199 protein-coding genes (1 of these 199 only partly in view) are annotated in these 228,102 nt (G+C 64.8%); 84 read left to right on the top strand and 115 right to left on the bottom strand.

Features of this window, described 5'->3' with window-relative positions:
* The 18 genes from AC56KZ_RS06895 to fliF all read right to left on the bottom strand — a co-directional run.
* Positions 1 to 553, bottom strand: partial view of a hypothetical protein gene (locus tag AC56KZ_RS06895; protein ID WP_497161414.1) — the 5' portion only. Its footprint begins 20 nt before the window's first position; 553 of the gene's 573 nt are visible here — the first part of the coding sequence; it begins with the start codon at positions 551 to 553; the stop codon falls past the left edge of the window.
* 74 nt (positions 554 to 627) lie between these two features.
* A complete protein-coding gene (locus tag AC56KZ_RS06890; protein ID WP_497161413.1) occupies positions 628 to 4,497 on the bottom strand; it encodes an AMP-binding protein in 3,870 nt (1,289 codons plus the stop codon).
* 56 nt (positions 4,498 to 4,553) lie between these two features.
* On the bottom strand, positions 4,554 to 5,951 hold the full coding sequence (locus AC56KZ_RS06885; RefSeq protein WP_497161412.1) for an aminotransferase class I/II-fold pyridoxal phosphate-dependent enzyme: 1,398 nt from the start codon (positions 5,949 to 5,951) through the stop codon (positions 4,554 to 4,556).
* 13 nt (positions 5,952 to 5,964) lie between these two features.
* The gene (locus tag AC56KZ_RS06880; protein ID WP_497161411.1) at positions 5,965 to 8,496 is read right to left on the bottom strand and encodes a diguanylate cyclase domain-containing protein; all 2,532 of its coding nucleotides are present in this window, start codon (positions 8,494 to 8,496) and stop codon (positions 5,965 to 5,967) included.
* Positions 8,497 to 8,726: 230 nt separating this feature from the next.
* Positions 8,727 to 11,114 carry a sensor domain-containing protein gene (locus AC56KZ_RS06875; RefSeq protein ID WP_497161410.1) on the bottom strand — a complete coding sequence of 796 codons (2,388 nt, stop codon included), beginning with the start codon at positions 11,112 to 11,114 and terminating at the stop codon, positions 8,727 to 8,729.
* Between the two features lie 69 nt (positions 11,115 to 11,183).
* A complete protein-coding gene (fliR, locus tag AC56KZ_RS06870; RefSeq protein ID WP_497161409.1) occupies positions 11,184 to 11,999 on the bottom strand; it encodes a flagellar biosynthetic protein FliR in 816 nt (271 codons plus the stop codon).
* A 13-nt stretch (positions 12,000 to 12,012) separates the two neighbouring features.
* Complete coding sequence (fliQ, locus tag AC56KZ_RS06865; RefSeq protein WP_497161408.1) at positions 12,013 to 12,282, bottom strand: flagellar biosynthesis protein FliQ; 270 nt, start codon at positions 12,280 to 12,282, stop codon at positions 12,013 to 12,015.
* 18 nt (positions 12,283 to 12,300) lie between these two features.
* Positions 12,301 to 13,050 (bottom strand): flagellar type III secretion system pore protein FliP, encoded by a 750-nt coding sequence (gene fliP, locus AC56KZ_RS06860; RefSeq protein WP_497161407.1) that lies wholly within the window; start codon positions 13,048 to 13,050, stop codon positions 12,301 to 12,303.
* 12 nt (positions 13,051 to 13,062) lie between these two features.
* Positions 13,063 to 13,833, bottom strand: coding sequence for a flagellar biosynthetic protein FliO (gene fliO, locus AC56KZ_RS06855; RefSeq protein ID WP_497161406.1), 771 nt, complete (start codon positions 13,831 to 13,833; stop codon positions 13,063 to 13,065).
* Entirely contained in the window at positions 13,830 to 14,249 is a 420-nt protein-coding gene (gene fliN, locus AC56KZ_RS06850; protein ID WP_379741604.1) for a flagellar motor switch protein FliN, read from the bottom strand. The genes fliO and fliN overlap by 4 nt, the downstream gene beginning before the upstream one ends.
* A 15-nt stretch (positions 14,250 to 14,264) precedes the next feature.
* Complete coding sequence (gene fliM / locus AC56KZ_RS06845; protein WP_497161405.1) at positions 14,265 to 15,245, bottom strand: flagellar motor switch protein FliM; 981 nt, start codon at positions 15,243 to 15,245, stop codon at positions 14,265 to 14,267.
* A 20-nt stretch (positions 15,246 to 15,265) separates the two neighbouring features.
* The gene (gene fliL / locus AC56KZ_RS06840; protein ID WP_497161404.1) at positions 15,266 to 15,778 is read right to left on the bottom strand and encodes a flagellar basal body-associated protein FliL; all 513 of its coding nucleotides are present in this window, start codon (positions 15,776 to 15,778) and stop codon (positions 15,266 to 15,268) included.
* A 113-nt stretch (positions 15,779 to 15,891) separates the two neighbouring features.
* Positions 15,892 to 17,232 (bottom strand): flagellar hook-length control protein FliK, encoded by a 1,341-nt coding sequence (locus AC56KZ_RS06835; protein ID WP_497161403.1) that lies wholly within the window; start codon positions 17,230 to 17,232, stop codon positions 15,892 to 15,894.
* A gap of 28 nt (positions 17,233 to 17,260) precedes the next feature.
* A complete protein-coding gene (gene fliJ, locus AC56KZ_RS06830; RefSeq protein ID WP_497161402.1) occupies positions 17,261 to 17,698 on the bottom strand; it encodes a flagellar export protein FliJ in 438 nt (145 codons plus the stop codon).
* A 51-nt stretch (positions 17,699 to 17,749) separates the two neighbouring features.
* Positions 17,750 to 19,066, bottom strand: a complete 1,317-nt coding sequence (gene fliI, locus AC56KZ_RS06825; protein WP_497162117.1) for a flagellar protein export ATPase FliI — start codon at positions 19,064 to 19,066, stop codon at positions 17,750 to 17,752.
* A gap of 83 nt (positions 19,067 to 19,149) precedes the next feature.
* On the bottom strand, positions 19,150 to 19,860 hold the full coding sequence (gene fliH / locus AC56KZ_RS06820) for a flagellar assembly protein FliH (protein ID WP_497161401.1): 711 nt from the start codon (positions 19,858 to 19,860) through the stop codon (positions 19,150 to 19,152).
* A 20-nt stretch (positions 19,861 to 19,880) separates the two neighbouring features.
* The gene (fliG, locus tag AC56KZ_RS06815) at positions 19,881 to 20,879 is read right to left on the bottom strand and encodes a flagellar motor switch protein FliG (RefSeq protein ID WP_497161400.1); all 999 of its coding nucleotides are present in this window, start codon (positions 20,877 to 20,879) and stop codon (positions 19,881 to 19,883) included.
* Positions 20,876 to 22,492 carry a flagellar basal-body MS-ring/collar protein FliF gene (fliF, locus tag AC56KZ_RS06810; RefSeq protein WP_497161399.1) on the bottom strand — a complete coding sequence of 539 codons (1,617 nt, stop codon included), beginning with the start codon at positions 22,490 to 22,492 and terminating at the stop codon, positions 20,876 to 20,878. The genes fliG and fliF overlap by 4 nt, the downstream gene beginning before the upstream one ends.
* Before the next feature lie 259 nt (positions 22,493 to 22,751).
* Here fliF and fliE point away from each other — a divergent pair, with 259 nt between their 5' ends.
* Positions 22,752 to 23,102: a flagellar hook-basal body complex protein FliE gene (gene fliE / locus AC56KZ_RS06805; RefSeq protein WP_497161398.1), complete on the top strand. Its 351-nt coding sequence runs from the start codon at positions 22,752 to 22,754 to the stop codon at positions 23,100 to 23,102.
* A gap of 86 nt (positions 23,103 to 23,188) precedes the next feature.
* On the opposite strand, the gene AC56KZ_RS06800 is transcribed toward fliE, so the two are convergent.
* Positions 23,189 to 24,223: an acyltransferase family protein gene (locus AC56KZ_RS06800; protein WP_497161397.1), complete on the bottom strand. Its 1,035-nt coding sequence runs from the start codon at positions 24,221 to 24,223 to the stop codon at positions 23,189 to 23,191.
* A gap of 399 nt (positions 24,224 to 24,622) precedes the next feature.
* On the opposite strand from AC56KZ_RS06800, the gene AC56KZ_RS06795 reads away from it, so the two are divergent.
* Positions 24,623 to 26,026, top strand: coding sequence for a tyrosinase family protein (locus tag AC56KZ_RS06795; protein ID WP_497161396.1), 1,404 nt, complete (start codon positions 24,623 to 24,625; stop codon positions 26,024 to 26,026).
* Positions 26,027 to 26,029: 3 nt separating this feature from the next.
* Here the strand turns inward: AC56KZ_RS06795 and AC56KZ_RS06790 are convergent, their stop codons facing one another.
* From AC56KZ_RS06790 to AC56KZ_RS06765, 6 genes are all read right to left on the bottom strand, one after another.
* Positions 26,030 to 26,788, bottom strand: coding sequence for a flagellar brake protein (locus tag AC56KZ_RS06790; RefSeq protein ID WP_497161395.1), 759 nt, complete (start codon positions 26,786 to 26,788; stop codon positions 26,030 to 26,032).
* A complete protein-coding gene (locus AC56KZ_RS06785; RefSeq protein ID WP_497161394.1) occupies positions 26,772 to 27,155 on the bottom strand; it encodes an EscU/YscU/HrcU family type III secretion system export apparatus switch protein in 384 nt (127 codons plus the stop codon). Before AC56KZ_RS06785 ends, AC56KZ_RS06790 begins: the two co-directional genes overlap by 17 nt.
* A complete protein-coding gene (gene fliK, locus AC56KZ_RS06780; RefSeq protein WP_497161393.1) occupies positions 27,152 to 28,204 on the bottom strand; it encodes a flagellar hook-length control protein FliK in 1,053 nt (350 codons plus the stop codon). The genes AC56KZ_RS06785 and fliK overlap by 4 nt, the downstream gene beginning before the upstream one ends.
* A 50-nt stretch (positions 28,205 to 28,254) precedes the next feature.
* On the bottom strand, positions 28,255 to 28,590 hold the full coding sequence (locus AC56KZ_RS06775; protein WP_497161392.1) for a flagellar protein FliT: 336 nt from the start codon (positions 28,588 to 28,590) through the stop codon (positions 28,255 to 28,257).
* Positions 28,587 to 29,048: a flagellar export chaperone FliS gene (gene fliS / locus AC56KZ_RS06770; RefSeq protein WP_497161391.1), complete on the bottom strand. Its 462-nt coding sequence runs from the start codon at positions 29,046 to 29,048 to the stop codon at positions 28,587 to 28,589. The genes AC56KZ_RS06775 and fliS overlap by 4 nt, the downstream gene beginning before the upstream one ends.
* 314 nt (positions 29,049 to 29,362) lie before the next feature.
* Complete coding sequence (locus AC56KZ_RS06765; RefSeq protein ID WP_497161390.1) at positions 29,363 to 29,560, bottom strand: hypothetical protein; 198 nt, start codon at positions 29,558 to 29,560, stop codon at positions 29,363 to 29,365.
* Between the two features lie 390 nt (positions 29,561 to 29,950).
* Between AC56KZ_RS06765 and AC56KZ_RS06760 the strand changes: the two genes are divergently transcribed.
* The 4 genes from AC56KZ_RS06760 (at position 29,951) to AC56KZ_RS06745 (ending at position 33,740) form a co-directional block, all read left to right on the top strand.
* Positions 29,951 to 30,763: a flagellin N-terminal helical domain-containing protein gene (locus AC56KZ_RS06760; RefSeq protein WP_497161389.1), complete on the top strand. Its 813-nt coding sequence runs from the start codon at positions 29,951 to 29,953 to the stop codon at positions 30,761 to 30,763.
* A 73-nt stretch (positions 30,764 to 30,836) separates the two neighbouring features.
* Positions 30,837 to 31,202, top strand: a complete 366-nt coding sequence (locus AC56KZ_RS06755; RefSeq protein ID WP_497161388.1) for a flagellar protein FlaG — start codon at positions 30,837 to 30,839, stop codon at positions 31,200 to 31,202.
* Between the two features lie 65 nt (positions 31,203 to 31,267).
* Positions 31,268 to 32,650, top strand: a complete 1,383-nt coding sequence (fliD, locus tag AC56KZ_RS06750) for a flagellar filament capping protein FliD (RefSeq protein ID WP_497161387.1) — start codon at positions 31,268 to 31,270, stop codon at positions 32,648 to 32,650.
* 28 nt (positions 32,651 to 32,678) lie between these two features.
* Entirely contained in the window at positions 32,679 to 33,740 is a 1,062-nt protein-coding gene (locus AC56KZ_RS06745; RefSeq protein WP_497161386.1) for a glycosyltransferase family 2 protein, read from the top strand.
* Positions 33,741 to 33,753: 13 nt separating this feature from the next.
* Here the strand turns inward: AC56KZ_RS06745 and AC56KZ_RS06740 are convergent, their stop codons facing one another.
* The 5 genes from AC56KZ_RS06740 to AC56KZ_RS06720 form a co-directional block, all read right to left on the bottom strand.
* Complete coding sequence (locus AC56KZ_RS06740) at positions 33,754 to 35,241, bottom strand: class I SAM-dependent methyltransferase (RefSeq protein WP_497161385.1); 1,488 nt, start codon at positions 35,239 to 35,241, stop codon at positions 33,754 to 33,756.
* Positions 35,242 to 35,256: 15 nt separating this feature from the next.
* The gene (locus AC56KZ_RS06735) at positions 35,257 to 36,837 is read right to left on the bottom strand and encodes a GGDEF domain-containing protein (protein WP_497161384.1); all 1,581 of its coding nucleotides are present in this window, start codon (positions 36,835 to 36,837) and stop codon (positions 35,257 to 35,259) included.
* A gap of 137 nt (positions 36,838 to 36,974) precedes the next feature.
* A complete protein-coding gene (locus AC56KZ_RS06730) occupies positions 36,975 to 37,622 on the bottom strand; it encodes a response regulator (RefSeq protein ID WP_497161383.1) in 648 nt (215 codons plus the stop codon).
* On the bottom strand, positions 37,619 to 38,800 hold the full coding sequence (locus AC56KZ_RS06725; RefSeq protein WP_497161382.1) for a sensor histidine kinase: 1,182 nt from the start codon (positions 38,798 to 38,800) through the stop codon (positions 37,619 to 37,621). The genes AC56KZ_RS06730 and AC56KZ_RS06725 overlap by 4 nt, the downstream gene beginning before the upstream one ends.
* Positions 38,797 to 39,414, bottom strand: a complete 618-nt coding sequence (locus tag AC56KZ_RS06720) for a hypothetical protein (RefSeq protein ID WP_497161381.1) — start codon at positions 39,412 to 39,414, stop codon at positions 38,797 to 38,799. The genes AC56KZ_RS06725 and AC56KZ_RS06720 overlap by 4 nt, the downstream gene beginning before the upstream one ends.
* Before the next feature lie 62 nt (positions 39,415 to 39,476).
* Here AC56KZ_RS06720 and greB point away from each other — a divergent pair, with 62 nt between their 5' ends.
* Together greB and AC56KZ_RS06710 are read left to right on the top strand one after the other, a co-directional pair.
* Positions 39,477 to 40,040 (top strand): transcription elongation factor GreB, encoded by a 564-nt coding sequence (gene greB, locus AC56KZ_RS06715; RefSeq protein WP_497161380.1) that lies wholly within the window; start codon positions 39,477 to 39,479, stop codon positions 40,038 to 40,040.
* A 46-nt stretch (positions 40,041 to 40,086) separates the two neighbouring features.
* Positions 40,087 to 40,686 (top strand): biliverdin-producing heme oxygenase, encoded by a 600-nt coding sequence (locus AC56KZ_RS06710; protein WP_497161379.1) that lies wholly within the window; start codon positions 40,087 to 40,089, stop codon positions 40,684 to 40,686.
* A 67-nt stretch (positions 40,687 to 40,753) separates the two neighbouring features.
* Here AC56KZ_RS06710 and AC56KZ_RS06705 read toward each other — a convergent pair whose 3' ends face one another.
* From AC56KZ_RS06705 to AC56KZ_RS06595, 23 genes are all read right to left on the bottom strand, one after another.
* The gene (locus AC56KZ_RS06705; protein ID WP_497161378.1) at positions 40,754 to 41,506 is read right to left on the bottom strand and encodes a PEP-CTERM sorting domain-containing protein; all 753 of its coding nucleotides are present in this window, start codon (positions 41,504 to 41,506) and stop codon (positions 40,754 to 40,756) included.
* 359 nt (positions 41,507 to 41,865) lie between these two features.
* Positions 41,866 to 44,139: a hypothetical protein gene (locus tag AC56KZ_RS06700; protein WP_497161377.1), complete on the bottom strand. Its 2,274-nt coding sequence runs from the start codon at positions 44,137 to 44,139 to the stop codon at positions 41,866 to 41,868.
* 13 nt (positions 44,140 to 44,152) lie between these two features.
* Positions 44,153 to 45,232, bottom strand: a complete 1,080-nt coding sequence (locus AC56KZ_RS06695) for a LytR C-terminal domain-containing protein (RefSeq protein ID WP_497161376.1) — start codon at positions 45,230 to 45,232, stop codon at positions 44,153 to 44,155.
* A 12-nt stretch (positions 45,233 to 45,244) separates the two neighbouring features.
* On the bottom strand, positions 45,245 to 46,186 hold the full coding sequence (locus tag AC56KZ_RS06690; protein ID WP_497161375.1) for a type II secretion system F family protein: 942 nt from the start codon (positions 46,184 to 46,186) through the stop codon (positions 45,245 to 45,247).
* A 25-nt stretch (positions 46,187 to 46,211) separates the two neighbouring features.
* Complete coding sequence (locus AC56KZ_RS06685) at positions 46,212 to 47,183, bottom strand: type II secretion system F family protein (RefSeq protein ID WP_497161374.1); 972 nt, start codon at positions 47,181 to 47,183, stop codon at positions 46,212 to 46,214.
* 8 nt (positions 47,184 to 47,191) lie between these two features.
* Positions 47,192 to 48,553, bottom strand: coding sequence for a TadA family conjugal transfer-associated ATPase (locus AC56KZ_RS06680; protein ID WP_497161373.1), 1,362 nt, complete (start codon positions 48,551 to 48,553; stop codon positions 47,192 to 47,194).
* Entirely contained in the window at positions 48,535 to 49,824 is a 1,290-nt protein-coding gene (locus AC56KZ_RS06675) for a CpaE/TadZ family protein (protein WP_497161372.1), read from the bottom strand. The genes AC56KZ_RS06680 and AC56KZ_RS06675 overlap by 19 nt, the downstream gene beginning before the upstream one ends.
* Before the next feature lie 46 nt (positions 49,825 to 49,870).
* Entirely contained in the window at positions 49,871 to 50,347 is a 477-nt protein-coding gene (locus AC56KZ_RS06670; protein ID WP_497161371.1) for a TadE/TadG family type IV pilus assembly protein, read from the bottom strand.
* Positions 50,344 to 50,799, bottom strand: coding sequence for a TadE/TadG family type IV pilus assembly protein (locus AC56KZ_RS06665; RefSeq protein ID WP_497161370.1), 456 nt, complete (start codon positions 50,797 to 50,799; stop codon positions 50,344 to 50,346). Before AC56KZ_RS06665 ends, AC56KZ_RS06670 begins: the two co-directional genes overlap by 4 nt.
* Positions 50,800 to 50,807: 8 nt before the next feature.
* Positions 50,808 to 52,103: a TadE/TadG family type IV pilus assembly protein gene (locus AC56KZ_RS06660; RefSeq protein ID WP_497161369.1), complete on the bottom strand. Its 1,296-nt coding sequence runs from the start codon at positions 52,101 to 52,103 to the stop codon at positions 50,808 to 50,810.
* 10 nt (positions 52,104 to 52,113) lie between these two features.
* Positions 52,114 to 52,389 (bottom strand): hypothetical protein, encoded by a 276-nt coding sequence (locus AC56KZ_RS06655; RefSeq protein WP_497161368.1) that lies wholly within the window; start codon positions 52,387 to 52,389, stop codon positions 52,114 to 52,116.
* Positions 52,390 to 52,398: 9 nt separating this feature from the next.
* Positions 52,399 to 53,928, bottom strand: a complete 1,530-nt coding sequence (locus AC56KZ_RS06650; RefSeq protein WP_497161367.1) for a type II and III secretion system protein family protein — start codon at positions 53,926 to 53,928, stop codon at positions 52,399 to 52,401.
* A 13-nt stretch (positions 53,929 to 53,941) separates the two neighbouring features.
* Positions 53,942 to 54,769: a Flp pilus assembly protein CpaB gene (gene cpaB, locus AC56KZ_RS06645; RefSeq protein ID WP_497161366.1), complete on the bottom strand. Its 828-nt coding sequence runs from the start codon at positions 54,767 to 54,769 to the stop codon at positions 53,942 to 53,944.
* A 1-nt stretch (position 54,770) separates the two neighbouring features.
* Positions 54,771 to 56,147 (bottom strand): ATP-binding protein, encoded by a 1,377-nt coding sequence (locus tag AC56KZ_RS06640; RefSeq protein WP_497161365.1) that lies wholly within the window; start codon positions 56,145 to 56,147, stop codon positions 54,771 to 54,773.
* 13 nt (positions 56,148 to 56,160) lie between these two features.
* On the bottom strand, positions 56,161 to 56,739 hold the full coding sequence (locus AC56KZ_RS06635) for an A24 family peptidase (protein ID WP_497161364.1): 579 nt from the start codon (positions 56,737 to 56,739) through the stop codon (positions 56,161 to 56,163).
* Positions 56,740 to 56,795: 56 nt separating this feature from the next.
* Complete coding sequence (locus AC56KZ_RS06630) at positions 56,796 to 56,969, bottom strand: Flp family type IVb pilin (RefSeq protein WP_497161363.1); 174 nt, start codon at positions 56,967 to 56,969, stop codon at positions 56,796 to 56,798.
* A gap of 196 nt (positions 56,970 to 57,165) precedes the next feature.
* Positions 57,166 to 57,342 carry a Flp family type IVb pilin gene (locus tag AC56KZ_RS06625; RefSeq protein ID WP_497161362.1) on the bottom strand — a complete coding sequence of 59 codons (177 nt, stop codon included), beginning with the start codon at positions 57,340 to 57,342 and terminating at the stop codon, positions 57,166 to 57,168.
* 405 nt (positions 57,343 to 57,747) lie between these two features.
* Positions 57,748 to 58,437 (bottom strand): response regulator, encoded by a 690-nt coding sequence (locus AC56KZ_RS06620; protein ID WP_497161361.1) that lies wholly within the window; start codon positions 58,435 to 58,437, stop codon positions 57,748 to 57,750.
* Positions 58,438 to 58,444: 7 nt separating this feature from the next.
* A complete protein-coding gene (locus AC56KZ_RS06615; RefSeq protein WP_497161360.1) occupies positions 58,445 to 60,004 on the bottom strand; it encodes a sensor histidine kinase in 1,560 nt (519 codons plus the stop codon).
* 422 nt (positions 60,005 to 60,426) lie between these two features.
* On the bottom strand, positions 60,427 to 62,679 hold the full coding sequence (locus AC56KZ_RS06610; RefSeq protein WP_497161359.1) for a RelA/SpoT family protein: 2,253 nt from the start codon (positions 62,677 to 62,679) through the stop codon (positions 60,427 to 60,429).
* Positions 62,680 to 62,753: 74 nt separating this feature from the next.
* Positions 62,754 to 62,957 (bottom strand): DNA-directed RNA polymerase subunit omega, encoded by a 204-nt coding sequence (gene rpoZ, locus AC56KZ_RS06605; RefSeq protein ID WP_497161358.1) that lies wholly within the window; start codon positions 62,955 to 62,957, stop codon positions 62,754 to 62,756.
* Between the two features lie 51 nt (positions 62,958 to 63,008).
* Positions 63,009 to 63,653 (bottom strand): guanylate kinase, encoded by a 645-nt coding sequence (gene gmk / locus AC56KZ_RS06600; RefSeq protein WP_497161357.1) that lies wholly within the window; start codon positions 63,651 to 63,653, stop codon positions 63,009 to 63,011.
* 156 nt (positions 63,654 to 63,809) lie between these two features.
* The gene (locus tag AC56KZ_RS06595; RefSeq protein ID WP_497161356.1) at positions 63,810 to 64,697 is read right to left on the bottom strand and encodes a YicC/YloC family endoribonuclease; all 888 of its coding nucleotides are present in this window, start codon (positions 64,695 to 64,697) and stop codon (positions 63,810 to 63,812) included.
* Between the two features lie 117 nt (positions 64,698 to 64,814).
* Between AC56KZ_RS06595 and AC56KZ_RS06590 the strand changes: the two genes are divergently transcribed.
* The 6 genes from AC56KZ_RS06590 (at position 64,815) to AC56KZ_RS06565 (ending at position 70,033) form a co-directional block, all read left to right on the top strand.
* A complete protein-coding gene (locus AC56KZ_RS06590) occupies positions 64,815 to 65,801 on the top strand; it encodes a serine/threonine-protein kinase (RefSeq protein WP_497161355.1) in 987 nt (328 codons plus the stop codon).
* Positions 65,802 to 65,809: 8 nt separating this feature from the next.
* The gene (locus AC56KZ_RS06585) at positions 65,810 to 66,733 is read left to right on the top strand and encodes a PP2C family protein-serine/threonine phosphatase (protein WP_497161354.1); all 924 of its coding nucleotides are present in this window, start codon (positions 65,810 to 65,812) and stop codon (positions 66,731 to 66,733) included.
* Positions 66,734 to 66,751: 18 nt separating this feature from the next.
* Positions 66,752 to 67,483 carry a ribonuclease PH gene (rph, locus tag AC56KZ_RS06580; protein WP_497161353.1) on the top strand — a complete coding sequence of 244 codons (732 nt, stop codon included), beginning with the start codon at positions 66,752 to 66,754 and terminating at the stop codon, positions 67,481 to 67,483.
* A 59-nt stretch (positions 67,484 to 67,542) separates the two neighbouring features.
* On the top strand, positions 67,543 to 68,127 hold the full coding sequence (gene rdgB / locus AC56KZ_RS06575) for an RdgB/HAM1 family non-canonical purine NTP pyrophosphatase (protein WP_497161352.1): 585 nt from the start codon (positions 67,543 to 67,545) through the stop codon (positions 68,125 to 68,127).
* Positions 68,124 to 69,365, top strand: a complete 1,242-nt coding sequence (gene hemW / locus AC56KZ_RS06570; RefSeq protein ID WP_497161351.1) for a radical SAM family heme chaperone HemW — start codon at positions 68,124 to 68,126, stop codon at positions 69,363 to 69,365. The genes rdgB and hemW overlap by 4 nt, the downstream gene beginning before the upstream one ends.
* 71 nt (positions 69,366 to 69,436) lie before the next feature.
* Positions 69,437 to 70,033: a CatB-related O-acetyltransferase gene (locus tag AC56KZ_RS06565; protein WP_497161350.1), complete on the top strand. Its 597-nt coding sequence runs from the start codon at positions 69,437 to 69,439 to the stop codon at positions 70,031 to 70,033.
* A 2-nt stretch (positions 70,034 to 70,035) separates the two neighbouring features.
* On the opposite strand, the gene AC56KZ_RS06560 is transcribed toward AC56KZ_RS06565, so the two are convergent.
* The 4 genes from AC56KZ_RS06560 to AC56KZ_RS06545 form a co-directional block, all read right to left on the bottom strand.
* Positions 70,036 to 70,923 carry a M28 family peptidase gene (locus AC56KZ_RS06560; RefSeq protein ID WP_497161349.1) on the bottom strand — a complete coding sequence of 296 codons (888 nt, stop codon included), beginning with the start codon at positions 70,921 to 70,923 and terminating at the stop codon, positions 70,036 to 70,038.
* Between the two features lie 137 nt (positions 70,924 to 71,060).
* Positions 71,061 to 72,506: an efflux transporter outer membrane subunit gene (locus AC56KZ_RS06555; protein ID WP_497161348.1), complete on the bottom strand. Its 1,446-nt coding sequence runs from the start codon at positions 72,504 to 72,506 to the stop codon at positions 71,061 to 71,063.
* Entirely contained in the window at positions 72,503 to 75,667 is a 3,165-nt protein-coding gene (locus AC56KZ_RS06550) for an efflux RND transporter permease subunit (protein ID WP_497161347.1), read from the bottom strand. Before AC56KZ_RS06550 ends, AC56KZ_RS06555 begins: the two co-directional genes overlap by 4 nt.
* A gap of 29 nt (positions 75,668 to 75,696) precedes the next feature.
* On the bottom strand, positions 75,697 to 76,920 hold the full coding sequence (locus AC56KZ_RS06545; RefSeq protein WP_497161346.1) for an efflux RND transporter periplasmic adaptor subunit: 1,224 nt from the start codon (positions 76,918 to 76,920) through the stop codon (positions 75,697 to 75,699).
* Between the two features lie 156 nt (positions 76,921 to 77,076).
* On the opposite strand from AC56KZ_RS06545, the gene AC56KZ_RS06540 reads away from it, so the two are divergent.
* On the top strand, positions 77,077 to 77,694 hold the full coding sequence (locus AC56KZ_RS06540) for a TetR family transcriptional regulator (protein ID WP_497161345.1): 618 nt from the start codon (positions 77,077 to 77,079) through the stop codon (positions 77,692 to 77,694).
* Positions 77,695 to 77,750: 56 nt separating this feature from the next.
* On the opposite strand, the gene tal is transcribed toward AC56KZ_RS06540, so the two are convergent.
* Genes tal through AC56KZ_RS06525 form a run of 3 tightly spaced genes read right to left on the bottom strand, consistent with a single transcriptional unit; the run spans position 77,751 to position 79,652 of the window.
* Positions 77,751 to 78,692 carry a transaldolase gene (gene tal, locus AC56KZ_RS06535; protein WP_497161344.1) on the bottom strand — a complete coding sequence of 314 codons (942 nt, stop codon included), beginning with the start codon at positions 78,690 to 78,692 and terminating at the stop codon, positions 77,751 to 77,753.
* 32 nt (positions 78,693 to 78,724) lie between these two features.
* On the bottom strand, positions 78,725 to 79,225 hold the full coding sequence (locus AC56KZ_RS06530) for a GAF domain-containing protein (protein ID WP_497161343.1): 501 nt from the start codon (positions 79,223 to 79,225) through the stop codon (positions 78,725 to 78,727).
* 34 nt (positions 79,226 to 79,259) lie between these two features.
* Entirely contained in the window at positions 79,260 to 79,652 is a 393-nt protein-coding gene (locus AC56KZ_RS06525) for an ASCH domain-containing protein (RefSeq protein WP_497161342.1), read from the bottom strand.
* 106 nt (positions 79,653 to 79,758) lie between these two features.
* On the opposite strand from AC56KZ_RS06525, the gene AC56KZ_RS06520 reads away from it, so the two are divergent.
* The gene (locus AC56KZ_RS06520) at positions 79,759 to 80,505 is read left to right on the top strand and encodes an SDR family oxidoreductase (protein ID WP_497161341.1); all 747 of its coding nucleotides are present in this window, start codon (positions 79,759 to 79,761) and stop codon (positions 80,503 to 80,505) included.
* A gap of 18 nt (positions 80,506 to 80,523) precedes the next feature.
* Here the strand turns inward: AC56KZ_RS06520 and AC56KZ_RS06515 are convergent, their stop codons facing one another.
* From AC56KZ_RS06515 to pgi, 4 genes are all read right to left on the bottom strand, one after another.
* A complete protein-coding gene (locus AC56KZ_RS06515) occupies positions 80,524 to 81,378 on the bottom strand; it encodes an SIS domain-containing protein (RefSeq protein ID WP_497161340.1) in 855 nt (284 codons plus the stop codon).
* A gap of 6 nt (positions 81,379 to 81,384) precedes the next feature.
* On the bottom strand, positions 81,385 to 82,860 hold the full coding sequence (zwf, locus tag AC56KZ_RS06510) for a glucose-6-phosphate dehydrogenase (RefSeq protein WP_497161339.1): 1,476 nt from the start codon (positions 82,858 to 82,860) through the stop codon (positions 81,385 to 81,387).
* A gap of 108 nt (positions 82,861 to 82,968) precedes the next feature.
* Positions 82,969 to 83,892, bottom strand: a complete 924-nt coding sequence (locus tag AC56KZ_RS06505; protein ID WP_497161338.1) for an SMP-30/gluconolactonase/LRE family protein — start codon at positions 83,890 to 83,892, stop codon at positions 82,969 to 82,971.
* Entirely contained in the window at positions 83,889 to 85,544 is a 1,656-nt protein-coding gene (pgi, locus tag AC56KZ_RS06500) for a glucose-6-phosphate isomerase (RefSeq protein ID WP_497161337.1), read from the bottom strand. Before pgi ends, AC56KZ_RS06505 begins: the two co-directional genes overlap by 4 nt.
* A gap of 309 nt (positions 85,545 to 85,853) precedes the next feature.
* On the opposite strand from pgi, the gene edd reads away from it, so the two are divergent.
* Together edd and eda are read left to right on the top strand one after the other, a co-directional pair.
* On the top strand, positions 85,854 to 87,773 hold the full coding sequence (gene edd / locus AC56KZ_RS06495; RefSeq protein WP_497161336.1) for a phosphogluconate dehydratase: 1,920 nt from the start codon (positions 85,854 to 85,856) through the stop codon (positions 87,771 to 87,773).
* 13 nt (positions 87,774 to 87,786) lie between these two features.
* Positions 87,787 to 88,407, top strand: a complete 621-nt coding sequence (eda, locus tag AC56KZ_RS06490; RefSeq protein WP_497161335.1) for a bifunctional 4-hydroxy-2-oxoglutarate aldolase/2-dehydro-3-deoxy-phosphogluconate aldolase — start codon at positions 87,787 to 87,789, stop codon at positions 88,405 to 88,407.
* Positions 88,408 to 88,480: 73 nt separating this feature from the next.
* Here the strand turns inward: eda and AC56KZ_RS06485 are convergent, their stop codons facing one another.
* Positions 88,481 to 89,077: a PEP-CTERM sorting domain-containing protein gene (locus AC56KZ_RS06485; RefSeq protein ID WP_497161334.1), complete on the bottom strand. Its 597-nt coding sequence runs from the start codon at positions 89,075 to 89,077 to the stop codon at positions 88,481 to 88,483.
* A gap of 228 nt (positions 89,078 to 89,305) precedes the next feature.
* Here AC56KZ_RS06485 and AC56KZ_RS06480 point away from each other — a divergent pair, with 228 nt between their 5' ends.
* Complete coding sequence (locus AC56KZ_RS06480) at positions 89,306 to 89,896, top strand: Rhs element Vgr protein (RefSeq protein WP_497161333.1); 591 nt, start codon at positions 89,306 to 89,308, stop codon at positions 89,894 to 89,896.
* 119 nt (positions 89,897 to 90,015) lie between these two features.
* Positions 90,016 to 90,504 (top strand): hypothetical protein, encoded by a 489-nt coding sequence (locus AC56KZ_RS06475; protein WP_497161332.1) that lies wholly within the window; start codon positions 90,016 to 90,018, stop codon positions 90,502 to 90,504.
* Here the strand turns inward: AC56KZ_RS06475 and AC56KZ_RS06470 are convergent.
* The 4 genes from AC56KZ_RS06470 to AC56KZ_RS06455 all read right to left on the bottom strand — a co-directional run bounded on the left by AC56KZ_RS06470 (position 90,501) and on the right by AC56KZ_RS06455 (position 94,707).
* Positions 90,501 to 91,379 (bottom strand): CE1 family esterase, encoded by an 879-nt coding sequence (locus AC56KZ_RS06470; protein WP_497161331.1) that lies wholly within the window; start codon positions 91,377 to 91,379, stop codon positions 90,501 to 90,503. The two genes, AC56KZ_RS06475 and AC56KZ_RS06470, sit on opposite strands and share 4 nt — an antisense overlap.
* 129 nt (positions 91,380 to 91,508) lie before the next feature.
* Positions 91,509 to 92,732 carry an ABC transporter permease gene (locus AC56KZ_RS06465; RefSeq protein WP_497161330.1) on the bottom strand — a complete coding sequence of 408 codons (1,224 nt, stop codon included), beginning with the start codon at positions 92,730 to 92,732 and terminating at the stop codon, positions 91,509 to 91,511.
* Complete coding sequence (locus tag AC56KZ_RS06460) at positions 92,729 to 93,502, bottom strand: ABC transporter ATP-binding protein (RefSeq protein WP_497161329.1); 774 nt, start codon at positions 93,500 to 93,502, stop codon at positions 92,729 to 92,731. The genes AC56KZ_RS06465 and AC56KZ_RS06460 overlap by 4 nt, the downstream gene beginning before the upstream one ends.
* Positions 93,502 to 94,707, bottom strand: coding sequence for an efflux RND transporter periplasmic adaptor subunit (locus AC56KZ_RS06455; RefSeq protein ID WP_497161328.1), 1,206 nt, complete (start codon positions 94,705 to 94,707; stop codon positions 93,502 to 93,504). The genes AC56KZ_RS06460 and AC56KZ_RS06455 overlap by 1 nt, the downstream gene beginning before the upstream one ends.
* A gap of 198 nt (positions 94,708 to 94,905) precedes the next feature.
* Between AC56KZ_RS06455 and rpiA the strand changes: the two genes are divergently transcribed.
* A complete protein-coding gene (rpiA, locus tag AC56KZ_RS06450) occupies positions 94,906 to 95,583 on the top strand; it encodes a ribose-5-phosphate isomerase RpiA (protein WP_497161327.1) in 678 nt (225 codons plus the stop codon).
* A gap of 6 nt (positions 95,584 to 95,589) precedes the next feature.
* On the opposite strand, the gene arfB is transcribed toward rpiA, so the two are convergent.
* Positions 95,590 to 95,988, bottom strand: coding sequence for an alternative ribosome rescue aminoacyl-tRNA hydrolase ArfB (arfB, locus tag AC56KZ_RS06445; RefSeq protein ID WP_497161326.1), 399 nt, complete (start codon positions 95,986 to 95,988; stop codon positions 95,590 to 95,592).
* A gap of 176 nt (positions 95,989 to 96,164) precedes the next feature.
* On the opposite strand from arfB, the gene AC56KZ_RS06440 reads away from it, so the two are divergent.
* Positions 96,165 to 96,569, top strand: a complete 405-nt coding sequence (locus AC56KZ_RS06440; protein WP_497161325.1) for a hypothetical protein — start codon at positions 96,165 to 96,167, stop codon at positions 96,567 to 96,569.
* 204 nt (positions 96,570 to 96,773) lie between these two features.
* Here the strand turns inward: AC56KZ_RS06440 and AC56KZ_RS06435 are convergent, their stop codons facing one another.
* The 4 genes from AC56KZ_RS06435 to argA all read right to left on the bottom strand — a co-directional run bounded on the left by AC56KZ_RS06435 (position 96,774) and on the right by argA (position 100,605).
* Entirely contained in the window at positions 96,774 to 97,616 is an 843-nt protein-coding gene (locus tag AC56KZ_RS06435; protein ID WP_497162116.1) for a DUF817 domain-containing protein, read from the bottom strand.
* Between the two features lie 107 nt (positions 97,617 to 97,723).
* Positions 97,724 to 98,869 carry a DUF3616 domain-containing protein gene (locus AC56KZ_RS06430; RefSeq protein ID WP_497161324.1) on the bottom strand — a complete coding sequence of 382 codons (1,146 nt, stop codon included), beginning with the start codon at positions 98,867 to 98,869 and terminating at the stop codon, positions 97,724 to 97,726.
* A 112-nt stretch (positions 98,870 to 98,981) separates the two neighbouring features.
* Positions 98,982 to 99,254, bottom strand: a complete 273-nt coding sequence (locus tag AC56KZ_RS06425) for an oxidative damage protection protein (protein ID WP_497161323.1) — start codon at positions 99,252 to 99,254, stop codon at positions 98,982 to 98,984.
* Between the two features lie 37 nt (positions 99,255 to 99,291).
* Positions 99,292 to 100,605, bottom strand: coding sequence for an amino-acid N-acetyltransferase (gene argA / locus AC56KZ_RS06420; RefSeq protein ID WP_497161322.1), 1,314 nt, complete (start codon positions 100,603 to 100,605; stop codon positions 99,292 to 99,294).
* A gap of 54 nt (positions 100,606 to 100,659) precedes the next feature.
* On the opposite strand from argA, the gene hrpA reads away from it, so the two are divergent.
* Positions 100,660 to 104,697 (top strand): ATP-dependent RNA helicase HrpA, encoded by a 4,038-nt coding sequence (gene hrpA, locus AC56KZ_RS06415; protein WP_497161321.1) that lies wholly within the window; start codon positions 100,660 to 100,662, stop codon positions 104,695 to 104,697.
* 7 nt (positions 104,698 to 104,704) lie between these two features.
* Here the strand turns inward: hrpA and AC56KZ_RS06410 are convergent, their stop codons facing one another.
* Positions 104,705 to 105,334, bottom strand: a complete 630-nt coding sequence (locus tag AC56KZ_RS06410) for a PRC-barrel domain-containing protein (protein WP_497161320.1) — start codon at positions 105,332 to 105,334, stop codon at positions 104,705 to 104,707.
* Between the two features lie 380 nt (positions 105,335 to 105,714).
* Here AC56KZ_RS06410 and AC56KZ_RS06405 point away from each other — a divergent pair, with 380 nt between their 5' ends.
* Positions 105,715 to 107,862, top strand: coding sequence for a gluconolaconase (locus AC56KZ_RS06405; RefSeq protein ID WP_497161319.1), 2,148 nt, complete (start codon positions 105,715 to 105,717; stop codon positions 107,860 to 107,862).
* Positions 107,863 to 107,940: 78 nt separating this feature from the next.
* On the opposite strand, the gene AC56KZ_RS06400 is transcribed toward AC56KZ_RS06405, so the two are convergent.
* The 6 genes from AC56KZ_RS06400 to AC56KZ_RS06375 all read right to left on the bottom strand — a co-directional run bounded on the left by AC56KZ_RS06400 (position 107,941) and on the right by AC56KZ_RS06375 (position 115,221).
* A complete protein-coding gene (locus AC56KZ_RS06400; protein WP_497161318.1) occupies positions 107,941 to 108,558 on the bottom strand; it encodes an alpha-ketoglutarate-dependent dioxygenase AlkB family protein in 618 nt (205 codons plus the stop codon).
* A 4-nt stretch (positions 108,559 to 108,562) separates the two neighbouring features.
* A complete protein-coding gene (locus AC56KZ_RS06395) occupies positions 108,563 to 109,426 on the bottom strand; it encodes a hypothetical protein (RefSeq protein ID WP_497161317.1) in 864 nt (287 codons plus the stop codon).
* A 151-nt stretch (positions 109,427 to 109,577) separates the two neighbouring features.
* Entirely contained in the window at positions 109,578 to 112,433 is a 2,856-nt protein-coding gene (locus tag AC56KZ_RS06390; RefSeq protein ID WP_497161316.1) for an Hsp70 family protein, read from the bottom strand.
* Positions 112,430 to 114,274 carry an Hsp70 family protein gene (locus AC56KZ_RS06385; RefSeq protein ID WP_497161315.1) on the bottom strand — a complete coding sequence of 615 codons (1,845 nt, stop codon included), beginning with the start codon at positions 114,272 to 114,274 and terminating at the stop codon, positions 112,430 to 112,432. Before AC56KZ_RS06385 ends, AC56KZ_RS06390 begins: the two co-directional genes overlap by 4 nt.
* Entirely contained in the window at positions 114,271 to 114,837 is a 567-nt protein-coding gene (locus AC56KZ_RS06380; protein WP_497161314.1) for a DUF2760 domain-containing protein, read from the bottom strand. The genes AC56KZ_RS06385 and AC56KZ_RS06380 overlap by 4 nt, the downstream gene beginning before the upstream one ends.
* A gap of 123 nt (positions 114,838 to 114,960) precedes the next feature.
* The gene (locus AC56KZ_RS06375) at positions 114,961 to 115,221 is read right to left on the bottom strand and encodes a hypothetical protein (protein WP_497161313.1); all 261 of its coding nucleotides are present in this window, start codon (positions 115,219 to 115,221) and stop codon (positions 114,961 to 114,963) included.
* Positions 115,222 to 115,389: 168 nt separating this feature from the next.
* Between AC56KZ_RS06375 and AC56KZ_RS06370 the strand changes: the two genes are divergently transcribed.
* The 3 genes from AC56KZ_RS06370 to AC56KZ_RS06360 are packed head-to-tail and all read left to right on the top strand — an operon-like array spanning position 115,390 to position 120,848.
* Entirely contained in the window at positions 115,390 to 118,353 is a 2,964-nt protein-coding gene (locus AC56KZ_RS06370; RefSeq protein WP_497161312.1) for a response regulator, read from the top strand.
* An 8-nt stretch (positions 118,354 to 118,361) separates the two neighbouring features.
* Positions 118,362 to 119,918 (top strand): response regulator, encoded by a 1,557-nt coding sequence (locus AC56KZ_RS06365; protein WP_497161311.1) that lies wholly within the window; start codon positions 118,362 to 118,364, stop codon positions 119,916 to 119,918.
* 36 nt (positions 119,919 to 119,954) lie between these two features.
* Positions 119,955 to 120,848, top strand: coding sequence for an RMD1 family protein (locus AC56KZ_RS06360; protein ID WP_497161310.1), 894 nt, complete (start codon positions 119,955 to 119,957; stop codon positions 120,846 to 120,848).
* Between the two features lie 63 nt (positions 120,849 to 120,911).
* On the opposite strand, the gene AC56KZ_RS06355 is transcribed toward AC56KZ_RS06360, so the two are convergent.
* The 4 genes from AC56KZ_RS06355 to AC56KZ_RS06340 all read right to left on the bottom strand — a co-directional run bounded on the left by AC56KZ_RS06355 (position 120,912) and on the right by AC56KZ_RS06340 (position 123,628).
* The gene (locus AC56KZ_RS06355; RefSeq protein ID WP_497161309.1) at positions 120,912 to 121,283 is read right to left on the bottom strand and encodes a translational machinery protein; all 372 of its coding nucleotides are present in this window, start codon (positions 121,281 to 121,283) and stop codon (positions 120,912 to 120,914) included.
* 169 nt (positions 121,284 to 121,452) lie between these two features.
* The gene (hepT, locus tag AC56KZ_RS06350; protein WP_497161308.1) at positions 121,453 to 121,863 is read right to left on the bottom strand and encodes a type VII toxin-antitoxin system HepT family RNase toxin; all 411 of its coding nucleotides are present in this window, start codon (positions 121,861 to 121,863) and stop codon (positions 121,453 to 121,455) included.
* Between the two features lie 11 nt (positions 121,864 to 121,874).
* Positions 121,875 to 123,116, bottom strand: a complete 1,242-nt coding sequence (locus AC56KZ_RS06345) for a putative Na+/H+ antiporter (RefSeq protein WP_497161307.1) — start codon at positions 123,114 to 123,116, stop codon at positions 121,875 to 121,877.
* A gap of 92 nt (positions 123,117 to 123,208) precedes the next feature.
* The gene (locus AC56KZ_RS06340) at positions 123,209 to 123,628 is read right to left on the bottom strand and encodes a GFA family protein (protein WP_497161306.1); all 420 of its coding nucleotides are present in this window, start codon (positions 123,626 to 123,628) and stop codon (positions 123,209 to 123,211) included.
* Between the two features lie 135 nt (positions 123,629 to 123,763).
* Here AC56KZ_RS06340 and AC56KZ_RS06335 point away from each other — a divergent pair, with 135 nt between their 5' ends.
* Positions 123,764 to 124,333, top strand: a complete 570-nt coding sequence (locus AC56KZ_RS06335; protein ID WP_497161305.1) for a hypothetical protein — start codon at positions 123,764 to 123,766, stop codon at positions 124,331 to 124,333.
* Positions 124,334 to 124,372: 39 nt separating this feature from the next.
* Here the strand turns inward: AC56KZ_RS06335 and AC56KZ_RS06330 are convergent, their stop codons facing one another.
* The 5 genes from AC56KZ_RS06330 to AC56KZ_RS06310 form a co-directional block, all read right to left on the bottom strand.
* Positions 124,373 to 124,813 (bottom strand): hypothetical protein, encoded by a 441-nt coding sequence (locus AC56KZ_RS06330; RefSeq protein WP_497161304.1) that lies wholly within the window; start codon positions 124,811 to 124,813, stop codon positions 124,373 to 124,375.
* Positions 124,814 to 124,839: 26 nt separating this feature from the next.
* Positions 124,840 to 125,997 carry a serine hydrolase domain-containing protein gene (locus AC56KZ_RS06325; RefSeq protein ID WP_497161303.1) on the bottom strand — a complete coding sequence of 386 codons (1,158 nt, stop codon included), beginning with the start codon at positions 125,995 to 125,997 and terminating at the stop codon, positions 124,840 to 124,842.
* A 13-nt stretch (positions 125,998 to 126,010) separates the two neighbouring features.
* On the bottom strand, positions 126,011 to 127,045 hold the full coding sequence (locus tag AC56KZ_RS06320; protein WP_497161302.1) for a Kelch repeat-containing protein: 1,035 nt from the start codon (positions 127,043 to 127,045) through the stop codon (positions 126,011 to 126,013).
* Positions 127,046 to 127,082: 37 nt separating this feature from the next.
* Positions 127,083 to 128,405, bottom strand: coding sequence for an amidohydrolase (locus AC56KZ_RS06315; RefSeq protein ID WP_497161301.1), 1,323 nt, complete (start codon positions 128,403 to 128,405; stop codon positions 127,083 to 127,085).
* Between the two features lie 160 nt (positions 128,406 to 128,565).
* Entirely contained in the window at positions 128,566 to 129,081 is a 516-nt protein-coding gene (locus tag AC56KZ_RS06310) for a hypothetical protein (protein ID WP_497161300.1), read from the bottom strand.
* A 201-nt stretch (positions 129,082 to 129,282) separates the two neighbouring features.
* Here AC56KZ_RS06310 and imuA point away from each other — a divergent pair, with 201 nt between their 5' ends.
* The 3 genes from imuA (at position 129,283) to AC56KZ_RS06295 (ending at position 134,212) form a co-directional block, all read left to right on the top strand.
* The gene (gene imuA / locus AC56KZ_RS06305) at positions 129,283 to 129,990 is read left to right on the top strand and encodes a translesion DNA synthesis-associated protein ImuA (RefSeq protein WP_497161299.1); all 708 of its coding nucleotides are present in this window, start codon (positions 129,283 to 129,285) and stop codon (positions 129,988 to 129,990) included.
* A complete protein-coding gene (locus AC56KZ_RS06300) occupies positions 129,920 to 131,401 on the top strand; it encodes a Y-family DNA polymerase (protein ID WP_497162115.1) in 1,482 nt (493 codons plus the stop codon). The genes imuA and AC56KZ_RS06300 overlap by 71 nt, the downstream gene beginning before the upstream one ends.
* Positions 131,402 to 131,554: 153 nt before the next feature.
* Positions 131,555 to 134,212, top strand: a complete 2,658-nt coding sequence (locus tag AC56KZ_RS06295) for a bifunctional diguanylate cyclase/phosphodiesterase (RefSeq protein WP_497161298.1) — start codon at positions 131,555 to 131,557, stop codon at positions 134,210 to 134,212.
* 19 nt (positions 134,213 to 134,231) lie between these two features.
* Here the strand turns inward: AC56KZ_RS06295 and AC56KZ_RS06290 are convergent, their stop codons facing one another.
* Positions 134,232 to 135,743: a CYTH and CHAD domain-containing protein gene (locus tag AC56KZ_RS06290; protein ID WP_497161297.1), complete on the bottom strand. Its 1,512-nt coding sequence runs from the start codon at positions 135,741 to 135,743 to the stop codon at positions 134,232 to 134,234.
* A 154-nt stretch (positions 135,744 to 135,897) separates the two neighbouring features.
* Between AC56KZ_RS06290 and AC56KZ_RS06285 the strand changes: the two genes are divergently transcribed.
* On the top strand, positions 135,898 to 137,370 hold the full coding sequence (locus AC56KZ_RS06285; RefSeq protein ID WP_497161296.1) for a Ppx/GppA phosphatase family protein: 1,473 nt from the start codon (positions 135,898 to 135,900) through the stop codon (positions 137,368 to 137,370).
* Between the two features lie 20 nt (positions 137,371 to 137,390).
* On the opposite strand, the gene AC56KZ_RS06280 is transcribed toward AC56KZ_RS06285, so the two are convergent.
* The 3 genes from AC56KZ_RS06280 to AC56KZ_RS06270 all read right to left on the bottom strand — a co-directional run bounded on the left by AC56KZ_RS06280 (position 137,391) and on the right by AC56KZ_RS06270 (position 140,435).
* Positions 137,391 to 137,852 carry a SixA phosphatase family protein gene (locus AC56KZ_RS06280; RefSeq protein ID WP_497161295.1) on the bottom strand — a complete coding sequence of 154 codons (462 nt, stop codon included), beginning with the start codon at positions 137,850 to 137,852 and terminating at the stop codon, positions 137,391 to 137,393.
* A gap of 1 nt (position 137,853) precedes the next feature.
* Positions 137,854 to 140,001 carry a polyphosphate kinase 1 gene (gene ppk1 / locus AC56KZ_RS06275; protein ID WP_497161294.1) on the bottom strand — a complete coding sequence of 716 codons (2,148 nt, stop codon included), beginning with the start codon at positions 139,999 to 140,001 and terminating at the stop codon, positions 137,854 to 137,856.
* Between the two features lie 197 nt (positions 140,002 to 140,198).
* Positions 140,199 to 140,435: a hypothetical protein gene (locus tag AC56KZ_RS06270; protein WP_497161293.1), complete on the bottom strand. Its 237-nt coding sequence runs from the start codon at positions 140,433 to 140,435 to the stop codon at positions 140,199 to 140,201.
* Positions 140,436 to 140,697: 262 nt separating this feature from the next.
* Between AC56KZ_RS06270 and AC56KZ_RS06265 the strand changes: the two genes are divergently transcribed.
* From AC56KZ_RS06265 to AC56KZ_RS06235, 7 genes are all read left to right on the top strand, one after another.
* Positions 140,698 to 142,320 carry a methyl-accepting chemotaxis protein gene (locus tag AC56KZ_RS06265; protein WP_497161292.1) on the top strand — a complete coding sequence of 541 codons (1,623 nt, stop codon included), beginning with the start codon at positions 140,698 to 140,700 and terminating at the stop codon, positions 142,318 to 142,320.
* A 140-nt stretch (positions 142,321 to 142,460) separates the two neighbouring features.
* Positions 142,461 to 143,543 (top strand): type III polyketide synthase, encoded by a 1,083-nt coding sequence (locus AC56KZ_RS06260; protein WP_497161291.1) that lies wholly within the window; start codon positions 142,461 to 142,463, stop codon positions 143,541 to 143,543.
* An 11-nt stretch (positions 143,544 to 143,554) separates the two neighbouring features.
* Entirely contained in the window at positions 143,555 to 144,253 is a 699-nt protein-coding gene (locus tag AC56KZ_RS06255) for a class I SAM-dependent methyltransferase (protein ID WP_497161290.1), read from the top strand.
* A gap of 2 nt (positions 144,254 to 144,255) precedes the next feature.
* On the top strand, positions 144,256 to 145,506 hold the full coding sequence (locus tag AC56KZ_RS06250) for an NAD(P)/FAD-dependent oxidoreductase (RefSeq protein WP_497161289.1): 1,251 nt from the start codon (positions 144,256 to 144,258) through the stop codon (positions 145,504 to 145,506).
* Positions 145,507 to 145,530: 24 nt separating this feature from the next.
* A complete protein-coding gene (locus AC56KZ_RS06245; RefSeq protein WP_497161288.1) occupies positions 145,531 to 145,812 on the top strand; it encodes an acyl carrier protein in 282 nt (93 codons plus the stop codon).
* Positions 145,809 to 147,044, top strand: coding sequence for a beta-ketoacyl-[acyl-carrier-protein] synthase family protein (locus AC56KZ_RS06240; RefSeq protein WP_497161287.1), 1,236 nt, complete (start codon positions 145,809 to 145,811; stop codon positions 147,042 to 147,044). The genes AC56KZ_RS06245 and AC56KZ_RS06240 overlap by 4 nt, the downstream gene beginning before the upstream one ends.
* Positions 147,037 to 147,801, top strand: coding sequence for an alpha/beta hydrolase family protein (locus tag AC56KZ_RS06235; protein WP_497161286.1), 765 nt, complete (start codon positions 147,037 to 147,039; stop codon positions 147,799 to 147,801). Before AC56KZ_RS06240 ends, AC56KZ_RS06235 begins: the two co-directional genes overlap by 8 nt.
* Positions 147,802 to 147,807: 6 nt before the next feature.
* On the opposite strand, the gene AC56KZ_RS06230 is transcribed toward AC56KZ_RS06235, so the two are convergent.
* Positions 147,808 to 148,155 (bottom strand): hypothetical protein, encoded by a 348-nt coding sequence (locus AC56KZ_RS06230; protein ID WP_497161285.1) that lies wholly within the window; start codon positions 148,153 to 148,155, stop codon positions 147,808 to 147,810.
* Between the two features lie 148 nt (positions 148,156 to 148,303).
* Positions 148,304 to 150,232: a M61 family metallopeptidase gene (locus AC56KZ_RS06225; RefSeq protein WP_497161284.1), complete on the bottom strand. Its 1,929-nt coding sequence runs from the start codon at positions 150,230 to 150,232 to the stop codon at positions 148,304 to 148,306.
* Between the two features lie 216 nt (positions 150,233 to 150,448).
* Here AC56KZ_RS06225 and AC56KZ_RS06220 point away from each other — a divergent pair, with 216 nt between their 5' ends.
* The 5 genes from AC56KZ_RS06220 to AC56KZ_RS06200 all read left to right on the top strand — a co-directional run bounded on the left by AC56KZ_RS06220 (position 150,449) and on the right by AC56KZ_RS06200 (position 156,215).
* On the top strand, positions 150,449 to 150,913 hold the full coding sequence (locus tag AC56KZ_RS06220) for an Hsp20 family protein (RefSeq protein WP_497161283.1): 465 nt from the start codon (positions 150,449 to 150,451) through the stop codon (positions 150,911 to 150,913).
* A gap of 174 nt (positions 150,914 to 151,087) precedes the next feature.
* Complete coding sequence (locus AC56KZ_RS06215) at positions 151,088 to 152,602, top strand: Do family serine endopeptidase (RefSeq protein WP_497161282.1); 1,515 nt, start codon at positions 151,088 to 151,090, stop codon at positions 152,600 to 152,602.
* A 54-nt stretch (positions 152,603 to 152,656) separates the two neighbouring features.
* A complete protein-coding gene (locus tag AC56KZ_RS06210; protein ID WP_497161281.1) occupies positions 152,657 to 153,319 on the top strand; it encodes a response regulator in 663 nt (220 codons plus the stop codon).
* The gene (locus AC56KZ_RS06205) at positions 153,316 to 154,641 is read left to right on the top strand and encodes an ATP-binding protein (protein WP_497161280.1); all 1,326 of its coding nucleotides are present in this window, start codon (positions 153,316 to 153,318) and stop codon (positions 154,639 to 154,641) included. Before AC56KZ_RS06210 ends, AC56KZ_RS06205 begins: the two co-directional genes overlap by 4 nt.
* Positions 154,642 to 154,733: 92 nt before the next feature.
* A complete protein-coding gene (locus tag AC56KZ_RS06200) occupies positions 154,734 to 156,215 on the top strand; it encodes an alanine/glycine:cation symporter family protein (RefSeq protein ID WP_497161279.1) in 1,482 nt (493 codons plus the stop codon).
* Between the two features lie 114 nt (positions 156,216 to 156,329).
* Here AC56KZ_RS06200 and AC56KZ_RS06195 read toward each other — a convergent pair whose 3' ends face one another.
* The 3 genes from AC56KZ_RS06195 to AC56KZ_RS06185 all read right to left on the bottom strand — a co-directional run bounded on the left by AC56KZ_RS06195 (position 156,330) and on the right by AC56KZ_RS06185 (position 161,169).
* A complete protein-coding gene (locus AC56KZ_RS06195; RefSeq protein WP_497161278.1) occupies positions 156,330 to 157,304 on the bottom strand; it encodes a Bug family tripartite tricarboxylate transporter substrate binding protein in 975 nt (324 codons plus the stop codon).
* A 96-nt stretch (positions 157,305 to 157,400) separates the two neighbouring features.
* Positions 157,401 to 159,800, bottom strand: a complete 2,400-nt coding sequence (locus AC56KZ_RS06190) for a TonB-dependent receptor plug domain-containing protein (RefSeq protein ID WP_497161277.1) — start codon at positions 159,798 to 159,800, stop codon at positions 157,401 to 157,403.
* Between the two features lie 121 nt (positions 159,801 to 159,921).
* Positions 159,922 to 161,169 (bottom strand): glycoside hydrolase family protein, encoded by a 1,248-nt coding sequence (locus AC56KZ_RS06185; protein WP_497161276.1) that lies wholly within the window; start codon positions 161,167 to 161,169, stop codon positions 159,922 to 159,924.
* A 130-nt stretch (positions 161,170 to 161,299) separates the two neighbouring features.
* Between AC56KZ_RS06185 and AC56KZ_RS06180 the strand changes: the two genes are divergently transcribed.
* Positions 161,300 to 163,102 carry an ABC transporter ATP-binding protein/permease gene (locus tag AC56KZ_RS06180; protein ID WP_497161275.1) on the top strand — a complete coding sequence of 601 codons (1,803 nt, stop codon included), beginning with the start codon at positions 161,300 to 161,302 and terminating at the stop codon, positions 163,100 to 163,102.
* A gap of 13 nt (positions 163,103 to 163,115) precedes the next feature.
* Complete coding sequence (locus AC56KZ_RS06175; protein WP_497161274.1) at positions 163,116 to 163,730, top strand: class I SAM-dependent DNA methyltransferase; 615 nt, start codon at positions 163,116 to 163,118, stop codon at positions 163,728 to 163,730.
* Here AC56KZ_RS06175 and AC56KZ_RS06170 read toward each other — a convergent pair.
* Positions 163,727 to 164,020: a hypothetical protein gene (locus tag AC56KZ_RS06170; RefSeq protein ID WP_497161273.1), complete on the bottom strand. Its 294-nt coding sequence runs from the start codon at positions 164,018 to 164,020 to the stop codon at positions 163,727 to 163,729. The genes AC56KZ_RS06175 and AC56KZ_RS06170 overlap by 4 nt on opposite strands.
* A 107-nt stretch (positions 164,021 to 164,127) precedes the next feature.
* Entirely contained in the window at positions 164,128 to 164,667 is a 540-nt protein-coding gene (locus AC56KZ_RS06165) for a DUF2059 domain-containing protein (RefSeq protein WP_497161272.1), read from the bottom strand.
* A gap of 173 nt (positions 164,668 to 164,840) precedes the next feature.
* On the opposite strand from AC56KZ_RS06165, the gene AC56KZ_RS06160 reads away from it, so the two are divergent.
* Together AC56KZ_RS06160 and AC56KZ_RS06155 are read left to right on the top strand one after the other, a co-directional pair.
* Positions 164,841 to 168,017, top strand: a complete 3,177-nt coding sequence (locus AC56KZ_RS06160; RefSeq protein ID WP_497161271.1) for an error-prone DNA polymerase — start codon at positions 164,841 to 164,843, stop codon at positions 168,015 to 168,017.
* An 85-nt stretch (positions 168,018 to 168,102) separates the two neighbouring features.
* Positions 168,103 to 168,480: a COG4315 family predicted lipoprotein gene (locus AC56KZ_RS06155; RefSeq protein WP_497161270.1), complete on the top strand. Its 378-nt coding sequence runs from the start codon at positions 168,103 to 168,105 to the stop codon at positions 168,478 to 168,480.
* Here the strand turns inward: AC56KZ_RS06155 and AC56KZ_RS06150 are convergent.
* Positions 168,477 to 169,670, bottom strand: coding sequence for a sensor domain-containing phosphodiesterase (locus AC56KZ_RS06150; RefSeq protein ID WP_497161269.1), 1,194 nt, complete (start codon positions 169,668 to 169,670; stop codon positions 168,477 to 168,479). The two genes, AC56KZ_RS06155 and AC56KZ_RS06150, sit on opposite strands and share 4 nt — an antisense overlap.
* A 175-nt stretch (positions 169,671 to 169,845) precedes the next feature.
* On the opposite strand from AC56KZ_RS06150, the gene pyrG reads away from it, so the two are divergent.
* From pyrG to AC56KZ_RS06115, 7 genes are all read left to right on the top strand, one after another.
* Complete coding sequence (pyrG, locus tag AC56KZ_RS06145) at positions 169,846 to 171,537, top strand: CTP synthase (RefSeq protein ID WP_497161268.1); 1,692 nt, start codon at positions 169,846 to 169,848, stop codon at positions 171,535 to 171,537.
* A complete protein-coding gene (gene kdsA / locus AC56KZ_RS06140) occupies positions 171,534 to 172,391 on the top strand; it encodes a 3-deoxy-8-phosphooctulonate synthase (RefSeq protein WP_497161267.1) in 858 nt (285 codons plus the stop codon). Before pyrG ends, kdsA begins: the two co-directional genes overlap by 4 nt.
* Before the next feature lie 91 nt (positions 172,392 to 172,482).
* Complete coding sequence (gene eno / locus AC56KZ_RS06135) at positions 172,483 to 173,766, top strand: phosphopyruvate hydratase (RefSeq protein ID WP_497161266.1); 1,284 nt, start codon at positions 172,483 to 172,485, stop codon at positions 173,764 to 173,766.
* A 56-nt stretch (positions 173,767 to 173,822) separates the two neighbouring features.
* Positions 173,823 to 174,188, top strand: coding sequence for a cell division protein FtsB (gene ftsB, locus AC56KZ_RS06130; RefSeq protein WP_497161265.1), 366 nt, complete (start codon positions 173,823 to 173,825; stop codon positions 174,186 to 174,188).
* Between the two features lie 3 nt (positions 174,189 to 174,191).
* Positions 174,192 to 174,461 carry a hypothetical protein gene (locus AC56KZ_RS06125; protein ID WP_497161264.1) on the top strand — a complete coding sequence of 90 codons (270 nt, stop codon included), beginning with the start codon at positions 174,192 to 174,194 and terminating at the stop codon, positions 174,459 to 174,461.
* 99 nt (positions 174,462 to 174,560) lie between these two features.
* Positions 174,561 to 174,965, top strand: a complete 405-nt coding sequence (locus tag AC56KZ_RS06120; protein ID WP_497161263.1) for a DUF3224 domain-containing protein — start codon at positions 174,561 to 174,563, stop codon at positions 174,963 to 174,965.
* Between the two features lie 15 nt (positions 174,966 to 174,980).
* Positions 174,981 to 175,466 carry a VOC family protein gene (locus AC56KZ_RS06115; protein WP_497161262.1) on the top strand — a complete coding sequence of 162 codons (486 nt, stop codon included), beginning with the start codon at positions 174,981 to 174,983 and terminating at the stop codon, positions 175,464 to 175,466.
* A 64-nt stretch (positions 175,467 to 175,530) separates the two neighbouring features.
* On the opposite strand, the gene AC56KZ_RS06110 is transcribed toward AC56KZ_RS06115, so the two are convergent.
* The 3 genes from AC56KZ_RS06110 to AC56KZ_RS06100 form a co-directional block, all read right to left on the bottom strand.
* Positions 175,531 to 176,037, bottom strand: coding sequence for a Dps family protein (locus tag AC56KZ_RS06110; protein ID WP_497161261.1), 507 nt, complete (start codon positions 176,035 to 176,037; stop codon positions 175,531 to 175,533).
* A 133-nt stretch (positions 176,038 to 176,170) separates the two neighbouring features.
* Positions 176,171 to 177,124 (bottom strand): Hsp33 family molecular chaperone HslO, encoded by a 954-nt coding sequence (hslO, locus tag AC56KZ_RS06105; RefSeq protein WP_497161260.1) that lies wholly within the window; start codon positions 177,122 to 177,124, stop codon positions 176,171 to 176,173.
* Positions 177,125 to 177,127: 3 nt separating this feature from the next.
* Complete coding sequence (locus AC56KZ_RS06100) at positions 177,128 to 177,652, bottom strand: gamma carbonic anhydrase family protein (RefSeq protein WP_497161259.1); 525 nt, start codon at positions 177,650 to 177,652, stop codon at positions 177,128 to 177,130.
* 183 nt (positions 177,653 to 177,835) lie between these two features.
* Between AC56KZ_RS06100 and AC56KZ_RS06095 the strand changes: the two genes are divergently transcribed.
* The 8 genes from AC56KZ_RS06095 (at position 177,836) to bamC (ending at position 184,683) form a co-directional block, all read left to right on the top strand.
* The gene (locus tag AC56KZ_RS06095) at positions 177,836 to 178,720 is read left to right on the top strand and encodes an alpha/beta fold hydrolase (protein ID WP_497161258.1); all 885 of its coding nucleotides are present in this window, start codon (positions 177,836 to 177,838) and stop codon (positions 178,718 to 178,720) included.
* Positions 178,721 to 178,795: 75 nt separating this feature from the next.
* Positions 178,796 to 179,629, top strand: a complete 834-nt coding sequence (locus AC56KZ_RS06090; protein WP_497161257.1) for a 3',5'-nucleoside bisphosphate phosphatase — start codon at positions 178,796 to 178,798, stop codon at positions 179,627 to 179,629.
* Between the two features lie 90 nt (positions 179,630 to 179,719).
* The gene (gene htpX / locus AC56KZ_RS06085) at positions 179,720 to 180,619 is read left to right on the top strand and encodes a protease HtpX (protein ID WP_497161256.1); all 900 of its coding nucleotides are present in this window, start codon (positions 179,720 to 179,722) and stop codon (positions 180,617 to 180,619) included.
* A complete protein-coding gene (locus AC56KZ_RS06080; RefSeq protein WP_497161255.1) occupies positions 180,616 to 181,239 on the top strand; it encodes an L-threonylcarbamoyladenylate synthase in 624 nt (207 codons plus the stop codon). Before htpX ends, AC56KZ_RS06080 begins: the two co-directional genes overlap by 4 nt.
* 65 nt (positions 181,240 to 181,304) lie before the next feature.
* Positions 181,305 to 181,958 (top strand): site-2 protease family protein, encoded by a 654-nt coding sequence (locus tag AC56KZ_RS06075; protein ID WP_497161254.1) that lies wholly within the window; start codon positions 181,305 to 181,307, stop codon positions 181,956 to 181,958.
* Positions 181,958 to 182,527: a class I SAM-dependent methyltransferase gene (locus AC56KZ_RS06070; RefSeq protein ID WP_497161253.1), complete on the top strand. Its 570-nt coding sequence runs from the start codon at positions 181,958 to 181,960 to the stop codon at positions 182,525 to 182,527. Before AC56KZ_RS06075 ends, AC56KZ_RS06070 begins: the two co-directional genes overlap by 1 nt.
* A gap of 60 nt (positions 182,528 to 182,587) precedes the next feature.
* On the top strand, positions 182,588 to 183,472 hold the full coding sequence (dapA, locus tag AC56KZ_RS06065) for a 4-hydroxy-tetrahydrodipicolinate synthase (protein WP_497161252.1): 885 nt from the start codon (positions 182,588 to 182,590) through the stop codon (positions 183,470 to 183,472).
* A gap of 44 nt (positions 183,473 to 183,516) precedes the next feature.
* The gene (gene bamC / locus AC56KZ_RS06060; protein WP_497161251.1) at positions 183,517 to 184,683 is read left to right on the top strand and encodes an NlpB/DapX family lipoprotein; all 1,167 of its coding nucleotides are present in this window, start codon (positions 183,517 to 183,519) and stop codon (positions 184,681 to 184,683) included.
* A 176-nt stretch (positions 184,684 to 184,859) separates the two neighbouring features.
* On the opposite strand, the gene AC56KZ_RS06055 is transcribed toward bamC, so the two are convergent.
* From AC56KZ_RS06055 to AC56KZ_RS06045, 3 genes are all read right to left on the bottom strand, one after another.
* The gene (locus AC56KZ_RS06055) at positions 184,860 to 185,159 is read right to left on the bottom strand and encodes a hypothetical protein (protein ID WP_497161250.1); all 300 of its coding nucleotides are present in this window, start codon (positions 185,157 to 185,159) and stop codon (positions 184,860 to 184,862) included.
* Positions 185,160 to 185,427: 268 nt separating this feature from the next.
* Positions 185,428 to 185,919: a DUF7931 domain-containing protein gene (locus tag AC56KZ_RS06050; protein WP_497161249.1), complete on the bottom strand. Its 492-nt coding sequence runs from the start codon at positions 185,917 to 185,919 to the stop codon at positions 185,428 to 185,430.
* A 4-nt stretch (positions 185,920 to 185,923) separates the two neighbouring features.
* Positions 185,924 to 187,045, bottom strand: a complete 1,122-nt coding sequence (locus tag AC56KZ_RS06045) for a JmjC domain-containing protein (RefSeq protein WP_497161248.1) — start codon at positions 187,043 to 187,045, stop codon at positions 185,924 to 185,926.
* Between the two features lie 93 nt (positions 187,046 to 187,138).
* Here AC56KZ_RS06045 and AC56KZ_RS06040 point away from each other — a divergent pair, with 93 nt between their 5' ends.
* Positions 187,139 to 187,672 carry an FKBP-type peptidyl-prolyl cis-trans isomerase gene (locus AC56KZ_RS06040; protein WP_497161247.1) on the top strand — a complete coding sequence of 178 codons (534 nt, stop codon included), beginning with the start codon at positions 187,139 to 187,141 and terminating at the stop codon, positions 187,670 to 187,672.
* 41 nt (positions 187,673 to 187,713) lie between these two features.
* Here AC56KZ_RS06040 and AC56KZ_RS06035 read toward each other — a convergent pair whose 3' ends face one another.
* The 3 genes from AC56KZ_RS06035 to AC56KZ_RS06025 all read right to left on the bottom strand — a co-directional run bounded on the left by AC56KZ_RS06035 (position 187,714) and on the right by AC56KZ_RS06025 (position 191,682).
* Positions 187,714 to 188,694 (bottom strand): hypothetical protein, encoded by a 981-nt coding sequence (locus AC56KZ_RS06035; RefSeq protein ID WP_497161246.1) that lies wholly within the window; start codon positions 188,692 to 188,694, stop codon positions 187,714 to 187,716.
* The gene (mutS, locus tag AC56KZ_RS06030) at positions 188,694 to 191,357 is read right to left on the bottom strand and encodes a DNA mismatch repair protein MutS (protein WP_497161245.1); all 2,664 of its coding nucleotides are present in this window, start codon (positions 191,355 to 191,357) and stop codon (positions 188,694 to 188,696) included. The genes AC56KZ_RS06035 and mutS overlap by 1 nt, the downstream gene beginning before the upstream one ends.
* A gap of 88 nt (positions 191,358 to 191,445) precedes the next feature.
* On the bottom strand, positions 191,446 to 191,682 hold the full coding sequence (locus AC56KZ_RS06025; protein ID WP_497161244.1) for a hypothetical protein: 237 nt from the start codon (positions 191,680 to 191,682) through the stop codon (positions 191,446 to 191,448).
* A gap of 400 nt (positions 191,683 to 192,082) precedes the next feature.
* On the opposite strand from AC56KZ_RS06025, the gene AC56KZ_RS06020 reads away from it, so the two are divergent.
* Positions 192,083 to 192,586: a PEP-CTERM sorting domain-containing protein gene (locus AC56KZ_RS06020; protein ID WP_497161243.1), complete on the top strand. Its 504-nt coding sequence runs from the start codon at positions 192,083 to 192,085 to the stop codon at positions 192,584 to 192,586.
* 11 nt (positions 192,587 to 192,597) lie between these two features.
* On the opposite strand, the gene AC56KZ_RS06015 is transcribed toward AC56KZ_RS06020, so the two are convergent.
* From AC56KZ_RS06015 to AC56KZ_RS06005, 3 genes are read right to left on the bottom strand one after another with little or no spacing between them, the layout of a single operon-like run.
* Complete coding sequence (locus AC56KZ_RS06015) at positions 192,598 to 193,224, bottom strand: LysE family translocator (RefSeq protein ID WP_497161242.1); 627 nt, start codon at positions 193,222 to 193,224, stop codon at positions 192,598 to 192,600.
* A gap of 7 nt (positions 193,225 to 193,231) precedes the next feature.
* Entirely contained in the window at positions 193,232 to 195,820 is a 2,589-nt protein-coding gene (gene cphA / locus AC56KZ_RS06010; RefSeq protein ID WP_497161241.1) for a cyanophycin synthetase, read from the bottom strand.
* Between the two features lie 45 nt (positions 195,821 to 195,865).
* Entirely contained in the window at positions 195,866 to 198,046 is a 2,181-nt protein-coding gene (locus AC56KZ_RS06005) for a cyanophycin synthetase (RefSeq protein WP_497161240.1), read from the bottom strand.
* Positions 198,047 to 198,339: 293 nt separating this feature from the next.
* Here AC56KZ_RS06005 and AC56KZ_RS06000 point away from each other — a divergent pair, with 293 nt between their 5' ends.
* The 11 genes from AC56KZ_RS06000 to AC56KZ_RS05950 all read left to right on the top strand — a co-directional run bounded on the left by AC56KZ_RS06000 (position 198,340) and on the right by AC56KZ_RS05950 (position 213,564).
* Entirely contained in the window at positions 198,340 to 200,622 is a 2,283-nt protein-coding gene (locus tag AC56KZ_RS06000) for a cyanophycin metabolism-associated ABC transporter (protein ID WP_497161239.1), read from the top strand.
* Positions 200,619 to 201,086, top strand: a complete 468-nt coding sequence (locus AC56KZ_RS05995; RefSeq protein WP_497161238.1) for a cyanophycin metabolism-associated DUF1854 family protein — start codon at positions 200,619 to 200,621, stop codon at positions 201,084 to 201,086. The genes AC56KZ_RS06000 and AC56KZ_RS05995 overlap by 4 nt, the downstream gene beginning before the upstream one ends.
* Positions 201,087 to 201,221: 135 nt before the next feature.
* Positions 201,222 to 201,674 carry a GFA family protein gene (locus AC56KZ_RS05990; RefSeq protein ID WP_497161237.1) on the top strand — a complete coding sequence of 151 codons (453 nt, stop codon included), beginning with the start codon at positions 201,222 to 201,224 and terminating at the stop codon, positions 201,672 to 201,674.
* 39 nt (positions 201,675 to 201,713) lie between these two features.
* The gene (locus AC56KZ_RS05985; protein ID WP_497161236.1) at positions 201,714 to 202,250 is read left to right on the top strand and encodes a pyridoxamine 5'-phosphate oxidase family protein; all 537 of its coding nucleotides are present in this window, start codon (positions 201,714 to 201,716) and stop codon (positions 202,248 to 202,250) included.
* 83 nt (positions 202,251 to 202,333) lie between these two features.
* On the top strand, positions 202,334 to 203,401 hold the full coding sequence (locus AC56KZ_RS05980; protein WP_497161235.1) for an SDR family oxidoreductase: 1,068 nt from the start codon (positions 202,334 to 202,336) through the stop codon (positions 203,399 to 203,401).
* A gap of 14 nt (positions 203,402 to 203,415) precedes the next feature.
* A complete protein-coding gene (locus AC56KZ_RS05975) occupies positions 203,416 to 204,687 on the top strand; it encodes a glycosyltransferase (RefSeq protein ID WP_497161234.1) in 1,272 nt (423 codons plus the stop codon).
* Between the two features lie 33 nt (positions 204,688 to 204,720).
* Positions 204,721 to 207,303: an excinuclease ABC subunit UvrA gene (gene uvrA / locus AC56KZ_RS05970; protein WP_497161233.1), complete on the top strand. Its 2,583-nt coding sequence runs from the start codon at positions 204,721 to 204,723 to the stop codon at positions 207,301 to 207,303.
* A 115-nt stretch (positions 207,304 to 207,418) separates the two neighbouring features.
* Entirely contained in the window at positions 207,419 to 210,901 is a 3,483-nt protein-coding gene (locus AC56KZ_RS05965; protein WP_497161232.1) for a response regulator, read from the top strand.
* Positions 210,902 to 210,920: 19 nt separating this feature from the next.
* Positions 210,921 to 211,751, top strand: a complete 831-nt coding sequence (locus AC56KZ_RS05960; protein WP_497161231.1) for a CheR family methyltransferase — start codon at positions 210,921 to 210,923, stop codon at positions 211,749 to 211,751.
* Entirely contained in the window at positions 211,748 to 212,356 is a 609-nt protein-coding gene (locus AC56KZ_RS05955; protein ID WP_497161230.1) for a chemotaxis protein CheB, read from the top strand. Before AC56KZ_RS05960 ends, AC56KZ_RS05955 begins: the two co-directional genes overlap by 4 nt.
* On the top strand, positions 212,353 to 213,564 hold the full coding sequence (locus AC56KZ_RS05950) for a hybrid sensor histidine kinase/response regulator (RefSeq protein ID WP_497161229.1): 1,212 nt from the start codon (positions 212,353 to 212,355) through the stop codon (positions 213,562 to 213,564). Before AC56KZ_RS05955 ends, AC56KZ_RS05950 begins: the two co-directional genes overlap by 4 nt.
* Before the next feature lie 7 nt (positions 213,565 to 213,571).
* Here AC56KZ_RS05950 and AC56KZ_RS05945 read toward each other — a convergent pair whose 3' ends face one another.
* On the bottom strand, positions 213,572 to 215,959 hold the full coding sequence (locus AC56KZ_RS05945) for a tetratricopeptide repeat protein (RefSeq protein ID WP_497161228.1): 2,388 nt from the start codon (positions 215,957 to 215,959) through the stop codon (positions 213,572 to 213,574).
* Between the two features lie 288 nt (positions 215,960 to 216,247).
* Here AC56KZ_RS05945 and ahpC point away from each other — a divergent pair, with 288 nt between their 5' ends.
* The 8 genes from ahpC to AC56KZ_RS05905 all read left to right on the top strand — a co-directional run bounded on the left by ahpC (position 216,248) and on the right by AC56KZ_RS05905 (position 227,860).
* Positions 216,248 to 216,811 carry an alkyl hydroperoxide reductase subunit C gene (gene ahpC, locus AC56KZ_RS05940; protein ID WP_497161227.1) on the top strand — a complete coding sequence of 188 codons (564 nt, stop codon included), beginning with the start codon at positions 216,248 to 216,250 and terminating at the stop codon, positions 216,809 to 216,811.
* A gap of 203 nt (positions 216,812 to 217,014) precedes the next feature.
* The gene (gene ahpF / locus AC56KZ_RS05935; RefSeq protein ID WP_497161226.1) at positions 217,015 to 218,607 is read left to right on the top strand and encodes an alkyl hydroperoxide reductase subunit F; all 1,593 of its coding nucleotides are present in this window, start codon (positions 217,015 to 217,017) and stop codon (positions 218,605 to 218,607) included.
* A 512-nt stretch (positions 218,608 to 219,119) separates the two neighbouring features.
* Positions 219,120 to 220,826, top strand: a complete 1,707-nt coding sequence (locus AC56KZ_RS05930; RefSeq protein WP_497161225.1) for a RecQ family ATP-dependent DNA helicase — start codon at positions 219,120 to 219,122, stop codon at positions 220,824 to 220,826.
* 17 nt (positions 220,827 to 220,843) lie between these two features.
* Positions 220,844 to 221,872 (top strand): ligase-associated DNA damage response exonuclease, encoded by a 1,029-nt coding sequence (locus AC56KZ_RS05925; protein ID WP_497161224.1) that lies wholly within the window; start codon positions 220,844 to 220,846, stop codon positions 221,870 to 221,872.
* Positions 221,865 to 223,505 carry an ATP-dependent DNA ligase gene (locus AC56KZ_RS05920; RefSeq protein ID WP_497161223.1) on the top strand — a complete coding sequence of 547 codons (1,641 nt, stop codon included), beginning with the start codon at positions 221,865 to 221,867 and terminating at the stop codon, positions 223,503 to 223,505. The genes AC56KZ_RS05925 and AC56KZ_RS05920 overlap by 8 nt, the downstream gene beginning before the upstream one ends.
* Complete coding sequence (locus tag AC56KZ_RS05915) at positions 223,502 to 226,003, top strand: ligase-associated DNA damage response DEXH box helicase (protein ID WP_497161222.1); 2,502 nt, start codon at positions 223,502 to 223,504, stop codon at positions 226,001 to 226,003. Before AC56KZ_RS05920 ends, AC56KZ_RS05915 begins: the two co-directional genes overlap by 4 nt.
* Positions 226,000 to 226,674, top strand: coding sequence for a ligase-associated DNA damage response endonuclease PdeM (pdeM, locus tag AC56KZ_RS05910; RefSeq protein ID WP_497161221.1), 675 nt, complete (start codon positions 226,000 to 226,002; stop codon positions 226,672 to 226,674). Before AC56KZ_RS05915 ends, pdeM begins: the two co-directional genes overlap by 4 nt.
* Positions 226,675 to 226,756: 82 nt before the next feature.
* A complete protein-coding gene (locus AC56KZ_RS05905; protein WP_497161220.1) occupies positions 226,757 to 227,860 on the top strand; it encodes an outer membrane lipoprotein in 1,104 nt (367 codons plus the stop codon).
* The last annotated feature ends 242 nt before the right edge of the window (positions 227,861 to 228,102 follow it).

The following is a 228,102-nucleotide window of genomic DNA, read 5'->3' as shown; positions in this document are numbered from 1 at the left end:
CGCCGGCGTCCTTGGTGGAGGCCAGCACGACGATGACCGAGGCCAGCACTACCAGGCCGATGTTGCTGACCAAATCGAGGAGGACGGGATCGGATATGGCGAAGGAGACGATCTGCACGCCGCCCCGCTCCGCAATGTAGAGCCCGAACAGGGTGGCGAGGACGATTCCGCCCCAGGCCAGGCCGGCGCGCACGCCGCCCAGCAGCAGGGCGATCATCGGGCACAGAATAAACCAGGACACGGTGGGCGCGCCGATGCCGCCCAGGTGCAGCGCGAGCCACACTTTCAGGGCGTACAAGGCGGTAATGAACAGGTTGCGCGCGGACGCCAGGCTGAAGCCGGCGTTGAGCGTGAACGGCGCCACCATCATCACGCAGGCGCCCGTGAATACCACCATACCGGCGGCATTAAAGCCGAGCACGTGGTAGAGCATGGCCAGCAGGGGGGCGGTGGCTGCGGTGAGCGCGGCCAGGATGGCCAGGTGACGCGCGGCCTGCCAGTCTCGGGGAACAGCGCGCAGGGCGGCGGGGATGATGCGGTCGATTTGTTGCATGGGTCCCGAGGCAGGACGATCGGTAGCAATCATGTTAGCGTTTTCTCAGGAAAAATGGTGGAAAACATAAGGCCTCATCCGGCTGCTTCGAGCTGCGCGGGCGTGGACGGCAAGCCGGCCCGGCTGTCGATGTGCGCGGCCAGCTTCGCCACGCTGCCGTAGTCGAACAGCAGTTCAGGCAGGATCGACATGCCGACCCGTTCCTCGAGGTCGGCCGAGATCGAGGCCGTGGCCAGCGAATCCATGCCGAGGTCGGTGAAAGGCGTGTCGGCATCGAATTCGACGCCCTGGCGCAGCGGCTCCGAACGCAGCCAGGCCATGATGCATTCGTGGACGATGGCCCGGGTTGCAGTCGACGCTGCGCCCGAATCCGTGGACAGGGCAGGCGAGGGAGCAAGCCTGGCGACGACTGACAAGGGCACCGCCGCCTGTTGGTCGCGCGGCGCCGGCTTCCAGCCGGCAAGGCTACCGGCATCGCGCCGCAACAAGGCGTCCGCGCCCTGGCTTTCGCCCGGCAGTTGCTGGTCGACGTCGCCGATCTGCGCGGCATACGCGCTCACCAGCGCCGCCAGTGCGTCACTGCTGCTGTGCGGCCGGTTGGCGGCCAGCTCGGCCACCAGTTCGTGCCCAAGGGTGCTGAAGCGGCGGCGCGCCCAGACCACGGCGTCGCTGGCGAGTTGAGCGTCGCCCCGGCCCTCCTGCTGGCGATGTTCCGCCGCGCCGACCAGGCAGGCACGCGCCACCAGCTCGCCGATGCGGTAGTCGAGCCACTGGTTCAGCGCCGCCGGCGAGGCGAACAGGCGCGAGCCATCGCGCGCCGCACGCAGGCGCGCAACCAGCGTATCGAGCTCCTGCGCCAGCGCGGAGCGGCCGAGGGTGTCAGCCAGGAATGCGTGCACCGCGCCCCCGGGCTGGGCCATCGATGCGCCCAGCGAGGCGTACAGGGTTTCGGTCGGGCCTTCCAGGATGCGCATGACGCGGGCGTCGCGCAGGATTTGCGGGGCGCCGTTCGATTCGATGTAACCGCGCCCGCCCAGCATCTGCACCAGTGCGTCGGCGGCGGAGCCGAGCGACTCGGTGGCGCTCGTCTTGCAGGCGAGGTAGGCCTCGGCCGGCACGGCGGCGCCGGCATCGACCTGGCCGGCAATCGCATACACCAGCGCCTCGGCGGCGAAGATGCTCGAGGCCAGATCCTGCAGGCGCACGATGCTCACGGCGTTCGCCGCCAGCACGCCGCTGGCGATCTCGCGCCGCGATGCATAACGCGCCATCAGCTGGGCGCAGCGCTTCATGGCGCCGACGCAGATGCCGCCGATGCCGAGCCGGGAGAACAGCATGGCGTCGCGCGCCACTTCCATGCCCTCGCCGGGCGCCAGCAGCATGGCCGCGTCCGGGACGAACGCGTTCTCAAAAAAGATCGTGTTCTGGACCATGCCGCGCATGCCCATCGTCAGCGACTCGGGACCCTGCACCAGGCCGGCATTGTCGGCCTCGATCGTGAAGGCGCCGATGCCGAGCGGGGTGCCGGCGGCGTCGACGGCTTTCGCGAAGGTGGTGGTCAGGCCGGCCCAGGAGGCCAGGCCGATCCACTGCTTTTCGCCGTTCAGGCGCCAGCCACCGGCGACGCGGGTCGCGGTGGCGCGCATCCCGACCGGGTTCGAGCCGGCGGCAGGTTCGGTCAGGGCGAACGAGGCCAGCTGGCGCCCGGCGGCCAGGTCGGGCAGCAGGCGCTGGCGCATGGCGGCCGGGGCAAAGCCCAGCAGCGGACGCACACCCAGGCCATTGTGCACGCCGACCAGCGTGGCGATCGTCAGGTCGACGGCCGCCAGCTGTTCCATCACGCGCATCAGGTCGCAGGTCGCAAGGGCCATGCCGCCGAATTCGCGCGGCACCTGCAGGCCGAAGAAGCCCTGGTTGCCTAGGTCGAGCACGATGTAGGGCGGGATGGTGCGGCGTTCGTCGATCAGGCGCGAATTGATGCGGCGCTCGGCATACTGGCGGAACCAGTCGATCATGGCATCGGCACGGGCGCGGCTGGCGGCCGCCTCCACCGCGCTGCCGGCCACGGCCGCCTGCACGGTTTCCGCGACGGGTTCCGGCGTGCGCGCATAGGCGGCAACGACCACGGTTTCCTTGGCCGCCGCCGACATGCTGCGCCGGTCGAAGATACTGCCCGGCATCACATACACGAGTTCGAGCTGGCCCTGCAGCGCCAGCTCCTTGCAGCGCGAACGCTGGACCTTGCCGCTGGTCGTGCGCGGGAAGCTGCCGGGGCGCACGAACACGATCGAGGACACCGCCACGTCGAACTGCTGGGCGATCACGCGGGTGATTTCGCGCGCGCTGGTGTCGATCTGCGCCAGATAGGCGTCGTGCTCTTCGGGACGGTTGGCCTCCTTGGCCTGCTGCGCGGCGCGCACCAGGCTGCGGTTGGCTTCGGCGACGATCGCCAGGCGCTCCTGGCCCTCGACCTCAACCGAGAAGGCGGCGCACATGTTCGGTTCGATGAAATCGATGGCGCGCTCGATGACTTCCTCGATGTCCTGCGGGTAGACGTTACGCCCGTTGATGATGATCAGGTCTTTCAGGCGGCCGGTGATGAACAGCTCGCCGTCGCGCATGAAGCCGAGGTCGCCGGTGCGCAGGAAAGGGCCTTCGCCGCCGGCCAGCATGGCGCCGAAGGCGGCCGCGGTCTCGGCGGGTTTCATCCAGTAGCCGCGCGCCACGCTCGGGCTGCTGACCCAGACTTCGCCGACGCGCCAGTTCGATACCTGCAAATGGGTTTCCGGGTCGACGATCGCCACTTGCGTGTTGATGCCGATCCGGCCCGAGCTGACGATTTCTCGCGCATCCTCGTCGCCGGGGGCGGCGTCGCGGATCTGGTTCCCCTCGAGCAGGGACTTGCTGACGGTACGCACCACGGGCGCGGTCTCGATCGGGCCGCCGCTGACGAACAGGGTGGTCTCGGCCATGCCGTAGCAGGGGAACATCGCGATATCACGCATGCCGCAGGCGCCGAAAGCACCCACGAACGCGCGCAGCGTGGCGGCGCGTACCGGCTCCGAACCGTTGTAGGCCACGCTCAGGGTCGACAGGTCGAGGCCGGTCTTGGCGTCGGCGCCGATGCGCTTGGCGCAGTAGTCCCAGCCAAAGTTCGGCGCGCCGGCGCAGGTGCCGCGGTAGCGCGAAATCGCTTCCAGCCACAGGCGCGGCGTTTTCAGGAAGGTGGCGGGCGCCATCAGCACGCAATGGAAGCCGACGTAGAGCGGCGAGACCACGCTGCCGATCAGCCCCATGTCGTGGAACAGCGGCAGCCAGCTGACCATCACGGTGTCAGGCGTGAAACCGAAGCCGGTGCGGATCGACGCGACGTTGCTGGCGATGTTGGCGTGGGTGATCTCGACGCCTTTCGGCAGCGCGGTCGAACCCGAGGTGTACTGCAAAAAGGCGAGGTCGGCGGGCGCGACCTGGGGCAGCGGCGCCTCGGGATTCGTCGGCTCGAGCGTGTCGGTGCACAGGCAGGTGCGGTGGTCGGCGTCGACCAGCGACAGGCTGGCCTTGATCGCGGTTTCGTTGTCCTGGCGCGTCAGGATCAGGACCGGGTCGGCGTCCTCCAACAGGGCTTTCAGGCGGCGCGAGGCGCGGCTCTTGTGCGGAATGGTGGCAGGGACGGCAATGATCCCCGCCAGCAGGCAGGCCAGGTAGACCACGATGAACTCGAGGCCGGCAGGATAGAGCAGCAGCGCGCGCTGGCCCGGCGCGGCGCGTTCGGCCAGCGCCCGCGCCAGGTTCGACGCGCGGCGCTCCAACTGGCCGAAGGTGATCTCGTCGACCTTGCCGTCGTCGCGCAGGAAGGTGTACACCAGCCGGTCCGGCGTGCTGCGCGCATGGTGGCGCAGCCGGTCGGTCAGGAGTTCGATGGCGTCGCCAGGCAGCTTGCTCATATCCTCGTTCAGTTTCACATCGTTCCCTGTTTGTCTTGTTGTTTTGTCGATCTTGCTTACTTGTTCAAACGTGCTTCGCCGGCGGCCAGCGCCTCGCGTGCGCGCGTGACGGCCGTGCCGATGACCGGCGCGGCCCGCTTGAGCTGTTGCATGTTGTGGTTCGCCATCAGTTGCAGGCGCAGGCGCGAGGAGCCGATCGGCACGCCCGGAAACTCCACCTGGTTGACGAATACCGACTGATCGAAAAGCAGCTTGCCGACCAGGCGCGAGACTTTTTCGCTTTTGATCAGTACCGGGACGATCGCCGACGGCGTGCCCATGCAGGTGAGGCCCTCGGCCTGCAGCAGGCCGCGCAGGTTTTCCGAATTGCGCATCAGGTCGGCGCGCAGCGACTGGCCTTCGCTGGAGCGCACGATGTTGACGCACTCGAGGATCACGGCCGATTGCACCGGCGAGAGCGCGTTCGAGAACATGTGCGGGCCGGCGTACAGCTGGATGTGGCGCTTGACCGAGCGCGAATTGGTTGCCACGAAACCGCCGTTCGAGGAGAAAGTTTTCGAGAAGGCGCCCATCACCAGGTCGATCTTGCCGAGCATGCCTTGCGCCTCGATGGCGCCGCCGCCGTTGGCGCCGAGCGCGCCGAGGTCGTGGGCCACGTCCACCAGCAGGGTGGCGCCGAACTCGTGGCAGCTGGCCTGCAGCGCGGCGATGTCGGGCGAATCCGAATCCATGCTGAACAGGCCTTCGGTGACCACCATGATGCCGTGCTCGGTGTCGCGGGCGCGGATGCCGGCCAGCAACTGGTGCACGTGGGCGACGTCGAGGTGGCGGTTGATGACGACATTCGGCGTGGCGCTGCTGGCGCCCTGGCGCAGCGAGGCGTGAGCGAACTGGTCGATCACGATATGGTCGCTGGCCTGCACCAGCGCCGTGATGGCGCCGTAGGCCGCGCCCCAGCCGGTCGGGAACAAGGCCACGTGCTCGGCTTGCACCAGGCCGGCGATCGCGCTTTCCAGCGCCAGCGACAGCTTGGTGTTGCCGAGCAGGACGGCCGAGCCGGCGCTGTGCGGGCCGGCGTCGCGCAGGGCGCGTGCCGCGGCTTCGGCCACCGCCGGATGCGATGCCAGCGACAGGTAGTCCTGGGAAGCGAAGTTGATGCCGCGCGCGCCCTGGCCGGCTTCGTCGCGGATGCTGGCGATCGGGTAGGGTGCGCCCTCGAGCGAGCGGCTGTACTGCCACAGCTGGTGCGCGGCGCGCTGGCCGTGCCAGGCCTCGACGGCGGCGGTGCGCGCCAGCATGTCGGCGCCGCGCGGCTGCGCGAACTGGGCCGCGGTGCCCGACAGCGCGCCGGAGGCCAGCATCGCGTCGACCTCGCGCTCGAGCGCCTGTTCGGCAGCCTCATTCGGCTTGTTCGCGTCGTTCACGATGGAAGGATCCAGGTAGGGTTGGTTCATTTTTTTCTCCCGTTCATGCCGGGCACGCCACCAGGGGCATGCCGATCGATGGCGTGTTCATTTGCTGCGTGAGCAGTTGCGCAATCTGGTCAGGACCGACCGGACGGTTAAAGTAATAGCCTTGCGCGGCGTCGCACCCCATCGCCACCAGGTCGGCGAGCTGGGCTTCGGTTTCGACCGCTTCGGCGATGACGGTCAGTTGCAGGCGGTGCGCCATGTCGATGATCGATTCGGCCAGGGCGTAGGCACGTTCGTTGCGCTGCGGCTGCCCCAGGCGCACGACGAAGCTGCGATCCATTTTGAGGATGTCGGCAGGCAGTTCAGTCAGGTAACTCAGGCTCGAATAGCCGGTGCCGAAGTCGTCGATCGACACTTGCACGCCGGCCCGGCGCAGTATGCTCAGCCCCGCCTGGTTCAGAGCCATGTTGTCGATCAAGATCCCTTCGGTAATTTCCAGATCCAGGCAGCGTGGATCGATCCCGGTTTCCTCGATGATCGCCAGGATCCGCTCGACTAGCCCCGGATGCTTGAGCTGGCGCACCGACAGGTTGACCGCGGTCTTGATCGGCGGCAGCCCGGCCTTGCACCATGCGACGTTCTGCAGGCAGGCGGTGCGCAGGACCCACTCGCCGATCGGCACGATCAGGCCGGTCTCTTCGGCCAGCGAGATGAAGCGGCCCGGTTCGATCCGGCCGTATTGCGGATGGGCCCAGCGGATCAGCGCCTCGACGCCGGAAATCCGGCCGGTCACGAGGTCGACCTGCGGCTGGTACTCGAGCAGCAGCTGGTTCGCGGCGAGCGCTTCGCGCAGGTGGTTCTTCAGGATCAGGCGCTCGCTCGGCGGCAGGGCGGCGTCGGTCGCATATATCTGGACGTTGTTTTCGCCCCAGTTCTTGGCGCGCGTCATGGCGACGTCGGCGCGCTTGAGCAGTGCATCCATGTCGCAGGACGGGGCCGGGAAGATCGCGATGCCGATCGACAGGCTGACGAAACACTCGCGCTCGCCGACAATCATGGGCAGGGCGAAGCGGTCGAGGATCTTTTCCGCTACCTGCTGGGTGTCGGCCACGTTCCACAGGTCTTCCAGGATGATGATGAATTCATCCCCGCTCCAGCGCACGACGGTGTCCGATTCGCGCAGGCAGGAGCGCACGTGTTCGGCGGTCTGGATCAGGATCGCGTCGCCGGCCTCGTAGCCGAGCGCATCGTTGACTTCCTTGAACTTGTTCACGTTCAGCAGCATCACGCCGACCAGGCGTTCGTTGCGCAGGGCGCGCGTCATGGCGTGGCCGAGGCGGTCGCGCAGCACGCGCCGGCTGAGCAGGCCGGTCAGCTCGTCGATCCGCGTGATGTCGAACATTTCCGGCAAGGCTCCGGCGTCGCCCTCGGCCTGCTCGCCTGCCGGCAGCTCGGGGTCGAGCGCCTGGCCGTAGCTGACCACGCGGTTGCGCCCGCTTGATTTGGCCTGGTACAGGGCCTCGTCGGCGCGCGCAATGGTCTGGCCGATCGATTCGCCGCGGCGGAACTCGGCCACGCCGATCGACACGGTCACCTTCAGGTCCGGTGCGACGCTGGAAAAGCCGAGCTGCTGGACGCGCAGGCGCACGCGTTCGGCGAAGACGTGGGCGTCGTCCTGCGAGGTGCGCGGCAGCATCAGCAGGAATTCCTCGCCACCGTAGCGGCCGAAGGAGTCGGTGTCGCGAATGCGCTTCTGGACGCACAGCGCGAATTCGCGCAGCACCAGGTCGCCGGCCGAGTGGCCGTAGGTGTCGTTGATGCGCTTGAAATAATCGATGTCGAGCAGGCACAGGCTGAAGGTCGTGTTGCTGTGGCTGGCATGCTCGCGTTCGTCCTCGATCAGCTTGATCAGGTGGCGGCGGTTGTGGCTGCCGGTCAATTCGTCGCGGATCGCCAGCTCGTTGATGAAGTCGAGCGCCTGCTGGAGCTTGATGAAGCCCTGGGTCTTGGTCAGCTCGAACAGCAGCACGAACACGACGATCACGATGTACAGGCCGAAGTTGCACAGCAGGTAGAGCAGCGTCATGTCCTCGACCGGGTGCGGCGGCAAGGGCAGGCCGAACAGCGGCATCAGATAAATGACTGACACTGCTGCGCAGCTCATGCACAGCCAGAACACGGCGGTGGCGACACCGCCCAGGAACATGGCGACGACCGGGGCCGTGATCAGCCAGCCCGCGGTCGGGGCCGATACGCCGCCGAGCGAGTAGGTCAGCCAGGTGAAATTGAAGAACACGGCGCACAGGAAGACCTCGCGCGCCACCACGATGCTTTTCGTGAAACGCAGCAGGAAGGGCGAGACGAACATGAAGGCGCAGCAGGTCAGGATGACCCGGGCGGCGGCGCTGAAGCCCAGCACATGGTAGGTGATGGCGTAGAGGGGACCCGATAGCGCGGCCATCACGACCGCGTTGATCACGTTCTGCGCGCGTGTCAGGGTGGCGGCATCCTGCTGCGCTTCCTGTGGAATGAACCACTGGATGGCGGCGATATAGCGGCTGATCAAACGGGTGCCAATAGTCGTCATGGTGTCTCTAGGTGCTGTGGGGCTCCCGCGCGCCTACCATTGCAGTAGGAAAACATTTCCGCTTGGAATCAACCTAGGATCGTAGCATGACGCTTTTATTTCGCTTGCATACTAATAATAAAATGGGTGGTTTACTCCCCGAGAAGTTGCAGACAAGTGACATTTCACTGCAATAAACGCAACGAAATCTCCCGGTTCGACACAAGGGCGTTTTGCGGCAGAAGCCGGTGCTACCAGCCCGGCAGCCGCGCGTCGCGGCACACCATGTCCTGGAGCGAGGCCTGCGTCAGCGCGGCGCTGAAGTAATAGCCCTGCATCTGGTCGCAGTCATGGTCGCGCAGGAAGGCGAGCTGTTCGAGCGTTTCCACGCCTTCGGCAATGACCTTCATGTGCAGGTTGTGGCCGAGGGCGATGATCGCGCGCGCGATCACCGAATGGCCGCCGTGGGCGACGTCGCCGAGGAAGGAGCGGTCGATCTTGATGAAGTCGACCGGGAATTTCTGCAGGTAGGACAGGCTCGAATAGCCGGTGCCGAAGTCGTCGATCGACAGGCGCACGCCGAGCGCCTTCAGTTCGGACAGCGCTTCCATCGCTTCCTCCGGCTGGTCCATCAGCTGGCTTTCCGTGACTTCGAGTTCGAGGTTGCGCGGCTCGACGCCGGCTTGCGCCAGGATGCGCGCCAGGTGGGCGGCGAATTGACGCTGGCGCAACTGGCGGGCCGACAGGTTGACCGAAATGACAAAGTCCTTCACCCCCAGCGCCGCGAGGGCCTTGAGGGCGCCGCAGGCCTCGTGGATGACCCATTCCCCGAGCGGCACGATCAGGCCGGACTCCTCGGCAACCGGAATGAACTGGTCCGGGGGCACCATGCCGTTTTCCGGGTGGTTCCAGCGCACCAGGGCCTCGGCGCCGACGACCTTGCCGGTGCGCAGGTCCACCTTCGGTTGATAGCCGAGCACCATTTCGTGGTTCCCGATCGCGCGCGACAGGCTCGCTTCCAGCATCAGGTGCTGGTGCACGACCTGGTTCAGCTCCATCGAATAGAACTGGCAGTTGTTCTTGCCCAGAGATTTGGCGTGGTACATGGCCGCGTCGGCCGCGCGCATCACGCGGTCGACGCTGTCGCCGTCCTGCGGGAAACGGCTGACGCCGATGCTGGTGCTGGCCAGGATGTCGCGCCCCGCCACCTGGATCGGCGCCGCGACGCGCAGGCGGATGCGCTCGATCAGGTCGGCAAGGCTCTCGTCGCTGGCCTGGTTGTTGATCACCAGTACGAACTCGTCGCCGCCGACGCGGGCGACGGTATCGTTCTCGCGCACGCAGGCGCGCAGGCGGTTGGCGATTTCGCGCAGCACCACGTCGCCGGCGTCGTGGCCGAAGTTGTCGTTGATGTGCTTGAAATTGTCGAGGTCGAGGAAGGCCAGCGCTCCCATCAGGTCGTTGCGCTGCGCAAATTCGATGGCGAACTTCAACTGGTCCTGGAGCAGGGTGCGGTTCGCCAGGCCCGTCAGCGGGTCGTGGTGGGCCAGGTGGTGCAGGCGCCGTTCATAGTGGCGCGCTTCGGTGATGTCGCTGATCACGCCGACGAAATGGGTGACTTCGCCATCGGCATTGATGACCGGGTCGATGCGCAGGTCGATCCAGAATATTTCGCCGTTCTTGCGCAGGTTGCGCAGGACCGAGTGCACGCTTCGCTTTGCACGCAGCGCTTCGCCGATGCGCCGGTGCTCGAGGACGTCGCATTCTTCTATCCGCATGAAGCGCGGATCGCGTCCCTTGATCTCGGCCAGGGTATAGCCGCTCATCTGCTCGAAGGCCGGGTTGACGTATTCGATCGGGTGTTCACCGTCCTCGCAGCAGGTGATCATGATGGCGTTAACGCTTGAATAGATGGCGCGCTCGCTGACCCGCAGGCCCTGTTCGGTCTGCTTGCGCGCCGTGATGTCGAGGCCGGTGCCAAAGACGCAGGGCAGGTCGCCCAGGTTGGTGCGGGCGCAATGGAACAGCAGGCTGGAACGCTTCCCGAGCTTGCCGATCAGTTCCGCCTCATGCGAGGAATGGCCGTCCTCGAAGGCATCGAGGATCTTCTGCGCGATGTTGGCGCGGTCCTTCTCGTCGAAAAAGTACTGCACGTTCATCGTCGGCAGTTCTTCGCTGGTCATTTCCAGCGCCTCCTCGAGCAGGCGGTTCCATAGCAGCAAGTGCCCGCTCTGGTCGATCACATAGAACACGCAGGGCAGGCCTTCGATCAGGTCTGCGACCGGCAAATCCTGGATCAGAGCATAGCGCGGCGGCATCAGGCCGGCGCGCGGAATGACGATGACGCTGAAGGAGCCCGGCCCCTCCGGGTCGAGCGATTGCGGCGCGATCGTGACGCGCACCGGCAGGCGGCGCCCGTCGGCGCAGCGCAGGTAGCCGCTGGAATCGAGTTCGGCACGGGCCGCGATGGACAGCGGAGGGCTGCGCAGGTCGTCGAATTCGATGAGCTGCTCGAGGCTGCTGCTGCGGATGTCAGCAGCCGTAAAACCGGCGAGCTTTTCGCAGGCTTTGTTCCAGCTGGCAATGACGCCGTCGGCGTCGACGACAAAGACAGCAAGCGGTAGGGGCAGTAAATTCAATGCGCTCTCCTGCATTGTCATGCGGTAGGCATGATGCATGATAGTACTGAGAGCGCTCCGGGGCGAGCGTTATTTCGCCGGCGCCAGCGCTGCCGGCACCCGATCCGCCGCCGTGCGCGGAATCCGGCGCCCGGCTTCGATGCCTTCGTTGAACAGGTTCTGGATTGGCGTGTTCAGGTAGGGCAGGACGACGCTGATGGTCAGCATGCCGACGCCGAGGGTGATCGGGAAACCGATACCGAAGATGTTCAGTTGCGGTGCGGCGCGCGTCAGGATGCCGAGCGCGACGTTGGTGATCAGGAGGGCCGCGAGGATGGGCAGCGACATCTGCAGGCCCGCCGAGAAGATGCGGCTGCCCAGGCGCGCCAGTTCCAGCGGCGCCGCGAGCGACATCGGGGTGCCGGACACCGGCAGGCTGGTAAAACTTTCGGTCAGCGCGGCCACCAGCACCAGGTGCGCGTTCACGGCCAGGAAGGCCATGGTCGCCACCATCGACATGAACTGGGCGATGGCGTTGCTGCGCCCTTGCGTGTTTGGATCGAAAAAGGAGGCGAAGCCGAAACCCATCGTCGCGCTGGCCAGTTCGCCGGCGTATTCGATGGCCGCGAACACCAGGCGCATCGAAAATCCCATCGCCAGGCCGACCAGCAGTTCCTGCACCAGGATCAGCAGGCCCGCGTACGAGGTCGGCTCGACGGCGGGCATCGGCGGCAGGTTTGGTGCGACGACCAGCGCCAGCAGCACGCCGAGGATGACTTTCACCTGGTTCGGCACGCTGGCGTGGCCGAACAGCGGGGCGGACGCGATCATGCCCAGGATGCGCGTCAGCGGCCACAGCAGGCTGGCGATCCAGAGGTTGATTTCGCCGGAGGTCAGCGTCAGCATCGACTGCGCAAGCCTAGTTGACCATGCCCGGGATGCCCGTAAACACCTGGCGCATGTAGTCGAGCATGACCGACAGCATCCACGGTCCGGCAATGGCCAGGGCCAGGAACACGCCGATCAGCTTCGGGATGAAGGAGAGGGTGGCTTCGTTGATCTGGGTGGCGGCCTGGAAGATGCTGACGATCAGGCCGATCACCAGCGCGATCAGCAGCAGCGGCGCGGAAACCATCAGTGTGATTTCCATCGCCGTGCGGCCCATCGTCATGACGGTTTCAGGAGTCATCGCATTGTCCCCGCTTCGCTAATTGAAGCTCTGGGAGAGCGAGCCCAGCAGCAGTTGCCAGCCGTCGACCAGCACGAACAGCATCATCTTGAAAGGCAGTGAAATCACGGCCGGCGACATCATCATCATACCCATCGCCATCAGCACCGAAGCGACCACCATGTCGATGATCAGGAAGGGAATGAAAATCGCAAAGCCGATCTGGAAGGCCGTTTTCAGTTCACTGGTGACGAAGGCCGGGATCAGGACGCGCAGCGGGATGTCGTCCGGGCCCTGCAGGGCGGGCGTGCGCGAAATCTTCACGAACATGGCCAGGTCGGCCTGGCGCGTCTGCTTGACCATGAAGTCTTTCAGCGGCTGGGCGCCGCGCTGCATCGCCTCGGTCATCTGGATCCGGTTTTCCTGCAGCGGCACATAGGCTTCGGTATAGATCTTGTCGAAGGTCGGCCCCATCACGAACAGGGTCAGGAACAGGGCCAGGCCGACCATCACCTGGTTCGGCGGCGCGGTCTGGGTGCCGATCGCCTGGCGCAGCAGGGACAGGACGATGATGATGCGGGTAAAACTGGTCATCATCAGGAGCGCGGCCGGCAGGAAGGAAAACGCCGTCATCAGGAGCAGCGTCTGTACCGGCAGCGAATACTGGGTGCCGCCGCCGGGCGCGGCGCTGGTGGTGAGCGCGGGAATGCCCGGCTGGGCCAGCACGGCCAGCGGCAGGAGCATCAGGCCGGCTGCCAGCAGGAGTTTTTTGTTTCGGGTGAACTGCATTACTGGCTTGCCTTATTTCGCATTGCGCTTGTCGATTGTCTGCTTCAGCCAGTCGGCGAAGGTGGCTGCCGCGGGCGCGTGGCCCGCCAGCGTGGCTGCGGGCTGGGCGCCCGGCGTCGCTTCGCCCTTCGGCATCGTGGCCAGCGCATTTACGCGGCCCGGCGAAGCGCCGACCACGATCCACTGGTCGCCCACTTCGACCACCATGATGCGTTCGCGTCCGCCGATGTTGAGCGCGCCGACCATGCGCAGGTTGGCCGAGCTGCCGCCCATCTTGGGGCCGTAGCGTTTCATGGCCCAGGCCAGGGCGCCCAGCAGCGCCAGCACCAGTGCCAGGGCGAGGATGGTTTGCAGCAGCGAGCCGGCCGATGGCGCGCCGGCTGGCGCCGCCGATGGCGCTGCCGACGGGGCCGCCACGGGCGCGGCAGGGATGGCTGCCGGCGCCGCGGGCATATCGGCGGCGGCGGCCGCCGGATCCGGCGTGAGCGCGGTGGCGGGCGTGGCCGGCACTTCGCCCACGGTGGTGGCGCGTTCGGCGGGCGGAATGCTGGCGCGTTTGCTGGCCGGTATGGCCGGCGCCTGGACGACGGCTTTGTTCTCGCCGGCCGCCGCCGCTGTCGCTGGCGCGGGCGCCGCGGGCGCCGCTGCCGCAGCAAATTCGGCTGGGGCGGCCGTTGCGGCAAGCGCGGGCGCTGCGGTGCTGGCCGCCGGCGCCGGCGCCGGCGGCTGGGCCGCGCAGGCGGCCAGCGGCAGCAGGAGGGCTAGGGCGAAGGGCAACTTCATTTGTTCAGTTTTCTGATCCGTTCCGAAGGCGTGATGATATCGGTAAGGCGGATACCGAACTTGTCGTTCACGACCACGACCTCGCCCTGGGCGATCAGGCAGCCATTGACCAGCACGTCCATCGGCTCGCCGGCCAGGCCGTCGAGTTCGACCACCGAACCCTGCGCAAGCTGCAGCAGGTTCTTGATCGCGATCTTGGTGCGGCCGAGTTCCACCGTCAGCTGGACCGGGATGTCGAGGATGAAGTCGATGTCGTTCGGGGTGTCCGGACGCACGTTCTTGGTGCCGAAGTCCTGGAACACGGCGGCGCTGGCCTGCTGCTGTTTTTGCAGCGCGGCGGCTTCGGCGGCGGCTTGTTCCGCGATCGCGGCGCCCCAATCGTCGTCGAGAATTTGGTCGTCCTGGTTATCAGACATGGTGTTTCTCCTGGATTACTTGAAGCTGTCGCTGTTGGCCAGCAGTTTCTCGACCTTCAGCGCGTACTGGCCGTTGAAGACGCCGTATGAGCATTCCATGACGGGCACACCATCGACGGTGGCCTGGATGGCTTCGGGGACGGTGATCGGAATCACGTCGCCGATTTTCATGTTGAGGATGTCGTCGAAGTTCGCCCGGCCGTGGCCGAGTTCGGCGACCAGTTCGACTTCGGCCACCTGGATCTGCTGCGTCATCAGGCGGATCCAGCGCTTGTCGACTTCGAGCGCCTCGCCCTGCAGGCTCGAGGTCAGCGCGTCGCGGATCGGCTCGATCATCGAATACGGCATGCAGAAGTGGATCTGGCCCGACACGGGACCGAGCTCGATGGTGAAGGTGGACGATACCACGACTTCATTCGGCGTCGCGATGTTCGCGAACTGCGTATTCATTTCGGAACGCACGTACTCGAACTCGATCGGGTAGACCGGTTCCCACGACTTGGTATAGGCCTCGAACACGACGTCGAGGATGCGCATGATGATGCGCTGCTCGGTCTGGGTAAAATCGCGGCCCTCGACCCGGGTATGGAAGCGGCCATCGCCGCCGAACAGGTTGTCCACGAGCAGGAACACCAGGCCCGGATCGAACACCATCAGCGCGGTGCCGCGCAATGGCTTCATGTGGATCAGGTTGAGGTTGGTCGGGACCACCAGGTTGCGGATGAATTCGCTGTACTTCGAGACCCGCACCGACCCCACCGATACCTCGGCGCTGCGGCGCAGGAAGTTGAACAGGCCGATGCGCAGCAAGCGCGCGAAGCGCTCGTTGATGATCTCGAGCGTCGGCATGCGGCCGCGCACGATCCGCTCCTGGGTCGCCAGGTTGTAGGTGCGCACTCCCGAGGTGTCTTCAGGCGCGATCGACTCGTCCTGGTCGCCGTTGACCCCGCGGAGGAGGGCATCGACCTCTTCCTGTGAGAGGAAATTATCGGCCATGTCGGTTCTTTACTGGATGCTTACTGGATTATGAACGAGGTGAACAGCACGTCCGCGATGTCCTGCGCCTCGCCATCTTCCTCGAAGGGCTGCTGGACGACAGCCTTGATCTCGGCAGCGAGCTGCTGCTTGCCGGCGACGGTATTGATTTCCGACGCCTTCTTGCCAGACAGCAGCAGCAAGACGCGGCTGCGCACCTTGGCCATGTTGTCCTTGACCAGCGTCACTTGCTCCGGACCTTCTACCTGCAGTGTAAATTGGATTTGCAGATACTGGTCGCCGGCTTCGGGTTGCAGGTTGACGGTAAAGGCATCGACCGGCACGTACTCGGCCTTGACGTCGGACTTCTCCTTTTTCTTCTTTTTCTGCGTCGTCGCGCCTTCGCCCGCCGCGGCCTCGCCGCCCTGCAGGAAATACCAGCCCGCGCCGGCGCCGCCGCCGAGCACGAGAATGCCTGCGATCAGCATGATCATCAGCTTCTTCTTCGAGCCTGCTGCAGGTACTGCGGCGTCTGCTTTCGGATCAGCCTTCATTTTCGGATTCGCTTTCAAGATGCCTCAGGTGCTTAGGGGTTGCGTAATGATGCCATTATGAAGAAAAAGTGCACAGCGGCAAGCTTTGAAAAGAGGGGCGAAGGTGGGTCAGCTCAAGCGAACGTGTCGACCGCCCCGGCGCCGCCGAGGATGCCGGTGCGCTGGCGCGGGGCGGCTTCCGCCACGGCGCTGTCGCCGGCGCCCTTGCCTTTACCGTTCCCCGGCCGGCCCGAAGCGTTGCCATCCTGCCCGGTGCGTCCCTCGGCGCCGGCGTTCACCGTCGCATTGCCAAGGGCGATGCCGCTCTCGTTCATCATTTCACGCAGGCGCGGCAGGGCGTTTTCGAGCGCCTGGCGTACTTCCAGCTGTTGAGACGAGAAGGTCACGCTGGCCATGTCGTTCGATACATTGAGTACCACCTGCACCGGACCGAGGTCGGGCGGGTTCAGTTCCAGCGTGGCGCTCTGGTCGGCGCCACCGACCATCCAGATCACTTTCTGGCCGACCTGGTTGTCCCAGGCCGGGGTGCCGACGCGCGCGTTCAGGCGATCCGTCGGGAGGCCGCCGGCAGCTTGTGCGTTTTGCACGGCGCTGGCCTGGGTCGCCAGGCTGTTGAGCGTCTGCACCGCCGGCGCCGGCTCGTTCAGTGCGGCGGCCTGGGCCGTGCTGTCGCGCAACTTCGCAGCGAAGTCGCTGTTCTCGACCGGCAGCCTGGCCGCTTCGGCCGCCTTGTCCGCGTCAAGCGTGCGCAGGTCGATGCCTGGCTCGGGTTTAACTTGCGTTGCCTCCTGCGCGCCACCGCGGGCGCCATCGGGCAGGGCAGCGAGGACGGCGTCATCCCCGGCCGCGGCAAACGTTCCGGCGCCAAGGCCTGAGGGCTGCTGCGCATCCTCGAAGGGGACTCCCGGCTGCGTCTCTGCGACGTCGGCGGGGGGCGCCAGAAGGACGGGCGCGGCCTGCAGCACCTGGTTGAAGCTGGCGACCATGGCCAGCATGTCGACCACCGAGTCGACCGCTTTCGCGTCCTCGGGGCCGGCTGATTTGCCGCTGCTGTCGGGCTCGGCGACGGCGGCCTTGTCTTCGGGCGCAGCCGTCTTCGTGGCCTCGGCCTGCTTGCCGGCGTTGGGGGCCTGGGCGGCTTCTTTCGCCGTTTCCCTGGCCGCCGCGCGTGCCGGCGCCTGTGTTTCGTTGCCGGCCGGTTTGGCTGCGACCTGCGGCTTCGGGGCGACGACGGCTTGCGGCGGCGCCATTTTCACTTGCGGCTGCGGCTGCGGCTGGGCCAGCGCCTGGCGCTGTTCCTGCTGGCGCTGCTCGACCTGGCGCTGCTCGATCTGGCGGGTCAGGGCGGCGCCGAAATTGACGCCATCGTTCGGCACGCCCGGGTTGGCGCGCAGGTTCTGCGTCGGGCTAGCCGGAGCGGCCTGGATCGGGAGAGAAGTCGTTTGCATGGTCATGGGCGTGGCTTAGGAATCAACTTGGGGCTCAACTGCGGCGCACGGTGCGCGCGGCGTGGTCGTCCATCATTTTCTGGTCGCGCTTGTTTTCAAGCTTGAGCGTCTCGGCCGCCGCGCGTTCGGTCAGGGTACGGTAGGACAGGCGCTTGCGTTCGCTTTCCTGCCAGGTCTTCTTTTCCATCTCGCTCTTGTAGTTCGCGTATTTCAGCACTTCTTGCTGACCGTTGATTGCGTTGTCGAGCTTGCCCACGAAGGCCACGAAATTGGCATAGGAAAAGGGCGTGATGCCCGCCATTTGCGCCTGGTCGAGCCGGTTCGCGTAGTCGTCGCGGTAGCCGAGCAGCATCTTCAGCTTTTGCTCGGCCTCCTCGACGGCTTGCAAGGCAGTCCCCAGCCGCTTGGCGGCGGCGTCGGAATCGCGCTGGGCCAGCCCGATCAAGGTTTCTAATGCGGAAATATTTGCCATGGTGGACCAGATCTAATTGGGGCAAGTATATCCGTAGCGCAACTCTTTCGATCAGCTGAACAGAGAGGTCAATTGCCCCAAGCTCTGGCCCATATTCGTGTTCTCGTGGATCTCCTGGCACAGGAATTCCTCGATCTGGCCGTTCAGGGCAATCGCCTGGTCCAGCACCGGGTCGCTGCCGGCGGCATAGGCCCCGACGCTGATCAGGTCGCGCGAACGCTGGTAGCGCGAATACAGCTGTTTCAGCTTCCGCGCCGACAGCTGGTGTTCGTGGGTCGTAATGCCGTGCATGGCGCGGCTGATCGATTGCTCGATGTCGATGGCGGGGTAGTGGCCGGCTTCGGCCAGGTGGCGGTCGAGCACGATGTGGCCGTCCAGGATACCCCGTGCGGCGTCGGCGATCGGGTCCTGCTGGTCGTCGCCCTCGGACAGCACGGTATAGAAGGCGGTGATCGAGCCGCCGCCTTCGATGCCGTTGCCGGCGCGTTCGACCAGCACCGGGAGTTTCGCGAACACCGAGGGCGGATAGCCCTTGGTGGCGGGTGGTTCACCAATCGCTAAAGCAATTTCACGTTGTGCCATTGCATAGCGGGTCAGCGAATCCATGATCAACAGGACGTTCTTGCCCTGGTCCCTGAAATGTTCGGCGATCGCGGTGGCATAGGCCGCGCCCTGCAGGCGCATCAGCGGCGGGCTGTCGGCCGGGGCGGCGACGACCGCCGAGCGGGCCATGCCTTCTTCGCCCAGGATCTGCTCGATGAATTCCTTGACTTCGCGTCCGCGCTCGCCGATCAGGCCGACGACGATCACGTCGGCCGTCGTATAGCGCGCGATCATGCCCAGCAAAACCGATTTGCCGACGCCGGTGCCGGCGAACAGACCGAGGCGCTGGCCGCGGCCGACGGTAAGCATCGAATTGATCGCGCGCACGCCGACGTCCAGGGTTTCCTTGATCGGTGCGCGGTCGAGCGGGTTGACGGGACGGGCATTGATCGGCGCGACTTCATCGGTGCCGAGCGGGCCCTTGCCGTCAAGCGGGCGGCCGGCGCCGTCGACCACGCGCCCGAGGAGTTTCATGCCGACCGGGAGGTGGCGCGCGCGGTCACTCGGGCGCCGGCGCGGATGGGTCACGGAGCCGGGGCGCGGCACCGGTGTCTCGACCGGGAACACGCGCGAGCCGGGCACCACCCCTTCGACATCGCTTTGCGGCATCAGGAACAGGCGCTCGCCCTCGAAACCGACCACTTCGGCTTCGATCCTGGCGCCGTTCGGCAGCGGAATGGTGCAGGCGCTGCCCACGGCCAGGCGCAGCCCGACGCATTCCATCACGAGACCGGCCACGCGCGTGACGCGGCCCGAAATCTGCATCGGCTCGACGAAACCGAGCAGCGAATCGCAGTCGGCCAGGTAGGATTTCCAGCGCGCGGTGTGGCGGTCAACTGAGCTATCCACTAAGCAAGCCACTCCACGTTCTTGCCGAGCGACTGCGACAGGCGGGCCCAGCGTGCGGCGGCCTGGGCGTCGATCTGGTTGCTGGCGGTGTCGACCTTGCAGCCGCCGCGCCCGATCTGCGGGTCGGCGACGACGCGCCAGCCGCCTTTGTCGAGTTCGTCCGCCAGGGCGGCGCGCACGATTTCGATGTCGTCGGGGTTCAGGGCCAGCACCGCCGGCGCCTGCAGCACCGGCAGGTAGTCGATCGCCTCGCGCACGATCGGGATGATCAGCTCGGGGCGAACTTCGAAGGCGGTGCGCACCATCGAGCGCGCCAGGTGCAGCGCCAGGTCGAGCACATCCGAGGCGATGGTTTCGTCGGCCGCCGCGACGGCGCCGCTGAAGGTGGCGGCGATCGCGCGCAGCAAGGCCATTTCCTCGGCGGTTTCCTGCTGGCCGGCCTCGAAGGCTTCGTTGTGGCCGCTGGTGCGGCCTTCGAGCAGGCCGTCGGCATAGCCTTCCGCATGGCCCTCATCGCGCGCCGCTTCGCGCAGCGCCTCGAGTTCGGCGGCGGTCGGCAGCGCGATGGCCATGCCGGCGTCCGCAGCGTGGTGGGCAGCCGGCGCCGCCCGTTCCTCGGCTTGCACCCGCGCCGCGAGCGCACTGGGCCGCTCGTCGCCGAAGGAGGTCATTTCCCAGCGCTTGAAGGCGCCCTGCATGTCTTTGCTCATCGTCTTCTGTTATTGCCTGATTAAACGAAGGAATCTTCGCCCTTGCCACCCAGGACGATCTGGCCTTCGTCGGCCAGGCGCCGGACAATCTGCAGGATCTGCTTTTGCTGCGCCTCGACTTCGGACAGGCGCACCGGCCCCTTCGATTCGAGGTCTTCGCGCATCATTTCGCTGGCGCGCTGGCTCATGTTCTTGAAGATCTTCTCGCGCAGGTCTTGCGAGGCGCCTTTCAGGGCGATGATCAGCATGTCCGACTGCACTTCGCGCAGCAGCAACTGGATGCCGCGGTCGTCGATGTCGATGATGTTGTCGAACACGAACATCTCGTCCATGATCTTCTGCGCCATGTCGTTGTCGTAGTTCTTGATGTTTTCCATGACCGCGCTCTCCTGCTCGCCCGCCATGAAGTTCAGGATTTCGGCCGCGGTGCGCACGCCGCCGAGCGAGGACTTCTTGATATGCTCGTTACCCGACAGCAGCTTGGTCAGCACGTCGTTCAGTTCGCGCAAGGCGGCCGGCTGCACGCCGTCGAGCGTGGCGATACGCAGCACGGCGTCGTTGCGCAGGCGGTCGGTGAAGTGGGACAGGATTTCGCAGGCCTGGTCGCGCTCGAGGTGGACCAGGATGGTGGCGATGATCTGCGGGTGCTCGTTGCGGATCAGCTCAGACACCGACTGCGCGTCCATCCACTTCAGGCTTTCGATGCCGGAGGCGTCCTTGCCGCCCAAAATCCGGTTCAGGAGCACGGCCGCCTTGTCGTCGCCCAGCGCCTTGGTCAGCACTTCGCGGATGTACTCGTCCGAGTCGAGGCCGACGGTCGAATGGGCGTCGGCTTCGTCGCGGAAAGCTTCCAGCACATTGACCACCGCCTCGTGCTGGACCGACTTCATCGCGGCCATCGCGGCGCCGAGTTTCAACACTTCGCGCGGGCCCAGGAATTTCATGACTTCCGCCGCTTCCGACTCGCCCAGCGCCAGCATCAGGATGGCTGCCTTGGTGATACCGTCTTTGTCGCTCATTCCGAACCCACCCATGCCTTGACTACGTTAGCCACAATGCGCGGATCGTTCTGCGCCATTTCCTTTGCCAGCGCCAGGTTGTTGCGGTAGCTGCGCTCGCGCGGCGCTTCCTCGCCCTCCGGCAGGACCGGCAAACCGTTCGCGCCGAGCGTGATGACGGCGTCGCCATCGCCTTCCTCGTCCTTCTTGTCTTCTTCCGGCATCGCCGTCACCTCGTCGAACTTGTGCATCACCGGGCGCATCAGCGGGCGCAGGATGCGGAACCAGAGGAAGGCGATGATCGCCGCGATCAGCAGGTATTTGCCGATCGCCCAGGCCAGCGGCAGGTGGGCCGGATCGCGGTACCAGTCGGGGGCATTTTCGTCCGGGCGGTCGACGCCGTCGAAGGGGGCGTTGGCGACGTTCAGGGTGTCGCCGCGCGCCTGGGAATAGCCCATCGCCTGCTTCACCAGCTCGTTGATCTGCGCGACTTCGGCAGCCGCCAGCGGCTTGACCGTGACCTTGCCGGTCGCGGCGTCGACCGAACGGCGGTAGTTCACCACCACGCCCACCGTCAGGCGCTTGATGCCGCCCATCGGGCGCTGCTCGTAGCGGATGGTCTTGTCGACTTCGTAGTTGGTGGTGGCGTCCTTGCGGCTGGGCCCGGTGGCCGTTTGCTGGGCGCCGGCGGGCGCCGTGCCGTCGAGCGGGGCGGTGGCCACGCCCGGCGGCTGGTTCGACAGTGCGCCCGGAACGCCGCTGGCGGCGCCCGTGTTGGGTCCGAGCTGCTCGGAAGTTTGCTGGCTGCGGATCGCCTGCGGCTCCGGCGGCGAGTTCGGCTTGTACATTTCGGCGGCCGTGTCGACCTGCGCGAAATCGATGTCGGCGGTGGCCTCGGCGCGCACATTGCCCTTGCCGACGATCGGGCTGATCAGGGACTCGACCTGCTTGATGATGTTCTGCTGGACCTGCTCGACATACTTCAGCTGGCTCGCGTCGAGCTGTTTACCGAGGCCATTGTTCTTCGGCTGCTCGGACAGCAGGTTGCCGTTCTGGTCGACGACGGTAACGTTGCCGGTCGTGAGTTCGGGGATGCTCGAGGCCACCAGGTGGACGATGGCGCTGACCTGGCCCGGATCGAGGGCGCGGCCCGACTGCAGGTTGAGCAGCACCGACGCGGTCGGCTTCTGCTGGTCGCGCACGAATACCGACGGCTTCGGCAGCGCCAGGTGCACGCGCGCACCGGCCACCGAGCCGAGCGACTGGATCGAACGCGCCAGTTCGCCCTCGAGCGAACGCTGGTAATTGACCTGTTCCAGGAACTGGGACACGCCCAGCTTCTGGTTTTCCATCAGCTCGAAGCCGACGTTGCCGCCTTTCGGCAAGCCCTGGGCTGCCAGCTTCAGGCGCAGGTCGGGCACCTGCTCGCTTGGGACCAGGATGGCGTTGCCGCCTTCGGAGAATTTGTAGGGCACGCCCATCTGGTCGAGCGAAGCGGTGATCGCGCCGCCGTCCTTGTCGCTGTAATTGGCGTACAGCACGCGGTAATCCGGCACCTGGCTCCACATCCACAGCGCGACCAGGACTGCCAGCACGGCCGCCACGCCACCACCGATGAGCACGTTTCGGCCCATGGGGGTCCTCAGGAATGCTTGCCTCTGAGCTGGCGTGCCTTGCAATTCGTCGACGGTCGCGGCCATGTGTTGTCCAAGGGGAAAAAGGAGATCAGGCCGCATTATGAAGCCATACGGCAACATTCAAACCGGCGAATAGGGCGTGGTTTCCCCTCCTGCTCGGGGCAGCCGCCCGGATCGATGCTGGTAATCTGCAAGCCTGAGATCGCTCCGCACCCCTTGCAGTGCGCGGCAGGCACGAGAAAAAACAGGAGAACCCATGAATGTAGGCGGAATCGACAGCAGCAGGATCGAGGCGATGATGGCCCAGCTCAAGGCAGCGGCCACGAAGCCGGCCATGCCGGCCTTGGCGCCTGCCGCGGCCGGCATCAACGAAGGCCCATCCAAGGTCAGCTTCTCGGACGCGCTCAAAAACTCGCTGCAGCAGGTCAGCAATACCCAGAAGCATTCCGAAGAACTCGGGCAGCGTTTTGCGATGGGCGACGACAGCGTCAGCCTGTCGGACACGATGATCGCGATGCAGAAGTCGAGTATTTCATTCCAGGCGACCGTGCAGGTGCGCAACAAGCTGGTGTCGGCCTACCAGGAAATGATGAACATGCAGGTGTGAGCTTGTTGGTCGGGTAATGCAGGACGGGCCGCTTCCGAATGGATCGCGGCCCGTCTGCGTTTACATGCAGCCTGAGTGTCGCCGCGTCAGAGATTTTGCCCGGCTTGCAGGCGGTAGACCTTGAAACGGTTCGCCAGCGTCTTTCCCAGGTCGATGCCGGGCTTTTCAATGCAGTGGTAGGCAAGCCAGGACAGGCCGCCCACGGCGCCGAAGAACACCAGCCACGAGGCCAGCGGCGCCATGCCGCCCAGGGTGTGAAAGGCGAAATGGCGGATCGGGTCGTGGATCAGGTAGATGCCGTAGGAGTAGCGGGCAATGACGCTGCCGGCGGTCGCGAGGAGCCTGGAGTCCAGTTCCCTGCAGCGTGGAATCAGCAGGCCGAGCCCGAGGCAAATCAGCCAGGACAGGAAAGTGGCGTTGATGCCGCGCCCGACCAGCGCCGGGTAGAGCAGCGCCATCGCACCGACATAGGCGAACAGGACAGCAGGCGGCAAGCGGCGCGGCACGCGGCGCTGGCAAAACGCCAGCACGCCGGGCAGGAAGCAGGGAAAGAACCGGACCAGGTTGTAGTCGACGCCTAGTCGCCAGAAGGCGATGACGAGGGCGACGCAGACAGCCCACAGCACGACGATGCGGCTGGCGGCATGTTTGCCGCTGTGCTGCGTCCACAGATACAGCACAGGTAGAAAGAAATACATCTGGAACTCGAAGGGCAAACTCCACAGTACCGGCGTCACGGAAGGGCTGCCGGTGATGTTCTGTACCAGGAACAGGTTGCTCAGAAAAGTCATCAGACCCGGCCCCGTCCCCGACCCCATCAGTTCGATGCACGACAGCAGCACCACCGCCACCACGCTCAGGGGATAGATGCGGAAGGCTCTGGCCACGAGAAACGACAGCGTGCTCGGAGCATGCCGGTCGGTGCCGGCCTGGCGTTCGAGCGACAGCATCAGCACCAGGCAGGTGTGCACGAAGAAAATCAGTACGCCCAGGGTGCCGAGGATCTGCGTGTCGTAACTCCAGGGCTTGACCAGCCCCCGATCCAGCAGCAGGTGGCTCGTCACGACGAAGCTGACGGCCAGCGAGCGCAGTACATCGAGATTGGCGGAAGGGAAATTCATCATCGCTGCCCAATAAACGGTTAATTCGATCTTGAATTTTACCGAGGCAAAAGGCATCGGCCTTTGATATGGATGAGTAGTCGAGCTCGCTTTGCCGAGTAATTGATCAGCCTACATATTAATTTCTTTAAGTTTTTAATAAATATATTTTGGAGAAAGTTTCTATTTTTAATTATTGCCGTCTGGCGGAGACAGTGCGGCCTTATTCCGAGCCGTATGACGCCCGTCAAATAAGGAATTTCGCGTATGCGTAGCTTCTGAACTGCTCGATTTGCATCGCGCGGAACATGCCGACGAGCGAATGACCAATTCGCCCCTGAGCTTATCCAGCCGGCGAATCTTTAATACAATTTCTTGGAGGCTAAGGTGAGCGATCGAGAAGTGGTACGCAGACGTTTATTGAAAAACTCAGCCCTGGGCCTGGCTGCTTGCGCCGTCCCGATGGGCGTGTGGGCGCAGACGGTCCTTCAGCGGCGCCTCGAATGGCAAACCTTCAAGGCCACTCCCCAATATGGATCGCTACTGACGGCGATTCGCCGGATGAAGGCGAATACCAATGCGCTCGACCCGAATAGCTGGTCGTACTGGACGAATATTCATATCAACCGCTGTCCGCATGGGATTGCCTACTTTCTTTCATGGCACCGCGGTTACCTGTATTATTTCGAGCGCCAGTTGCGGCTTGTCTCCGGCGACAGCAGGCTGGTGCTGCCGTATTGGGATTATTATTCCTACGCCAGCCTGCCGGTCGAATTCACGAATGCAAGCAGTACCAATCCTTTATATGTCCCGCGCCTGAATACCAACGTGCGGCAGGCGCTGACCATGGCGCCTTTTTCGTCGACGCTGGTCAACCTGCAGCGCGGCCTGAATAATGCGTTCGAGCCTGTGCTGGAGAGTGCGCCGCATAATCCGGTGCATGACATCATCGGCAACGTCATGGCGACCATGCGCTCGCCGACCGATCCGATTTTCTGGCTCCACCACGCGAATGTCGACAGGCTCTGGGCCGCCTGGGTCGCGGCCGGGGGCGGGCGCCAGATGCCGGCCCGGACCCACCTGTACTGGTCGGGCGTGCACGTCTACAACAGCACGCTGTCGATACAACGCCGGCTCACCTACGACACGCGCAGCAGCTTGCAGTATTACTATCAGAGCGAGTTCATGCCGACCAGGCTGCCCATTGCCCAGTTGTCGCCTCCCAAGGTATTCCGGGTTCAAAGCGACCCTTACGAACCACCGGCGCCGGTGCCGCCACCTGGCGGGTTCCGGGTCAGCGGACGAAAGTCGACGGGGGAGGCGACGTTTTCGCTCGGGGGTGCACTCGCCATCGGCCTGGATCAGCGCTCGGTGAGCGCGCAATTCCCGATCTCGACGGAAGACTGGGCGGCCGTGCAGGAGATTGCGCGTGGTAATGCGGGGACGGTGCGGGGGAGTGCGAAGAAATACAAATCAGTGGAAATCGTCCTCGACCAGGTCGAGCTGGCCGACGAGGGTAAAACCGGCGGCTACTATTACCAGGTCTACCTGAACCTGCCGGCAAGCGAGGGCGGATCGAACCGGACGCGGTCCCTGTTGATCGGCACCGTGGGCGCCTTCCAGATCAGCGGTGCGGTGCAGCAGGATGGTGGGGCGCAATTGCGCTTCGCCATACCGCGGCGCCTCCTGCGCAATCCGGCGCTGCGGCTCGGGATCGCGTCGATTTCGTTCATCCGGGTCGATGGCGATATCAGCCCGCGTGGCCCGACGGTCGGCATCGGCGAGGCCCGGGTGGAGCTCTCGAGCGAGGAGAAGGATTCCTGACGTTCAGTTCAGGCCGGCCAGCTTGGCGTTGCGCTCGCGCTCGAGCCTGGTGATGTAGCGCTGCACAGCCGCCATGTTGCCTCGGGAAATATCGACGAACATGCACCCGATCCGGCGGCTGGTTTTGTTGTTCAGCATGGTCACGTCGAGCGAGTTGCGGACCTGCAGGGAGGTCGTCACGGTGCCGATCTCGGGCAAGTCGATGCGGCAGCCGGTGAAGGTCTGGCCGACCGTCGAGTTCAGCATCATCTTGTTGTCGAGCAGCGCGACACCGCCGCAACTGATGTCGGCCAGCGGGAAGGTGGCGTTGCCGCCGCCCAGGTCGAAAGGCATCGGCACCAGCGCTGGCACCGGATGGGTCACCGGTGTCGGCATGCGGTAGAACTCGCGGCGCTGCAGGCGAATCAGGGTCGCGGGAATGTCGGCGGCGAGTGCCGTGCTGCCTTCGAAATCGATGTCGCGCACGCCGCCGAGGCTGAACAGGATGCGGATCTTGTCGAGATAGGTTTCGCAGGTTACGCCGCGGGCGCCGACGATGCGCTCGTTCTGCTCGCGGTTGATCGAGCGGTCGAGGATGAACTGGCCGGCGTCCGGATCGACGCCGAGGATCGACGTCACGCAGACGTCGGCCTCGCCCTTGATTTTCATGCGGATCAGCTGCTTCTTTTCCTCGATCTGGCGCAGCAGCGCGACGATTTCCCGGCGCGAGCCTACTTCGTAGTCGTGCCAGTTTTCCAGCTCTGAGTCATGAATTGCTTGCATCTTGTTCCGCCGCTGTTCCAGGTAATAGTGCAGATGAGTCGATCAGGAGCGCGCTGTCGGGAGGCGCCGGAGGAGGCTGGCCGGATTGTTGCGCGGACTCAATATGATATAGCCATGCTAACAGTTCCGCAATTGCGCGGTACAAAGCAGGCGGAATCTGACCATCGAGGTCGATATCCATCAGCAGCGACACCAGTTCCTTCGATTCATGGACGAACACGCCGGCGGCGCGCGCGCGCTCGATGATCTGTTCGGCCACCAGCCCATTGCCCTTGGCGACGACGGTGGGCGCCTTCGATCCGGCGGCGTAGGCGAGGGCGACGGCATGCTGCCTGCGCTTCGGTCCCGGCGGGCTCGGCAGGGTCACGCGTCGTCCCGGCCGTGGATGCGCAGCGCCGCCAGTTCGCCGCCGCCGGCCGCCAGCGCGTCCTGCAGCCGTGGCGCCGCCTCGCGCAGCAAGCCGGCCGCGCTACCTGCGGCCTGCAGGTCCAGGTGCAGGCGCTCGCCGCGCAGGCTGATGCGCGCTTCGACCTCGCCCAGGAAAGCGAAGCGCAGCCGCAAGCGGCTTTCCCAGCCGGGGGGCTCCAGTGCATCCGGGCGCGCCTCGTCGTCGGCATCGCCGATTTTTTCGCGCGTGATTTCCCAGTGCAGGGGCTGGCCCGGGCCGAGCTGGCCCTGCCAGGCAAGGTGGCTGCCCTCGTGGGCGGCCAGTTGCTGGTTGATGAGCTGGGCCGTTGCGGGCTCGGTGGGTGGCGTACCCGGGGCTTTCCGCGCCTGCGGCTCGGCCATGAGTTCGGCCAGCGGCCGTTTGCCTTCGGCCCACTGGGCGAGATGCGACTCATAGAACAGGCCGCTTTTGGCGATGGCCTGCTGCAGTTGCGCGGCCAGCTGCGCCGGGTCAGGCGCGCCCTGCGGCGCCAGCGGGACGGTGCCGGCGATCGGAGTCGCCGGTCCCGGCGCCGCGCCCTGCAGTACCTGCGTCAACAGGCGTGCGGCCGGGCTCAGTTCGGCAGTTTCCTGCTGTGCGCTTGCCTTGGTGGAGAGGGGACTGGCTGCGGCAATATGTGCCGCCAGCGATGCGGCGGCGGTTGTCAGCGCCACCGGACTGCCCAGTACGCTAGCGTCGCCCAGGCCGAATGTCGGCTGCGGCGACGCGGCCAATACCGTCATCGTGAGTTGCGCACCGGGCTGGGTGTTGGCGGGAAGGAGCATGCGTACCGGCTGCTCTGCCACCCTGACCATGAAGCTGCCGTCCTGCATGCGCGCCAGCACCGTTACCGGAACCTGGCTGCCGAGCATGGTGGCAAGCGTGCGCTGGAAAGCGTCGAGGCGGGCATCGACGGCGCGTTCGACCGCCGCCGCCGGCTGGACCGGCAGCAGGGCGCTGACGCCGGAAGGGGAAATGCGCTCGACCATGGGGAGGAAAACCTAATCGGTGCGCCGCAGATCCGCCGGATGGTGGCGGGTCAGACGCTGCCGTAGGCGTTGGCGAGGCGGCGCTGGGTGCCGGAGTTATTCATCATCGCCGAGAGCTGGGCCAGCCAGGGCATGGTCAGGTCGCGAATGCGGCGGTCGTCCGCGAGGATACGGCGGATGCAGTCGATCTTCGCCTGGCGTGCGCCTGAATTGAGTTCGACAGCCGCCTCGGAACGCTTGAGCTTGTCGACATGGACGGTGCAGCGGCCCTCGAGCAGCGTCAGCTGCTCCCAGTCGCCGGCTTCGGCCGCGGCGCGCATCTGCCCGGTCAGGTCGGCGACGGCCGCGTATTCGGACAGCACTTCCTGGCCGGTCATCATCATCATGCGCTCGCCATGACAGGGTAGCGCGAGACGGCATTCTGCTGCACGTTCTGCACGTTCGGCACGATGGCCGGTTCGCCGATCTGCGCCCAGGCATCGCGCAAGTCGAGCAAGAGGATCTGTACTTCATCGAGCAAGGCCGCCTTGTTTTGCAGGCTGGCCATCAGCAGGCGCTCGGTCATGTACGCATACAGGGCGTCGAGATTGACGGCGATGTCGCCGCCGGCATTCTTGTCGAGGCTGGCGCGCAGGCCGTTGTTGATGATGTCGATCGCCTTGCCGATTGCCTTGCTTTTTTCAGGAATGCGGCCCGCCGCCATGTGGACCGCTGCGCTCTTGATGGCAACGACCGCACCGTCATACAGCATGACGATGAGTTTATGGGGCGAGGCGGAAATCACCGAGGTTTCCATTCCTACTTTGGCGTAAGCGTTAACACCGCGCTGCATCGATCCGAACATCGTGAACCTCCAATACTTTGTAGCCGGGCAAAGCGCGCTGAACGCACTCCACCATGAATTCGCGCTGCAGCTGGTCGGGCACGGTATCGAGGCCGTCCTGCCATTCTTCAGCGAGGGTAGTTTACTTTCTTAACGGCAGCTTCTAACCGGACTTGAGAGCCATGAACACCCGGCTTTTCACAGGTTTGTCGTATCGATAAGGCTTTTGGGGGAGGAGGAGGGATTTGGTGCAGGAGAGGAGGGGGCGCGGGACCTGCGGGACATCTATGTATATATAGAGGGTATAGAGAGAGGTGCAGGCGCCAGCTGGGCGCTCAGTCGTTGCGCGCGTGCTTGCGGCGTTCGTGGTGACGCCGCAGCTCGGGCGACTGCAGCGCACGGGTGAGGATCGAGCGCGACACATTGCAGGTGTCCAGATACTCGAGCGCAAAATCAACTCCCCGGATATCGACCAGATAGAGAGCGTACTCGGCGGCCAGTGCGGACTGCTCATCGGTTCTTCGTTGACTCATCATGCATTCACCTGGAATTCAGCTGCTCATCGAGAGCGGGGCTTGCGTTCATACGATCATAGCCACCTCCAGCTTACACACCGGAGCCAATTGTGAGAATTTGTTTCCGTTGTAGGACCGCATCACTGTCGGCGTACGTGCCTGGCGGCCTTCGCCATCATCTCCTCACGATTCCATCTGGAACGCCGTTAATCCTCTTTGCAAGGCTGCGCCATCGATCGATTGCGAGGGCGACCGTAGAGGTAAAGTTGCCGAGCAACATTTTTTTAAGAAATTTCCTCAAGGTTTTGCAGAGGGCTCCGTTAAAGAATACAAGCGAGCTGAAACAGCGAAGCAAGCACCGAACCCTGATAGCAGCACCTAACCTGCACTGCCCACTGGAGAATTACCATGTCGATGATCAATACCAACCTGTCGTCCCTGAATGCTCAGCGCAACATCACCAAGTCGTCTGGCGAACTGCAGACCTCGATGACCCGCCTGTCGTCGGGCCTGCGTGTCAACAGCGCCAAGGACGACGCGGCCGGCCTGTCGATCGCCACCAAGATGGATTCCCAGATCCGCGGCATGGCCCAGGCTTCCCGTAACGCCAACGACGGCATCTCGATGATCCAGACCGCCGACGGCGCGCTGGCCAACATTTCGGACGCTACCCAGCGTATCCGCGAACTGGCAGTCCAGGGTGCGAACGGCACCAACGGTACGGACGAATTCACGGCGATCAACAAGGAAATGGAAGCACTGAGCTCGGAGATCGCTCGTATTGCAGCCGAGACGAAGTTCAACGGCGAAGCAGTGCTCGGCCGTGCCGATGTCAAGATCCAGGTCGGCGCCGACTCGGCAACTGGTCAACAGATCAACGTCGAATTCGCCGATACCACCGACTACGTGCATACCCACACGGCTGTGACCGATGTCGCCAGCGCAAAAACGGCACTCGAGGCAATCGACGGCAAGCTGAAAGCCATGAACAGCGAGCGTGCTTCGCTGGGTACCGCGCAGAACCGCATGGGTTATGCGATCAGCAACCTGGCAACCTCGATGGAAAACCAGTCGGCAGCAAAGAGCCGCATCATGGATACGGACTACGCTGCGGAAACCAGCAAGCTGAGCCGCGCTCAGATCCTGCAGCAGGCTGGTACCGCGATGCTGGCCCAGGCCAACTCGGCGCCGAACAACGTGATGTCGCTGCTGCGCGGCTAATCGAACGGTATAATCGATAGATTCACTGTGCGGGGGCGATCCCCGCACAGTCGTTTGCAGAAAGAGGTGTCCGATGTTGCAATCAATACAAGGTGGAAGCCCATCGGCCGTCGCCGGCAGCATCGCGCGGCCGCCGGTCGAGGCGACAAACAAGCCAGCCACGAATGCCGCGCCCGTCGCGGCGTTTGCGCAGCTTGAGCGTACGCCTGACCAGGCAGAGCTCGGCAATGTCGTCGCTGACCTGAACAAGGTCGCGCAGGCGAACGCACAGGGCGTACGCTTCTCGGTCGACGAGGATAGCGGGCGCACGGTGGTCCGGGTTGTCGACACCGAGACCGATGCCGTACTGCGCCAGATTCCAAGCATGGAAGCACTGCGCTTGTGGCGCTCGATCGAACAGATGCAAGGCCAGGGCGTGATGTTGCGCGACAAAGCCTGAAATCACTTGAACATCGCTTGAACGGACGCATCCGCGTCCTGCAGACAAACTGAAGGAGAATTGAGATGGCTATCAGCGCCGCCGGCATGTTATCCGGACTCGACGTCAACGGACTCGTCTCGTCATTGATGTCGGTCGAACGGCAGCCGCTTGCCAACCTGCAGTCCAAGCAAGCGAATTTCAATTCGAAGCTGTCCGCCTTCGGCACCCTGAAAAGCGCGGTGTCGACCTTCCAGACAGCGGTCAAGGCGCTCAGCGGCGACGCATTGCGCGCGCTGACTGCCACCTCGACCAAACCCGACATCGTCGGTATCACGGCCACCAAGGATGGCGGCGCCGCCGCCGGCAGTTATTCGGTCGAAGTGAAGCAGCTGGCGCAAAGCGACAAGCTGGTTTCCAGCGGCATCGCGCCGGGCGGCAAGCTGGAGGGCATCGGCCAGATGTCGATCGTTATCGGTGGCAAACCTACCGAAATCAGCCTGACCGACGCTAGCTTGCAGGGTGTGAGTAATGCCATCAACAAGGCCAATGCGGGCGTCACCGCAACCGTCCTGAACGATGGCACCACTGAGCGCCTCGTCATTACCGGCAACCAGAGCGGCAGCGCGAACAAGATCACCATTTCGGCCAGCGGCAGCCTGGAACGCTTCGCGACGCCCGCCGACCCCGCTCCGGGCATGCCTGAGCCGACCGAGACCGCGACTTCCATGGGGCGCGTACAGGCCGCACAAAACGCGGAGATGAAAATCGACGGCGTCCTGGTCTCGAAACCGTCGAACATCGTGACCGACGCAATCAAGGGCGTCACACTGAACCTGGCGCAGACCAATCTGGGCAGCCCGGTGACCGTGAGCCTGGCCAAAGACAATGCAGCGATCAGCAAGTCGATCTCCGGTTTTGTCGACGCCTACAACGCCCTGGCGACAGCGGTGAAAAAAGAGACGGCCACTGGCGCGGGCACCAAGTCGTCCGCGGTCCTCAACGGTGACGCTTCGGCACGCTCGATCCTGGTCAGCATCCGCGCTGAACTCGGACAGGCGGTGACCGACAGCACCGGTTTGAAGTCGCTGTCCGACATCGGCATTGCGTTCCAGCGCGATGGCACCTTGAAGCTGGAAAAGCCGGCCAAACTCGAAGCGGCCCTGGCGGCGGACTTCGATAGCGTATCGAGCCTGTTTTCGTCCAGCTCCGGCGTTGCCACACGCCTGACCAAGGTTACCGAGGACATGCTCAGTGCGAAAGGCATGTTCCAGAACCGTACCGAGGGCCTGAACGCGTCGATCAGGAACATCGAGGACAGCCGCGAACGCATGGGCCTCCAGTTGGACCAGACCGAAAAGCGCTATCGTGCGCAGTTCACTGCGCTCGACACGATGATGGTCAACATGCAGAGCATGAGCAGCTACATGACGCAGCAGCTGGCCGCGCTGGCCAACAACAATTATTAAAAGTTTCTTCCCCGCCTGATTGCCGACGATGCGCCTCGCCCTTGTCATGATCGTAAAGGACGAGGCCGCACGCATCGCGCGCTGCCTCGATTCGGCCAGGGCGCTGGTCGATGACATCGTCGTGCTCGACACCGGCTCGCTCGACGATACCGCCGCCATCGCCCGCTCTTGCGGCGCCAGGGTGTTTTCCTTTGCCTGGTGCGACGATTTCGCGGCCGCGCGCAACGCCGCGCTGGACCATTCCGACGCCGACTGGAAGCTCGTGCTCGACGCCGACGAGTGGATCGACGCCGCCACGAGCCGTGCCGCGCTGGAAGCGGCGCTCGCGGGCGAGGCCTGCATCGGCACGCTGCCGGTCACGAACGAGTTCGATCTGCAGGGACGGGTGGAAACCTCGGTGCTGTGGCTGCCGCGCCTGCTGCCGCGCGGCGTGGGTTATGCCGGCCGCATACACGAGCAACCGGTCAGCACGCTTCCCCGGCGACGCATTGCCTTGCCCGTGCGCCACGACGGCTACCGGGAAGTCGCGCTCGAACGCAAGCACGGCCGCAACGACACGCTGCTGCGCCGCGCGCTGCTGGACGCGCCGGCCGACCCCTACCTGCTCTACCAGCTCGGCAAGAACGAAGAGGTGTATGGCGCCCATGCGCAGGCGGTCGAGCATTACCTGGCGGCGCTGGCGGGCTGCGCCGACGGGGCTTACCGCCACGACCTGGTGGTGCGTACGCTGTTCTGCCTGAAGCGGGCAGGGCGTCATGGCGACGCCATGCAGCTGGCCGAGGCCGAAATGGTCCACTGGAGCGAATCGCCGGACTTTTATTTCGTGCTCGGCGATGTGCTGCTCGACTGGACTGCCAGCGAGCCGGACAGGGCAGCGGAACTGCTGCCGATGGTGGAGGCGTGCTGGCAGCGCTGCCTCGAAATAGGAGAGCGCGCTGAACTGAGCGGCGCCGTGACGGGGCGCGGCAGTTACCTGGCCGCGCACAACCTGGTGGTGCTGTACGACAACCTCGGCATGGCGGAACAGGCGGCGCCCTACCGCGCTCTGGCAGTGCGCCCGCAGGGCAGGGACGCGCCTGCGCCAGGCTAGCGCGCCGGTCTGCTCAAGTCAGCATGTACGCCGGGTCAACCGTGTCGTCGGGCACACGCAAATCGGCCTGCATCGTGCGCGCCTTGGTACGCTCGCGCAAAGTGGTGGTGACCTTGCGCAGGACCACGCGCATGAAGGCCGCCTCTTCCACACCGCATTTCTTCAGATTCTTGTCCAGGTAATCGAAGTAAGCCAGGTTGAAACGGTGTTCGAACCAGCCGAGATACCAGAACCAGTCGGTGTAGTAGATCCAGGAATTCTCGTTCATGGCCCGCACATGGGTCGGATCCTGCCAGGCCGTGGCCGCATGCTCGTAGGGCACCTCGATCTGGAAAATCCCCTCCTCGCGCAGCAGGCGCAGGCAGTTACCCATCAGGTCTGTCAAATCGCGCACATGTTCCAGCACATTGTCTGCGTGAATATGGTCGACGCTTTCCTCGGCCAGGATGAGCGGGCCGGCGCCTTCGGTCACCGCGGAGAAAGGCAGTGCCAGCGGCGCCGAGAGGTCCAGCACCAGGTCGGGCTCGGCCCGTGCGAGGATGTCGACGTTGAGCCAGCCCTGTTTGTAGTCCTTGCCTGAACCCAGGTTGATGCGGGCCGGCTGCCAGGCCTGCGGCGCGCGGCGGCCATGCTGCTCCTTGCCGGAGTCGACTGCGAATGCCAGCAGCGCAGCGTAGGCATCGATGGGGTCGGCCTGGCGGAAGCGCTCTAGCGCAGCCTGTGCCGTACGGAAGAAGTCGGGCGTGCCGAACTCGTGCGTGAAGAAGGCTTCCAGCCTGTCGTCGGCAAGCCAGTGCACGGCGTCTTCGAACGCGGGGTGCGGCTGGTACTGCGGGGCGCGCTCGGAAACAAGCGGCGTGCCCAGCGACAGGCAATGGGAAGCGCGTGCCTGTTCGAAGCGGCTCGATTCATAGTAGGGGGCATTCAGGACCGCCTTGGCCTGCACGATGAAGCCGTCGCGCTCGGCGCCATACAAGGGACCGTCGAAGGTCGATACCGACACGCCGCATGCCTCGATGCGATCGATCCAGGCGCGACGGCGATCGTTCACGCTGCCGACGAACAGCAGGTCGATCGGCCGGTCTTCGAGCGGGATCGCTTGCGCTGGCGCCAGGTAAGGCGCATACAACAGGGGTACGACCCGGACGTTGCTGCTATCTCCCGCATACGCGGCCAGGTTCAGTCGATCGTAATCGGCGACGGCCGAGGTTTTCAGCAGGTCCATGTAGTCAGGCGTGACCTTGGCGCCCTTGTCGCCGAGCTGCTCGAGATTGATGAAGATGCAGGCGTAGCGTTCGCGCAGTCCCGCATCGAAGCCGGTATGGGCGCCGAAAACGAAATTCACCGCATCGTAGCGCAGCCGGTTCTTGGAAATGCTCACTTGCGCGCCAAGCCGGCGAAACTGGTAGCGGAAGTAGCGTGCCTGGTCGAGCAGGCCGAGCGAGTGGACGTAGCCGGGCGGCTGCTGGATGCACAGGTGAATCGCAGGAAGGGTTTTCATCGTTTTATACCATCCTCATTCGGCCACGACCACCCGGTTCTTGCCGGTCTGCTTGGCCTTGTACATCGCCCGGTCAACGCGCGCCAGCAGCGCCGTTTGTTCCTCGTTCGGCAGGCGCAGCGCAACGCCGGCGGAAAAGGTGATCAGGAGCTTCTCGTTATCGTGCAGGAAGAAATGCTTGGTCAGCTCGCGCTGCAGCCGCACCATGGTCTGCTCGGCCGCCTCGATCGTCGTCTCGGGCAGCACGATCATGAATTCCTCGCCGCCGAAACGGGCGATCACGTCCATCGAGCGCAGCGTCGATTTCACCACCTTGGCCAGGTGGCGCAGGGCGTTGTCGCCCACCAGGTGGCCATAGGTATCGTTCAGGCGCTTGAAGTTGTCGAGGTCGAGCAGGGCCACGCACAGCGGCGTGTTGCGGCGGTCGGAGCGCGCGCTTTCGCGCTCGAAGACGTCGTCCAGCCCGCGCCGGTTGAGGGTTCCGGTCAGCTGGTCTTCGCGCACCAGTTCGCTCATGTGGCGCAACTGCGCTTCCAGGTCGCGGATCTTGCTTTCCGCTTCCTGCACTTCGCGGTGGGCTTCGAGCATGCGGTCGCGCGAGGCCAGCGCCTCGGCCTGGGCATGGCGGGTTTCGCGCAGCACTTCGTCCATCACCTCATTGAGCTCGCCGATATCGCCGGCATGGCGGATGCGTTCGGAAAAGCCGCCCATCTTGGCGTGGAAGTCGCCGCTCGCGGCCGCGGCCAGGCCCAGGCGGTCGATGAAGGTCATCATCATGTTCTTGACGGTGGCCTTCATGTCCGACAGATTGTGCTTGAGCTGGCCCTGCTTGTAGATCACGTCCTTCAGGCTGCGCGTCGCGTCTTCCAGGGCGCGGTGGTCGATCGGGCCGGAAATGAGTTCCTGCACGGCGGCGATCTGGCCGCGCATCCAGCTGTCCTCGTCGAGCAGTTCGCTGACGTTTTCCAGCAGCAGCTTGAACAGGCGCAGCAGCAGTTCCTGCTGTTCGGCGCCGTCGCCGCTGTGCAATTCGATTTGGAAGCACAATTCCTTCAGGCGATTTGCAATTTCCTGCAGCGCCGTGTCGCTGTGCGCAATCTTGACCGCCGTACCCAGCGACTCGGCTTCTTTCGCCAGCAGCGGGCTGGCCGGCAGCAGCGAGGCCAGGGCAAAGGCCAGCGTGCGGCTGAGCAGTTCGCGCAGCAGGCGCGTGTCCTTGCTTTCCGCGCCGTAGGCGACGCCAGGGGGAATCCCGCGTTTCAGGTGTTTCTCGACCAGCTGCGACAGCGCGCGCGCATAGCCGTCCCAATCGCGCTGCTGGACCGCCCGGTTCAGGCGGCGGCCGTAGTCGGCCAGCTCGCCCGGCGTCTCGGTCAGTTGCGTGGCAAAACCGGTCAGCACTTCTTCCGGCGCCGGGCCAGTCAGGGGAAAGGGAGGCGGCGCCGGCGACAGGATGCCGGCGATCTCGTTATAGATATCGCGGTAGGCATCGGGCGTCGGGGCGATCCGGCGCGTCGCCAGGCGCTTGAAGGCTTCCCGGGCAACATCGACGGGATTCGGAGCGGGCGGCGGCGGAGGTGAATTCGGGTTGGACATGATGAAGCACAATGCGTTGGACTAATTATCCTGATGATAAGCAGTTTTTCGCCAACGCATTGCACGAACAGATGGCCAAAACGGTCTTACTTAGGGGCAATGCTTGTTAGTCGCCATGCATACGTGCTCAAGATGCTCTATTCCACCAATTGATTGCGGATGGCGTAATGCGTCAGCTCGGCGCTGGTTTTCAAATGCATCTTCGCCAGCAGGCGGGCGCGGTATTCGCTCACGGTCTTCACCGAGAGCGACAGTTCGCGCGCGATTTCGCTGACCGTCTTGCCTGAGGCGATCATCGTCAGGGTCTGGAACTCGCGGTCCGACAGGCTTTCGTGGGCGGGGGCGTCGTGGTCGGCGCCGACCTGGCTGGCCAGCGCCTGCGCCAGGGTGGCGCTGACGTATTTCTGGCCGCCGGCCACCTGGCGGATCGCCGTGACGAGTTCCTTCGGCGCGCTCTGCTTGGTGAGGTAACCGGCGGCGCCGGCCTTCAGCGCGCGGATCGCGTACTGGTCTTCGCGGTGCATCGACAGCATCAGCACGGCCAGGTCGGGGCGTTCCTGCTTGATTTGTTTCAGTACTTCGATGCCATTCCGGTCGGGCATGGAAATGTCGAGCAGGACGACGTGGCAGCGCGACTTGCGGAACAGTTTGATCGCGTCGAGCCCGTTTTCGGCTTCGCCGGCAACGACGATGTCGCCCTGCTCGGCCAGGATCTGTTTCAGGCCCTCGCGCACGATGGCATGGTCGTCGGCAATGAAAACGCGGATGGTGGCTTTGTCGCTCATTCTTGGCTGGGCTCTTTGCCGGCCGTCGGGGCCAGCCTGATCTTGATGGCCACCATCGTGCCACCTCCGGGCGCCGCCGACAAGGTCAACTTGCCGCCCAGGGCGCGTGCCCGCTCGCTCATGCCGCGCAAACCGAAGGAATGCGGTTTCAGGCGGTCGGCTGGCGCCATGCCGCGCCCGTTGTCGCAGATCGACAGCACCAGGTGCTGGCGCGCGCGGCGCAGGTTGACGGTGACGCGGGTGGCGCCCGCGTGCTTGGCGACATTCGTCAGCGCTTCCTGGAAAATACGGAACAGCGCAGCCGCATGGTCCGGGTCGAGTTCGGCATCGAGATCGAGTTCGCGCTCGGCGCTCTGGAACTGGCAGGCGATGCCCGCGCCTTTTTCGAATTCGCGCGCCTGCCACTCGAGGGCGGCGACGATGCCGAGGTCCAGCGTCGAGGGCCGCAGGTCGAGCGAGATGCGATGCACGGCCTCGATGGTACGGTCGACCAGGTCGTCGAGGTAAGCCGCTTTTTCCAGCAACTGGGGCTGCTCGGGCGGCAGGCGCGCGGCCAGCATCGACAAGGCCATCTTGATGGCGGTCAGGTTGCCGCCCAGGTCGTCGTGGATTTCGCGCGCGATGCGGGCGCGTTCCTGTTCCTTCACCTGTTCGATGTGGTCGGTCAGCTCGGCCAGCCGGGCGCGCGAACGCAAGGCGTCCTGCTGCTCGTTCTTGCTGTCGGTGATGTTGGTCATGATGCCGTCCCACTGCACGGCGCTGCCGTTTCCATCATGATCGGGCGCCGCATGCGGCGTGGCCCGCAAATTAATCCATTTCACGTCCTTCCAGGCGTCGATCCAGATCCTGCCTTCCCAGTTCCAGCTCGACAAGGTGATTTTCGACACCGCCATCGCTTCCAGGTAGCCCTTGCGGTCTTCCGGCAACACCAGGCGCAGGAACAGGTCGGGGTCGGCCTGCAGCGCGGCCGGCTGCACCCCGAGCAGGGGCGCGCAGCCATCGCTCAGGTAGGGAAAGGCGTGGGTGCCGTCGGCGTGCAGCAGGAACTGGTAGACCAGGCCCGGCGTGTGGTTGACGATGGCGTTGAAGCGCGCCTCGTACTGGGCCAATGAGTGGGCCAACGAGTGCGCCAGCTCGGCCGCGGCCGCCGCTTGCGGCGAGCTTGCGTCGGCGCTCATGCATCGTCTCCCGCGCCGGGTTTGCGGCCGCGCCGCCACATCGACACAAAGCGGCGCAGGGCGCGCGCGCTGCGCGTGGCATGGCGGCTGCCGAAGGGAACCGAGGGCCGCAGCTGCTGGCGCAGGCGCCGCAGCGTGCGCCGTGCGCTGGACACCGAGCGGCGCATCAGGCCGAAGGCGGGGCTGGCGAGCAGGCGCGAGATAAACTGGTCTTTGACTGTCATGAAGCGATTGTGCCACCGTGCGAACCAGGCGAGCGCCAGCAAGGAAGGCAGGGTCAGCACATAGATCCTGGCGACGATCACCGCGCCACCGCCCTTGGCGAGAATGAACACGCCGCCGCCCCACAGCACATGGCCCTTCGCCATCGCCAGCAGGGCCAGCAATTTCACCGGCATCAGGATCAGGCCGGGCAGGGCGAACACCAGCAGCGCCCAGTAAGGCGGCAGGCGCCGCACCCGGTCTTCCAGCCACTTCAGCGGGGGCCAGTTGGCCAGGGTGGAGGCGAACCAGTTGCCGACCCGCCACATCCACTCCTCGGCCACCAGCACCAGCGCCGTCACGTAAAACAACGGCGCCAGCAGCAGGCTGCGCGGAAAAGAAGAGGTCGTCATCGCTTCAATGATACGGGAAATCGCGCGGCCCCTCGTGGCTGCGTGGAGCTACAATAAGCCTTATGAATAAAGCATTTGTAAAAGAATCAGACAACGACGACGATGACGCCGTCGCGCTGGCGCAGGCAATTCCCGCCGGCGCCAAGAATTACATCACCCCTGCCGGCTACAAAGCCATCAAGGACGAACTGCTGCAGCTGATCGACGTCGACCGGCCGGAAGTGGTGCGCATCGTGCACTGGGCCGCCTCGAACGGCGACCGCTCGGAAAACGGCGACTACATCTACGGCAAGCGCCGCCTGCGCGAGATCGACCGCCGCATCCGTTTTCTTACCAAGCGCATGGATTCGGCCTTCATCGTCGATCCGAGCGTGCACCACGGGAACGACCAGGTGTATTTCGGCGCCACCGTCGCCTACGTCAACCGGGCCGGCGAGGAGCACACCGTCACCATCGTCGGCATCGACGAGCTCGACCCGCTGCGCGGGCGCATCAGCTGGGTATCGCCGGTGGCGCGCGCGCTGACCAAGGCGCGCGAGGGCGACGTCATCACTTTGCAAACGCCGAATGGCAGCGAAGAACTCGAAATTCTCTCGGTCGACTATCCGGAACCGGTCGCGGACTAACTGTTAAGATGGCGGGCTGTTTTGTTTACCGCACGCCAGGCATGACATGAACCGTTCCATCGACACCGCACGCGAATCCGACGTCCTGGCCGCGCTGCGCCAGGCGACCAACTCGCGCCACGAACAGCTCGACAGCGGCCTGCCGCTGGCCAGCCCCGATGCCACGCTCGCCGATTATGCCCGCCACCTGTGCATGCTGCGCGACTGGCTGACGCCCATGGAAAGCTGGCTTGGCGCATACGGCGACGGCCCGCAGGGCGCGGGCGGCAGCACCATCGCAGCCCACCTCGCACTGATCGGCGGCGACCTCGCCGAACCGTCCCTGGCAGCTTGCCAATCGGGTACGCGCGCCGACATGGGGCCCTGGCCGGCCGGCGCCAGCGCGGCCTACCGCTGGGGCGTGGCCTATGTCGTCGAAGGCTCGCAGCTGGGCGGCGCCGTGCTCTACAAGCGCCTCGCCGCGCAACTGGCGCCCCACCCGCTGCGCTACCTGCGCGGCGCCGGCGCGGGTGGACCCGGCCCGCGCTGGCGCGCCTTCATGGACGCCTTGCGCGCGGAAGTCGGGACCGAGCAGGAAGTGGCCGAGGCCTGCGCCGGCGCCTGCGATGCCTTCGACCGGATCCTGGCCCTGGCCTTCAAGGGGTAAAAGACACGGCCGACGTAAAAATGGCGCCCGCGAGGGCGCCATTTTTCATCCTGCGACAGGAACATTATTACTGCTTGGGAGAGTAGCGACGCCGCAGGAATCCAATCGCCATCATGCCTGCACCGAGCAGTGCGAGTGAGGCCGGCTCCGGAACCTCGTTAGGAGGAACCACGCCGTCCCGGCTGAAGGCGCCCACGTACATGGTTTCTGGCGTTGCGCTGGTCGTGCCGCCCAGGAACTGGAAGCCCCCACCGACCACGCATTGCGAGAGCACTGGACAGAATGCGGCAGCTGCATTGCCCTGGGCGAAGTCCAGGACAAAGCGGTGGTTGCCCGACTGGCCGATACCACCGGTGTCTCCGAGAGTCAGGTCGCCTCCGGTGTAGGCAAAGAGCTGACGCGTGTTGCTCTGTGTATTGAACAGGCTGAGATAGATGTCGGTCAGTGTTGCAGTATTGCCAGGTCCTCCCTCGCTGATATTCACGACAAAGCCGAGCTGGCTTGCACTGGTAAGGCCGGCGATCGCGTTAAGGGTATTAAGGAAGTAGGTGTTGCTGCCTGCATTACCGGAGGTATTGTCACCGCCCAGCAGGCCCATCTGGCAGTCCAGGCTTGGCCTATCCGCGGCTTGACCAGGGACATAGGTTACGCAACCGGACTCGATGCCGCTGTTGTCCTGCACCGTAACGACGGTCGATACTGCGCCGAGTCCGGTGCCAGTACGTTGACTACCGGTTTGATAAATCAGGTCTGCAAATGCTGGTGCGGCGCCAGCTGCTATTGTTGCTCCGAATGCAACTTTCAGGAATATGGATTTCATTGCGAGACTCCCCCTTTAATTACTTAATTAACGAACGGAACTTCGTTGGACGTGCACAGAAAGAGAAGCAATTTGCGAGCCTATGTAAATACATCGAGACTAATCAGTTACTTATATTGGGTAGTTTTGTAACCGAGGAGAGCAGTGTAAAGTAAACCGACAGTTTCCCATTATTATTCTTTCTTCGAATGAATAGTACATAAAGTCAATTTATGCAGAATATTATTCGCAGCAGGAAATAAATTTCGAATAAGCTCTTCAGTATGTAACTAATGGTTGTTGATGAAATGCGCTGCCCCAATGCAGAAGAGCGCCCGGCAGGGCGCTCTTCTAATTAACAATGGTGATTTACGGATTGCTCAGTCGGTGACAGGGTACGAGCGGGTCGTGACAAAGCCCGAAGGTGACGTGACTTTGACGGTGAGGGTGCCGGCGCTGACCGTATTACTGCAATACAGAGGGGGAATTCCAGCTGGCGATGTTTGGCCGGCATCGCTTTGCATCTGCACCGTGTAGATCCATAAAGCCGCGCTTGGATCGGCAGTGTTTGGCACGGTGTAAGAAGGCGCGCTCAGCAGGGTGCCGTTGGATGCCAGGAATTCGATTTTCGTACCCGCCGGCAGGATATTGCCTGGGAGGTCCAGCGGCAGTTGCAGCGGTGGGACGCCGGCCCGATTCAGGGCAAACAATGTCGGGTTGGTGTCGCGGATCGCCAACTGCAGGGTCACAGCGTTGTTCACGAACGGCGTGCCGTTGACGCAGTGGCTCAGTACAATCGACTGCGGCCCGAGCGAATCGATTGCGGCTGCGCTTGTCGACAGTACCTGCACCAGGGCGCCGCGCACATGGGTCACGGGCTTACTGGCAGGACTGTCCTGGCGCAGCACACCGTTATAGATGTTGTCACCGTCTCTATCCCAGAAGCCGCTGGAATTAGAGTCGATAAAAATTTCGCCGGGGGTACGCAAAGCATTCCCACTGGCCCAGCCGTCGTCAGGGGAAAGTGCAGCGGCGCGCGCCGGTTTCCAGTTTGCATTTACGCCCCAGTTGGCCTCGGCGTTGCGATGCGTGATGGCACGGTCGTTGCGGAAGGGCTCACCCAGGTCCTGGAAAGCGTCGCTCGACTGGTAGTACAGGTTCGTGCCATTCGTATCGACAAAACTTTCTTCGCCCAGTGCATAGGCCAGCACCGTCACCCGCCCATCGATCGGGCGTGGGTTGGCCGCGCAGAAGCGCACCGAGCAGAAGCCAGGAATCCCTTTTTGCTGGATCACCGTGCCGTCTGTCAGCGTTGTGTTAACCAAGCCCGTCAGGCAGGAGGCTTCGACTGTGCCGCCCTCGGTGGTGAAGCTGACGGCGGTGCCATCCGGCGCCGGGTTGTTGAAATGGTCGGCCAGCCGCACCGTCATCAGCGACCCGGTCGGCGCCGGGCAGCCGTTGATGTTCATGCCTTCGACATTGAAAACTTCCGTCGACAGGCTGAAGCTGTCCTGGTCGGGCACGCCCGTCGAAATGATCAGCTGGTCGGAGATCGTCGTGAAGGCTGTGCCGGTGATGCTGGCGCGTACGCGCACTGGCGTATTCACCGTTCCTGCGGAAACGATGGCGCTGACGGTGCCGTCCGCCCCGGTCGTGGCGGACAGGTGATTCAGCGCCAGGCCGCCGACACTGGTGGATAGCTCGAAATCGATGCGCTGGCCCGAGACAGGGATGCCATTGCGGTCGAGCAGCTTGAATACCACGATCGACGACTCCTGGCGCCCCGCGCCGCCAGTGCCCTTGAGCGAAATATTCTGCGGCAGCGCCGAGACGAAGGTGAGTTGCCCGGGTTGCGCGGCCTCCACGTTGAGCGTGCCCGATGCCGTGGTCGTCGCGCCGGCCAGCACGGTCGAGGCGGTGATCACGTCCGGCGCGCCGCAGCCCTTGTCGATATAGGACGTCGAAGCGACTCCGGCGACTGTCGTCACGGGCGAACTGATGGTGGCCTTGCCGGCCGTGGCGCAGGGCGAGGTGAACACGACTTCCTGGGCCGGGGCGAAGGGCGTGCCGCCATCGAGCAGCGTCACCGACAGGCTGGCGGTGCCGCCGGCCGGCAGCGACGCCGGGCTGGTGCGCATGGCGCTCATCGTCAGTACGGGGAAGGCCACCGCATAGCTAGCACTGCCGGTGGCGGTGGCGCCGTCGCGCGTGGCGCTGGCGGTGATGGTAAAGGCGCCGGCCTGGCTGCCGGCTGCAATCCCCACCGTGGCCAGGCCGGCGGCGTCGGTGAGGGCGCTGCCCGAGGCAGGCAGCAGCACGGCGCTCTTGTCTGTGCTGGTAAACGTCACGGCAACGCCGGACACGGCCTTGCCGGCGCTGTCCCTGACGACCGCCCTGGCCACGGCAGGCGTCTTCGGCGACACCATGGTGGTCGGCGCGCCGCTCGCGTCGACCAGGGTCAAGGCCAGCGGCGTCGCTCCGGCGACCGCTCCGGGCGCCGCGGTTGCCGTGCAGCCGGGCAGACTAGGGTCGCGGCTAGGGTCGAGGGTGCGGCAGCCGCCCTCGTCGCTGCCGCCACCGCCGCAGGCCGCCAGCACGCCGGCGAGCAGGGCGGCGGCGGTGCCGGTCATGGCGCGATTCGTTGTTGTTTTCATTGGCGCTCCTGGTTCAAGGCAGATCGTTGGTGGAAGTCAGTGCGGGGGACGCCGCCAGCAGGGGCGCGGGGGAGGCTGGCGCCGGACGCAAGGCCTGCGCCAGTGCGGGACCGGCGTCCTTGCCGAGCAGGAGGCGCATGGTGGAGGGCGCTGCGGGCCGGCCCGCGCGCAGGCGGGGCTTGCCGCCGAGCGCCGCCTGCAGCCTGCGCGCTGCCGGCTCGTGGCCGGGACCGTATTCGATCCACGTCGTCGTTTGACCGAAGGGTTGCGCATTCGTGAGGCGGCTGGTGGCGATGCCGCGCGCCGCCAGGGCGCTCTGGAAGCGTTTCGCCAGCCCCGCGGCGCCATGGCCGTTGGCGATTTCGAGCCGGTACGGCGCGCCGGCATCGCCAGCTGGTGCAGGCTCCTTGCGTGGCAGGGCCTCCTGCATTGCAGCGATGCCCGGGGCGCTGCGCAGTTCATAGACATTTGGCGCTGTCATGACCAGTTGCATGCCACCGGTTGTGGGAGCGGCGGGCTGCACAGGCACGGGGGGCGATGCCGGCGCCTCCACGACAGCCGCTGGTGGAACTGGAGCCGCCAATGGCGCCACCGTGGCAAGCGCCGCCACGCCGCGTCTGCCCGCGCCTTCGGCCAGCCGTAAATTGTTGCGGGCGCGCTCGCTGCCGGGCTCGTGCGCAAGCACCGTGCGGAAGGCCTGCGTGGCGGCGGCATAGTCGCCCTCGAGGTAGTACACATAGCCCAGGTTGTTCAGTGCCTGCGCCAGCGTTGGGTACTCCGCGCATACCGCCAGCAGCATGGCTTTGGCCTGGGCCAGCCGCCCCTGCTGCGCATGGATCGCGGCAGCGGCAATGCGCGGCGCCGGCGCCCCCGGGTCGCGTGCGCTGGCATAGGTATAGGCCGTCAGCGCAAGTGCAAGGTCGCCCGCATCCTGGTGATAGCGCCCGAGCCGGTAAAAGCTCGAGGCAAGGTCGCCGCCATGGCGGACCTGCTGCACGGGATGGACCAGCATCTCCAATGGTGGGGGCAAGCCCGCGCAGGAAGACAGCAGGAGCGCGGCTAGCAGGACGGGGGCGACAGGGCGGAGGAGCATCGGAGTTTCCTTTTATTCACTGCTGCCCATGCCTGGGAGCAGTACGCGGTAGATCTGGATGAAGGCGGGGCCCATCAGCACCACCAGCAACGATGGAAAGATGAAGAAGATCAGCGGAAACAGCAGCTTGAGCGCGATCTTGGCCGCCTGTTCCTCGGCGCGCTGGCGCCTTTTTGTGCGCAGCTGTTCCGACTGCACCCGTAGCGAGGCGGCAATACTGGTGCCGAAGCGCTCGGACTGGATCAGCATGGCCACCAGCGCATCCACATCGTCCACGCCGGTGCGGGTGGCCAGGCCGCGCAGGGCTTTTTCCTTGGTACTGCCCGCGCGCAGCTCGAGCGTCACCAGGTTCAGCTCGTCGCTCAGGATTTTGCTCTTCAGGCCGATTTCGGCCGCCACGCGTGCCAGTGCCGCGTCCATGCCCAGGCCAGCTTCGACGCAAATCGTCATCAGGTCGAGCGCATCGGGAAAGTTTTCGAAGATCTCGCGCTGCCGGTGCTTGACGAGCTTGCTGAGGATGACGTTTGGCAGGTAGTAGCCAATCGCCGCGGCCAGCAGTACGTAGAACAGCATGGCAGTGGTGGAAGCGCTCGTGCCCTTGACGCTGAGCCCGAAGAAGACCGCGAGGGGCAGCCCCAGTGCCAGCACGGTCTTGGCGGCAAAGAAAATGGCCGGCGCCGAGGCCTGGCGGAAGCCCGCGTTCATGAAACGCACCCGCACGAGTGAGCTTGCCGCCTCGTCGTCGGGCAACGACAGGCGCGCAACCGGTGCGGCGGCGGCAGCCACGCGCACCAGCCACGACTCCTTGGCGTCTCCCGGCCCGGTCGTGCCGACCCCGACCACGTCCAGTCGTCCCTGGACGGCCGTGGTGGCGAAAGTGCGCATGCCCAGCAAGGCGAGGCCGAACACGGCTACAAAGATAAGGCCGATAAAACCGATTTCGAAAATGGTCATTGCATTCTCCCGCTACCGTTGCCGTTCAAACGCGGATCTTCACGATCCGGCGCATCACGAAGACCCCGAGTACCATCATCCCGAGCGCAAAACCCACCATTTTCCGGCCTGCAGGGTCGGTGAACAGCAGCTCCAGGAACTGGGGATTGGTTAGCTGAATCAGCGCACCGGCGGCGAAGGGCAGTAGGCCCAGCACCCAGGCCGACATCTTTCCTTCGGCCGAGAGCACCCGGACCTGCCCCAGCAGCTTGATGCGGTCGCGGATGATGGTGCTGATGCTGCCGAGCAGTTCCGACAGGTTGCCGCCGGTGTCGCGCTGGATCAGAACGGCAACCACGAAATAGCGCAAGTCGGTGCTGGGTATGCGGTTCGCCATGTTCATCAGCGCGTCCGGCATCGACACGCCGAAGTTGACTTCGTCAAAGACGGTCGCGAATTCGCCTGCAATCGGGTCCTTCATCTCGTCGCCTACCATTTTCAGCGCATTCGGGAAGGCATGACCGGCGCGCATGGCGCGGCTCATCAGGTCCAGCGCATCGGGCAACTGGTGCTCGATCCGGTTCAGGCGCTTGTTGCGTGCCCGCAAGACCACCTGCAGCGGCAGTGACATGGCGGCCCCCGCCGCCGCCAGCTGAAGTGGCAGGGGCAAGGCCCTCCAGGCCGCCAGCGCCCAGACCAGCATGCCTACCGCCAGCGAAGCGCTGGCGAAACCTGCTACCGACCATCCTTTGCCGGACTGGACCAGCAGGCGGTCGAGGACGGCCGCTTTCGGCAGCGCTGTCAGCAGCCTGTGCACCAGCGGATTGCCGCTCAGCGTGCGTTTCTTGGCGATCTCCACGCTCTTGGCCTTTTCACCTGCGGCCATCGCGCGCATGCGCAGCTTGAACCGCTGCGCTTCCGGCCCCCGGGACGTATTCCACGCCAAATATGCGCCCTCGATCAGCAGCACCACGGCCAGGAAGATCAGGATCGCGAACATGAAATACATATAGTCCATAGCGTCTCCTAAGCAAACTGCCGGGTGGGATCGAATACGCTGTCCGGGATGTTCAGCCCATAATTGCGCAGCCGGTCGAGAAAGCGCGGCCTGATGCCGGTCGCGCAGAAGTGGCCGAGCACGGCGCCGTTTTCGCCCAGGCCCGTCTGCTTGAACTGGAAAATCTCCTGCATGGTGATGACGTCGCCTTCCATACCCGTGACTTCCTGCAGCGATACCAGCTTGCGCTTGCCGTCGGTCAGGCGCGACACCTGCAGCACCACGCCCACGGCGGAACTGATCTGCTGGCGCATCGCCTTGCTCGGCAGCGAAGCGGCGGCCATGCTGATCATGTTTTCCAGGCGCGTGAGGGCGTCGCGCGGGGTATTCGCGTGGATGGTCGCCATCGAGCCCTCGTGGCCGGTGTTCATCGCCTGCAGCATGTCGAGCGCCTCGCCGCCGCGCACCTCGCCCAGAATGATGCGGTCCGGACGCATCCGCAGCGCGTTGCGCACCAGCGCGCGCTGGGTCACTTCGCCCTGGCCCTCGATGTTCGGCGGACGCGTCTCCAGGCGCACTACGTGCGGCTGCTGCAGCTGCAGTTCGGCAGCGTCCTCGATGGTCACGATCCGCTCTTCCGCGCCGATGAAGCCGGAGATCACGTTGAGCATGGTGGTCTTGCCGCTGCCAGTGCCGCCCGAGATCAGGATGTTGACTTCGGCCTTGCCCAGCCCCTGCAGGATCTCGCCCATGCCCGGGGTCATGCTCTTGTAGGCGACCAGGTCCGCCAGGCGCAGCGGGTCGGCCGAGAAGCGCCGGATCGACATGATGGCGCCGTCGATCGCCAGCGGCGGAATGATCGCGTTCACGCGCGAGCCGTCCGGCAGGCGCGCGTCGACCATCGGACAGGACTCGTCGATGCGGCGGCCCACGCGCGAGACGATCTTGTCGATGATCTTCATCAGGTGCGCCTCGTCGGCAAAACGCACGTCGGTGAGCTCGAGCTTGCCGCGCCGTTCCACATACACCTGGCGATGGGTGTTGACCAGGATGTCGGACACCGATGGATCGGCGAGGAGCGACTCGAGCGGGCCGAAGCCGAGCATCTCGTTCTGGATATCGCGCACCAGATTGCCGCGTTCCGCTTCGCTGATCGGCACGACTTCCTCGTCGAGCATTTGCTCGATCATCAGTTTCAGTTCGTCGCGGATCTGCTCCGGCGCCAGTTGCTGCAGGCTTTCCAGGTCGACCCGGTCCAGCAGCCCCTGGTGCAGCCGGTGCTTGAGCTGCATGTAGCCGGCGCTCTGAACTGCGCGCGGGCTGGCATGGGACAGGCCCCTGCCGGAGGCGCCGGCGAGGCGGTCGCGCAGTGTCAGGATTTCTGCATCCATACCTGTTTCTCCTCAAAGGCCGCTTGCTTTACCAGCGTTGGTTTGGCCGGTGACGCTTCTACGACAGGCTCCTTTGGGTCGGCCGGCTGAGTGGCCGCCGGCTGCGCATTGCCGACGGGCCGTTTCAGCAGGCGCGCCAGCCAGCTTACGTTCGCCGGCGCGGCGTCGCCGGCAAGCGTGCGTGCCAGTGCGGTCAGCGATTTCGCGATCGGATTCCTCGCCGACAGCTTGAGCACCGGAATACCCTGGTTCACCGAGGCCGCCGCCGTCTCGAAATGGTTCGGCACCAGGCGCCAGATCGGCGTGCCGCAGGCCGTCTCGAGGTCCTGCAGCTTGACGTGGGCATTTTTCTGGTGACGGTTGACGATCACCTGCACTTTAGCGGGCGGATAGCCGAGCGAACGGAACACTTCCAGCAGGCGCTTGCCGTCGCGCACATAGGGTAGGGTGGTCTGCAGCACCGGGAAAATGGTATCGGCCAGGTCGAGCGCGCGCACCCCGACCGGGTCGAGACTGCGGCCGACGTCGAGGATGACGAAGTCGTAATGTCGGCGCGCCAGGGTCAGCAGGGTGTCGATATGCGCAGGCCGGATGTCGCCGGCGTGGACTGGATCGTCCGGGGCGGCCAGCAGGGAAAAGGTCGACGTGATCGGCATCATGCTCGAGGCCAGCAGCGAGGCGTCAAGGCGGTGGATTTGTAGGGCGACGTCGGTCAGGGTCGCCTGCGGTTTGTGGTCGGCCACGAACAGCGAGGCGTCGCCGAACTGCAGGTTGAGGTCGATCAGCGCGACCCGTTTGCCGCAATCGGTCGCCAGCGCATAAGCAATGTTCGTCGCGAGGAAGGTGGCGCCGCTGCCGCCCTTGCAGGACACGAAAGCGAGCACCTTGCCGTTGACGTGCTCGTGCTGGGCGAGCTTCTCGCGCACCCGCGCCAGCGCCGGATACAGGCTCGCGGCCGCCACGGGAGCAGGCAGCACTTCGCGCACGCCGGCGCGCATGGCTTCCATCATGAAGTCCACCGTCTGCTCCGCCGACAGCACCATCATCGTCATGCGCGGATGAGCCATGCCGAGCGCCTCAAGGCGCGCCAGTTCGCCACCGTGCGGTTGATCGAGCAGCAGCAACTCGGGCATGGAGGTGGCGGCGGCGCTGCTGAAGCGTTCGAGCGAGCCAGCGACCAGGTTCAGTTCGTCGGCCGGACTGCGCTCGCGTAGCAGTCTGGCGATCTCGAGCAGGTGCTTTTCATTGCGTGATACGACGGCGATTTTCACGATGACTCCTTTGCATTACAGGGCTGCCCGGCAAGCAGCGACATGGTTACTCGCATACTGGATTACTAACCTCGGCGCCCGCCGGCCCGAACATGCTGCGCATGCTTTCCCTGGGCAGGGTGGTGCTAAAGGGTGGAAACTTGAAATTGTTCAGGGACCCTGTGCCGAGAAAGTCGGGAATGTAGGTAGGCATGCCAAGCGTTCTGACCGATACCCGCACATGGGTGCAGGTAGTGGCAATGCAGCTGCCCGGCTCGTAGGCGACGTCGATGCTGGCGACATCGATGACTGGGAAAAGCGCACTCATGCGCTGCTTGATCGTGCCGTCGTCGAGGTCGCAGACGACTGCCAGGCGGGCGCCCAGCCGCGTTACTTCTGTCGCGGCATTCCAATAAAAGACGACGCGTCCCAGTTCGACCGTGGCGAACAGCAGCGGAAACAGGATGAACAAGGCGACCAAGGCGAATTCCACTGCCGTGGCGCCATGCTGGAACCGCTGCAGGCGAAAGGAGCGCGCTTTCATAGCACCTGCGCCATGGTGGCGTGGATGGGCGAAAAAGCAATGTTCGGGATAAATCCCGGCACCATGCTGCGAAAGGTAAAGCCCGACACCTCTACGCGCACCAGGTTAAGCGTGCCGCGACCGGTTGACTGCAGGTTGTAGAGCCCCGGATCCGAGATGCGGTCGCGGATGCGCACATAGCTTGATGACATACCGGGAACGAGCGCAGGCCTGTCGCCGCAAACGATCGCTCCGCACACCACCAGGGACCGTGCCTCTTCCCCACGGGCAGCGTCTCCCGGCTCATACTGCGATAGATGCCGTGCGCCGTCACGTACCGCCTTGGCCAGCGTGTTGTACTGGTAGACCGCACGTCCCAGTTCCGTCAGGCCAAAGGCGAGCAAGAGCATAAAGGGCAGCAGCAAAGCCATTTCGATGGCGGCGACACCTGCCTGGTTTTTTATGGCGCCCATGTCCGCTCCTATTGCACCAGGGTAGGCACAAGGGGGCCGCTGGTGCCGCCCGCTACTCCCGCGCTGCGGCAGGCGCTGCCCGGGGCAGACGCCATGCCGCGCCATTCCAGGTAAATGTCGCCCGAGGCGCCGTTGGACATGGGATTAAGCATCAGCACACAGCCCATGTTCAAGATCTTGACGTTGGCGGGAGACTTGCCGCATTCCAGTAGCGGAACCGGAATGAGCCGACGCTCGGCGCCGAAGGCAAGGTGCTGAGCGGTCGAGGACGAGTTGCCGGGGATATTGCCGGCTGCGCCGTTGGGAGCATAATTTTTGTCGTCGAAGGGCAAGTGCTCGGCCTGCCGGGTACGGTAGTCGGCGTAAGCGGACTGGCCGATGCCGATTAAGACGGGCGCCTTACTGGGATAAGCATGGCCGGTCTTGTCCGGGGCGACCTCGGCCGGCGACGGCGCGCCGGCGCCATTCTGATAAATACCGAAGCGGGTGTTCCAGGCGCTTTTCGCACCTTGCTTCACCCCTTCTTCGCGCACGTCGTCGCCCACCCGGATGCCGCACACTGAATTCTTGCCCAGCAACTGGTCGCGCACCTCGCTGGTGCCGCCGGCGCTCGGGGTGAAATCGACCCAACGAAAATTCCCTTCCAGGTTGGAGTCATCGTTATTGCCTCCGCCGTTGTTGAATTTGCTGACGATCCATTCGCCGACGGCATAGCCGTAGTTGGGCGCTGCGGCGCCGGGCTTGGCGCAGACGCCGATGGGCGAGGCATTGCAGGCGGTTTGGCCGGGTGCCAAGGTGGCCACTGCGGCGGCCTGGACAACATTCAGCGCAAACTTCTCGCGCACCTGCATCAGCCAGGTATCGATCGGCGCCGAGCGGGCCACGCAACGCGCAAACTTTGAATTCGGACTCGCGCCGGCTGCGCGAGACAGGTAGGCTTCGTTGGGACCGATCTGGGTATGGAAAAGGACGTCGTTTGGCCCGATCGTCACTGCCTTGGCCTGGAAATCGCTGGTATTGCGCGCGGCGACGAAGATGCCGGCCGCTTCGGCATCGGCGAGGAAAGATGCTGGGCAGGCGCCTACTGCCGGATCGCAGGTCAGCTGCCCTGCCGCAGCCAGCGCACAGGCATCCGCTGCGTTTTGCAGTTCGGTCTTGTTGACGAACAGGTGCCCGAGGTCGAGCACGACGCCGCCGACGGCGAAAAGCGTCGTGATCACCAGGGCGACAATGATCGCAACCCCGCCGTCTTGGCGCGAGCGCATGCGGCGCGGCGGTGCCGGGAACGAAGGAGTCGGTGCCATGGCATTCACCTCAGCGCCCGCCCCCGACGCCGATGGTGAACACATTCGGCTGCGGTTGCGGGGCACGGTAGGATGTCTGGTAGGCGTCATAGGCGCTCTTCGCCTCCTGGCCGCCCATGCCGTTGACGGTGGCCTGCCTCGTGCCGGCCATCGGATCGAGCACCTGCTGTGCCATCGCCAGGCTCACGGCAGCGCCGAAAGGCGGGACGGCGGGCCGGGTGGCGCAGCCGGTGCTGCACAGGGCCAGCAGGCACACGCTTGCTGGAAATAGTAGACGCAGATTCATGCTCGGCTCCTAGTTCAGGTCGAATCCGGTGGGCGGCGTTGCAGCGGCCGTGGACGCAGGCGGGGCAGTACGCTTGCCTTCATGCTTTCCCCCAAGGAAGAACTCGCTGCGACTCGGCTCCACATAGCCGTCGGTGGGTAGCTTGTAGTCGGGCGGCAGTGGTTTCACCAGGTGCGGGGTGATGATGAAGACCAGTTCGGATCGGTCGGTCTGGAAATCACTGCTGCGAAACAGCGCTCCCAGCACCGGTATTTCACCCAGCACCGGGAAGGCCTTCACGTTGGTGGTGACGTTGTTCTTGATCAGCCCGCCGATGGCAAAGCTCTGGCCGTCAAACAATTGCACCGTCGTGGTGGCGCGCCGCGTGGTAAACGAGGGCAAGAGGGCAGTCGTAGAGACACCGGTCGCACTGATGCCGATGCCTTCCTTGTTCAGGTCCGACACTTCCGGCGCCACTTTCAGGTTGATGCGGCCGCCGGCGAGCACCGTTGGCGTGAATTTGACAGCAACGCCGAATTCCTTTTCCTCGAGGGTGATCGTGGGGATGCCGTTGCTGTTCGTCTGGCTGACGGGAATGAAAATCTTGCCGCCGGCCAGGAAGCTCGCCTCCTGGCCGCTGATCGCCATGATGGTCGGCTCGGCCAGGACCTTGATGAGGCCGTCGCGCTTTTGCGCGTCGATACTCAGGAAATTTCCGTTTTTGTTATTAAACGCGTCGAGCAGGCTTGGGTTGCTGCTCAAGAGGTTCGACAGGAAGCTGTAGGTCCAGCTGCCGTTGGTGCGGCTGGCGCCCATGCTCACGCCGAGCTGGTCGACCAGGGTTTTCGAGATTTCGGCGACCCGCACTTCGAGCATCACCTGCTGCGGCGCCGCGACCGAGGTCATGTTGATGACCTTGACCATGTTCGCGCCCTGGCCGCCGGTAGCATCGCCACCGGCCGCACCCCCGGCACCACCAGCCGCACCGCTGGCCCCGCCGCGACCGCGCTGGACGTAGGCATTGGCCAGCGCCATCATCTGGTCCAGCTTGCTCACATCCGAGACCGTGCCCGACAGCACCAGGGTATCGGCCGCGGTCGTGATCCTGACGTCCTTTTCGTCGGCCAGCAACTGCTCGAAACGCGCCGTCAGGCCACTGGTGTCGAGATCGACCGCAATGTCGATGATGGTGGCCTCATTGGCCTTGTTCCAGACGATCAGGTTGGTGCTGCCCACGGATTTTCCGAGCATGTACAGCTCGCTTGGATTGAGCAGGATAACGTCCGCCACGCGGGCGTCGCCGACCGACATGCGCGTGGCCGAAAACGGCAGGCGCATGAGGGTCGACTTGCCCTCTGAAAGCGTGACCTTCGGCGCCAGCGTGGTCGCCGCGCTGCGCGGGGACGCTGGCGTCGTGGCCGGCGCCCTGGTCGAGGCGTTTGCCGCTGCCGTGGCCGCCGCCGCTGCGCCGCTGGCGCAGGCCAGCAGGGCCAGCAGGGACCCTGCCGCCAGCGCCGTGCGTCCCGTGGTCACTCTGGTGTGTGTGCAGTTCAGTCGCATGGTGGCGTTCTCATTAGAATTGTTGGGTGCTGCGTTCGAGTCCCTTGATGACGTCGACCTGGTAGCGCGGTTCGCGCACCAGCGTCACTCTGCGCACCGGGGCACGTTGTGGTGGTGCCGCTGCCGGGCGGACCACCCCGAGCAGGGCGTTCTTGGTGGCGCCATGGGTACTGACCGGGTCCGGATCGATCTGGTTGCGCAGCACCAGCGAGAGCGTGCCGACACTGCGTGCGAGGTCGAGCTTTTCGGTCTGTTCGGGCGACAGTTCGAGCGTCACCGCATTCACGACTTTCGGCTTGGTATCGTCGCGGTTCGGGTCCTGGGCAATGGCCAGCACCAGGATGCGCTCGAGCACGATCTTCGAGATCGAGGCGTCGCCATTGGCGCTGCCCTTGACGGAGTCGCCCTGGGTATTGACCAGGATGTCGACGAAGTTGCCGGGCAAGGCAAAGCCGGCCACGCCGACCACGTCGTTCACGCGCACGGTCATCGCACGCTTGCCATTGGCAACCACGGCTGACAGGCCACCTTGGGTACCCGGTGGCGCCAGCTTGCTCTCCATGATCGGTTCGCCCCGCTGCAGCGAAGAGCGCGCAACTCGGCCCGCAAGCAGCTTGGGATCCGCAAAGGCGCCCGGCGGCAGTGCGCCTGCCGGCCAGTCCACCATACGGATCATTTCCGGCGCCAGGCGCGCGCCCAGGCTCACGTCCACCATGGCGACCGCGACCTTGGACGTATTGCCCGAGGCGCGCCCGTTGATCCAGCTGACGGCGGCGAAAACGGCTGCCAGGGCAAGCACCAGCGCGATGGCCAGCATGACGAGTCCGCGTGTATTTTTCATGTCATTCTCCTTCTGTGCCGCTTGCCGGCGCCATGGTCTGATAGCCGGTAAAGAAGTTGTTCCAAGCCCAGTCGAGCGTCTCCGGTGTGAGGACCGCCGCTACTCCTTCGTAGGCGGCGCGGTCGCGTACCTGGGAGAGCAAGTCACGCGGATAGCAGGCCAGTAACGGACAATTCATGCGCACGTGCCGTTCCCTTACCAGCCAGGCGAATGCATCCTGGTCCCACTCGATGCCCAGGCCCTTGCATGCATCTTTGAAAATCCTGCGGTAATCGTTTTCCGACAGCGGGCCGATATGGATCTTGTAGCCAATGCGGCGCAGGAAAGCGCCATCGCCCAGTTCGGCCGGCGGCAGGTTTGACGAGAACACGACAATCACATCAAAAGGCACCTCGAACTTGTAGCCGGTATGCAGGGCCAGGAAATCCATGCGGCGGTCCATCGGTACGATCCAGCGGTTGAGCAGGTCTTCGGGAGAGCAGCGCTGGCGACCCAGGTCGTCAATGATGAAGATGCCGTTGTTTGCCTTCAGGTGTGGCGGCGCCTGGTAGTAGCGCGTGGTGTGGTCGAATTTCAGGTCGAGCATGTCGAGCGAGAGTTCGCCGCCGGTCAGCACGGCCGGGCGCTGGCAGCGGACCCAGCGCGCGTCGCCGATGGCGCGCCGGAAGGGCGTATCGTCGCTGTCGTCGGCCATGCCGGCCTGGTGCACGACCGGGTCGTAAACCTGCACCACTTCGCCGCCGACATAAATGGCGTGCGGCACCGAGACATCGCCCCGGAGCAGGTCGGCCAGGCGCTCGGCGAGGAAAGTCTTGCCACTACCGGCCGGGCCGTGGATGAACATCGCGCGCCCTGAGTTCATGGCCGCGCCGAGCTGGTCAAGAATGCCCGGCCCGACCACGACGCCCTTGAAACCGGCGCGCACGGCGTCGCGCCCAATGCGCATGGTGGCGACACTGCGCGCGGCGATCGCGTCGCGGTAGCTTTCCAGGGTAACGGGCGCCGGCCCGCTGTAGCCGCAGCGCGCCAGGAATTCGGCGCCCCGCACGCGGCCCAGGTCCGAGAGCCGGTAGCAGACGTCGGCATCGGTGCCGCTGCCATTGCCCGCGCGGCTGATCTCGCACAGCTTTTCGGTTCGCATGTAGAGGATGACGGGATCGACCACGCTGGCGGTTAATTTCATGCGGCCGGCCAGTTCGGTCATGCGCAGCAGGCCGCCAAGGAAGAGGGTCTTGACGGCCAGCTCGACCAGGAACAGAAAGGGCAGGCCGGTTTCCGCCACCGAACGTGGCGCCGGCGGTAACAGAGCCCGCGCCGGGCGCGGAGCAGGGTGGTTCGCAGCAGGTGCGGTGTCAGGTGCCAGGGTGAGGGTGTCCATGGTGGTGGTCCAGTCAGTAACGGAGGATTGTGAGCTGGGCCAGTGTGCCGGCAGTGATTGCAAGGGCGTATGGCATCTTTCCGATGGACGGCGCTGGCGGCATCGAACCCGCACTGCCGCCAGTCATGCGCTCTATCTGGTGGCGCACCAGGATGCCGCGCAGATTGACGAGCATCTCGGGCAGCATATTTTTGGAAACGGCGAAACCGATTGCCAGTACGCCTCCAGCTGCCATGCTGGCCAGTGCAGCCCCAAGGACACCGTGCATGCCAAGAAAAGCACCGATCATTCCCATCAACTTGACGTCGCCCGCGCCCATGACCCGCATAACGTACATGGGCAAGAACATTGCCATGCCAACGGCGAGGCCGGCTAAGGCGAAGAAAGCGCCCTCTCCCCGCACCGAGAGCGCCTGAAAAGTGATGGCGATGATCATGCCGGTGGCTACGAGCCAGTTTGGGATGCGTCGTTCGCGCATATCGACCATGGTAGCAATCAGCAGTAAAAGCACCAGCATGAGCAGCTCCAATGGCAGGGCATGCCCGCCCGGAAGGTGCAGTTGTTCAGTGCTCATATCAAGGAATGTTGGCATGGCCGACTCTGACAAATCGCGGAACCCCATTTCGCAGGAGTTAGAACCGCATTTATTTAGGGGGCGAGAGGTGTTAGCTTCGCTGCGATCCTGCCAAACAGGGCAGAGAGATTCTCGCCAGTAGTAGTAACCGTGCCGATGATCACCACTGCGATTAAGGCAGCGATCAGTCCATATTCAATGGCGGTGACACCGTGATCGTCCTGAATAAAGTTTTCGATTGCTTTCATTATGATTTCTCCTGTATCGAAGTTTGTAGGTTGGAATCTGCCTGCCGGGGCACGGCCACCGGCTACAAAGTTAAATTAGTCAAGTGCACGCGTTTGTGGACGTTATTGGTCGATAGTGAGCCAGCCACAGGGATAGTCCAATTGCAGCCAGGTTAAAGCGGTCCCGCCCTATTCCACGGATGGGACCTGAGCTGGATTAGGGAGCGAGAGTCGGGCCGAGCTTCGCGGCAATCCTTCCGAATAGGGCAGAAAGATTTGTACCCGTCGTCGTGACGGTTCCAATGATCACAACCGCGATCAGCGCAGCAATCAGACCATATTCAATAGCTGTCACACCGTCTTCTTCTTGCAGAAAATTCTTGATCATTTCCATGATGCTTTCTCCCAGGTAGTCAGTAGTTGGATAAATTTTTACAAAGCTCAGCGCCTTGCCCGAACCCTGTACCAGTGCTACAGCAACGCGATAATCGCGAGGATGCAGATCACTGCAACGAGGGACCAGATCAGGGCATGTTCGTAAGCCGAACTGCCGGTTCCTGCCTGCATGAAGTCAATGAACGCTGGTGGTAGATGCCTGTACATGTTTGCCTCCCGCACCTGCCGCACACCGTTCGGAACTTCATTCAGGCTGCAAGGTCAGCGCTGATGTATCCACTGTAGGTGTTTGCTGACACCGCCGCATCGCACAATCGCCCTTTTCGAGGGGCGACATTCGTGCTGATTTTGGGGCAGAAAACCATGACAAATGTCATGGCCTGCGTAGGACAATTCAGACAGGTCAGCGCGATGCAACGGGCAGTTGGTGCCTGGCGGCGTAGACATACAGCTCGAGCCGGTTGGCGACGCCGAGCTTCTTGTAGATGGTGACGAGGTAGTTGCGCAGGGTGTGTTCGGAAATGAACAGGCTTTCGGCGAGGGCCTTGTTGGTCTCGCCGCTGCCGGCGACGATTGCGTCGACGATCTTGCGCTCCTTGGGGGTGAGCGAGTCGAGCTTGATTTTGTGCGGATCGGGCTTGGGCGCGGTGCGGACACGGGTCAGTTCGCCGAAGATACGGGTCATCATGTCCTGGCCGACCCACATCTCGCCCTGGTGCACCTTTTCAATCGCGCGCAGCACGACCTCGGCCGGCGCATCCTTGCGCAGTACCCCGCGCGCGCCGGCAAGGATGGCGCGGTCGAGCGTGGCCTGGTCACGCATGCCGGTAAACACGAGCGCGCGCGACACCCCGCTCACAAGCAGGGCCGGCAGGAAATCGAGTGAGCAGTCGCCGCCGAGATCGATATCGAGCAGGATGATGTCGGGCCCGTGGGTTGCCGCCTGTGCCAGCGCTTCTTCGCGGCAGGTGGCGGTGGCCACCACCGTCATGCCGCTGCGTTCGCTGCCGATGAGGCGTTCCAGGCCCCAGAGCATGGTTTTGTGGTCGTCGACGAGCAGGACGGTAATGGGGAGCGGGGCGGGTGGGGTCATCGGTAGTTCACACAGGAATGTCGATATGGACCGAGGTGGTGCCTTCGGCACCGCCCACATAGGCAAAGCCACCGAGGCCGGCGGCACGTTCGGCGATCGAGCGCGGCACGAATGTCGGCGGCGGACCGGACGTGCATTCGTTATCGATGCGGATATGCAGCCAGCCATTGGTGCGGCGCAGGTGAACGGCGCCGCGGCTTGCATCCGTGTGGCGACGGATATTGCTCATTCCTTCGCAGACGAGCTGGAATATCTCGGATCCCAGGCGGTCGTTGATGTCCAGCCTGTCATGCCCGAGGAGGGCGATGTCGACGTTGTAGCACGCCTTGAAGTCGGCGGCATGCGTGCGCAAGGCCAGCTTGAACACCGGTTCGCTCGACGGCGCCGTGGCTTTGACGGTCTGAGCAAACTGGCGCAGGTCGCGCACCACGTTTTCGGTCATTGCGGCAACCTGGCGCAGTTCCGCCGCGATCGGGCTGTCGCCGGCCTTTCGCACCAGCGCCTGCAGCGCGTGCGACAGGCCGATGTAGGGCTGCACCGTGGTGTCGTGCAGGTCATTGGAAAATTTCTGGCGTTCGCGGCGCCCTGCGTCGGACGCCATGCGGTCGAGCAGCTCGATGTTTTCGATCACGGGAAACGCCTGCGCCGCCACCTGGGCGAGGAAGGCCGCGTCATGGCGGTTCAGGTCGCGCCGGGGCGAGACGACGAAGATCCGGCCCTCGCCGCGGCGCAGCGGGACGGGTGCGCAGATATAGCTGTGCGCATCGAGCAGCTCGGCCAGTGTGCCGCCTTCGCCGGTGCGCAGGCTGTGCCATCGGGCGCGCCCTTCTTCGCGGGTCCGAAGCCTCGCACGGAATCGCCCGAACGGAAATAGCGGGACGGTGTAGACGGCGCACAAGCGCGCAGGGAGCGCGGTCAGCACGCTCGCCATTCGCTGGTCCAGCGGGCATGCGCCGGGCGGGGACGCGGCCGCGGTCGCACTGGCCGAACGCAGGCGCCATTCGCTGGCCTCGCCTTCGCGCATCAGCACGATGCAGGTGCTGGCATCGAAGAACCGGCGGGTCTGTTCGAGCACCGAGGCAATCGTGTGGTCGACCCCGAAACGCGGGTTCGACAGGCGGCTGACGTCGCGCAGCAGTGCCATGCGCCGCTTCCCGTTCAACAGCACCTCGCCCCAGTGCGACACCATCAGGCCCAGGCCGATCAGGAAAACGGCGCGCAGCAGCACGTTGGCCAGCACGGCGTCGTTGGCCGGCTCGCTGGCCGAGAACAGGAACAGCGCCGTGCTTGCAAGGGTGACGCGTGCGCCTTCGTCATGCCCCCACAGGAATGCGGCGGTAGCGACCGGGAAAAAGAACAGGAAAAAGTAAGCGCCCAGGGGATCGGTCAAGGCCAGTAACAGGCCGAACCAGCAAACGTCCAGCCAATGCGCCAGCGTCGGATAGCGTACCTGCTGGCTAACTTCGCGCAGGACGAAGATGAGGAGAACGATGCTTTGCACCGTGTATGCCGACAGCACGAGCATCGTCACCCAATGCGGCTGGCCCGGCCCATCCAGATCGATCATGGCCGTCAACAATGTCGCCACAGCGAGGACGACCCGCATCCTTGCAGTCAGCGTTAGTTCATCCGCATCCGGATGGACAGGCGTGTCATAGCCGCATGCGTTATCCACAGCGCCTCAGCACTTGTTTAAATGAACGGTTTAAGCCCGACAGAGCCGGGAATATGACCAGCTACGATCGGTGTCGCCTTGAGCACGCCACCGTCGACAAGCATTCAGCTGCCATGCACCTTCCTCCAGGAGCCTTGACCCAGAATAAATATGCACAATGAATATGTGAACAAAAATATACCATTGTTCAGGCTGTATTTACGATTTCCTGTCGCAAAAAAGTAAATAAATTTACTCAGGGCAGGAGAGACTAGCTCTACAGTGAGTAAGGCGGATTGAGAGGAAATCGGAGCGGCGGCCTGCGCCGCCGCGGATCAGGCCCGCTCGCGCTCGACCCGGTTCACGCCCGCCACCCGCCGCAGGTTGCGGATCAGGTGCGCCAGGTGCACGCGGTCCTTCACCTGGATGGTGAAGCGCAGCTGGGTCATCATGTTTTCGTCGTCCTCGTCCATGCCGACATAGGTGATGTTGCCGTCGGACTCGCCGATCTCGGCCGCCACGCGTGCGAGGATGCCTTTTTCGTTGTTGATCAACAGGCGGATGCGGCAGTCGAAGCGGCGGTTCAGTTCTTCGCCCCACTGCACGGCGATCCAGCGGTCCGGTTCCTTCACGCGCAGGCGCTTGGCCGGCAGGCAGTCGCAGGTGTGCACCACCAGGCCCTGGTCGCGCCGCAGCTGGCCGCTGATCAGATCGCCCGGGATCGGCAGGCAGCAGGGCGCCAGCTGCACCGACACGCCTTCGCTGCCGTAGATCGTGACCGGATCGATGTCGCCGCCCGCGCCGCACGCAGTCTGCACCGACGAAGACGCGCGGCCCTCCGAATCGACATCCATCAGGCCGAAAATGTGGCGCGCCACCAGGGCCGGCATGCGCTTGCCGATGCCGATGTCGGCATACAGCTCGTCCATCGACTTGGCCGAGGATTCGGCCAGCAGGCGGTCGATGGTGGTGGACGAGAGTTCGGCCTCGATATTGCGCGCGGCCAGGGCCTGCGACAGCAGTTCCTGACCGAGTTCCACCGACTCGTTGACGTTGATGGTGCGCAGGTAGTGGCGGATCGCCGAACGCGCCTTGCCGGTACGCACATAGCTGAGCCAGGTCGGGCTCGGGCGCGAATCTGGATCGGTGACGATCTCGACGATGTCGCCGTTGTGCAGCTCGGTGCGCAGGTGCTGGGTTTCGTTGTTGATCTTGACCGCCACCGTATGGTCGCCGATGCCGGTGTGGATCGAATAGGCGAAGTCGAGCGCCGTGGCGCCACGCGGCAGGGCGATGATCTTCGACTTCGGCGTGAACACGTAGACCGAGTCCGGGAACAGGTCGACCTTCACGTGCTCGAGGAATTCGGCCGAGTCGCCGGTCTGCTGCTGGATGTCGAGCAGCGACTGCAGCCAGGCGTGGGTGCGCTGCTGCAGGTCCGACATGTTCTGGTCGCCCGTCTTGTACAGCCAGTGCGCCGCCACGCCGGACTCGGCGGTGCGATGCATGTCCTGGGTGCGGATCTGGAATTCGACCGGGGTGCCGTAAGGGCCGATCAGGGTCGTGTGCAGCGACTGGTAGCCGTTGATCTTGCGGATCGCAATGTAGTCCTTGAACTTGCCCGGCATCGGCTTGTACAGGCCATGCAGCGAACCGAGCGTGACGTAGCAATTCGGGATGTTGTCGACCACGACGCGGAAACCGTACACGTCGAGCACCTGCGAAAACGACAGGTGCTTGTTGCGCATCTTTTTATAGATGCCGTACAGGGTTTTTTCGCGGCCATAGACTTCGGCGTGGATGCCTGCCAGCGACAGGCTGTGCTTGACCGACTCGAGGATTTTCTTGACGACTTCGCGGCGGTTGCCGCGCGCCGATTTCACTGCCTTGGCCAGGGTGCGGTAGCGCAGCGGGTAGAGGTGCGAAAACGCCAGGTCCTGGAGTTCGCGGTAGATATTGTTCAGGCCGAGTCGGTGCGCGATCGGCACGTACACTTCCATCGTCTCACTGGCGATGCGGCGCCGCTTGGCGGCCACCATCGCGCCCAGCGTGCGCATGTTGTGCAGGCGGTCGGCAAGCTTGATCAGGATCACGCGCACGTCGGAAGCCATGGCGAGCAGCATCTTGCGGAAGTTTTCCGCCTGCGCCTCGACCAGGCTCTGGAATTCGATTTTTTCGAGCTTCGACAGGCCGTCGACCAGGTCGGCCACCTGCGGGCCGAAACGCTCGAGCAGCTCTTCCTTCTTGACGTCCTGGTCTTCGATCACGTCGTGCAGCAAGGCGGCCATGATGGCCTGGACGTCGAGTTTCCACTCAGCGCAGATCTCGGCGACGGCGATCGGGTGCGAAATATAGGGTTCGCCCGACTTGCGCACCTGGCCCAGGTGCATCTCGTCGGAGAAGCGGTAGGCTTCCTTGACCTTCTTGAGTTCGGCGGGAGTGAGGTAATCCGACAGCTGGTTGATCAGCTGCGTGACCGAGGCGACGCCCGGAGCTGGCGGTTCGGGAACTTCTTGCGGCTTGCCCTGGCGCTTGGCCCGGGGCGGGGTATTGCCTGAATGTGTCGAGTCCGGGGGAAACAGGTTCATGTTATGTCGATCAGCCGCAGTGTGGTGACAGAATAACAGAATTACGGGCGGGCACAGTCAGGCAAGGAGCCAGCTTACATCGGCACTTTTTTCAGCATTTCCACGCCCACTTTACCGGCGGCGATCTCGCGCAGCGCGACGACGGTCGGCTTGTCCTTGGCTTCGACCTTCGGCGTATGGCCCTGCAGCAGCTGGCGCGCACGGTAGGTGGCGGCCAGGGTCAGCTGGAAGCGGTTAGGGATGTGCTTGAGGCAATCTTCGATGGTGATACGTGCCATGTGTAGCTCCTGAATGGACAAAGTACGGCGGCAGCGATGGACGCTGACGAATTACGTGGGTTGGTGCGCGTGGATTCCAAGCTGGGCGAACAGCGAGGCGTTGCGGGCCGCTTGTTGGGCGAAGCGGCAACGTGTCGCCTGGACAATCGCCCGCAGCTGGGCCAGGGCGACATTGAACTCTTCGTTGATGATAGCATATTCGAACTCGGGAGCGTGAGCGATCTCCCCGCCGGCGGCCAGCAAACGACGCGTGATGATGTGCGGTTCGTCGGTGCCGCGCTTGTGCAGGCGCTGTTCCAGCGCCTCGATCGAGGGCGGCAGGATGAAGATGCCGGACGCGTCCGGGAACTGCTTCTTCACCTGGCGCGCGCCCTGCCAGTCGATCTCCAGCAGGATATCGGTGCCGGTCTTCATCTTGTCTTCGACGTTCAGGCGGCTGGTGCCGTAGTAATTGCCGTGCACTTCAGCCCACTCCAGGAATTCGCCGCGGTCGGCGCGCGCGACAAAATCCTCGGCGTTTGTAAAATGGTATTCGCGGCCGTCCTGCTCGCCCGGGCGCGGCTGGCGCGTCGTGGTCGAGATCGACAGCTGGATGCCCGGCTCCTGGGCCAGCAGCGCATTGACCAGGGTCGATTTGCCGGCGCCCGATGGCGCGGCGACGACGAACAGGCTGCCGGAGAAAGCGGTGGTGATCATGGGGTGGTCCTTTTTATGTCGCGATTGTTCATCATATAGTTGAACGCGTGGGCAGGAAACCTGCCCACCCTACGTGTCTGCACCGTAGGGTGGGCGGGTCCCCCGCCCACGCGTTCAAGCGGCCCGTGAATATCCGGCCGCCGAATCAAATTGTCATTACTCCAGGTTCTGCACCTGCTCCCGCATCTGCTCGATCAGCAATTTCAGCTCCATCGACGCATCCGCCAGCTCCTTGACCGACGCCTTGGCGCCCAGCGTATTGGCTTCGCGGTTCAGTTCCTGCATCATGAAGTCGAGGCGCTTGCCGACCTGGCCGCCTTTTTTCAGGATGTGGCGGGTTTCGTTCAGGTGCGCGGACAGGCGCGACAATTCTTCGGAGACGTCGATCCGGATGCCGTACAGCGTCACTTCCTGGCGGATCCGCTCGAACACTTCCTGGCGGCTCAGGACCGACGGGTTGCCGTGGCCGGCCAGACCCAGCGCATCCTGCATGCGCTCGACGGCCTTTTGCTGGAACTGGGCGATCACCTGCGGGATCAGCGGCGTGATGCGCTTGACGATCACTTCCATCGCGTCGATGCGCGACTGCAGCATCGCCTCCAGGGCCGCGCCTTCGCGCCGGCGGCTCTCGACAAAGGCGGCGACCGTCCTGGCGGTCAGCGCGGCCACGTCCGCCTGGAGCGATTCCTGGCCGATATGCGACTCTTCGACCACGCCAGGCCAGCGCAGCAGCTCGGCCACCGACATCAGCGGCGCCGAGACGAAATGGCGGGTGACTTCCGTTTGCAGGCGCGCCAGGTCGGCCAGCAATTCCTGGTTCAGCGCCTGGGCGCCGCCGGCGACCTTGCGTCCGAACGACAGGCGGGCTTCGACCTTGCCGCGGGTGATGGCGGCCATGATGGCGGCGCGCAGGTCCGGTTCCAGCGCGCGCAATTCGTCGTTGATGCGGAACTGGAGATCGAGGAAGCGCGAGTTGACGCTCTTGATCTCGATCGTGAGGGTGCCGGCAGCGCCTTCGCTGGTGGCAACCGCATAGCCTGTCATGCTAGAAATGCTCAATGGAGTCCCCGGTTTTTTTTCAGAGCGTTTGGACGCTCATTATTCTTTACAAAGCCGACATTTATCCACACAATCGCCGTGTTATGCAAGGGACTCTTCAGTATGGCCGCACAAAATAACGCACCCTTGCCGGATGGGCTGGAGATTGCCGGATATCGCATTGTAAAGAAAATCGCGTCCGGTGGGTTCAGTATCGTCTATCTCGCCTATGACGCCGAAGGCAACGCCGTCGCCATCAAGGAATACCTGCCGAGCGCACTCGCGCTGCGCCAGCCGGGCGAGCTCGCGCCCACCATCACCCGGCCGAACCTGCCCCTGTTTCGCATCGGCCTCAAGTGCTTTTTCGAGGAGGGCAGGGCGCTGGCGCGCATCATCCACCCGAATGTGGTGCGCATTCTGAACTTTTTCCGCGCCAACGAAACCGTGTACATGGTGATGGCCTACGAGTCCGGCCATTCGCTGCAGGAACACGTCGCCCGCAGCGTCGGCAAGGGCGGCTCCCTCGGCGACGCCTTCATCCGCCAGGTCTTCGACGGCGTCTGCCGCGGCCTGCGCGAAACCCATGCCAACAAGCTGCTGCATCTCGACCTGAAACCGGCCAACATCTACCTGCGCACCGACGGCTCGCCCATCCTGCTCGACTTCGGCGCGGCGCGCCAGGCCATCAAGAACGATGCGCCGATGCTGGCGCCGATGTACACGCCCGGCTTCGCGCCGCCCGACCTGTATGCCAAGGGACTGCCGCTGGGCCCATGGTCCGACATCTACAGCCTGGGGGCGTCGATGTTCGCCTGCATGACCGGCTCGCCCCCGCAGGCGGCCGACGCGCGCAAGCTGGACGACAAGCTGCCGGCCCAGTTCGAGGCGCTGGCGGACAGCTATTCGGCCGAGCTGATCGCCATGGTGCGCGCCTGCCTGTCGCTCGATCCGATGGCGCGCCCGCAAAGCGTGTTCGCCGTTCAGAAGGTGCTGCAGGCCGCGCCCCTGGTGGCGCAGGCGCAAACCGTCGAAGCACCCCCGGGAGGCCTGCGTGGTTTGCTGGGCCGCCTCGGTTCATTCGGCCGCGCCCGCAGCGGCGCAGGCGACTAGGAGACACCATGCAGTTTTCCGTTTACCAGCAAACCCACATCGGCGGGCGCAGCGTCAACCAGGACCGGATGGGCTACTGCTTCACGCGCGACGCGTTGCTGCTGGTGCTGGCCGATGGCATGGGCGGCCACCAGCACGGCGAAATCGCCGCCACCATCGCCATGCAGACCCTGTCGATGATGTTCCAGATGGCGGCCAAACCCTATATCAAGAAACCGGAACGCTTTCTCGAAGAAGCGCTGGTGCAGGCGCATCGCGACATCCTGGCCTATACGGCGCGCCACAAGCTGCCCGAGAGCCCGCGCACGACGGTCGTCGCCTGCCTGGTGCAGCACAACAGCGCGGTCTGGGCCCATTGCGGCGACTCGCGCCTGTACTGGGTGCGCGGCAACCGCACGCTGGCGCAGACGCGCGACCATTCGCACCTGGAATACCTGATCGCCAAGGGCCTGGCCAGCCCGGCCGAACGCATGACCCACCCCGACCGCAACAAGCTGTATAACTGCCTGGGGGCGCCGACGCCGCCGCGCATCGAGCTTTCGACCCAGGCCAGCCTGGAAGCGGGCGATGTGCTGCTGCTGTGCTCCGACGGTTTGTGGTCGACCGTGCCGGACGCCGAAATCGTGCAAAAGCTCGCTACCCAGACCGTCGTGCAGGCGGTGCCGGAGCTGGTCGCCATGGGCGCGGCGATCGGCGGCCCGCGCGCCGACAACACGACCGCGCTGGCGATCAGCTGGCAGGGGGCGGACACTCTCGATGCGAATTCGCCGAACGTGATCTCGACCCTGATGCTGCCCGAAGATCAAGTCAGCAGCACGATCGGCCACGCGCCGGCCGCGCTCGATGTCGACCCCTTCGATGAAGACGAAATCGAAAAAGCGATTGCCGAGATCAACCAGGCCATCGAAAAGTCTTCCCAGTTACTTAAATAGACAAGAAAAAGGTTCACCATGACGTTTGCATCCCGCCCGAGCGGCCGCGCAGTCGACCAGCTGCGCAGCATCCGCATCACCCGCCAGTACACGAAACACGCCGAAGGCTCGGTACTCATCGAGTGCGGCGACACCAGGGTGATCTGCACCGCCAGCATCGAAGAGAAGGTGCCCGGCTTCCTGAAGGGCAAAGGGCAGGGCTGGATGACGGCCGAATACGGCATGCTGCCGCGCTCGACGCACACGCGCATGGACCGCGAGGCCGCGCGCGGCAAGCAGTCCGGCCGCACGCAAGAGATCCAGCGCCTGATCGGCCGCTCGCTGCGCGCTGCCTTCGACCTGGAAGCCTTCGGCGAACGCACGCTGCACCTCGATTGCGACGTGATCCAGGCCGACGGCGGCACCCGCACCGCGGCGATTACCGGCGCCATGGTCGCCGCCTACGACGCATTCAATGCCCTGGTCGGGCGCGGGCTGCTGCCGTCGGTACCGGTGAAGCACTTCGTGGCGGCGATCTCGGTCGGCGTGTATCAAGGCATGCCCGTGCTCGACCTCGATTACGTCGAGGATTCGGGCTGCGACACCGACATGAACGTGGTCATGACCGACGCCGGCCATTTCATCGAAGTGCAGGGCACGGCCGAAGGCGTCGCGTTCGACCGCGCCGGCATGAACCGCCTGCTCGACCTGGCGCAGGGCGGGATTGCGGACCTGGTGCGGATGCAGAAGGAAGCGCTGGGGATTGCCTGACGAACGGGTAACGACGGGGTAAAATACCCGCTTCCGTTCCCTCCGCTTCCCCTCCCGCCATGACCCAACGTCTCATCCTCGCCTCGAACAACGCCGGCAAGCTCAAGGAATTCCAGCAAATCCTCGGCCCCATCGGCTTCACCCTGCACCCGCAAGGCGAATTCGACGTGCCCGAAGCGGATGAACCGCATGCCACGTTTGTGGAGAACGCACTGGAAAAGGCGCGCCACGCCGCGCGCCTGACCGGGCTGCCGGCGCTGGCAGACGACTCCGGCGTGTGCGTGAATGCGCTGGGCGGCGCCCCGGGTGTGTATTCCGCGCGCTTTGCCGGCGAACCGAAGTCGGACGCGCGCAACAGCGCAAAACTGGTGGCCGACCTGGCGAATCACGCCGACAAATCCGCCTATTACTATTGCGTGCTGGTCTACGTGCGCCACGCCGACGATCCGCAGCCGGTCATCGCCGACGGCCGCTGGGACGGCGTCATCATCGATACGCCGCGCGGCGCGAACGGCTTCGGCTACGATCCGCATTTCCTGATTCCCGCGCTCGGCAAGACTACCGCCGAACTCGACCCCAGCGAGAAGAACGCGCTCTCGCACCGCGGCCAGGCCCTGCGCGCGCTGGTGGAAAAGCTGCAATGATCCCGATTAAAGTCGCCGGCGCGACCATGAACGAGCCGCGTAATCCCGCGACCGCCGCCCTGCAATACCTGCAGCCGGGCGCCCTGAACCTGAGCGCCTTGCCGCCGCTGTCGCTCTACATCCACTATCCCTGGTGCGTGCGCAAGTGCCCGTATTGCGACTTCAATTCGCACGAGGCCAAGGGCGAGTTACCGGAAAAAGCCTACCTCGACGCACTGCGCCTGGACCTCGAACAATCGCTGCCGCTGATCTGGGGCCGCAGGATCCACACGGTATTCATCGGCGGCGGCACGCCCAGCCTGATGTCGGCCGCCGGCCTCGACCGGTTGTTGTCGGACGTGCGCACCTTGCTGCCGCTGGAGATCGATGCCGAAATCACGATGGAAGCGAACCCCGGCACCTTCGAGGTCGAAAAATTTCGCCAATACCGCGACAGCGGGGTGAACCGCCTGTCGATCGGCATCCAGAGTTTCAACGGCGCCCATTTGAAATCGCTGGGCCGCATCCACGACGAGCGTGAGGCCCTGCGCGCGGTGGAAATCGCCCATTCGACCTTCGACAATTTCAACCTCGACCTGATGTATGCGCTGCCTTCGCAGACCCTGGCCGAGGCCGAGCAGGACCTGAAAACGGCGCTGTCGTTCGCGCCGCCGCACCTGTCGCTGTACCACCTGACGATGGAACCGAACACGGTCTTCGCCAAGTATCCGCCCAGCCTGCCCGACGACGACGCCAGCGCCGACATGCAGGACATGATCGCGGAGACCATGCGCGGCGCCGGCTTCGACCACTACGAAGTGTCGGCCTACGCGCAACGCGGCCGCCACGCGCGCCACAACCTGAATTACTGGAATTTTGGCGACTACCTCGGCATCGGCGCCGGCGCCCACTCGAAACTCTCCTTCCCGCACCGGATCCTGCGCCAGGCCCGCTTCAAGCAGCCGGCTTCCTTCATCGAAGCGGCCAATCGCGGCAACCCGGTGCAGGAAGAGCATGAAATCGCGCGCGCCGACCTGGGTTTCGAGTTCATGCTCAACACGCTGCGCCTGACCGGCGGCTTCGACCCGAACCTGTTCAACGAACGCACCGGCATGGGCATTACGGCGATCAGCAAGGCCCTCGACGCCGCCGAAGCCAAGGGCCTGCTCTACCGCGATTTCAAGCTGATCCGTCCGACTGAACTTGGCCAGCGTTTCCTCAACGACCTGCAAGAGATGTTCCTTTCCGATGCGCGCTGAGCAGTGCGCCGGTGCCGAACCTGCTGCCGCCTCGCAGCGTCCAATCACGCTTTCAACGATAAGTTGCCGTCATGACCAACCAAAGCAATAACACCGGTAAATACGGAACTATCGGGAAAAGCGCCATTACCGTCGGGCGCTACACTTACGGCTTCGAGCTTCTTTCTGTCCGTCAGTGGGGGGAAGGCGCCAGCCTTCAAATCGGTGCCTTCTGTTCGCTGGCAAATGCCACGATCTTGTTGGGAGGAAACCACCGGACAGACTGGATAACGACATTCCCGTTCGGTCACATTTTTGCGGACGAGTTAGGTGGACAAGACATTGTGGGCCACCCTGCGACCCGCGGGGATGTGATCATCGGCAACGATGTCTGGATCGGTCATAACGCGACGATCATGTCCGGCATCACGATCGGGACAGGGGCGGTGATCGCGACCAACGCAGTTGTTGTCAAAGACGTGCAGCCTTACGAAATCGTTGGCGGCAATCCCGCAAAGTGCATCAAGACGCGCTTTGACGCGGACATCATCGAACGCTTGCTGACGCTGCGCTGGTGGGACCTTCCAGTAGAAGATATCCGCCAGGTCGCGTCGACCCTGTCGCAAGCGCCGACGACGCAACTGCTCGATGCCCTCATCTCCAGGTATCGTCCCGAACCGCTTCCCTAAGGCTAGCCCTCCGCCGCCCCCGCCAGCTTGACGATCGTCTTCGACAGCCCCGTCACTACCCGCGCCATGCTCTCGTAATCGAGCTTGTCCGGCGTGTCCTCGGCGGTGTGGTAGTAGGGGTAGCGCATGAAGGCGGTGTCGGTGATCATCAGCGCCGGGTAGCCGTGGCGGTTGTAGGAAGTATGGTCCGACAGCGTGACCCCGGTGGTATGCGCCGGCGCCGCCAGCCCATGCGCGGGAAATTCCGGGGCGAGGCGAAAAGCGGTTAGTGCGTCGCGCACCAGGTTCGACGATTCCAGCGTGCCGGCAAAGGCAATGAAATTACCCGTGCTCAGGTTGCGGCCTCCCAGCCCGGCGGCGTGGCGCCTGCTGCCCATGTCCGTACCCATCAACGAGTGCGGCTCCTCATTGACGAAAAACACGAAGCGCACCTCGGTGCCGGCGCGCGGCTGCATGGCTTTCAGCAGGCGGGCCAGTTCGAGCACGGCGGCGGTGCCGCTGCCGTTGTCGTTGGCGCCCGGTGCCCCCGGGGCCGAGTCGTAGTGGGCGCCGACGATGAAGATACGTTCGGGCCGTTTGCCGGCAGCGACTTTGCCGACCGCCACCTCGATATTGCGCACCTGTTGTCCGCCGGCCGTGTATTCCTGGCGCGCGGGCTGGTAGCCCGCGCGCTTGAGTTCGGATTCAATATAGACGGCCGCGCGCTCGAGCTGTTCCGGTGTCCCGGTGTTGTGCTCGCTGGACGCGACCGCGCGCACATGCTGGCGAATGCGCTCGGCAAGATCCGGCGCGGCCTCGGCGCCCTTGGGACGGAAGCTCAGGACAGCCACCAGGATAAGCAGGATGAGTGCAACGACGACCTTCCAGTGTGAGTGAAAAAAGTTTCGCATGGCAGTCCTCAACGCCAGGTGGCGGATCAACTGGTAGACCCTGCCAGTGTAGCCAAGTTCACATCGGCGCGGCCACACGAATCCGGGCGTAAAAAAACCGGGCGCACGGCCCGGTTCGTCTTACAGTCCGACTTCGCTCAGCGCGCGGCCTGTGCCGGCGCCGCCGCCGTCACGACAGGCTCGCTCCAGCCGCCACCGAGCACGCGGTACAGCGTCACCTGGTTCTGCAGGCGCTGCAAATTCGCCTGCACCGCCAGCTGCTGGGCCTGGAACAGCGAGCGCTGGGCGTCGAGCAGGTCGAGGTAGCTGGCCGCGCCGCTCTTGTAGCGCAGCTCGGACAGGTTGTAGCGGTCCTGTTCGGCCGCGGCCACCGCGCGCTGGGCGCGCAGCTGCTCGCTGAAGGTCGCCTGGCCGGCGAGGGCGTCGGCCACTTCGCGGAAGGCGGTCTGGATCGCGCCTTCGTACTGGGCGACCGCGACGTCGCGCCCGGCACGGGCGGCGTCGACGCCGGCGCCGATGCGGCCCAAATCAAACAGCGGCAGCACCGCTTGCGGCGCGAAGGTCCAGCCGAAGGAACCGCTCTTGAACAGGCCGGACAGTTCGGTGCTGGCGCTGCCGACCGAGCCGGTGAGCGAGATGCGCGGGAAGTAGTTGGCGCGCGCCGCGCCGATGTTGGCATTCGCCGCGATCAGTTGCTGCTCGGCCGCGCGAATGTCCGGACGCACCGTCAGCAGGTCGGACGGCAGGCCAGCCGGCAGTTCGGGCAGCTCGGTCGTGGCCAGGGTGGCGCCGGCCTGCACGTTTTCCGGAATCGTCTGACCCACCAGCAGGGTCAGCAAATTCGCGTCCTGGGCGCGCTGGCGCTGGAAGCGCGCCAGCTCGGCGCGCGCAGTCTCCACCAGCGACACCGATTGCTGCAGCTCGAGCCTGGACACGACGCCGTTCTCGAAGCGCAGACGCGTCAGGCGGTCGGACTCTTCCCGGGTTTTCAGGGTCTGCTGGGTGATGGCGAGCAGTTCGTCGTCGGCCAACAGGGTCAGGTAGGTGTTGGCGACCGACGCGACCAGGCTGAGCTGCGTGGTGCGGCGCGCTTCCTCGGTGGCGAGAAATTGCGACAGCGCCGCCTGCGACAGGTTGCGCACGCGCCCGAACAGGTCCAGCTCGAAGGCCGAGACGCCGAACCCCGCCTGGTAGATGCTCGAGGTCGGCGCGTCCTCGCCCGCCGCCTGGCGGCTGGCGAGGACGATCGCCGAAACGGTCGGGTAGCGGTCGGCACGGGTGATGCGGTATTGGGCACGGGCCTGCTCGATGTTCAGGATCGACACGCGCAGGTCGCGGTTGTTGGCCAGCGACAGCTCGATCAGCTGGCGCAGGCGGGCGTCGGCAAAGAACTGCTGCCAGGCCAGGTTGGCGGGGGCTTGCGACGTCGCCACCGGCAAGGCCGTGCCGCCGGCGCGCGCCAGCTCGGGGAAGGCCGGCGCCACCGGTGCGGCAGGGCGCTCGTAATTCGGCGCCAGGGACATGCAGCCGGCCAGCGTCAGGGCCAGCATTAAAGGAGTCAGTTTTTGTAGTTGAACGATCATATTTTTTCCTGGACTGGAGTAGCGGCTGCATCGGTTTCTTCATGCGCGTATTTCTTGCGCTGGCGTTCGCTGCCCTTGAAAAACTTGCGGACCACGACAAAGAACATCGGGACGAACAGCACGCCGAGCACGGTAGCCGTAATCATGCCACCCATCACGCCGGTACCGATAGCCCTTTGCGATGCCGAACCGGCGCCGCCGGCCAGCACCAGTGGCGACACGCCGAGGATAAAGGCGAGCGAGGTCATGATGATCGGGCGGAAACGCAGGTGCGCTGCTTCGATTGCCGCTTCCATCGGCGTACGTCCCTGCGCCTGCAAATCTTTCGCGAACTCGATGATCAGGACCGCGTTCTTCGCCGCCAGGCCGATGATGGTGACCAGGCCGATCTTGAAATAGACGTCGTTTGGATAGCCGCGCATCATCGCCGCCAGGATCGCGCCGAGGATACCGAGCGGCACCACCAGCAGCACCGACACCGGGATCGACCAGCTTTCGTACAGGGCCGCCAGCGCCAGGAAGATCGCCAGCATCGAGAAGGCCATCAGGATGCCCATCGTCGAGCCGGACTGCGCTTCCTCGCGCGACTGGCCGGTCCACTCGAACGCGAAGCCCGCCGGCAGCTTGGCCGCCAGGTTTTCCATCTCGGCCATCGCGTCGCCGGTGGAGTAACCCGGCTTGGCGTCGCCGGCGATGCTCATCGCCGAGTAACCGTTGTAGCGGATGGTCTGCATCGGGCCGGTCTGCCAGCGGGTGGAAGCGAAGGAAGACAGCGGCACCGGGTTGCCCTGGGCGTTCATGGCGTTCAGGCGCAGCAGGTCGTCCGGCTGCATGCGGGCCGAGGCTTCGGCCTGCACCACGACACGCTGCAGGCGGCCGGCGTTCGGGAAGTCGTTCACGTAGGACGAACCGAGCGAAGTCGAGATCGCGCTGTTGATCGATTCAAACGAGACGCCGAGGGCCTGCGCCTTGTCACGGTCGATGTCGAGCATGACTTGCGGCGCGTCTTCCAGGCCTTCCGGACGCACGCCGGCCAGGATCGCGCTTTGCGAGGCCATGCCCAGCAGCTGGTTGCGCGCCGCGAGCAGGGCGTCGTGGCCGGCGCCGCCGCGGTCCTGCAGGCGGAAGGAGAAACCGGTGCCGCGGCCCAGTTCCGGAATCGGCGGCGGCGACAGCGCGAAGATGAAGGCATCGCGCACGCCCGACAGGCCGCCCATGATGCGGTTGGCCAGGTCCTGCGCGCTCGAGCCGTCGCCCTTGCGCTCGTCCCAGTCCTTCAGCGGGATGAAGGCCAGCGCCATGTTCTGGCCGGCGCCCGAGAACGAGAAGCCCAGCACGCTGACCATGTTCGCCACTTCCGGCTGCTTCATGATGAAGGCTTCGGCGGTGCGCATGACTTCGTTGGTGCGCTCGAGCGTCGCGCCCGGCGGCAGCTGGATGTTGGCGATGATATAGCCCTGGTCTTCGTTCGGCAGGAAGGAATTCGGCATGCGCGAGAACAGCAGGCCGACCAGGCCGACCACCAGCACGAACACCACCAGCGCCCGGCCCGAGCCGCGGATGATCTTGCCGACCCAGCCCTCGTAACCCTTGGCGGTGGCGGTGAACTTGCGGTTGAACCAGCCGAAGAAGCCGCGCTTGGCATGGTGGTGGCCCGCTTCGACCGGTTTCAACAGGTGGGCGCACAGCGCCGGGGTGAGCGTGAGCGCCAGGAAGGCCGAGAAGGCGATCGAGGACACCATGACGGCCGCGAACTGGCGATAGATGTTGCCGACGGCGCCGCCGAAGAAGGCCAGCGGCACGAACACCGACATCAGCACCACGGTCACGCCGATGATGGCGCCGGAAATCTGGCCCATGGCCTTGCGCGTGGCCAGCAGCGGGCTCAAACCTTCCTCGCTCATGATGCGCTCGACGTTTTCGACCACGACGATGGCATCGTCGACCACGATACCGATCACCAGCACCATGCCGAACATGGTCAGCACGTTGATCGAGAAGCCGAGCGCCAGCAGGGTGGCGAGCGACCCGAGCAAGGCCACCGGCACCACGATGGTCGGGATGATGGTGTAGCGGAAGTTTTGCAGGAACAGGTACATCACCAGGAACACCAGCACGATCGCCTCGATCAGGGTATGCACCACCTGCTCGATCGAGATGTCGATGAATTTCGAGCTGTCGAAAGGCACGGTTGCCTTCATGCCGGGCGGGAAGAACTTCGACAGTTCGTCCATGCGCTCGCGCACCAGGCGCGCCGTTTCCAACGCGTTGCCGGACGGCGCCAGCTGCACGCCGATACCGGTGGACGGCTTGCCGTTGAGGCGTGCGGAGGTGGAATAGGCCTGGCCTCCGATTTCGATGCGGGCCACGTCCTTCAGGCGCACGGTCGAGCCGTCCGGGTTGGCGCGCAGTACGATGTTGCCGAACTGTTCGACCGTGCTCAGCTGACCGCTGACGACGACCGTCGCACTGATTTCCTGGCCCTGGGCCAGCGGCAGTTCGCCGATGGTGCCCGAAGCGACCTGGGCGTTCTGGCTGCGGATTGCATTGTTGACGTCGCTTGGCGCCAGGCGCAGGCCGACCAGCTTGGCCGGGTCGATCCAGACCCGCATCGCGCGCTCGGTACCGAACAGCTGGGCGGTGCCGACGCCGGGGATGCGCTGGATTTCAGGCAGCACCGTGCGCGAGGCATAGTCGCCCAGCGCAATCGGGTCCCACTTCGGATCTGACGAGGACAGGATGGTAAACAGCAGGAAGTTGGCGCGTACCTTGTCGACACGCACGCCTTGCTGGTTCACGGCCTGCGGCAGGCGCGGGGTGGCGCGTGCCAGGCGGTTCTGGACGTCCACCTGGGCCAGCTCGGGATTGGTGCCGGTCTCGAAGGTCAGGGTGATCGAGCCGCTGCCGTTGGCCGAGCTGCTCGACTCCATGTAGATCAGGCCCGGAGAGCCGTTCATCTCGCGTTCGATGACGGAGATGACCGAGTCTTCCAGGGTCTGGGCCGATGCGCCCGGGTAGGCGGCATTGATCACGATCGATGGCGGGGCCACGTTCGGATACTGGGCGATCGGCAGCTGGGTGATCGAGACCGCGCCGATCACCATGATGAAAAGCGCGATCACCCAGGCGAAAATAGGGCGGTCAATAAAGAAACGTGCCATTGCAATAGTCCTGTTCTGTACCGGGGTGCTTAGTTACGCGCCGAGGCGACTGCCGGCGCGGCTGCAACACCAGGGGCCTGGGCAGGCATCCATGGCACTGCCTTGACCGGCGTACCCGGCGGCAGCATCTGCAGCTTCTGGAAGCCGTCGACCATCACGCGCTCGCCTTCTTTCAGGCCGTCGGTGACGATCCAGCTGGAACCTTGCTGCGAACCGATCTTGACGGTGCGCGGGGTCGGCTTGTTGTCGGCGCCGACCACCATCAGGGTGTCGCCCTGCGGGCCGCCGCGGGTCACGGCCTGTTGCGGCACGATGATGCCGTTAGGCAGTTGCGCCTGCGCCACGCGGACGCGCACATACTGGCCCGGCAGCAGGGCGTTGTCCGCATTCGGCACGGTAGCGCGCAGGTTGACCTGGCCGGTGCCCGGGTCGACCGTGACGTCAGAGAACAACAGGCGGCCGCGGACCGGCAATTCGGTGCCGTCGTCGAGGATCACGGTGACGGGCGCGTCCTTGGCGCTGCTGTTGCCACCCGAGGCCTGCTTGCGCAGGCGCTGCAATTCGGAAGCCGACTGGGTGATGTTCAGGTACATCGAGCTGGTTTGCTGGATCAGCGCCAGTTCCGTGCCCTCGGTGCTTGATACCAGTGCGCCTTCGGTCACCAGGGCGCGGCCGATGCGGCCCGAAATCGGGGCGTTGACGTTGGCGTAACCGGAGTTGATCTGGGCGATGCGCACCTGGGCGCGCGAAGCGGCCACGGCTGCTTCAGCCTGTTTCTGGGCAGCTACTGCATTAGTGTATTCTTGCTTGCTGATCGCATTCGCCTCGACCAGCGGCTTGTAGCGTGCGGCCTGGGCGGCGGCCTGGGTCAGCGAGGCCTGGGTGCGGCCGAGGTCGGCTTGTGCCGCCGCGACCTGTGCCTGGTAGGGCGCCGGATCGATCTGGAACAGCGACTGGCCTTCGCGCACTTCGCTGCCCTCGGTGAACAGGCGCTTGAGCACGACGCCGTTGACGCGGGCGCGGACCTGCGCGGTACGCACCGGTTCGGCACGGGCAGGCAGTTCGGTCTGCAGCGCCACCGTTTCGAATTTGGTGGTGATAACGCCGACTTCCGGCGGCGGCATCTTGCCGCCGGCGCCAGGGCCAGCCTGGGCGGCGTCCTTGTCGCCGCAGCTGGAGAGCAGGGCGACGGCGATGAGTGTGCCGGCGGCGATTCGCGTCAGGGAGAAAGTAGAGGAGTGAGCGGGGCGCATTACGTGTGCTTCCTTCGAGTTTTTTGGAGGAGATGAGTCCGCCCCAAGAACCTCGAGGTCCCTGCGCACGGCTTCATCACTGGCTATTACAGAATTTTTTATATACTATCACGAGTGTATGTTTAACGTGCAGGACCACTCAAAAACGGAGATGCCATGCCTCGCAGGACAAAAGAAGAAGCAGCGGCGACGCGCGACAGCATCCTGGACGCTGCGGAAAGATTATTCGTGGAACAAGGTGTCTCGCGCACGACCTTGCAGCATATCGCAAGTGCAGCAGGCGTGACGCGCGGGGCTATTTATTGGCATTTTGACGACAAAAGCGCGCTGTTCAATGCAATGATGGAACGCGCGACCTTGCCCTTCGAGTGCGCCCTGAACGTGCTGGGCGAGGCCGACGAGGCACGGGTGCTGGACGACCTGCGCGCCTTTTTGGTCGAAATCTTCCGCGTGACCGAAACCAATCCCCAGGCACGCCGCGTGTTCGAGATCGCTTCCTTGAAAATCGAATTTGTCAGCGAGATGGATGCCGTGCGGGTGCGGCGCCACCATAACCAGCAGGAGTGGATGTCCCAGGTCCAGGAGCGCCTGGAACTGGGGCAAGAGGCCGGGCTGATCCGCCAGGATGTCGATACGCTGACGTATTCGCTCGGCCTGTGGGCCATGATGGATGGCCTGATCCGCAACTGGATGTTCGAGCCGGCCTCTTTCGGCCTGGTCGAGACCGGCGACGCGCTGATCGGCACCATGCTCGACGGCATACGCACGCGCTGAACGACAAAACGCCGGCATCAAGCCGGCGTCTTTGCGCTAAGCGAGCCTTCGCGGCTTCAGCGCATTTCTTCGATCATCTTCTTGAGCTTGGCCGAATCGGCGACAAACGCGCGAATGCCTTCGGACAGCTTCTCGGTCCCCATCGCATCTTCGTTGAGCATGAAGCGGAAGGACTTCTCGTCCACCGCAATGCGCTCGATTTCCGCCTTGGCGGCCACGTCGACGTCCGCGGTCAGCTTGCGCTCGACCGGCGCATCGCTGTCGGCGAGCTTTTGCAGCAGGTCCGGCGAAATCGTCAGCAGGTCGCAACCGGCCAGCTCGATGATCTGCGAGGTGTTGCGAAAGCTCGCGCCCATGACCTCGGTCTTGTAGCCGAACTTGCGGTAGTACTGGTAAATCCGCTTGACCGACTGCACGCCTGGGTCGTCCGCGCCCTGGTACTCGAGGCCGCTCGACTTCTTGTGCCAGTCGTAGATGCGGCCGACAAATGGCGAAATCAGCTTGACGCCCGCTTCGGCGCAGGCAACGGCCTGGCACAGCGAGAACAGCAGCGTCAGGTTGCAGTGGATGCCGTCCTTTTCCAGGATCTCGGCGGCGCGGATGCCTTCCCAGGTCGAGGCGATCTTGATCAGGACGCGCTCGCGCGACACGCCGGCCGCTTCGTACAGGGCAATCAGTTCGCGGCCTTTTGCCACCGTTGCTTCGGTGTCGAAGGAGAGCGCCGCATCGATCTCGGTCGAGACGCGGCCCGGCACAAACTTCAGGATTTCGACGCCGAAGGCGATCAGCAGGCTGTCGACAATGGCGTCCGTCGAGCCGTCTTTCGAGTCGGCCACGGCCTTTTGCAGCAGCGGCAGGTATTCCGGCTTCTGCACCGCTTTCAGGATCAGCGAAGGATTGGTCGTCGCATCCTGCGGCGCATACGCCTTGATCGATTGAAAGTCGCCGGTATCGGCAACGACGGTGGTGTACTGCTTGAGTTGGTCGAGTTGGTTCATGTAATTTGCCTGTTTGTTATCAAATGCAAATATTATTTGCAATCGGTCGCATCCAAAAATGCCGCCACCATCGCTTCCAGCCCGGCCCGGTCCTCATCGGAGAACCGGTCCAGCTTCGGGCTGTCGATATCGAACACGCCCAGCAGCTCGCCATTCTTGATAAGCGGCAGCACGATCTCGGATGCCGAGGCCGAATCGCAGGCGATGTGCCCCGGGAACGCATGCACGTCCGGCACCACGATGGTGCGGCGCTCGACCGCGGTTGCGCCGCAGACGCCGCGCCCGAAGGGAATCCGTGCGCAGGCCGGCTTGCCCTGGAAAGGGCCGACCAGCAAATCCTGGCCCTCGCCTTTTTTCGACGGCACGGTGAGATAGAAGCCCGCCCAGTTCAGGTCGGCGAGAGTGTCGTACACCAGCGCGGAAAACTGCGCGGCGTTGGCAGTCAGGTCGCGTTCTCCCTCCAGCACGCTGACCACCTGGCGCACCAGCAGGTCGTAATCGGGACGGGTACTGCGTTCTGGATTGATGTGCATGGGCGAAGTCAAAAGAGAGTCATGGCGAAAACGCTTATTTTACAGCCAGCTCGGCCAACTCGAAATGCAGCGTCACGAATTGAAAATCGTCATGCAAGTCCAGATGCGGCAGGCAGCGAACATGCACGTCGCGAAATTCCTGCGCACTGGTAAACGTCTCGCCGCGCCACACGTCTTCCGGGATGTCGCCGAAGCGGATGATGCGCACCTCCGTCGCGCGGATCGTGCAGCGATGCCGGCCCCGCAAGTCGAACACTTCGATCAGGTCGCCGGCGACATAGCCGCCGTCGCCAAGCTCGCCATAACCTTTGTAATAGTCCTCGACCGTATCGGCGGTGACGGTCTTGCGGCCGGCGATGACTTCGCGCACCAGGCTGTCGTCATCCTCGTCGGCGCCCCAGAAGCTCAGCTTCTTTCGTTTCATCATATCGTCGTCGCCATACCGGCCGCATACACTGGCCTTTTAGTAAAAAAACATTATATATGTGAACGGCAGCGGCTATGCTTGCCGGACGCATTGCACGGGAGGCGACATGACGAAAACGGTTCTTATCACCGGCGGCGGGCGCGGCATCGGCGCCGCCTGCGCGCGGCTGGCGGCCGAACAGGGCTACCAAGTGTGCGTCAATTACCGCAGCGACATGGTCGCTGCGGCTGGCGTGGTGCGCGCCATCGGGGCCGCGGGCGGCACGGCCTTCGCGATCCAGGCCGATGTGGCAGAGGAAGCCGAGGTCTTGCGCATGTTCGCCGCCATCGACGACGAATTTGGTCAACTGGACGCCTTGATCAACAATGCCGGCGTACTGGCGCCGCAGATGCGCGTCGAGCAGATGGACGCGGCGCGCATCAGCCGCATCATGGCCACCAACGTGGTCGGCAGCTTTGTGTGTGCGCGCGAAGCGGTGCGCCGCATGTCGACCGCGCGGGGCGGGCGCGGCGGGGCCATCGTGAACCTGTCCTCGCGCGCGGCCGTGCTGGGATCGCCCGGCGAATACGTCGACTACGCAGCCTCGAAAGCCGCCCTCGATGCCCTGACGATCGGCTTGGCCAAGGAAGTGGCGGGCGAGGGCATCCGCGTCAACGGCGTGCGCGCCGGCCTGATCCATACGAACATCCACGCCGATGGCGGCGAGCCGGGACGGGTGCAGCGCCTGCAATCGACGGTGCCGATGGGGCGCGGCGGCGAGCCAATGGAAGTCGCGCAGGCGGTCTTGTGGTTGCTGTCCGATGCCGCCTCGTACACGACGGGCAGCTTCATCGACGTTGCTGGCGGGCGCTGAAGCCGAGCGCCTGCGTATTCAGCCGATAAACGAATCGAACTGCATATCGAATTCTTCCAGCGCCTTCTGCGCGTTCTGCATTTTTTTCCGGAACTCGGGGCCGCGCTGCAGCGCCAGTCCCACAGCCAGGACGTCGATCACGACCAGGTAGGCCAGGCGCGCCGAGATCGGTGTGTAGGGGTCGATATTGAAAACCAGGTCGATCGGAATCAGCACGCTCGCCATGTCGGCCAGCGGCGTGCCCGACGGCGCCAGCACAATCACCTCGGCGCCGCCGCGCCGCGCCAGCTTGGCCGAGCGCACCAGCGCCGAGTTGTTGCCGCGCTGGGAAATGGCGACCACGGCATCGCCCTCTCGCAGCAGGGAGGCCGCGATCGAGTGGATCGCCGGGTCGGCATAGGCCACCGTCGGCACGCCCGAGCGGAAGAATTTGTGCTGGGCGTCGGCGGCGACAATGCCGGAGGTGCCCTGGCCGTAGAACTCGATTTTATTGGCGCGCGACAGGATGTCGAGCGCCTTTTGCACCGACTCGGCATTCAGGTTGTTGCGCAGGTCGAGCAGGGTGTTGATCGAGCGGCTGCAGATTTTATTCACCAGGTCGGCCGCCAGGTCGTCCTGGGCCGGCTGTTCGTTCGATGAGGGCAGTGCCAGCGCCAGTCCCTGCGCCAGGCGCAGCTTGAATTCGTGCCAGCCGTCGTAACCGAGCGTGCGGCAAAAACGCACCACCGTCGGCTCGGACACCTGCGCGCTTTTGGCAAGCGCCGTGATGTTCTGGCTGACGATGGCGGCCGGCGCTTCCAGCACGGCCAGCGCCACCTTGCGCTCGGACTTCGAGAGCGAATCGAGCTGGGTGCGGATCGAATCGAGCAGCATGTCGGGTTAATCTTCCGGGAGCGCTTCTTCGCGCCACTGCAGGCCATCGCGCCCGATCAGGTTCGACGAGGCGGCCGGGCCCCAGGTGCCCGAAGCGTAGGGCACCGGCGCCGTGTCGTCCTGCTCCCAGTGGTCCAGGATCGGCTCGACCCATTCCCAGGCCGCTTCCAGTTCGTCGCCGCGCATGAACAGGGTCAGCTGGCCGCGCAGCACGTCCAGCAGCAGGCGCTCGTAGGCCTCCATGCGCGGCGCCTTGAACTGCTCGCGGAAGTCGAGTTCGAGTTCGGCCTGCTTCAGGCGCATCGAGTCGCCGGGCGTTTTCGCCATCAGGTTCAAGGACAGACCTTCGTCCGGCTGCAGGCGAATGACCAGGCTGTTCGGCTGGAAGCTCGATGTCGGCTGGTTGAAGATCGAATGCGGGATCTGCTTGAAGCGCACCACGATCTCGGCCAGGCGGTCGGCCATGCGCTTGCCGGTGCGCAGATAGAAGGGCACGCCAGCCCAGCGCCAGGTGTCGATTTCCGCCTTCAGGGCGACAAAGGTCTCGGTCTTCGATTGTTTTGGTGCGTCCGGCTCGTCGCGGTAGCTCGGCACGGCCTGGCCGTCGACGAAACCGCCGCGGTACTGGCCGCGCACGATGTTCTGGGACAGGGTGGTCGGCGTAAAACGCTTCAGCGAGCGCAGCACCTGCAGCTTGGCGTCGCGCACGGCGTCCGGCGAAATCGAGGTCGGCGGCTCCATTGCCACGATGCACAGCAGTTGCAGCAGGTGGTTCTGCAGCATATCGCGCAGCGCGCCCGAGGTGTCGTAGTAACCGAGGCGGTTGCCGACCCCGATCTTCTCGGCGATGGTGATCTGCACGTCGGAAATCCACTCGCGCCGCCAGAGCGGCTCGAACAGCACGTTACCGAAGCGCAGCGCCAGCAGGTTCTGCACGGTTTCCTTGCCGAGGTAGTGGTCGATCCGGTAGATCTGCGATTCGGCGAAGACCTTGCCGACGTCGAGGTTAATCTGGCGGGCGGACGCCAGGTCGCGGCCGAGCGGCTTTTCCAGCACCACGCGCGAACTTGGCGTGGCCAGGCCTGTGGCGGCCAGGTTGTCGCAGATCCGGGCGAACAGGTGAGGCGGCGTGGCCAGGTAGTACACGCGCGTGATCGCTTCGTCCTTGCGCAGCGAATCGACAAAGGGGCCGTAGGTGCTGGCGTCGGTGGCGTCCAGCGCGACGTAGGTGATGCGCTTGAGGAAACTGCGCCATTTGTTCTCGTCGACGCTGTCCTGGTCCTTGATGTGCTGCTTCGAATGCGTGTCGACGAAGTCCAGGAATTCTTCCTGCGTGCTCTCGTTACGGCCAACGCAAATGATGCGCGCCGTGGCGGGAAGGTCGCTGCAGACATCGCGCGCATACATCGCCGGCAGGAGTTTGCGCATCGCCAGGTCGCCGCTGCCGCCAAAGAGGACGAGATCGAAATCGGAAAGAGCCATAGTATTCGGGGTCGATGAGAGATTTTTGTAAATTTACTACATGATTATGCGCTTAGCAAGAAATTCTACTACGCGACTTTTCGACGGGCGCCCGAAATTTCCCAGCCATCAGCGCTGGTATTCCGGCTGCGCCAGTCCCGGCACATCGATGCGCATGCACAGCACCATGCCCGTCATCGGATACTTCGCAAGCTCTTCGCTCGATCTGCCGTGGCTGGCGCTGGTGACGTAGAGGTTGCGCAGGTCGGAGCCGCCGAAGGCGACGGCCGTCGGGCAGCGCAGCGGCAGATTGACTTCGCGCAGCAGTTCACCGTCCGGCGACAGCTTGATGATCCGGCCGCCCTCGAACATCGCGACCCAGTAATTGCCTTCGCTGTCGACGGCGGCGCCGTCCGGGCGCCCGCCGTAGTCCGCTGCCGTCTTGTCGGTCGAGAAGGTGACCAGGGTGCGTCCGTTGGCAACGCTGCCTGCCGTGAGGTCGAAATCGTAGCGGTCGATGCGGTGGCTGGTGGTATCGGCGTGGAACATGCTGCGCCCGTCCAGGCCCCAGGCCAGCCCGTTCGAGTTGGTCATGCCGCCCGACCATGCAAGGCGCAATACGTCGCGCTCGAGCACGTACATTTCGGCGGCCGGCTTGTCGCGCGGTTCGTACATGGTGCCGACCCAGAAGCGTCCGGCGGGATCGACGCGGCCGTCGTTGAAACGGACGATCGACGTGTCATAGGGCGCCGGGCAGATGTCCTGCTGTTCGCCGCTGGTCGTGTTCAGGCGTACGAAGCCGGTGCGGGTGGCGACGACCAGGTTGTTGTGGTCATCGACCGCCAGCGCCGAGGGCTCCGAACCCATCTTCCAGCTGGAGAACTTGCCGCTGGCCGGGTGCAGGCGATTCACGGTCAGGCCGTTGATGTCGACCCAGTACAGGGCCGATTCGACGGCGTGCCAGAGCGGGCATTCGCCCACCAGCATCGGCTGATCGTGGATGACGTGGATCTTCGGCTCGGACTTCCGGTGCCGCATGATGCTGACCTTCATACGGCCGCCTTGGCGCGCGCGATCAAGCCATTGGTCGAGCTGTCGTGCTGCGCGGGCCGCGCTTCGCCGCCAAGTTCGGCTTCGATGTTCTTGGCCAGCACCTTGCCCAGTTCCACACCCCACTGGTCGAAACTGTTCAGGTCCCAGAGCACGCCCTGGACGAAGGTCTTGTGCTCGTACAGCGCGACCAGGGCGCCGAGGCTGGCCGGCGTCAGGTATTCCATCAGGATCGTGTTGCTGGGGCGGTTGCCGGGGAAGGTTTTATGCGGCGCCAGGCGCTCGATCTCATCAACAGGCAGCCCCTGCTGCTGCAGGTCGGCGCGCACTTCGTCGACAGTCTTGCCCTTCATGAAGGCTTCCGACTGGGCGAAGCAGTTCGCCAGCAGGGCCGTGTGGTGCTGGTGCAGCTCGTGGCTTGGCCTCAGCGCGGCGATGAAGTCGATCGGCGTCACGTCGGTACCCTGGTGCAGCAACTGGAAATACGCATGCTGGCCATTGGTGCCGGGCTCGCCCCAGATCGCCGGGCAGGTCGGGGTACTGACGGGCGTGCCGTCGCGCGTCACGCGCTTGCCGTTACTTTCCATGTCGAGTTGCTGGAGGTAGGCCGGGAAGCGGTTCAGGTCTTGGTGGTAGGGCGCGATCGTCACCGAAGTACAGCCGAGGAACTGGCGGTTCCAGAAGCCGATCAAGGCCAGCAGCATCGGCATGTTGTCCTCGATCCGAGCCGTGCGGAAGTGCCCGTCCATGGCGTGGGCGCCCGCCAGGAAATCCGAAAAATAGCCGAAGCCGACCGACAGCGCCACCGGCAGGCCGATCGCCGACCAGACCGAATAGCGCCCGCCGACCCAGTCCCAGAACGGGAACATGTTGGCCGGGTCGATGCCGAAGGTCTTGATGGCCTCGACATTGGTCGAGACGGCGACAAAATGCTTGGCCAAGGCCGTATTGGCAACGTCTGCGGGCGCATGCGCCACGAACCACATGCGCGCCGTCTGGGCGTTCATCATGGTCTCGGCTGTGGTAAACGTTTTCGAAGCGATGATGAAAAGGGTGGTCTCGGGATTGACGGTTTCGAGCGTCGCGTCCATGTCGTGGCCGTCGACGTTCGAGACGAAGTGCAGGGTCAGGCGCGGGTGGCTGTACTGGCGCAGCGCCAGGCACACCATCTTCGGGCCGAGGTCGGAGCCGCCGATGCCGATGTTGACGATGTCGGTGATCGGCTTGCCGGTGTGCCCGAGCCACTCGCCGCTGCGCACGGCGTCGCTGAAGGTCTTGATGCGGGCCAGCACGGCGTGCACGTCGGCGCCGACGTCCTGGCCGTCGACCGTCAATCGAAGCTCGCGTGGCGCGCGCAGCGCGGTGTGCAAGACGGCGCGGTTTTCCGTGTTGTTGATCTTTTCGCCCGCGAACATCGCATCGCGCCGGCTTTCCACGCCGCGCTCGCGCGCGAGCGCGGCCAGCAGTTCAAGCGTGCGCCCGTCCATACGGTTTTTTGAATAGTCTAGGAACAGGCCGGCGGCCTCGATCGACATGCGCTCGAAGCGCCCCGGATCGCCCGCGAACAGGCTGCGCATCTGCCAGTCTCCGGCATCGACTGCATGGGTTTCGAGGGCCTGGAAACTGGGAGTGCGGGTGAGGGGCAGGGCGGTCATGTTGAAGATGCGATGTTGTTTTAAACAGATTATCGAATAATACAGGAATCGGGCGTAAATTCACTACGTAATGCTTGAGCAGCTGTTTGCGGCGCGTGGTTGACGTGCCAATGTTGTACGGCGTGGAGCCGGGACCCCACCCTACAGATGCGTGCGTTCTCCGCAGCACCGGGTTTGCCGTGACACCGTAGGGTGGAGTCCCGACTCCACGCGCAAGGCCGGACCGGCAAGGCACCCCAGCCGAAGCCAATCAAAACCCCATTCCTACTTTGTAGTAAAATTTCAGAATACAATTTCGAAGGAACGATAATGGCGCTCCACCCCGTAGTCGAACAGGTAACGAACCGGATCATCCAGCGCAGCCGCGTCTCGCGTGCGGCTTACCTCGCCCACCTCGAGGCGGCGCGCATTCATGGCGTGCAGCGCGGCGCCTTGTCGTGCACCAATCTCGCACACGGCTTCGCGGCCTTTCCCGCCAACGACAAGCTCAAGCTGCGCGAAACCAAGAAGCCCTCGGTTGCGATCGTCTCGTCCTATAACGACATGCTGTCGGCGCACCAGCCCTTCGAATACTTCCCGAAGGTGATCAAGGAGGCGGTGCGCGAGATCGGCGCCGTGGCCCAGTTCGCGGGCGGGGTGCCGGCCATGTGCGACGGCGTCACGCAAGGCCAGCCGGGCATGGAGCTGTCGCTGTTCTCGCGTGACACCATCGCCATGGCCACCGCCGTCGCGCTGTCGCACAACATGTTCGACGCCGCGCTCTACCTCGGCATCTGCGACAAGATCGTGCCGGGCCTCCTGATCGGCGCGCTCCACTTCGGCCATATCCCGGCCGTGTTCGTGCCGGGCGGGCCGATGACCTCGGGCCTGTCGAACAAGGAAAAGGCGCGCGTGCGCCAGCTCTACGCGCAGGGCAAGGCCACCCGCGAAGAACTGCTCGAATGCGAATCGCAGTCCTACCACGGCGCCGGCACCTGCACCTTCTACGGCACCGCCAACAGCAACCAGATGCTGATGGAGATGATGGGCCTGCACCTGCCGGGATCCGCCTTCGTCATTCCGGGCACGCCGCTGCGCGACGCACTCACCGCGGCAGCCTCGCACCAGGCGGTGGCGATTTCCCAGCAGGGCGGCAACTACATGCCGGTCGGGCAGATCGTCGACGAAAAAAGCATCGTCAACGCCATCGTCGCGCTGCACGCCACCGGCGGCTCGACCAACCACACCCTGCACCTGGTCGCCATCGCGCGCGCCGCCGGCATCGTCATCGACTGGAACGACTTCGACGCGCTGTCCAAGGTGGTCCCATCGATCACGCGCATCTACCCGAACGGCGACGCCGACATCAACCACTTCCAGGCCGCCGGCGGCCCGGGCTTCGTGATCCGCGAACTGCTCGACGCCGGTCTCGCGCACGAGGACGTCAACACCATCCTCGGCCACGGCCTGCGCAAGCATTGCCAGGAGCCTTTCCTCGGCGAAGACGGCAAGCTGGTCTGGCGCGACGTCACGCAGCAGAGCGGCGACGAATCGGTGCTGCGCCCTGCCTCGAATCCCTTCAATACCAACGGCGGCATGGTGCTGGTGCAGGGTAACCTCGGCCGCGCGGTGATGAAGGTCTCGGCCGTGAAGAAGGAGCATTACGTGGTGGAGGCGCCGGCGCTGACCTTCAATTCGCAGGAAGACTTCATGCATGCCTACAAGGCCGGCCACCTGAACCGCGATTTCGTGGCCGTGATCCGCTTCCAGGGCCCACGCGCCAACGGCATGCCGGAACTGCATGCGCTCACGCCTTCACTGGCCAACCTGCAAGATGCCGGCCACCGCGTGGCAATGGTCACCGACGGGCGCATGTCGGGGGCTTCGGGCAAGGTGCCGGCGGCGATCCACGTGTCGCCTGAAATCCTGGCCGGCGGCCCGCTCGGCCTGGTGCGCGACGGCGACATGATCCGCGTCGATGCCAACAGCGGCACGCTCGACGCCCTGGTGCCGGCCGAAGTCTGGGCCGCGCGCACGCAAATCACGGCCGACATTTCGTCGTCCCACATCGGCATGGGACGCGAGCTGTTCGCCATGTTCCGCAATACCAGCAGTGCGGCGGAAGAGGGCGCGGCCACCTTCCCGCTGCCATCGCCGAAACACACCACCGTGCCTCTGCATGAAGGCGCCGACAGCGGCGAAATCATGCCCGGCTCCGACGAAGACTTCCAGTTCAGGACACCGAAATAAGATGACTACCAACATGACCATACTTGAGATCATGCGCTCGGCGAGCGTGATTCCCGTGATCGCCATCGACGATCCGGCGCACGCCGTGCCGCTCGCGAAAGCCCTGGTGGCCGGCGGCATCCGCGTGCTGGAAGTGACGCTGCGCACCGCGCACGGCTTGCAGGCGATCCGCGACATGGCGGGAGTGGAAGGCGCCATCGTCGGCGTCGGCACCCTGACGCAAGGCGAGGAATTCGCCGCCGCGCGCGACGCCGGCGCCGTGTTCGGCGTCTCGCCGGGCCTGACGCCGGCACTGATCGAAGCGGCGCGCAAGAGCGGCCTGCCGCTGCTGCCGGGGGTGATGACGCCGTCCGAAGTGATGGCCGCGCGCGAGGCGGGATTCAAACAATTGAAACTGTTCCCGGCGGTGCCGGCCGGCGGCGTCGGCATGCTCAATGCCATCGGCGGCCCGCTGCCGGACGTGACCTTCTGCCCGACCGGCGGCATCTCGATCGAGACCGCGCCCGCCTTTTTGGCCTGCAAGAACGTGGCCTGCGTCGGCGGCTCCTGGCTGACGCCGAAGGACGCGATCCTGGCCGGCGACTGGGGCCGCATCACCGAGCTGGCGCGCGCTGCGGCGGCCTTGCGCGCCTAGCCCGCCCTCAAAAAAAAGCCGCACCCTCGAGGGGTGCGGCTTGCTGTCGGCGTCGGGGACGCGACGACGGTTGTTACGCTGCCTTGGCCACGCCTTTGGGGCGCGAGAATGCCAGGCCGGCCAGGCCGACACCGATCAGCGAGAGCGACAGCGGCTCTGGCACTTCGGCTGGGTTGCCTGCAAGGATGCCGGCATTGGCGGTGCTCTCATAGCCCCAGCCCATCAATTTCTGGCTTGCAGCGCTGGTTTCCTGGAACTGCACCCAGCCATAGTGGGTGTTGCCTGCCTGGATGAACTTCAGGCCATAGATACAGGTCTGGCCGATGGCGCATCCGCCGCCGAAATCGCTCGTGCCCACGTAGCCGGAGTTATCGCCCCAGTTGCTCGACGCGTTGATCATGGTGCCCTGAATCAGGTTGACGCCGGCGGTGCCGCTGCCGTTGATGAAGTTGGCGTAGCTCCCGGTGTAATGAATGTCCCCATGGCCGCTCAAGGAGATCTGAGTGGCGGCGCCGGAATTCGTGGTCGTTGCAACAGGGGAGGTCATCGTCCAGTACAGGTCGGTTCCCTGGCCTGCGCTGGTCGTGCCGGTGGCGGTGTACGAAATCACGGCTGCCTGAGCACTGGCAAGGGTGGACGCGAGGGCGATGGCGATGAGCAGTTTTTTCATTTCAGGTTTCCTTAGAATTGGTTTAATACTTTCACTAAAGCATTTCCCGTGCCAGCCAAGTAAGTACCTGATTTAAATCAACTAATATTTTTACATGGCAACTTTGATTTCTCAAGTGTAAGAAATATCGACAGTGTTTTTATGGCAGCTTGACACTACGGGGCCTTGGTATGCACATCCGGGTCAACTGAATTAAGATTGGTCGCCTTTACTCATCTCAAGTAGCCGATGGACGCCGCACCAGTTCACCGCCCGCGCTCGCAGCGCTGGCGCCCCCTCACCGCCGGCGAAATCGCCATGGCCGCGCTGCTGTTTCGCGACGCCCTCGATTACGCGCGCGTGCGCATCTTCAGCCGGCGCTACCTGCCTTACCTGCAGCCGAAAAACTGCGCGATGTCGCCCAACGGCAGCATCTACTTCCACAGCTCCTGCTTCCTCGACGACTATTCCCAGGCCAACCTCACCGGCCAGCACTGGTTCATGCACGAGATGGTGCATGTCTGGCAGCACCAGCTCGGCTATCCAGTGCGGCTGCGCGGGGCGCTGCGCCTCGGGCTTCCCTATCACTACGATTTGCAGGAAGGCGCCACGCTGGCCGACTACAACATGGAAGCGCAGGGCGACCTGCTGGCCGACTACTTCGTGTTGAAGTTCCTGGGGCGGCCGGAGGCGATGCGCCAGCGCCGGTACGAGGGTGCGCTGGCGCTGTATGAAAACGTGCTGGCGGGCTTTCTCGACAATCCGCGCAGCCGCGACAACCTGCACCGCGGGCCAGCGCGCCGGTTGGGCCTGGCGTTCAGCGGCGCCAGATCGATGTGAGTGCTCGAACGCGTCAGCGGCCAGGCAGCGCACCCGACTCGGCTTGATTCACATCAATGCTGCCATGCGGCAACATCGTAGTCTTATTCCTCACTACTTCCGCATTTTCCGAGCCTGCGATGAAACATCTTCCGACCCTGTGCCTTGCCTGCCTGATCGTGCTGCCTGCCCATGGGGCGCGCCGCGTCGGCGAGGCGGAGGTGCGGGCGGGCGCCAACGGCGTGCCCTGCTTTACGATCGCACAGCGCGAGGAGGAACGCGGCGGCGCGCCCGACTTCGCGTCGATCACGGTCACCGCGAGCCAGGGCAAGACTCCCTCGTGGCGTATGGCGATGCCGCCGCAGCGGACCTTTCCGGTTGCCTTCAGCATGTGCGTGCCCTACGGCGGCCGGATACCGGCACTGCCGCAGACGCCGGCGACGGCCTTGAAAGCGGGTGAGCCCTACACGGTCGTGATCGATACCCGCCCCGGCAAGAATGCGGCCCGGCCGGTGCGCTACCAGGCCCGTTTCTGCCTGCTGCGTAAAAACGGCGGGGCGACCGTCATCCACCCGATCGGACCGGGCGACCGGGCCGGGCGCAAGCTGTATGGCTGCCTCGCGCCCTAAGCGCGCTTGTCCCTGAAAAATTCCCAGGCCGCTTCCGCGACCTCGACATCCGGATTCTGTTCGCCGACCAGCTTGCGCACCAGCCACGCATAGCGCCTCACGCGGCTCGGCTCGACATGGCCGCCGTCTTCGATCCTGTACAGGCCGACCTGCATGCGCTCAGTCGCGGCGCCCCACCTGAAATACGTGGCGCGCGTTTTATTCTGCGGATCGCGCTGCGGGACAGGCAGCACGCTGGGAGCCTCCGGCAGTCCGGCCAGTTCGCGCCATGCCTTCACGCTGTCGTCGATACTGGCGACCCGGTCGAGGAAGCCGAGCGTATAAAAGAATTTGCCGCCATGGTAGGGAATCAGGGGATCGGCCGTGGCGCCGACGAACAGCACCGGCAAGGGCCGGTCGGGCAGCATGGCGCATCCGGGCGGCGGCATGTTGGCCAGAACGCTCGAAAACGCCGCCAGCCGGTGCGGGATTTCAGCCGCCACCCGGAAGGCCATATGCCCGCCGCGCGAGACGCCGATCAGGTACACGCGCTGCGGATCGACGTCGTGCTTGGCGATCGCATGCGCGATGAGGGCGTCGATGAAGGCGACATCGTCCTTCCGGGCGACGCGGTCCGCACTGGCGAAGCAATCGTTCCAGCCGCCGCGGCCCGCACCGGGCGCCATCACCACCATGTTTTCGCGTCTGGCGATTTCCAGCCACAGGGACATCGGCGATGGCGGGAAGGCCATGCCCAGTACCTGCTCGGGCGAAGCGCCGGCGCCGTGCAGGATCAGGACCAGCGGCCGCTTTGCCGCCGCCTGCCGCGCGGGCAGGGCGATCAGATAGCGGCGCGCGCCTTCCGGACGCGCGAGCGTGGCTGGCGCCGGCGTCAAGCGCGGCGCCGTGCTCGCATCCGTTCCATACACAGCCGTTTTGAATAGCGCTTTGAACGCCGCCTTAAAGGCCGAATTCCCGTGCATCGTCGATCATGTCCTTGTTCCTTCGCCGCTTCTGCGCACTGCTTACTCGTGCCGCAAACAATCCACCGGCAGCAGGCGCGAAGCGCGCCGTGCCGGATAGAAGCCGAAGAATACCCCGACCGCCGTGGCGAAGGCGCAAGCGATGAGCACCGCCTGCAGCCCGACCTTCACGTCGAACTCGGCCGCCGCCGTGATCGCCGCGGCGCCGGCCGCGGCGATTGCGATGCCGACCGCCGCCCCGGCCAGGCAGATCATCACGGCCTCGGTCAGGAATTGCAGCAGGATGTCGCGCGGCCGGGCGCCGATCGCCATGCGGATGCCGATTTCGCGCGTGCGTTCGGTGACCGACACCAGCATGATGTTCATGATGCCGATGCCGCCGACCACCAGCGAGATCCCGCCGATCACCCCCAGCAGCGCCGCGATGCCCGCGCTGATCTTGCCGGCGGCGGCAGCAAACGTCGCCATGTTCTGCATCTTGAAATCGTCCGGCTCCTCGTACTTGATGCGGTGGCGGTCGCGCAGGGTCTCCTTCATGTCTTCGATGGCATCACTCAGCACGCCGTCGCTCTTACCCTGGGCGGCGATGTAGTGGACGTTGTCGGGGAAGGGACCGCGCACCATGTAGGCGCGCGCCGCGGTGATCGGCACCAGCACCATGTCGGCCAGGTCGTCGCCGTCGAGCTGGCGGCCTTCGCCCTGCAGGACGCCGATCACCTGGAAGGCCACGTTCTCGATGCGCAGGTAGCGTCCCAGCGGGTCCTGGCGGTAGAAGAACTGGTCCGCCACCTTCTGGCCGATGACCACCATGCGCGAGGCGGCGCGCACGTCGTCGTCGGTGAACATGCTGCCCTGGTCGATCTTCCAGTTGCGGATCTTGAACATGGCCGGCGTCACGCCATGCACGATGCTGCCGGCTGTCTCGTTGCCGGCGGCGAGCTTGAACTGGCCCTGCAGGGCGGGGGCGGCGCCGGCCAGGCTGGGCAGCCGGTTCAGGGCTTCGGCATCGGCCACCGTCAGCGAGGGCACGGCGCCGCTGCGCATGCGCGCCTCCTGGGTGCGGTCGCCGCCCGGCATCACGTACACCATGTTCGTGCCGAGCATCTGCATCTCTTTCTTGATGAAGCGCTGCATGGTGTCGCCCAGCGCCAGCATCAGCACCACCGAGGCGATGCCGATCACGATGCCGAGCATCGTCAGCGCGGTGCGCAGCCGGTTCGCGGCCATCGAGCGCAGCGCTTCCACCACGACCTGGAGGAACTTCATGGCTGGGTCTCCATCCTGGCCTCGACGGCCGCCTGCTCGTGGCTGGCCGCCAGCTGGCGCAAGCCTTCCGGCGCCGGGCCGTCGTAAATAACGCGTCCATCCTTCAGGCGCACCAGGCGCCGGCTCCAGGCGGCGATGTCCGGTTCGTGCGTGACCAGCACGATGGTGATGCCGCGCTCCCCGTTCAGTTTCTGCAGGCCGCGCATGATGTCGTCGCTGGTTTGCGTGTCCAGGTTGCCGGTCGGTTCGTCGGCCAGGATCAGCGGCGGGTCGCCGACCAGGGCGCGCGCGATCGCCACGCGCTGCTGCTGGCCGCCGGAGAGCTGGTTCGGCGTGCGCTTGCCGAATTCCCCCAGGCCGACGCGCTCGAGTTCCTGCTTCGCCTTGGCCAGCGCCTGGCCGCGCGGCACGCCGGCGTAGATCAGGGGCAGGGCCACGTTCTCGATCACGCTCATGCGCTTGATGAGGTTAAAGCTCTGGAACACGAAGCCGATCGTGCGGTTGCGGATCCCGGCCAGTTGTGGCCGCGAGAGGGCGCGCGTGTCGACGCCGCCGAGCAGGTAGTCGCCGCCGCTGGCCTGGTCCAGGCAGCCGAGGATGTTCATCAGGGTCGACTTGCCGGAACCCGACTGGCCCATCACCGCGATGAAGTCGCCGCGCCGCACGCACAGGTCGATGCCGAACAGCACCGGCGTTTCCACGCTGCCCGACACATAGCTTTTCGTGACGGCGCGGATGTCGATCAAGGTGTCGTTCAAAACGGCATCCATCACATGTCCGGGGCAGGCGCCAGCGCACGGGTCACCACCTGCTCGCCGGTTTTCAGGTCGCCGCTTACGACTTCGGTATACCGGAAGTTCGACAGGCCGATACGGATGTCGACCGGCTTCGGCTCGTTTTTCGCGTCGAGTTTATACACCTTGAACACGCGCGCCGCCGCGCCCGCGCCTTCCTGCGCTAGGTCGTCCTCGAGCGGGGGCTGGGCCTTGGCAGGCTCTTTCGCAGCCTTGGCGGCAAGCGCCTTGCGCTCTTTTTCCTGTTCTTCCTCGGACAGCCGGAAGCGCAGCGCCGCGGTTGGGATGCGCAGCGCCTTCGGACGGTTGTCGACCACCAGCCGCACCTGCGCCGTCATGCCGGGCTTCAGCAGTTCGTCCTGGTTGTCGACATCGAGCACGACGTTATAGGTAACCACGTTCTGCACCACGTTCGGCGCCAGGCGGAACTGGCGCATGGTGGCCTTGAATTCGCGGCTCGGGTAGGCGTCGACCACGAAGCGCGCCGGCAGGCCATCCTTCATGGCGCCGACGTCGGCCTCGGACACGCTGGTGTCGATCTGCATCTTGGTCAGGTCCTGGGCGATCTGGAACAGGTTCGGCGTGCTGAAGGAGGCCGCCACGGTCTGCCCGAGATCGATCGTGCGCTTGATAATGACGCCGTCGATCGGGCTGCGGATCACGCTGTTGTTCAGGTCCGCCAGCGCGCGCTGGAGCTGGGCGGCGGCCAGCTGGCCGTTCGCACGGGCCACGTCCAGCTCGCGGCGCGACTGGTCGAGGGCGAGGCTGGAGACGAAGTTCTGGGCGACCAGCTGGCGGTTGCGTTCATAACTGGCCTGGGCCAGGCGCAGCGAGGCCTGGGCCGAGGCGACGCTGGCGCGCGCCTGCCCGACCTGGGCGTTGAAGATGGTCGGGTCCAGCATCAGCAGCACTTGCCCCTTCTTCACCCGGTCGTTGAAGTCGGCCTTCAGTTCGACGACGGTGCCCGAGACCTGCGAGCCGACGTTGATCAGCGCGACCGGATTGAGCGTGCCGGTGGCGGTGACGGTGTGCGTGATGCTGCCGGTGTCGACCGCGGCGACACGGTATTTCAGCGCCGGCACCTCGGGCTTGGCGTCGTGCACGGTCCAGGCGACTGCGCCGGCGCCAAGCACCAGCAGGATGGCCGCCACGACGGCGCGCTTTTTGGTGAAGAGCTTCATATGGTTCGACCCGTCGAAATAATGCTTATTTGCAATCGAACCAGTGTCGGGTATTTCCGCGCCCCCTGCAATTCAATATGGATATGCATGGGCAAGAATCGCGTATGCATGTCCCGGCCTCGCGACAGGCGCAATCGGCGGCAGCGCCCCCCGATCCGTTAAAATGGCGGCATTTCCTTCTTTACCATTTCAGACATCATGACTCAGGACGAACTCAAGCAAGCCGTGGCGCGCGCCGCCATCGATTACGTGGTCGACGGCGAAATCATCGGCGTGGGCACCGGCTCGACGGCCAATTTCTTCATCGACGAACTGGCGAAGATCAAGGATCGCATCAAGGGCAGCGTCGCTTCTTCGGAAGCCACCGCCGCACGCTTGCGCGGGCACGGCATTCCCGTGTTCGACCTGAACGAGGTCGAGTCGATCGCCGTCTACATCGATGGCGCCGACGAGATTACCGACACCGGCGCCATGATCAAGGGCGGCGGCGCGGCCCTCACGCGCGAAAAGATCGTGGCCTCGGTGTCGAAGCAGTTCGTGTGTATTGCCGACGGCTCGAAACTGGTCCCGACCCTGGGTGCCTTCGCGCTGCCGGTGGAAGTCATTCCGATGGCGCGCGCGGCCGTGATGCGCAAGTTGCAGGCGCTCGGCGGCCAGCCGAAGCTGCGCTTGCAGCCAGGCAGCCAGGACGCCTTCATCACCGACAATGGCGGCGAGCTCATCGACGTGTCCGGCTTGCGGATCGCCGACCCGGTGGCGCTCGAAACCGAGATCAACGGCATTGTCGGCGTGATCGCGGTGGGCCTGTTCGCCCGGCGCGGCGCCGACGTCTGCCTGCTGGGCATGGCGGACGGCGTCAAGACCCTGCGCTTCTGATCCGTTCTATTCGGTGACCCTGCCGCGCAGCGCCTTGACCTGGCCGCTGCGCGTTTTTTCGTCCAGCCGGCGGCGCTGCGAACCGCGCGTCGGCTTGGTTGCCCGGCGTACCAGCTGCACCTCGGACGCCGCATCGACCAGTGCCTGCAGGCGCTGCAGCGCCTCTTCCTTGTTCTGTTCCAGGCTGCGCGATTGCTGCGCCTTCAATACCACCACGCCGTCGCGGGTGATGCGCGAATCGCGCATGGCGAGCATGCGTTCCTTGACATGGTCCGGAAGCGAAGAGGCGCCGACGTTGAAGCGCGCGTGCACCGCGCACGACACCTTGTTGACGTTCTGCCCGCCCGGGCCCTGGGCGCGAATGGCAATAAAGTCGACTTCAGCGGGATTGAGCGTCACGCTCATGAAAAACCTTGAGGCCGGATGGGGTGAATCATATTATCCTTGCAACTGGTGAAGTGACGCGAACACGGTTATTCTAGAAGGATGGAAACTGCTGTGTTGCTGTTACAACTGTAACGTGTGCACGTATTTCTTGGAAACGTGTAATCTAATGACAACTATTAATTGAGGAGTGCACCATGAATAAAATGACTATTTCCGCCCTGATGCTGGCCGTCGCTGTTCTCGCCACTGGCTGCAAGAAAGCCGACAACGATCCTTCGACCGGTCCTGCACAGGAAGCCGGCGCTGCGATCGACAATGCAGGCGCTAAAGTTGCTGAAGAAACCAAGGAAGCCGGCGCCGCCGTCGGTGCTGCAACCGAGCGTGCTGCTGAAAACGTCGACCAGGCTGCCGAGAAGGCCGCTGCCAACGTCGACCAGGCAACCGACAAGGCCGCCGCCAACCTGAAGGAAGCCGGCGCCGAAGTTCGCCAGGAATCGAAAGAAGCTGCTGCTGAAGTCGCAGCGGGCGCTGACGCCGTGAACGACAAAACCGGCAAGGCCATCGAGCGCGCTGGCCAGAAAATGCAAGACGGTAAGTAATTCGGACTGGCCGGCGGCACGCGCTGCCGGCTGTCTTCGAAAGCCCGTCCACCTGTCCTGCAGGTGGCTGGGCTTTTTTGCTTTTACGCCCTGATCGTCATTGCAGGATGAAGCGCACCACGCGCGAAGCCAGCAACAACACGACGATGACGATGGCGACCCGGATGGCAATGCGCATGCCTTTGCTGCGTGTTTTGTTCATGTTCATGCCTCGGCAATATGGATTTTCGATTTGATGTGCTTGAGTCCGGCGACGATGGTGAAGGTCATGATCACCAGCAGCGACCATGAACTCCATTTGCTCAGGTGGACGATCGACCAGGCCCCGAGCTGGTTCGGATAGCGCCACACGCCCCAGAAGGTGCCGATATTTTCGGCCAGCCAGATGAAGAAGCCGATCAGGACAAAACCCAGCATCAGCGGCATCTGGCGGTCACGGTCGAGCGGACGGTAAATCACGACCGTGCGCGAATACAGTCCCAGCGCGCAGGCGGCCAGGTACCAGCGGTAGTCGCCGATGTAATGGTGGGTGAAGAAGTTCGCGTAAATCAGGATGGCGATGGTGGCCGCCATCCAGTAGGGCGGATGGTGGCGGATGCGCAGGTCGAACATGCGCCAGGCCTGCACGATATAACTGCCCACCGAGGCGTACATGAAGCCGGCGAACAGCGGCACCCCGAGCACTTTGGTGTACGCGAAGTCCGGGTAGCTCCATGACTGAATACTGCCGGATACCTTGAAGGCCTCGAGCGCGAAGCCGACTACATGGAACAGGCAGACCGCCTTCAGTTCGTCCCAGGTTTCGAGCTTGGCATGGACCATCCAGAGCTGGATCGCGAGCGCCACGATCAGGAGCAGGTCGTAGCGTGGAATGCCGAATAGCCCTGCACGCGGCATCACCAGGACGCTTGCCATGAAGGTGAACACGAACAGGCAGGAACGGGCGTTCTTGAAGCCGAAGTATAAGAATTCGATCAGGCCGCGCCGCAAGCGGCTCATCTGCCGCGGCCGGGCATCCATCAGGAAGTTGTCGAACGCGGCAAGCATGGTCATGTTTTTGTCAGCCGTAGCGTAGTGGCCGCTGCTGGGTCAGCAGGGCATCGACATTTTATTGCAAGCCGGGCTCCGCTGCACTGAAACAGGTCCCCGCTGGTTCAGCCGGCCGGCTTTTTTCGCTTCGGCAGGGAAAACACATCGGCCACCAGGGTACTCTCGCCGATCTGGCGGCTGGGCGACGCGGAATCGTGCACGACCAGCAGGCCTTCCTCGCCGCCATCCTTGGCCGAGAACAAAGCGATCCCTTCCGGATGGTCGACGCCTTGGCCGAAGGGCAGGGACAGCACATGCTCGAGCTGCGTGTTCGGCACGATGCAGCCGCCGTCCGGCTGGACGCCGCCCGGCCAGCGGTACAGGACGACCGGACCGTCCAGGTCCATCGTCGGCCCGGCCAGGATCAGCAAGTCCTCGCCCTGCACGCACAGGTCGCGAATGCCCAGTCCGTGCAAATCGAGGAAGTGCTTTCGGTACAAGTCGCCGCTCTTGTCGACCGGCCCCAGCCGCAAGGTCGCGCTCTGCGCGTCTTCGACGGGCGCCACCTCGATGATTGTGGCCCAACCGCGCAGGACCGGACCGCGCAGGCCGAGCAGAAGGTGCTTGCCGGCCACTGCCAGGCCTTCGATGTCGAAACCGTTGTCCTTGCCGGGGATGGCAAGGAAGGGGCCGAGATGCTCGTCCTGCTTCAGGAGTTCGGTCAGTTCATTGCCATGGGAATCGCCGCGCAGGATGGCTGCATGGCGTTGCTTGTTCTTGCTCCCGGTTTCGCGCACCAGCGTGTAGCCGTCGCCGTCCGCAACGATGGGAATGCGTGCCAGCAGATAGCGGTTGCCGTCGGCGCTCACCGTGGCGAGTCGCTTGTATGCCTTCTTCGTTCCGTCGCCGTCTTTCGGCTGCTTGCGGCGCAGGCTGTGCGAGCCGACCACCCAGAGATACTTGCCGTCGCAGGCCAGGCCCTCGATATCGGCTTCGTTGAGTTTGTCGTCGCCCTCGCTCGTGGCCGGCAGCGGCATCGGCAGGAAGTCGTGCAGCGCATACTGCTTGTGGTCGCGTGTAAAGCTGCTCTTGCCCTGGCTGTCTTCCGGGCGCAGCGTCAGGCGCTCGATGGTGACGGATTCGTCGTTGGCCAGCCACAGGGAAGTGCCCATGCGCAGCGCAACCGACAAGCCATCGCGCAATTCCTTGTCAGGCGCGAGCTCGTCGCGTTCCGGGTGGAATTCGAGCAGGACGATATTGGACGGATGCATGCGTATTCCCCTGGTGGCTTGGACCTCAAGCATACTGCGTGCGGGTCGCCGGGAACACACGATTGCGCGCAGGGCGCGCAGACGGGCAGGCGAGCGCCTGCCCGGGACAAATTTACGCCGTCGGCGGCACGTAGCCGACAGCGGCATCGGCGCCGTCGCCGAAGAAATGCTTTTCCATCTGCTGCGCCAGGTATTTGCGCGCGCGGTCATCGGCCAGGTTCAGGCGGTTTTCGTTGATCAGCATGGTCTGGTGCTTCAGCCATGCCTGCCAGGCTTCCTTCGACACCGACAGGTAGAGCTTCTTGCCCATCTCGCCGGGCACGGGCGGATAGTCGAGGCCTTCGGCTTCCTTGTTCAATTTCATGCATTGGACCATGCGGGCCATATCGTGCTCCTGAGTCGGTAAGTAAATAAAGCGAAGATTATAAGGTCTTGATGAAGACCTGTGATTTGCGCTGCCAGTTATACATGTGCTGGCGGTCTTTCGGCAGGTCGTCGACGGTGGCCGGCTGGAAGCCGCGCTTCTTGAACCAGTGCGCGGTGCGCGTGGTCAGCACGAACAGTTTGGTGAGACCGGCGGCGCGCGCGCGGTTTTCCATGTGCTTCAGGATGCGCTCGCCGTCGCCCTGGGCCTGCACGTCCGGGTTCACGGTCAGGCAGGCCATTTCGCCCATCTTCGCTTCCGGGAAGGGGTACAGGGCGGCGCAGCCGAAGATCACGCCGTCGTGCTCGATGACGGAGAACTGGTCGATTTCGCGTTCGATCAGTTCGCGGCCGCGATAGACCAGGGTGCCGTCCGCTTCGAGCGGCTCGATCAGCTTGATAATTCCGCCGACGTCCTCAATTGTGGCCGTACGCAGGCTTTCCAGGTTGTCGTGGCTGATCATGGTGCCGACGCCATCGTGGGTGAACAGCTCGAGCAGGGCCGAACCGTCCATCTCGAAGGACACGATGTGGGCGCGGTCGACGCCGCTGTTGCAGGCCTTGATCGCGTGGCGCAGGTAAAAGGCGCCGTCCGGCGGCAGGAAGTTCGCCTGCAGCACGGCCTCGGCCTGGTGCGAGGACAGCTCGCGGATTTCGGTGCCGGCGGCGTCGATCATCATCGGCGTTTCGGTGATGAAGATGAGTTTGTCGGCGTGGAGGGCGATGGCGGCCGAGGCGGCCACGTCTTCCATCGTCAGGTTGAAGACTTCGCCGGTCGGCGAAAAACCCAGCGGCGAGAGCAGCACCAGGTTGTCTTCGGTCTGCAGGATCGGGGCGATCTTGTCGGCGGCGATCTTGCGGGTCATGCCGGTCAGCTCGAAATCGACGCCATCGATCACGCCGAGCGGACGGGCGACGACGAAGTTGCCGGACACGATGCTGATCTGGGCATTCGACATCGGCGTGTTCGGCAAGCCCTGGCTGAAGGCGGCTTCGATATCGAGGCGCAGCTCGCCGGCCGCTTCCTTCGCGCATTCCATCGCGGCGGTGTCGGTGATGCGCACGCCGTTGTGAAAACGGCCCTCGACGCTGCGCAGGCCAAGCTGTTCGGCCACCTGCGGACGCGAGCCGTGCACCAGCACGATGCGGATGCCGAGGGCGACTAACAGGGACAGGTCTTGCGCCAGTACCGGCAGGGCGCCTGAGGCGACCAACTCGCCGGGGAAGGCAACGACAAACGTCTTGCCGCCAAAGGCATGAATATACGGCGCGACAGAGCGCAGCCACTGGACGAATTGGGTAGGGTTTTCCATTTGCCGCATTATAATTCGCTGCGCGACTTGCGCACCAAATACCTCGTAAAAACAATGTCTGAACAGAGCAACAAGCCTTCGCCGAATACGGCGCGCGCAGAGTCACCGAATCGCGCACCGAATCGCGAACCGAATCGCGCGCCGACGCGGGCGCCGACTGTCGCAAGCAAGCCGCCGCGCGAACCGAGGCTTCCACGCGCGCCGCGCGTTCAGACGCCGCTGCCGCCGATCACCTATCCCGAAGACCTGCCGGTCTCGGGCCGGCGCGAGGAAATCGCCAAGGCCCTGATGGAGCACCAGGTCATCATCGTCTCGGGCGAAACCGGTTCCGGCAAGACGACCCAGCTCCCGAAGATCTGCCTGCAGCTCGGGCGCGGCGAAAAGGGCCTGATCGGCCACACCCAGCCGCGTCGCATCGCCGCGTCCTCGACCGCCAAGCGCATCGCTTTCGAGATCGGCACGCCGCTGGGCGAGCACGTCGGCTTCAAGGTGCGCTTCAACGATACGCTGCAGCCGGGCGCCTCGATCAAGCTGATGACCGACGGTATCCTGCTGGCCGAGACCCAGACCGATCCGATGTTGAAAGCCTACGACACGATCATCATCGACGAGGCCCACGAACGCAGCCTGAACATCGACTTCCTGCTCGGCTACCTGAAGCAGCTGCTGCCGCGCCGTCCCGACCTGAAGGTGATCATCACCTCGGCCACCATCGACGCCGAGCGCTTCGCGCGCCACTTCGCGCAGGAAGGAAAAAAGCCGGTACCCGTGATCGAGGTGTCGGGCCGCCTGTACAAGGTCGAGGTGCGTTACCGCCCGGTGGACCGCGACCCCGTCATGGCCAATGGTGGCGGCAGCGACAGCAAGCCGCAACCGAAAGCCCAGCAGGCGCGCGAAAAACGCGACCTGATGGATGCGGTGGTGGAGGGCGTCGACGAGGTGTGCCGCCTGGGCCAGGGCGACGTGCTGGTCTTCCTGCCGGGCGAGCGCGAAATCCGCGATTGCGCCGAAGCGCTGCGCAAGCACCATCCGCCGCATGTCGAGATCCTGCCGCTGTTCGCGCGTTTGTCGGTGGAAGAACAGGACCGCGTATTCCGCACCACGAATGCGCGCCGCATCGTGCTGTCGACCAACGTGGCCGAGACCTCGCTGACCGTGCCGGGCATCCGCTATGTGGTCGATGCCGGCCTGGCGCGCATCAAGCGCTACAGCTTCCGCAACAAGGTCGAGCAGCTGCAGGTCGAGCCGATCGCGCAGTCGGCGGCGAACCAGCGCGCCGGCCGTTGCGGCCGCGTGGCCGATGGCGTCTGCATCCGCCTGTACGAGGAAGAGGATTTTTTACAGCGCCCGAAATTCACGGAACCCGAAATCCTGCGCTCCTCGCTGGCGGCCGTTATCCTGCGCATGAAGTCGCTGCACCTGACGGACGTCGAGACATTCCCCTTCATCGAGCCGCCGCAGGGCCGCGCGATCGCCGACGGCTACCAGCTGCTGCAGGAAGTGGGCGCCGTCGACGATGCCAACGAACTGACGCCGCTGGGCCGCAAGCTGGCGCGCCTGCCGCTTGACCCGCGCGTCGGGCGCATGATCCTGGCCTCGCTGGACAACGACTGCCTCTCCGAGATGCTGGTCATCGCGGCGGCGCTGTCGGTGCAGGACCCGCGCGACCGGCCGATGGAATACCAGCAGCAGGCCGACGAGAAGCATAAAAAATTCGCCGACGAGAAGAGCGAATTCCTCAGCTTCCTGAAAATCTGGGCCTGGTTCGAGGATGCCATCGCGCACAAAAAAACGAATCGCCTGTTGCAGGAGAACTGCCGCGCCAACTTCCTGTCGCAGGTGCGCCTGCGCGAGTGGCGCGACGTGCATTCGCAGCTCCTGACCATCGTGCGCGAGCAGGGCTGGCGCCTGAACGAGGCGCCGGCCACCTACGACCAGCTGCACATGGCTCTGCTTACTGGCCTGCTGGGGAATATCGGCTTCAAGGCCGAGGATGAGCCGGGCGCGGGTTATCTCGGCGCGCGCGGCATCAAGTTCCATGTCTGGCCCGGTTCCTCGCTCCTGAAAAAACCCGGCAAGTGGATCATGGCGGCGGAACTGGTGGAAACCACGCGCCTGTACGCGCGCTGCATCGCCCAGATCCAGCCGGAATGGGTGGAGAAGGTGGGGGCGCACCTGCTCAAAAAGTCCTGGGGCGAGCCGCGCTGGGAAAAGAAGCCGGCGCAGGTGTCGGCGCTCGAGCGCGCGACCATGTACGGCATCGTCGTCTACAGCGGCCGCCGCATCAACCACGCGCTGCACAATCCGTACGAGGCGCGCGAAATCTTCATTCGCGACGCCCTGGTGGCGGGCGACTACGAAACGCGCGCGCCCTTTTATGCCCACAACCACAAGCTGGTGAAGGAGATCGAGAACCTCGAGCACAAGTCGCGCCGCCAGGACGTGCTGGTCGACGACCAGCTGATCGCCGCCTTCTATGACGCCGAAATCCCGAAGGATGTGGTGAACGGCGCTGGTTTTGAAAAATGGTACAAGGACGGCGCGCGCGACAACCCGAAACTGCTGTTCCTGAACCGCGAAGAGCTGATGCGGCACGAGGCGGCCGGCGTCACGACGGAACTGTTCCCCAAGGTGATGAACGTCACCGGCATCGAGATGGGACTGTCCTACCACTTCGAGCCGGGCAGCCTGCGCGACGGCGTCACGCTCGCGGTGCCGCTGTTCGCGCTGAACCAGATCCCGCTCGAACGCGCGGCTTGGCTGGTGCCGGGCATGCTGAAGGAAAAAGTCCACCTGCTGCTCAAATCCCTGCCGCAAAAGATTCGCCGCCACTGCGTGCCGATTCCGGATTACGCGGCGCGCTTTGTCGACCGCGTCCATGCGGCCGGCGCCTTTGGGCGGGGCGACCTGATCGACGTGTTGATTCTGGATGTGCGCGCCGAAACGGGCGTCAACGTCCTCACCGCCGACTTCAAGATCGAGACGCTGCCGACCCACCTGTTCATGAATTTCAAGGTCATCGACGAGCATGGCCGCCAGCTCGACATGGGACGCAACCTGTCGACCCTGCAGGCCGAACTGGGCGGGCAGGCGCGCCAGAGCTTCCAGAAGCTGACGGAAGCGGCGCCGGCAGCGGTGGCTGCCGCCCAGCCGGCGGCGGTTGCGGCGAAGGGGACGGCGCCCGCCGCCCCCGCCAAGGCCAAGGGGAATGCCCCGGCTGGCGCCGTGGCGCCGGCGCCGGCCGGCCAGCACACCAACCTCACCAGCTGGACCTTCGGCGTGCTGCCCGAGCTCCTGGAAATCAGCCAGGGCAAGCTGACCCTGATCGGCTTCCCGGCGCTGGTCGACAAGGGCACCCATTGCGACCTGGAAGTGTTCGACGACCCGAACGTGGCGGCGCGCACCCACCGCGTCGGCCTGCGCCGCCTGTTCGCGCTGCAGCTGAAGGACCAGCTGAAATTCGCCGAGAAGAACATCCCCGGCTTGCAGGGCATGGGCATGCAGTTCATGACGGTCGGCTCGCAGGAAGAGCTGCGCGACCAGATCATCCAGAAGGCGATCGACATCGCCTGCCTGCAGGACCCGCTGCCGAGCGACGCCGCCTCCTTCAACAAGCGCAAGGAAGAGGGCAAGGGCCGCATCGGCCTGTTGATCAACGAGATCGCGCGCCTGGTGGGTTCGATCCTGGCCGAGTTCCACGGCATGCCCAAGCGCCTGAACGGGCTGGCGCAGCCGGTGGCGGCGGACATGACGGCCCAACTGGCGGGACTGGTGCACAAGCGCTTTGTGGCCGACAACGAGTACAGCCAGCTGGCGCACTTCCCGCGCTATTTAAAGGGGATGAACATCCGCCTGGAAAAGCTGCGCGGCAACCCGGCGCGCGACGCCCAGCTGATGGCCGAATGGCAGAACGCCGCCAGCCAGTTCCAGCGCATCTCCAAGCAGCCGGGCAAGAGCAACGACCCGCGCATGACCGAGTTCCGCTGGATGCTGGAAGAGCTGCGCGTGTCGCTGTTCGCCCAGGAACTGCGCACGCCGATGCCGGTGTCGGCCAAGCGGCTGCAGAAGGTCTGGGAGTCGATGATCCGATAAGCTTCCCTTATCCGATATTGCTGCCCCGGATCCGGCTGATGTCCTTGTCGTCGCCCAGGTTGCCGGGACGCGGGTCGACGCTGGCGCCCGAGCCGTGCACTGCGGCTTCGGTATTGCCCATGCCGCCGGCGCTTGTGTGCGTACCTGCGGCCATGCCCGAGCCGATGCCGGCGCCGCCGCCTTCGCTCATCCCCGTACGCATGCCGGCGCCCGGCGCCATGGCCGGCCCGCCGCCGCGGTTCGGGTCGGTGCCGTAGAAGGTGTGGACCTGGTTGGCCCAGGCGACGTCGCTCATGTCGGGCCAGGAATCCTTGTTGAAGCCGGGGGCGGTTTTCAAGCGCTCCTTCTCGACGTCCAGTACGAAGCGGTGGTGGGTGGTGTCGAGCTGCAGCGCCTGCCAGGGCACGGCGAACAGTTTTTCGTGCATGCCGAGGAAGCCGCCGAAGGCGAGCACGGCATAGGCCACCCGGCCGCTGGCCATGTCGAGCATGATTTCCTTGATGTCGCCAAGTTTTTCCTCGGCGCCATTGACGACGTGCTCGCCCAGCAGGGTGTCCGCGCCCATCAAGGCCGGTCCTGGCCCCGTGTTGCTGCTGTGCTTGTACATCCCGTATTTGTCACGATCCGCGTAGCTCATTGCCGTCTCCTCCAAGGTGGTGTTGCCCCAAAAGCGTAGGGCGCAGCACTTCAAAGTTCATGATCTGGATCAAATGTGCGGGGCGTGGATTTGTCACGACAGCGTCATGAGGAACTGCCAAGCTATGCGAACTGGCGCACAGAACGAGCTCAGCAGTATGACTATCCTGATAATACCTGTTACGGAGAGCACAACAATGACCATCACTTCGCGCTGCAACCACCCTGGCCCGCTGGCCAAGCTGATCCCGACCCGTTCGATTTCCTCGCTGTTCGCGCGCCTGCTGCGCAAGCGCTGATTCTGCGCACGGTGCACCGGCCTGCCGTGCGAGGCAGGCTGATCGGTTAGACTTTCGGTTTGTGCAATCCGCAGGCCTTGACGTGAACCGAAAATCGACCATAGCGGCACTCGCTGCCGCAGGTGTGCTGGCCGCCGGCATTACCGGCTATCTGATCCAGGCCGGGCGCGACAAAGCCTCCATCCGGCCGGCGCTGCTGTTGCCCGCCGCCGCACCGACCCAGGCCTTCTGGGCCGCACGCGTGACGCCGCTGGCAGGCAGCGGCCAGGATGGCGTCGCCGACGGCCCCGCTGCCGCCAGCCGCTTCAGCGACCCCTTCGGCGTCGCGCTCGACGCGCACGGCAATGTGTACGTGGCCGACGGCGGCGACAGCAACCGCATCCGCCGCATCGACCGCCAGGGCAGCGTGTCCACCTACGCCGGTGGCAGTGAAGGCTTCCTCGATGGCGGCGGCGAAGGCAAACCCGCAGCCGCTTTCCACACCCCCTCGGCGCTCGCCTTCGACCGCGTCGGCAACCTGTACGTGGCCGATACCGGCAACCACGCCATCCGCAAAATCGCACCGAACGGCAGCGTCACCACGCTCGCCGGCGACGGCCAGCCGGGCTACCTCGACGGCCAGGGGCGGGCGGCGCGCTTTCATGCACCGGTCGGCATTGCGCTTGATGCGCGCGGCAACGTGTACGTGGCCGATACCTACAACGACCGCATCCGCCGCATCGCGCCCGATGGCAGCGTCACCACGGTCGCCGGCAGCGCCCGGCCGGGCAATCTCGACGGGCCGGCGGCGCTGGCTGCCTTCGATACCCCCAGCGCCATCGCCGCCGCCAGGGACGGCACGCTGTTCGTCGCCGATACCGGCAACAATGCGATCCGCCGGATCGGACTTGAGGGCAGCGTGACGACGGTCGCCGCGCCGGTCGAGGGCGAGCCGAACCCGGTACTGCGGCGCCCGAGCGGGCTGGCGCTGAGCGCCGATGGCTACCTGTACATCGCCAGCGGCGCGGGCGGGCGCATCCTGCAAATGGCCCCAGGCGGGGAGGTGCGCGCGCTGCCCGACGCCGACCGCCCGCCCGAATCGACCTATGCCAGCGACGGCACAGTGCGCCTGTATGCGCCGCGCGGCATCGCGCTGGAGCCCGGCGGCGCCGTGGTGGTGGCCGATGCGCTGGCGCTGAACGTGGTGCGCCTGGCCCCGCCGCAGGCAGGCGTGCCGATGCCCTCGAACGCGCCACCGCCGCAACCGGTGCGCAAGGACCCGATGCCGTGGCCGGTCGGTCCGCAGGACCAGGCGCATGAAGTCGTGGGCCTGATGGGCGAAGTGCGCGGCAGCTATAACGGCGAGAGCCGCGACCACTTCCACGCCGGTCTCGATGTGCGCGCCGACATCGGCGCGCGCGTGCTGGCGGTGACGCCCTCCAAGGTGAGCGACCCGTATGCGAACTGGGGCTACGGATCGCTCAGCGAAGGCATCGCCGTCGGGCCGCTGTCGTATATCCACATGCGCGTCGGCCGCGACAGCCGCGACCGGGCCTTCGATGCGCGCTTCCAGCTGCTGCTCGACGCCCGCGGCAAACCGATGCGCGTACGGGTGCCGCGCGGTACCCGCTTCGCCGTGGGCGACGCGCTCGGCAGCATCAACAGCATGTCGCATGTGCACATGGATTATTACCCGGGCGGTTCCCTGGTGAACCCCTTGACCCTGCCTTTCACGGGCATCGTCGATACGATCGCGCCGCGCATCCAGGACGTGGCGCTGTACGACAGCATCGGCCGCCGCTTGCCGGGCAAACGCGGCCAGCCCGTGAAGGTCTCGCGCACGCTGGGCGAGGTCGCGATCGTGGCCGACGGCTACGACCAGATGGACGGCAACCTGGCGCGGCGCCGCCTCGGTCTCTACAAGCTGGGCTACCAGCTGCTGCATGCGGACGGGCGTGCGGTTGCCGGCTACGAACAGCCCTTGGTCACGCAGGTCTACGACCGCCTGCCGCGCGAGCGCGAAGCGGTCAAGCTGCTGTATGCGCCCAACAGCGGCATCACCGTCTACGGCAGCAAGGCCACGCGCTTCGCGTATGCCGTCAACAACCGCCTGCAGGACGGACGGGTCACGCCGGGCTCCTGGCGAGTCGGCGCGCTGGCGCCGGGCGATTACATCCTGCGCATTTATGCGGCCGATTTCGCGGGGCAGGTGGCGCTCGAGGGGCGGGATTTGGCGATTGCGGTGGAGTAAGGGGGATTGTGTTCGCGAATTGAAACGTTGAGTGTGATGTCAAGAGGTAGAAATACGCTTTGAAATACATTAAATCGTTTAATTTCTAATTATTTTTCTGAAGGTTAGATTTACTCGTGGCCCTAATTTAGTCGTTTTCTTTTCTATGCCATGAACCCAATTTCTTTGTGTTTCGCCAGACATAATCAGCAAGCTCCCTGATTGTAGCGGTATTTTTATCGGTTTTAATGACTTGTTGCTTTTTGGCTTCAGCACAAGAACTCTTTCTTCTCCAAGGCTGAACGATGCAATAGTCGGCGTCTCGCCAAGCTCTGCTTCGTCATCACTGTGAAATCCCATACTGTCTTTCTCGTTACGGTAATAGTTTAACAAAACACTGTTAAAAGTTTCCTCTGAAATGGTTTGAATTTTATTTTTTATAAGTAGCAGGGTTTCAGTCCACGGGGACGGTTTGAGGTAGATGCCTGAATATGTATATTCAAAATCTTCGTCTCCATACCACGCGATTAGTCGAGGTTGGAGATGGCGCTTGCCCCAGATCGTAATTTCTTCTTGCCTCCAAGGAGTTTGATTTAGTAGTGTTTCCAATAGAGTATCGTGTCGAATTCCTACATCGAGCGATGGAAAATAATTTAAACAACCCCCAGCAATAGGTAACGCAATAGATCGCGGGGGGGTGCCAAAAAGATCATTCATGAATTTAGTTTTTTTTCAATATTCGATAAGTTAATTGAGCCTGCAATTTCGACATATGACCAAATTTCTGTCGATAGTAGTTCAGTTCTGATGCCTGTTCGCTACTACTAGGAGTCATCCTAGTATCCGTAGCTAAAATGCAAGTTAACCCAGCTGCTTTCCATCTAGAATCAAAATAGTTTGTGAAACTGGTGTAACCATTATCATTATAGAGGAAGTAAGCCCCAGGTTTTGCTCCATCGAAAAGAGTCTCCCAGAACTCATCCAACTCCCCGTTTTTGTCTAACGCCTTTATTTCCGAAACAAAATAACTCAGCGTAAATAAATCCGCCTGTAGGAATTTTTTCTGAGACTTCCACGATTCTGGCACGGTTACGTCTAACGGTTGGAAAGCTGAGTTAAATTTTAAGTTCAGGTCTAAGGGTACATTTAGTTCGGTCCAGGTGTCAGCCCATGCCTGCTCTTTATCTAGCAAATAAGCCATGACTGATCGCACAGGTTCCTTATCGCCACGAGAGTCAAGATATTTAAGGACGCCGATAAGGTCGCTTCCTGGGCCACCGCCGACGCAGCTAATTCTCAATTCTTGCATTGAAAAAACTGGCTCGTCCATTTCCGATCGGAATGTTTTCAAGATCTGTACTATGTAGTCTGCATGAGCCGGAACATATTTATAAACATACGCGAATCGAGTGGCTGGGTCCTTATAATTAATAGGGGAGAATGAGGCGCTGTCCAGGTTCCCATATGCAGATACCAAGTACTGCATTCTTTGAGTGATGACTGCGTCTACCGAAGCGCCGTATTGAGCGCGCGCTTCTACATATATGTCGTCGAGAACAGTCTTTATAAGCTCAAATATAGTCATGTGCTCCTCCAAAAAGTTTTTTGAAGGTATCATATTTATACTGCACACTCTATGCGTTGAGGGTATTCACATAATTATTTTTTTGGAGTTGGATATTGATTACATAGCCGACGTTTCAATCTACTGAGGTGATGGCTCATCCATGGTTGAATCACCGCAACAACTTTAGGCCCGGCGGCAGTGCCTCGCCCAGCATCCGCGTTTCGCTGGCCTGGTCGAGTTCCACCACTTCGCGCACCATCGATGCCCAGGCCGCAGGGGCGCCGCTGGCGAGCAGGCGGCGCAGGACCTGGTCGCGCACGGCCTCACCGATGTCGCGCGAGCGGTCGCCCGTCATGCGCGCGATCTGGCTGGCCGCGAAGCCAGCCGGTTCGACCTTTTTCCAGTCCAGCAGCAGGAGTTTTTCCAGCCAGGCCTCGGCCGCTTCGACCGGCGCCACTTCGTGGGCGCTGCTGTGGAAGGACTGGCGCGCGCCGACGCGGCCCAGCGCCCACAGGTAGCGGGTATACGCGGCCGCGGTTTTCGCGTCCTGCTTGGCGCCGGCCGACGGAATCGCCGTGATTTGCTCCATCATCCAGTTGCCGATCTCCGCCTTGTAGCTTGCGGGGATGCGCTCGAGCGAGGCCCCGAGGCGCAGCATGTCGTCCTCGCTGCCGTCGACCAGGGTGATCGGGCGCTTGCCGCGCTCGGAGGCATCGGCCTGCAGGTTGAAGGCGAAGTCGTCGAGCAGGCGCAGTTGCGATTCGGTCGCGAGGCCGCCGGCCACGCGGCGCCACAGCGTCCACCACTCGGCGCGCACCTGGGTGTCCTTGTGGTATTGCACGCCGGCCTCGAACATCGCCCACAATTGCTCGATGCGCCAGCCGTCGAGCGGGTCGCCGAAACCGGGACGCAGGCAATAGCCGGCCAGGTTGAGCCAGGCGCGTTCGTGTTCGGCCGAGCGGCGCCGTCCCCTTGTGCGCTCCATCAGCGCGTCGAACAGGCGCCGCAGCAGCGGCGTGGTCCAGCGCTCGCGCGCGCCCAGCAGGTGTTCCAGGCTGGCGCGCAACTGGCGCACTTCTTTCGGGTCGACGCCCTTGGAACGGGTGCCGAAGACGCGGTCGATTCTGTCGATGGCGGCGTCCACTTGAGGCGGCAGCGCTTCTTCATGCGGCTCGTCCGCCTCAGTCCCTTCCGCCCCGCGCAGCTCGAAGGCGAGCTGCCAGCGTCCGCTGCCGTCCTCGGCGACGCAATGCACTTCCAGTGCGCCGACTTCGCTCAAGGCGGTCACCAGCTGCACCGCAATGTCGCTGCGCGCAGCGGCGCCGGGTGCGGCGCGCAGCACGGTGGCGATCGGCGGCAGCCGCACTACGTCCGCCGGCGCCAGGTCGACCAGTTCCCCGGCCCGCGGCGCGGCGCCCGCGTCGGCAATCGTCGAGACCAGGTGGAAGCGCACCGGCCGCCCCAGGCGCAGGGCGAAGCTGCGCTCGAGCAGCCGCACGTCGACGGCGGCCGGGGTCCCGCGCGGCAGCAGGCAGACCGCGCGCAGGGTGCCGGCGGCGCCCGGTTCTCCCGGTTCGCCGCCCAGCAGCAGATAGTAGCTGCGCGCGGCGCCGCTTTCGATGGCCGGCGCCTGGCCCTGGCGCGCCAGCGCATAGGCCACGCCGCCGCGCGCGACGGCCACGTCCGGATTGTCGTTGTGGAGGATACGCAGCGGCTGCCCGCGCCAGCGCGCCAGGATCTCGGCCACGCGCTCGGACAAGGCGGCGCCGCGGAATACGCCGCCGTTCAGGAGCAAGGTATCGGGCACAGGCAAGCTGTCGTCGTCCTCAGGCATGCCGAGCGCCGCGCGCGCCGCCGGCGCGTGCTGGCGCAGGAAATCCGCCAGGTGGCGCGTGATAGCCGGGTCGCTCGCATACGGCAGGCCGAATTCGACGATGCCGGCGCGCGCCCGTTTTGCGCCTTCCTGCGTTTCGTTCCAGGGAAAAAAGCCGTCCAGCACGATGCGCTCGATGTCGTCCTTGCGCAGCATGGCCTTGCGGCTGGCGCCGATCAGGCGCGAGCCGGCGCCGAGCAGGGTGACCGTCACCGCCTCGGGCGCATCGCTTGCCAGCAGCCCTTCCTTGGCCGCCCGGCAGCGTTCGGTAAGCTGGGCCAGGCGCGAGGCGCTCAGCCGCTGGGCCGGTGCGGCGTCGCCCTCGGCCATGCGCGACTCGACCAGGTGCGCCAGGGCCAGGTCCATGTTGTCGCCGCCGAGGATCAGGTGGTTGCCGACACCGATGCGGGTCAGCTTCGGTTCGCCATCCTCGAGTTCGACCTTCACCAGGCTGAAATCGGTGGTGCCGCCGCCGACGTCGAGCACCAGCACCAGGCGCGTGCCGGCGAGAGATTCGGCCAGCGTGGCGCGGTGGCGGTACAGCCAGTCGTAGAGGGCGGCCTGCGGTTCTTCGAGCAAATGCAGGTGCGCCAGGCCGGCCAGCCGCGCCGCTTCCAGCGTCAGCGCGCGCCCGGCCTCGTCGAACGAGGCCGGGACGGTGAGCACGACTTCCTGGTGCTCCAGCGGCTGCCCGGGAAAACGGGTGTTCCAGTTGGCGCGCAGGTGCGCCAGGTAGCTGGCGCTGGCGGCCACCGGCGAGACTTTGGGGACATCGGGCGCGGCGCCCCAGGGCAGGATCGGCGCCATGCGGTCGACGCCCGGGTGCGACAGCCAGCTCTTGGCGCTCGCCACCAGCCGGCCCGGTGTCGCGCCGCCCAAGCTGCGCGCCAGGCGCCCGAGCGCGACCTGTTCGACACCGGCGACGTCCACCTGAGGCCAGGGCAGCTGCAGTTCGCCGGCAGCCAGTTCGCCAACGGCTGCGTGGTAGCGGTTCGAGGGCAGCAGCGGCTGGGCAGCCACTTCGCCCGGCGCCACCAATTGATCGATGGCGAACAGTTCAAGCGCTTGCGTGCCCGGCCCGGCGCCCGGCCGGGCATAAGCCAGCACCGTATTCGTGGTGCCGAGATCGATGCTGACCAGCCAGGGTTTCACGGATGATCGGTCGGATTGCGCACGTCGAATTCGATCTTCCAGCGCTGGCCGTCCTGCGCCACCGCCGCCAGTTCGAGCGTGCCCGTGTCCAGCGCCAGCGCATGCAGCTTCACCTGCACCACGTCGCCGGGGTTGCGGCCATCCGCAGGCAGGGTCGCCTCGAGTTCGCCCAGTTCCTGCAGTTCGTCCGGACCCCAGAAATCGAGCACGTCGCCGATCTGGTCCTGGCGGCGCGTGGACGAACCGAAGAAGCGGAAATGTACCGGCTCGCCCACCACCAGGCCGAATTCCTGGCCGGGGAGTTCGAGTTCGCTGCCTTCTTCCATGCCGAAGGGCGCCACGCACAGCGCCTGGATCGGCGGTTCCATGCCGGGAATCGCCGGCATCGACGACTCCACGCCGACATAATAGGAGCGCGCCGTGCCGCCGCGGATGCGCACGCCGCCGCCGCGCCGCGCATAGCTGTAATACGCCGCGCCGCGCGCCACCGCGAGGTCGAGGTCGGCGCCACCGAGCATGCGCGCGGCCGGCGCGCCTTCCGTATTGAGCCAGTCGTTGATGGTGTCCATCACGCGTTGCGACAGCAGCTCGGATTTGAAGACGCCGCCGTTGAACAGCACCGCGCTCGGATGCAGAAAAGTATGTTCGCTGCTGACGGAACCGGCGAAACCGTCGAGTTCCGACGTGGCCCCGGCCTGGCGTGCCAGGAAGGCGGCCAGGTGGCGCGTGACAGCGGCATCGTGGGCGTAGGGCAGGCCGAGCTGGGTCAGGCCGGCGCGGGTGCGGGTGGCCGGACGGGCGGAGGCGTCGACACGCGGGAAAAAGCCATCCAGGATGAAGGCCGTGACTTCGTCGCGCGTCAGTTCGGTGCGGATCGAGCCGCCGATCAGTTTCGAGCCACGGCTCGGCACCACGATCGGCCAGGTGGTGGTGGCGGCGTCGGCCAGCAGGTGCTCCTTGGCGCCGCGGCAGCCATAGGTGAGGGCGCGCATCTGCCAGGCGTCGAGCTGGGTGCCGTTGGCGGCGAGTTTGCGCGCCACCAGGTGCGCCAGGGCGAGGTCCATGTTGTCGCCGCCAAGCAGGATGTGGTCGCCCACGGCGACGCGGTGCGGTTCGAGCTTGCCGTCGCGCTCGAGGATGGCGATCAGCGAAAAGTCGCTGGTGCCGCCGCCCACGTCCACCACCAGTACGATGTCGCCGGCTTGCACCTGCTTGCGCCAGGCGCCGCCGCTGCCCTGGATCCAGCTGTAGAGCGCCGCCTGCGGCTCTTCCAGCAGGGTGGCGGAAGTGTAGCCGGCGTTCCTTGCCGCTTCGGCGGTCAGTTCGCGCGCGCCCGGATCGAAGGAGGCGGGAATCGTCACCGTCACCTGTTGCTGCTCGAAGGGCGCGTCGGGGTGCGCATGGTCCCAGGCGCGGCGCAGGTGCTGCAGGTAGCGGGTGGACGCTTCCAGCGGCGAGACGCGTGCGATTTCCTCGGGCGCGTCCGGCGGCAGGATGGCGGCGCGGCGGTCCACGCCCGGGTGGCACAGCCAGCTCTTGGCGGAAGATACCAGGCGGATCGGCGTGGTGGCGCCGCGCGAACGCGCCATCTCGCCGGCGATCGCAGTGCCATCGTCCGGCCAGGGCAGGGCCAGTTCGCCCGGCGCCAGTTCGTCCGGATGCGGCAGGTACAGGAAGGAAGGCAGCAAGGGCAGGGAATCGACGCTGCCCGGCGCCGTCAGCTGCGGCACGTCCAGAACGCCGTGTGCGGTGCGCTCGCCGTCGCTCGCTTCCAGGTCGACATAGGACAGCGCACAGTGCGTGGTGCCGAGGTCGATGCCGATGGCGTAGCGGCCGCTCACAGTTCCACCTCCGCCGGTGCGATGACGGTCGCGTCATGTTCCTTGGCCAGCTGCGGCAGGCGCACTTGCGTCGCGCGCCAGCCGCGATGCGACAGGGTGCCCTTGAACGGCGCCTTGCCGACCACGTTGCCCGTCAGGCGCACGCTGGCCGCATCGAAGCCGTCTTCCAGCGTGACGCGCGCACCTTCGGCTTCGCTGCGCACGGGCTCGATGGTGAAGTGTTCCTTCAGCACGCGGGCGCAGCCTTCGTGGACGACGCGCGCGGCGGCGCCGATGTCGGCGTCGGCATAGGCGGCCAGGTTTTCGTGGGCGAAGTCGATCAGGCGCGCTTCGCGCTGGAGCAGGGTCAGCAGCTGCAGGGCCGCTTCCGGCGTCGCCACGCGCAAGGAGACGGGCGCCGGGGGCGCAGCAGCGGCGGGAGGCGCGGGAGCTGGCGCTACGGGGCCGATCGCGTCATCGCGCACGCGCGCGGCGAATTCGGCATCGCCGACGGTTTTGAAGAAGGTGCCGAAGGCCAGGGAAAGCCGGCTCCAGAAAGAGGGCAGTTGGGTCGGTGTGTTCATTCTTGATGTTCTGTAAGGTGAGGACCGGCGCACTGTGGGGCAAGGTCGGCGTCACGGTCCGGACAAACGCGAATGATACCAGTTCAACTACAAGGAGACGCCCCCACTCGGGAACCGTGCAGCTCAGCTCAGCAAGGCCCTGAGCACTTCCGAACTGTGTTCCATGCCGAATTGCAGCCGTCCCTGCGCATGGGCGATGCATTCTTCCGGCGTGCCGCTGCCGCGGGTGGCGGCATTGACGGCAATGGCCTTGCTGGCGATGCCGAAGGCGACGATGGCCTCGTCCCAGGACAGACCCGAGGCCAGCGCCTCTTCGACCACCCGCGCCGCCAGCACGCCGAGCTGGTCGACGCGTCCGTTGTCCGTGTTTTTTACTTTTAACATGGCATTTTCCCTTCGAAGAAGTTTAGAAATCCTACCAGTTCGACAACAAACGGGGCACGCACCGCTGGTGCAAGGCAAAGTCGCGCACGCTTGCAAGTCGATTTCCAGTGATACACTGTTGCCCGTGATTTCTTCCCATCCCCTGGTTCTTCCACCGTACAGGCGCATATGAGCACGATCGTTTGGCCCGCCTGTGGTGGCGAAACCGCCGCACTGCTACGCAGCCACGACTGGAGCGGCACGTCCCTCGGACCGACGGCCGCCTGGCCGCAAGCGCTGCGCAGCATGGTGGACATGCTCCTGCGCTCGCCCGTCGCGATGGTGGTGGCCTGGGGCGAGGACCGGGTACTCATCTATAACGACGCCTACGCCAGCATCGCCGGTGCGCGCCATCCTGCCGCCTTCGGCCTGTCGGTTTTTGAGGCCTGGCCCGAAACGCGCGATTTCAACGTTGGCGTCTACCAGGCCTGCTACGCCGGCCGCGAGCAGGTATTCCACGACCAGCACCTGGTGCTCGAGCGCGATGGCGGGCCGAAAGATGCCTGGTTCGACCTGGTTTACGTACCGGTGGTCGACGACGGCGCCCGCATCCGGGGCGTCCTGACCACCGTGATCGAGACCACCTCGCGCGTCCTGGGCGAACGCCAGCGCGCCGCCCAGGAAGAGCACCTGCGGCGCGCCAATGCCGACCTCGACGCCTTGCGCGTGCAGCTTGAAGTCGCCAACCGTCAGCTGGCCGGCGACATGGATTTTTTGAACGGCCTGTTCCGCCAGGCGCCGAGCTTCATGGCGGTGGTGACCGGGCCCGATCACGTCTACGAGCTGGCCAACGATGCCTACTTGCGCCTGATGCAGCATCGCCCCTTGCTCGGCAAGCCGGTGCGCCTGGCGGTGCCGGAAGTGGTCGAGCAGGGTTATATCGAGGTGCTCGACCGCGTGCGCGCAACCGGCGAGGCTTTCCATGGCGAAGACCTCGACGTGCTGCTCGACAGCGGCAACGGCACCGCCACCGAACGCCGCATCCTGAATTTCGTGTTCCAGCCCTTGAAGGATGCGGCCGGCCACATCTATGGCATCTTCATCGAAGGCGTCGACATCACCAACCACGCGCTGACCGAGGAGCGGCTGCGCGTGGCCCAGGAGGCGGGCGAGATCGGCACCTTCGAGTGGTTTCCGGCCACCGGCGAACTGGTCGTGTCCGAAGCCTACCGCCGCCTGTGGGGGTTCGCCCCGAATACCCACATCGACGCCGACCTGCTGGTGCGCCACGTCGATCCCGATTACCTGCACCTGGCCGGGCCTGCACGGCTGGGCAGCGACGCGAATCCGATCGCATACGCCGAATACGCCATCGTCCGTGCCGACACCGGCGAACGGCGCTGGCTTGCACGCCGCGGCCAGCCCGTGCCCTCGACCGTGGAAGGCGTGCAGCGCTACCTCGGCGTGGCCTATGACATCACCGACCGCAAGCGCACCGAGGAAAGCCTGCGCCAGGCCGAGATTGCGCTGCGTGCCTTGAACGGCGCGTTGGAGCGCCAGGTCGTGCTCGAGGAAACCGAACGTTTCAAGGCCGAGGAAGCGCTGCGCCAGGCACAGAAGATGGAAGCGGTCGGCCAGCTGGCCAGCGGCGTCGCCCACGATTTCAACAACGTGCTGCAGATCATTTCGAGCAACCTGCAACTGATGGAGCTCGACGGCGTGAACAGCGTGCTGGGGGCGCGCCTGGCCAGTGCCGTCGCCGCCGTCGAGCGCGGCTCGAAGCTGTCCTCGCAGCTGCTCGCCTTTGCGCGGCGCCAGCCCTTGCTGCCGGTGCCGACCCACCTGGGCCAGCTGCTCGGCGACATGGCCTCGCTGCTGGCGCGTGCGCTGGGCGACCGGATCGCGATTGCGCTCGACGGCCCGGCCGAGCTGTGGAACGTCGAGGTCGACCGCAACGGGCTCGAGAACGCGATCCTGAACATGGCCATCAACGCGCGCGACGCGATGGCGGGCGAAGGCAGGCTGGACATCTCCCTGGCCAACGCGCGTCTCGACGGCCCGGCGGGCCGCGAGCATGTCTGCCTGGCGATCACCGATACCGGCTGCGGCATGCCGCCCGAGGTGCTGGCCAAGATCTTCGACCCCTTCTACACGACCAAGGCGCCGGGCAAGGGCACGGGCCTGGGCATGAGCATGGTGTACGGCTTCGTCAAGCAGAGCGGCGGCGAAATCCGCATCGAGAGCCGTGCCGGCCAGGGCACCACGATCCGGATCTACCTGCCGCGCTCGCACGCCGCCGCACTGGACGCCGGCAGCATCGAGCGCGGCAGCGTGCACGGCGCCGGCGAAACCATCCTCGTCGTCGACGACGATGCCGCGGTGGTGGCCTCGACCACCGAGATCCTCGGGGGCCTGGGTTACCGGGTGCTGCGTGCCGGCGACGGCGGCGAGGCGCTCGCGATCCTGCAAGGCGGGGTGGCGGTGGACCTGCTGTTTACCGACCTGTCGATGCCGGGCACGGTCGATTGCGCCGCCCTGGTCGGCCAGTGCCGCGCCATTGCGCCGGCGACCCGGATCCTGCTCACCTCCGGGCAACTGCGCGATGGCGCCTTCGAGGCCGGCATCGAGCTGCTGCCGAAACCGTATAGCCGGGCCCAGCTCGCGCATGCCGTCCTGCTCTGCCTGGGCAGCACGGGCGCCGACGCCGGCGCCGAACGGCCCGCCGCGCCGCCGTTCGCGCCTCTCGACGTGCCGCTCCAGGAAGTCCGGCAGTCGCAGGATGGGCGCACCATCCTGGTGGTCGAGGACGATGCCGATACGCGTGAACTGGCTTGCGAGCTGCTGGACGCGCTGGGACACACGGCCAGCGGCAGCGCCTCTGCCGAGGACGCGCTCAAGCTGCTGCAGGAGCGCGCGGTCGACGTCCTGTTCACCGACCTGAATTTGCCGGGGCTGTCGGGCATCGAACTGGCGACCCGGGCGCTGGCCCTGCGGCCCGGGCTGAAAGTGATCCTGGCCTCGGGCGAGGGCGGCAGTATCGCGCTGCCCGAAGGAAGCGCCATCACGCTGCTGCCCAAGCCCTACGACCTGCTGCAGCTGCAGCTGAGCATCGCCGACCTGGCGCCCCCGGCCTGCCTGGCTGATCCATCCTGATGCCCGCCATGCCGAACCAGACCCTCGATACTCGCCTCCTGCTGATCGACGACCAGCCCTTCAACGCCGACCTCGTGCAAGGCATGCTGGCCGGCGAGCGCGGGATCCACATCGACTACCTGGACGACCCGACCCGGGCGGTGGAGTTTGCCGAAGCCTGCGCGCCGACCGTGATCCTGGTCGACCTGCACATGCCGATGGTGGACGGGCTGGAAGTGATCCGCGCCCTGAAAGGCCATGCGCGCCTGGGAGACGTGCCGATCATCATGGTCTCGTCGAACGACAGCCCGCAGATCAAGGCCGACGGCTTTGCCGCCGGCGCCATGGATTACCTGATCAAGTGGCCGGACCGGATCGAACTGGCGGCGCGCGCGCGGGCGCACTCGCGCGCTTACCGCACCATCGTCGAGCGCGACCAGGCGCGCCGCGCGCTCGACGACAGCCAGGCCGCGCTCTTGCTGCGCACGCGCGAACTGGCCGCCGCCGAGGCCTCGCTGCACGAGGCGCAGAAGATGGAAGCGCTCGGCCAGCTCACCGGCGGCATCGCCCAGGATGTCAACGACGTGCTGCAGCTGATCGGCGGCCACCTTCAGCTGCTGCGGGTGGCGCACCGGACGCATGAGCCGACGATCCGCCGGCTCGACGCCGCGGCCGACGGCATCCGCCGCGGCGCCGGCCTGGCGACGCAGCTGCTTGCCTTTGCCAGGCGCCAGCGGCTGCAGCCCGCGCTGTTGCGCGTCGAGGTCCTGCTGCGCGCGATGGAAGGCAGCCTGCGGCAGGCGCTGGACGGGCGCGCACTGACCCTGTCGATCGATGCCGCCGGCGCCCTGGTGTCGCTCGACCAGGTCGAGTTCGGGAACACGATGCTGCACCTGGTGCGCAATGCCGCCGAGGCGATGGCGGCGGACGGCCAGCTGGCGATCGACGTCGCGCGCGGGCTGCTGCCCGGCACGCAGCAAGATTGCCTGTGCATCCGCCTGGGCGACAACGGCGCCGGGATGAGCGAAGAAACCCGGCGCCGCGCCTTCGAGCCCTTCTTTTCGACCAAGGCGGGCAGCCGCCGGGCCGGCGTCGGGCTCAGCCTGGCCTTCGGCTTCGTCAAGCAGAGCGGCGGCCATATCGAACTGGCCAGCACGGCCGGCGCGGGGACCGTCGTCACCTTGTACTTCCCGCTGGTGCAGGGGCAGGACGGCTCTGCCGCCTTGACGGTGCTGGTGGTCGAGGACGAGGCAGCCGTGCGCACCGCCAGCGTCGAAGTGCTGCGCAAACTCGGGCTGTGCGTGCTCGAGGCGGCGGACGGCGAAACCGCGCTCGGCCTGATCCGCCAGAAGCTGCCGATCGACCTGCTGTTTACCGACATCGTGATGCCCGGCGCCACGCGCGGACAGGACCTGGCGCTGGCCGCGGCCGACTGCCTGCCGCGGGCGAAAGTGCTGTTCGCGTCCGGCTATCCGGGCGACGACGGCCTCGAGGACGAGATTTTCCGGCGCGTGCCGCTGCTGCAAAAACCGTATCGCCTCGACGAGATGGCGCGGCGGGTACAAAACCTGCTGGCGCCGGGCTGAACCCCCGCAGTCATCAACAGTTTCACAAAAAATACCATGGACAGCCACATCGACAGAAAGCAGATTCGCTGGAATCCGCGCCCCCGCACCCGTCCCGGGCTGCACCTGAAAACCGAAAAACTGCCGTATCAGCGGCCCGTCATTGCCCAGCTCCAGTTTACGGCGAGCGCCATCATGGTGGCCGAGCGGATCGACGTCAAAGTCGTTTCGGGCTTCGAGATCATTGCCAAGTCGCCCTTCATGGTCAAGCTGGGGGAGGGCGGCATCGCCGCTATTTTCCGCTATGGCGCGATCGTGCTGTTCAACGCCTCGAAAGGGGAGAAGGCGCGCCTGCTGGAAACCGTGGCCGCCCACGCCTCCGGCCCGGGCGACCCTGGCGCCGAGGAAATGGCGATGATCGACATCGATCCGGACGAGGAAGAAGGGCCGGCCGAGCAGTACATCAAGATCAAGAACGCCGACCGCCTGCGCCTGCAGCTCATTGCCGAGGTGATGGCCAAGGCGACCATGCTGTCCTTCCAGGAACGGCGCGCCGCGCGCGATTTTGACCGCACCGAACCGCTCGCGCGCGACCTGGCCGAAGACGGCAAGTTTTCGGCAAAGCCAGCGGAGCTGCTGAAAGCGGTCGGCAACATGCTGCTGGCGGAAAACCGCCTGAACGGCCGCGCCGGTGTGCTCGACCGGCCTGACCTGCTGTGGGATAACCCCGGCCTGTCGGGCCTGTATGCGCGCCTGGAGGGCGATTACGAACTGAACGACCGGGCGGCGGCACTCGACCGCAAGCTGACTACCTTGTCGCATACTTCGGAAACCCTGGTCGAAACCATGCGTTACCACAGCTCGCACCGGCTCGAGCAGGCGATCCTGCTGCTGATTTTCGTGGAATTGTGCCTGGGCCTGTATGGGCACTTCGGGCACGCGCTGAGGTAGGTAGCGGTGACTGCAATGCAAAAAGGCCCGCGAAGGGCCTTTTTGCATTGCCGGAAGCGGCAATCAGTTCGTCATGTCTTCTTTGGCAAAATACTTGCGCGCATATTCGAGCAGCTGGCCATCGTTCGGATGGTCGACCGTCTCGACGCTGACGACCTTGTCGGCGGTCTCGGCATGACTCTTGGTCAGGTGCTTCATGAAACCGAGCTTTTCCTGGCCAGGACCGACGATCAGGATTTCTTTCGACGTCAGCAGGGCGGTCGCGACGTCGTCGAAGTAGTCCGTGCTTTCGACGGCGCGGTTGTTGTTCTGGACGCCATCCTTCTTGTGCTGCGAGGTGGTCTTGATGACGTCGGTTTCGGCGGCGCTGCGGCTGAAATGAATGACATGCGCTTCGGTCTGGTCGAGCCAGACGACTGCGTGGTTGAATGACATGGTGATTTCCTTGAATGGGAGCGATGCGCAGACCGTGGGGCTGGGTCAGGCAATGGGTGAAGGTGGCAGGTGTGCCATTGCTTTGTCAGCAAGTGCACCGAGTATGCGCGCTCTTGTCCAGTCCATCCGTACGGGAGCGTACGGAGCGCCCAGGCCTTCCGGCAGGCCCTTAACCCGCTCCCGCGAGCAGCGCCTGGCCGTAAGCGCCGAAATCGTCCAGCCCGCGCTTGATGATCGTCACCAGCGCCGGCAGGGGCGCCGCCTGGTGGTCCCATTCGGCGCGGCAGAATTCGCCGGTGCGCTTCAGGTCTTCGGCCAGCGTGGCCTCGATCCAGCCGTTCTCGGCCAGGATGGTGATGACTTCGCGTTCGTCGCGCGGTGCGCCCAGGTTGGCTTCGGCGATCACGTAGTCGCCCATTTCGATCGCCGCCTCCCAGGCGCGGATCACGTTCAGGGTGGCCGCATCCTGGCGCGTCAGGTCGCCCACGAAAGTCGTCGGATCCTTTTCGTATTCGTCGCGGGCGCGGCGGCAGCAACGTTCGATGGTGCCGATCTTGCCGATTAATACGGTCTCGTCCATATTCGTCTCCTTCAAATCAAAAACAGGATGGCCGCCACGATCGTCGGCCCCAGTGCGCCGCCGAACAGGCCGAGGGCGCCGATCGATTCGTCGTTGAAACCGCGCCGCAGCAGCGCGGCCCCGGCCGGGTTCGGGGCGTTGGCGATCACGGTCAGGCCGCCGCCGGCAACCGCGCCGGCCACCAGCATGTACTTGGCCTCGTCGGACAGCCCCGCGATCAGCGAACCGAGATAGGTGAGGGCGGCATTGTCGGTGATGGCGGTCAGGGCCAGCGCACCGAAGAACAGGGCGGTCGGCCCCAGGCTGGAGACGATCGGCTGCAGCCACCACTGCTGCATCCCGCCCAGCACCACCAGCCCCGCCAGGAAAAAGCCGACCAGCAGTCCTTCCTTCAGGATCAGCGGATCCTGGTGACGGTGATAAGCCTGGGTAAAGCCGAGAAACAGCAGGAACAGGCCGAGGAACAGCACCGGATGGTGCGCCAGCAGCACTACCGCGGCGAGAAAAGCCAGGTGGATGAGCGAGACCTTGAGCGGCACCGGCGTAGTCGTCTGGCCGCTGGCGGCTGGCCTCAGGTGGGGACGCAGCAGCAGGGTGATGACGCTGGCGTTGATCAGCACCGCCAGCGCGGCGCGCCAGCCGAAGTGGGTGAACATGAAGGCGCTGTCCCAGCCCCAGGTACCGGCCACCATCAGCACCGGCGGCGCCGCGTAGGCGGTGAGGGTGCCGCCGATCGACACGTTCACGAACAGCACTCCGAGCGCGCCGTATTTCAGCGCTTCCGGTATGCCGGGCCGGAACACCTGCGGCGCCAGCATCAGCGCCGCGAGCGTCATCGCGGCCGGCTCGGTGATCAGCGAACCTGAGAGCGGCACGAAAGCCAGGCCGAGCCAGGCCAGGGCCAGTTCGGTACGCACCGGCAGCAGCTGCGCAAGCGTTCCCAGCAGCGACCGCACCGCATCCAGGATCGGCCTGGACGCCGCGATCACCATGACGGTGAAGACGAACAGGGGTTCGGTGAACTGGCGCGACTCGGCGTAATCGATGGCGGCGTCGCTTCCGGAGATCAGGGCCATGGCGACGATCAGGACGAAGGCCCAGAAGCCGAACACGGCTTCGACTTCGCCGAGCAGGTGGAACAGGCCGCCATGGCGCGGATAACGCCGTGCCAGGATCTCGAAACCCTTGGCCGAGAAAGTATGGACGAGCGCACAGGCGAACAGGATGGCGCCGACCAGCTGGATCGTGGTCATGCGCGGGCGCCGGAACAGGGTGGAAAGGGAGCAGTCATCGTGGAGCGGATCATGTCACGCATATAAGTAGTGATCCGCCATTATTTCACGAATCAATCGGGCTGCCGGGGCGATTCCGGAAAGTGCGGAATCGCCGGATCGAGGCACACCCATGGCTGGGCGCTGGCGGTATGAATGTCGAGCATCGGCTTGAAGTCCGAGGCATCGTCGAGCGAGGGGAAGCGAATCGAGGTGAATTGCGCGTTCGCTTCGCTTTGCGTGAACAACGGGGTGCCGCAGTTCGGACAAAAACTGCGGGTCGCAGGGTTGCCGCTGCTTCCCGGCACGGTATAAGTCTTCGGCGTGCCGCTGATTTCCAGGTCGGCCGTCATGACGACGATGCCCGACGCAAAAGGCGCGCCGCTCGAGCGCTGGCAATCAGTGCAGTGGCAGTTGATCATGGCAAGGGGTTTATGCGCACTGGTGTAGCGGATGGCGCCGCATGCGCAGCCGCCTGAGAAGGAATTGGCCATATCGGTCTTTCATGTTGATTTGTCAGCCCAAGTCTAGCGCAGGTAAGCCTGCCCGGATGGGCCAGGCTCGCGCCGCCGATATAATGGAGGGCAAGTTCCTTGCTGAATGCAGCACGATCATCACATCACACGACAATGAGCGACCTGAAGAAAAGAGCCGTCAAGAATCTCGCCTACGTTGGTATTACCGTCATCGCCTTTCTCGGGTTGAATTGGGTCAATGAGCTGGTCTTCATTCGGCTGGAGCACAGTAACGGAGTCAACTGGGTGTTCCTTCCGGCCGGGATCCGTTTGCTGGCAACACTGCTGTTCGGGTTCGCCGGTTTTGCAGGACTGCTGCTGGCCAGCCTTTACCTGAATTTTTACCATTTCGTCTTCCCGGATGCGTTTCGAGCCGTCAGTGGTGCGCTAGCCGCATCGATTGGCCCCTACCTCGCCTATCTTTTCGCGAAACACTGGTTTGATCTGGGGCCGCGCCTCAGGAACCTGACGGCACAGCGGCTCTTGTTTACCGGGGTGCTGTGCGGGTTGATGAATCCTGTTGTTAACCATGCATTGATGTGGGTGCAAAGCGGGCTGGTGGACTGGACGGCGCTGACGGCAATGATCACGGGCGATATCGTCGGCATCCTGATCGTGCTCTACCTTGCAAAAGGCCTGATCACGCTGACGGATTCCCGCGATGTGGAGGGGCCGCTATATTAAGCACGCAGCCAGGTGAGTCCATCAATATGCACCCTGATACTATTCGAACTCGTTGCGGATCTTGAGGGCGCCATCGTGGAGCGAGGTCGCCGAATAAAACGCCGGTACGCCTTTGCGTGCTTCTTTCGGGTCAAAGACGATGCTCAGCTCGCGCGCAGCCGTCCAGCGCAGTGCGGGTGCGCTGGGCTTGATCAATTGACCGGCTATCTGCCGCATCTTCAGGGAATGGCAGCCGCCGACATAGGCGCGGCTGGCGGGAGGATAGCTGGCTGATGAAAGAGCGCTGCGTGGCACCACGAAGACGGTGTCGACACAGGACGAACCAGGAAAGCCGGCGCCGATTTCGCCAACCAGGACAGCGACGTAAGCCCCGTCCGGCGATGGGAAGCTACGGGTAGTTTTCTGGGCATCGGCAGAAGAGCATGTAATAGATAACATTGCCGCTGTACCGGCCAGTAGTGTTTTCAAAGTGAACGTCATATTTTCCTGTGTATTCCTTGCGCTGGTCATATGCCCGGGGGTTTCATCGGCCCATATTCCCAGCGCCATGGCATGCCCGTTTCACCCAGTACGATTCTGACGATGTCGGGAAACAGCGGTTCAGCCCGGACATCGTTCGACAAGATGACCACGCAGTGCTTTTGCCGTTCCAGGCACACCCAGGTGTTGCCTGTTGAATCGTTATGCCCGCCTTTTTGAAAGCCAGGCCCCTGAGGTCCATTGAAAGTAATGACACCCAGGCCGGCGGCCAGGTCCTTGTGCTGTTGCCCGGGAGGGGCGATGGGCTGCAATGAGGGGAATTGGGACGAGGTCGTGATCGGCAATTGGGCACGCGTCAACTCGGTCCTGGACCCTGCTTGGAGTCCGTCGCCGCGCACGTAAGCCGCCGCGAACCTGGCGAAATCGGCGATGGTCGTGTCCATCGAGCCGGCGGCCCGTGTCTTGCTGCGTTCGTCGTGCGCTTCGACGCCGCCGTCTTCTTTCCAGCCGTCGGCCAGGTTGGCGGCAAAGTCGGGACGCCAGGTCATGCTGGTGTTTTTCATGCCGAAGCGATCGAACACGCGCCGCTGCATTTCCTTGCCAAGGTCAAGGCCCAACCCGCGTTCAATGACGAATTGCAGCAGGATCAGTCCATCGCCGGAGTAGGCATAGCGGGTGCCGGGTTCGAAATGGAATTTGAGTTTTCCGTCCGGTTCCAGAAACCCGAAATTGGCAAAGCCGGCGCTATGGGTGAGCAGGATGCGCGGCGTGAGTTTGCGCCAGCGCGCATCGCCTGCGAGATGCTGCCAGGCGGCGTACTTGTTCGCCTCATTGGTGTACTCGGGAAGCGGCTTTGGCAGGTAGGCCGCGATCGACGTATCCAGGCCAAGCTTTCCTTCCTCGACCAGTTGCATCACCGTGTAAGCAAACACGGCTTTGGTCAGCGAGGCCCCGTACATCACGGTGTCCGGCGTCAGCGGCTCACCCTTGGCGTTGCGCTTGCCCCAGGTACGCACCTGCGTGACGGCGCCGTTGTGAATGGTCGCAATGGCCAGGCCCTGGGCGCCGGTGCGCGCCATGCCTTGCACGACATACTGCTCCAGCTGTGCGTCCGGCCTGCCGCTGGCGCAGCCGCCTAGCACCAGGCAAGAGACTAACAGAGCGTGTTTGAGAGGAGTGGGCATGGCGTAGTTGGTCCTATTTTGCCGGGAGCTCGAGCACTTCCTGCACCCGGCTGGCGGCCACCCCGACTTTTTCACCGCCACCCATCAGGAAAATACGGTTGCCGACGACAGCGGCGCCGTGTCCGTGCCGTGGGGTCGGCATGGGAGGCAGGGCCGCCCAGCGGTCCGTCTTCGGATCGTAGACCCAGGCATCGGCGAACACTTTGCTGGTCGGGACAAACTGCTCGCCACCGAAGGCATACAGCTTGCCCCCATGGGCAGCCGCTGCCAGGCCACCCTGGGCCTGGGGCATCGCCGCCTTCGTCTCCCAGCGGTTTGTAGCAGGGTCGTAGACCTCCAGCGTGGCGAGATTGACCGGGCGCTGCCTGCCGTCGGCCTGCGTGAGCATCTGGCGGCCGCCGACGACATAGATCTTGTTGTCGATGACGGCCGCCGCTGCGCTGTTGCGTGCAGTGGGCGCGTCAAGGATCGCTTCCCAGCGCCCGGTGCGCAGGTCCAGCGCCTCGCCCCGGCGAGTGTCGATGTGCTCGCTGATGTGCGCTGCCTGCGGGCTGGTCGGGACACGCCCGCCGATGAAATAGATTTTTCCCTTGACGGTCGCTACCACGCCTTCGGCCCGCGCCTGGGGCAGGGAGGGACCCGGCGACCATCGGTTGGCCTGGGCGTCGTAGACGAACACCGTCGCATGGGCGCGCCAGTTGGGAATGCCGCCCGAGAAGCCGCCGATGCCATAGATCCTGCCGCCGGCCTCGGCCAACGCGATATGGTGCCGTCCTTCGGGCAAGGGCGCGAGCGTGGTCCAGCGGCCGGTTTTTACCTCATAGGCTTCGACATGATCGGTAAAACCCGGTGCTTGCGAGAGCACGCCGCCTGCGACGATGATCCTGCCATCGAGCACGGCGGGATAGATTTCCTGCCGCGCGATGGTGGCGTCGGCGGTGCGGGACCAGCGCGCTGTCGGCGCCGGGTCGATGGCATCTTGTGCTGTGGCCTGGCAGGAGAGAATGGTGAAAGCCAGGGCCAGCGCTGTTGACAGGATTGATTTCAACTGTTGGTCCTTCGATTGGTTTGAGACGGATGCAGAATCAAGGCTTGCGCATCAAGTCCTGCAAGGCCACCACCGTCGATTCGACGCCCATCCGCACCGCCGGCCCGTGCTCCACCTTGAACAGCGGGCTGTGGTGGCTCGGCAGGCGCAACGTACCTGCCCTGGCGGCGGCGATGGTGTCCGGTGCCGTGCCGCCGACCGTGAAATAGACGCTCGGGATATACGGATCGGTGACGAACATCGGGAAGTCTTCCGAGCCCATGCCTTCGCGGAACTCTTCCTCGCCAATCGCGCCGGCGCCCAGCTTGCCGGTCCAGGCCGCGCGCAGGCGCCGCACCAGCTCGACATTGTTCAGGACCGGCGGCGCCGGCGTATCGACCAGTTTCACTTCCGGCAGTTCGTTCTCCGCCATGCCGGCGGCGCGCGCCGTGTTCTCGGCCATGCGCTTGATGGCGCCCAGCAGCAGCTCGCGCGTCTTCGGGCTCTCGCTGCGCACGGTCAGTTGCAGCTTGGCGTTGTCGCCGATGATGTTGGCCTTGGTGCCGCCATGGAAGGAACCGACCGTGATCAGGCCCGGCTCGCGCGGGCTCAGTTCGCGGCTGACGATGGTTTGCAGGCCCATCACGATCATCGCGCCGAGTACGATCGGGTCCTTGCCGCGGTGCGGCTGGGCGCCGTGGGCGCCAACGCCCTTGATCGCGATTTCGACGGTGTCGGCGCCGGAATAGGGCGAGACCTCGGAGGCGTGCACCTTGCCGGTTGCCATGTCGGCCTTGACGTGAAAGCCCAGCGCGAAATCCGGCTTGCCGAAGCGTTTATAGAGGCCGTCCTTCATCATCGCCAGCGCGCCGCCGATGCGCTCCTCGGCCGGCTGCCCGACCAGCATCAGGGTGCCCGACCATGTGGCGCGCTCGGCCGCCATGCGGCGCGCCGTGCCGACCAGGCTGGTCATGTGGATGTCATGGCCGCAGGCATGCGCCACCGGCGTCATGTTGCCTTCCATGTCTTTCTGGGTCGCGGTCGAGGCATTCGGCAGGCCGGATTTTTCCAGCATCGGCAAGCCATCCATGTCGGCGCGCATCATCACCAGCGGGCCAGGCCCGTTCTTCAGGATCGCCACCACGCCGGTGCCGCCGACGCCTTCGGTGACCGTGAAACCTGCCGCGCGCAATTCCTTGGCCATGCGCGCCGCGGTTTTCACTTCCAGGAAGGAGAGCTCGGGATTGCGGTGCAGGTAATCGAGCAGCGGCGCGAGGTGGGTGTCGTAGTCTTTCGCGACTGCCTTCGACAGTTCGTTTGCATGGACGGCGCCTGGCAGGAGCATGGCAGCGAGGAGTACGGAAAGCAGTTTCTTGGTCATCGGTGGTCCTGGTGAGGCGATTGGTAAATGGTGTTCGTGGTAGGCGTCGTACAGCTTGTTTTTCTGGATCTTTGCGGTGCCAAGGATCGCTGGTGAGGACAAGAGGTAGCGCCATTAATGTCTACAACCGATTCATTACAGGTATCTACGGTACTCACCTTCAAGGAATCGGGGTCAGGTCTGCCCCACCGAAGGGTGCATGGTAAAGAGCGGGAATATCGCCGATCTTTTTGAACTTCGACATCGGGACAATACGCAAATTTGGCCGGAATTTCTTTACTCCATCGGCGTCACCCTTCGTATGCTTGGCTTGGCGGAATTCAATCAAAGACGGCAGCATCTGACCCGGCAATGAACCAAAGAATAAAAATGGCCCAAGTTTCATCGTTTTCGGATCAAATCGAACCCAGACTACACAGCCTGATGGCTTGGTTCCAAGGCCGAGATGGACCTTCTGTACAGAGGTGGTTGCGGATGACGAAGACGCCTTCAACTGCACGTGGCGGGTCACCCCATTGGCTTCGAGGACGATGTCATGTCCGGATCTGTCGATAGAAGGCTGAGACACTTCGAGCGTGGCTCCAGAGTAAATCCATGAATGCTTCAGCAATTCTCCAATAAGCAGATGCTCCAAGAGGCGTTCACGGTAGACCGATTGGTGGCTGTCTAAACTCATTTTTCTGATCCATCCCTGTTCATTGGCGGAGGCACGCCGAGCCTCAGTGTACGAGCAATGTTGCTCTTCCAGCAAGCACAGTCGTTCATTCAGGCAAGCGCCGGATGTTTTCAAACTATCCACATCTTGCCAAAAGCTGAACAAGCGAGTACTGTACATCCATACAGTATTTCTGCGTTGCCCTGTGCAATGCGCCCATTTATGTCTTGTTCAAAAAACACTATCGCGCCGGAGCAGTTGCATCCTTCGCTGTGGCGCGCCTCGCAGCTGGCGCATTCCAGCACGCGCTGTGTCGACAGCGGGCATCCCGCCCTGTCGAAGCAGTTGCCGGGGGGCGGCTGGCCCACCGGTACCCTCATCGATTTGCTCTTGCAGCAGCCCGGCATCGGCGAAATGCGCCTGCTGCGCCCGGCGCTGGCGGCGGCGGCCTCACGCCGCATCGTGCTGCTGCAGCCGCCGCATCCGCCGCAGGCGCTGGCCATGGCGGCGCTTGGCGTTCCGCCCTCGCAGCTGATCTGGCTGCGCGCCGCGCGCGGGGCCGATGCGCTGTGGGCGGCCGAGCAGGTGCTGCGCAGCGGCAGTTGCGGGGCGCTGCTGTTCTGGGCCAACCATGCGCGCGGCGAGAGCCTGCGCCGGCTGCACCTGGCGGCGCAATGCGGCGAGACCCTGTTCTTCATGATGCGCCCGCTTGCCAGCGCCCAGGATTCGTCGCCGTCGCCGCTGCGCCTGTCCTTGCGGCCGGCATTGGGCGGGCTCGACATCGGTTTTATCAAACGCCGGGGGCCGCAGCGCGATGCGCCGCTATTCCTGCCACTCACCCCTCCTTTACTTCAACGCCATGCGCCTGTGGATCGGCCTCTACCTGCCCCAGTTACCGCTCGAGGTTTTCAGCCCGAACTGGTCAACTGACCTGGGCTGCGTGGTGCTCGAGCACGAGCGCGTGCTGGCGGCATCGCCCCTGGCGCGCGCCGCCGGCGTGGCCCTCGGCATGCGCCGCGGCGGGGTGCTGATGCTGATGCCCGAGGCGCGCATCGTCGAGCGTTCGCCCGAGCGCGAGGCGGGCGCCCTGCATGCGGTGGCGATGGCGCTGCTGCAGTACACGCCGCAGGTGGCCCAGGCCGAGGAATCGACCCTGCTGATCGACATCGGCGCCAGCCTGCGCCTGTTCGGCGGCATCCGCGCCCTGTGCCGGCGCGTGCGCGCCAGCCTGCGCGCGCTCGGGTTTTCCGGTTTCCTCAGCTGCGCGCCGACCGCACGCGGCAGCTGGATGCTGGCGCGGCGCCGCGCCGGGCGCGTGCTGACGATCGATGCGCTCACGCGCCGGCTCGACCGCTTGCCGAGTACCTTGCCGCTGCCGGCGCGTCCGTTTGCCGCCTGGTTCGAGGGCATCGGCTGTGCCGACCTGGCCGCGCTGCGGCGCCTGCCGCGACCGGGTTTGCAGCGGCGCTGCGGGCGCGCGCTGCTCGATACCCTCGATGCCGCCTACGGCATGGCGCCCGAACTGTTCGAATGGATCGAAGCGCCGACCGTCTTCCATGCGAAGATCGAACTGTTCGACCGCATCGAGAACGCCGCCGAATGCCTGATGGGCGCCGAAATGCTGGTCCAGCAGCTGACCGGCTGGCTGTGCGCGCGCCAGCTGGCGGTCGAGCGCATCACGCTGCTGCTCGAACACGAGCGGGGCAGGGTGGCGCGTGCGCCCACGGCAGTCGAGATCGCATTGGGCGAACCGACCTGGCGCGACGAGCACCTGGTGCGCCTGCTGCGCGAGCGCCTGGCGCAGGTCGTGCTCGAGGCGCCCGTGATCGGCCTGGCGCTGGACGCGGCCCGGTTGCAGCCGATGGCGCCGCCCAGCGAGTCGCTGTTTCCGGAACCCGGCGGCAGCGAGGAAGACCGGGTGCGCATGCTGGAGCTGCTCGTGGCGCGTCTCGGCCCGGACAATGTGCTGCAGGCGCTGCCCCAGGCCGATTACCGCCCCGAGGTGGCCAATGCCTGGGTGCCGCTGCAGCAAAAGGTGCGCGAATCGGTGCGCTCGGCGCAGATGCCACCGGACGTGCAGAGCTTGCCGCGCCCGACCTGGATCCTGGCGAAGCCGATTGCCCTGCTGATGCGCAACCACCGGCCATTTTATGGATCGCCATTGAGGATGGCGTCCACCCCCGAGCGGATCGAGGCCGGCTGGTGGAGCCAGACCCAGACACGCGACTATTTCATCGCCGAAGGGCAGGACCATACGCTGTACTGGGTGTACCGCGAACGCATCGTCGGAGCGGCCGAGGATGCCGATCCGAGGTGGTTCCTGCATGGTTTGTTCGGATAAAAATGTGCAAATATGAAATATCTATTTCCCTTAGTCACCAAACTGTCATATTTACCAGATAAGCTCTCTTGTCTGCAGGGATCCTCCTTCCTGCCGCGTTGATGCGCCGGCTGGCTCATCGGCAACCTTTGCGCCGTCCCGGCGGTGATGTGCATGATCCAATCCGCCACCTCCTCGCTTTCCCGCACCAATCGCTTCCTTGCCGGCTTGTGGCCCGTTCTTGCCATCCTGTGCGTGATTGCGCTGTGGACAGTCACCATCCTGCGCGCCGATTCCGAAGCCACGCAGGCCGAGGCCCAGGTGCTCAAGGAAACCGATACCTACGCCAGGGCCTACGAGCAATATGTCACCCGTTCCATCGCGCAGATGGACCAGATCACCATGCAGCTCAAGTACGGCTGGGAGGATTCGCACCGCGCTACCCTGCTCGAGGACATGCGCACCAGCGGCATGTTCACCGATGACGCGATGATTTCCGTCAGCATCGTCGGTGCGGACGGCGCCATACGCTCGTCCACTGCGCGCGCCAGCCTGCCGCCGTCGGTCGCGCAGACTGCTTTCTTTGTCCAGCACAAGAACAACAATTCCACCGCATTGCGGGTCGACCTGGCGCCCGCTGGATTCGGGCCCGGCCGCCGGACGGTGCTGTTCACGCGCAGGCTCGACCGCGCCGACGACGAGTTCGACGGCATTGTCGTGATGGCGATGGACGGCGCCTATTTCACCTCCTTTGTCGACCAGTCGACGCTGGGGCGCGACGGCTTGCTGGCCATTGCCGATAGCGACGGCAAATCCTGGATCGAGCAGGGAGGCGCCGCCCGCATGCACGATGCGCCCATCCTCGACCTGGCCGCGCTCGGCAGCACCGCAGGCGCACCGCGCCTGGCCGGCGCACGGGCTTTCCACGACGGCAAGGCCCGTGCGCTCGGCTGGCAAGCTTCCCCTGTTTATCCGGTTGTCGCCATCGTGGCCCTGTCCCAGAACGAGGGTAGCGCCAGCGCGCTGCTGCACTGGCAAGAAAGCCGTGACCGCGCCGTCGCCGCCAGCGTTTGCCTGCTGGTGCTGTCCGGCCTGGCCAGCGTGCTGTCCCTGCGCGCGGCCGCGCGCGAACGCGAGCACGAGGCGATCCGCCTGGCCTACCGCACGGCGACGGAAAGCGCCAACGACGGTTTCTACATGGCCGTGCCGCTGCGCGACCGCAAGGGCCAGGTGGTCGACTTCAGGATCGTCGACTGCAACGAGCGCGGCGCCTCCTTCTACGGCATGCGCCGCGCCGACCTGGTCGGGCGCGCCGTCTCGGCCCTTGACGCCGGCATCGCCGGCGAGGAAGTCATCGCTACCTACCGGCTGGCGATGGCGAACGGCTTTTATGAGGAAGACCGGCGCATGCCGCTCGACGAACGGCTCACCATCACCTGGGGCCGCCGGCGGCTGGTGCGCGTTGGCGATGGCCTGGCCGTGACCTTGCAGGACATCAGCGAACGCAAGCAGCACGAGACCGACCTGGAGCGCCTGGCCAACGAAGATCCGCTCACCGGCCTGCGCAACCGCAGCTGGCTGCTGAACTTCATTCCGGCGCTGCTGGACGCGCCCCAGGAAGACGCAGGCCTGGCCTTGCTGTTCATCGACCTCGACGAATTCAAGGCGGTCAACGATTCGCATGGCCATGCCGTCGGCGACCAGGTGCTGGCAGCCGCGGCGCGCCGTCTCGGCACGCTGCTGCGGCCCAGCGACCAGCTGGTGCGCTTCGGCGGCGACGAATTCGTGGTGCTGCTGCGGCCCGGGCACGACGAGCGCGGCATCGCGGCAGTGGCCGAACGCATCGTGGCAGCCTTCAGGGTGCCGTTTACCCTGGACGAAGGCGCACAGGCCGTCATCGGCGCCTCGGTCGGCATCAGCCTGTTCCCGCGCGACGGCAGCGACGCCGGCACCCTGATCCGCAATGCCGATATCGCCATGTACGCCGCCAAGGACCAGGGCAAGGGGCAATACCGCTTTTTCGACCATTTCCTGTCGGGCGAAATTACGCGCCGTGCCCGTCTCAAGGGGCAATTGACGAAGGCGGTCGAGTGCGACCAGTTCCTCCTGCATTACCAGCCGCGGGTCGCTCCGCTCTCCGGCGAGCTGCTCAGCATGGAAGCATTGGTGCGCTGGCAGCATCCCGAATCGGGCATGGTCCCGCCGGGCGAGTTCATTCCGCTCGCCGAGTCAAGCGACCTGATCCTGCGGATCGGCGCGCTCGTGATCGACAAGGCATGCGCCCAGCTGGCCGCCTGGCGCGCGTGCGGGATGCAGCCGGTGCCGGTATCGATCAACGTCTCGCCCAGGCAATTCGGGCGCGGCACGCTGGTGCGCCAGATCGAAGCGGCGCTGCAGCGCCACGATGTGCCTGCCGTCCTGGTCGAGGTCGAGGTCACCGAGTCCGCCATGATGGGCGAGCAGGCCGAGGTGCTGGCGGAACTGGCGGCGCTGCGTGCGCTCGGGATCAAGCTGCACCTGGACGATTTCGGCACCGGCTACTCGTCGCTGTCGCAGCTGCGCACCCTGAAGATGGATGTGCTGAAGGTGGACCGCGCCTTCACCGCCGAGCTCGACCAGGGTGAAGGCAGGGTATTTTTCGAGGCCATCGTCTCGATGGCGCACGCGTTGCGCATGACAGTCGTGGCCGAAGGCGTCGAAACGGCTGCCCAGTTGCGCATCCTCCAGGAACTCGGCTGCGACGAAGTCCAGGGCTACTATATTTCGCGGCCGCTGGCGCCGCAGGACTTCGAAGCACGCTATTTCGTCGTGCCCGTACCGGCCTGCGCCTGAGCTTCGCGAGGTGCTGCGGTCAGCGCGGCAGGCGCATCTTGGCCACCGCCTTGAGCGAAGCGGCCAGCTCGCCGGTGTCGGCTTCCGCCGCGGCGACCAGGTAGCCGCGTGCGTAAGCCGCCTGGCGCGCCAGTTCGCCATTGCCTTTCTGTAGTTCCGGCAGCAATTGCTCGGCCACCGCAAAATCGTTGAGCAAGCCCAGGTGGTCCTGCAGGTCCGACAGCCGCGACACATAGCGCTTGACGTCCTTGGTCGGCAGCAGGTCGCGGAAGAACTCGGCGCCGTAACGTGCTTTCTTGGCGGCGATGCGGATCCGGTGGCGCTGTTCCGGCGCCTTGCCGTCGAAGTCGCCGATGCGCTTGCCGAGGCGCCGTTCGGCCTTGCGCAGCAGCGGCAGGCAGGCCTTGTCCGCGCGTCCGGCCAGGGGCGAGTGCTTCGGCAGGGGCACTCCCAGGCGCCATCCGCGTCCGTGCAGCCAGCCGTTCAGGTTCAGCAGCACCTGGGTGAAGCGCGGCGTATTCAAGGTCTGCAGCAACTCCTTGTGCAGCTTGTCGGCCCGCGCCCGGACGGCAAGCCGCAGCGGCGCCGGATCGATGCCGTGGATCCTGTCGAGCGTGGAGTCCGCCAGCACGTCCCAGTCGCGCGTCGCGCCGAGCGCCCCGGCCAGCCATTCGAGCCCGTCCCGCACCTCGGCCGGCGCCGGCGCCAGCTCCTCGAACATATCCACCAGCGCGCGCAGGCGCCGCAGTCCGACGCGCATCTGGTGCAGGCTCTCGACGTCCTGCTTGAGCACGCCCGGCACGTTCGCCTCGAGCTGGCGCAGGCAATTCAGGCCGATCAGCTGGAAAGTGTCTTCCAGCGTTGCCCGGCGGTCGAGCTCGACCGGCTCCGCCTTGACCGGATGGGCCGGTTTATCCTCGAGCATGGCGAAGCCGCGCGCCGCCTTGCTGCCGTTCGACATGCGCAGCGGAATATCGGCATGCAGCGCCAGCGCCAGTTCGAACAGGTGGGCCGACGAGCCACGCTTGATTTCCAGTTCCAGTTCGGCGATCTCGGCATGGCGTTCGCCCGATTCGATGCGCCCGGCGTCGAGCGCGCATTCGACCTCGTCGCCGTCGGGCCATTTCAAGGCCCAGGTGGTGCGGCGCGTGACGTTGCGGAAGATCGGCACCAGGTGCCCGGCTACCTCGGGACGCGACAGCAGCTGCGACAGCGGCGCCGGTTTGATCTGGCGCGCCAGCAGCGCCGGTTGTGGCGTACCATCGGGCAGCACGCACTCCCATTCACCGCGCTCGTGCAGGCCGGGCGAAGTCGCCGCCGCCGTTTTCACGGTCTGGATCCATTGCCCGCCGTCTTCGCGCACGCGCAGCGTCAGGCCTTGTTTCCAGAGATCGTGTCCGGCGGTGTCGTAATAAATGTCGACCAGATGGTGTTCTTGCGCGCCTGCAGTGGCGTGCTCGGCCAGCATCGGGTGCTGGCGCATCCGCTCGAGCTGGGCGGGCGGCACTTGCAACTTCAGTTCGGTTTCCATGATGGTCCTTTTAGCGGTTGACACTAGCAGGCACTCAACGCAACGCAGCGCTGGCCGACCCTCGATGACATTGCTCGATCCTACCCTATCCGTGTTTCCGCTGTCGCGCCGACGGCTGTACACTTCGACTACTAAATTGAGGAAAGTCACGCGTATGTTTGCAGCAGTCGATCTGGGATCGAACAGTTTTCGTCTACATATCGGCGAACCGGTCGACGGCAAGATGCGGATCGTCCGCAGCGCGCGCGATCCGGTGCGCCTGGCGGCCGGTCTCGGGCCGGATGGCAACCTGACCGCGGCGGCAATCGAAACGGCGCTGCAGAGCTTGTCGGGTTTCTCCGACATCCTGGGCCAGTACCGGCTCGACGGGGTGCGGGTGGTCGGCACGAATACCCTGCGCGTCGCGCGCAATGTGCGCGAAGTGCTGCCGCTGGCGGAAAAAGCGCTCGGCTATCCGATCGAAATCATTTCCGGCGAAGAAGAGGGCAGGCTGGTCTACATGGGCGTGGCGCATGCGCGCGCCGAGCCGGAGGAATTGCGCCTGGTAATCGATATCGGCGGCGGCTCGACCGAGGTCATCGCCGGCCGTGGCGACGCCATCGCGCTGGTGGAATCGTTCAGCATCGGCACCCAGCCCCAGGCATCGAACTTCTTTCCCGACGGACGCATCGAACATGCCAGGTTCGACGCCGGCATCACGATGGCGCGCGCCATGTTCGAAGATGCCGCCGGCGCCTACCGCGACCATGGCTGGAGCGCCGTCTACGGCTCGTCGGGCACGATGCGCGCCATGGCCGAGACCATCGCGCGCGGCAAGCTGGGCGACGGCACGCTGTCGCTGGCGGGCCTGAACGCGCTGCGCGAGGCCCTGGTCGCCTGCGGGCATGTCGACCGGGTCGAGCTGCCGGGCCTGAAGCCCGAGCGCGTGGTGGCGGTGCTGGGCGGGGTCAGCATCCTGATCGGCGCCATCGAGGAATTCGGTATCGAACGGGTCGGCGCGATCAATGCCGGCCTGCGCCTGGGGGCCTTGTCCGACCTCGAGTTGCGCGCCCAGCGCCATGACCGGCGCGACCTGGCGATCCAGGCCTGCATGGCGCGTTTCGGCGTCGACGATGGCCGCGCCCGGCGTGTCGCGGCGATTGCGCTGCGCCTCTACGGGCAGCTGCAGACAAGCCAGTCCAGCGACGCCGGCGGCCTGCATTACCTCGGCTGGGCCTGCATGCTGCACGAAATCGGCCTGGCCGTGTCGCATTCGGGTGCCCACAAGCATGGCGCCTATCTGGTCGAGCATGTCGACCTGGCGGGTTTCACCACGCGCGAGCAGCGCCTGATGGCCATGCTCGTGCTCGGGCACAAGGGCAATGTGCGCAAGATCCGCGAGGCCGTGGCCGAGCCGGAACTGGCGCGCATGGTGCTGGCGCTGCGGCTGGCGGTGGCCTGCATGCACGCCCGCGTCGACGACGATCTCGGCGGCTTCAGGCTGCGCATGAAAAACCGGATCGAGGTCGAGCTGGCGCCGGGCTGGCTGCTGCGTCATCCGACCATGCGCTTCTGGCTCGAACGCGAATGCGAGGCCTGGCAGGACGTCGGCCTGGCCTTCCAGTTCCGGGAAGCCCAGGCCGGGTAGCGCAGGGTTTTTTCAGGAAGTCAGCGCAGCTTGCCGATCAGTTCCGGGCCGACCGCCAGCCGGATGAAGGGCAGGTTGTCGTCGGCATCCGAGCCCTTGATCCAGAACACCCCGCCCTTGCGGATTTTCCAGGGCTGGCTGGCGCCGGCCAGGATCAGCGCCGCCAGCTGCCCCAGCTGCGGCTGGTGGCCGACCAGCAGGGCGGGGAAGCGGTGCCCGGGCCAGCCGCAGGCCTCCAGCAGCTGTTCCGGCGTCGATTCGGTATTCAGGGCTTCATGGATCGTGTAGCGGCGCCCGAATGCGTCGGCGGTTTGCACGCAGCGCAGCGCCGGGCTGACCAGCACGCGGCATTGCTCCGGCAACTGGCCGTCGAGCCAGGCGCCGACGCGTGCGGCGTGGCGCTTGCCCTTAGAAGTGAGCTTGCGTTTGGCGTCCGGCGTTCCGTCTTCGGCTTCGGCGTGGCGCCACAGGATCAAATCCATTTCACTCTCCTTTGGGAGACTCGCCCGCAGCGCTGGCGCCGAGCAGTTCCATCAGCGTTTCCTGGGCGTTGAAGGGCTTTTGCCCGGAGCGCAGCTTGCGGCGCCGGTACTTGCCGTCGCTCCCGAGTTCCCAAGCACTGACGTTGTCCTGCAGGTAGGGCTGCAGCCCTTCGCGCAGCAGGCGTTTTTTGAGGGCCGGCGAGTTGATCGGAAACGCAATCTCGATGCGCCGCAACAGGTTGCGGTTCATCCAGTCGGCGCTGCTGAGGTAGATATCGTGCTTCAGGTTATTCCGGAAATAAAAGATCCGGGTGTGCTCGAGGAAGCGCCCGACGATCGAACGCACCTTGATGTTGCTCGACAAGCCAGGTACGCCCGGGCGCAGCGAGCAGGCGCCGCGCACGATCAGGTCGATCTTGACGCCATCGCCGGAAGCCTCGTAGAGGGCGCGGATCACGGTTTCGTCGGTCAGCGAATTCATCTTGGCGATGATGCGTCCCGGTTTGCCGCCGCGCGCGATGGCCGCTTCCTGGCGGATCACGCGCACCAGTTCCTTTTGCAGCGAGAACGGCGCCAGCCACATGCAGCTGAGCTGCTTGGGCTTGGTCATGCTGGTCAGGTGGATGAAGACCTCGTTGACGTCGGCGGTCAGGTTGGCGTCCGAGGTCAGCAGCCCGATATCGGAGTAGTGGCGCGCGGTGGTCGGGTTGTAGTTGCCGGTGCCGAGGTGCGCGTAACGGCGCAGCCCGGACGGTTCGCGGCGCAGCACGAGCGCCATCTTGGCGTGGGTCTTGAGGCCGACCACGCCGTACACTACCTGCGCGCCTGCTTCCTCGAGCCGTTCGGCCCAGTTGATGTTGGCCTCTTCGTCGAAGCGCGCCATCAGTTCGACGATGACGGTGACTTCCTTGCCGCCTTCCGCCGCGCTGATCAGCGCTTCCATCAGTTCCGAGTCCATGCCGGCGCGGTAGATGGTCTGCTTGATCGCCACCACGGCCGGGTCGTTCGCCGCCGCCTGGATGAAATCGATGACCGGCTGGAAGGACTGGAAGGGATGGTGCAGCAGCACGTCCTGGCGCGCCAGCATGCCGAAGATGTCCAGCGGATTGAACTTGGCAGGAAAGCCGGGCAGGTAGGGCTGGTATTTCAGCTCCGGGAGGGCGGGGCTGTTGACGATTTCGAGCAGGCGGCCCATGTTCACCGGGCCGTCGACGGCGAACACGCGGCTGTCGTCGATGCCGAACTGGTCGCGCAGGAAGTTCGACAGCATGGGCGGGCAGCCGCGGCCCACCTCGAGACGGACGGCAAAACCGTATTGCCTGCTGTGCAGCTCGCTTTGCAGCGCCTGGCGCAAATTCTTGACCTCTTCCTCGTCGACCCAGAGGTCGCTGTTGCGCGTCACCCGGAACTGCGAGTAAGCAACCACTTCGCGGCCGGTGAACAGGTCGGGCAGGTGGGCCTGGATCACCGACGACAGCAGGCAATAGGAGGCGCCGGGCCGGTCCGACAGCTCGTCGGGAAGGCGGATGACGCGCGGCAGCACACGGGGCGCCTTCATGATGGCGATCGCGGTGCCGCGCCCGAACGCATCCTTGCCAGACAGCTCGACGATGAAGTTCAGGCTTTTGTTGATGACGCGCGGGAACGGATGGGCTGGATCGAGCCCCACCGGGGTCAGCAGGGGGCGCACTTCCTTGTCGAAATACTGCTTGACCCAGGCCCGCTGGGCTGCGTTGCGGTCGCCCCGGCGCAGCATGTGGATGCCATTCTCCGACAGGCGCGGCAGGATGTCGTTGTTGAGCATCGCATACTGCCGCGCGATCAGGCTGCGGCATTCCTCGCTCGCACGGCTGAGCGTGGCGGCGAGGCTCTCGGGCATGCCTTCCATCGTGCGCTCGAGCGTGTGCTGCGCCAGCAGGCTGGCGACGCGCACTTCGAAGAACTCGTCGAGATTGCTGCTGACAATGCACAGGAAGCGCAGCCGCTCGAGCAGTGGCAGGCGCTCGTCCTCGGCCTGGGCCAGGACGCGGCGGTTGAATTCGAGCAGCGAGAGTTCACGGTTAAGGAACTGGTCAGCGCGCTCGAGCGCAGGCGCTGGAGGCGCCTCGGCGGATTTCACCTTCTTTTCCATTTTGCGGCGCGAAGTCATGCGGGAGCGCCAGTATGGTCGGCGAATATGACAGGTGAGTGACCTGGATCTTGTTTGGTGCCGGTACTCGAGCCGACCGGTCTGAAGCTGTCGCGGCCTCGTGTGGACGCAGCGGACAAACGCAGGCTAACGCGTCTGTGTGACGCGCGTATGACCAGGGCTGCCGAGGCAGGAGGGGGCAGCATCGCCGGGTGGATTCAAGCAGCCGGCTGGAGCTTCGCCTTGCGCTGCGCGAGCGCCGCATGGTCGCTGCTCCGGAGGCACTCGCCTCCCAGCACCCGCGTAATGACCTTGCTGTCGATACCGCGTGCCTTCAGGTACTCGACCGCGCCGGTGCTGCCCAGCCAGGCTTGCAACAAGATTCCCTGTTTGACAATGTCCGAAAATGGCGCAAAGCCGGAACGTGCCGGCTCTACGGTCGTGCGGCGATCCATTAAAGTTTCCATTTTAAAACCTTCCTCGTGAACGACGTCGTCGGGTGCCTGCCTGAGCTCCTACCCAAGTGCAAGTCAGCAAAAATGGTCTCCCACGCAATCTACCGATGAATAGGGCAACAGGGAACAGCCAAGCTTCCTGCCTGCTGCTAGGCCTACTCCTACGCTGTGCGTACGGAAATTTATTCTTGGAACAAGTCATTGCCAAATAACAATGTCTACCTACACTCCGCCTGGTTCAACACTCACCTCGTATTCCACCATGCGCCTTCCAGGATTCAGTACCGGTACCAAAATTGTAAGCGCTTTCGCCTTCGTTTCGCTTGCCATCATCATCATCTCGGTCGTTTCCTTATGGCGCATGCAGGCTGCCGACGCCACGACGAGCGACCTCGTGAACAACAAGCTGGCGCGTCAGCAGCTGACTTCCGACTTGCTGGGTATTGCTCGCCTGAATGGCTTGCGCGCCGAGTCCATCGCACGCAGCGACAGCCTGGAAGCGGCCGATCATTTCCAGGCCCAGCTTGCGCAGGGCGAGAAAATTGCTGCCGCCCTCGAATCACGCGTCGCCGCGCTCCAGCCCAGCCAGGCCGAACGCGCCCTGATCGCAACTGCCGCGCAACGAAAAAATGCGTATGCGCAGCTGTGCCGGCAAGTCTTCCAGGCAAAAGAACTGGGCAAGCTCCAGGAAGTCGAGCAACTGAGCGGCGCGCTGGCGCAAACCTTCGCCGCCCACACCGGCGCGCTCGAAGCCCTGCTTGCCTACCATACGCAGGCCGCGCATGCGTCCGCCGCCGACTCGGCCCGCGCCTTTTCCAGCAGCCGCGTGTTGTTGCTGGTCCTCGGCGGCGCGGCGCTGCTCGTCGGTTGTTGCAGTGGCTGGCTGCTGACCCGCAGCATCGTGACGCCACTCCAGCAGGCCGTCCGCCTGGCCGAACATGTGGCGCGCGGCGATCTCAGCGTCACGATCGCACATGCACGCGGCGACGAGATCGGACGCCTGTTCGACGCACTCAATCACATGACCGGCGGGGTCTCGGACACCGTTGCGAAGGTGCTCGACAGCGCGCGCATGATCGACCAGGCCTCGGCCGACATGGCTTCCGGCAACCGCGAGCTCGCCCAGCGCACCGAGGCGCAGGCGAACAACCTGGATGCGACCGTCCAGGCCATGGCCGAGCTGACCGAAGCGGTCCAGCAGAACCACGCGAACGCCCACGACGCCAGCGAACTGGCCCTGGCCGCATCAAACGTGGCCCGGCAGGGAGCCGGTGCGGTGAAACAGATGGTCGAGCGCATGGCGACCATTCGCCAGCTCGCGGCCCGGATCGGCGACATCACCGCCATGATCGACAGCATTGCTTTTCAAACGAATATCCTGGCCCTGAATGCGGCGGTGGAAGCGGCGCGCGCAGGCGCCGAAGGGCGCGGCTTTGCCGTGGTCGCCTCCGAGGTCCGCAACCTGGCGCAGCACTCGGCGGCGGCGGCGAAGGAAATCAAGACGCTGATCGGCGAGTCGACCGGCGCCATCGAATCGGGGGTCGGCATTGCCGATGCCGCCGGCGGCACGATGCGCGACATGCTGGATCGGGTCGAGCAGGTGGCCAGCCTGCTGCACACCATCGATGCCGCCAGTTCCGGACAAGCCTCGAACATCGTCCGGGTGCGCAAGGTCATCGCCGCCATGGACCAGGCCACCAGGCAGAACCTCGCCGTGGTCGAGCAGGCGGTCGGCACCGCCGAGACAATGCGGGCCCAGGCCGAGCGGCTGACCGAGGTCGTGGCCGTCTTCACCGTGCGCGCCGCGATCGGTGGCAGCGCGCAAGCCGTGCCGGCCAAAGACTGCCTGGCCCCAAGACGGGTTCGGATGGCGCTGTCCCGTTAATTTTCAGTGCGCGACGTTAATGTGCGAAGGGCCGGTAGCCTTAGCGTTAATATGGAACACGCTCGCGCCGGCCTTTGATGGTTCATAGCGATAACGATTGGACTCGACATGCATGTCTTTTTGAAGGGCTAAACTTCCTGATGTTTATCAATGGCATAGGCACCGCGGTCCCCGCCAACCGGTATTCCAAGCTGGACTGCTGGAATGCCTTTTCCGAATCGAGCTGGTTCGAGCGGCTCGGGCCGCGTGCGCATGCCGTCGCCAGGGCCGTGCTGCTGCGCGATAACGGCATCGAGCATCGCCATCTTGCCGTCGATTCGCTCGAGGAGGTCTTCGATATCTCGCCCGATGCCCTGCATGCGCGCTTCCTGGCGCACGCACCCGCGCTGGCCAGGCAGGCGGGCATCGAGGCGCTCGAACGCTCGCAGCTGGCGCCGGCCGACATCGACGCCGTCATTGTCAGCAGTTGCACCGGCTATCTCTGCCCTGGCCTGAGCGGCTATGTGATCGAACAGCTGGGTTTGCGCGAAAACGTGCAGGCCTTCGACCTGGTCGGTCACGGTTGCGGCGCTGCCCTGCCGAACATGCGCCTGGCCGACGCCCTGGTCGGCGCCGGCCAGGCCCGGCATGTGCTGTCGGTCTGCGTCGAAGTCTGCAGCGCCGCGATGTACCTCGACGAAGACCCGGGTGTCCTCATCAGCGCCTGCCTGTTCGGGGACGGCGCCGGGGCCATGGTGCTGTCGCGCCAGCCGCAAGCGGGCCTGCGCAGCATCGAGTGGCTGCACGCGGAGTCGCTGGTGGCGCCCGAGCGGCGCGACCGCCTGCAATTCGAATCGAAGCAGGGCATGCTGCGCAACATCCTGACGCGCGAAGTCCCGGGCCTGGCCGCGCAGTATGCGCAGCAAGTGCTGGAGACCAGCCTGGAGCGCACGGAAACCCGGCGCGACGCTGTGCAAGCCTGGATCATGCATCCGGGCGGCAGGGATGTGTTGCTGGCGCTGCAAAAACAGATGGGGCTGGCTCCCGAACACCTGCGCTACAGCGCGGCCGTCTTGCGCGACTTCGGCAACCTCAGCAGCGCTTCCGTGTATTTCGTGCTGAGGGCAGCGCTGCGCGACCATGCCCCGGGCGGGCATTGGTGGCTGTCCTCCTTCGGCGCCGGCTTCAGCTGCCATGGCGCCTTGCTGAAGGTCGAACGCGAGCGTCCGGGCCCGCACGCGTGATGAAGGCCGCAGTGAAATCCTCGTTTCCGCGCTTGCTCGAGCCTGAAATCCTCGATGGCTTGCGCGAAGACGATCCACGCGCCATCCGATCGCGCCGGGACCTGGGGCGCATCAACTACGTCATGGGGGCGGCGGGCATCCTGGCGCGCGCCCTGAACGACGCCCCCGCTCCGCAACGCATCATCGAATTCGGCGCCGGCGACGGCAGCCTGATGCTGCGCCTGGCGAAGCAATTTGCGCCGCGCTGGCCGGGTGTCCAGGTCGTGCTGCTTGACCGCCAGGACTGCATCTCGCAAGCCACGCGTGCCGCCTTCGCCGGCACCGGATGGAAGCTGGCGGTGCAACAGGCCGATGTCGCCGACTGGGCTGGCGGCGACGGCGTCGACAGCTACGACATCGCGCTCGCCAACCTCTTCATCCACCACTTCGACGACGTGCAAATCACCCGCCTGTTCCAGGCCATCAGCCTGCGCGCGAGACGGTTCGTCGCTTGCGAACCGCGGCGCGATACCTTGTCGCTGCTGGCCAGCCGCCTGGTGGGACTAATCGGGGCCAATCAGGTGACCCGTCTCGATGCGGTGGCCAGCGTCAGGGCAGGCTTTCATGGCGCCGAATTGTCGTCCCTGTGGCCGGCCAGCCCGGCCTGGCGCCTGAACGAACAGCGCGCCGGCTTGTTCAGCCATCTGTTCACGGCCGCGCGCGGGCCTTAGCCATGGAAAGCCGGTTTGACGCCCTCGTGATCGGCGCCGGTCCCGCCGGCAGCAGCGCGGCAATTTTGCTGGCCGAGGCCGGGTGGCGGGTGGCGCTCGTCGAAAAGCAGGCTTACCCGCGCAGAAAAGTCTGCGGCGAGTGCATCGCGGCGACCAACCTGCCGATCCTCGAGGCGCTCGGCGTCGGCCAGGCCATCGCCGCGCTTGCCGGCCGGCCGCTGCGGCAGGTGGCGCTGGTGTGCGGCGCACGCATGGTGCGCGCGCCGCTGCCGGCCTTCAGCGATCCGGCGCATCCATGGGGCCTGGCGATCGGGCGCGAGCATCTCGATACGCTCTTGCTGGAACAGGCCAGGCGCCGCGGCGTGGCGGTCTTCCAGCCCTGGCAGGTGTGCGGCATCGTCGGCACGCCCGGCCAGTTCGCGTGCCGGCTGCGCCCGGCGGACGGCGGCGAGGAAAAGCGGCTGGACGTGTCGCTGGTGATCGATGCGCATGGCTCCTGGGAGCCGCCGGTGCGCCAGGAGGGAAGGCAGCCGGCGTCCGAAGCTGCCCGCCACCGGCCATCGGACCTGTTCGCGTTCAAGGCCAATTTTGCGCAGACTTCGCTTGAGCCGGGTCTGCTGCCCGTCCTCTCCTTCCCCGGCGGCTATGGCGGCCTGGTGATCGCCGATGGCGGCCGCGCCACCTTCGCTTTCTGCCTGCGGCGCGACGCCCTGGCGCAGGCAAGGCGCCAGTTTCCCGGCGTGACGCCGGCCGCGGCGGCGGATGCCTGGGTCAGGCGGCACTGCGCGGCTGCGGCGCAACTGCTCGACGGCGGCGTGCAGGTCGGCAAATGGCTGGGCGCAGGGCCGATTCGCCCCGGAATCCACCTGAGCAAGCGCTACGATGGCGTCTTCCAGATCGGGAACGCGGCCGGGGAAGCCCATCCGATCATCGGCGAAGGCATGAGCATGGCGCTGCAGTCGGCCGTGCTGCTGGTCGATACGCTGCTGCGCCATGGTGCCCGACATGCCGACGGCGCGGCGCAGTCGCGGATCCACGCGGCCTATGCCGCTGCCTGGCGGCGCCATTTTGCGCGCCGCATCCGCTTGTCGGCGCTGTATGCCCAGCTGGCGATGCGTCCCCAAGTTTTCAAAGGCATCATGCCCCTCCTGGCGCGCCATCCGGGCTTGATGACCTGGTTTGCGCGCTGGAGCGGCAAGGTGCGCCCCGCGCCCAGCCTGCCATCGAAACCGCATGAGGCAGAATATGCTTGAACAGAAACATATAAAGGAATGCCCATGAATACCTACGACCGCCTGATCCGCATCATTGCTGAAGAACACAAGCTTGCGCTGGACAAGTTGACGCCGGAGGCGCGCCTCGATGAACTCGGCATCGACTCGCTGAGCGTCATGGAATTGCTGTTCAAAATTGAGGACGAGTTCGACATCCAGGTACCGAACGACCAGGTGCCGCTCGTCACGATCCAGGACGTGGCAAGCTATGTCGACAGCCTTATCGCCCAGCAGGCAGGGGCGCAGCAGGAACAGAAGGAACAGCAGCAGCAGACCGGACCATGAGGCGGGTAGCCATCACCGGCATCGGCGTCATATCACCGCTGGGAAATTCAAGCTCGGCGGTGCTCGACAGCCTGGCCGCGGCGAGGTCAAGCATACGCCGGCTGGCAGGGGCCGAGTATGCACGGCTTGCCAATCCGATCGCCGCCCCGGTTGTGTGGCAGCCCGACCTGCTGGCCGAGCCCGCCAAGCTGCGCATGATGGACCGCAGCACCCAGTTCGCGCTGGGCGCAAGCCGCCAGGCCCTCGACCAGGCCGGGCTGCCGCTGGCGACGCTCGACCCTGCGCGCGTCGGCGTCTTTCTCGGCACCGGCATGGGCGGCGCCCAGAGCACGGACGAGGGCTATCGCACCTTGTATGCCGACGGCTCGGACCGCATCAAGCCCTTCAGCGTCCTGCTGTCGATGAACAACGCCGCCGCATCCTGGGTCGGCCTCGAATACGGCTTCACCGGCCCCAACCTGACCTATTCGACCGCCTGCTCGTCGTCAAGCGTGGCCATCGGCGAGGCGGCCCTGCGCATTGCCAGCGGCGTTGCCGACATCATGCTGGCCGGCGGCACCGAAGCGCCGCTGTCGCTCGGGCCCATGAAGGCATGGGAAGCCATCCGCACCATCGCCACGCCCGATGCGCGCGATGCGGCGGCTTCCTGCAAGCCGTTTTCGAAAGACAGGAGCGGCATGGTGCTCGGTGAAGGCGCCGCCATCCTGGTGCTGGAAGAGTGGGAATCTGCGCTGGCCAGAGGCGCCGTCATCCTGGCCGAAGTGAGCGGCTACGGCCTGGCCACCGATGCGACCCACCTGACCCATCCGAGCGTGGCGGGGCAGGCGCGGGCGATGGCCCTGGCCCTGGCCGCGGCCCGCATCGACGCCGCCACCGTCGATTACATCAACGCGCACGGCACCGGGACGCTCGCCAACGATCCGGTCGAGACGGCCGCCATCAAGCAGGTGTTCGGAAGCCAGGCCTACAAGATCCCGGTCAGTTCCACCAAATCGATGCACGGCCACCTGCTGGGCGCGGCCGGTGCGCTGGAATTTGCCATCGCGATCCTGGCGATGAACGCGGACATGGTGCCGCCGACGGCCAACCTGCGCCAGCCCGACCCGGAGTGCGATCTCGATTACGTGCCGAACGAAGCGCGTAGTGAAGCAAGGATTCGCACCGTCATGTCGAACTCGTTCGCGTTTGGCGGCACCGGCGTTTCCCTGATTGGACGGCGCGCCCATGCCTAGCCAGCGCGCGCATTTCCAGGGCGTGCACGGCAAGCTGGCGGCCAAGCTCGACCTGCCCAATGGCCCACCGCGCGCCTATGGAATCTTCGCCCACTGCTTCACCTGCAGCAAGGACGTGCTGGCGGCGAACCGCATTGCGGGTGGGCTGGCGGCGCAGGGCATCGCCATGCTGCGCTTCGATTTCGCGGGTCTCGGCGCCAGCGCCGGCGACTTCGGCGACACCAATTTTTCGTCGAACGTGGACGACCTGGTGGCCGCCGCCGATTTCTTGCGCGAGCATCATGCTGCGCCGCGCCTGCTCGTCGGCCACAGCATGGGCGGCACCGCCGTGCTGGCCGCGGCGCACCGGATTCCGGAATCCAAAGCGGTGGTCACGATCGCCTCGCCGAGCGACCCGCATTATGTGGTCCATTCCCTGCTGGCCGAGCACCTGGCGACCATCGCCCAGCTAGGCGAGGCGCGGGTCAAACTGGCGGGGCGCGAATTCCAGATCCGGCAGCAGTTCGTCGAGGATGCGACGCGGCACAACTTGGCCGACAGGATTGCCGGGCTGGGGCGTGCGATGATGGTGATGCATGCGCCTTCCGACGATACGGTCGACGTCGCCAATGCGCTGCGGATTTTCGAGCTGGCGGCGTACCCGAAGAGCTTTGTGTCGCTCGACGGGGTCGATCATCTGGTGACAGGGAGGGAGGAAGCGGCGAATGTCGCCGCGATGATAGCGGCGTGGAGCGGGAGGTATATCGGCGCCGCGTGAACCGTGTTATTCGTCGAACTCTTCGGCGAGGTTCTTCCAGCCGCGGCTCTTGGCAAAGGCCGCGAACTCTTCGGGCGCTTCGAGCACGATCAGCTTGCGGTCCTGCAGGCCCGGATCGCTGTGGCCGAAGTCCGGCCCCTGGTAGCCGAGACCGCGCAGGCGCTCGATGATCTGCTTGACCAGGACGCTGTCCTTGTAAAGCCCGCCGTCGATGGGCGCCGCGAAGTCCACGTACACATCAATAATCCCATAGCCCTCGTCGAAAATGCGGATCGCCTTGACGTCGTGGGCCTGGCCTGTGCTGTCAGTGGCCTTGAACGGGCCGGACAGTTCAATGTCGGTATCGGTAGTCATGTTCTTAGCATACCACCGACCCAAAATTATTGAAGCTTCGAGAAACCGTAGCGAGCGGAAGGAATGTTGGCCGAGAAGCGCAGCTGTACAAGCGCACAGCGAGCATCGCAGGCCGACAGTCCGACGCGCAGTAGGTTTATCGATGCTTCTACTTCAGCGGCTTGTAAATCGCGTCGAGCCTATCCGGGGTGCTCGGAATCCGTTCCAGGCGCGGATAGCGCAGGCCGCCGCGGTAGTTGAGCGGGATCGTGCGCAGGTTGTTGCCTTTCCTGACCAGCAGGGTGAGCGGCGCTTTCGGGTCCTTGGCCGCCGCCTTGACGGCCGCCTTCAGCACTTCCGGCTTGAACACCTTGTTGTTGACCGCAACGATGGTCGTGTTGCCGGCCAGGCCGGCGCGGAAAGCCACGCCATCCCAGACCAGGCCGCGCACGCCGCCGTCAGCCGCCACCGAGAAGCCCAGCGAATAACTGAAGTCGGTCGATTTGCTGCGCTCCTCGGCCGCCTTGATGTAGTCGGTCGGCGTCTCGGTATAGACCAGTTTCCAGCCGGCGCGCCTGATGCCGTCGAGCGGGGCGCCGGGGCCGTGGCCTTCCAGGCGCGAGCGCAGGAAGGGCGCCCAGTCGAAGGCTTGCACCTTCGTTAATGCGGCGACCACGTCTTCGAAGGTGTAAAAGGCGGGCAGCATGCTGCCGTTGTCGATGCCATAAAAGGCTCGCGCAAAATTGTCGAGCGAGCGCTTGTCGCCGGACAGTTCGCGGATCTTGGTGTCTACATCAAGCCAGATCAGGGCGCCTTCGGAATAATAATCCTCGCTGCGCTGCCAGTTGCTCCAGGCGAGCGCCCGGCGGCCGGCGATGATCGGGTCGTTCACGGTGTCCTGCACCGCGCGCCAGGAACGGCCGCCCGTGTTGTCGTAGCGTGCCGCGGTCAAGGCCAGCGCATCGCGCGCGCCCGCTTGCGAGACCAGGCCGGAGCGGGCGCCCAGGATGCTGCCCCAGTACTGGGTCTGGCCTTCGTACACCCACAGCAGGCTGTTTTGCAGCGGCGTGTTGAAGTTCGGGACGTTCTGGCCTGCCGGACGGCGGAACTTGCCGTTCCAGGAGTGCGTGTACTCGTGCGGCAGCAGGTCGCGGCCGGCTTCCGAGCGCGCCCAGTCGGTGAAATAGCCCGGCTTGACGCCGTTCTCGCTCGACTGGTGATGCTCGCGGCCGATGCCGCCGAATTCGTCCGACAGCGCCAGCAGGAAATCGTAATGCCGGTAGTGGTAGGAGCCGAACAATTTCAGCGACTGGTCGACCATCGCGCGGTGCGCGGCGATCTGCTCGGGTTTGGCTTCCAGGCTCTCCGGGTTGTCGGCGACGACGTTCAGCGATACGCGCACCTTGGCGCCGGGCGCGAGGTCGAACTGCTTGAAGTAGCGGCCGGCGAACAGCGGGGAGTCGATCAGCGTTTCGAGGTCGTGCGCCTTGAACTGGATCTCGTCGCCCGTGCGCTGCGCCGTTTCCAGCGCGGTGCCGTACTGCCAGCCGGGGGGCAGCGTCAGCGACGGCTGCACGGTGATACGGCGCGCCACATAGCCAGCCGGGTACAGCGTCACCGACGGCCATTGCAGGCCGAGGATGTCGTCGGTCATGACGATGCGGCCCTGGGCTGGATCGAGCGGCGACAGGAACTGGTATTCGGCTTCCAGGGTCGTCACGCCCTCCGGCACGACCACGTGGAAAGCGAAGACCTCGACCGGGTCGCGCGTCCATTCCACCGGTTTGCCGTTGGCGCTGAATTTAAGACCCGCCAGTTGCGTCAACGGGCCGCTCGGGCCGTGGTTCGCCGGCAGCCATTGCGGGTAGAGGAAGGTCATCGGACCGGGCTTGACCGGGACCGTCATGCGCATGCGGAAAATCTGCTGCGCGAGGTTGGTCGCATCGACCTTCAGCACGATGGTGCCGAGGTAGGGCTGGTCGACCGGGGCCGGCACGACCGCCTGCGCGGCAGCTTGCGTAGGGAAGGCCAGCGCCAGGGCGAGGGCAAGGGCGGATGCCGTCTTGGCGGCAAGGAACAACGGGGCGTGAGCGCTCATCTTTTAACCGGTAGGGATAACGAAACCGGTCGAGTGTAGCACGCAGCATGTTGTGAAAAAGCACGCCGGGACGATGCAAATAAAATTTGCAAATATGGTAAAAAATCCATATTTCCCATGCCTTGAAAAGGGAGGCACATGGCATTAGATTGGAACCAGCGGATGCTCATGATGAGGTCCGCGAACCTATCGCTTAACTTTAAAAGGATATTTGCCATGCGTACTTTTGACCTCGCACCCCTGTACCGTTCCGCCATCGGTTTCGACCGCCTGGCCAGCCTGCTCGAGCAGCGCGCCGAGTCGCAGCCAAGCTACCCGCCATACAACGTCGAGCTGCTCTCCGAAGACAGCTACCGCATCGTGATGGCGCTGGCAGGCTTCAGCCGCGACGAAGTGGAAATCGTTTCCGAGCGCGACACCCTGCACGTAACCGGCCGCAAGCAGAAGGACGCCACCGAGCGCACCTACCTGCACCGTGGCATCGCCGCCCGCGACTTCGAACAGCGCTTCCAGCTGGCCAACCACGTCAAGGTCACCACTGCCTCTTTCGACAACGGCATGCTGACCATCGACCTGGTGCGCGAAGTGCCTGAAGCGCTCAAGCCACGCAAGATTGCGATTGGCGATGCGAATGGCGTCGTGGACAACGTCCAGCAGATCGAGCAGCGTCAAGCCGCGTAATCGTCCAGAGGTAGCAGTAAAAGAGGGTGCCTGCAGGTGGGGCGCCCTTTTTCACGCCCGCAGGTGATTGAAAAGTCTTAAGGATGAGTTTTAAGCACCATCTAAGACTGATCCGCCACACTACAAACATCGATACTGCGTTATCGGCCAACCCTTTTATCCAGGAGCGCGTCCATGCAAAACGAAGGTGCAGTTACCGCCATCACCGCAAAACGTCTCACGCTGGCGCTGTGCGCCGCGGGCGTAATCGGCGGTGCGGTCGGTGCGATTACAGTCAACCATAACAACGCCACCGCCCAGGCGCCGGTTGCCGCCGCACCCGCGCCGGCCCCGGCCGCTGCGCCGCCGATTGCGGCGGGCGCGCCCGTTGCCACCGTCACGCTGCCCGACTTCACCCGCATCGCCAAGCAGAACGGCAAGGCGGTCGTCAACATCCGTGTCATGGGCAGCACCCGAACCAGTAGTGCGGGCGGCATGCCGCAGGTCGAGCCAGGCCACCCGCTCTACGACTTTTTCCGCCAGTTCCAGGACCCGCGCGGTTCCCGGGGTGGCGCTCCCGTTTTCGGCGCCGGATCGGGCTTCATCGTAAGCCCGGACGGCGTCATCCTTACCAACGCGCACGTGGTGCGCGGCGCCAGCGAAGTCATGGTCAAACTGGCTGACCGGCGCGAATTCCGCGCCAGGGTGCTCGGTTCCGACACCGCCACCGACGTCGCCGTGCTGAAGATCGACGCCAAGAACCTGCCGACCGTCCCCATCGGCAGCTCGCGCTCGCTGCAGGTCGGCGAATGGGTGCTGGCGATCGGTTCGCCCTTCGGCCTGGAGTCGACCGTCACCGCCGGCGTGGTCAGCGCCACCGGGCGCAACCTGCAGAACGACAGCAACGTGCCCTTCATCCAGACCGACGTCGCGATCAATCCCGGCAACTCGGGCGGACCGCTGTTCAATACCCGCGGCGAAGTGGTCGGCATCAACTCGCAGATCTACAGCCAGACCGGCGGCTACATGGGCATGTCGTTCGCGATCCCGATGGATGTCGCGGCGCGCATCAAGGATCAGATCGTCGCCACCGGCAAGGTGCAGCACGTGAAACTCGGCGTCTCGATCCAGGAAGTGGACCAGGGCTTCGCCGATTCCTTCAACCTCGATTCGCCGGAAGGCGCCCTGATTGCCAACGTCGAGCGCGGCAGCGCCGCCGAACGCGCCGGCCTGAAGTCGGGCGACGTGGTGCGCAAGGTGAACGGCCAGCCGATCATCGGCTCGGGCGACCTGCCTGGCAACCTGGCGATGGCGAAACCGGGCGACAAGGTCACGCTCGACGTCTGGCGCGACGGCAGGATCGTGCGCCTGACCGCCATCCTCTCCAACGCCAACGACAAGCCGGAACGCGGCGAACGCGAAGAAGTCGCGTCGATGGAGAAGGGCGCCAAGCTGGGCCTGTCCCTGCGTCCGCTCGAGCCGATCGAACGGCGCCAGAGCGGCCTGTCCTCGGGCCTCGTGGTCGAAGATGCGGCCGGCGCCGCGATCGCCGCCGGCATCCAGCCGGGCGACGTGCTGCTGTCGGTCAACGGCAAGCCGGTCTCCAGCGTCGAGCAGGTACGCGAGATGGTCGGCAAGGCCACCAAGTCGGTAGCCTTGCTGATCCAGCGCGGAAGTGAAAGAATCTTCATTCCGGTGCGGATTGGCTGAGAAGTAGCGACTTCTGCCAGCGCGGCCGCTTGACAGGGAAACCAGGGAAACGATATGCGGCTACTGTTGGTGGAAGACGATACGATGATCGGCGAAGTGGTGCTCGACCTGCTCAGGGCCGAGCACTACGCCGTCGACTGGGTGAAGGACGGCGAAATGGCCGACACCGCCCTGGTGCAGAACCAGAACTACGACCTGGTGCTGCTCGACCTCGGGTTGCCGAGGAAAGACGGCCTCGACGTGCTGCGCGCCATGCGCAGCCGCAAGGACCGCACCCCGGTGCTGGTGGCCACGGCGCGCGATTCGGTGGCCCAGCGCATCGCCGGGCTCGATGCCGGCGCCGACGACTATGTCCTGAAACCCTACGACCTCGATGAGCTGCTGGCGCGCATCCGCGCGCTGCTGCGGCGCGCCGCCGGGCGCGGCGAGCCGATTTTCGAATACAAGAACATCTCGATCAACCCCGCGACCCGCGAAATCCTGGTCGACGGCGCGCCGGTGTCGCTGTCGGCGCGCGAATGGGCCGTGCTGGAAGCGCTGGTGGCGCGGCCCGGCGCCGTGCTGTCGCGCGCCCAGCTCGAGGAAAAGCTCTACAGCTGGCGCGATGAAGTCTCCAGCAACGCCGTCGAAGTGTATATCCACGGCCTGCGCAAGAAACTCGGCAGCGACCTGATCCAGAACGTGCGCGGCGTCGGCTACATGGTGCCGAAGGCATGAAAATGACCCACTCGCTGCGCGGGCGCCTGCTCTGGTTCCTGCTGGCGGCAATTACCCTGGCGGCGCTGGCGCAGGCCTCGATCGCCTACAACACGGCGCTCGACGACGCCGACCAGATCTTCGACTACCACATGCAGCAGATGGCGCTCTCGCTGCGGTCCAGCACGCCGCTGTCGAATACCGAAGCGCAGCAGCGCACCGAGGCCGGTCCCGGCAACGACGACCTGGTGGTGCAGATGTGGTCCCCGGACGGCGTGCAGGTCTTCCATTCGGTGTCGCGGGCGCGCCTGCCGCAACGCGCCGTGCTCGGCTTTTCCAACGTGCGCGCCAACGGCACCACCTACCGCGTGTTCTCGATCCAGACCAACAACCAGACCGTGCAGGTCGCCCAGGACCTGGCCGTGCGCCGCAACATGGCCGGCAACCTGGCGCTGCGCACGCTCGGGCCGATCGCGGTGATGATGCCGATCCTGATGCTGGTGGTCTGGTGGGTGGTCAGCGGCTCGCTCGAGCCGGTGGCGCGCGTCCGCTCGCAGGTCGCGTCGCGCCAGGCCGACGACCTCTCGCCGGTGTCCGAATCGGGCCTGCCCGACGAAGTGCGCCCGCTGGTGCACGAACTGAACCTGCTGTTCGGCCGCGTGCGCACCGCCTTCGACGCCCAGCAGAACTTCGTCGCCGACGCCGCCCACGAACTGCGCACGCCGCTGGCCGCGCTGCGCCTGCAGGCGCAAAGCCTGGACCGCGCCGACAATCCCGAGTCGCGCAAGGTGGCGGTGGGGCGCCTGACCGCCGGCATCGACCGCGCCACGCGCCTGGTCGAGCAGTTGCTGGTGCTCGCGCGCCAGGAAGCCTCGGCCGCGAATGGCGCGGCGACGCGCCCGGTGGACCTGGCCGAACTGGCGCGCCGCACCGTCGGCGACCTGGTCGGCCTGGCCGCTGCCAAGGAAGTCGATCTCGGCCTGCAGCATGCGGACCCTGTGGCCATCGACGGCCAGCCCGACGCGCTGCACATCCTGCTGCGCAACCTGGTTGAAAACGCCGTGAAATATACGCCCGCCGGCGGTACGGTCGACATCGCGGTACACGCCGAGAAGGAGGCGGCCACGATCAGCGTCGAGGACAGCGGCCCCGGCATCCCGCCTGAAGAACGCGAGCGCGTCTTCGACCGCTTCTACCGCGTGGCCGGCAGCGACGCCGCCGGCAGCGGGCTGGGCCTGGCCATCATCAAGGCCATCGCCGAACGCCATGGGGCCACGCTCCGGCTCGACAAGTCCGAGCGCCTCGGTGGGTTGGCGGCAACAGTAAGCTTCCCCCTTCAATAAATATTAGTCATCAGTTATCGATTCAGGTATCTTCTTGCGATGCCCGCCAAATTATTTCCAGGCGGAAGTTCAATATCATAGGGAAGATGTAGATGAACGAGCTGGTAACTAATATCAACAGTATTGTCTGGAGCCCGGCCCTGATTGCCTTGTGCCTGGGCGTGGGCCTGTATTTTTCGCTGCGTTCGCGCTTCCTGCAGGTGCGTCACGCCAAGGAAATGATCCGCCTGATGTTCGAAGGTAAGAGTTCGGAGCAGGGCGTGTCGTCGTTCCAGGCACTCTCGATGACCCTGGCCGGCCGCGTCGGTACCGGCAACATCGCCGGCGTCGCCACGGCGATCACCTTTGGCGGCCCGGGCGCCGTGTTCTGGATGTGGGCAGTGGCCTTCCTCGGCGCCAGCTCGGCCTTCGTCGAGTCCACGCTGGGCCAGGTGTACAAGGAACAGATCGGCAAGGAATACCGCGGCGGTCCGGCCTTCTACATCGAGAAGGGCCTCGGCATGAAGTGGTATGCGCTGACCTTCGCCTTTGCCACCATCCTCGCGACCGGCCTGCTGCTGCCGGGCGTGCAAGCCAATTCGATTGCCGAAGGCCTGCAGACCGCTACTGGCCTGGACCGCAACTACACCGCGATCGGACTTGCGGTGGTGCTGGCCTTTATCATCTTCGGCGGCGTCAAGCGCATCGCCAGTTTCGCCGAACTCGTGGTGCCGTTCATGGCCATCGGCTACATCCTGGTGGCGGTCGTCATCATCGGCCTGAACATCGAGCGCCTGCCTGAAGTCATGCGGCTGATCTTCAGCTCGGCCTTCGGCCTGGATGCCGGTTTCGGCGCCATCATCGGCCTGGCGATCATGTGGGGCGTCAAGCGCGGCGTGTACTCGAACGAGGCGGGGCAGGGCACCGGCCCGCACGCGTCGTCCGCGGCCGAAGTGAGCCACCCTGCCAAGCAGGGCCTGGTGCAGGGCTTCTCGGTCTACATCGACACCCTGTTCGTGTGCTCGGCAACGGCCTTCATGCTGCTCATGACCGGCCAGTACAACGTCGAGGGGCCGGACGGCAAGGCCATGTTCACCGGCGTGCAAGGCGTGGCCAGCGGCCCGGGCTATGTCCAGACGGCGCTGGAAAACGTGATGCCGGGCTTCGGCGCGATCTTTGTTGCGGTGGCGCTGCTGTTCTTCGCCTTCACGACCATCGTGGCCTACTACTACATCGCCGAGACGAACATTTCCTACATCGACCGCCATGGACGCCATCCATGGCTGAAGTTCGTGCTGAAAATGGCAATCATCGCCGCCACCATCTACGGCACCGTGAAGACGGCCGACGTGGCCTGGGCGCTGGGCGACCTCGGTGTCGGCCTGATGGCCTGGCTGAACCTGGTCGCCATCCTGCTGCTGCGTAACGTCGCCTTCAAATGCCTGCGCGACTATGAAGCGCAAAGAGCGGCGGGCAAGGATCCGCAGTTCGATCCGGTGGCGCTGGGCATCAAGGGCGCCGATTACTGGGAGCGGCGCGTTCTTGAAAACAGGAAGGGCAGTCCCGCAGCCAACAAAGTCGAGACGGGAGTCTGATACACGTAGGGTGGGCAAGGAACTTGCCCACCCTACGTCCCTCCGGCAAGGGACAGCGGCACAAAAAAAGGGACTGGCTAGCTAGCCAGTCCCTTTTCATTTGGCGTTGAACGATCAGTCGACCGTCGCGCCGCTCTGCTTGGCCACTTTCGACCACTTGGCCGATTCGGCCTGGACGAATTTGCTGAAGTTGGCCGGGGTATCGCCCACGTAGTCAGAACCGGTGTCGGCGCGGATTTTTTCGAATTCCGGCGACTTCATGAACTTGATGGTCTCGGCGTTGATCTTGGCGATGACCGGGGCTGGCGTCTTCGCCGGTGCGAACAGGCCGTACCAGGCGTAGGATTCGACGGCCGGGATGCCTGCTTCGGCGAAGGTCGGCACGTCCGGCAGCAGCGGCGAGCGCTTGGCGCTGGAGATCGCGATCGGGCGCACCTTGCCGCTCTTAATGTGCGGCATGATCGCGATGGTGCTGTCGAACATCATCGGGATATGACCGCCCAGCACGTCGGCGATGGCCGGCGCCGAGCCCTTGTACGGCACGTGCACCATGTTCAGCTTCTGCACGCTGTTGAACAGTTCGCTGGTGAGGTGCTGCGGCGTGCCGGCGCCCGAGGATGCGTAAGAGAACGCGCCCTTTTTCGACTGGATGTGGGCGATCAGCTCCTTCATGTTTTTTGCCGGCACCGACGGATGGACCACCAGCACCAGCGGCACGCGCAGCAGGTTGCTGACCGGCGCCAGGTCCTTCAGCGGATCGAAGGTCATGCCCTTGTAGATGCTCGGGTTGATGACGATCGGCGCGCTCGAGGTGATCAGCAGGGTGTGGCCGTCGGCATCGGCGCGCACCACGGCGGCCGTACCGATATTGCCGCCGCCGCCGGCGCGGTTATCGATGACGAAGTTCTTGCCCAGGCTTTCATTGAGCTGCTTGGCCCAGGGACGCGCCGCGATGTCGGACGGACCGCCCGGTGGCCACGGCACCACCACATTCACATTCTTGGTCGGCCAGTCCTGGGCGGTAGCGCTCATTGACACGACCGATGCTGCAAACGCGATGGCAAGCGATTTGATAACGAGAAGCTTCATATCCGGCATCCTTTGGTTGATTGTCCGTTCGACCACGAAGATTCTACACGAATGGCGGGCGCACGAAATACGCGTTATCCGCATCGGGCATCCCCATCAGAACTTGTGCCACAGGCGCGCGAAATAGGCGGCGCCGTTCAGGCCGAACTGCACGCTCTCGTACTTGAAACCGTTGTCGGTTTCGTTCGCGTCCTGCGCGGTCGGCGTGACGTCGAAGATGTTGGTGCCGCCCACGGTCAGCCGGGTGCGCTCGCTGAAGGACCAGCTGAAGGACAGGTCGGCCGAGGTTTTCGCCTCGTACTTCGCGTTCGGCACCGGCGGGCCGGAGAAGGTGCCGAGCGTCTGCGGGCCGAAGTGGATGATGCGGAAATCGCTGCCGAATTTGCCCTGCGCGTACTCGAAGCCGAGCGTGGCCTTGCGGCGCGGGCCGCCCTGTTCGATGAACAGGCGCTCGCGTTCGGACAGCAGCACGTCTTCGAAGCCGGCCAGCGCAGTCGGCGCATGCACGCCGGTCACTTCGGTTTTGCTGAAGTTCATCGCCAGGAAAGTGTTCAGGCGGCCGGCGCCCAGCGGCACGCGGTGCGCCAGCGTCAGGTCCAGGCCTTGCGTGCGGGTGTCGATCGAGTTGACAAAGAACTGGGCCTGGCCCACGCCCAGCGACTCCAGGGTGGCGCCCAGGGCCGGGTAGTTCTCGGCGTCGAAGCGGCCCGACAGCACGATGCGGTCGTCGATGTCGATGCGGTACAGGTCGGCCGTGAGCGAGGTCGCCTGCGATGGCGTCCAGGTCGCGCCGAAGGTAAAGCTCTTCGACTTTTCTTCCGTGAGCGCCGGGATGCCGGCCGCGTTCGCGACCGCGCCGCCGTTCGGCGCCAGCACCACGTCCAGCGGCTGGCCGTTGACGAAGTCGGTGAAGGTCGAGGAGAAGTGCGCCTGCTGCAGCGAAGGCGCGCGGAAGCCCGTGCTGGCCGAGCCGCGCACCAGCACATTGCCCCCTAACTTGTACGACGCGGCGAGCTTGCCGTCGGTGGTGGACCCGAAGTCCGAGAAGCGCTCGTGGCGCAGTGCGCCGAGCAGCTTGAAGCGGTCGGTGATGTCGGCTTCGAGATCGATGTAGGCGGCCGTACTTTGGCGGCTGCGGCTGGTCGCGTCACCCGGCTGGAAGCCCGGGAAGCCCTGGCTGCCGGCATTCCCGCCTTCGCCGATGCCGTCGACGTCCACGTAGGAGCCCGGCTCGCCGGCGAAGATCTTGTAGTTCTCGCGGCGGTGCTCGAAGCCGAAGGCCGCGTTCAGGCCCTTGTGCACGCCGGGGTAGTAGCGGCTGAAGTCGGCGTTGCTGGTCAGCTGGCGGAAGTCGAAGCCGCCTGCGCCGAAGGAGCTGGCGCTGATGCCGCGCCCGCCGCTTTCCAGGTCGCGGTTGGCGATCGAGGCGTTCAGGGTATTGGCGATCGTGTAGTCGAGGCGGTTGTAGCCGTAGGTCTGGGAAAAGTCGCCGTTCCAGTCGCCGAAGCTGGTGCGGAAACCCAGGGTGGCGTAGCGGTCGTCGAGGTCGCCATTAATGAAGGGGACGAAGCCGTTCGGGTACATCGCCGCCGAGTTGCGCGACGGGATGTCGTCCGAGCCGACGCCGCCGCGGGCAAAGGCAGCCGACGAGGCATCGCGGCGCTGCACGCCCAGCGTCATGTACATCCTGCCGGCGCCGAGCGGAATATCGCCATTGATATAAACAGTTTGGTTTTCAGTCTTGCTGTCGCCGATGATGCGCGGGTTGCCTTCCTCGGCGCGGTTCGAGCGGCCGCGGTTCAGGTATTCGCCGGTCACGCCGAAACTGCCGCCGGCAAGCGCCACGCCGCAATAGCTTGATGCCAGGTAGTTCTCGCCGTCGCCCTCCTTGTACTGGCCGAAGCCCGCCACCGCTTCGCAGCCCAGGCTTTTCTTGAGTTCGATGTTCATCACGCCGGCGATCGCGTCCGAGCCGTACTGGGCGGCGGCGCCGTCGCGCAGTACCTGCACGTTGCGGATCGCCAGCAGCGGGATCGCATTCATGTCGGTGCCGGTGTTGCCGCGGTTGCGCGCGCCGAACAGGTTGACCAAGGCCGTCGTGTGGCGCCGCTTGCCGTTCACCAGCACCAGGGTCTGGTCGGAGCCGAGGCCGCGCAGGGCGGCCGAATCGACCAGGTCGGCGCCGTCGGCGCCGCTCTGGCGCGTCGAGTTGAACGAGGGCGAAATGTTGGTCAGCGTCTGCGCCAGGTCGAACTGGCTGCCCTGTTCGGCCAGGCGCGTCATCGGGATGATGTCGACCGGGACCGGGGTGTCGGTGCTGGAGGCGGCGCCGGTGCGGCGGGTGCCGACCACGCGCACGCTTTGCATGGTGTCGGTTGCCACTTCGGCGCTGTCCGTGGTTGCCGTCTGCGCGAAGGCCGACGGGGCAAGGGCCAGCGTGCTTGCGCCGTACAAGGCAAACAGCACCGCGCGGCGCCTCGGATGTGGGTTGGGCATGCAGCTCTCCAGAGGGAAAATTGCATGCTAAACAATATAGCCGGATCGACCAAGACTATGTGTCTGAAACACAACGGTAACAAGACCGAATCATGCGTGGCGGGTGATCAGTGCCGGTCCCTCAGTGCCAATCTTGGTCCGGCTGCACGTCGAGGCGCTGCGCCGCATCGATCACATCCTGCAGGTCCACCGGGTCGCTGTGCGGGTCCGCATCGAGCTCGGTGACCCGGTTCAGCTCTTTCTGCCAGCGCCGCAGTTCGTCGACATAGCGCGGATTCGGGACCCGCATCAGGTCGCCGTCGATGTCGACCACGTCGCAGATGCCGTTATGGACCCACTCGCCGCTATGCCAGTCCGGCATGTCGACCGCCGGGAACAGGCAAACGCCCTGCAGGTCGATGCCGCGCCGTACCGCCGCCAGTGACTCTCCCATCACGTCGCGCAGCCAGTCGGCGCGGCCCTGGCCGATGCCGCTGGTCTCGCCGATGATCATCGGCCGCCGATAGCGCTCCCAGACGCTGGTGAGGAGCTCGCACAGCGGCACGATGCGGTCGTCGCCCGGCGGCAGCGGTGCATGCGGCCCGCTTTCGCGGTATTCCATCTGGCCGAATGAATAATTGTTGGCGCCGACGATGTCGAGGATCTCGGGCGAGCCGCCGAATTCGGGGTGCTCGCGCCCGCTGATGATGTCCCAGGCCAGGAAGGTATCGACCTGGGTTTCGATGCGCGCGGCCTCGATCTGGTCGGGGCGGTCGCGCGGCGCCACCACCTGCACCAGCGGATCGATGTGCACCATGCGCGCTGCGGGATCGACTTCCCGGATTGCCTTGACGCCGGCGATCGCCGCGCGCGAGAGGGCGATGAGCAGGCGATCCCGGTCTTCACGGGTGCGGCAATACGGCGCGGCCCAGCCCCATTCGCCGGCGCAGAAGGAAAAGAAGGTGATCTCGTTGATCGGCGTGAAAAAATGCGGGCCGCGGATCTTCGGGATCACATACGCGGCGGCGGCGCGGCAGTACTGCGCGAAGCGATCCACGAAGGCGTCGGAAAACGGGTCGAGGCCGTCGGGATAGCCGTAATGGCAGAGGTCCCAGATCGGGGTGATGTTCGAGGCGTTGATGGCGTCGATGAAGGGATCGATGACGGAAAAATCGTAGCTGCCGTCACGGTCCACGCTGGGCCAGGGGATGCCTTCTCTAGCCACGGCGATGCCCAGGCTGCTCAGGATGCGGTAATCCTCGGCGGCATGCTTGTCGTGTCCTGTTTCGGCCACCAGGTCGCGCCGCACGCGGGCGTCGCCCCACAGGAAGCTGGAGCATTCGAATCCGGACAGGAAGAAGGTGGGGAAAATTCCGGGACGCTGGGCCATGCGACGCTCCTTGTAATGTCGACGCCGTCATTGTGCCCCAGCGTCTTCGCCTGCTATGTCCGTTTCCGCACTGAACGGTTTTATGCCGCGTCGTATGCTGGGCGCACTTGATGACTGCAGCGTACCGACCATGACCACCCCCCATACCGCCGCCACCGGCCCCGCGCCCGGCGAAACGCCGGCTCCAGTCGAAAAACGGGGGCGCACCGTTCCCTTGTCGCTCGCCGGCTGGAAGCAATTCGTCAACGTCGCCAAGCCCTACTGGCTGGAAGACGAAAAGACCACGGCCTGGAGCCTGCTGCTGCTCTTGATCGTGCTGATGCTGGTCGAAACCAAGTTCGCCGTCATGCTCAACGACCAGACCGGCGAGCTGACATCGGCGCTGGCGGCCAGGGACAGCGCCCGCTTCTGGACCTCGGTGCGCGCCTGCTTGTATATCCTGGCCTTCGCCGTCCCGATCTACGCTTTTTATTACTACATGCGCGACCTGTTCGCCAACCGCTGGCGGCGCTGGCTGACCAGCCGCTTCCTCGACGGCTACCTGAAGGGGCGCAAGTACTACGAGATCGGTTCAGGCAGCGAGATCGACAACCCCGACCAGCGCATCAGCGAAGACATCAACAGCTTCACCGGACGTTCGATCCACTTCCTGCTGATCTTCCTTGGTTCGGTCATGTCGCTGGTGGCCTTCAGCACGGTGCTGTGGTCGATTTCGCACCTGCTGGTCGGCGTGCTGGCGGTGTATGCGGTGGTGGGCACCGTGGTCGCGCTCTGGGTATTCGGCGGCCCGCTGATCGGGCTGAATTTCTGGCAGCTGCGGCGCGAGGCGGATTTTCGCTTCAGCCTGATGCGCGTGCGCGAGAACGCCGAATCGATCGCCTTTTACCGGGGCGAGGCGCAGGAGCGCGCCCACATCGACAGCAAATTCGAGAAAGTGATCGAGAATTTCGCCCGGCTGATCCGCAAGCAGCGCTCGCTCAACCTGTTCCAGCGCACCTTCAGCCAACTGACCCTGGTGCTGCCCTTCGTGATCCTGGCCGAAGGCGTGCTGTCGGGCGAACTGGAAGTCGGGCGGGCGACGCAGGCGGCCGGGGCATTTACCGCCGTCCTCGCCGCCGTGGGCGTGATCGTCGATAACTTCGAGAGCCTGAGCCGCTTCGTGGCGGGCATCGGCCGCCTGCAGGCCCTGTCGAACCTGGTGCTGCCCAACGGCGAGCGCAGGAACCTTGCCAACAGCAAGGGCCAGCGCATCGAGACGCGGGCCGGGGCGCACCTGGCGATCGAGTCGCTGACCCTGCGTCCGCCGCAATCCGAACGGGTGCTCATCAAGGACCTGAGCTTGGTGCTGCAGCCCGGCGACGCGCTGCTCATCACCGGCGACAGCGGTTGCGGCAAGAGTTCGCTCCTGCGCGCCATCGCGGGCTTGTGGCACACCGGCAGCGGCGTCATCCACCATCCGCCGCTGGAAGATTTTTTCTTCCTGCCGCAGCAGCCCTACCTGCAGTCCGGCACCCTGCGCAGCCAGCTGATCTACCCGAGCGCGACTTCGAAGCTCTCCGATGAGGAGCTGCTCGACATCCTCGAGCAGGTGCACTTGCCGCACCTGGCCGGACACGTGGGCGGCCTGGACGCCATGCACGACTGGGAAAAGCTGCTGTCGGTCGGCGAGCAGCAGCGCCTGGCCTTCGGGCGCGTGCTGGTGCACAAGCCAGCCATCGTCATCCTCGACGAAGCCACCAGTGCGCTCGACAGCGGCAATGAAGCGTCGCTGTACGCGCGCCTGCGCGACGGCGGCACTACCCTGATCAGCATCGCCCACCGCGCCGCCGTGCTGCGCCACCATACCCATGTGCTGCACCTGACGGGCGGCGGCGCATGGGAAGTGCACGAGGCAAACGCCTACCAGTTCGAGGCGCCAATCCACCCGGCTTGAGCAGGAGTCCCGCATGCAGCATGCCCCCATCGCATCGGCTTACGACCAGCTGGCCGAACGCTGGCTCGACGACAGTTTCAACCAGGCCAACGGCGTCGCCCAGCACGAGCGCGCTTTGGCCTTCCTTGGCGATGACGGTGGGGGCTGGGCGCTGAACGTCGGCTGCGGCTGCAATACCCGGCTCAACCCATCCATGCGCGCCCGGGGGCTGCAGATCGAGGGCATCGATATCTCCGAGCGCATGCTCGACCTGGCCAGGATCGCCGACCCGGCAGTCATCCTGCACCATGCCGACGCCGTCAGCTGGCAAGCCGAGCGCAGCTACCGCTTCATCACGGCCTGGGACAGCATCTGGCATGTGCGATTGGCGCAGCAGGCGGGCCTGCTGCGCAAACTCATGGATGCACTGGAGCCGGGCGGCGTGTTCATTTTTTCGATGGGCGGGCTGGACGCGCCCGCGGAACACGTCGACGATGCAATGGGTCCTGCGGTTTACTACGCCAGCCCGGGCATTCCCGGACTGCTGCGGCTGGTCGAGGAGGCCGGCTGCATGTGCCGGCATCTCGAATTCGACCAGTACCCGCTGAAGCATCTTTTCATCGTCGTGCAGAAAGCCGGGCAGTCCTAGCGTCCGACCCCGATGCCGATGCCGATACCGGAGCCACGTCCGCCGCTGCCCCAGCCGCCAAAGATCGACGTCGATACGCCTGCACGGCCGACGTTGTTCTTTGCCGCCAGCTGAACAACACAATTGCGCCACGGATCGGTATTTGCCGCATAACCCAGCTGCGTACATGCGGGGCCGTATTCGACAATCATGCGATCCATTTCAGCCTGTTGCTTCATTGCTTTTTCTTGAGGGGTAGCACACCCCAGCAAGCAGATTGCGCTTGCAGCCATCAACATCAGAGCGCGCATGGCGTTTCTCCTTTAGCGATTCGATCGGACTGAGAAATCGGACTGAGAATCAAGCCTCCCGATGCATTCTCGCTCAGTGCGCTCCGGACTGTCGCAGGCTTGCGGTCTTATCGGCCTTCCTTGTTAATCATCTGCACCAGCTTGAAGGCTTCGTGCTGGATCACCGGCTCCGCCGCCGCCAGTTCCTTGCTCGCCAGGACATAGGCGGCGCGCTTGCGCTCTTTCTTTTCTTCCGGTGCGACGGTCGGGCGCGCGCCCGGCATCATCAGCTGCACCCCGCTGTTGTACTTATTGTGGATGACCTTCTTGCCGTAGGGAGTGCGGTAAAAACGGTTCATCTCGATGGCGGTATCGGCGGATATGACGCGTGCCAGCGCCGGCGCCATGCGGCGGTACATTTCTGCAGGAGGCGTTTTGTCGAGTTTTGCAAAAATCACCTTGCGCTGGGCATCGCTCGCGTAACGGCTGCGGCCGGCGACGCCCTTGACGACATTTTCGAACTGCATGGCGCCCAGCAGGTCTTCTACCGCTTTCACGTGCGCCGGACCTGAAACGGCGGCCTGTGCCGAGGGCGCGGGCGTGACGGCGAAGGCGGGGGCGGCGGCAACCAGGGTGAGACCCAGCAGGGCCTGGACGGCAAACTTCATATGTTTCCTTTTTGTTAGTAGTGTCTGACTATTTACTGTAAGCGATAGGTTTCCTTTTAAGCAAGCGGGTGATTTCTTGTATCCGCACGGAAATGATTGATAAGTTGATCTCATCGATCCTATACTGTGTTTTTATACAGTAGTTTGTGCACTCACCACATTCGCCCTTGCCGATGCCCCGTCCCGCCCAGCCGCCCGCTCAATACCTGCCCGATTATGCCGAGCTGTTCTGCCTGTCGAATTTCTCCTTCCTCGAAGGGGCCTCGCATGCCGAAGAGCTGGTGGAGCGGGCGGTGCGGCTGGGCTATTCGGCGCTGGCGCTGACCGACGAATGCTCGCTGGCCGGGGTGGTGCGCGCCCATGCCGAAGCAAAAAAAGCGGGGCTGCCCTTCATCGTCGGCGCCCATTTCCACCTGCAGCAGCCCGACGGCGCTCCGGCCCTCTCGCTGATCCTGCTGGCGCAGAACCGCAACGGCTACGGCAACCTGTCCGAATTCATCACGCTGGGCCGTACGCGCGGCGAAAAGGGCAGCTACCGCCTGGGCCCCGGCGACATCGCCAATCCGCCGCCGGAGCTGGCCCACCTGCAGGGCATGCCCGATTGCCTGGCGATCCTGCTGCCCCGCTATCCGGGCCACGAACCGAAAGACGTCGACCGCCTGCACGCGCAGGCCGCCTGGCTGGCGGCGCAGTTCCCGGGACGCGCCTGGCTCGGCCTGGTGCTGCTGCACCGCGCCTTCGACGAGGCGCACCGGGTCACGATCGAGGAGGTGGGCGGACAGCACCGGCTGCCGGTGGTCGCCCTCGGCCATGTGACGATGCATGTGCGCTCCCGCAAACCCCTGCAGGACACCTTGAGCGCCACGCGCCTGAACAAGCCGGTGGCCGAATGCGGTTATGGCCTGGCGCAGAACGCCGAGCAGCACCTGCGCGCGCGCCTGCGCCTGGCGAACATTTATTCGGTCGATGCGCTCGTCGAGACCCTGCGTATTGCGGCGCGCTGCAGCTTCTCGCTCGACGAGCTGCGCTACGAATATCCGAACGAAGTGGTCCCGCCCGGCCACACGGCAGGCAGTTTCCTGCGCCTGGAGACCTATATCGGCGCGCACCGCCGCTTTCGCGAAGGGATTCCCGCCAAGGTGCAGGCCCAGGTCGAGCACGAGCTGTCCCTGATCGCCGAGATGGGCTACGAACACTACTTCCTGACCGTCTACGACATCGTGCGCTTCGCGCGCTCGAACAACATCCTGTGCCAGGGCCGCGGCTCGGCGGCCAATTCGGCCGTCTGCTACTGCCTCGGCATCACCGAGGTTGATCCGGCGCGCGCGAACCTGCTGTTCGAACGCTTCATCTCGAAGGAGCGCAACGAGCCGCCCGACATCGACGTCGATTTCGAGCACCAGCGCCGCGAGGAGGTGATCCAGTACATCTACAACAAGTACGGCCGCACCCGCGCGGCGCTGGCGGCGGTGGTGATCAGCTACCGTCCCAAGAGCGCACTGCGCGACAGCGGCCGCGCGCTCGGCGTCGACCTCGGCATCATCGAGAAGGTCTGCAAAAGCCACCGCTGGTTCGACAACAAGCTTGACCTGCTGAACCGCTTGCAGGAGAGCGGCCTCGATCCGGAAGCGCCGCTGTCGCGCCAGTGGGCCACGCTCGCCACCCAGCTGCTGAATTTTCCGCGTCACCTGTCGCAGCACCCGGGCGGCTTCGTCATCGCCCAGGGCAAGCTGTCGCGCCTGGTGCCGATCGAGAACGCGGCCATGGTCGATCGCAGCGTCATCCAGTGGGACAAGAACGACCTCGAGGAACTCGGGCTGATGAAGGTCGACGTGCTGGCGCTGGGCATGCTGTCGATGCTGCGGCGCGCCCTGGAACTGGTCAGCCTGCGCCATGGCAACCTGTTCGAGATGCAGGACATTCCGCCCGACGACAAGGCTACCTACGACATGATCTGCGCGGCCGATACGGTGGGCGTGTTCCAGATTGAATCGCGCGCCCAGATGAGCATGCTGCCGCGCATGAAGCCGCGCGTCTTCTACGACCTCGTGATCGAGGTGGCGGTGGTACGCCCCGGCCCCATCCAGGGCGGCATGGTGCACCCCTATCTGCGCCGCCGCCAGGGCCTCGAACCCGTGGTCTATCCGAGCGAGGAGATGAAAGCGGCGCTCGGGCGTACGCTCGGCGTGCCGATCTTCCAGGAACAGGTGATGCAGGTGGCGATCCTCGGCGCCGGTTTTACGCCCGGCGAAGCGGACCAGCTGCGGCGCGCGATGGCGGCCTGGAAGCGCAAAGGCGGACTGGAACACTACTACGACCGCATCGTGCGCGGCATGCTCGAGCGCGGCTACGAGCTGGCCTTTGCCGAAGCCATCTTCAGCCAGATCCAGGGCTTCGGCGAATACGGTTTTCCCGAGTCGCATGCGGCCAGCTTCGCGCTGCTGGCCTATGCCAGTTCCTGGCTCAAGTGCCACGAGCCCGCCGCCTTCCTGTGCGCCTTGCTCAACAGCCAGCCGATGGGCTTTTATTCGCCTTCGCAACTGGTGCAGGACGCGCAGCGCCACGGCGTCGAAGTGCGGCCGGTCGACATTGCGATTTCCGGCTGGGAGTCCACGCTGGAAGAGCTGCACGACCCGACGCGCCAGCCGGCGGTGCGGCTCGGCCTTTCACTACAGCGCGGCATGAGCCGGGAAGCGGCCGCGCGCATCGAGGACGCGCGCGCGATCCGGCCTTTCGAGAACGTGGCCGACCTGGCCCGGAGGGCAGGGCTGGACCGGGGCGACCTGCAGGTGCTGGCCGGCGCCAACGCCTTGCGCTCGCTCGCCGGCCATCGTCGTGAAGCGCTATGGCAGGCCGTCGGCGCCGTGCCCGACAAGGACCTGCTGCGCCCGACCACCTTAATCGAGGACATGCCGCAGCTGGCGGCGCCGTCCGAGGGCGACGAGATCGTCGGCGACTACCGCGCCCAGGGCCTGACATTGGGGCGGCATCCGCTCGCCCTGCTGAGGAAGGAGCTGCTCAAGCTGCGCTTCATGCCGGCTTCGGTGCTCAACGAATACCAGGACGGCCAGCTGGCGCGCGGCTGCGGCATCGTCACCGTGCGCCAGCGGCCCGGCACCGCGAATGGCGTGCTGTTCGTGACGCTGGAAGACGAGACCGGCAATGTCAACGTCATCGTCTGGCCCAGCCTGGTCGAGCAGCAGCGCCGCGAAGTGCTGGGCGCGCACCTGCTCGGCGTCTACGGCGTCTGGCAGAGCCAGGGCCAGGTGCGCCACCTGGTGGCCAAACGGCTGGTGGACATGTCGCATTTGCTGGGGAAGCTGAGTACGAACAGCCGGGATTTCTGCTGATCGCTGTCACTGCGCGTGCCGCGGAGCTTCATGCGCCAGGCATAAAGGCCTATACTCGAAGCTCACGATTCCCTGGGAGATTGCCATGAAAGCGATGCATCCTGTCCGGGCGGCGTTCGCCGCCGCGCTCGTGTTTGCAGCGGCCGCTGCAACGGCCCAGTCGGGTTTCAAGAAGGCCGATGGCGTGCTGGTCGACGCTGCCGGCATGACGCTTTATACCTTCGACAAGGACACGGCCGGCTCCGGCAAGAGCGCCTGCAACGGCCCGTGCGCCAAGATGTGGCCGCCGGTGCCGGTTGCCGAAACGCGGGTCACCTCGCCATATTCCGTCGCCACGCGCGAGGACGGCGCGAAGCAGCTGGCTTACAAGGGCAAGCCGCTCTACCTGTTCGCCAAGGACGCCAAGCCCGGCGAGCGCAAGGGCGACAAGCTGAACGGCGTGTGGCATGTGGTGAGCGATTAGTTGGGCGCGGCGGGCCTTCCCAGCAGGTAGCCTTGCGCCGCCGCCACGCCGAGCGATTTCAGGACCTCCAGTTCGTCCTGGGTCTCGACGCCTTCCGCCACGATGGAGCTGCCGGTTTCGTTGGCAAACGTGATCAGCGCCAGCGCCAGCGCACGGCGTCCCGGATCGCGGTCGATATCACGAATCAGGCTGCCGTCGAGTTTGATGATGTCCGGCCGTAGCTGGAGGATATGCCGGAAACTGGCGTAGCCCGAGCCGGTGTCGTCGATCGCCAGGCGCAGGCCACGCTGGCGCAGGGGCGCGAGCGCCGCGTACAGCGCCGCATATTCTTCGATCGGCGCATGCTCGGTCATTTCCAGCACCAGCCTGCCCAGCGGAATACCTGCCAGGCAGGCTTCCAGGGCGCCGTTCAGGATGGTGCAGGGCGAGACGTTCAGCGACAGGTAGGCGTCCGGCGCCAGCCGCGTGGCAGCGTCGAGCTTCGCCACGGCGAGCCTGATGGCGAGCAGCTCGAGTTCGGTGCCGCGCGCGATGGCGTGTGCCTCCTCGAACCACCGATCGGGACTGCGTTCGGGTTCGGCCCGAAAACGCGACAGCGCCTCGCAGCCGATGACTTCGCCGGTCGCCACGGCCACGATGGGCTGGTACACGGTCTGCAGGGCATCGTCTTCGATGAGCGCCGACAGCCGGTTCGATGCCGCTTCGCGGGCCCGCTCCGCCAGCACGCGCTGCTCGAGCATGGTGGCGATGAGTTCGGCAAAATGCGACATCGCGCGCGCATCCACCTCGCGCAACGTCGACGACGGGCTGCGGCTATAACAACAGAAGGTGCCGAAGACCGATCCGTCCGACAGGCGGATCGGCACGCCCAGGTGGGCGCGGATCTGCAATGCTTGCGTCGCACCCAGCGCCTTCAGAATCGGATGGATATGGCTGTCGTCGACCATCGGGGGAATCTGTCCGCTGACGACGTACTGGCAATAGCTTTCCTCCAAAGGATCCGAGTCGCCCACCTTGACCGGCACGAAGTCTTCGGGCGACGCGATATGCCGGAAGATGCGCCGGCCATTCTTGAACTCGGTGATGAAAGCGACATCCATGGCGAGGCAGATGCGGGCCAGGTTGACTGCAGAATGGATGATCTCGCTGAGCGATGCAACAGACTGTTCCGGGCGCATTTCCAGCTGCATACGGGCTCCTCCGTCAGACTTTTATCCGTATTGTATTAACAATCGCAAAACTTTGCTGCTGGTGGAGTTGACAACAAGACAAGCTCCACCTTGTCACCTTGATCTGGGAAAAGATCACCGTCTTTTAAGGTATAATTTCGATTTCCCGCGCGTGCCGTTCGGCACCTTCAGCACAATGACCAAATTTGTATTCGTCACTGGCGGCGTCGTCTCTTCCCTGGGCAAGGGAATCGCGGCCGCTTCTCTCGCTGCGATCCTTGAATCGCGCGGTCTCAAAGTCACGATGCTCAAGCTCGATCCGTACATCAACGTCGATCCCGGCACGATGAGCCCGATGCAGCACGGTGAAGTCTTCGTCACCGACGATGGCGCCGAGACCGACCTCGACCTCGGCCACTACGAGCGCTTCATCAGCACCCGCATGAAAAAGGTGAATAACTTCACCACCGGCCAGATCTACGAATCGGTGATCCGCAAGGAACGCCGCGGCGAGTATCTCGGCAAGACCGTGCAGGTGATCCCGCACATCACCAACGAAATCCAGGATTACATCCGCCGCGGCGCCGAAGGCGTCGACGTGGCGCTGGTCGAAATCGGCGGCACCGTCGGCGACATCGAATCGCTGCCCTTCCTGGAAGCGGCGCGCCAGCTGTCGCTGCGCTCGGGCCGCAAGTCGACCGCCTTCGTGCACCTGACCCTGGTGCCCTATATCGCGTCGGCCGGCGAACTGAAAACCAAGCCGACCCAGCACAGCGTGCAAAAACTGCGCGAGATCGGCATTTCGCCGAACGCCTTGCTGTGCCGCGCAGACCGCCCGATTCCCGACGACGAACGCGCCAAGATTTCGCTGTTCGCCAACGTCGAAGAGCAGGCCGTTATTTCGGTGTGGGATGTCGACACCATCTACAAGGTGCCGCAGGTGCTGCACGACCAGGGCCTGGACGACATCATCCTGGAAGCGCTCGGCATCGAGGCGCCGCCGGCCGACCTGTCGGTGTGGACCAAACTGATCTACACGCTGGAAAACCCGAAGCACGAAGTCACGATCGGCATGGTCGGCAAGTATGTCGACCTGACCGAATCGTACAAGTCGCTGACCGAAGCGCTGCGCCACGCCGGCATCCATACCGAGAGCCGCGTCAACATCGAATACCTCGATTCGGAAGACATCGAAGGCACGGGCTGTGAGCATCTGGGCAAGTACGACGCGATTCTGGTGCCGGGCGGCTTCGGCAAGCGCGGCGTGGAAGGCAAGATCATGGCCGCGCGCTATGCCCGCGAAAACAAGATCCCCTACCTGGGCATCTGCCTGGGCATGCAGGTCGCGCTGATCGAATACGCGCGCCACATGGCCGGCCTGCCGAACGCGAACTCCACCGAATTCGATCTGGAGACCGACCAGCCGGTGGTCGCCCTCATCAACGAGTGGCAGAACCACGACGGTAAAGTGGAACAGCGCGACGAAAACTCGGACCTAGGCGGCACCATGCGCCTGGGCGCCCAGACCTGCGAAGTCAATCCGGGCACGCTGGCTGCGGAAATCTACGGCAACGTCGTCACCGAGCGCCATCGCCACCGCTACGAAGCCAACAACTTCTACCTGCCGAGGGTCGAAGCAGCCGGCCTGATCGTCGCGGCGCGTACCCCGAACGAAAACCTGTGCGAAATCATGGAACTGCCGCGCACCGGCGCCAACGCGCACCCGTGGTACATGGGCGTGCAGTTCCACCCTGAATTCAAGTCGACCCCGCGCGGCGGCCACCCGCTGTTCACCTCCTTTATCCAGGCTGCGCTCGCGCACCAGGCGGAGAACGCGCCGGCGGCGGCGAACGCGTCAGTGGTTGCACTACAAGGAGATGCAGCATGAAACTCTGTGGCTTTGAAGTAGGCCAGGACCAGCCGATCTTCCTGATCGCCGGCACCTGCGTCATCGAATCGCGCCAGATGGCGATGGACGTCGCCGGTACGCTCAAGGAGATTACCTCGGCCCTCGGCATCCCCTTCATCTATAAATCCTCCTTCGACAAGGCCAACCGCTCCTCGGGCACTTCCTACCGCGGCCCCGGCCGCGAGAAGGGCCTGGAGATCCTGGCCGACGTCAAGCGCACGCTCGGCGTGCCGGTGCTGACCGACGTCCACACCGAGGAAGAGATTCCGGAAGTGGCGAGCATCGTCGACGTGATCCAGACCCCGGCTTTCCTGTGCCGCCAGACCGATTTCATTAACGCCTGCGCCCGTTCGGGCCTGCCGGTGAACATCAAGAAGGGCCAGTTCCTGGCCCCGGGCGACATGAAGAACGTGATCGACAAGGCACGGGCCGCGGCACGCGCGGCCGGCCTGAATGAAGACAATTTCATGGCCTGCGAACGCGGCGCCTCGTTCGGCTACAACAACCTGGTCTCGGACATGCGCTCGCTCGCCATCATGCGCGAATCGAACTGCCCGGTGGTGTTCGACGCCACCCACTCGGTGCAGCTGCCGGGCGGGCAGGGCACGTCGTCGGGCGGCCAGCGCGAGCACATTCCGGTGCTGTCGCGCGCCGCGGTGGCGGCCGGGATTGCGGGCCTGTTCATGGAAACCCACCCGGACCCGGCCAACGCCTTGTCCGACGGCCCGAACGCGGTGCCGCTGGCGCGCATGAAGGAACTGCTCACCACCCTGGTCGACATCGACCGCGTGGTCAAGAAGGCCGGCTACCTGGAAACCAGCTTCAAGATCTGACGTAACTATTTTCCCTGGACTTCGAGGCGCTCAGCAGGCGCCTCGACTTTCATGTGCGAGACGAATTTCTACCCTTTCTGGAGACTGACACATGAGTGCTATCGTTGATATTATCGGCCGTGAGATCATTGACTCGCGCGGCAATCCGACCGTCGAATGCGACGTCCTGCTCGAATCGGGCGTAATGGGCCGTGCGGCCGTGCCGTCGGGCGCGTCGACCGGTTCGCGCGAGGCGATCGAGCTGCGCGACGGCGATCCGAAGCGTTACTTCGGCAAGGGCGTGCTGCAGGCCTGCGAGCACATCAATACCGAAATCAGCGAAGCCATCATGGGCCTGGACGCCAACGAACAGGCCTTCCTCGACCGCACCCTGATCGACCTCGACGGCACCGAAAACAAGAGCCGCCTGGGCGCGAACGCGATGCTGGCCGTCTCGATGGCCGTGGCGAAAGCCGCCGCCGAAGAAGCCGGCCTGCCGCTGTACCGCTACTTCGGCGGTTCGGGCGCGATGCAGATGCCGGTGCCGATGATGAACGTCATCAACGGCGGCGCCCATGCCGACAACAACCTGGACATCCAGGAATTCATGATCATCCCGGTCGGCGCGCCGTCCTTCAAGGAAGCGATCCGCTACGGCGCCGAGGTCTTCCACACCCTGAAAAAGATCCTGCACTCGAAGGGCCTGTCCACCGCCGTCGGCGACGAAGGCGGCTTTGCCCCATCGGTGGCCAACCATGAAGAAGCGATCAAGCTGATCATGCAGGCGATCGAGCAGGCCGGCTACGAAGCCGGCACCCAGATCGCCATTGGCCTGGACTGCGCCGCCAGCGAGTTCTACAAGGACGGCAAGTACCACCTCGAGAGCGAAGGCCTGCAACTCTCCGCCACCGACTTCACCAACATGCTGTCCACCTGGTGCGACAAATACCCGATCATCTCGATCGAGGACGCGATGCACGAAGGCGACTGGGAAGGCTGGGCCACGCTCACCGCCGCCCTCGGCAAGCGCGTGCAGCTGGTCGGCGACGATCTGTTCGTCACCAACACCAAGATCCTGAAAGAGGGCATCCAGAAGGGCATCGCCAACTCGATCCTGATCAAGATCAACCAGATCGGCACCCTGACCGAGACCTTCGCCGCCATCGAAATGGCCAAGCGCGCCGGCTACACCGCGGTGATTTCGCACCGTTCGGGCGAAACCGAGGACTCCACCATCGCCGACATCGCCGTTGGCCTGAACGCCCTGCAGATCAAGACCGGCTCGATGTCGCGTTCGGACCGCATGGCCAAGTACAACCAGCTGCTGCGCATCGAGGAAGACCTGGGCGACGTCGCCAGCTATCCTGGCCGTGACGCCTTCTACAACCTGAAGTAAATCAGCAACGATCGCGGGTTCGCCTTCCCGGCGGGCCTGCGTTATACACTTTTTCCATGCGCCTGATTACCCTCGTCCTCGCTGCCTTGCTCTTGCTGATCCAGTATCCCTTATGGCTGGGGAAGGGCGGCATGCTGGCCGTTTCCGACCTGAAGGGCCAGGTCGCACTGGCGCAGCTCAGGACCGACGCCCTGAAAGCGCGCAACGACAAGCTCGATTCCGAAGTGCGCGACCTGCGCGAAGGCACCGGCGCCGTCGAAGAACGCGCGCGCCTGGAACTGGGCATGATCAAGCAGAACGAAATTTTTGTTCAGGTGCTGCGCAAGAACGAGCAGCCGGTCGAATCGATGACCGTGCCGCCGCCTCCGCCACCGCCGAAACCGGGCAAGGATGGCAAACCTGCCGCGGTCCCCACGCACTGAACCATGACGCCACCTGATCCGGCCACGCCACTGACAACGCTCGACGCGCTGGCCGCCTATCTCGCCGCCGCCTTCGACAGCGGCGACGCGAGCGTGCTGACCGAGGCGCTCGCCGTCGCCGCCGAGGCCGAAGGCACGACCCACCTGGCCGCCGCCGCCGGCCTGCCGCAGCGCGAACTGCGCCACGCTTTTGCCACCGGCGAATTGAGCATGAGCACGACGCTCGCCATCATGAAGGTCATCGACCTGCACCTGCCGGGCGCGCCGCACTGATTTCTTCGGTGGCCCCACTACCGATTCAACATTGATAAGAATATCCGGCCCGACTTCGCCTAGAATGTTCGCTATCTTTCACCACAAAGGAAGCGCACCATGAGCCAGCAACATGCCGCCGGACCCTTCGACGTTACCCTCACCCCGCAGGGCGAGCCCACCATCCTGAACGGCGCCACCACCGGCCGCATGGCGATCGACAAGCTCTATCACGGCGACCTGAACGGCCGCGGTTCCGGTGAAATGCTGTCCGCGCTCACCGTTACCGAAGGCTCGGCCGGCTACGTCGCGATCGAGCGGGTCACGGGCACCCTGCATGGACGCAGCGGCAGTTTCGTGCTGCAGCACTCGGGCACGATGGCGCGCGGCGCCCAGCAGCTGTCGATCGCCGTCGTGCCCGATTCCGGCACCGACGACTTGGCAGGCATCGCCGGCAGCATGCGCATCCGCATCGAAGAGCGCAACCACTTCTACGAATTCGATTACATCCTGCCCGCGCTGTAAGCAAAGGAGAATGCCATGATGAACAAGAACACAATTTGTCTTTGGTTCGACGGCGCGGCACTCGAAGCCGCACAGTTCTACGCCGCCACTTTTCCCGACACCACCGTCGGCGCCGTCCACCGCGCCCCCGGCGACTATCCCGCGGGCAAAGAGGGCGACGTCCTGACGGTCGAGTTCACCGTGATGGGGATTCCCTGCATCGGCCTGAACGGCGGACCGGGCATCGCGCACAACCAGGCGTTTTCCTTCCAGGTGGCCACCGACGACCAGCAGGAAACCGACCGCCTGTGGGCGGCGATCATCGACAACGGCGGCACGGCAAATGTCTGCGGCTGGTGCCAGGACAAGTGGGGCCTGTCCTGGCAAATCACGCCGCGCGTCCTGGTGGCCGCAATTACCGACCCGGACCCGGCGGTGGCCAAGCGCTCATTCGAAGCGATGATGCAGATGGGGAAAATCGATATTGCCGCGATCGAAGCGGCGCGAGCCGGGCGCTCGTAAACGTCGAACGCCGCGCCCGATCAGCGAGTGATCGAGCGCGGCGTTCTTGAAGCGCTGCCGCGCTTTATTCGGACGAAGCGTCGCCCTGCATCGATCCGGCGCCCTGCTCGAGGAAGGAACGCAGCATCCAAGCGTTCTTTTCATGCACTTCCATGCGGGTGGTGAGCATATCGGCGGTCGGGAAGTCGTCGAGTTCGTCGGCGACCTTGACGCCGGCACGCAGGGTGCGGGTGATGATCTCGTTACCGTCGAGCAGTTGACGGATCATTTCCTTGGCCGACAGCACTTCCGGCTCTTCCTTGATGCCAGAGAGCTGGGCATAGCGGCTCGACGTTGCCGGGGCGAAATGGCCCAGCGTACGGATACGCTCGGCGATGTCGTCCAGGGCATTCCACTGCTCGGTATATTGTTCTTCGAACATGACATGCAGGGTCGAGAACATGGGACCGGTCACGTTCCAGTGGAAATTGTGCGTCTTCAGGTACAGCATGTAGGCGTCGGCCAGGACGGTCGAGAGTGACTCGACGATCTTGGCGCGGTCTTCGCTATTGATTCCAGTATCCATGTGCATTGCAATTCTCCCGTGGTAAGTGACAGTGTTTTGTGGAAATAGCAACACTGCCAATGATGCAACAGCTTAGCACCTACCGGAAAAACATGCGGCGCGCCAGCCCGTTTCAATGGCGGGACAGCCGCGGCTCACACTAATTGATGCTGCCGCTGGCCGGGATCAGGGTCTCGACCGGAACGTCGGTTGCGAACAGCTGCGTGCAATCGACCTTGTCGAAGGCATAGTGCTTGCCGCAGAAATCGCAGTTGATGCCCAGTTCTCCGAGCTCGTCCAATGCCGACTGCACTTCTTCCTGCCCCAGCATTTTCAGCATGTTGCCGACTTTTTCACGGGTGCAGCCGCAATGGAACTGCGGATGGGCCGGGTCGAACACGCGGATCGTCTCTTCCCAGAACAGGCGGTTGAGCAGGGTCTCGATATTCGTCTCGAGCAACTCCTCGCGCTTGAGCGTACCGCCGAGCACGACCGCGCGGGTCCAGGTTTCCGCGTCTTCCTCGGCGCTGGCCTGGGCGGTCTGGTCGTCCTTGCCGCTGTGCCGCGGCAGTTTTTGCAGGAGCATCCCGCGCGATACCTTGTCGTCGGCCGCCAGCCACAGCCGGGTGTCGAGCTGTTCCGAGCGCAGCATGTAGTTTTCGATGACGGTGGCGATGTCGTCACCGTCGAGCGGCACGATGCCCTGGTAGGGTTGCTGGCCCGGCATTTTTTCCAGCGGGTCGAGGGTGATCACGAAGCGCCCGAGGCGGTTGACGTTGAGCAGTTCGGTCATGCTGGCATCGTCGGCCACTTCCGCGTCCGGCGCCAGTTTTGCGGTCGCGCGGATGCGCAGCTCGGCGTCGCACTCGACCACCATCAGGCGCACCGGCCCGTGGCCGTGGATCTGCATCACGATCGAACCGTTGAATTTCAGGTTGGCCGACAGCAGGGCAGCGGCGGCCACCATTTCGCCGAGCATCGAGCGCACGGCTTTTGGATAGCCGTGGCGGGCCTGGATCTCGCGCCAGGTGTCGGAAATCTCGACCAGCTCGCCGCGCACGGCGGCATTGTCGAAAATAAATTTCTGGAGGGTGTCCTTGGTGTCTGCTGTCATTGTCTATCCGATTTTCTTGAGCTGTGCCTTGAAGGTCTGGCCGCGTTCCACGTAACTGGCGGCATTGCCTTGCAGGCGCAGCAGGTCTTCTTCCGTGAGGGTGCGCACCACTTTCGCGGGCGTACCGAGTATCAGCGAGTTGTCCGGGAAAACTTTGCCTTCGGTGACCAGGGCGCCGGCTCCGACCAGGCAGCCCTTGCCGATCTGGGCCCCGTTCAGGATCACGGCCTGGATGCCGATGAGCGAACCATCGCCCACCGTGCAGCCATGCAGCATCGCCTGGTGGCCGACGGTCACGCCCTTGCCGATGACGAGCGGAAAGCCCATGTCGGTGTGCATCACCGTGCCTTCCTGGATATTGCTGTTTTCCCCGATCGTGATGCGTTCGTTGTCGCCGCGAATCGTAACGCCGAACCACACCGAAGCGTTCGCTTCGACGCTGACTTTGCCGATCAGGTGGGCTGAATCGGCAATGAAGGCCGACGCATCGATCTCGGGCGCATGCTCGCCCAGCTGGTAAATCGCCATGGATGTGCTCGCGGTAGGGTGAAGGTAGCGCTATTTTACGCCCTCGCGCCCGCTGATTGACGGCAAATGGGGACGGCGGGCAGGAATTCAACGGTCGGCGGGATTTCGACAGCCCGTTTATAATTCGCCCATCCGTTACGAACGGTCGTACTTTTTTCTGTCGTTCATTTTCTCGAGTTTGCCATGACACCGTCCCGATCCGAATTCATTACCGTGCGCGGCCTGCGTACCCATGTGCGCCACTGGGGCCGCGAGGGCGCGCCCAAGCTCTTCATGACGCACGGCTGGATGGACATGTCCGCCTCCTTCCAGTTCATCGTCGATTGCCTGGACGGCGACTGGCATGTGATCGCGCCCGACTGGCGCGGTTTTGGCCTGAGCGAACGGACCCATTCGGATACCTACTGGTTCCCGGACTATGTCGCCGACCTCGACTTCATCCTCGAGCATTATTCGCCCGACGAACCCGTCAGGCTGCTCGGCCACAGCATGGGCGGCAACATCGTCAGCATCTATGCGGGCGTGCGTCCCGAGCGAGTCAGTAAACTCATTAATCTGGAAGGCATCGGTTTACTGGGCGCGAAACCCGAACAGGCGCCGAAACGCATCGGCAAATGGCTGCAGGAGCTGCGCTCGCCGCCGGTGATGCGCGGCTACGCCAGCCTGGAGGAGGTGGCGGGGCGCCTGCAGAAAACCAACCCGCGCCTGCCGGGCGAGCGGGCGAGCTTTCTGGCCCAGCACTGGTCGATGCGCAACGCGGCCGGCGAGTACGAGATCCTGGGCGACCCGGCGCACAAGATGCCGGGCCCGCTGCTCTACCACCTCGACGAGATGATCGCCTCCTGGCGCCGCATCGCCGCCCCGGTGCTGTGGATCGAGGCGGCCGAGACCGAGATGTGGAAATGGATGGGGCCGCAGGAGGAGATGCGCGCCGAGGTCGACCGCCGGCTGGCGCACATGGCGCAGGTGGAGCCGCATATCGTGCCGGATGCGGGGCATATGCTGCACCACGACCAGCCGCAGGTGCTGGCGCGCCTGATCGAAGCGTTTTTGCGCCCGGAAGGCTAAGGGCCGGTCGATCGAACGGATGCGGCGTACAATGTTGACTCGTCCAGGAACCGCGAAGCACGCTCGCTCCACGCCATGTTGAAAGTCGATCTCCACTGCCATTCGAACATTTCCGACGGTGTCCTCGCACCCGCCGCCGTGGCGGCCTACGCGCGCAAGTGCGGGGTCGATGTCTGGGCCTTGACCGACCATGACGAGATCAAGGGCATCAAGGCCGCGCGCGCCGCCGCAAGCGAGCTTGGCATGCGTTTCGTGCCCGGCGTCGAAATTTCCGTGACCTGGGCTAACCAGACCGTGCACCTGGTCGGACTGCAGATCGATGAAGACGATCCGGCCCTGCTGGCCGGCCTGGCGGCGACGCGCAGCGGGCGCGACGCACGCGGCCTTGAAATTGCGGCCCAGCTCGACGCCGCCGGCATCCCCGACGCCTATCAGGGCGCCCTGAAATATGTCGGCAACCCGGACCTGCTGTCGCGTACGCATTTCGCACGCTACCTGGTCGAATGCGGCAAATGCGATACCACCAGCGAGGTGTTCCGCCGTTTCCTCACTGAAGGCAAGCCGGGCTATGTGCCGCACCGCTGGGCGTCCCTGCCCGAAGCCATGGGGTGGATCCGCAGCGCCGGCGGCATCCCCGTCATCGCCCACCCGGGGCGCTACAACTTCAGTCAAACGGCCGAGGACGCGCTGTTCGACGAATTCCGCCAGCTGGGCGGGAATGCGATCGAAGTCGTCACGGGCAGCCATTCGCCGGACCAGTACGCCATTTACGCTGAAGTTGCGCGCCGCTATGGCTTCCTCGCCTCGCGCGGGACGGATTTCCATGCGCCGGGCGAATCGCGCATTGAGTTCGATGTCTTGCCGCCGCTGCCGAGTGGCGTCACGCCGGTCTGGCACGACTGGTTTTAAGCCGACAATAAGTCTCCGCCCTTGAATTTTCCGACGGGCACCCATATCTTGGCAGCCTGTTAATCTTATTTCTGCCCCGGAGGCACTTCCATGAAGCGCATAGTCCTGTTCCTGGCCACCAACCTCGCGGTTGTGCTGGTGCTGACGCTGGTCCTGAACCTGCTCGGGGTCGGACGTGCGGTGAGCGCGCAAGGGATCGATGTCGGCGCGCTGGCCGTGTTCTCGCTGGTGATCGGCTTCACCGGCTCGATCATCTCGCTCCTGTTGAGCAAACCGATGGCCAAATGGTCGACTGGCGCGCGTGTCATCGAGCATCCACAGAATTCCACCGAACTGTGGCTGGTCAACACCGTGCGGCGCCTGGCCGACCGTGCCGGCATCGGGATGCCGGAAGTGGCCGTCTACGATGGCGAGCCGAACGCCTTCGCCACCGGCGCGTTTAAAAATTCGGCGCTGGTTGCCGTGTCGACCGGCCTGCTGCAGGGCATGAGCCAGGATGAGGTCGAAGCGGTGCTTGGCCACGAAGTGGCGCACATCGCCAACGGCGACATGATCACGCTGACCCTGATCCAGGGCGTGGTGAACACCTTCGTCGTGTTCCTGGCGCGCGTGGTCGGCTTTGTCGTGGACAAGGTCCTGCTCCGCAATACCAGCGAGCGGCTCGGCATCGGCTATATGGCGACCGTGTTCGTCTGCGAAATCCTGTTCGGTTTGGTAGCGTCGATGATCGTCGCCTGGTTCTCGCGCAAGCGCGAATTCCGCGCCGACGCCGGTTCGGCCGACTTGCTCGGATCAAGCGTTCCGATGCAGCACGCGCTGGCCCGCCTGGGCGGCCTGCAGCCGGGCGCGCTGCCGACGTCGATGAAGGCCGCGGGCATTTCCGGCAGCGGTGGCGGCTGGGGCGCCCTGTTCTCGACCCACCCGCCGATGGAAGAACGGATCGCGGCACTACAGGCACTCAGGTCCTCGCCACTGGCGGGTGCACGATGAGCCAGTTCTTCCAGATCCATCCCGACAATCCGCAAATACGGCTCATCAAGCAGGCGGCGCAGATCATCCGCTCCGGCGGGGTGGTCGCGCTGCCGACCGATTCGGCGTACGCCCTCGTGTGCCAGCTCGACGATAAAAACGCCGTCGAAAAACTGCGCCGCATCCGTGGCATCGACGACAAGCACCACCTGACGCTGATGTGCCGCGACCTGTCCGAGATCGCGCAATACGCGCGCGTCGACAACAGCCAGTACCGCCTGCTGAAAGCCACCATGCCTGGGCCGTACACCGTCATCCTGGAAGCCACGCGCGACGTGCCGCGGCGCCTGTCGCACCCCTCGCGCAAGACCATCGGCCTGCGGGTGCCCGAAAACCTCATCACGCTGGCGCTGCTCGAAGAGCTGGGCGAGCCGCTGATCGGCACCACGCTGCAATTGCCGGGCGACGAGCACATGCTGTCGGACCCGGACGAAGTGCGCGAGCGCCTCGCGAAGCTGGTCGAGCTGGTGATCGACGGCGGCGCCGGCACGCTGGAGGCGACCACGATCGTCGACCTGACCGGTCCGGAACCTGTGCTGGTGCGCGAAGGGCGGGGCGATCCGGCCGCGTTCGGACTCTGAGGCGCCGCCGCGGCGTCCTTCACCCGCCGGGCCGCTGTGCCCGGCTCTGCTAGAATCGCTCCCCTATGGATGAAATCATTCGCAACATCGCAGTCTATGCGCTGCCCGTTCTTTTCGCGATCACCTTGCACGAAGCCGCCCATGCCTATGTCGCTCGCTATTTCGGCGACAACACGGCCTATGCACAGGGACGCATGACGCTCAATCCGCTGGTGCACGTGGATTTGTTCGGCACCATCATCATTCCGATCGCGCTGTACGTGACGAGCGGCTTCGTGTTCGGCTATGCCAAGCCGGTGCCGGTTCAGTTTGGCAACCTGCGCAACCCGAAGCGCGACATGGCCTGGGTCGCACTGGCCGGCCCGCTGGCGAACCTCGTGATGGCCCTGATGTGGCTTGTAGTTGGCGCGCTGCTCGGCGCATTCGACGTGAGCGAGAAATTCCCGCACGCGGTGGCGCGCGCCGGCCTGATCACGAACCTGCTGCTGTTCGCCTTCAACCTGTTCCCGCTGCCGCCGCTCGATGGCGGACGCGTGCTGACGAGCATGCTGCCGAACCGGCTGGCTTTCAAATTCGCGAAGATCGAGCCCTACGGCTTCTTCGTGCTGCTGGCGCTGCTCTACTTCGGCGTGCTCTCGTTCTGGGTGCAGCCGGTGATGTGGATGGGCGCCCAGCTGGTCGAGCTGCTCGCCGTGCCCTTCACTTTCTTCTTGAACTGATGCACGCAGCCACAACCGCCGCCTCCGCCTGGGTACGCCGCTTCGCGCCGCTGGTCCCGGCCGGGGAGGTACTCGACCTGGCCTGCGGCAGCGGGCGCCATGCGCGCCTGTTCGCCGGACTGGGGCACCGGGTCGTCGCGGTGGACCGCGATGCAGAGGCGCTGGCCGCGGCGGCGGGCCCTGGCATCGTCACGCTCGAGCTTGACCTGGAAGCCGACGCTGCCCCCTGGCCTTTCGCGGCCGGGCGTTTCGCCGGCATCGTCGTCACCAACTACCTGCACCGGCCCCTGCTGGCGCAGCTGTGCGCCAGCCTGGCGCCAGGCGGCGTCCTGCTTTACGAAACCTTCGCGCTCGGTAACGAAGCCTTCGGCAAACCGTCGAATCCGGCTTTCCTGCTGCGTCCCGGCGAACTGCTGGAAGTGGCCGCCGTGGCCGGCCTGGGCGTGCTCGCCTTCGAGGACGGGATCGTCGCCGAACCGAAGCCGGCGCGGGTGCAGCGCCTGTGCGCCGGCGGGCGCGGATTCGCGCAATCCACGGCGAAGCTCGACCATTTATCTGGCAGTGAATGAACCATATTGGCGGACGATCCGCTACAATCAGATTTTCTTTTTCGGCACGTACCACTGATTATGATTAAGGGCAGCATAGTAGCAATCGTCACGCCGATGTTCGACGACGGCAGTCTCGACCGGGACAGCCTGCGCCGGTTGATCGACTGGCACGTTGCCGAAGGCACCGACGGCATCGTCATCGTCGGCACCACCGGCGAATCGGCCACCGTCAGCCCGGAAGAGCATGGCGAGCTGATCAAGCTGGCGGTCGACCACACGGCCGGCCGCATCCCGGTGATCGCCGGCAGCGGCGGCAACTCGACGGTCGAGGCCATCGCGCTGACCCGTTACGCGAAGGAAGTCGGCGCCGACGCCTCGCTGCAGGTGGTACCGTACTACAACCGTCCGACCCAGGAAGGCATGTACCGCCACTTCAAGGCCATTGCCGAAGCGGTCGACCTGCCGATCATCCTGTACAACGTGCCGGGCCGCACGGTTGCCGACATGAGCAACGAGACCATCGTGCGCCTGGCGTCGATTCCAAGCATCGTTGGCGTGAAAGACGCCACCGGCAACATCGGGCGCGGCATCGAGTTGCTGCAGATGGTCGACAAATCCTTTGCCGTCTACTCGGGCGACGATCCGACCGCGATGGCGCTGATGTTCTGCGGCGGCGCCGGCAATATTTCGGTTACCGCCAACGTCGCCCCGCGCGCCATGCACGACTTGTGCGTGGCCGCCATGGCCGGCGATATCGCCCGCGCCATCGAGATCAACAACGGCCTGCTGCAATTGCACGCCAGGCTGTTCGTCGAACCGAATCCGGTGCCGGTCAAATGGGCACTGGCGGAAATGGGCAAGATGGCCCATGGCCTGCGCCTGCCGCTGGCCCCCTTGTCCCATCCCTTCCACGACACCGTTCGCGCCGCACTGCGCGAGGCCGGCCTCGTCCCGCAATCCTGAGTCCCGCAAGGGTGTTGGTTTTCCAGATCTGAAATCGCAACGATATGACTAAAAGCAACAAAACGACTTTCGCACCTGCCGCACGCGTCCTGGCACTGTCCGCCCTGGCGCTGAGCCTGACGGCCTGCACCACCATTTTCGAATCCGACAAGGTCGACTACAAAGGATCCAAAAAGGCAAGCCCGCTCGAAGTGCCGCCGGACCTGACCCAGCTCCAGAAGGACAACCGCTATGCCGCCCCGGAAGGCCGCGGCACGGCAACCGCCTCCGGCATGCAGGCAGGCGCCGGCGCCGGCCCTGCGGCCGCCGGCGGCAGCGATGTCGTGGCGTCTTCCAGCCCGATCGGCCCGGTCGCGACCGACGCCGTGCGCGTCGAGCGTTCCGGCGACCAGCGCTGGATCGTCGTCAAGCAGGCGCCCGAACAGGTCTGGCCGCAAGTGCGCCAGTTCTGGCTCGACGCCGGTTTCACGATCGCCAGCGAGTCCAGCACGACGGGCATCATGGAAACCGAGTGGGCTGAAAATCGTTCGAAGATTCCGCAGGACATGCTGCGCCGCACCCTGGGCCGCGTGTTCGACCGTGCCTATTCGACTGGCGAGCGCGACAAGTACCGCACCCGCCTCGAGCGCCTGCCGGATGGCTCGACCGAGATCTACATCAGCCACCGCGGCGCCGAGGAAGTGCTGTCCGGCGCGCAAAAGGAAACCACCGTCTGGACCGTGCGTCCGAACGACCCGACGCTCGAAGCCCAGTACCTCAGCCGCATGGTGGCGCGCCTGACCGGCGCCACCGAGCCGACCCAGGTGAAGGCCGCCGAAGCGACCGTCGCCAACGCCGTCGTCGCGCCGCAGCAAGCCAGGTTGATGAAGGACAGCATCGAGGTCAACGAAGGTTTCGACCGCGCCTGGCGCCGTGTCGGCCTGGCGCTCGACCGCGTCGGCTTCACCGTCGAAGACCGCGATCGCGTACAGGGTATCTATTTCGTGCGCTACGTCGATCCAGACGGCAGCAACCCGGATGGCTTCATCAAGCGCCTGTTCAGCTTTGGCGACTCCGAAAAGGCCAAGGAAGCCCAGCGCTACCGCGTGCTGGTCAAGGCCGAGCCGAACGCCAGCGTGAGCAGCGTGACGGTGCAGGACGGCAGCGGCAAGGCGGATGCATCGCCGACCGCGGCGAAGATCCTGTCGCTGCTGAATGACGAGCTGAAGTAATTTGGTGTCGCATTGAAAAAACCGGCCTCGGCCGGTTTTTTTCGTTTGTAGGGTAGCCATTCATGCCCATGCGGTCCGGCATATGCATCGCGGGACGCTACTGTCGAACCCCTACGAACCGTCAGGCGTAAAAAAACCGGCCCGCAGGCCGGTTTTTCCAATCAGCGGTTAGCTGATTACTTCTTTGCAGCGTCAGCAGCGACGTCAGCAGCGGTCGAAGCAGCCGAAGCGGCTTCAGCAGCAGCAGCCGAAGCGGTAGCAGCAGCAGCAGCAGCGTCAGCAGCTGGGGTAACAGCGGTGTCGGTGGTGGTGGTGGTTGCTGGAGCGACGGTGGTGGTGTCGGTGGTGGTGGTGGTCGTTGCAGCTGGCATTTCGGTAGCAGCTGGGGTGGTGGTCGTGGTGACTTCAGCTTCTTTTTTCGAGCAAGCAGCCAGAGCAACAGCCATCAGGGAGACGATCAGCAGGGATTTTTTCATGGTTTTTCCTTAATTAAGTAAGTGCTTTTGTTGCGATGAATAATTACCGGTAATTATCGCTCGTTGGAATTCTCGTGTGCTTTCATACTGGTAACAGTGCTTGATAGACAACGGAACCTTCCTAACCCGATATTATAGCCAAATTTATCTAATCGCAATAGAAAACTCATGCCAAAATGGAAGTATTTTGTGACTTGTTATGCTTAACTTTGTTACAAAATGCTACCGACCCGGGAAAAACGCCCAATTCGTTGAAATTAGGACAAAACTACAGGCCAGTCACGGACGCGGCCAGGGTCGGCAGCGATTCTTCCCAAAGGGCCTCGAAACGGTGCGCCGGCAACTCCAGCGCAGCCGGCGTGTCGAAAGCGGCTTCGCCACGCAGGTGATCGCTGTGAAAGCGTCGAATGACGTGCAGGCCGTCGGCCAGCGCAAAGGAATCGGTCAGGTGGCGCAGCGAACATGGCGTCTGGCGGCATTCGACGCTGTGGCCATAGTCGCGCAGCACGCGCAGGAAGCGCGGCGCATGGCGCTCGAGGTGGCCCGTATCGTGCAGCGCCAGGCGCAGCATGCCGCCGGCGCGCAGATAAGCGCGCAGCCGCGCCTCGACATCGACCGCGCCCAGCGGATACACATCAAAATCGGGATCGAACAGGTCGAGCCGGCCTTGCGCCCGTTCCAGCAGCGCGCGGAAATGGCGTTCCAGCTCGCGGCGGGTGTCGAAAGGGATGAGTGGGGAGGGCGCCATGGGCTCGTTCATGGCGTCAGCCCAGCTCGATCCAGCCGTCCGCATACCAGGTATACAGCGCCTCGAGCACGTCGTCGGAGGCCTTGGCCAGCGTGGCGCCATCGAGGCGCCTGTCGTTGGCCAGGACGTCCAGCACGACTTTATCGGCGCGGCTGACGGCAAACGACTCGCCATTGATGAACACGTGCTTGCCGCGGTACAGCATCAGGCTCTTCGGCGACAGCTTCAGGCCGCGCTTGCCGGCAGTTTCCATGAAGCGCCCGACCGTCAGCGGCTTGGCCGGCGGCGTGAAGAACACGTTGTGCTTCGGCTCGGACATGTATTCGCCGAAGAAGATGGTGACGTCTTCCTCGTCGAAGCGCACCTTGTTCAGTTCTTCGGTGATGTTGGCCAGCATCTCGCGCGGGATTTCGGCCGGGTTCTTCGCCGGCTGCAGCTCCGGGTCGGCATAGCGGCCCGGCAGGTCGATCGAGTCGGCCATGAACTGCAAAAAGGCTTCGCCGAGTTCCTGGTAGGAGGGCGAACGGAAGCCGATCGAATAGGTCATGCACTCGCCCTCGGCCACGCCGTCGTGCGCGTATTGCGGCGGCAGGTAGAGCATGTCGCCTGGCTCCAGCACGTACTCTTCTTCGGCCACGAAGTTCGACAGGATTTTCATGGGCAGGCCCTCGACCAGCGACAGGTCTTGCTGGGCGCTGATCTTCCAGCGCCGCTTGCCCTGCGCCTGCAGCAGGAACACGTCGTAGGAATCGAAATGGGGACCGACGCCGCCGCCATCGGTGGCATAGCTGACCATCAGGTCGTCCAGGCGTGCATCGGGAATGAAGCGGAACTCGCGCAGGAGCGCATCGGCACGCTCGTCCAGCAGGTTCACGCCCTGCACCAGCAGCGTCCACGCACGCTGGCTGCGCGTCGGCGTTTCCAGCAGGGGCCCCTGCTGCATGTCCCAGTCGCCATCGGCCTGCGTGACCAGGCGTGACTCGACATGGTTCTGCCTGGCCGCTTCGAGCAGCTGGTCGAGCGTGAGCAGCGGCTTGAAGCCGGGAATGGCGCCCTTGATCAGGAGCGGCTTCTTGTGCCAGTAATCGCGCAGGAACTGGGCGGGAGTAATATTCCCCAGGAGCTGTAATTTTTTCATGCCTCATTATAGCTGGCACACATTCGGCGGGCGCCACTGCGGCTGAAACCGAGGCGAGGTTATAATCGGCGCCTAACAACGAAAGGAAGTGCGATGAAGATTGCCCAAAATACGGTCGTGACGGTGAACTACAAACTGTCGGACGCACAAAACAACCTGATCGAAGAAGGCGTGCAGCCGATGGTCTACCTGCACGGCGGTTACGAGAACACCCTGCCGAAGATCGAAGAAGAGCTCGATGGCAAGGAAGCCGGCTATGCGACGACCCTGCAAGTGGAGCCGGAAGACGCGTTCGGCGACTACGACGCCGAGCTGGTCAAGGTCGAAGACCGCAAGCTGCTGCCGGAACCGCTGGAAGTGGGCATGCAATTCGAAGGCATGGCCGACGGCGCCGACGACGAGGCGATGATCTTCACCGTCACCGAAATTGCCGACGACAAGGTCGTGCTGGACGGTAACCATCCGCTGGCCGGCATGGCGCTGCGCTTTGAACTGTCGGTGGTCGACGTGCGTGAAGCCACCGCCGAAGAAATCGCCCACGGCCACGTGCACGGCGCCCACGGTCACCACCACGGTGACGACGAAGGCGAAGCAGGCGACCATTTCCGTAGCCAGCCGCTGCATTGATCGCTTGACGGCCGGGGCGGCGGCATCACGGCCGCCCTGGTTTATTCTCCCGCACCCCGCAAGGTAAACAAGGCCTTGCCCCCCGGCGTCACCTTCACCTCGACCGCCTCGCCCCCCACCGACACGTGCCCGACATTGCCGCGCCATTCGATGACCGGCTGCGCCTTCTGCGGCAAGGCTGCGCTGTCGACCAGCAGCACCTTGCCCTCGAAACGCGTGGCCAGCGCCTGCACCTGCTTGCGCATCGATGCAAAGCCATCGTAGGTGACCGGCGTACGGCGCAGCAGGCGGCGAAAACCGGTTGGTTCGGCCAATAGCGGTTTCAGGTCGCCTTCCGAAAACAGCACGATCGCATCGAGCTTGTCGCGCCGCGCCAGCGTGAAGAGGCGATTGAGCCAGAAGCGGTTCGCCACCAGGCGGTCTTCGTATTCGCTGTTGCGCCCGGCCGCGGCCAGGTAGTGGTTGTTATTCGCCGGCAGGTTCACGGTGGCGTACAGCACCTTGTCCACGCTCCACCAGGCGTTCTCGGCATAACTGCGAAAGCGCGGGCTCATCGACAGGCGGGTGAGCGGCATCTTCTTCGCACCGAGCGAATTCGACTCGCCATGGAACAGTTCGCGCATCCGGTTCAGGCGTTCGACGGCATTCGTGCGCCCGCCGCTGTTGCGGCACTCGGTCCAGTCGCTGCCGGCAGGCAGGACGATCACCGGCCGCCTGACCTTGTCGAGCAAGTCGAGCCGTTCCTGGTACAGCTTGTCGCCACAAGGCTCGTGGGCGGCCTTGATGCCGGTGACGACCACAAAGGCGAGCGACTTGTCGGCCGTCTCGGCCAGCGCCTGCTTGAAGCGTTCGTCGCCCGGCAAGGCGAAGCTGTGGCCGATGACGCCGAAGCGGTGGTCGTCGCTGTCGCCGGGGGCGCGGTTGCCGTCGCGCGCGCCGGCTGGCGCAGCCAGGCAGGCAGCCAGCGCGGCGGTGAGCAGCAGGGTGGCTGAGGGTGGCCGGATCAGGGTCGTCAAGCGCATCAGGCGGCGAGACGCTTCAGTTCGTACAGCTGCTCGAGGGCTTCGCGCGGCGTCAGGGCGTCCGGATCGATGCCGGCCAGGGCCTCGAGCAGCGGCGACGGCGCCGCCTCCAGCGCCGGCCCGGCATCGTCTTCCTGTTGCTCGTGCGCGCCGGGCAGTGCGAACAGGTCTAGCTGCGGCGTCGTGCCGACCGCCTGCGATTCGAGCCGCGCCAGGTGCTTGCGCGCGGCCTTGATCACCGTCGGCGGCACCCCCGCCAGCTGCGCCACCTGCAGGCCGTAGCTCTGCGAGGCCGGCCCATCCTGCACCGCGTGCAGGAACACGATCGTGTCCTTGTGCTCGACCGCCGAAAGGTGCACGTTGGCCGCGCTCGGGTGGGACTCGGGCAGCTGGGTCAGCTCGAAATAATGGGTCGCGAACAGGGTAAAACTGCGGCTGTTGTCGATCAGGTGGCGCGCAATCGCCCAGGCCAGCGCCAGGCCATCGAAAGTAGAGGTGCCGCGCCCGACTTCGTCCATCAGCACCAGCGAGTGCTCGGTGGCGCCGTTCAGGATCGCCGCCGATTCGGTCATCTCGACCATGAAGGTCGAGCGGCCGCCGGCCAGGTCGTCGTTGGCGCCGATGCGGGTGAAGATGCGGTCGATCGGGCCGATGGTGGCGCTGCTGGCGGGCACATAGCTGCCGACATAGGCCAGCAGCACGATCAGCGCGGTCTGGCGCATGAAGGTCGATTTACCGCCCATGTTGGGGCCGGTGATCAAGAGCAGGCGGCGCTCGTTCGACAGCCTGCAGTCGTTGGCGATGAAGCGCTCGATCTGCTTTTCCACCACCGGATGGCGGCCCTCGACGATGGTGAGGCAGGGCGCGTCGACCAGCTGCGGCGCGCACCAGTTGTTGGCCAGCGCATGGCGCGTCAGGGCCACCAGCGTGTCGAGCTGGGCCAGGCCGGCCGCCACCCGCTGCAGCTCGCCGATGTGCGGCGCCAGGCACAGCAGGAGTTCCTCGTACAGCGCCTTTTCGCGCACCAGCGCCTTGTCCTGGGCCGACAGCGCCTTGTCTTCGAACGCTTTCAGCTCGGGCGTGATGTAGCGCTCGGCGTTTTTCAGGGTCTGGCGGCGACGGTAATCGTCCGGCACCTTGTCGGTCTGGCCGTGGGTGACTTCGATATAAAAGCCGTGCACCCGGTTGTACTCGACGCGCAGGTTGGCGATGCCGGTGCGGGCGCGCTCGCGCGTCTCCAGGTCGACCAGGAACTGGCCGGCGTTCTCCGACAGCGCGCGCAGTTCGTCGAGTTCGGCGTCAAAACCGCGTGCGAACACGCCGCCGTCACGCACCATTGCGCTCGGCTCTTGCGCCACTGCGCGCGTGAGCAGGTCGAGGCAGGGCACCGGGGTATCGATTGCATCGTGCAGCGCGCGCAGCAGGCAGGAGTCGCCCGGAATGAAGCAGCGCGCCACCTGCTCGCGCAAGGCCGGCAATTGCGTCAGGCCGTCGCGCAGGCAGGCCAGGTCGCGCGGGCGCGCCGAGGACAGGGCGATGCGCGTGGTGATGCGCTCGATGTCGGGCACTTGCCCCAGCGTGCCGGACAAGCCGGGGGCGGCGTCGCCCTGGGCCAGCGCCTCGATCGCCTCATGGCGCGCGCGTGCAACCGACTGGTCGCGCCGGGCGTGGTGCAGCCAGTGGCGCAGCAGGCGCGAGCCCATCGCCGTGCGGCAGGCGTCCAGCAGCGAAAACAGGGTCGGCGACTCCTGGCCGCGGATGGTTTCCGTCAGCTCCAGGTTGCGCCGGGTGGCGGCGTCCAGGCCGATGAATTCGTTCTCGCTTTCGACCGCGAGGCTGTTGACGTGCTGCAGGCCGCGTCCCTGGGTCGCCTGCGCATAGCGCAAGAGCGCGCCGGCCGCGCCGAAGGCGGCGCCCAGGCCATCGGCGCCGAAGCCGGTGAGCGTGGCGACGTTCAGCTGCTCGACCAGGGCGCGGTGGCCCTTGACTACATCGAAATGCCAGTCGGGCACGCGCTGGGTGTGCGCGAAGTGATCGTCCTCGAGCAGCTCGCCACTGTCGGCGCGCAGGATCTCGGCCGGGGCGATGCGCTCGAGCTCCTGCGCCAGGCGCGCCGCCACCGCACGCGGCTCGCCCGAAAATTCCATCAAGCGCAAGGCGCCGCTGGCCAGCGACAGCCAGGCCAGGCCGGTGGTGACGCTCTTGCGGTTCGGCAGGCTGCACACGGCCAGCAGCGAACGCTCGGCCTTTTCGGGCAGCAGGTCGGAATCGGTCAGGGTGCCGGGCGTGACCACGCGCACTACCTTGCGCTCGACCGGCCCCTTGGACAGCGCCGGGTCGCCGATCTGCTCGCATATCGCACACGATTCGCCGAGTTTCACGAGTTTGCCGAGGTAGCCGTCGAGCGAATGGAAAGGCACGCCGCACATCTTGATCGGGTTGCCGTTCGAGGCGCCACGCGCGGTCAGCGTGATGCCGAGAATGCGCGCGGCCTTTTCGGCGTCTTCGTGGAACAGCTCGTAGAAGTCGCCCATCCGGTAGAACACCAGCATGGTCGGGTAGTCAGCCTTGATGCGCAGGTATTGCGCCATCATCGGCGTGACTTTTTCGGATAGGCTGCTCTTGGCCGCGGCGGCGTTGATTTCGTTGGGGACGGTGGTCATTTCTGTGGAGTTCGCTAAGGCAGGGCTTTGCCGAGCCAGGAACGACATTTTAACCCCATCGGCTGGACGGGAGCTGACGGACTGGCAATTACCTTGACCGTGGCTTCAGCCATTCCATTCCCAGGTCGTCGGGCTCGTCGTCCGGCGCGGTGTCGCGGATGCCGCGCCCGGACAGGATGCGCCGGATGATGCTTTCCGGGACGGCGACCTCCTCGAGATAGTCGCGCGCCAGCTCGGCGCCGTGCGCCTTCTTCAGCCCGAGCGCGACATCGACCAGGTGCTCGCGATGGAGGTCGTTGCGGCGTTCCAGTTGGATGTGGGTCATGGACGCTCTCCTGGTGGAAGGTTGAAAGGGTCACCCTTATTGTATAGATGAGGCTCCCATAGGCGCACACGCTTCGTCGTCGGCTGCAAAATCTCTCGAGCTGCGCTATTTCGGCCATTAGCTAGCACACTCCGCGCTTTGTCGACGCTTCTTACACTTGCCTTATCCTCCTTGCATGAAGCTGGATAAGTCCATGATTTGTCAGAAAATTTCGCACATGGCGCAAAAATTGCTTAAATGACCATGTCCATAACAAGGAGTGCAAATGAACCTAGCTGCCCGTCGTCTTGCTGCGGTAATCCTTACCTTCCTCGCATGTGCCAGCGCCTCGGCCGCCGTAGTGGCCACGAATAATGTCTATGGCATGGTCGACGGTAGGGAAGAAACACGTGCATTAAACGTGACCGAACGCGGTCGCGTTACCGACGTGAACATCACGGTCGAATTCTCGAAATGCGACGATCCGCCGATCGGGCCGATGGGCGATGCCTGCATCGGCCGCGGTTCACCCTTCGAGAACGAATTTTCACTGGTCCTGACCGGGCCGGATGGGCAGTCGGTCATCCTGGTGGAGGCCTTCGCCACCTACGAGGCCGGCTCGCCCGGCAGTGGCGCCGGCCGCGTCAGCGTCACTTTCGACGACGAAGCCTTGCAGGCCGCCGGTCCGCGCGTGCAGGAAGGCAGCTTCCGTCCGGCGGAATCACTGGCGCTGTTCGACGGCATGGATTTGTTCGGCAGCTGGACGCTGTTCCTGACGGATCTCTCCAATGGCGACCCGCTTGAATTCTTCTCGGCCTCGCTGGACATTGCCTTCGAACCTGCCGAAGTGGCGGAGCCGGCCACGCTGGCGATGCTGGGACTGGGCCTGGGACTGATGGGGATGCGCGCGCGCCGCCGGCGCTGATCTGCGTCGCGTCAGCGCGACACGATCAGCTTCACACCAAGCGCAATGAACACCCCACCCGTGAGCCGGTCCAGCCATTTGCCGGCGCCCGGCTTGCGTTCCAGCCAGGCGCCGACTGCTCCCGCGAAATAACCGAGCAGCCCGAACAGGACCGCTGCCTGCACTGTAAACGTCACGCCGAGCGCCAGCATCTGGGCCGCGACATTGCCGTTGGCGGGAATCACGAACTGCGGCAGCAGCGACAGGAAAAACAGCACCACCTTCGGATTGATGGCGTTCGCCAGCAAGCCCTTGGCGAACAAGTTGCGCAGCGATTGTTGGGGGGCGTCCGGCTTGCCAGCGGCCTGGCCGCCACTGCTGCGTAGCGCGTTGTATCCCAGCCAGAGCAGGTACAGGCCGCCCCCCACGCGCAGCGCCGTAAACGCCATCGGCGATGCTGCGATCACCGCGCTCACGCCGATCACCGCCAGCAGCGTGTGGCTCAGGCAGCCCAGCGCGCAACCCAGGCCGAACACCATGCCCTGCTTGCGGCCTTTCGACATGCCCAGGCCGAGCACCATCAGGTTGTCGGGGCCGGGTGAAGCGGTCAGCAGGATGGCAGCCAGCAGGAAGCCAAAAAATTGTTCCGGTGCGAGCATGGACGTTTTATTGCGACGCCTCTGCTACCCGCTGCGCGATGTGCGCCAGCGACGCATCGACCTGGTCGATCAGGATCAGGCACAAATCCCCTTCGGAGAGGCGGGCAAGGGCGCGGTCGATCGCGACGAACTCGCCGTCGATCTCCTCGACATGGCTGGTGCGCGTGGCGCCGCTCAGGCCCCGGCGCAGCAGGGCGACCACTTCGCCGTCGGGCCGGCCGCGCTGGCACTGGTCCTGGTAGAGCAGCACGTCGTCGAAAGCCGCGCCGAGGATCTGCGTTTGCTGCGTGATGTCCTGGTCGCGGCGATCTCCCGCGCCGCTGATCACGACCAGGCGCCGCTTGGCCGGCATGTTCTCCACCGCCGACACCAGCGCCGCAATCGCGTCCGGATTGTGGCCGTAGTCGGCGATCAGGGTCGCGCCGCGGTAATCGAAGACGTTGAAGCGCCCTGGTGCATTGTCGCTTTCGCCGACAAAGGTTTTCAGGCCGAGGCGGATCTTGTCCCAGTCGAGACCCACGGCCCATGCCGCCGCCACCGAGGCCATCACGTTCTCGACCTGAAAGCCGATCACGCCGCCGCGCGTGATCGGCACTTCAAGCAGGGTAATCCGGGTTTCCATCTTGCCCTGGGCGCAGACCAGGAAGCCGTCTTCCACGAACACGACGCGCCGGCCCTGGGCGCGGTGCATGGCGATGATCGGATGGCCGCCGTCCTGGGCGAAATAGGTGACGTCGCCTTTCGTGTTTTCCGCCATTGCGGCCACCGTCGGGTCGGCCGCGTTGAGCACGGCCATGCCGCCCTCGATCACGTTCTGCACGATCACGCGTTTCAGCACCACGAGGTCTTCCAGCGTGGTGATGTAGTTCAGGCCGAGGTGGTCGCCGGCGCCGATGTTGGTCACCACGGCCACCTGGCAGCGGTCGAAAGCCAGGCCTTCGCGCAGCAGGCCGCCGCGCGCGGTCTCGAACACGGCCGCGTCGACGTCCGGGTGCAGCAGCACGTTGCGCGCGCTGCGCGGTCCGCTGCAGTCGCCGCTGTCGATGCGGCGTCCCTCGATATAGACGCCGTCGGTATTGGTCATGCCGGTACGGAGGCCCGAGCTGGTGAGCAGATGCGCGATCAGGCGCACGGTCGTGGTTTTCCCATTCGTGCCAGTCACGGCCACGACCGGGATGCGGCCGTTGTCGCCATCCTTGAACATCATGTCGACGATGGCGCCGCCGATGTCGCGGCCCTTGCCGAACGAGGGCGACAGATGCATGCGCAGGCCCGGCGCGGCGTTCACTTCGACGATGCCGCCGTTCTGCTCCTCGATCGGTTTCAGGACGCTGTCGCACATCAGGTCGACGCCGCAGATGTCGAGGCCCACCATGTGCGCCGCCGCGATCGCGCGCGCCGCCACTTCCGGATGCACGTCGTCGGTGACGTCGGTGGCGGCGCCGCCGGTGGACAGGTTGGCGTTGTTGCGCAGGGTGACACGGCGCCCCTTGACGGGCACCGAGTCTGCTTGCAGCCCCTGCTTGGACAGGCTGCCCAGGGCGATGTCGTCGAAGCGGATCTTGGTCAGCGAGGTCGAGTGGCCGTTGCCGCGGCGCGGGTCGAGATTGACCTGGTCGACCAGCTCGCGCACCGTGTGGACGCCGTCGCCGACCACCATCGGCGGATCGCGGCGCGCGGCGGCGACCAGCTTGTCGCCGATGACCAGCAGGCGATAGTCGTGGCCCGGCAGGTAGCGTTCGACCAGGATGTCGTCGCGGAACTCGCTGGCCGAGTGGAAGGCGGCCGCGATCTGTTCTCTGGTCGTGATGTTGACCGTCACGCCCTTGCCCTGGTTGCCGTCTTTCGGTTTTAGCACGACCGGCAGGCCGATCTCCTGGGCGGCGAGCCAGGCGTCGTCGGCATCGACGGCAACCCGCCCGAGCGGCACCGGCACGCCGGCGGCGTCCAGCAGGCGCTTGGTCAGTTCCTTGTCCTGGGCGATGGTCTCGGCGATCGCGCCCGTGGCGTCGATCTCGGCGGCCTGGATGCGGCGCTGCTTGCTGCCCCAGCCGAACATGACGAGGCTGCCTTCGGTCAGGCGGCGCCAGGGGATGTTGCGCTCGATGGCGGCCTGCACGATGGCGCCGGTCGAAGGACCCAGGCGCACGTCTTCATCGAGTTCGCGCAGGCGGCTCAGGGCGGCCTGCAGGTCGAAGGGGGCGTCCTTGCGGGCGGCCTCGATCAGCTGCTGGGCCAGTTCGAGCGCCAGGCGCCCGACAACTTCCTCCGAGTACTCGACCACGACCTGGTAGATCCCGGCTTCGACGGTGGCGGTGGTGCGCGAAAAAGTGACGGGACAGCCGGCTTCGGCCTGCAGGGCCAGCGCTGCGATTTCCAGCACTTCGGCCAGCGGTACCGGGTCGAGCGCGTCTTCCTCGTGGCCGAGCGGCTGCAACTGGCCGAGCTGGGGAAATCGTGCGCGCAGGCGCGTCTCGAAGCCGGGCAAGGCGGCGATCGATTCTTCGCCCGGCGTGCAGGCGACGATCGCCTCGACCGAGGTGTGGTGGCTCCAGAGGTTAGGGCCCCGCAGGGCCCGTACGCGTGATACTTCCATAAACCGTCATTCCTTTGTTGTCATCGCGGCGGGCCGGGACGTTTTTTAATTTTTAATGGTCGACTTCTTGGGCGTCGCATCGAAAGCGCGCAGGCCGCCGCAGATCAGGTCGTGCTGCAGGCCGAGCGCCCAGGCCGCGGCGGTCGCGGCGAGCACGCTGGCCGGATGCTTGACGGTGGCCGGCTGGATCTTGCCGAGGTCGAGCAGCCGCGTTTCGGCGCTGCCTTCGGCCAGCACGATGTGGTTGTTGCGTGCAAAGACGGCGCGCTCGCCGCTTGCGCGATGCTGCGCCAGCACCGGATTGGACTCGTCCATCGCATAGAAAATCACGCGCCCGTCGGACAGTTCGGCCAGCTGCGCGACTCCCGCATCATCCGCGTTCAGCACGGCCGCGCCCTTGGACAGGATCACGTCGACCTGGCAGCGCACCACGGCGGCCAGCGCCTCGGGGTCCGTCACATGGAATTCATGGACCTCGGCCAGGCTGCCCATGTCGGTCACCACGCCCACCGTGCAGCGGTCGTAGGGCAGGCCGCCGGCGAGGATACCGCGCGGGTTCGATTCGAAGACGGCGGCGTCGACGTTGCGGTTGATGAGCAGGCGCTCGCCGGAGGCGAAGCCGGTGCAGTCGCCCTTGTGCACCTGGCGCCCGTCGAGATACAGGCCCTCGCCGTTGGCCACGCCCGCATGCTTGCCGGCGGCATTGAGCAGGCAGCCGAGCAGGCGCGCGATCAGGCTGGTGCCGAGCGTGCCGGTGATGCCGACCACCGGAATGCGGCCATTCTCGCCACTGGCGAACAGGTGGTCGATGATGGCGGCGCCGACGTTGCGCGGTTCGCCGCTGGCCGGCTTGATGTGGGCCAGCAGGCCCGGGCTCGAATTGACTTCGATGATCGCGCCGCGCTGCTGCGCGAGCGGGCGCGCGATGTCTTCGCACACGAGGTCGATGCCGGCGATGTCCAGGCCCACCACGCGCGCGGCCAGGGCCGCCACATGCGCCACTTCCGGGTGGATCAGGTTCGTTACGTCGTCCGAGACGTTGCCGTTCACCTGGATCAGCACCTTTTGCCCGGCCTGCGGCACCGAGTCGATCGTCAAGCCCTGGCGCTGCAGCTCGAGGACGATATCGCTGTCGTCCGGCGTGACGCGGCCGAGCGGATGCTCCTCGGTGTCGCCGCGGCGCGGGTCGGTATTGATCTGGCTGTCGCACAGCTGGACGATGTTCGACACGCCGTCGCCCGTGACCCACAGCGACTCGCCGCGCGCCACTGCCACGACCTGCCTGCCGACCACCAGCAGGCGGTGCTCGTTGCCGGGGATGAAGCGCTCGACCAGCACGGCGCTGCTGTCGCCGGCGGCAGCGGCACGCGCATAGGCGGTGCGCACCTCGGCTTCGCTCATCAGGTTGAGCGTCACGCCGCGGCCATGGTTGCCGTCGACCGGTTTCATCACCACCGGCAGGCCGATGTCCTGGGCCTCTTCCCATGCGGCGTCCGCGCTGCGCACCAGGGCGCCTTCCGGCACCGGCACGCCGCACGATGCCAGCAGGTTCTTCGTCAGGTCCTTGTCGCTGGCGATGCTTTCGGCAATCGCGCTGGTGCGGTCGGTTTCGGCGGTCCAGATGCGGCGCTGGGCGGCGCCGTGGCCGAGCTGCACCAGGTTGCCTTCGGTGAGGCGGATCGAGGGAATGCGGCGGTCGGTGGCGGCGTCGACGATATGGGCGGTCGACGGGCCGAGGCAGTAGCGGTCGACCAGTTCGGTCAGGCTCGCCACAGTGTCCTGTACGTCGAAGGCGTCGTCGTTGATCGCTGCCATCAGCAGGCGGTGCCCGGCATCGAGCGCCGCGCGGCCGACAAGGGCGTCGCGCGTGCGGAAGGCCATCTTGTAGACGCCATGCTCGCCGGTCGAGCGGGTCTTGCCAAAGCCGGTCTTCATGCCGGCCATGTTCTGCAGCTCGAGCACGACATGTTCGAGGATATGGCCGGCCCAGGTGCCGGTTTCCAGGCGCTCGTGGAAGCCGCCGCGTTCGCCGACGCCGCAGCGGTGCTCGATCAGGCCGGGCAGCCAGCTGGTCAGGCGTTGGGTGAAGCCGGGCAGGGTGTTCGAGGGGAAGTCTTCCAGCTCGCCGATGTCGAGCCAGGCTTCGATCACCGGTCGGTAGGTCCAGATATTTGGTCCGCGCAGATGCGTTACACGGAGAAACTGGATGTCTTTCTTCTTTGTCATGTATTGATGTCTTGCCATCGGTATCTGCTAACGACCATGATGGCGTTGCCTATGTTTGCCTGCCTGTGCGCTACCGCACCCAAACCCGCTTATGCAGTGCACATGTGTTATATACTCGCCGGCCCGAAGCTTACAGTGCTGTACTACTTTATGCCAATGGGCAACTTCGCCCGACCTGTTTTGCTCCGCAAGCGAAGTTTTTTCTTGCCTTATGTAAACCGCTGAGCCGGTCACCGCGTTACCCCATCTATTCAGAACATGCCCAGAACAGGCCCACGACGGGCAGCGACTCAATGACAAATCAAGAACTTGCTTCTCCGAACCCGCTGGTGCTTCCCGGCGGATTCATTCCAGATGACTGGCACGATGACGTTCGGAAACAGCTTGCACCAGGGGAAAACGCGCTGACAGGCGTGGAGGTTGACCTCGACGCAAAATTACGTTTTACCAAAGGCGTGCTGGTCGTCACCGACCGGCGCCTGTTGTCGCGTGCACCGGGCGAAGCGCTCTGGCGCGACTGGACCCTCCAGGGCGGCCTGAAGCTGCAGCATCACGACCATGCCGGCGTCGGCCACATCGAACTGGTCGATGGAGCAGGCCGGCTGGCCCACTGGCGCTTTACGCTCGGCCAGAACCTGCAGGCAATCCGCGTGGCCGATGCCTTTGCCGAGCAGGTGAAAAGCATCGAGACCGGCATGCCGGTGCTGGCCCCGGAGCAGCTCACCTGTCCGAGCTGCAAGGCGCCCCTGGAGCCGGATCAGGAAGAGTGCCCGATCTGCGCCAAGGTGGTGCACACGCCGCCCTCGACCTGGACCCTGTTCCGGCTGTGGCGTTTCGCCATGCCCTACCGTGGCCAGCTGCTGCTCGGTTTCCTGCTGATGCTGGGCAGTACGGCGGCGCACATGATTCCGCCCTATCTGACCATGCCGCTGATGGACGACGTGCTCATTCCGTACCAGAACGGCCAGAAGATCGACGACAAGCTGGTCTACCTGTACATGGGCGGCCTGCTGGCCTCGGCCGTGCTGGCCTGGGCGCTGGGCTGGGCCAAGACCTATGTGCTGGCGCTGGTGTCCGAGCGCATGGGCGCCGACCTGCGCTCGACGACCTACGAACACTTGCTGAAACTGTCGCTCGAGTTTTTCGGCGGCAAGCGCACCGGTGACCTTATGAGCCGCATCGGCAGCGGCTCGGACCGTATCTGCGTGTTCCTGTCGCTGCACCTGCTCGACTTCCTGTCCGACGTCCTGATGATCATCATGACCGGCGTGATCCTGTTTACGATCAATCCCTGGCTGGCCCTGGTGACGCTGGCGCCGCTGCCCTTCATTGCCTGGATGATTCACGTCGTGCGCGACCGCCTGCGCACCGGCTTCGAAAAGATCGACCGCGTCTGGGGCGAGGTGACCAATGTGCTGGCCGATACGATTCCCGGCATCCGCGTCGTGAAAGCCTTTGCCCAGGAAAAGCGGGAAGCGGCGCGCTTTCGCGAAGCGAACAAGCACAACCTGCATGTGAACGATAAGCTGAACAAGGTCTGGTCGCTGTTCTCGCCGACCGTCAGTTTTCTGACCGAACTCGGCCTCCTGGTGATCTGGTGTTTCGGCATCTGGCAGGTGTCGCGCGGCGAAATCACGGTGGGCACGCTGTCGGCCTTCATCGCCTACAGCGGCCGCTTCTATGTGCGCCTCGATTCGATGAGCCGCATCGTCTCGGTCACGCAAAAATCGGCCTCGGCCGCCAAGCGCATCTTCGACATCCTCGACCACGTCTCGAGCGTGCCGGACCCGGTAAACCCGGCGAAGGTGCCCAAGGTGCAGGGCAATATCGAGCTGCGCGAAGTGGGCTTCCGCTACGGTAACCGGGCTGTGAACCGCGGCATTTCCCTGAACATCAAGGCTGGCGAAATGATCGGCCTGGTCGGGCATAGCGGCTCCGGCAAGAGCACCCTGGTCAACCTGATCTGCCGCTTCTACGATGTGGCCGAAGGCGCGATCCTGCTCGACGGCGTGGACATCCGCAGCTTTGCCGTGGCCGACTACCGCCGCAACATCGGCCTGGTGCTGCAGGAGCCTTTCCTGTTCTTCGGTACGATTGCCGAAAACATCGCCTACGGCAAGCCCAAGGCGACGCGCGAGGAAATCATCGCCGCCGCGCGCGCCGCGCATGCCCACGAATTCATCCTGCGCCTGCCGCAGGGCTACGATTCGATGGTGGGCGAGCGCGGCCAGGGCCTGTCCGGCGGCGAGCGCCAGCGCATTTCGATTGCGCGCGCGCTCCTGATCGACCCGCCGATCCTGATCATGGATGAAGCGACCTCGTCGGTGGACTCGGAAACCGAAAAGGAAATCCAGAAGGCGCTCGACAACCTGGTGCAGGGCCGCACTACGATCGCCATCGCCCACCGCCTGTCGACCCTGCACCGCGCCGACCGCCTGATCGTGCTCGATCGCGGCGTGGTGGTGGAAGAGGGCAGCCACGATGTGCTCATGGCGCGCGAAGGTGCCTACCACCGCCTCTACGAAGCGCAGGCGCGCAACGTGGACCAGGAAATGGACGAGAAAGAAGACCAATGAGCATGCCTTTCCAACTGCGCCGCGACAGCTTCGGCAAACTGATCTTCACGGGCGAGGACGGCGTCGACGTCGCCGGTGTGATTCCGGTACGCGCCTTTCCGATCCAGGCGCCCACGCGCGGCATTTCGCTGGTGCGCGAGGGCGGCAAGGAAGTGGCCTGGATCGACGACCTGGCCGGCGCCCCCGAGGCCATCCGCGCACTCGTTACCGAGGAACTCGACGGCCGTGAATTCATTCCCGAGATCCTGCACATCCGCGGTGTCTCGAGTTTCGCCACCCCCTGCACCTGGACCGTGAAAACCGACCGCGGCGACACCGAATTCGTCCTGAAAGTCGACGAGGACATCCGCCGCGTGGGCGAGGCCTCGCTGCTCATTTCGGACAACCATGGGATCAATTTCCTGGTGCGCGACATGTTCAGGATCGACAAGCACAGCAGGAAGATCCTGGACCGCTTCTTGTAGTTCCCGTGATCCGTGCCGCCCTTGGCTTGCGCCAGTGGCAAGGCAATTCGCCCGCTTCGATTGGGCCGGGCGTTTGCGCAGCCTCGCCCTCTCGCCTATGCTGGCCTATGTGACCAAACCGGCGCGGAGGCAATCATGCTGTTGCAAGGAGGCTGTTACTGCGGCGCAGTCCGCTATGTCGTCGATGGCGAGGTCTTTCACAGCACCTTGTGCCATTGCCGCGATTGCCGCCGCATCGCCGGCGCTCCGGCCGTCGCCTGGTTTACGGCGCACACCGTCGAGATGCGTTTCTCGCACGGCAATCCCGCCACTTACCGCTCCAGCGCACATGTGCTGCGCGGCTTTTGCGCGGCCTGCGGCACGACATTGACGTTCCAGGACGACCGTACGCCGGAAGAAATCGACATCGCCAGCGCCAGCCTCGACGATCCGGACAGCATGCCGCCCCAAGACCATACCTTTGTCCAGGAACGCCTGCGCTGGATGCACACGGCCGATGGCTTGCCCGAATACGCCCGTACCCGCGCCGAGCAGGGTGGTGCCGCGAACGTGAGTCCGCCAACATACGGAACATCCGCATCCGCGTAGAGTGGTCTCATCGGCCAGGAGGCCCTCAGGAGATTTGACATGGATTCGATCAACAAGAACCAACCCGAAGAAAACTACCGCGACCTGCACGGCGCCGAAGCGCTGGCTCGCATCAAGAAAATGGCCGAGGACGCGAAAACCTGCTTCTTCTGCACCAGGAACGGCACGGGCGCCGACGGCGGCGTGCGGCCGATGAGCCTGCTGCAGGCTGACGACGCCGGCAACCTGTGGTTCATGAGCGCCAGCGACAGCCATAAAAACGCCGAGCTGGCCGCCGATCCGCAGGTGAAGCTGTTCTTCCAGGAAAGCACCCACGCCGGCTTCATGGAGCTCGACGCGCATGCGGTCGTCTCGAAGGACAAGGCGAAGATCAAGGAGTTGTGGGACTTCATGCTCAAGACCTGGTTCACTGAAGGCGAGGATGATCCGCGCATCACCCTCATCCAGGTGATCCCGAAGGGCGGCTATTACTGGGACAACAAGCACGGCCAGGCGATTGCCGGCGCCAAGATGGTGGTGGGCGCCGTCATCGACAAGACGCTCGACGATTCCATCGAGGGCAAGCTGATCGTGTAAGGAGATTGTCGCTGCGTTCAGCAGTGCACTGCACCATTTCCCTGCCCAAGTAGAATGAAGTATACAAAGGCAAGGGGAATACCATGCAAAGAACTGCTCTCGTCGTCGGCGTGACCGGCATTGGCGGCAACCACGCCGCACGCGAACTGCTGGCCAATGGCTGGAATGTCGTCGGCCTGTCGCGCGGTGCGCCGCGCGATTTGCCGGGCGTGCGCCACATTGCCGCCGACCTGCTCGATCCTGTGGCGTTGTCAGCCGCGCTGGCCGACGTTTCGCCGACCCACGTCTTCATCACCACCTGGATGCGCCAGGACACGGAAGCGGACAACATCCGCGTCAACGCGGCGCTGGTGCGCAACCTGCTCGACGCGCTGTCGCCGCAAAAGAGCGTGCGCTACGTGGCGCTCGTGACCGGACTGAAACACTACCTGGGTCCATTCGAGGCCTATGCCAGCTCGGGTACGCTGCCCGACACGCCGCTGCGCGAAAGCCAGCCACGCCTGCCGCTGGAAAATTTTTACTACGCCCAGGAAGACGAAGTGTATGCCGCCGCCGCGCGCGACCGCTTCACCTGGAGCGTGCACCGTCCACATTCGATCATCGGCCTGGCCGTCGGCAACGCCATGAACATGGGCACCACGCTGGCCGTCTACGCCACCCTGTGCAAGGAAACCGGCCGCCCCTTCCAGTTCCCTGGTTCGGAGGCGCAGTGGAAGGGCCTGACCGACGTCACCGACGCCCGCATGCTGGCCAAACAGCTGGTCTGGGCCGCCGACACCGACGCCGCCAAGAACGAAGCCTTCAACATCGTCAACGGCGACGTGTTCCGCTGGAGCTGGCTGTGGCCGAAACTGGCCGACTGGTTCGGCGTGGAGGCGGCCGGCTACAGCGGACGGATCCAGCCGCTCGAGCCGGCCATGGCGAACGACGGCCCGCTGTGGCGCCAGATCGCGCTGCGCCACGGTCTGGTTGAAGCGGAGCTCGACCGGCTGGCGTCGCCCTGGCATACCGACCTCGACCTCGGCCGCCCGCTCGAAGTGATGACCGACATGGCCAACAGCCGCCGTCTCGGCTTTAGCAGCTACCAGGCCACCGACGCGTCGTTCTTCGACCTGTTCGCGCGTCTGCGGGCCGAGCGCCTGATTCCGTGACCGGGACAGGGGCGATGCACGTCGTGCTGGTGACGATCGGCTCGGCGGGGGACCTGTTTCCCTTCATGCGCATCGCCCTGGCTTTGAGGCAGGCCGGGCACCGCGTCAGCTTTCTCGGACCGGAGCAGCATGGGCCTTACGTGCGCGCCGCCGAACTGCCTTTCCATGGCCTGCCGGCCGATCTGGCGGTGCTCGACCATCCCGATCTGTGGCACCCGACGCGCGGCTTCGGCGTCGTGTGGGAGGCGACGCGCCCGGCCATGGCCGAGGTGCCGGCGTTTATGGCCACGCTGCCGCTTGAGGAAAAATGCACCATGCTGGTCCATCCGCTGGCGCTGCCTGAAGCGGACCTGTGCCGTGCGGCGCGTCCCGGCATGAAGATCGCGGCGGCCCTTTTGGCGCCGTCGAACCTGCCGACCGTCCATGATCCGCTGATGCTGGGACCGTGGCGAGTGCCGCGCTGGGTGCCGCACGGCCTGCGCAAGCGCCTGTGGCGCGCCCTGGCTGCGCGCTACATCGATCCCGTCGCGCTCCCGGGCGTGAACGCGGCGCGCAGCACGGCCCGACTCGCGCCTGCCGCATCGCTGCTCGACACCCTGTTCTCGATTGCCGACCTGTCGATCCTGCTGTTTCCCGACTGGTTCGCACCGACCCAGCCGGACTGGCCCCGGCCCCTGGTGCGGGGCGGTTTTCCCCTGTACGACCCTGATCCGCAGGCCGCGCTGTCGCCCGAACTGCTGCGTTTCCTGGGGCAGGGCAGCCGGCCGCTGGTGTTCACGCCGGGCACCGGCAACCGCCAGGCGCGCGCTTATTTTGAGCACGCGGCCGCGGCGGCGCACCAGCTGGGCGAGCGGGCGATTTTCCTGACCGCCCACCGCGATCAGCTGCCGCCCGAACTGCCGCCCCACGCCCTGTGGCAGGACTACGTGCCCTTGCGCGCCCTGTTGCCGCATGTGGGCGTGCTGGTGCATCACGGCGGCATCGGCACCACCGCCGAAGCCCTGCATGCGGGGACCGCGCAGCTGGTGGTGCCGCTCGCGCACGACCAGTTCGATAACGGGGCACGGGTCGAGGCCATGGGAGTCGGGCTCAGCTTGCCGGCGACGCGCCTGACGACGCCGCGCCTGGTGAAGCGCTTGGGCGCGCTGCTGGACGACGAAGGGCTGGCCGGGCGGTGCAGGGCGGTGGCCGGGAATTTCGGGAGCGATCCGGGCGTGGAGACTGTCGTCCGCGCTCTCGAAGGGATGTGTGTCACCGCACCGTCACCTTTCCCTGAGCACGGTTAAATACGGTCATCGATAAATGAACAAGGCAGGCCGATGCGCGGGAAAACAGAACACGGGACAGCCACAAGCGGCAAGACCCAGGCGACAGCGGCAAGCGGCCCTGGCCGCCCCGGCTTCGTGCGCGTGCGCGGGGCGCGCGAGCACAACCTGAAGGACGTCAGCCTCGACATCCCGCGCGATGCGCTGGTGGTGTTTACCGGCGTGTCCGGATCCGGCAAGTCCTCGCTCGCCTTCGGCACCCTGTACGCGGAGGCGCAGCGGCGCTATCTGGAGTCGGTGTCGCCCTATGCGCGCCGCCTGTTCCACCAGATGCCGGTTCCGGAAGTCGACGAGATCGACGGCCTGCCGCCGGCAGTCGCCCTGCAGCAGCAGCGCGGCTCGCCCACCACGCGCTCGTCGGTGGGCAGCGTCAGCACCTTGTCCAATTCGCTGCGCATGCTGTATTCGCGCGCCGGCGATTACCCTGCGGGGCAGGAATTGCTGTACGCCGAATCGTTTTCGCCGAATACGCCGGAAGGCGCCTGTCCCGAGTGCTCGGGCCTGGGCCGGGTCTACGAAGTCACCGAACACTCCCTGGTGCCGGACGACAGCTTGAGCATCCGCGAGCGCGCGGTGGCGGCCTGGCCGCCGGCCTGGCACGGCCAGAACCTGCGCGACATCCTGGTCACGATGGGCTATGACGTCGACACGCCCTGGCGCCAGCTGCCGAAAAAGGACCGCGACTGGATCCTGTACACCGACGAGACGCCGACCGTGCCGGTGTATGCCGGCCTCACGCCCCAGCAGACGCGTGCGGCCCTGAAGCGCGAGGACACGCCGAGCTACCAGGGCACCTTCACCGGCGCGCGGCGCTATGTCCTGCAGACCTTCGCCAATACCGAAAGCGCGTCGATGAAAAAGCGGGTGGCGCGTTACATGGTCTCGAACGCCTGCCCGCTGTGCCGCGGCAAGCGCCTGCGCCAGGAAGCCCTGTCGGTGACCTTTGCCGGCGTCGATATCGCCGATATCTCGGGCATGCCGCTGGCGCGCCTGCATGCGCTGCTGCTACCCTACGCCAGCGGCAAGGCCGGGGAGGACAAGCGCCGCGCCAAGCTCCATCCCGAACAGATGATCGTCACCCAGCGCATTGCCGAAGACCTGGTCGCGCGCCTCGAGGTGCTGCTGGCGCTGGGCCTGGGTTACCTCGCGCTCGAACGCAGCACGCCCACGCTCTCGCCCGGCGAACTGCAGCGCCTGCGCCTGGCGACACAGGTGCGCTCGAACCTGTTCGGCGTCGTGTATGTGCTCGACGAGCCCTCGGCCGGCCTGCACCCGGCCGACACCGAGGCGCTGCTGGTTGCGCTCGACCAGCTGAAAGCCTCGGGCAATTCGCTGTTCGTGGTCGAGCATGCGCTGGACGTGATCCGGCGTGCCGACTGGATCGTCGACGTCGGCCCGGAAGCGGGCGAGCGCGGCGGCGAAATCCTGTACAGCGGGCCGCCGGAGGGCCTGAAAACGATCGAGGCTTCGCAGACGCGGCGCTATCTGTTCGACGACGCGGCCCCGGCCGCGCGTGAACGGCGCGCGCCCGCCGGCTGGCTGCGCCTGGAGGGCGTCACCCGCAACAACCTGAGTGAGCTGAAAGCCGAATTCCCGCTCGGCGTGCTGACGGCGGTCACCGGCGTGTCCGGCTCGGGGAAATCCAGCCTGGTGAGCCAGGTGCTGGTCGACCTGGTGGCGCGTGAGCTGGGGCAGGGCGCGCCGACGGCGGAGCCTGAAGAAGCCGAGGACCTCGAACAGGAAGCCGCGACCCCGACGCAAGGCAAGATCGTGGCCGGCATGGAGTCGCTGCGGCGCATGGTGCGGGTCGACCAGAAACCGATCGGGCGCACCCCGCGCTCGAATCTCGCGACCTACACGGGCCTCTTCGACCAGGTACGCAAACTCTTCGCCGCCACCAAGATGGCGAAATCGCGCCGCTACGACGCCGGCCGCTTTTCGTTCAACGTGGCCAAGGGTCGCTGCGAGACCTGCGCGGGCGAAGGCTCGGTGATGGTCGAGCTGCTGTTCCTGCCGAGCGTGTACGCGCCATGCCCGACCTGCGAAGGCGCGCGCTACAACGCCAAAACGCTGGAGGTGACCTACAAGGACCGCAACATCGCCGAGGTGCTGGGCATGACGGTCGACGCGGCAGCCGAATTCTTCGCGGGCGAAGCGCTGGTCGAGCGCTCGCTCGAAGTGCTGCGCGAAGTCGGCCTGGGCTACCTGCGCCTGGGCCAGCCGGCCACCGAACTGTCCGGCGGCGAAGCCCAGCGCATCAAGCTGGCGACCGAACTCCAGCGCGCCGGGCGCGGCAACACTTTATATGTACTGGACGAACCAACCACCGGCCTGCACCCGTCCGACGCCGACCGCCTGGTGGGCCAGCTCGAGCGCCTGGTCGATGCCGGCAATACCGTGGTCGTGGTCGAGCACACGATGCGTGTCGTCGCCGCCTGCGACTGGGTGATCGACATCGGCCCCGGCGCCGGCGACGAGGGCGGCCGCGTGGTGGCTGCCGGTACGCCGGAGAAGGTATCCAGGGCATCGGGCAGCCGCACGGCGCCCTACCTCCTGCCGCACCTGCCTCAAGACTAGGAAAATACGCCGCTATCGCGCCCCGCCGGCCAAGCAGGCGGCGCACTGTTGACAGCGCAAAATACCGGTCATTGCGTTACACTTGGGATATTTTTCCTTGGATTATTCGCAACAAATGACCGGCTCCCCGCTCGACCATACCCAGTTCCGCCGCCTCCTTGCGCGCAACGTAGCCCTGCCGCTTGGCCTCTCGGTCATCAGCGCAGTGGTGTTTGTCGCGATCATCGCCTATCTCGTCAGCGTGCTGAAGTGGGTCGAGCATTCGCAGGAAGTGATCGGCAACGCCAACGAGATCAGCAAACTCGTCTCCGACATGGAAGCGGGCCTGCGCGGCTATGTCATTTCCGGCGACGAAAGTTTTCTTGGCCCCTACACGGTGGCGAAGCCGAAGATCGATGTCGAGATGAACGCGCTGCTGCGCCTGGTGGGCGACAATCCGTCCCAGACCGACCGCCTGCACCGGGTGCGTGGCGCGCACCGCGAGTGGATCCGGTTCAGCGAGGAGATCATCGCGCGCCGCCGCATCGGCGACTCCGTGGTCGAGACGATCCGCAGCGGACGGGGGAAAAGCCTGACCGACGACATGCGCGCCCAGTCCGCGGCCTTTGTCGCCAGCGAACGGGCCCTGCTCGAAGCGCGCAGTAACGAATCGCGCAGTGTCATCACCTGGTCGGTCGGCTGTTACCTGCTGCTGACCCTGATCGTGGGCGGCCTGCTGGCCGCCTTTGGCCGGCGCGAGCTGATGCGCCTGTCGGAATCGTATAACGCGGTACTCAAGCACGAGAACGACCACAATGCCGAGTTGCGCCACCTGAGCTGGCTGCGCAGCGGCCAGACCGAACTGGCGTCGAAAAGCATCGGCCAGAACTCGCTTGAAGCACTGGCGCAAACCGTGCTCGACCATGTAGTGCGCTACCTCGGCGGGGCGGTGGCGTCGATGTACTTCCGCTCCGAGGACGGCGTGCTGCGTCGCATCGGCGCCTTCGGTTTTTCGAACGAGGACGAAGAGCGCGCGAAAATCATCCAGCCCGGCGCCTCGCTGGCCAGCCAGGCCGCCAACGAAAACCGCCTGCTGCGCATCAAGGAACTGCCCGAGGACTATCTCAAGGTCGGCTCCAGCCTGGGCGAAGCAGCTCCCCGTGAAGTCGTCATCGCTCCGTTCACGAATTTCGGCAAGGTCAAGGGCGTGCTGGAGATCGGTTTCCTGCATCCGGTGCGCGAGCGCGACATCGAATTTCTGAAGCTGGTGGGCGACGCCGTCGGCTCCTCGGTCGGCGCGGTCGTCTACCGCCAGCGTTTGCAGGATGCGCTCGCCGACAGCCAGGCCCTGAACGAGGAACTGCAGGTGCAGCAGGAAGAACTGCGCACCGCCAACGAGGAACTCGAAGAACAATCGCGCGCGCTAGAGGAATCGCAGTCCAGCCTGGAAAACCAGCAGGCCGAGCTCGAACAGACCAACGACCAGCTGTCCGAGCAGGCGCTGAACCTCGACATGAAGAACGCCGCCCTGTCCGAAGCCCAGGAACAGTTGCGCGCACGCGCCCTCGACCTGGAGCGCGCCAGCCGCTACAAGTCGGAATTCCTGGCCAACATGTCGCACGAGCTCAGGACGCCGCTGAACAGCTCGCTCATCCTGGCCAAGCTGCTGTCGGACAATGTGCCGGGCAACTTGAACGAAGAGCAAGTGCGCTTCGCCCAGACGATTTATTCGGCCGGCAATGACCTGCTACACCTGATCAACGACATCCTCGACATCTCCAAGGTCGAAGCCGGCAAGCTCGAATTGCTGCCGGAAGACTTGCCGATCCGCCGCACGGTCGAGGGCCTGGGCCGCACCTTCGAGCCGCTGGCCAAGCAAAAGTCCTTGCGCTTCTCCGTCAACGTCGAACCGAACGTGCCGCCGACCCTGCATACCGACCGCCAGCGCCTGGAGCAAGTGCTCAAGAACCTGCTGTCGAACGCGGTCAAGTTCACCGAGCAGGGCGAGGTGCGCATGAACGTCAGCGCCACCGAGGAAGGCTGGATCCAGTTCACGGTCACGGATTCGGGCATCGGTATCGCCCCGGACCAGCAGGAGCGCATTTTCGAAGCCTTCCACCAGGCCGACGGCACCGCCAACCGCCGCTTCGGCGGCACCGGCCTGGGCTTGTCGATCTCGCGCGACCTCACCAATTTGCTGGGCGGCTCGCTCGTGGTGTCGAGCATGCCGGGCGAGGGCAGCACCTTTACCCTGAGCATGCCGAAGAACGGCACCGTGTCGGCGTCGCCGCCGTCGCCCCGTGCGGCTGCACCGGCGCCGCGGCTGCCGAAACCGGTCTTCGCCGCCCCGGCTGCACCGGAACCGGCGCCGGTAGTCGAGGAACTGCCCGCCCGGTCCTCCTTCCCCGACGACCGCGACAAGGAAGCGGCCGGCGCCCGCACCGTGCTCGTGATCGAGGACGAGCCGGACTTCGCGCGCATCCTGTACGACCTGGCGCACGACCTCGAGTACCGCTGCCTGGTAGCGCTGACCGCCGGCGAAGGCCTGCGCCTGGCCGCCAGCGCAGTGCCGGACGCGATCCTGCTCGATATCCGCTTGCCGGACAGCTCGGGCCTGTCTGTGCTGCAACAGCTGAAAGACAACCCGGGAACGCGCCATATTCCGGTGCACATCGTGTCGAGCATGGACAACGCCGGCGAGGCCCTGCACCTGGGCGCGATCGGCTATGCGCTGAAGCCGACCTCGCGCGAGCAGCTCGAGGAAGTGTTCCGCAAACTCCAGGAAAAGAGCTCGCAACAGATCAAGCGCGTGCTGCTGGTCGAGGACGACGAGCGCCAGCGCGACAGCGTGGTGCGATTGATCGCCGACGAGGACGTCAAGATCGACGCCGTCGGTTCCGGCGAGGAAGCCCTGGCACTCTTGGGCACCCAGATTTTCGACTGCATGATCATCGACCTGAAGCTGCCCGACATGCAGGGCAAGGAATTGCTCGAGAAAATGTCGCACGAAGAACTGGTGTCCTTCCCGCCCGTCATCGTCTATACCGGCCGCAACCTGACGCGCGACGAAGAAGCCGAGCTGATGAAGTATTCGCGTTCGATCATCATCAAGGGCGCACGGTCGCCCGAGCGCCTGCTCGATGAAGTGACGCTGTTCCTGCACAAGGTGGAATCGCAGCTCTCCACCGAGCGCCAGCACATGCTGAAAACCGTGCGCGGCCGCGACCGCGTGTTCGAAGGCCGCACCATCCTGCTGGTGGACGATGACGTCAGGAATGTGTTTGCCTTGACTTCCGCCCTCGAGCAGCGCGGCGCGCACGTCGAAGTCGGCCGCAATGGCTTCGAAGCCATTGCAAAACTGGATGAGGTGCCCGGGATCGACCTGGTGCTGATGGACATCATGATGCCGGGCATGGATGGTCTGGAAGCAACCCGCCGCATCCGCGCCGACGGCCGCTTCAACCGCCTGCCGATCATTGCGATCACGGCCAAGGCGATGAAGGATGACCAGGAGCAGTGTCTGGCCGCCGGCGCCAACGACTACCTGGCCAAGCCGATCGACCTGGCCCGCCTGTACTCTCTGCTGCGAGTCTGGATGCCGACGATGGAACGCGTTTAAGTTGCCAGTGAGCTTAGAGATGAAGAAAAATCCGGACGACATCGACATCGAATTGCGGATGCTGGTCGAGGCGGTCTACCTCAAGTACAACTACGATTTCCGCGACTACACTGGCGCTTCGCAAAAGCGCCGGGTCATCGTCGCCATGCGTGCAATGGAATGCGAGACCGTCTCCGACCTGCAGGCGAAAGTGTTGCACCGCCCCGAGGCCTTTGCCCAGCTGCTGCAATACCTGACCATTCCCGTCACCGAAATGTTCCGCGATCCCGAGTTCTACGCGGCCGTCCGCAGCCAGGTCGTTCCGCACCTGGAAACCTATCCGTCGCTGAAACTCTGGGTGGCGGGCTGCAGCACGGGCGAGGAAGTGTATTCGCTGGCGATCCTGCTGCACGAGGAAGGCCTGCTCGAGCGCAGCATCATTTACGCCACCGACATCAATCCGACATCGCTGGAGGCGGCCCGGCGCGGCGTATTCCCACTGGACCGAATGCGCCTGTACACTGAGAACTACCAAAAGGCCGGCGGCAAGCGTGCGTTTTCCGATTACTACACGGCCGCGTATGGCGGGGCCTTGTTCGAACGCGCGCTGGTCGAGAACGTGACCTTCGCTGACCACAGCCTGGCGACCGACACGGTGTTTTCGGAAACGCATTTCATCAGCTGCCGCAACGTGATGATCTATTTCAATCGGCGCCTGCAGAACCGGGTACTCGCGCTGTTCCACGAGTCGCTCTGCCATCGCGGCTTCCTGGCGCTGGGCAGCAAGGAAAGCATTGATTTTTCCAGCCATGCGAACCATTTCGAAGCGGTGGCCCGACGCGAGAAGATTTTCCGCAAGGCAGGGCAATGAGCGTCCTTCCGGAGGCCGTCATCGACGCCCTGGCCAGCCGCCGCATCGAAGCCGTCGTCATCGGCGCCTCGGCCGGCGGTGTCGATGCGCTGGTCGACTTGCTGCCGGCGCTGCCAAAAACTTTCGGCCCTGCCATGATCTGCATCCTGCACGTCCCGGCCGACCGCGAAAGCCGCCTGGCCGAGCTGTTCGCGGCGCGCCTGGTCCTGCCGGTGCGCGAAGCGATGGACAAGGGGGCGGTCGAGCCCGGCACCGTGTATTTTGCCGGCGCCGGCTACCACCTGTCGATCGAAGACGATCGCGTTTTTTCCCTCAGCTGCGAGCCGCCGGTGCACTATGCCCGGCCGGCCATCGACGTGTTGATGGAATCGGCCGCCGACGCCTATGGCCCGGCATTGGCCGCTATATTACTGACTGGCGCGAATATCGATGGCGCCGCGGGCATGCACAAGATCAGGCAATGCGGCGGCCTGACGGTGGTCCAGGACCCACGCGAGGCACAGGCTCCGACGATGCCGCGTGAAGCCATCCGCCGGTGCGACGCGCACCTGGTCCTGCCCCTGGCCGCCATCCGCGCCTTGCTGCCCTTGCTGGAGACAACATGAACAACCAAGAACCGAGCAAACTCCTGATCGTCGACGACCTTCCCGACAACCTGCGCGCGCTCGACGCATTGATCCGCGGCGAGCAACGCCTGGTATTCCACGCCCATTCCGGCGACGAGGCTCTGACGCTGCTGCTCGAGCACGAATTCGCGCTGGCCATCCTCGACGTGCAAATGCCGGGCATGGACGGTTTCGAACTGGCCGAACTGATGCGCGGTACCGAGCGTACGCGCCACATCCCGATCGTGTTCGTCTCCGCCGCCGGACGCGAACTGAACTATGCCTTCAAGGGCTACGAAACCGGGGCCGTCGACTTCCTCTACAAGCCGCTCGACCCGGACGCCGTGCGCGGCAAGGTGAATGTGTTCGTGGCGCTCGACCAGCAGCGGCGCGAGACGCGGCGCCAGATGGAGGCGCTCGAGAAGAGCCGCCGCGAGCAGGAAATCCTGCTCCAGGAGTTGAACACGACCCAGCTGGAGCTTCAGCGTTCGCTTCGCATGCGCGACGAATTCATGTCGCTCGTCGCCCACGAGCTGCGTACGCCGCTCAATACCTTGTTCCTGGAAACGCAAATGCGCACCCTGCACCTGAAGCGCGGCAACGTGCAAGCGTTCGGCGGGGAGCAGATGAGCGCAATGGTGAAACGCGACGAGCGCCAGATCAAGGCCATGATCCGCTTGATCGACGACATGCTCGACGTCACCCGCATGAGGAATGGCACGCTGTCGGTGCGTCCGGCCGAGGTCGAACTGATGGGCATGCTCGAGCGCGTGGTGAGCGACCTGTCGCTGCAGGCGGCGGCCAGCGGCTGCGCCATCTCGCTGGTGGCGCACCCGCCGGTGACCGGCTGCTGGGACGAGTTCCGCATCGAGCAGGTGGTGGTCAACCTGCTGACCAACGCCCTGCGCTACGGCGGCGGCTGCGATGTCGAGGTGAGCGTCGCGACCGAAGGGAAATGTGCGCGGATCGACGTGGCCGACAAGGGCAAGGGGATTTCGCCCGAGGACATCGAGCGCATCTTCCAGCCCTTCGAGCGCGGCGCGCGCAACGGCGAGCCGAAGGGCCTGGGATTGGGGCTGTATATCTCACGGCAACTGGCCATGGCGCACGGTGGGGAATTGACGGTCACCAGCGTTCCCGGCCAGGGCTCGACCTTCAGCCTGGCGCTGCCTTGCGACATCCTGGAGCCCTGCGCCGTGCCGGTCTGAGAGCGCCTTAAACGGGGAGGGCGCGCTGCTCCCACATCGCTTCGAAGGCCGCGAGCAGGTGCCCGGCAAAGCGCGGCGCATTGCACAGGGGCGACGCCAGCAGGCGTGGGCGCAGGCCGGCGCGCAGCGTCGCCAGCGCCGCGGGGTCGGCGGCATGGTGCAGCGCGCGCGCCACGAAGTCGTCCGCATCCTGCGCGATCCATTCCGCCAGGTCCAGATTCCGGAGTATCGACTCGCCTTGCCGCCCCAGCGCCCGCTTGCCGGCCAGGCTGAGCACCGGCACGCCCATCCACAGGGCTTCGACGCTGGTGGTGCCGCCCGGGTAGGGGAAGGGATCGAGCGCGATGTCGACCCGGTCGTAGGCCTTGAGGTAATCGGCGCGCGGCGAGGCGCCTTCGAACAGCAGGCGTTCGGAACTGATGCCGTGGCGTTCGAAATGGGTGCCGATCGTCAGCCGGTTCGATGCGGCGCCCAGTTGCGGCGCCTTCAGGAACAGCCGGCTCGCCGGCAAGGCGGCCAGCACGCGCGCCCACAGCGCGATCACTGATGGGTTGAGCTTGCTCAGGTTGTTGAAGCACCCGAAGGTCATGCCTTGGTCGGCGGCCAGCGCGGGGAGCGGCCCGACGGCGATGTCCAGGTCCGGCGGCGTAAAGCACAAGAAGGTTTCCGGCAGGCGCCAGAGGTCTTCCACATACTGCAAATCCGTGTCCGGCGGGGCGATCCACGGATCGGCCAGCACATGGTCGATCTCGGCCATCCCGGTACTGGCGCAATAGCCGAGCCAGGACACCTGCAGCGGCGCCGGGCGCCAGGCGAACAGCGGCAGGCGGTTGTTGGCGGTATGCCCGGCCAGGTCGACCAGGATATCGATGCCGTCCGCATGCACCTGGGCCGCCGCTGTCTCGTCGTCCAGCGTGCCGATGTTGCGCCAAACCTGGCAAGAGGCCTTGATCGCGCGGCTGACGGCATCGTCGACGCCGGTGCTGGCATAGACGAACAGCTCGGCCCGTCCGGCCAGCGCGGCGAACACAGCCTGGGCAAAATAGCCGACCGGATGCTCGCGCAGGTCACCGGACACGAAGCCGATTTTCAGTGCGCCATTGGGTGCGCCGAGTCGGCTGTGCGGCCATGCGGCATACGGACGCGCCCGGCTGCTTGCACGGACGCCGAAGTCGCGCGCATCGGCCAGCAAGGCGGCATCCAGCGGCCAGTCCATGTAGTTCTGCACGAAGAGCATGTCGCTGCGCGCGGCGAAATCATCGGGCGCGATCGCCAGCACCTGGCGAAAATGGTCCAGCGCTTCGTCGAAACGGCCCAGCTGCTTGAGGGCCCGCGCCAGGTTATGGCGTGCCTCCGGTTCGTTCGGCGCGAGCACGACGGCGCGGCGATAACAGGCGAGCGCTTCGTCGGGCTCGCCGCCGGCCAGGCAGGCATTGCCGAGATTGTTGAGTACGACGAGCGCGCGCGGGTCGAGCTCCAGCGCCCGGCGCAATGCGGCGATCGCCGCCGCCGTGTCGCCAAGGCCCTGCAAGGCGACGCCGAGGTTGGCGTGGGCCGCCAGGTAATGCGGGTCGAGCACTACCGCTTCCCGGTAGGCGGCGACCGCTTCCTGCGGACGGTCGGCATCGGCCAGCAGGTTGCCGAGGTTAAAGTGCAGCTCGGGAATGCCCGGTTTCAGTGCCAGCGCCCGCCGCAGGCTGTGCCCGGCAGCCTCGAGCTGTCCCAGTTCCTGTTCGCAGGCGCCCAGGCTGGCGTGGGCCTGGGCATCGTTGGGGTTCAGGGCCAGCGCCTGGTGGTAGCTGGCGGCGGCTTCCGGAAAGCGCCCCAGCGCGCGCAGGGCGTTGCCGCGGCCGCGCAGCGCCTGGGCAAACGCGGGCCGCCGCGCTACTGCCTGGTCGTACTGCGCCAGCGCCTCGGCGGGCAGGTTCAGTGCCAGCAAGACATTACCCAGGTTGTTCTGCGCTTCGGGAAAGGCGGGCTTGAGCTGCAAAGCCCGCTGCAGGCTATCGACCGCTTCCTCGTGGCGGCCCAGGCGCGACAGGGCTACGCCCAGGTTGCCGTGGGCATCGGCGAAATCGGGCCGCAGCGTAAGTGCGTGGCGGTAGCTGGCGACGGCCTCGACCAGGCGCCCGCTATCGCTCAGCAGTGCGCCCAGGTTGCTGGGCAGCTCGGCGTCGCCCGGCAGCAGCGCGATCGCCCTTTGCAGGGCCGGCACCGCATCTTCGCCCCCCATCTGCTGCGCCACCGACAAGGCTTTCCAGAGGTTGCCGTCGTCCGGAAAGCGCGCCAACAGGGCCCGGGCAAGCTCGGCCATTTCGGAAAACCGGCGCGCGCCGTACAGGGCGAACAGCGGTTGAAGATCCGAGGTGGTGGCGCTGCGCTGAGGGCTGGTCATGAAAGGGCGGGAGGGATTGCGGTCGAGGTTGCCATTGTACGGGTTCGACGCTGTGGCAGGGCGCCCCGCGCTGCCCGTTCAACGGGAGCCGCGGTTGCAAAGACCGCAGCTTTCCCTCACACTGACAGGCCGCTTGCGAGACTGACATCCCTGCCATGCAGGATTCATTTCGTTCGAGCGATAGTAGAAATTAATCGTTCTCATCTGATCAATTAATTTTACAAGCATGAGCAAGGGCTTTACACTTGCCTTTATCAACTTTTGATACACAACACAACAGGAGCTTCCATGTCCCTTATCAATACCGAGATCAAGCCGTTCAAAGCTACCGCTTACCACGCTGGCAAATTCATCGACCTGACGGAAGAGCAGTTCAAAGGCACCTGGTCCATCCTGATGTTCTACCCGGCCGACTTCACTTTCGTCTGCCCGACCGAACTGGAAGACCTGGCCGAGTTCCAGCCTGAGTTCGAAAAGATGGGCGTCAAGGTCTACGGCGTGTCGACCGACAGCCACTTTGCCCACAAGGCATGGCACGACACCTCGGACGCGATCAAGAAGGTCAACTACCCGCTGATCGGCGACCCGACCGGCCTGCTGTCGCGTAACTTCCAGGTCATGATCGAAGAAGAAGGCATGGCCCTGCGCGGCACCTTCGTCATCAATCCGGAAGGCCAGATCAAGCTGATGGAAGTGCACGACAACGGCATCGGCCGCGATGCATCGGAACTAATGCGCAAAGTGAAAGCCGCCCAGTACGTCGCCGCCCACCCAGGCGAAGTCTGCCCGGCCAAGTGGACCGAAGGCGCTGAAACCCTGACCCCTTCGCTGGACCTGGTCGGCAAGATCTAATGGGGGAACCTCGATAAACCTACTGCGCGTCGGATTTTCGGCCTGCGATGCTCGCTGTACCTTCGTACAGCTGCGCGTCTCGGCCAAAACTCCTTCCGCTCGCTACGGTTTCTCGAGGTCCCGTTGAGCTAGCAATACTCTGCTGTACTGACACTCACGGCCTGTGCCGTGAGTGTCCCAAGACCGAATTCAAGGAAAACATCATGCTGGAAGCAACCCTCAAGAAGCAGTTACAGGCCTATTTGGAAAAAGTGGTGCAGCCGATTGAGATCGTTGCATCGCTCGATGGCTCGCCGAAAGCGCGGGAAATGGAAGAGCTGCTGAAGGAAATCACCTCGCTCTCGACCAAGATTACGTATCGCGAAAGCGACGACGATGGTGTTCGCAAGCCATCTTTCGCCATTAACCGCGTCGGCACCGAGGTCGGTGTGCGCTTCGCCGGCATTCCGCTTGGCCACGAATTTACTTCGCTGGTGCTGGCGCTGCTGCAAGTCGGCGGCCACCCGATCAAGTTCGACGAAGCGGTAATCGAACAGATCAAGAACCTCGACGGCGACTATGTGTTCGAGGCCTTCATTTCGCTGTCCTGCCATAACTGCCCGGAAGTGGTGCAGGCGCTGAACTCGATGTCGATCATCAACCCGCGCATTCGGGTCACCGCCATCGACGGCGGCCTGTTCAAGGATGAAGTCGAGTCGCGCCAGATCCTGGCCGTGCCGATGATGTTCCTGAACGGCGAGCACTTCGGCCAGGGCCGCATGAGTGCCGAGGAAATCCTCGCCAAGCTCGACACCGGCGCCGGCAAGCGCAAGGCTGCCGAACTGTCCAAGAAAGAAGCCTTTGATGTGCTGATCGTCGGCGGCGGACCAGCCGGCGCGGCCGCGGCGATCTATGCCGCACGCAAGGGCATCCGCACCGGCGTGGTGGCGGACCGTTTCGGCGGCCAGGTGCTCGACACGCTGTCGATCGAGAACTTTGTCTCGGTCAAGGAGACCGAAGGCCCGCGCTTTGCCGTGTCGCTCGAAGAGCACGTCAAGCAGTACGAAGTCGACATCATGAATTTGCAGCGCGCCGCCAAGCTCGATAAAGTCGGCAAGCTGTTCGAGGTGACGACCGAAGACGGCGCCGTGCTGAAATCGAAGTCGGTGATCCTGTCGACCGGCGCCCGCTGGCGCGAAATCAACGTGCCTGGCGAAAAGGAGTACAAGAACCACGGCGTGGCCTACTGCCCGCACTGCGACGGCCCGCTGTTCAAGGGCAAGCGCGTTTCGGTGATCGGCGGCGGTAACTCGGGCGTGGAAGCGGCAATCGACCTCGCCGGCATCGTCGAGCACGTGACCCTGATCGAATTCGGCGCCGAACTGCGTGCCGATGCGGTCCTGCAACGCAAGCTCTACAGCCTGAAGAACGTGGACGTGATCAAGAGCGCCCAGACCACGGAAATCCATGGCGACGGCAAGAAAGTGACGGGTCTGTCGTACAAGGACCGCAATAGCGGCGAAGTCAAGCTCGTCGAGCTGGCCGGTGTGTTCGTGCAGATCGGCCTGATTCCGAATGCCGAATGGCTCAAGGGTACGCTGGAACTGTCGCCCTACGGCGAGATCGAAGTCGATGCGCGTGGCGAAACCTCGATCCCTGGCGTGTTTGCCGCAGGTGACGTGACGACCGTGCCGTTCAAGCAGATCGTGATCGCGGTGGGCGAGGGCGCCAAGGCTTCGCTGGCAGCCTTCGACTACATGATGCGCCTGCCGACCGAAGAGACCGACGCGGTGGATATGGAAGCGCAAGCCGCATAATCAGCGCCCCCAGGGATGGAAAAAGCGCCGTGCCACGTGAGTGGTACGGCGCTTTTTTGTAATCGTGCGCGGCTTTGGGCGGCGGCTGAGTAAAATACGGACAACGAGACCGCCAAGTGCGGGGATCCAGCGCTGAATCGTCAGACTGGCCGGTGTTAGTGGAACATCAGCACGGCGGCGCCAGACAGCGTGTTCGTCTCGTAGACCAGCCAGGTCGCGGCTGCGGCCAGGGCAAGCTGGAGTGCGGTCAGGGCGGTTGGGATCGAGCGCATGGTAAGTTCTCCGGTCTTCATCTCAGTATTCTCTCAGTTCGTACGCTTGTTTGCGTACGGTATGGTGCCATTTTAGGCTCCGTCCACATTGCGCAACATCGGCGGGGACTCCGCGGTTCTGTAGGAAAAGCGCTCGCACCCCTGTCTCAACAACAGGAAGAGGCGCTTGGTGACGCTCCTACGCTGCTCAAGGCGTGCGTCCTATAGGCGTGCTCACCTGCGATAAATTATATTTATTGCATGACCAGACACGAACCCCAACTCCTCCATAACGGCCTCCTCGCGGTGCGCCGTAATACCATCCGCAAACTGTTGCGCTCCGTGTTCGGCATCGAACGCCTGCGCGACGGGCAGCAACGCGTGATCGACAGCATCCTCGACGGCAAGGACACGCTGGCCATCATGCCCACCGGCGGCGGCAAGTCCCTGTGTTACCAGATTCCGGCGCGCATTCTGAAGGGCACGACGGTCGTCGTCTCGCCCCTGATCTCGCTGATGAAAGACCAGCTTGGCAAGCTCGAAGAGCTGGGCATCCGTGCCTGCCAGGTCAACAGCAGCTTAAATGCCGAAGAAGAACGGTCGGCGCTCGACGCCCTGGCCGCCGGCGAATGCGAAATCGTGTTCTGCACGCCCGAGCGCCTGGCCTCGCCGGACTTCCTGGCCGTGCTCAAGCAAATCAATATCGTGATGGTCGCCGTCGACGAGGCGCACTGCATTTCCCAGTGGGGGCACGATTTCCGCCCGGCCTATATCGAAATGGCCGCCGCAATCGCCGCGCTGGGACAACCGCCGGTGCTGGCCCTGACCGCCACCGCCACCGAGGAAGTGATGGAAGACATCGGCCGCCAGCTCAACCGGCCGCGCATGAAGGTCATCAATACCGGCATCTACCGGCCCAACCTGCACTACCAGGTGGTGCAGGTCACGAACATGGACCAGAAGTTCGCCGAGGCGCGGCGTCTGGTGGCCGAGTCCGAAGGCGTCTGCATCGTGTATGCGGCCACCGTCAAGGCCGCCGAGGAAATGCACCGCATCCTGGAGGAAGCCGGCGAATCGGTCACCATCTATCACGGCAAGCTGCCGGCCGGCGAGCGCCGCGCCAACCAGGACTTGTTCATGAACGACGAGCGCCGCATCATGGTGGCGACAAACGCGTTCGGGATGGGCATCGACAAGAGCGACACCCGCTTCGTGGTGCACCTGCAAATTCCGGCCAACCTCGAATCGTATTACCAGGAGTCGGGCCGTGCCGGACGCGACGGCAAGGACGCCAACTGCACGCTGATCTTCCTCCAGGACGACAAGCGCCTGCAGCAGTTCTTCCTCGTCAAGCACTACCCCGACGCCGCCGAAATCCGCTCGGTCTACGACGCCGCCTGCGACCTGGCTGCCAAGGGCGCCGTGACCACCGAGCTGCTCGAAGAACAGCTGGTCGACCTGAACGAGGCCAAGATCAAGGTGTGCCTGAAGCTGCTGAAAGACGGCAAGCTGGTGCGGCAAAACCGCAAGCTCGAATTCGTCGTCACGGCCATGGAGCCGAATCCTTCCCATTTCGCGTCGCTCGCCGAAGTCTATGTGCAGAAGCAGGACCACGACCGCGAGTCGCTGGAAAAAATGGTGGGCTATGCGGTGAGCGGTTACTGCCGCTGGAAGCTGATGCTCGATTACTTCAAGGACGAGGTCGAAGGCTTCGAGAAGTGCTGCAAGTGCGACAACTGCAAGAATCCGCCGTCGATGAACCTGGACGCCATCGAGATCCGCGACGACGAATTCGACCATGCGCCTGAGCCGGAGCCGAGCGGGCCGCATTTCGAGGCGGGCATGCAGGTGAAGGTGCCGAAGTACGGCGCGGGCGTGGTCAGCGCGGTTGCCGGCGACCAGATCGGCATCGACTTCCCGGACGGCGAGCACCGCAGCTTTATGGCAGACTTCGTAGAGCCGGCCTGACGCCGGGAAAGGTGCACATGGGGGATATGGTTGTCGTACGCAAGGAGGGGCTGTTCTGCGTCCCTGGCGGTTTTTATATCGATCCATGGCGGCCCGTCGACCGTGCCGTCATCACCCATGCCCACGGCGACCATGCGCGCTACGGCCATGGCCGGTATCTGACGGCCGCCAGCGGCGTGAACATCCTGCGCTCGCGCCTCGGCGACATTTCCGTCGACGGCCTGGAGTATGGCGAAACGACGGTGCACAACGGCGTCACCGTCTCGCTGCACCCGGCCGGGCACGTGCTCGGTTCCGCCCAGGTGCGCATGGAATACCAGGGCGAGGTCTGGGTTGCCTCGGGCGACTACAAGATCGAGCCCGACAAGACCTGCGCGCCTTTCGAACCGGTGCGCTGCCATACCTTCATCACCGAATCCACGTTCGGCTTGCCGATCTACCGCTGGGAACCCGAACAGTCGATTTTCGGCGACATGAACCGCTGGTGGCGGAAGAATGCGGCCGAAGGGCGCTGCAGCGTCATCTTCGGCTACTCGTTCGGAAAAGCGCAGCGCATCCTGTCGGGCCTCGATCGCTCGATCGGGCCGATCGTCTGCCATGGCGCCGTCGAGCCGCTCAACCGCGTCTACAGGGAAGGCGGCGTCGACCTGCCGCCAACCTTGCTTGTGAGCGACCTCGACAAGGCAGCATTGAAGGGCGCGATGGTAGTGGCGCCGCCGAATGCTTCCGGCTCGGCCTGGATGAAGCGCTTCGGCGACTACAGCGACGCCTTTGCCAGCGGCTGGATGCAGCTGCGCGGCGCGCGCCGCCGGCGCGGCGTCGACCGCGGCTTCGTGCTGTCCGACCATGCCGACTGGCCGGGGCTGATGAGCGCAATCGCCGCAACCGGGGCCGAGCGCATCATCGTCACGCATGGCTCGATTCCGGTGATGGTGAAGTGGCTCTGCCAGCAGGGCCTGGACGCGGCCGGCTTCGATACCGAATACGGCGATGACGATGACGACGTCGGCATCCCGGCCCAGCCGGCAGAGGTGAAGGATGCGTGAATTTGCCCGCCTGTTCGCCGAACTCGACGAAACCACCGCCACCAACCGCAAGCTCGAGGCCCTGCAAACCTATTTTTCCACCGCTTCGCCCGAAAACGCGGCCTGGGCCGTGTATTTCCTGGCCGGCGGCAAGCCGCGCCAGGCGGTGCCGAGCAAACTGCTGCGCCAGTTCGCGATCGAATACGCGGTGCTCGACGAGTGGCTGTTCGACGAGTCCTACCACGCGGTCGGCGACATGGCCGAAACCATCGCCCACATCCTTCCGCCGCCCGAGCAGCGCAGCGATGTCGGCCTGGCCGACTGGATGACCGAGCGGATCGGCCCCCTGCGCGGCGCGGACCCCGCCGTGATTCGCGAAGCCCTGTTCAGCTACTGGAACGAACTGAACACGCCCGAGCGCTTCCTGTTCTGCAAACTGATCGGCGGCGGGTTCCGGGTCGGCGTCTCGCGCCTGCTGGTCACGCGTGCGCTGGCCCACATCGCCGCCGTCGACAGCAAACTCATCGCCCAGCGCCTGATGGGCTGGACCGACGGCAGCGTGCGCCCGACCGCCGCCGGCTTCCTGCAACTGATCGCGGCGCAATCGGACGAAGAACACAAGCTGCGCGGCGGCCAGCCCTATCCCTTCTTCCTCGCGCACCAGCTCCAGGGCGACCCGGCCGCGCTCGGCGCGCTGAGCGAGTGGCAGATCGAGTGGAAATACGACGGCATCCGCGCCCAGCTGGTACGGCGCGGCGCCCAGAACTACCTGTGGTCGCGCGGCGAGGACCTGATTACCGAGCGCTTCCCGGAACTGTCCGCGATTCGCCTGCCGGAAGGGACCGTGGTCGATGGCGAAGTGCTGGTCTGGGACCACACGATCGATGCGCCCGCACCCTTCGCCGAGCTGCAGCGCCGCATCGGCCGCAAGACGCTGTCCGCCAAGCTGCTAGCCGAACTGCCGGCGGTGCTGGTCTGCTACGACCTGCTGGAACTGGACGGCGTCGACCTGCGCGCGCTGCCCCAGCACGAACGGCGCGCGCTGCTGGAAACGCAGGTAGGGGAGGCGAACCAGCCGCAGCTGAAAATCTCGCCGCTGATCCATGCCGACAGCTGGGAAGCGCTTGCCGAATTGCGGGTCGAATCGCGCGGGCGCGGCGTCGAAGGCATGATGGTCAAGGCCAGGAGCGCCCAGTACGGCGTCGGGCGGACGAAAGACGTCGGCACCTGGTGGAAGTGGAAGGTCGATCCGTATTCGATCGACGCCGTGCTGATCTACGCACAAGCCGGCCACGGGCGCCGCGCTTCGCTCTACACCGACTATACCTTTGCGGTCTGGGACGACGACGAGGGCCATGGCGAGCGCAAGCTGGTGCCCTTCGCGAAAGCCTATTCCGGCCTGACCGACGCTGAAATCGCCCAGGTGGACAGTGCGATCCGCAAGACGACCATCGAAAAATTCGGTCCGGTGCGCTCGGTAAAACCCACCATGGTGTTCGAGATCGGCTTCGAGGGCATTGCACTGTCTTCGCGCCACAAGGCCGGCATCGCGGTGCGCTTTCCGCGCATCCTGCGCCGGCGCGACGACAAGACGGTCGAGGACGCCGATACGCTCGATACCTTGAAGGGCCTGCTGGCCGCCGCCGCTTTATGAGTGTGCGCAAGAGTGCAGCCGTCACGCCGACCCTGAATGGCCCCAAACCGGCGCAAGTAAAAGACTGGTTCGCCGCGCGCGGCTGGAAGGTGTTTCCCTTCCAGCGCGAAGTGTGGAAGGCGGCGCTCGCCGGCCAGTCCGGCCTGCTGCATGCGAATACCGGCGCGGGTAAAACCTTCGCCGTCTGGTTCGCCGCCCTGCAACGCGGCGCGCTCACCAAGGGCCGGCTCTCCGGGATGCGCGTGCTGTGGATTACGCCGATGCGGGCGCTGGCCGCCGACACCCAGCGCGCACTCGAGGAATCGGCGGCCGAGCTGGCGCCGGGCTGGACGGTCGGCGCGCGTACCGGCGACACCGGCTCGGCCGAACGCGCGCGCCAGACGCGCAGCTGGCCGACGACGCTGGTCACTACGCCCGAGAGCCTGTCGCTCCTGATCAGCCACGCGGCCGCCCAGGAACAGTTCAAGCACCTCGACATGATCGTCATCGACGAGTGGCACGAGCTGATGGGCAGCAAGCGCGGGGTGCAGGTGCAGCTGGCGCTGGCCCGCTTGCGCACCTGGCGTCCGGGCCTCGTGGTCTGGGGCGTGTCGGCGACGATGGGCGACCTCGATCTGGCGCGCCAGGTGCTGCTGGGCGCGGACCCTGACAATCCCGGCGTCATCGTCGAGGGCAATACCAACAAGGAGATCCGCGTCGATTCGCTGATCCCGAAGGACGTGTCGCGCTTTCCCTGGGGCGGCCACCTCGGCATCCAGATGCTGCAACCGGTGATCGACGAGATCGAGCATTACGACGCGACGCTGGTGTTTACGAATACCCGCTCGCAGTCGGAAATCTGGTACCAGAACATTCTGGAAGCGCGGCCCGACTGGGCCGGCGTCATCGCGCTGCATCACGGTTCGCTCGCGCGCGAGGTGCGCGACTGGGTCGAGATGGGGCTGAAAAAGGGCGAGCTGAAAGCGGTGATCTGCACCGCCAGCCTCGACCTTGGCGTGGATTTTCTGCCGGTCGAGCGGGTGCTGCAAATCGGCAGCGCGAAAGGCATCGCCCGCCTGTTGCAGCGCGCCGGGCGCAGCGGCCATGCGCCGGGGCGGGTGTCGCGCGTGACGCTGGTGCCCACCAACAGCCTCGAGATCCTGGAGGCGGCCGGCGCCAAGGTGGCGGTCGCCCAGCGCAGGATCGAAGGGCGCTATGTGCCGAACAAACCCTTCGACGTGCTGGTGCAGCACCTGGTGACGGTCGCGCTGGGCGGGGGCTTTCGCTCGGAAGCGCTGTATGAAGAGGTGCGCACTGCCTGGTCCTACCGCAAGCTGACCGAGGAAGAATGGCAGTGGGCGCTCGACTTCGTGGCGCGCGGCGGCCAGAGCCTGACCGTGTATCCGGAATACCGGCGCGTGCTGCCGGACGAGGAGGGCGTGTACCGGGTGCCCGATACCGCCATCGGACGGCGCCACCGGATGGGCATCGGCACCATCGTGTCCGACGCCACCATCCAGATCAAGTACATGAGCGGCGGTCGCATCGGCAGCATGGAGGAATCCTTTATTTCGCGGCTGAAGCAGGGCGACCATTTCCTGTTCGGCGGGCGCATCCTCGAATTCATCCGGGTGCACGAGATGACCGCCTTCGTCAAACGCGCCACCGGGTCGCGCGGCGCGATCGCGCGCTGGCAGGGCGCCAAGATGCCGATGTCGTCGGAACTGGCGCACGCCGCGCTCGAGCAGTTGCGCCAGGCCGCCGAAGGCCGCTTCGAGGGGCCGGAAATGCAGGCGATCCGGCCGCTGCTGGAGATCCAGCAGAAATGGTCGGCGCTGCCGACGCTCGACACCCTGGTGCTCGAAACGATGAAGAGCCGCGAAGGCTATCACCTGTTCGTGTATCCGTTCGCCGGCCGCTCGGTCCACATGGGCCTTGCCTCGCTGTTCGCCTACCGCATCGGGCGCCTGCAGCCGATCACCTTTTCGATTGCGATCAACGATTACGGTTTCGAACTGATGGCGGCCGAGCCGGTCGACTGGAAGGCGGCGTTTTCAGGAACGACGGGCGCCGACGTGCCGCTGTTCGATACCGAACGCCTGCTGGAAGACGTGCTCGAGAGCCTGAATGCGACCCAACTCTCCCAGCAGCGCTTTCGCGAGGTGGCGCGCATCGCCGGGCTGGTGTTCCAGGGCTATCCGGGCCAGCCGAAATCGAACCGCCAGGTGCAGGCCTCGTCCTCGCTGTTCTTTGAGGTGTTCCGCAAGCACGACGCCGGCAACCTGTTGTTGACCCAAGCCCAGCGCGAAGTACTGGAGCAGGAGCTCGAGCTGACCCGCCTGCGCGACACGCTGCTTGAACTGCATGCGCGTAAAATCGCCTACCGCGAGGTCAAGCGCGCCACGCCCTTCGGCTTTGCGCTGATGGTCGAGCGCTTCCGCGAAAAAGTAAGTACCGAAAAACTGAACGACCGCGTCGCGCGCATGCTGCGCGAACTGGAGAAGGCTGCTGCCGTATGACCGATTTGGCTGTCAATGTGCCTGCGCACGCAGCAGTGCGTGTGGCGGGTGAACTGCTGTTCCTGCTACCCGAAAAGGCGGTGTTCTGGCCGGCCCGGGGCATGCTGATCATCGCCGACATCCACTTCGGCAAAGCGGCCTCCTTCCGTGCCCTGGGCATACCTGTGCCGCGCGGCACCACCACCGAAAACCTGGCGGGACTCGACGCCCTCATAGAACAACACGGTGCGCGCCACGTCATGTTCCTGGGCGACTTCCTGCATGCACGGGCTGCGCACGCCTCCAGCACCCAGCTCGCCATGCAAACCTGGCGCAATACGCGGCCCGAGCTGCAGCTGACCCTGGTGCGCGGCAACCACGACAAGCACGCCGGCGACCCGGCAGCCGCGCTCGGCATCGAACTGGTCGACGAGCCGCATGCCGTGGGTCCCTTCGCGTTTTGCCACCATCCCGACATCGACGCCGACGGCTTCGCGCTTGCCGGCCACGTGCATCCGGCCTGGGTGCTGGCGACGCGCTTCGATTCGCTGCGCCTGCCGTGCTTCGTGGTGGGCAGCCGGCGCATGATCCTGCCGTCCTTCGGTTCGTTCACGGGCGGCCATACGGTCAAGCGCGAAGACGGCGACGCCATCTTCGTCACCTCGGGCGAGGCCGTGCACAGCGTTCGCTAGCGTACTGATGTCGTGTCGGCATCAGCGTACCTTGTCAATACGCCTGAACAATTGTTCAGCTAACGAATTGAGGAGAACGACCATGAAACTACGCCACACCCTGTGCGCCACCCTGAGCGCGCTGCTGCCACTGTGCACCCTGACACTGGCCCCGACGCTCGCCCACGCCCAGCAATATGAGCGGGGCAACGGGCAGGCACCCGCCATCCGCGGTTTCAACGTCAATGAGGTGCGGCGCCTGGCGCCGGGTGTCGAGCTCAATTTCGACCTGTACGGCACCCCCGGCGGCAACGCGACGCTGCGCATCGACGGCGCCACCCGCAATGTCTACATGACCGAAACCGAACCGGGCCAGTATGTCGGCACCTACACGATCGGCAACCATGACCGCATCACCAACACCAGCGCCGTGACCGCCAACCTGCGCGTCGGTAACCGCGTCGCGACCGGCGTGTTGAGCGAGTCGGTGGTGCGTGATGGCGCCCCCCGTCCGAACCGCCGCGGCGACCTGGCGGCCATGCCGCGCATCGAGCGCTTCGAAGTGCGCGCCAGCGACGACCTCGCTCCCGGCAACGACATCGGCTTTACCGTCTTCGGTACGCCCGGCGCCCGCGTCGAGCTGAGCATCGCCGGCGCACCCGGCGTCTTCTTCCTGCCAGAAGTGCGGCGCGGCGAATACGCGGCCGATTACACGATCCGCCGCAGCGACCGCCTCAACCCGGATGCCCGCGTGACGGCAACGATCCGCGCGAACGGCCGGTTCACGACGCAAGTGCTGGGCCGGCCGCTGATGGCCGCCACGGCGGCGCGCGCGGTTGCCACCTCGGCGCCGCGTACCGCGCGTTACTGCACCAACTGCGCCACCGTGGAAGCGGTGAACGTGGTGGAAGTGAGCGGCGAGGGCAATTATCTCGGCACTGTGGGCGGCGCAGTGGTCGGCGGCCTGCTCGGCAACCAGGTCGGCAGCGGCAGCGGCCGCAAGGCGGCGACGGTGGCGGGCGCGGTGGGCGGCGGCCTGATCGGCCGCAATATCGAGCAAAACCAGCGCCGCACCCAGCGCTATGAAGTGATCGTGCGTTACGCCGGAACCGGCGCAACGCAGACGCTGCAGTATGAGAACGACCCGGGCTTCCGCGCAGGCGACACCGTGCGGGTGAACAACGGCATGCTGTCGCGGGATCAATAAGGGCGGAATGACGTAGGGTGGGCCTCGGCGGCCCCGCGGTCCTCCCGCTCACGCGTTCAACCAGTATGTGCAAGCCATGTCATTGTCTAGCACACGATAGTTGAACGCGTGAGCGGCGAAGCCGCCCACCCTTGTATCTTGATCGTATTGATGGTTAGCTACTATCAATAGAGGTGAAGGTCATCTTGGGTCCACCCTTAAGGCTCGACCTTGCAATGTAGATCAAGCCCTTCACCTCGTTC

This window comes from Telluria sp. LT2P34 (assembly GCF_059685915.1).
The sequence above is the reverse complement of the archived record's forward strand: the minus strand, read 5'-3'. Positions and strand labels throughout refer to the sequence as shown.

Coding starts and splice junctions, on each gene's coding strand:
- AC56KZ_RS06790 (WP_497161395.1), bottom strand. CDS start 26,788: ATGCAAGCAATTCATGACTCAGAGCTGGAAAACTGGCACGACTACGAA.
- AC56KZ_RS06660 (WP_497161369.1), bottom strand. CDS start 52,103: ATGGCACCGACTCCTTCGTTCCCGGCACCGCCGCGCCGCATGCGCTCG.
- greB (WP_497161380.1), top strand. CDS start 39,477: ATGAATAAAGCATTTGTAAAAGAATCAGACAACGACGACGATGACGCC.
- AC56KZ_RS06245 (WP_497161288.1), top strand. CDS start 145,531: ATGAATACCTACGACCGCCTGATCCGCATCATTGCTGAAGAACACAAG.
- ftsB (WP_497161265.1), top strand. CDS start 173,823: ATGCGCCTGATTACCCTCGTCCTCGCTGCCTTGCTCTTGCTGATCCAG.
- AC56KZ_RS06720 (WP_497161381.1), bottom strand. CDS start 39,414: ATGACGACCTCTTCTTTTCCGCGCAGCCTGCTGCTGGCGCCGTTGTTT.
- AC56KZ_RS06835 (WP_497161403.1), bottom strand. CDS start 17,232: ATGACCATGCAAACGACTTCTCTCCCGATCCAGGCCGCTCCGGCTAGC.
- cpaB (WP_497161366.1), bottom strand. CDS start 54,769: ATGAAAAATACACGCGGACTCGTCATGCTGGCCATCGCGCTGGTGCTT.
- AC56KZ_RS06890 (WP_497161413.1), bottom strand. CDS start 4,497: ATGAGCAAGCTGCCTGGCGACGCCATCGAACTCCTGACCGACCGGCTG.
- AC56KZ_RS06440 (WP_497161325.1), top strand. CDS start 96,165: ATGAATAAAATGACTATTTCCGCCCTGATGCTGGCCGTCGCTGTTCTC.
- fliN (WP_379741604.1), bottom strand. CDS start 14,249: ATGTCTGATAACCAGGACGACCAAATTCTCGACGACGATTGGGGCGCC.
- AC56KZ_RS06630 (WP_497161363.1), bottom strand. CDS start 56,969: ATGAAAGCAATCGAAAACTTTATTCAGGACGATCACGGTGTCACCGCC.
- AC56KZ_RS05985 (WP_497161236.1), top strand. CDS start 201,714: ATGGATTCGATCAACAAGAACCAACCCGAAGAAAACTACCGCGACCTG.
- mutS (WP_497161245.1), bottom strand. CDS start 191,357: ATGACCACCGTCCCCAACGAAATCAACGCCGCCGCGGCCAAGAGCAGC.
- AC56KZ_RS06590 (WP_497161355.1), top strand. CDS start 64,815: ATGGCCGCACAAAATAACGCACCCTTGCCGGATGGGCTGGAGATTGCC.
- AC56KZ_RS06015 (WP_497161242.1), bottom strand. CDS start 193,224: ATGCTCGCACCGGAACAATTTTTTGGCTTCCTGCTGGCTGCCATCCTG.
- AC56KZ_RS06335 (WP_497161305.1), top strand. CDS start 123,764: ATGAGCGACCTGAAGAAAAGAGCCGTCAAGAATCTCGCCTACGTTGGT.
- AC56KZ_RS06530 (WP_497161343.1), bottom strand. CDS start 79,225: ATGCACATCAATCCAGAACGCAGTACCCGTCCCGATTACGACCTGCTG.
- AC56KZ_RS06295 (WP_497161298.1), top strand. CDS start 131,555: ATGATCCAATCCGCCACCTCCTCGCTTTCCCGCACCAATCGCTTCCTT.
- AC56KZ_RS06735 (WP_497161384.1), bottom strand. CDS start 36,837: ATGTCCAACCCGAATTCACCTCCGCCGCCGCCCGCTCCGAATCCCGTC.
- AC56KZ_RS06550 (WP_497161347.1), bottom strand. CDS start 75,667: ATGGCACGTTTCTTTATTGACCGCCCTATTTTCGCCTGGGTGATCGCG.
- AC56KZ_RS06700 (WP_497161377.1), bottom strand. CDS start 44,139: ATGAAAACAACAACGAATCGCGCCATGACCGGCACCGCCGCCGCCCTG.
- argA (WP_497161322.1), bottom strand. CDS start 100,605: ATGGAAAACCCTACCCAATTCGTCCAGTGGCTGCGCTCTGTCGCGCCG.
- AC56KZ_RS06640 (WP_497161365.1), bottom strand. CDS start 56,147: ATGGACACCCTCACCCTGGCACCTGACACCGCACCTGCTGCGAACCAC.
- rpoZ (WP_497161358.1), bottom strand. CDS start 62,957: ATGGCACGTATCACCATCGAAGATTGCCTCAAGCACATCCCTAACCGC.
- fliG (WP_497161400.1), bottom strand. CDS start 20,879: ATGAGCGACAAAGACGGTATCACCAAGGCAGCCATCCTGATGCTGGCG.
- AC56KZ_RS06290 (WP_497161297.1), bottom strand. CDS start 135,743: ATGGAAACCGAACTGAAGTTGCAAGTGCCGCCCGCCCAGCTCGAGCGG.
- AC56KZ_RS06650 (WP_497161367.1), bottom strand. CDS start 53,928: ATGCGACTGAACTGCACACACACCAGAGTGACCACGGGACGCACGGCG.
- AC56KZ_RS05955 (WP_497161230.1), top strand. CDS start 211,748: ATGAGCGTCCTTCCGGAGGCCGTCATCGACGCCCTGGCCAGCCGCCGC.
- AC56KZ_RS06525 (WP_497161342.1), bottom strand. CDS start 79,652: ATGATGAAACGAAAGAAGCTGAGCTTCTGGGGCGCCGACGAGGATGAC.
- AC56KZ_RS06210 (WP_497161281.1), top strand. CDS start 152,657: ATGCGGCTACTGTTGGTGGAAGACGATACGATGATCGGCGAAGTGGTG.
- AC56KZ_RS06705 (WP_497161378.1), bottom strand. CDS start 41,506: ATGAAATCCATATTCCTGAAAGTTGCATTCGGAGCAACAATAGCAGCT.
- arfB (WP_497161326.1), bottom strand. CDS start 95,988: ATGAGCGTGACGCTCAATCCCGCTGAAGTCGACTTTATTGCCATTCGC.
- fliP (WP_497161407.1), bottom strand. CDS start 13,050: ATGCAGTTCACCCGAAACAAAAAACTCCTGCTGGCAGCCGGCCTGATG.
- AC56KZ_RS06055 (WP_497161250.1), bottom strand. CDS start 185,159: ATGAAAAAATCCCTGCTGATCGTCTCCCTGATGGCTGTTGCTCTGGCT.
- AC56KZ_RS06325 (WP_497161303.1), bottom strand. CDS start 125,997: ATGCCCACTCCTCTCAAACACGCTCTGTTAGTCTCTTGCCTGGTGCTA.
- fliI (WP_497162117.1), bottom strand. CDS start 19,066: ATGCAGATTTCGGGCCGCGTCACGCGCGTGGCCGGTCTCGTGATGGAA.
- AC56KZ_RS06760 (WP_497161389.1), top strand. CDS start 29,951: ATGTCGATGATCAATACCAACCTGTCGTCCCTGAATGCTCAGCGCAAC.
- eno (WP_497161266.1), top strand. CDS start 172,483: ATGAGTGCTATCGTTGATATTATCGGCCGTGAGATCATTGACTCGCGC.
- AC56KZ_RS06195 (WP_497161278.1), bottom strand. CDS start 157,304: ATGAAGCTTCTCGTTATCAAATCGCTTGCCATCGCGTTTGCAGCATCG.
- AC56KZ_RS05960 (WP_497161231.1), top strand. CDS start 210,921: ATGAAGAAAAATCCGGACGACATCGACATCGAATTGCGGATGCTGGTC.
- AC56KZ_RS06565 (WP_497161350.1), top strand. CDS start 69,437: ATGACCAACCAAAGCAATAACACCGGTAAATACGGAACTATCGGGAAA.
- tal (WP_497161344.1), bottom strand. CDS start 78,692: ATGAACCAACTCGACCAACTCAAGCAGTACACCACCGTCGTTGCCGAT.
- AC56KZ_RS06460 (WP_497161329.1), bottom strand. CDS start 93,502: ATGGATGCCGTTTTGAACGACACCTTGATCGACATCCGCGCCGTCACG.
- AC56KZ_RS06880 (WP_497161411.1), bottom strand. CDS start 8,496: ATGACGACTATTGGCACCCGTTTGATCAGCCGCTATATCGCCGCCATC.
- AC56KZ_RS05945 (WP_497161228.1), bottom strand. CDS start 215,959: ATGACCAGCCCTCAGCGCAGCGCCACCACCTCGGATCTTCAACCGCTG.
- AC56KZ_RS06505 (WP_497161338.1), bottom strand. CDS start 83,892: ATGAAGGTCAGCATCATGCGGCACCGGAAGTCCGAGCCGAAGATCCAC.
- AC56KZ_RS06035 (WP_497161246.1), bottom strand. CDS start 188,694: ATGCGCTTGACGACCCTGATCCGGCCACCCTCAGCCACCCTGCTGCTC.
- AC56KZ_RS05990 (WP_497161237.1), top strand. CDS start 201,222: ATGCTGTTGCAAGGAGGCTGTTACTGCGGCGCAGTCCGCTATGTCGTC.
- AC56KZ_RS06400 (WP_497161318.1), bottom strand. CDS start 108,558: ATGAATGATCTTTTTGGCACCCCCCCGCGATCTATTGCGTTACCTATT.
- AC56KZ_RS06540 (WP_497161345.1), top strand. CDS start 77,077: ATGCCTCGCAGGACAAAAGAAGAAGCAGCGGCGACGCGCGACAGCATC.
- AC56KZ_RS06025 (WP_497161244.1), bottom strand. CDS start 191,682: ATGACCCACATCCAACTGGAACGCCGCAACGACCTCCATCGCGAGCAC.
- AC56KZ_RS06040 (WP_497161247.1), top strand. CDS start 187,139: ATGAAGATTGCCCAAAATACGGTCGTGACGGTGAACTACAAACTGTCG.
- AC56KZ_RS06425 (WP_497161323.1), bottom strand. CDS start 99,254: ATGGCCCGCATGGTCCAATGCATGAAATTGAACAAGGAAGCCGAAGGC.
- AC56KZ_RS06775 (WP_497161392.1), bottom strand. CDS start 28,590: ATGATGATGATGACCGGCCAGGAAGTGCTGTCCGAATACGCGGCCGTC.
- AC56KZ_RS06585 (WP_497161354.1), top strand. CDS start 65,810: ATGCAGTTTTCCGTTTACCAGCAAACCCACATCGGCGGGCGCAGCGTC.
- AC56KZ_RS06260 (WP_497161291.1), top strand. CDS start 142,461: ATGTTTATCAATGGCATAGGCACCGCGGTCCCCGCCAACCGGTATTCC.
- AC56KZ_RS06345 (WP_497161307.1), bottom strand. CDS start 123,116: ATGACCACGATCCAGCTGGTCGGCGCCATCCTGTTCGCCTGTGCGCTC.
- AC56KZ_RS06300 (WP_497162115.1), top strand. CDS start 129,920: ATGCGCCTGTGGATCGGCCTCTACCTGCCCCAGTTACCGCTCGAGGTT.
- AC56KZ_RS06075 (WP_497161254.1), top strand. CDS start 181,305: ATGGATGAAATCATTCGCAACATCGCAGTCTATGCGCTGCCCGTTCTT.
- AC56KZ_RS06610 (WP_497161359.1), bottom strand. CDS start 62,679: ATGAACCTGTTTCCCCCGGACTCGACACATTCAGGCAATACCCCGCCC.
- hslO (WP_497161260.1), bottom strand. CDS start 177,124: ATGACAGCAGACACCAAGGACACCCTCCAGAAATTTATTTTCGACAAT.
- AC56KZ_RS06740 (WP_497161385.1), bottom strand. CDS start 35,241: ATGAAAACCCTTCCTGCGATTCACCTGTGCATCCAGCAGCCGCCCGGC.
- AC56KZ_RS06110 (WP_497161261.1), bottom strand. CDS start 176,037: ATGCACATGGATACTGGAATCAATAGCGAAGACCGCGCCAAGATCGTC.
- AC56KZ_RS06090 (WP_497161257.1), top strand. CDS start 178,796: ATGTTGAAAGTCGATCTCCACTGCCATTCGAACATTTCCGACGGTGTC.
- AC56KZ_RS06225 (WP_497161284.1), bottom strand. CDS start 150,232: ATGAGCGCTCACGCCCCGTTGTTCCTTGCCGCCAAGACGGCATCCGCC.
- AC56KZ_RS06200 (WP_497161279.1), top strand. CDS start 154,734: ATGAACGAGCTGGTAACTAATATCAACAGTATTGTCTGGAGCCCGGCC.
- AC56KZ_RS06370 (WP_497161312.1), top strand. CDS start 115,390: ATGAGCACGATCGTTTGGCCCGCCTGTGGTGGCGAAACCGCCGCACTG.
- AC56KZ_RS05925 (WP_497161224.1), top strand. CDS start 220,844: ATGGGGGATATGGTTGTCGTACGCAAGGAGGGGCTGTTCTGCGTCCCT.
- AC56KZ_RS06515 (WP_497161340.1), bottom strand. CDS start 81,378: ATGCTGCTCGATTCGATCCGCACCCAGCTCGATTCGCTCTCGAAGTCC.
- AC56KZ_RS05975 (WP_497161234.1), top strand. CDS start 203,416: ATGCACGTCGTGCTGGTGACGATCGGCTCGGCGGGGGACCTGTTTCCC.
- AC56KZ_RS05915 (WP_497161222.1), top strand. CDS start 223,502: ATGAGTGTGCGCAAGAGTGCAGCCGTCACGCCGACCCTGAATGGCCCC.
- AC56KZ_RS06485 (WP_497161334.1), bottom strand. CDS start 89,077: ATGAAAAAACTGCTCATCGCCATCGCCCTCGCGTCCACCCTTGCCAGT.
- hepT (WP_497161308.1), bottom strand. CDS start 121,863: ATGGACGAGACCGTATTAATCGGCAAGATCGGCACCATCGAACGTTGC.
- fliO (WP_497161406.1), bottom strand. CDS start 13,833: ATGAAGTTGCCCTTCGCCCTAGCCCTCCTGCTGCCGCTGGCCGCCTGC.
- uvrA (WP_497161233.1), top strand. CDS start 204,721: ATGCGCGGGAAAACAGAACACGGGACAGCCACAAGCGGCAAGACCCAG.
- AC56KZ_RS06115 (WP_497161262.1), top strand. CDS start 174,981: ATGATGAACAAGAACACAATTTGTCTTTGGTTCGACGGCGCGGCACTC.
- AC56KZ_RS06455 (WP_497161328.1), bottom strand. CDS start 94,707: ATGAAGCTCTTCACCAAAAAGCGCGCCGTCGTGGCGGCCATCCTGCTG.
- fliK (WP_497161393.1), bottom strand. CDS start 28,204: ATGGTCGAGCGCATTTCCCCTTCCGGCGTCAGCGCCCTGCTGCCGGTC.
- cphA (WP_497161241.1), bottom strand. CDS start 195,820: ATGGAAGTATCACGCGTACGGGCCCTGCGGGGCCCTAACCTCTGGAGC.
- AC56KZ_RS06265 (WP_497161292.1), top strand. CDS start 140,698: ATGCGCCTTCCAGGATTCAGTACCGGTACCAAAATTGTAAGCGCTTTC.
- fliH (WP_497161401.1), bottom strand. CDS start 19,860: ATGAGCAAAGACATGCAGGGCGCCTTCAAGCGCTGGGAAATGACCTCC.
- pgi (WP_497161337.1), bottom strand. CDS start 85,544: ATGACCGCCCTGCCCCTCACCCGCACTCCCAGTTTCCAGGCCCTCGAA.
- AC56KZ_RS06120 (WP_497161263.1), top strand. CDS start 174,561: ATGAGCCAGCAACATGCCGCCGGACCCTTCGACGTTACCCTCACCCCG.
- AC56KZ_RS06250 (WP_497161289.1), top strand. CDS start 144,256: ATGGAAAGCCGGTTTGACGCCCTCGTGATCGGCGCCGGTCCCGCCGGC.
- AC56KZ_RS06670 (WP_497161371.1), bottom strand. CDS start 50,347: ATGAAAGCGCGCTCCTTTCGCCTGCAGCGGTTCCAGCATGGCGCCACG.
- imuA (WP_497161299.1), top strand. CDS start 129,283: ATGTCTTGTTCAAAAAACACTATCGCGCCGGAGCAGTTGCATCCTTCG.
- fliD (WP_497161387.1), top strand. CDS start 31,268: ATGGCTATCAGCGCCGCCGGCATGTTATCCGGACTCGACGTCAACGGA.
- AC56KZ_RS06315 (WP_497161301.1), bottom strand. CDS start 128,405: ATGACCAAGAAACTGCTTTCCGTACTCCTCGCTGCCATGCTCCTGCCA.
- AC56KZ_RS06690 (WP_497161375.1), bottom strand. CDS start 46,186: ATGACCATTTTCGAAATCGGTTTTATCGGCCTTATCTTTGTAGCCGTG.
- AC56KZ_RS06710 (WP_497161379.1), top strand. CDS start 40,087: ATGAACCGTTCCATCGACACCGCACGCGAATCCGACGTCCTGGCCGCG.
- AC56KZ_RS06635 (WP_497161364.1), bottom strand. CDS start 56,739: ATGCCAACATTCCTTGATATGAGCACTGAACAACTGCACCTTCCGGGC.
- AC56KZ_RS06165 (WP_497161272.1), bottom strand. CDS start 164,667: ATGAAGTTTGCCGTCCAGGCCCTGCTGGGTCTCACCCTGGTTGCCGCC.
- AC56KZ_RS06220 (WP_497161283.1), top strand. CDS start 150,449: ATGCGTACTTTTGACCTCGCACCCCTGTACCGTTCCGCCATCGGTTTC.
- AC56KZ_RS05995 (WP_497161238.1), top strand. CDS start 200,619: ATGAGCATGCCTTTCCAACTGCGCCGCGACAGCTTCGGCAAACTGATC.
- fliS (WP_497161391.1), bottom strand. CDS start 29,048: ATGTTCGGATCGATGCAGCGCGGTGTTAACGCTTACGCCAAAGTAGGA.
- AC56KZ_RS05950 (WP_497161229.1), top strand. CDS start 212,353: ATGAACAACCAAGAACCGAGCAAACTCCTGATCGTCGACGACCTTCCC.
- AC56KZ_RS06560 (WP_497161349.1), bottom strand. CDS start 70,923: ATGCGAAACTTTTTTCACTCACACTGGAAGGTCGTCGTTGCACTCATC.
- AC56KZ_RS06620 (WP_497161361.1), bottom strand. CDS start 58,437: ATGACCCCACCCGCCCCGCTCCCCATTACCGTCCTGCTCGTCGACGAC.
- AC56KZ_RS06755 (WP_497161388.1), top strand. CDS start 30,837: ATGTTGCAATCAATACAAGGTGGAAGCCCATCGGCCGTCGCCGGCAGC.
- AC56KZ_RS06595 (WP_497161356.1), bottom strand. CDS start 64,697: ATGACAGGCTATGCGGTTGCCACCAGCGAAGGCGCTGCCGGCACCCTC.
- AC56KZ_RS06190 (WP_497161277.1), bottom strand. CDS start 159,800: ATGCCCAACCCACATCCGAGGCGCCGCGCGGTGCTGTTTGCCTTGTAC.
- AC56KZ_RS06080 (WP_497161255.1), top strand. CDS start 180,616: ATGAGCCAGTTCTTCCAGATCCATCCCGACAATCCGCAAATACGGCTC.
- AC56KZ_RS06480 (WP_497161333.1), top strand. CDS start 89,306: ATGGACGCCGCACCAGTTCACCGCCCGCGCTCGCAGCGCTGGCGCCCC.
- zwf (WP_497161339.1), bottom strand. CDS start 82,860: ATGGCTCTTTCCGATTTCGATCTCGTCCTCTTTGGCGGCAGCGGCGAC.
- fliR (WP_497161409.1), bottom strand. CDS start 11,999: ATGCTGACGCTGACCTCCGGCGAAATCAACCTCTGGATCGCCAGCCTG.
- hrpA (WP_497161321.1), top strand. CDS start 100,660: ATGTCTGAACAGAGCAACAAGCCTTCGCCGAATACGGCGCGCGCAGAG.
- AC56KZ_RS06395 (WP_497161317.1), bottom strand. CDS start 109,426: ATGACTATATTTGAGCTTATAAAGACTGTTCTCGACGACATATATGTA.
- AC56KZ_RS06000 (WP_497161239.1), top strand. CDS start 198,340: ATGACAAATCAAGAACTTGCTTCTCCGAACCCGCTGGTGCTTCCCGGC.
- AC56KZ_RS05920 (WP_497161223.1), top strand. CDS start 221,865: ATGCGTGAATTTGCCCGCCTGTTCGCCGAACTCGACGAAACCACCGCC.
- AC56KZ_RS05905 (WP_497161220.1), top strand. CDS start 226,757: ATGAAACTACGCCACACCCTGTGCGCCACCCTGAGCGCGCTGCTGCCA.
- AC56KZ_RS06765 (WP_497161390.1), bottom strand. CDS start 29,560: ATGAGTCAACGAAGAACCGATGAGCAGTCCGCACTGGCCGCCGAGTAC.
- AC56KZ_RS06730 (WP_497161383.1), bottom strand. CDS start 37,622: ATGAGCGACAAAGCCACCATCCGCGTTTTCATTGCCGACGACCATGCC.
- fliM (WP_497161405.1), bottom strand. CDS start 15,245: ATGGCCGATAATTTCCTCTCACAGGAAGAGGTCGATGCCCTCCTCCGC.
- gmk (WP_497161357.1), bottom strand. CDS start 63,653: ATGATCACCACCGCTTTCTCCGGCAGCCTGTTCGTCGTCGCCGCGCCA.
- fliQ (WP_497161408.1), bottom strand. CDS start 12,282: ATGACTCCTGAAACCGTCATGACGATGGGCCGCACGGCGATGGAAATC.
- AC56KZ_RS05930 (WP_497161225.1), top strand. CDS start 219,120: ATGACCAGACACGAACCCCAACTCCTCCATAACGGCCTCCTCGCGGTG.
- AC56KZ_RS06175 (WP_497161274.1), top strand. CDS start 163,116: ATGCAGCATGCCCCCATCGCATCGGCTTACGACCAGCTGGCCGAACGC.
- rpiA (WP_497161327.1), top strand. CDS start 94,906: ATGACTCAGGACGAACTCAAGCAAGCCGTGGCGCGCGCCGCCATCGAT.
- AC56KZ_RS06725 (WP_497161382.1), bottom strand. CDS start 38,800: ATGAGCGCCGACGCAAGCTCGCCGCAAGCGGCGGCCGCGGCCGAGCTG.
- AC56KZ_RS06360 (WP_497161310.1), top strand. CDS start 119,955: ATGGACAGCCACATCGACAGAAAGCAGATTCGCTGGAATCCGCGCCCC.
- AC56KZ_RS06410 (WP_497161320.1), bottom strand. CDS start 105,334: ATGAGCTACGCGGATCGTGACAAATACGGGATGTACAAGCACAGCAGC.
- AC56KZ_RS06185 (WP_497161276.1), bottom strand. CDS start 161,169: ATGGCCCAGCGTCCCGGAATTTTCCCCACCTTCTTCCTGTCCGGATTC.
- edd (WP_497161336.1), top strand. CDS start 85,854: ATGGCGCTCCACCCCGTAGTCGAACAGGTAACGAACCGGATCATCCAG.
- AC56KZ_RS06355 (WP_497161309.1), bottom strand. CDS start 121,283: ATGTCATTCAACCACGCAGTCGTCTGGCTCGACCAGACCGAAGCGCAT.
- kdsA (WP_497161267.1), top strand. CDS start 171,534: ATGAAACTCTGTGGCTTTGAAGTAGGCCAGGACCAGCCGATCTTCCTG.
- AC56KZ_RS06270 (WP_497161293.1), bottom strand. CDS start 140,435: ATGGATCGCCGCACGACCGTAGAGCCGGCACGTTCCGGCTTTGCGCCA.
- AC56KZ_RS06125 (WP_497161264.1), top strand. CDS start 174,192: ATGACGCCACCTGATCCGGCCACGCCACTGACAACGCTCGACGCGCTG.
- bamC (WP_497161251.1), top strand. CDS start 183,517: ATGACTAAAAGCAACAAAACGACTTTCGCACCTGCCGCACGCGTCCTG.
- AC56KZ_RS06625 (WP_497161362.1), bottom strand. CDS start 57,342: ATGGAAATGATCAAGAATTTTCTGCAAGAAGAAGACGGTGTGACAGCT.
- AC56KZ_RS06665 (WP_497161370.1), bottom strand. CDS start 50,799: ATGGGCGCCATAAAAAACCAGGCAGGTGTCGCCGCCATCGAAATGGCT.
- AC56KZ_RS06555 (WP_497161348.1), bottom strand. CDS start 72,506: ATGATCGTTCAACTACAAAAACTGACTCCTTTAATGCTGGCCCTGACG.
- AC56KZ_RS06375 (WP_497161313.1), bottom strand. CDS start 115,221: ATGTTAAAAGTAAAAAACACGGACAACGGACGCGTCGACCAGCTCGGC.
- AC56KZ_RS06365 (WP_497161311.1), top strand. CDS start 118,362: ATGCCGAACCAGACCCTCGATACTCGCCTCCTGCTGATCGACGACCAG.
- AC56KZ_RS06545 (WP_497161346.1), bottom strand. CDS start 76,920: ATGCGCCCCGCTCACTCCTCTACTTTCTCCCTGACGCGAATCGCCGCC.
- AC56KZ_RS06045 (WP_497161248.1), bottom strand. CDS start 187,045: ATGAAAAAATTACAGCTCCTGGGGAATATTACTCCCGCCCAGTTCCTG.
- AC56KZ_RS06465 (WP_497161330.1), bottom strand. CDS start 92,732: ATGAAGTTCCTCCAGGTCGTGGTGGAAGCGCTGCGCTCGATGGCCGCG.
- ahpC (WP_497161227.1), top strand. CDS start 216,248: ATGTCCCTTATCAATACCGAGATCAAGCCGTTCAAAGCTACCGCTTAC.
- AC56KZ_RS06235 (WP_497161286.1), top strand. CDS start 147,037: ATGCCTAGCCAGCGCGCGCATTTCCAGGGCGTGCACGGCAAGCTGGCG.
- AC56KZ_RS06230 (WP_497161285.1), bottom strand. CDS start 148,155: ATGACTACCGATACCGACATTGAACTGTCCGGCCCGTTCAAGGCCACT.
- fliE (WP_497161398.1), top strand. CDS start 22,752: ATGAATGTAGGCGGAATCGACAGCAGCAGGATCGAGGCGATGATGGCC.
- ahpF (WP_497161226.1), top strand. CDS start 217,015: ATGCTGGAAGCAACCCTCAAGAAGCAGTTACAGGCCTATTTGGAAAAA.
- AC56KZ_RS06340 (WP_497161306.1), bottom strand. CDS start 123,628: ATGGCCAATTCCTTCTCAGGCGGCTGCGCATGCGGCGCCATCCGCTAC.
- AC56KZ_RS06800 (WP_497161397.1), bottom strand. CDS start 24,223: ATGAATTTCCCTTCCGCCAATCTCGATGTACTGCGCTCGCTGGCCGTC.
- fliL (WP_497161404.1), bottom strand. CDS start 15,778: ATGAAGGCTGATCCGAAAGCAGACGCCGCAGTACCTGCAGCAGGCTCG.
- AC56KZ_RS06050 (WP_497161249.1), bottom strand. CDS start 185,919: ATGAACGAGCCCATGGCGCCCTCCCCACTCATCCCTTTCGACACCCGC.
- fliF (WP_497161399.1), bottom strand. CDS start 22,492: ATGGGCCGAAACGTGCTCATCGGTGGTGGCGTGGCGGCCGTGCTGGCA.
- AC56KZ_RS06435 (WP_497162116.1), bottom strand. CDS start 97,616: ATGCTTGCCGCGTTCGACAACTTCCTGATGGATGCCCGGCCGCGGCAG.
- AC56KZ_RS06280 (WP_497161295.1), bottom strand. CDS start 137,852: ATGGATTTGATCCTGTGGCGCCACGCCGAAGCCGAAGACGGAACGCCG.
- AC56KZ_RS06380 (WP_497161314.1), bottom strand. CDS start 114,837: ATGAACACACCGACCCAACTGCCCTCTTTCTGGAGCCGGCTTTCCCTG.
- AC56KZ_RS06655 (WP_497161368.1), bottom strand. CDS start 52,389: ATGAATCTGCGTCTACTATTTCCAGCAAGCGTGTGCCTGCTGGCCCTG.
- hemW (WP_497161351.1), top strand. CDS start 68,124: ATGATCCCGATTAAAGTCGCCGGCGCGACCATGAACGAGCCGCGTAAT.
- AC56KZ_RS05980 (WP_497161235.1), top strand. CDS start 202,334: ATGCAAAGAACTGCTCTCGTCGTCGGCGTGACCGGCATTGGCGGCAAC.
- AC56KZ_RS06070 (WP_497161253.1), top strand. CDS start 181,958: ATGCACGCAGCCACAACCGCCGCCTCCGCCTGGGTACGCCGCTTCGCG.
- AC56KZ_RS06180 (WP_497161275.1), top strand. CDS start 161,300: ATGACCACCCCCCATACCGCCGCCACCGGCCCCGCGCCCGGCGAAACG.
- rdgB (WP_497161352.1), top strand. CDS start 67,543: ATGACCCAACGTCTCATCCTCGCCTCGAACAACGCCGGCAAGCTCAAG.
- AC56KZ_RS06155 (WP_497161270.1), top strand. CDS start 168,103: ATGAAAGCGATGCATCCTGTCCGGGCGGCGTTCGCCGCCGCGCTCGTG.
- dapA (WP_497161252.1), top strand. CDS start 182,588: ATGATTAAGGGCAGCATAGTAGCAATCGTCACGCCGATGTTCGACGAC.
- AC56KZ_RS06695 (WP_497161376.1), bottom strand. CDS start 45,232: ATGCTCCTCCGCCCTGTCGCCCCCGTCCTGCTAGCCGCGCTCCTGCTG.
- AC56KZ_RS06160 (WP_497161271.1), top strand. CDS start 164,841: ATGCCCCGTCCCGCCCAGCCGCCCGCTCAATACCTGCCCGATTATGCC.
- AC56KZ_RS06680 (WP_497161373.1), bottom strand. CDS start 48,553: ATGGATGCAGAAATCCTGACACTGCGCGACCGCCTCGCCGGCGCCTCC.
- AC56KZ_RS06745 (WP_497161386.1), top strand. CDS start 32,679: ATGCGCCTCGCCCTTGTCATGATCGTAAAGGACGAGGCCGCACGCATC.
- eda (WP_497161335.1), top strand. CDS start 87,787: ATGACCATACTTGAGATCATGCGCTCGGCGAGCGTGATTCCCGTGATC.
- AC56KZ_RS06430 (WP_497161324.1), bottom strand. CDS start 98,869: ATGCATCCGTCCAATATCGTCCTGCTCGAATTCCACCCGGAACGCGAC.
- pdeM (WP_497161221.1), top strand. CDS start 226,000: ATGACCGATTTGGCTGTCAATGTGCCTGCGCACGCAGCAGTGCGTGTG.
- htpX (WP_497161256.1), top strand. CDS start 179,720: ATGAAGCGCATAGTCCTGTTCCTGGCCACCAACCTCGCGGTTGTGCTG.
- AC56KZ_RS06215 (WP_497161282.1), top strand. CDS start 151,088: ATGCAAAACGAAGGTGCAGTTACCGCCATCACCGCAAAACGTCTCACG.
- AC56KZ_RS06475 (WP_497161332.1), top strand. CDS start 90,016: ATGAAACATCTTCCGACCCTGTGCCTTGCCTGCCTGATCGTGCTGCCT.
- AC56KZ_RS05965 (WP_497161232.1), top strand. CDS start 207,419: ATGACCGGCTCCCCGCTCGACCATACCCAGTTCCGCCGCCTCCTTGCG.
- AC56KZ_RS06285 (WP_497161296.1), top strand. CDS start 135,898: ATGTTTGCAGCAGTCGATCTGGGATCGAACAGTTTTCGTCTACATATC.
- AC56KZ_RS06205 (WP_497161280.1), top strand. CDS start 153,316: ATGAAAATGACCCACTCGCTGCGCGGGCGCCTGCTCTGGTTCCTGCTG.
- AC56KZ_RS06170 (WP_497161273.1), bottom strand. CDS start 164,020: ATGCGCGCTCTGATGTTGATGGCTGCAAGCGCAATCTGCTTGCTGGGG.
- AC56KZ_RS06310 (WP_497161300.1), bottom strand. CDS start 129,081: ATGAGTTTAGACAGCCACCAATCGGTCTACCGTGAACGCCTCTTGGAG.
- AC56KZ_RS06095 (WP_497161258.1), top strand. CDS start 177,836: ATGACACCGTCCCGATCCGAATTCATTACCGTGCGCGGCCTGCGTACC.
- AC56KZ_RS06005 (WP_497161240.1), bottom strand. CDS start 198,046: ATGACAAAGAAGAAAGACATCCAGTTTCTCCGTGTAACGCATCTGCGC.
- rph (WP_497161353.1), top strand. CDS start 66,752: ATGACGTTTGCATCCCGCCCGAGCGGCCGCGCAGTCGACCAGCTGCGC.
- AC56KZ_RS06615 (WP_497161360.1), bottom strand. CDS start 60,004: ATGATCGATCTGGATGGGCCGGGCCAGCCGCATTGGGTGACGATGCTC.
- AC56KZ_RS06685 (WP_497161374.1), bottom strand. CDS start 47,183: ATGGACTATATGTATTTCATGTTCGCGATCCTGATCTTCCTGGCCGTG.
- pyrG (WP_497161268.1), top strand. CDS start 169,846: ATGACCAAATTTGTATTCGTCACTGGCGGCGTCGTCTCTTCCCTGGGC.
- ppk1 (WP_497161294.1), bottom strand. CDS start 140,001: ATGACTTCGCGCCGCAAAATGGAAAAGAAGGTGAAATCCGCCGAGGCG.
- AC56KZ_RS06240 (WP_497161287.1), top strand. CDS start 145,809: ATGAGGCGGGTAGCCATCACCGGCATCGGCGTCATATCACCGCTGGGA.
- fliJ (WP_497161402.1), bottom strand. CDS start 17,698: ATGGCAAATATTTCCGCATTAGAAACCTTGATCGGGCTGGCCCAGCGC.
- AC56KZ_RS06885 (WP_497161412.1), bottom strand. CDS start 5,951: ATGAACCAACCCTACCTGGATCCTTCCATCGTGAACGACGCGAACAAG.
- AC56KZ_RS06330 (WP_497161304.1), bottom strand. CDS start 124,813: ATGACGTTCACTTTGAAAACACTACTGGCCGGTACAGCGGCAATGTTA.
- AC56KZ_RS06100 (WP_497161259.1), bottom strand. CDS start 177,652: ATGGCGATTTACCAGCTGGGCGAGCATGCGCCCGAGATCGATGCGTCG.
- AC56KZ_RS06150 (WP_497161269.1), bottom strand. CDS start 169,670: ATGCAGCTGGAAATGCGCCCGGAACAGTCTGTTGCATCGCTCAGCGAG.
- AC56KZ_RS06520 (WP_497161341.1), top strand. CDS start 79,759: ATGACGAAAACGGTTCTTATCACCGGCGGCGGGCGCGGCATCGGCGCC.